This window comes from Pseudomonas sp. NFR09, from assembly GCF_900111535.1.
In the GTDB taxonomy this organism is placed as follows: Bacteria; Pseudomonadota; Gammaproteobacteria; order Pseudomonadales; family Pseudomonadaceae; genus Aquipseudomonas; species Aquipseudomonas extremorientalis.
The window spans coordinates 341653-570700 of sequence record NZ_FOIH01000003.1 but is presented as its reverse complement, the minus strand read 5'-3'; the positions used below and the strand labels follow the sequence as shown (position 1 = coordinate 570700).

General features: G+C 61.5%; 205 protein-coding genes, 1 tRNA gene and 6 pseudogenes (2 of these 212 running past the window's edge). 93 read left to right on the top strand and 119 right to left on the bottom strand.

The features are described from left to right. On the bottom strand, positions 1-369 hold the beginning of the coding sequence (locus BMX59_RS10060; protein ID WP_093121219.1) for a Gfo/Idh/MocA family protein. 747 nt of this gene lie to the left of the window's left edge; the window shows 369 of its 1116 coding nt (coding positions 1-369); it begins with the start codon at positions 367-369; its stop codon lies beyond the left edge, outside the window. A 307-nt stretch (positions 370-676) separates the two neighbouring features. Between BMX59_RS10060 and BMX59_RS10055 the strand changes: the two genes are divergently transcribed. Both BMX59_RS10055 and BMX59_RS10050 read left to right on the top strand, forming a co-directional pair. Beyond that, on the top strand, positions 677-1717 hold the full coding sequence (locus BMX59_RS10055) for a WD40/YVTN/BNR-like repeat-containing protein (protein ID WP_092244232.1): 1041 nt from the start codon (positions 677-679) through the stop codon (positions 1715-1717). A 30-nt stretch (positions 1718-1747) separates the two neighbouring features. Then, on the top strand, positions 1748-4123 hold the full coding sequence (locus tag BMX59_RS10050) for an efflux RND transporter permease subunit (RefSeq protein ID WP_092244229.1): 2376 nt from the start codon (positions 1748-1750) through the stop codon (positions 4121-4123). Positions 4124-4169: 46 nt separating this feature from the next. On the opposite strand, the gene BMX59_RS10045 is transcribed toward BMX59_RS10050, so the two are convergent. After that, complete coding sequence (locus BMX59_RS10045) at positions 4170-8990, bottom strand: dermonecrotic toxin domain-containing protein (protein ID WP_256572945.1); 4821 nt, start codon at positions 8988-8990, stop codon at positions 4170-4172. Positions 8991-9445: 455 nt separating this feature from the next. Beyond that, a complete protein-coding gene (locus tag BMX59_RS10040) occupies positions 9446-14359 on the bottom strand; it encodes a dermonecrotic toxin domain-containing protein (RefSeq protein WP_093121218.1) in 4914 nt (1637 codons plus the stop codon). 141 nt (positions 14360-14500) lie between these two features. On the opposite strand from BMX59_RS10040, the gene BMX59_RS10035 reads away from it, so the two are divergent. The 3 genes from BMX59_RS10035 (at position 14501) to BMX59_RS10025 (ending at position 16286) form a co-directional block, all read left to right on the top strand. Then, a complete protein-coding gene (locus BMX59_RS10035; protein WP_092244220.1) occupies positions 14501-14788 on the top strand; it encodes a DUF5629 family protein in 288 nt (95 codons plus the stop codon). After that, a complete protein-coding gene (locus tag BMX59_RS10030) occupies positions 14775-15950 on the top strand; it encodes a lactonase family protein (RefSeq protein ID WP_093121217.1) in 1176 nt (391 codons plus the stop codon). Before BMX59_RS10035 ends, BMX59_RS10030 begins: the two co-directional genes overlap by 14 nt. 156 nt (positions 15951-16106) lie before the next feature. Then, positions 16107-16286 (top strand): hypothetical protein, encoded by a 180-nt coding sequence (locus tag BMX59_RS10025; RefSeq protein ID WP_058424118.1) that lies wholly within the window; start codon positions 16107-16109, stop codon positions 16284-16286. Positions 16287-16413: 127 nt separating this feature from the next. Here the strand turns inward: BMX59_RS10025 and BMX59_RS10020 are convergent, their stop codons facing one another. Genes BMX59_RS10020 through BMX59_RS10010 form a run of 3 tightly spaced genes read right to left on the bottom strand, consistent with a single transcriptional unit; the run spans position 16414 to position 21880 of the window. After that, the gene (locus BMX59_RS10020; RefSeq protein WP_093121216.1) at positions 16414-17007 is read right to left on the bottom strand and encodes a glutathione S-transferase; all 594 of its coding nucleotides are present in this window, start codon (positions 17005-17007) and stop codon (positions 16414-16416) included. Continuing rightward, positions 17004-20642, bottom strand: coding sequence for an AAA family ATPase (locus BMX59_RS10015; RefSeq protein ID WP_093121215.1), 3639 nt, complete (start codon positions 20640-20642; stop codon positions 17004-17006). The genes BMX59_RS10020 and BMX59_RS10015 overlap by 4 nt, the downstream gene beginning before the upstream one ends. Further along, the gene (locus BMX59_RS10010) at positions 20639-21880 is read right to left on the bottom strand and encodes an exonuclease SbcCD subunit D C-terminal domain-containing protein (protein ID WP_093121214.1); all 1242 of its coding nucleotides are present in this window, start codon (positions 21878-21880) and stop codon (positions 20639-20641) included. Before BMX59_RS10010 ends, BMX59_RS10015 begins: the two co-directional genes overlap by 4 nt. A gap of 428 nt (positions 21881-22308) precedes the next feature. Between BMX59_RS10010 and BMX59_RS30100 the strand changes: the two genes are divergently transcribed. Continuing rightward, positions 22309-22689 carry a hypothetical protein gene (locus BMX59_RS30100; RefSeq protein ID WP_139212863.1) on the top strand — a complete coding sequence of 127 codons (381 nt, stop codon included), beginning with the start codon at positions 22309-22311 and terminating at the stop codon, positions 22687-22689. A gap of 58 nt (positions 22690-22747) precedes the next feature. Here the strand turns inward: BMX59_RS30100 and BMX59_RS10005 are convergent, their stop codons facing one another. The 8 genes from BMX59_RS10005 to BMX59_RS09970 form a co-directional block, all read right to left on the bottom strand. Continuing rightward, the gene (locus BMX59_RS10005; protein WP_093121213.1) at positions 22748-23275 is read right to left on the bottom strand and encodes a hypothetical protein; all 528 of its coding nucleotides are present in this window, start codon (positions 23273-23275) and stop codon (positions 22748-22750) included. Positions 23276-23349: 74 nt separating this feature from the next. Further along, positions 23350-24990: a BatD family protein gene (locus BMX59_RS10000; protein WP_093121212.1), complete on the bottom strand. Its 1641-nt coding sequence runs from the start codon at positions 24988-24990 to the stop codon at positions 23350-23352. Next, positions 24987-26726 carry a tetratricopeptide repeat protein gene (locus tag BMX59_RS09995; RefSeq protein ID WP_093121211.1) on the bottom strand — a complete coding sequence of 580 codons (1740 nt, stop codon included), beginning with the start codon at positions 26724-26726 and terminating at the stop codon, positions 24987-24989. Before BMX59_RS09995 ends, BMX59_RS10000 begins: the two co-directional genes overlap by 4 nt. Then, positions 26723-27811: a vWA domain-containing protein gene (locus BMX59_RS09990; protein WP_093121210.1), complete on the bottom strand. Its 1089-nt coding sequence runs from the start codon at positions 27809-27811 to the stop codon at positions 26723-26725. Before BMX59_RS09990 ends, BMX59_RS09995 begins: the two co-directional genes overlap by 4 nt. Continuing rightward, positions 27804-28298, bottom strand: a complete 495-nt coding sequence (locus BMX59_RS09985) for a DUF4381 domain-containing protein (protein WP_071487950.1) — start codon at positions 28296-28298, stop codon at positions 27804-27806. The genes BMX59_RS09990 and BMX59_RS09985 overlap by 8 nt, the downstream gene beginning before the upstream one ends. Continuing rightward, positions 28295-29227 carry a DUF58 domain-containing protein gene (locus BMX59_RS09980; protein WP_093121209.1) on the bottom strand — a complete coding sequence of 311 codons (933 nt, stop codon included), beginning with the start codon at positions 29225-29227 and terminating at the stop codon, positions 28295-28297. The genes BMX59_RS09985 and BMX59_RS09980 overlap by 4 nt, the downstream gene beginning before the upstream one ends. Before the next feature lie 5 nt (positions 29228-29232). Then, positions 29233-30192 (bottom strand): AAA family ATPase, encoded by a 960-nt coding sequence (locus BMX59_RS09975; RefSeq protein WP_003174327.1) that lies wholly within the window; start codon positions 30190-30192, stop codon positions 29233-29235. A gap of 259 nt (positions 30193-30451) precedes the next feature. After that, entirely contained in the window at positions 30452-30805 is a 354-nt protein-coding gene (locus BMX59_RS09970; protein ID WP_093121208.1) for a hypothetical protein, read from the bottom strand. 492 nt (positions 30806-31297) lie between these two features. On the opposite strand from BMX59_RS09970, the gene BMX59_RS09965 reads away from it, so the two are divergent. Then, positions 31298-36157 (top strand): NAD-glutamate dehydrogenase, encoded by a 4860-nt coding sequence (locus BMX59_RS09965; protein ID WP_093121207.1) that lies wholly within the window; start codon positions 31298-31300, stop codon positions 36155-36157. Between the two features lie 90 nt (positions 36158-36247). Here the strand turns inward: BMX59_RS09965 and BMX59_RS09960 are convergent, their stop codons facing one another. The 4 genes from BMX59_RS09960 to BMX59_RS09945 form a co-directional block, all read right to left on the bottom strand. Next, positions 36248-37273, bottom strand: a complete 1026-nt coding sequence (locus BMX59_RS09960) for an SEL1-like repeat protein (protein WP_139212862.1) — start codon at positions 37271-37273, stop codon at positions 36248-36250. A gap of 97 nt (positions 37274-37370) precedes the next feature. Beyond that, positions 37371-38051, bottom strand: coding sequence for a GntR family transcriptional regulator (locus BMX59_RS09955; protein ID WP_071487945.1), 681 nt, complete (start codon positions 38049-38051; stop codon positions 37371-37373). Between the two features lie 17 nt (positions 38052-38068). Continuing rightward, a complete protein-coding gene (locus tag BMX59_RS09950; RefSeq protein WP_092244184.1) occupies positions 38069-38770 on the bottom strand; it encodes a FadR/GntR family transcriptional regulator in 702 nt (233 codons plus the stop codon). 62 nt (positions 38771-38832) lie between these two features. After that, the gene (locus BMX59_RS09945) at positions 38833-40158 is read right to left on the bottom strand and encodes a C4-dicarboxylate transporter DctA (RefSeq protein WP_175486675.1); all 1326 of its coding nucleotides are present in this window, start codon (positions 40156-40158) and stop codon (positions 38833-38835) included. Positions 40159-40375: 217 nt separating this feature from the next. Here BMX59_RS09945 and BMX59_RS09940 point away from each other — a divergent pair, with 217 nt between their 5' ends. Continuing rightward, complete coding sequence (locus BMX59_RS09940; protein ID WP_093121204.1) at positions 40376-41005, top strand: DNA-3-methyladenine glycosylase I; 630 nt, start codon at positions 40376-40378, stop codon at positions 41003-41005. Positions 41006-41140: 135 nt separating this feature from the next. On the opposite strand, the gene BMX59_RS09935 is transcribed toward BMX59_RS09940, so the two are convergent. From BMX59_RS09935 to BMX59_RS09910, 6 genes are all read right to left on the bottom strand, one after another. Then, the gene (locus BMX59_RS09935) at positions 41141-41542 is read right to left on the bottom strand and encodes a cupin domain-containing protein (RefSeq protein WP_093121203.1); all 402 of its coding nucleotides are present in this window, start codon (positions 41540-41542) and stop codon (positions 41141-41143) included. Between the two features lie 84 nt (positions 41543-41626). Then, positions 41627-43060 (bottom strand): MocR-like pyridoxine biosynthesis transcription factor PdxR, encoded by a 1434-nt coding sequence (locus BMX59_RS09930; RefSeq protein ID WP_093121202.1) that lies wholly within the window; start codon positions 43058-43060, stop codon positions 41627-41629. Positions 43061-43130: 70 nt separating this feature from the next. Next, positions 43131-43898: an SDR family oxidoreductase gene (locus BMX59_RS09925; protein ID WP_071487940.1), complete on the bottom strand. Its 768-nt coding sequence runs from the start codon at positions 43896-43898 to the stop codon at positions 43131-43133. A 9-nt stretch (positions 43899-43907) separates the two neighbouring features. Then, positions 43908-44975, bottom strand: a complete 1068-nt coding sequence (locus BMX59_RS09920; protein ID WP_092244157.1) for a phosphotransferase family protein — start codon at positions 44973-44975, stop codon at positions 43908-43910. Between the two features lie 129 nt (positions 44976-45104). Then, on the bottom strand, positions 45105-46058 hold the full coding sequence (locus tag BMX59_RS09915) for a 2-hydroxyacid dehydrogenase (protein ID WP_092244153.1): 954 nt from the start codon (positions 46056-46058) through the stop codon (positions 45105-45107). 144 nt (positions 46059-46202) lie between these two features. Beyond that, on the bottom strand, positions 46203-46796 hold the full coding sequence (locus BMX59_RS09910; protein ID WP_093121201.1) for a TetR/AcrR family transcriptional regulator: 594 nt from the start codon (positions 46794-46796) through the stop codon (positions 46203-46205). A gap of 284 nt (positions 46797-47080) precedes the next feature. Here BMX59_RS09910 and BMX59_RS09905 point away from each other — a divergent pair, with 284 nt between their 5' ends. Then, on the top strand, positions 47081-48358 hold the full coding sequence (locus BMX59_RS09905; RefSeq protein ID WP_093121200.1) for a serine/threonine transporter: 1278 nt from the start codon (positions 47081-47083) through the stop codon (positions 48356-48358). 177 nt (positions 48359-48535) lie between these two features. On the opposite strand, the gene acnB is transcribed toward BMX59_RS09905, so the two are convergent. Further along, positions 48536-51145, bottom strand: a complete 2610-nt coding sequence (gene acnB / locus BMX59_RS09900) for a bifunctional aconitate hydratase 2/2-methylisocitrate dehydratase (RefSeq protein ID WP_092244144.1) — start codon at positions 51143-51145, stop codon at positions 48536-48538. Between the two features lie 396 nt (positions 51146-51541). Here acnB and BMX59_RS09895 point away from each other — a divergent pair, with 396 nt between their 5' ends. Beyond that, positions 51542-52012 (top strand): DUF1289 domain-containing protein, encoded by a 471-nt coding sequence (locus BMX59_RS09895; protein ID WP_092244140.1) that lies wholly within the window; start codon positions 51542-51544, stop codon positions 52010-52012. 131 nt (positions 52013-52143) lie between these two features. Here BMX59_RS09895 and BMX59_RS09890 read toward each other — a convergent pair whose 3' ends face one another. After that, on the bottom strand, positions 52144-53007 hold the full coding sequence (locus tag BMX59_RS09890) for a universal stress protein (RefSeq protein ID WP_093121199.1): 864 nt from the start codon (positions 53005-53007) through the stop codon (positions 52144-52146). Positions 53008-53161: 154 nt separating this feature from the next. Here BMX59_RS09890 and BMX59_RS09885 point away from each other — a divergent pair, with 154 nt between their 5' ends. Then, the gene (locus BMX59_RS09885; protein ID WP_071487932.1) at positions 53162-53764 is read left to right on the top strand and encodes a MiaE family protein; all 603 of its coding nucleotides are present in this window, start codon (positions 53162-53164) and stop codon (positions 53762-53764) included. Here BMX59_RS09885 and BMX59_RS09880 read toward each other — a convergent pair. Further along, the gene (locus BMX59_RS09880; RefSeq protein ID WP_093121198.1) at positions 53720-54919 is read right to left on the bottom strand and encodes an MFS transporter; all 1200 of its coding nucleotides are present in this window, start codon (positions 54917-54919) and stop codon (positions 53720-53722) included. The genes BMX59_RS09885 and BMX59_RS09880 overlap by 45 nt on opposite strands. Positions 54920-55076: 157 nt before the next feature. Here BMX59_RS09880 and BMX59_RS09875 point away from each other — a divergent pair, with 157 nt between their 5' ends. Then, on the top strand, positions 55077-55784 hold the full coding sequence (locus tag BMX59_RS09875; RefSeq protein WP_071487930.1) for a winged helix-turn-helix domain-containing protein: 708 nt from the start codon (positions 55077-55079) through the stop codon (positions 55782-55784). Then, positions 55785-57062 carry an ATP-binding protein gene (locus BMX59_RS09870; RefSeq protein ID WP_092244127.1) on the top strand — a complete coding sequence of 426 codons (1278 nt, stop codon included), beginning with the start codon at positions 55785-55787 and terminating at the stop codon, positions 57060-57062. Positions 57063-57168: 106 nt separating this feature from the next. On the opposite strand, the gene BMX59_RS09865 is transcribed toward BMX59_RS09870, so the two are convergent. From BMX59_RS09865 to BMX59_RS09850, 4 genes are all read right to left on the bottom strand, one after another. Next, a complete protein-coding gene (locus BMX59_RS09865) occupies positions 57169-57960 on the bottom strand; it encodes a MipA/OmpV family protein (protein ID WP_093121259.1) in 792 nt (263 codons plus the stop codon). 17 nt (positions 57961-57977) lie between these two features. Beyond that, positions 57978-59792, bottom strand: coding sequence for a serine hydrolase domain-containing protein (locus BMX59_RS09860; protein ID WP_093121197.1), 1815 nt, complete (start codon positions 59790-59792; stop codon positions 57978-57980). 94 nt (positions 59793-59886) lie between these two features. Further along, positions 59887-60375, bottom strand: coding sequence for a GFA family protein (locus tag BMX59_RS09855; RefSeq protein ID WP_093121196.1), 489 nt, complete (start codon positions 60373-60375; stop codon positions 59887-59889). A gap of 33 nt (positions 60376-60408) precedes the next feature. Beyond that, the gene (locus BMX59_RS09850; RefSeq protein ID WP_093121195.1) at positions 60409-61299 is read right to left on the bottom strand and encodes a LysR family transcriptional regulator; all 891 of its coding nucleotides are present in this window, start codon (positions 61297-61299) and stop codon (positions 60409-60411) included. A 131-nt stretch (positions 61300-61430) separates the two neighbouring features. Between BMX59_RS09850 and BMX59_RS09845 the strand changes: the two genes are divergently transcribed. From BMX59_RS09845 to dctM, 8 genes are all read left to right on the top strand, one after another. Further along, complete coding sequence (locus tag BMX59_RS09845; protein ID WP_093121194.1) at positions 61431-62249, top strand: HTD2 family dehydratase; 819 nt, start codon at positions 61431-61433, stop codon at positions 62247-62249. Positions 62250-62277: 28 nt separating this feature from the next. Beyond that, positions 62278-63441 carry an acyl-CoA dehydrogenase family protein gene (locus tag BMX59_RS09840; protein ID WP_093121193.1) on the top strand — a complete coding sequence of 388 codons (1164 nt, stop codon included), beginning with the start codon at positions 62278-62280 and terminating at the stop codon, positions 63439-63441. A 10-nt stretch (positions 63442-63451) separates the two neighbouring features. Continuing rightward, positions 63452-64801, top strand: coding sequence for an MmgE/PrpD family protein (locus tag BMX59_RS09835; RefSeq protein WP_093121192.1), 1350 nt, complete (start codon positions 63452-63454; stop codon positions 64799-64801). 9 nt (positions 64802-64810) lie between these two features. Further along, positions 64811-66004 (top strand): CaiB/BaiF CoA transferase family protein, encoded by a 1194-nt coding sequence (locus tag BMX59_RS09830; protein ID WP_093121191.1) that lies wholly within the window; start codon positions 64811-64813, stop codon positions 66002-66004. Positions 66005-66019: 15 nt separating this feature from the next. Then, positions 66020-66865, top strand: a complete 846-nt coding sequence (locus tag BMX59_RS09825; protein ID WP_093121190.1) for an HpcH/HpaI aldolase/citrate lyase family protein — start codon at positions 66020-66022, stop codon at positions 66863-66865. Between the two features lie 72 nt (positions 66866-66937). After that, entirely contained in the window at positions 66938-67921 is a 984-nt protein-coding gene (locus tag BMX59_RS09820) for a TRAP transporter substrate-binding protein (protein ID WP_093121189.1), read from the top strand. A gap of 131 nt (positions 67922-68052) precedes the next feature. Next, positions 68053-68685, top strand: a complete 633-nt coding sequence (locus BMX59_RS09815; RefSeq protein WP_092244098.1) for a TRAP transporter small permease — start codon at positions 68053-68055, stop codon at positions 68683-68685. Beyond that, positions 68685-69965 carry a C4-dicarboxylate TRAP transporter large permease protein DctM gene (dctM, locus tag BMX59_RS09810; RefSeq protein ID WP_093121188.1) on the top strand — a complete coding sequence of 427 codons (1281 nt, stop codon included), beginning with the start codon at positions 68685-68687 and terminating at the stop codon, positions 69963-69965. Before BMX59_RS09815 ends, dctM begins: the two co-directional genes overlap by 1 nt. A 46-nt stretch (positions 69966-70011) precedes the next feature. On the opposite strand, the gene ampC is transcribed toward dctM, so the two are convergent. Next, positions 70012-71154: a class C beta-lactamase gene (ampC, locus tag BMX59_RS09805; protein WP_093121187.1), complete on the bottom strand. Its 1143-nt coding sequence runs from the start codon at positions 71152-71154 to the stop codon at positions 70012-70014. A gap of 131 nt (positions 71155-71285) precedes the next feature. Here ampC and BMX59_RS09800 point away from each other — a divergent pair, with 131 nt between their 5' ends. Together BMX59_RS09800 and BMX59_RS09795 are read left to right on the top strand one after the other, a co-directional pair. Next, entirely contained in the window at positions 71286-72164 is an 879-nt protein-coding gene (locus BMX59_RS09800) for a LysR family transcriptional regulator (RefSeq protein ID WP_093121186.1), read from the top strand. 76 nt (positions 72165-72240) lie between these two features. Further along, the gene (locus BMX59_RS09795) at positions 72241-73425 is read left to right on the top strand and encodes a DUF2252 family protein (protein ID WP_093121185.1); all 1185 of its coding nucleotides are present in this window, start codon (positions 72241-72243) and stop codon (positions 73423-73425) included. Positions 73426-73448: 23 nt separating this feature from the next. Here the strand turns inward: BMX59_RS09795 and yghX are convergent, their stop codons facing one another. Then, complete coding sequence (yghX, locus tag BMX59_RS09790; RefSeq protein ID WP_093121184.1) at positions 73449-74336, bottom strand: YghX family hydrolase; 888 nt, start codon at positions 74334-74336, stop codon at positions 73449-73451. Positions 74337-74380: 44 nt separating this feature from the next. Then, positions 74381-74875 (bottom strand): PaaI family thioesterase, encoded by a 495-nt coding sequence (locus tag BMX59_RS09785; RefSeq protein ID WP_071487912.1) that lies wholly within the window; start codon positions 74873-74875, stop codon positions 74381-74383. A 121-nt stretch (positions 74876-74996) separates the two neighbouring features. Between BMX59_RS09785 and BMX59_RS09780 the strand changes: the two genes are divergently transcribed. Next, positions 74997-75563, top strand: a complete 567-nt coding sequence (locus BMX59_RS09780) for a YceI family protein (RefSeq protein ID WP_071487911.1) — start codon at positions 74997-74999, stop codon at positions 75561-75563. Here the strand turns inward: BMX59_RS09780 and BMX59_RS09775 are convergent. After that, entirely contained in the window at positions 75560-76450 is an 891-nt protein-coding gene (locus BMX59_RS09775; RefSeq protein WP_093121183.1) for a DMT family transporter, read from the bottom strand. The two genes, BMX59_RS09780 and BMX59_RS09775, sit on opposite strands and share 4 nt — an antisense overlap. A 90-nt stretch (positions 76451-76540) precedes the next feature. Here BMX59_RS09775 and BMX59_RS09770 point away from each other — a divergent pair, with 90 nt between their 5' ends. Further along, positions 76541-77866, top strand: a complete 1326-nt coding sequence (locus BMX59_RS09770) for an aminotransferase-like domain-containing protein (protein ID WP_093121182.1) — start codon at positions 76541-76543, stop codon at positions 77864-77866. Positions 77867-77894: 28 nt separating this feature from the next. Here BMX59_RS09770 and BMX59_RS09765 read toward each other — a convergent pair whose 3' ends face one another. Next, positions 77895-78326 carry a nuclear transport factor 2 family protein gene (locus BMX59_RS09765; RefSeq protein WP_058424070.1) on the bottom strand — a complete coding sequence of 144 codons (432 nt, stop codon included), beginning with the start codon at positions 78324-78326 and terminating at the stop codon, positions 77895-77897. A gap of 247 nt (positions 78327-78573) precedes the next feature. On the opposite strand from BMX59_RS09765, the gene BMX59_RS09760 reads away from it, so the two are divergent. Together BMX59_RS09760 and BMX59_RS09755 are read left to right on the top strand one after the other, a co-directional pair. Next, positions 78574-78792 carry a DUF6434 domain-containing protein gene (locus tag BMX59_RS09760; RefSeq protein WP_093121181.1) on the top strand — a complete coding sequence of 73 codons (219 nt, stop codon included), beginning with the start codon at positions 78574-78576 and terminating at the stop codon, positions 78790-78792. Continuing rightward, positions 78789-79259 carry a RidA family protein gene (locus BMX59_RS09755; protein ID WP_071495390.1) on the top strand — a complete coding sequence of 157 codons (471 nt, stop codon included), beginning with the start codon at positions 78789-78791 and terminating at the stop codon, positions 79257-79259. The genes BMX59_RS09760 and BMX59_RS09755 overlap by 4 nt, the downstream gene beginning before the upstream one ends. Before the next feature lie 59 nt (positions 79260-79318). Here BMX59_RS09755 and BMX59_RS09750 read toward each other — a convergent pair whose 3' ends face one another. Continuing rightward, complete coding sequence (locus BMX59_RS09750; RefSeq protein ID WP_175486674.1) at positions 79319-81019, bottom strand: amidase; 1701 nt, start codon at positions 81017-81019, stop codon at positions 79319-79321. A 54-nt stretch (positions 81020-81073) separates the two neighbouring features. Further along, entirely contained in the window at positions 81074-81862 is a 789-nt protein-coding gene (locus BMX59_RS09745; RefSeq protein ID WP_093121179.1) for a helix-turn-helix domain-containing protein, read from the bottom strand. A gap of 83 nt (positions 81863-81945) precedes the next feature. On the opposite strand from BMX59_RS09745, the gene BMX59_RS09740 reads away from it, so the two are divergent. After that, a complete protein-coding gene (locus BMX59_RS09740) occupies positions 81946-82266 on the top strand; it encodes a DUF2834 domain-containing protein (RefSeq protein WP_092244060.1) in 321 nt (106 codons plus the stop codon). Between the two features lie 66 nt (positions 82267-82332). On the opposite strand, the gene BMX59_RS09735 is transcribed toward BMX59_RS09740, so the two are convergent. From BMX59_RS09735 to BMX59_RS09725, 3 genes are read right to left on the bottom strand one after another with little or no spacing between them, the layout of a single operon-like run. Beyond that, the gene (locus tag BMX59_RS09735) at positions 82333-83256 is read right to left on the bottom strand and encodes a sugar ABC transporter substrate-binding protein (protein ID WP_058424063.1); all 924 of its coding nucleotides are present in this window, start codon (positions 83254-83256) and stop codon (positions 82333-82335) included. 41 nt (positions 83257-83297) lie between these two features. Next, positions 83298-84431, bottom strand: a complete 1134-nt coding sequence (locus BMX59_RS09730) for a phytanoyl-CoA dioxygenase family protein (RefSeq protein ID WP_092244054.1) — start codon at positions 84429-84431, stop codon at positions 83298-83300. Further along, positions 84431-85267, bottom strand: coding sequence for an SDR family oxidoreductase (locus BMX59_RS09725; RefSeq protein ID WP_093121178.1), 837 nt, complete (start codon positions 85265-85267; stop codon positions 84431-84433). The genes BMX59_RS09730 and BMX59_RS09725 overlap by 1 nt, the downstream gene beginning before the upstream one ends. A gap of 125 nt (positions 85268-85392) precedes the next feature. On the opposite strand from BMX59_RS09725, the gene BMX59_RS09720 reads away from it, so the two are divergent. Continuing rightward, complete coding sequence (locus tag BMX59_RS09720; RefSeq protein WP_093121177.1) at positions 85393-86418, top strand: LacI family DNA-binding transcriptional regulator; 1026 nt, start codon at positions 85393-85395, stop codon at positions 86416-86418. A gap of 33 nt (positions 86419-86451) precedes the next feature. Next, on the top strand, positions 86452-87456 hold the full coding sequence (gene iolG, locus BMX59_RS09715) for an inositol 2-dehydrogenase (RefSeq protein ID WP_092244045.1): 1005 nt from the start codon (positions 86452-86454) through the stop codon (positions 87454-87456). Here iolG and BMX59_RS09710 read toward each other — a convergent pair. Continuing rightward, entirely contained in the window at positions 87453-88619 is a 1167-nt protein-coding gene (locus BMX59_RS09710; protein WP_093121176.1) for a GGDEF domain-containing protein, read from the bottom strand. The two genes, iolG and BMX59_RS09710, sit on opposite strands and share 4 nt — an antisense overlap. A 109-nt stretch (positions 88620-88728) precedes the next feature. Continuing rightward, complete coding sequence (locus BMX59_RS09705) at positions 88729-89940, bottom strand: MFS transporter (protein ID WP_092244039.1); 1212 nt, start codon at positions 89938-89940, stop codon at positions 88729-88731. Between the two features lie 98 nt (positions 89941-90038). Here BMX59_RS09705 and BMX59_RS09700 point away from each other — a divergent pair, with 98 nt between their 5' ends. After that, positions 90039-90860 carry an AraC family transcriptional regulator gene (locus BMX59_RS09700; RefSeq protein WP_092244036.1) on the top strand — a complete coding sequence of 274 codons (822 nt, stop codon included), beginning with the start codon at positions 90039-90041 and terminating at the stop codon, positions 90858-90860. On the opposite strand, the gene BMX59_RS09695 is transcribed toward BMX59_RS09700, so the two are convergent. The 3 genes from BMX59_RS09695 to proP all read right to left on the bottom strand — a co-directional run bounded on the left by BMX59_RS09695 (position 90817) and on the right by proP (position 95549). Continuing rightward, positions 90817-93411: a bifunctional diguanylate cyclase/phosphodiesterase gene (locus tag BMX59_RS09695; RefSeq protein WP_093121175.1), complete on the bottom strand. Its 2595-nt coding sequence runs from the start codon at positions 93409-93411 to the stop codon at positions 90817-90819. The two genes, BMX59_RS09700 and BMX59_RS09695, sit on opposite strands and share 44 nt — an antisense overlap. A gap of 73 nt (positions 93412-93484) precedes the next feature. Then, positions 93485-93991 (bottom strand): GAF domain-containing protein, encoded by a 507-nt coding sequence (locus BMX59_RS09690; protein WP_058424054.1) that lies wholly within the window; start codon positions 93989-93991, stop codon positions 93485-93487. 55 nt (positions 93992-94046) lie between these two features. Then, positions 94047-95549 carry a glycine betaine/L-proline transporter ProP gene (proP, locus tag BMX59_RS09685; RefSeq protein ID WP_058424053.1) on the bottom strand — a complete coding sequence of 501 codons (1503 nt, stop codon included), beginning with the start codon at positions 95547-95549 and terminating at the stop codon, positions 94047-94049. A gap of 153 nt (positions 95550-95702) precedes the next feature. On the opposite strand from proP, the gene BMX59_RS09680 reads away from it, so the two are divergent. After that, a complete protein-coding gene (locus BMX59_RS09680; protein ID WP_093121174.1) occupies positions 95703-96233 on the top strand; it encodes a GNAT family N-acetyltransferase in 531 nt (176 codons plus the stop codon). A gap of 143 nt (positions 96234-96376) precedes the next feature. Beyond that, positions 96377-97780 (top strand): MFS transporter, encoded by a 1404-nt coding sequence (locus BMX59_RS09675; protein WP_093121173.1) that lies wholly within the window; start codon positions 96377-96379, stop codon positions 97778-97780. 37 nt (positions 97781-97817) lie between these two features. Here BMX59_RS09675 and BMX59_RS09670 read toward each other — a convergent pair whose 3' ends face one another. The 3 genes from BMX59_RS09670 to BMX59_RS09660 form a co-directional block, all read right to left on the bottom strand. After that, entirely contained in the window at positions 97818-98738 is a 921-nt protein-coding gene (locus BMX59_RS09670) for a bifunctional helix-turn-helix transcriptional regulator/GNAT family N-acetyltransferase (RefSeq protein ID WP_092244025.1), read from the bottom strand. A gap of 70 nt (positions 98739-98808) precedes the next feature. Continuing rightward, a complete protein-coding gene (locus BMX59_RS09665; RefSeq protein ID WP_093121172.1) occupies positions 98809-100101 on the bottom strand; it encodes a PQQ-dependent sugar dehydrogenase in 1293 nt (430 codons plus the stop codon). Then, positions 100098-100511 carry a DUF2231 domain-containing protein gene (locus BMX59_RS09660; protein WP_071487887.1) on the bottom strand — a complete coding sequence of 138 codons (414 nt, stop codon included), beginning with the start codon at positions 100509-100511 and terminating at the stop codon, positions 100098-100100. Before BMX59_RS09660 ends, BMX59_RS09665 begins: the two co-directional genes overlap by 4 nt. Positions 100512-100685: 174 nt before the next feature. Between BMX59_RS09660 and BMX59_RS09655 the strand changes: the two genes are divergently transcribed. The 3 genes from BMX59_RS09655 to BMX59_RS09645 are packed head-to-tail and all read left to right on the top strand — an operon-like array spanning position 100686 to position 103015. After that, positions 100686-101714, top strand: coding sequence for an apurinic/apyrimidinic endonuclease family protein (locus BMX59_RS09655; RefSeq protein ID WP_093121171.1), 1029 nt, complete (start codon positions 100686-100688; stop codon positions 101712-101714). 48 nt (positions 101715-101762) lie between these two features. After that, the gene (locus BMX59_RS09650; protein WP_093121170.1) at positions 101763-102242 is read left to right on the top strand and encodes a P-loop nucleotide/nucleoside kinase family protein; all 480 of its coding nucleotides are present in this window, start codon (positions 101763-101765) and stop codon (positions 102240-102242) included. Continuing rightward, on the top strand, positions 102239-103015 hold the full coding sequence (locus BMX59_RS09645; RefSeq protein ID WP_093121169.1) for a nucleotidyltransferase domain-containing protein: 777 nt from the start codon (positions 102239-102241) through the stop codon (positions 103013-103015). Before BMX59_RS09650 ends, BMX59_RS09645 begins: the two co-directional genes overlap by 4 nt. Positions 103016-103049: 34 nt before the next feature. Here the strand turns inward: BMX59_RS09645 and BMX59_RS31055 are convergent, their stop codons facing one another. The 3 genes and pseudogenes from BMX59_RS31055 to BMX59_RS09635 all read right to left on the bottom strand — a co-directional run bounded on the left by BMX59_RS31055 (position 103050) and on the right by BMX59_RS09635 (position 109113). Next, positions 103050-103817, bottom strand: a complete 768-nt coding sequence (locus BMX59_RS31055; protein ID WP_371322060.1) for a methyl-accepting chemotaxis protein — start codon at positions 103815-103817, stop codon at positions 103050-103052. 87 nt (positions 103818-103904) lie between these two features. Then, positions 103905-104906, bottom strand: a pseudogene (locus BMX59_RS31050) (cache domain-containing protein); the annotation flags it as partial. 232 nt (positions 104907-105138) lie between these two features. Then, positions 105139-109113, bottom strand: coding sequence for a bifunctional nitrate reductase/sulfite reductase flavoprotein subunit alpha (locus BMX59_RS09635; RefSeq protein ID WP_093121168.1), 3975 nt, complete (start codon positions 109111-109113; stop codon positions 105139-105141). A 581-nt stretch (positions 109114-109694) separates the two neighbouring features. Here BMX59_RS09635 and nirB point away from each other — a divergent pair. Further along, on the top strand, positions 109695-112235 hold the full coding sequence (gene nirB / locus BMX59_RS09630) for a nitrite reductase large subunit NirB (protein ID WP_093121167.1): 2541 nt from the start codon (positions 109695-109697) through the stop codon (positions 112233-112235). Then, positions 112235-112597: a nitrite reductase small subunit NirD gene (gene nirD / locus BMX59_RS09625; protein WP_093121166.1), complete on the top strand. Its 363-nt coding sequence runs from the start codon at positions 112235-112237 to the stop codon at positions 112595-112597. The genes nirB and nirD overlap by 1 nt, the downstream gene beginning before the upstream one ends. A 244-nt stretch (positions 112598-112841) precedes the next feature. Here nirD and BMX59_RS09620 read toward each other — a convergent pair whose 3' ends face one another. Then, on the bottom strand, positions 112842-113339 hold the full coding sequence (locus BMX59_RS09620) for a MarR family winged helix-turn-helix transcriptional regulator (protein ID WP_256572944.1): 498 nt from the start codon (positions 113337-113339) through the stop codon (positions 112842-112844). 49 nt (positions 113340-113388) lie between these two features. Between BMX59_RS09620 and BMX59_RS09615 the strand changes: the two genes are divergently transcribed. Then, a complete protein-coding gene (locus tag BMX59_RS09615; RefSeq protein ID WP_093121164.1) occupies positions 113389-114891 on the top strand; it encodes an FAD-dependent oxidoreductase in 1503 nt (500 codons plus the stop codon). 143 nt (positions 114892-115034) lie between these two features. Here the strand turns inward: BMX59_RS09615 and BMX59_RS09610 are convergent, their stop codons facing one another. Further along, entirely contained in the window at positions 115035-115595 is a 561-nt protein-coding gene (locus tag BMX59_RS09610; protein ID WP_093121163.1) for a cysteine hydrolase family protein, read from the bottom strand. 136 nt (positions 115596-115731) lie between these two features. Here BMX59_RS09610 and BMX59_RS30720 point away from each other — a divergent pair. After that, positions 115732-115881, top strand: a pseudogene (locus BMX59_RS30720) (GNAT family N-acetyltransferase); the annotation flags it as partial. A gap of 53 nt (positions 115882-115934) precedes the next feature. Here BMX59_RS30720 and BMX59_RS09600 read toward each other — a convergent pair. Further along, complete coding sequence (locus tag BMX59_RS09600) at positions 115935-116567, bottom strand: TetR/AcrR family transcriptional regulator (RefSeq protein ID WP_093121162.1); 633 nt, start codon at positions 116565-116567, stop codon at positions 115935-115937. A gap of 111 nt (positions 116568-116678) precedes the next feature. Here BMX59_RS09600 and BMX59_RS09595 point away from each other — a divergent pair, with 111 nt between their 5' ends. After that, positions 116679-117341: an O-methyltransferase gene (locus tag BMX59_RS09595; protein ID WP_093121161.1), complete on the top strand. Its 663-nt coding sequence runs from the start codon at positions 116679-116681 to the stop codon at positions 117339-117341. Here BMX59_RS09595 and BMX59_RS09590 read toward each other — a convergent pair. Then, positions 117328-117948 (bottom strand): LysE family translocator, encoded by a 621-nt coding sequence (locus BMX59_RS09590; RefSeq protein WP_092243993.1) that lies wholly within the window; start codon positions 117946-117948, stop codon positions 117328-117330. The two genes, BMX59_RS09595 and BMX59_RS09590, sit on opposite strands and share 14 nt — an antisense overlap. Positions 117949-118233: 285 nt before the next feature. Then, on the bottom strand, positions 118234-119739 hold the full coding sequence (locus tag BMX59_RS09585; RefSeq protein WP_371914368.1) for a methyl-accepting chemotaxis protein: 1506 nt from the start codon (positions 119737-119739) through the stop codon (positions 118234-118236). Between the two features lie 222 nt (positions 119740-119961). Here BMX59_RS09585 and BMX59_RS09580 point away from each other — a divergent pair, with 222 nt between their 5' ends. After that, complete coding sequence (locus tag BMX59_RS09580; RefSeq protein WP_092243988.1) at positions 119962-122160, top strand: OsmC domain/YcaO domain-containing protein; 2199 nt, start codon at positions 119962-119964, stop codon at positions 122158-122160. 240 nt (positions 122161-122400) lie between these two features. Here BMX59_RS09580 and BMX59_RS09570 read toward each other — a convergent pair whose 3' ends face one another. The 4 genes from BMX59_RS09570 to BMX59_RS09555 all read right to left on the bottom strand — a co-directional run bounded on the left by BMX59_RS09570 (position 122401) and on the right by BMX59_RS09555 (position 127605). Then, entirely contained in the window at positions 122401-123567 is a 1167-nt protein-coding gene (locus BMX59_RS09570; RefSeq protein ID WP_093121159.1) for a cystathionine gamma-synthase, read from the bottom strand. After that, complete coding sequence (locus BMX59_RS09565; protein ID WP_093121158.1) at positions 123564-124940, bottom strand: pyridoxal-phosphate dependent enzyme; 1377 nt, start codon at positions 124938-124940, stop codon at positions 123564-123566. Before BMX59_RS09565 ends, BMX59_RS09570 begins: the two co-directional genes overlap by 4 nt. 116 nt (positions 124941-125056) lie before the next feature. Beyond that, complete coding sequence (gene dapA, locus BMX59_RS09560) at positions 125057-125920, bottom strand: 4-hydroxy-tetrahydrodipicolinate synthase (protein ID WP_092243979.1); 864 nt, start codon at positions 125918-125920, stop codon at positions 125057-125059. Between the two features lie 293 nt (positions 125921-126213). Continuing rightward, the gene (locus BMX59_RS09555; protein ID WP_093121157.1) at positions 126214-127605 is read right to left on the bottom strand and encodes a hypothetical protein; all 1392 of its coding nucleotides are present in this window, start codon (positions 127603-127605) and stop codon (positions 126214-126216) included. A gap of 208 nt (positions 127606-127813) precedes the next feature. Between BMX59_RS09555 and BMX59_RS09550 the strand changes: the two genes are divergently transcribed. After that, entirely contained in the window at positions 127814-128710 is an 897-nt protein-coding gene (locus BMX59_RS09550) for an SGNH/GDSL hydrolase family protein (protein ID WP_093121156.1), read from the top strand. Here the strand turns inward: BMX59_RS09550 and BMX59_RS09545 are convergent. The 4 genes from BMX59_RS09545 to BMX59_RS09530 all read right to left on the bottom strand — a co-directional run bounded on the left by BMX59_RS09545 (position 128707) and on the right by BMX59_RS09530 (position 130649). Continuing rightward, entirely contained in the window at positions 128707-129189 is a 483-nt protein-coding gene (locus BMX59_RS09545; protein ID WP_093121155.1) for a VOC family protein, read from the bottom strand. The genes BMX59_RS09550 and BMX59_RS09545 overlap by 4 nt on opposite strands. A gap of 34 nt (positions 129190-129223) precedes the next feature. Beyond that, on the bottom strand, positions 129224-129616 hold the full coding sequence (locus tag BMX59_RS09540) for an ester cyclase (protein ID WP_093121154.1): 393 nt from the start codon (positions 129614-129616) through the stop codon (positions 129224-129226). A 3-nt stretch (positions 129617-129619) separates the two neighbouring features. Next, entirely contained in the window at positions 129620-130240 is a 621-nt protein-coding gene (locus BMX59_RS09535; protein WP_093121153.1) for a LysE family translocator, read from the bottom strand. 109 nt (positions 130241-130349) lie between these two features. Next, a complete protein-coding gene (locus BMX59_RS09530) occupies positions 130350-130649 on the bottom strand; it encodes a hypothetical protein (protein WP_071488133.1) in 300 nt (99 codons plus the stop codon). Between the two features lie 345 nt (positions 130650-130994). Here BMX59_RS09530 and BMX59_RS30715 point away from each other — a divergent pair. Then, positions 130995-132100 (top strand): annotated as a pseudogene (locus tag BMX59_RS30715) (DUF4113 domain-containing protein); the annotation flags it as partial. Positions 132101-132169: 69 nt separating this feature from the next. On the opposite strand, the gene BMX59_RS09515 reads toward BMX59_RS30715, so the two are convergent. The 4 genes from BMX59_RS09515 to BMX59_RS09505 all read right to left on the bottom strand — a co-directional run bounded on the left by BMX59_RS09515 (position 132170) and on the right by BMX59_RS09505 (position 133260). Further along, positions 132170-132340, bottom strand: coding sequence for a nucleoside triphosphate pyrophosphohydrolase family protein (locus BMX59_RS09515; protein ID WP_175486670.1), 171 nt, complete (start codon positions 132338-132340; stop codon positions 132170-132172). Beyond that, entirely contained in the window at positions 132337-132600 is a 264-nt protein-coding gene (locus BMX59_RS30095) for a hypothetical protein (protein WP_139212861.1), read from the bottom strand. Before BMX59_RS30095 ends, BMX59_RS09515 begins: the two co-directional genes overlap by 4 nt. A gap of 22 nt (positions 132601-132622) precedes the next feature. Continuing rightward, on the bottom strand, positions 132623-132874 hold the full coding sequence (locus tag BMX59_RS09510; protein WP_093121152.1) for a holin: 252 nt from the start codon (positions 132872-132874) through the stop codon (positions 132623-132625). Between the two features lie 170 nt (positions 132875-133044). Beyond that, complete coding sequence (locus tag BMX59_RS09505) at positions 133045-133260, bottom strand: hypothetical protein (RefSeq protein ID WP_093121151.1); 216 nt, start codon at positions 133258-133260, stop codon at positions 133045-133047. 287 nt (positions 133261-133547) lie between these two features. On the opposite strand from BMX59_RS09505, the gene BMX59_RS09500 reads away from it, so the two are divergent. The 3 genes and pseudogenes from BMX59_RS09500 (at position 133548) to BMX59_RS31040 (ending at position 137053) form a co-directional block, all read left to right on the top strand. Then, on the top strand, positions 133548-133757 hold the full coding sequence (locus BMX59_RS09500; RefSeq protein ID WP_042572331.1) for a hypothetical protein: 210 nt from the start codon (positions 133548-133550) through the stop codon (positions 133755-133757). Positions 133758-135415: 1658 nt separating this feature from the next. Beyond that, positions 135416-136198: pseudogene (locus BMX59_RS31045) on the top strand (MCP four helix bundle domain-containing protein); the annotation flags it as partial. Beyond that, the gene (locus tag BMX59_RS31040) at positions 136190-137053 is read left to right on the top strand and encodes a methyl-accepting chemotaxis protein (protein ID WP_371322058.1); all 864 of its coding nucleotides are present in this window, start codon (positions 136190-136192) and stop codon (positions 137051-137053) included. The pseudogene BMX59_RS31045 and the gene BMX59_RS31040, both read left to right, overlap by 9 nt. 738 nt (positions 137054-137791) lie before the next feature. On the opposite strand, the gene BMX59_RS09485 is transcribed toward BMX59_RS31040, so the two are convergent. The 6 genes and pseudogenes from BMX59_RS09485 to BMX59_RS09460 all read right to left on the bottom strand — a co-directional run bounded on the left by BMX59_RS09485 (position 137792) and on the right by BMX59_RS09460 (position 140857). Continuing rightward, a complete protein-coding gene (locus BMX59_RS09485) occupies positions 137792-138250 on the bottom strand; it encodes a hypothetical protein (RefSeq protein WP_093121148.1) in 459 nt (152 codons plus the stop codon). Then, positions 138243-138545, bottom strand: a complete 303-nt coding sequence (locus BMX59_RS09480) for a DUF7660 family protein (protein WP_093121147.1) — start codon at positions 138543-138545, stop codon at positions 138243-138245. Before BMX59_RS09480 ends, BMX59_RS09485 begins: the two co-directional genes overlap by 8 nt. 157 nt (positions 138546-138702) lie before the next feature. Continuing rightward, positions 138703-139071 (bottom strand): annotated as a pseudogene (locus BMX59_RS09475) (LysE family translocator); the annotation flags it as partial. 74 nt (positions 139072-139145) lie between these two features. Then, positions 139146-139700: an ATP-binding protein gene (locus BMX59_RS09470; RefSeq protein ID WP_071488140.1), complete on the bottom strand. Its 555-nt coding sequence runs from the start codon at positions 139698-139700 to the stop codon at positions 139146-139148. An 84-nt stretch (positions 139701-139784) separates the two neighbouring features. After that, complete coding sequence (locus BMX59_RS09465) at positions 139785-140423, bottom strand: hypothetical protein (protein WP_093121146.1); 639 nt, start codon at positions 140421-140423, stop codon at positions 139785-139787. A gap of 77 nt (positions 140424-140500) precedes the next feature. Then, entirely contained in the window at positions 140501-140857 is a 357-nt protein-coding gene (locus BMX59_RS09460) for a VOC family protein (protein ID WP_093121145.1), read from the bottom strand. Positions 140858-140973: 116 nt separating this feature from the next. Between BMX59_RS09460 and BMX59_RS09455 the strand changes: the two genes are divergently transcribed. Beyond that, positions 140974-141747: an NAD(P)-binding domain-containing protein gene (locus tag BMX59_RS09455; RefSeq protein WP_093121144.1), complete on the top strand. Its 774-nt coding sequence runs from the start codon at positions 140974-140976 to the stop codon at positions 141745-141747. Here the strand turns inward: BMX59_RS09455 and BMX59_RS09450 are convergent. Then, a complete protein-coding gene (locus tag BMX59_RS09450; RefSeq protein ID WP_093121143.1) occupies positions 141742-142635 on the bottom strand; it encodes a LysR family transcriptional regulator in 894 nt (297 codons plus the stop codon). The genes BMX59_RS09455 and BMX59_RS09450 overlap by 6 nt on opposite strands. A 94-nt stretch (positions 142636-142729) precedes the next feature. Between BMX59_RS09450 and BMX59_RS09445 the strand changes: the two genes are divergently transcribed. Further along, positions 142730-143896, top strand: coding sequence for an MFS transporter (locus tag BMX59_RS09445; protein ID WP_093121142.1), 1167 nt, complete (start codon positions 142730-142732; stop codon positions 143894-143896). 123 nt (positions 143897-144019) lie between these two features. Here BMX59_RS09445 and BMX59_RS09440 read toward each other — a convergent pair whose 3' ends face one another. Both BMX59_RS09440 and BMX59_RS09435 read right to left on the bottom strand, forming a co-directional pair. Beyond that, positions 144020-145357, bottom strand: coding sequence for an MFS transporter (locus BMX59_RS09440; RefSeq protein WP_093121141.1), 1338 nt, complete (start codon positions 145355-145357; stop codon positions 144020-144022). A gap of 129 nt (positions 145358-145486) precedes the next feature. Next, positions 145487-146299, bottom strand: coding sequence for an AraC family transcriptional regulator (locus tag BMX59_RS09435; RefSeq protein WP_093121140.1), 813 nt, complete (start codon positions 146297-146299; stop codon positions 145487-145489). A 126-nt stretch (positions 146300-146425) separates the two neighbouring features. Here BMX59_RS09435 and BMX59_RS09430 point away from each other — a divergent pair, with 126 nt between their 5' ends. The 3 genes and pseudogenes from BMX59_RS09430 to BMX59_RS09420 all read left to right on the top strand — a co-directional run. Then, entirely contained in the window at positions 146426-146614 is a 189-nt protein-coding gene (locus tag BMX59_RS09430; protein ID WP_092243940.1) for a DUF1656 domain-containing protein, read from the top strand. A gap of 10 nt (positions 146615-146624) precedes the next feature. Beyond that, positions 146625-147533 carry an efflux RND transporter periplasmic adaptor subunit gene (locus tag BMX59_RS09425; RefSeq protein WP_092243937.1) on the top strand — a complete coding sequence of 303 codons (909 nt, stop codon included), beginning with the start codon at positions 146625-146627 and terminating at the stop codon, positions 147531-147533. Further along, positions 147533-149410 (top strand): annotated as a pseudogene (locus BMX59_RS09420) (FUSC family protein); the annotation flags it as partial. The gene BMX59_RS09425 and the pseudogene BMX59_RS09420, both read left to right, overlap by 1 nt. Positions 149411-149441: 31 nt before the next feature. Here the strand turns inward: BMX59_RS09420 and BMX59_RS30960 are convergent. The 3 genes from BMX59_RS30960 to BMX59_RS09405 form a co-directional block, all read right to left on the bottom strand. Next, positions 149442-150938, bottom strand: coding sequence for a methyl-accepting chemotaxis protein (locus BMX59_RS30960; protein WP_093121139.1), 1497 nt, complete (start codon positions 150936-150938; stop codon positions 149442-149444). Between the two features lie 167 nt (positions 150939-151105). Next, a complete protein-coding gene (locus tag BMX59_RS09410; protein ID WP_093121138.1) occupies positions 151106-153268 on the bottom strand; it encodes a TonB-dependent siderophore receptor in 2163 nt (720 codons plus the stop codon). Between the two features lie 174 nt (positions 153269-153442). Further along, on the bottom strand, positions 153443-153934 hold the full coding sequence (locus BMX59_RS09405) for an Lrp/AsnC family transcriptional regulator (protein WP_092243927.1): 492 nt from the start codon (positions 153932-153934) through the stop codon (positions 153443-153445). Positions 153935-154055: 121 nt separating this feature from the next. Between BMX59_RS09405 and BMX59_RS09400 the strand changes: the two genes are divergently transcribed. Both BMX59_RS09400 and BMX59_RS09395 read left to right on the top strand, forming a co-directional pair. Next, a complete protein-coding gene (locus tag BMX59_RS09400) occupies positions 154056-155090 on the top strand; it encodes a histone deacetylase family protein (protein ID WP_093121137.1) in 1035 nt (344 codons plus the stop codon). A gap of 58 nt (positions 155091-155148) precedes the next feature. Continuing rightward, positions 155149-156546 (top strand): amino acid permease, encoded by a 1398-nt coding sequence (locus BMX59_RS09395; RefSeq protein ID WP_093121136.1) that lies wholly within the window; start codon positions 155149-155151, stop codon positions 156544-156546. Positions 156547-156740: 194 nt separating this feature from the next. Here the strand turns inward: BMX59_RS09395 and BMX59_RS09390 are convergent, their stop codons facing one another. From BMX59_RS09390 to BMX59_RS09290, 21 genes are all read right to left on the bottom strand, one after another. Next, positions 156741-157220, bottom strand: a complete 480-nt coding sequence (locus BMX59_RS09390) for a cytochrome P460 family protein (protein ID WP_071488155.1) — start codon at positions 157218-157220, stop codon at positions 156741-156743. After that, on the bottom strand, positions 157220-158248 hold the full coding sequence (locus BMX59_RS09385) for an alpha/beta fold hydrolase (RefSeq protein ID WP_093121135.1): 1029 nt from the start codon (positions 158246-158248) through the stop codon (positions 157220-157222). Before BMX59_RS09385 ends, BMX59_RS09390 begins: the two co-directional genes overlap by 1 nt. Positions 158249-158379: 131 nt before the next feature. Beyond that, complete coding sequence (locus BMX59_RS09380) at positions 158380-160791, bottom strand: autotransporter family protein (RefSeq protein WP_093121134.1); 2412 nt, start codon at positions 160789-160791, stop codon at positions 158380-158382. A gap of 249 nt (positions 160792-161040) precedes the next feature. After that, complete coding sequence (locus BMX59_RS09375; protein WP_093121133.1) at positions 161041-161802, bottom strand: PIG-L deacetylase family protein; 762 nt, start codon at positions 161800-161802, stop codon at positions 161041-161043. A 178-nt stretch (positions 161803-161980) separates the two neighbouring features. After that, on the bottom strand, positions 161981-162640 hold the full coding sequence (locus tag BMX59_RS09370) for a glycosyltransferase family 2 protein (protein ID WP_093121132.1): 660 nt from the start codon (positions 162638-162640) through the stop codon (positions 161981-161983). Then, positions 162637-163236 (bottom strand): SAM-dependent methyltransferase, encoded by a 600-nt coding sequence (locus BMX59_RS09365; protein WP_071488160.1) that lies wholly within the window; start codon positions 163234-163236, stop codon positions 162637-162639. Before BMX59_RS09365 ends, BMX59_RS09370 begins: the two co-directional genes overlap by 4 nt. Beyond that, a complete protein-coding gene (locus tag BMX59_RS09360; RefSeq protein WP_093121131.1) occupies positions 163233-163991 on the bottom strand; it encodes a PIG-L deacetylase family protein in 759 nt (252 codons plus the stop codon). The genes BMX59_RS09365 and BMX59_RS09360 overlap by 4 nt, the downstream gene beginning before the upstream one ends. Then, complete coding sequence (locus BMX59_RS09355; RefSeq protein WP_093121130.1) at positions 163988-164986, bottom strand: acyl-CoA dehydrogenase family protein; 999 nt, start codon at positions 164984-164986, stop codon at positions 163988-163990. Before BMX59_RS09355 ends, BMX59_RS09360 begins: the two co-directional genes overlap by 4 nt. Before the next feature lies 1 nt (position 164987). Then, positions 164988-167147 (bottom strand): glycogen debranching protein GlgX, encoded by a 2160-nt coding sequence (glgX, locus tag BMX59_RS09350; protein ID WP_071488163.1) that lies wholly within the window; start codon positions 167145-167147, stop codon positions 164988-164990. Between the two features lie 120 nt (positions 167148-167267). Continuing rightward, the gene (locus BMX59_RS09345) at positions 167268-167516 is read right to left on the bottom strand and encodes a DUF2934 domain-containing protein (RefSeq protein WP_093121129.1); all 249 of its coding nucleotides are present in this window, start codon (positions 167514-167516) and stop codon (positions 167268-167270) included. A gap of 25 nt (positions 167517-167541) precedes the next feature. Beyond that, positions 167542-170292, bottom strand: coding sequence for a malto-oligosyltrehalose synthase (locus BMX59_RS09340; protein ID WP_093121128.1), 2751 nt, complete (start codon positions 170290-170292; stop codon positions 167542-167544). Further along, entirely contained in the window at positions 170289-172373 is a 2085-nt protein-coding gene (gene malQ / locus BMX59_RS09335) for a 4-alpha-glucanotransferase (protein ID WP_093121127.1), read from the bottom strand. Before malQ ends, BMX59_RS09340 begins: the two co-directional genes overlap by 4 nt. Beyond that, positions 172370-174115: a malto-oligosyltrehalose trehalohydrolase gene (gene treZ / locus BMX59_RS09330; RefSeq protein WP_093121126.1), complete on the bottom strand. Its 1746-nt coding sequence runs from the start codon at positions 174113-174115 to the stop codon at positions 172370-172372. The genes malQ and treZ overlap by 4 nt, the downstream gene beginning before the upstream one ends. A gap of 20 nt (positions 174116-174135) precedes the next feature. Continuing rightward, entirely contained in the window at positions 174136-175689 is a 1554-nt protein-coding gene (gene glgA, locus BMX59_RS09325; RefSeq protein ID WP_092243891.1) for a glycogen synthase GlgA, read from the bottom strand. A 490-nt stretch (positions 175690-176179) separates the two neighbouring features. Further along, positions 176180-177133, bottom strand: a complete 954-nt coding sequence (locus BMX59_RS09320) for a D-2-hydroxyacid dehydrogenase family protein (protein ID WP_092243888.1) — start codon at positions 177131-177133, stop codon at positions 176180-176182. Positions 177134-177160: 27 nt separating this feature from the next. Further along, on the bottom strand, positions 177161-178162 hold the full coding sequence (locus tag BMX59_RS09315) for an alpha/beta fold hydrolase (protein ID WP_093121125.1): 1002 nt from the start codon (positions 178160-178162) through the stop codon (positions 177161-177163). A gap of 56 nt (positions 178163-178218) precedes the next feature. Continuing rightward, on the bottom strand, positions 178219-178650 hold the full coding sequence (locus tag BMX59_RS09310; protein ID WP_093121124.1) for a YqaA family protein: 432 nt from the start codon (positions 178648-178650) through the stop codon (positions 178219-178221). Further along, positions 178647-179093 carry a DUF411 domain-containing protein gene (locus BMX59_RS09305; RefSeq protein ID WP_093121123.1) on the bottom strand — a complete coding sequence of 149 codons (447 nt, stop codon included), beginning with the start codon at positions 179091-179093 and terminating at the stop codon, positions 178647-178649. Before BMX59_RS09305 ends, BMX59_RS09310 begins: the two co-directional genes overlap by 4 nt. An 87-nt stretch (positions 179094-179180) precedes the next feature. Further along, entirely contained in the window at positions 179181-179639 is a 459-nt protein-coding gene (locus tag BMX59_RS09300) for an SRPBCC family protein (RefSeq protein WP_071488173.1), read from the bottom strand. A 78-nt stretch (positions 179640-179717) separates the two neighbouring features. After that, a complete protein-coding gene (locus BMX59_RS09295; RefSeq protein WP_092243875.1) occupies positions 179718-181712 on the bottom strand; it encodes a methyl-accepting chemotaxis protein in 1995 nt (664 codons plus the stop codon). Between the two features lie 134 nt (positions 181713-181846). After that, entirely contained in the window at positions 181847-182842 is a 996-nt protein-coding gene (locus BMX59_RS09290) for an aldo/keto reductase (protein ID WP_071488175.1), read from the bottom strand. A gap of 119 nt (positions 182843-182961) precedes the next feature. On the opposite strand from BMX59_RS09290, the gene BMX59_RS09285 reads away from it, so the two are divergent. Further along, positions 182962-183873 (top strand): LysR family transcriptional regulator, encoded by a 912-nt coding sequence (locus BMX59_RS09285; RefSeq protein ID WP_093121122.1) that lies wholly within the window; start codon positions 182962-182964, stop codon positions 183871-183873. On the opposite strand, the gene BMX59_RS09280 is transcribed toward BMX59_RS09285, so the two are convergent. Beyond that, a complete protein-coding gene (locus BMX59_RS09280; RefSeq protein ID WP_092243870.1) occupies positions 183870-184775 on the bottom strand; it encodes an AraC family transcriptional regulator in 906 nt (301 codons plus the stop codon). The genes BMX59_RS09285 and BMX59_RS09280 overlap by 4 nt on opposite strands. A 102-nt stretch (positions 184776-184877) precedes the next feature. Between BMX59_RS09280 and BMX59_RS09275 the strand changes: the two genes are divergently transcribed. From BMX59_RS09275 to BMX59_RS09255, 5 genes are read left to right on the top strand one after another with little or no spacing between them, the layout of a single operon-like run. After that, a complete protein-coding gene (locus BMX59_RS09275) occupies positions 184878-185438 on the top strand; it encodes a carboxymuconolactone decarboxylase family protein (RefSeq protein WP_093121121.1) in 561 nt (186 codons plus the stop codon). Positions 185439-185473: 35 nt separating this feature from the next. Next, a complete protein-coding gene (locus BMX59_RS09270; RefSeq protein WP_093121120.1) occupies positions 185474-186535 on the top strand; it encodes an acyl-CoA dehydrogenase family protein in 1062 nt (353 codons plus the stop codon). Continuing rightward, on the top strand, positions 186532-187335 hold the full coding sequence (locus tag BMX59_RS09265) for an ABC transporter ATP-binding protein (RefSeq protein ID WP_093121119.1): 804 nt from the start codon (positions 186532-186534) through the stop codon (positions 187333-187335). Before BMX59_RS09270 ends, BMX59_RS09265 begins: the two co-directional genes overlap by 4 nt. Continuing rightward, the gene (locus BMX59_RS09260) at positions 187322-188521 is read left to right on the top strand and encodes an ABC transporter substrate-binding protein (protein WP_093121118.1); all 1200 of its coding nucleotides are present in this window, start codon (positions 187322-187324) and stop codon (positions 188519-188521) included. The genes BMX59_RS09265 and BMX59_RS09260 overlap by 14 nt, the downstream gene beginning before the upstream one ends. 11 nt (positions 188522-188532) lie before the next feature. Then, positions 188533-189279, top strand: coding sequence for an ABC transporter permease (locus BMX59_RS09255; RefSeq protein ID WP_172963352.1), 747 nt, complete (start codon positions 188533-188535; stop codon positions 189277-189279). A gap of 63 nt (positions 189280-189342) precedes the next feature. Here the strand turns inward: BMX59_RS09255 and BMX59_RS09250 are convergent, their stop codons facing one another. Next, a complete protein-coding gene (locus BMX59_RS09250) occupies positions 189343-192852 on the bottom strand; it encodes a membrane-targeted effector domain-containing toxin (RefSeq protein ID WP_093121116.1) in 3510 nt (1169 codons plus the stop codon). Positions 192853-193188: 336 nt separating this feature from the next. Here BMX59_RS09250 and BMX59_RS09245 point away from each other — a divergent pair, with 336 nt between their 5' ends. After that, positions 193189-193377, top strand: a complete 189-nt coding sequence (locus tag BMX59_RS09245) for a hypothetical protein (protein ID WP_010210250.1) — start codon at positions 193189-193191, stop codon at positions 193375-193377. Positions 193378-193383: 6 nt separating this feature from the next. Here BMX59_RS09245 and BMX59_RS09240 read toward each other — a convergent pair whose 3' ends face one another. Then, positions 193384-193764 carry a fe2+ zn2+ uptake regulation protein gene (locus BMX59_RS09240; protein ID WP_093121115.1) on the bottom strand — a complete coding sequence of 127 codons (381 nt, stop codon included), beginning with the start codon at positions 193762-193764 and terminating at the stop codon, positions 193384-193386. A gap of 237 nt (positions 193765-194001) precedes the next feature. On the opposite strand from BMX59_RS09240, the gene BMX59_RS09235 reads away from it, so the two are divergent. Together BMX59_RS09235 and BMX59_RS09230 are read left to right on the top strand one after the other, a co-directional pair. Beyond that, complete coding sequence (locus BMX59_RS09235; RefSeq protein ID WP_093121114.1) at positions 194002-196287, top strand: bifunctional acylase PvdQ; 2286 nt, start codon at positions 194002-194004, stop codon at positions 196285-196287. Positions 196288-196499: 212 nt separating this feature from the next. Continuing rightward, positions 196500-196573 (top strand) — tRNA-Cys (locus tag BMX59_RS09230). Between the two features lie 118 nt (positions 196574-196691). On the opposite strand, the gene BMX59_RS09225 is transcribed toward BMX59_RS09230, so the two are convergent. From BMX59_RS09225 to BMX59_RS09160, 14 genes are all read right to left on the bottom strand, one after another. Then, a complete protein-coding gene (locus BMX59_RS09225) occupies positions 196692-197294 on the bottom strand; it encodes a hypothetical protein (protein WP_256572943.1) in 603 nt (200 codons plus the stop codon). 59 nt (positions 197295-197353) lie between these two features. Beyond that, entirely contained in the window at positions 197354-198418 is a 1065-nt protein-coding gene (locus tag BMX59_RS09220; protein ID WP_093121112.1) for a tyrosine-type recombinase/integrase, read from the bottom strand. Between the two features lie 3 nt (positions 198419-198421). Then, on the bottom strand, positions 198422-198658 hold the full coding sequence (locus BMX59_RS09215) for a DUF4224 domain-containing protein (protein ID WP_093121111.1): 237 nt from the start codon (positions 198656-198658) through the stop codon (positions 198422-198424). A 2-nt stretch (positions 198659-198660) separates the two neighbouring features. Further along, positions 198661-198846: a hypothetical protein gene (locus BMX59_RS09210; RefSeq protein ID WP_093121110.1), complete on the bottom strand. Its 186-nt coding sequence runs from the start codon at positions 198844-198846 to the stop codon at positions 198661-198663. Beyond that, positions 198843-201020 (bottom strand): DNA cytosine methyltransferase, encoded by a 2178-nt coding sequence (locus tag BMX59_RS09205; RefSeq protein ID WP_093121109.1) that lies wholly within the window; start codon positions 201018-201020, stop codon positions 198843-198845. The genes BMX59_RS09210 and BMX59_RS09205 overlap by 4 nt, the downstream gene beginning before the upstream one ends. Beyond that, the gene (locus BMX59_RS09200; protein ID WP_093121108.1) at positions 201017-201562 is read right to left on the bottom strand and encodes a phosphohydrolase; all 546 of its coding nucleotides are present in this window, start codon (positions 201560-201562) and stop codon (positions 201017-201019) included. The genes BMX59_RS09205 and BMX59_RS09200 overlap by 4 nt, the downstream gene beginning before the upstream one ends. Further along, complete coding sequence (locus BMX59_RS09195; protein WP_093121107.1) at positions 201559-201909, bottom strand: hypothetical protein; 351 nt, start codon at positions 201907-201909, stop codon at positions 201559-201561. The genes BMX59_RS09200 and BMX59_RS09195 overlap by 4 nt, the downstream gene beginning before the upstream one ends. 73 nt (positions 201910-201982) lie before the next feature. Further along, positions 201983-202792: a DUF2303 family protein gene (locus BMX59_RS09190; protein ID WP_093121106.1), complete on the bottom strand. Its 810-nt coding sequence runs from the start codon at positions 202790-202792 to the stop codon at positions 201983-201985. Positions 202793-202836: 44 nt separating this feature from the next. After that, positions 202837-203187 carry a hypothetical protein gene (locus tag BMX59_RS09185; protein WP_093121105.1) on the bottom strand — a complete coding sequence of 117 codons (351 nt, stop codon included), beginning with the start codon at positions 203185-203187 and terminating at the stop codon, positions 202837-202839. A 60-nt stretch (positions 203188-203247) separates the two neighbouring features. Then, on the bottom strand, positions 203248-203490 hold the full coding sequence (locus BMX59_RS09180; protein WP_025856656.1) for a pyocin activator PrtN family protein: 243 nt from the start codon (positions 203488-203490) through the stop codon (positions 203248-203250). Further along, positions 203487-203864: a hypothetical protein gene (locus tag BMX59_RS09175; protein WP_093121104.1), complete on the bottom strand. Its 378-nt coding sequence runs from the start codon at positions 203862-203864 to the stop codon at positions 203487-203489. Before BMX59_RS09175 ends, BMX59_RS09180 begins: the two co-directional genes overlap by 4 nt. Further along, entirely contained in the window at positions 203861-204136 is a 276-nt protein-coding gene (locus BMX59_RS09170) for a hypothetical protein (RefSeq protein ID WP_093121103.1), read from the bottom strand. The genes BMX59_RS09175 and BMX59_RS09170 overlap by 4 nt, the downstream gene beginning before the upstream one ends. 10 nt (positions 204137-204146) lie before the next feature. After that, on the bottom strand, positions 204147-204413 hold the full coding sequence (locus tag BMX59_RS09165) for a hypothetical protein (protein WP_175486669.1): 267 nt from the start codon (positions 204411-204413) through the stop codon (positions 204147-204149). Positions 204414-204686: 273 nt separating this feature from the next. Continuing rightward, positions 204687-205454, bottom strand: a complete 768-nt coding sequence (locus BMX59_RS09160) for a S24 family peptidase (protein WP_093121102.1) — start codon at positions 205452-205454, stop codon at positions 204687-204689. Positions 205455-205550: 96 nt separating this feature from the next. Here BMX59_RS09160 and BMX59_RS09155 point away from each other — a divergent pair, with 96 nt between their 5' ends. The 30 genes from BMX59_RS09155 to BMX59_RS09015 form a co-directional block, all read left to right on the top strand. Then, positions 205551-205799, top strand: a complete 249-nt coding sequence (locus BMX59_RS09155; protein WP_093121101.1) for a transcriptional regulator — start codon at positions 205551-205553, stop codon at positions 205797-205799. A 140-nt stretch (positions 205800-205939) separates the two neighbouring features. Further along, positions 205940-206428, top strand: a complete 489-nt coding sequence (locus BMX59_RS09150; RefSeq protein ID WP_093121100.1) for a phage regulatory CII family protein — start codon at positions 205940-205942, stop codon at positions 206426-206428. Further along, positions 206421-206624: a TraR/DksA C4-type zinc finger protein gene (locus BMX59_RS09145; protein WP_093121099.1), complete on the top strand. Its 204-nt coding sequence runs from the start codon at positions 206421-206423 to the stop codon at positions 206622-206624. Before BMX59_RS09150 ends, BMX59_RS09145 begins: the two co-directional genes overlap by 8 nt. After that, entirely contained in the window at positions 206621-209311 is a 2691-nt protein-coding gene (locus BMX59_RS09140; RefSeq protein ID WP_093121098.1) for a bifunctional DNA primase/polymerase, read from the top strand. Before BMX59_RS09145 ends, BMX59_RS09140 begins: the two co-directional genes overlap by 4 nt. A 328-nt stretch (positions 209312-209639) precedes the next feature. Then, positions 209640-210122, top strand: coding sequence for a hypothetical protein (locus BMX59_RS09135; RefSeq protein WP_093121097.1), 483 nt, complete (start codon positions 209640-209642; stop codon positions 210120-210122). A 285-nt stretch (positions 210123-210407) separates the two neighbouring features. Next, on the top strand, positions 210408-210899 hold the full coding sequence (locus tag BMX59_RS09130; RefSeq protein ID WP_093121096.1) for a hypothetical protein: 492 nt from the start codon (positions 210408-210410) through the stop codon (positions 210897-210899). 105 nt (positions 210900-211004) lie between these two features. Continuing rightward, a complete protein-coding gene (locus BMX59_RS09125; protein ID WP_093121095.1) occupies positions 211005-211370 on the top strand; it encodes a putative holin in 366 nt (121 codons plus the stop codon). Then, entirely contained in the window at positions 211363-211653 is a 291-nt protein-coding gene (locus BMX59_RS09120) for a phage holin family protein (RefSeq protein ID WP_093121094.1), read from the top strand. The genes BMX59_RS09125 and BMX59_RS09120 overlap by 8 nt, the downstream gene beginning before the upstream one ends. Further along, positions 211653-212021 (top strand): HNH endonuclease, encoded by a 369-nt coding sequence (locus BMX59_RS09115; RefSeq protein WP_093121093.1) that lies wholly within the window; start codon positions 211653-211655, stop codon positions 212019-212021. Before BMX59_RS09120 ends, BMX59_RS09115 begins: the two co-directional genes overlap by 1 nt. A 151-nt stretch (positions 212022-212172) precedes the next feature. Then, positions 212173-212706, top strand: a complete 534-nt coding sequence (locus tag BMX59_RS09110) for a phage terminase small subunit P27 family (protein ID WP_093121092.1) — start codon at positions 212173-212175, stop codon at positions 212704-212706. Then, positions 212669-214492 carry a terminase large subunit gene (locus BMX59_RS09105; protein WP_093121091.1) on the top strand — a complete coding sequence of 608 codons (1824 nt, stop codon included), beginning with the start codon at positions 212669-212671 and terminating at the stop codon, positions 214490-214492. The genes BMX59_RS09110 and BMX59_RS09105 overlap by 38 nt, the downstream gene beginning before the upstream one ends. Beyond that, a complete protein-coding gene (locus tag BMX59_RS30445; RefSeq protein WP_175486668.1) occupies positions 214489-214662 on the top strand; it encodes a hypothetical protein in 174 nt (57 codons plus the stop codon). The genes BMX59_RS09105 and BMX59_RS30445 overlap by 4 nt, the downstream gene beginning before the upstream one ends. A gap of 2 nt (positions 214663-214664) precedes the next feature. After that, positions 214665-215936, top strand: coding sequence for a phage portal protein (locus tag BMX59_RS09100; RefSeq protein ID WP_093121090.1), 1272 nt, complete (start codon positions 214665-214667; stop codon positions 215934-215936). Beyond that, complete coding sequence (locus BMX59_RS09095) at positions 215933-216877, top strand: S49 family peptidase (protein WP_093121089.1); 945 nt, start codon at positions 215933-215935, stop codon at positions 216875-216877. Before BMX59_RS09100 ends, BMX59_RS09095 begins: the two co-directional genes overlap by 4 nt. 62 nt (positions 216878-216939) lie before the next feature. After that, positions 216940-218250 (top strand): phage major capsid protein, encoded by a 1311-nt coding sequence (locus BMX59_RS09090; RefSeq protein WP_093121088.1) that lies wholly within the window; start codon positions 216940-216942, stop codon positions 218248-218250. A 50-nt stretch (positions 218251-218300) separates the two neighbouring features. Beyond that, on the top strand, positions 218301-218624 hold the full coding sequence (locus BMX59_RS30085; protein WP_139212859.1) for a hypothetical protein: 324 nt from the start codon (positions 218301-218303) through the stop codon (positions 218622-218624). Positions 218625-218627: 3 nt separating this feature from the next. Beyond that, positions 218628-219179 carry a hypothetical protein gene (locus BMX59_RS09080; RefSeq protein ID WP_093121086.1) on the top strand — a complete coding sequence of 184 codons (552 nt, stop codon included), beginning with the start codon at positions 218628-218630 and terminating at the stop codon, positions 219177-219179. A gap of 2 nt (positions 219180-219181) precedes the next feature. Further along, complete coding sequence (locus BMX59_RS09075; RefSeq protein WP_093121085.1) at positions 219182-219544, top strand: phage head closure protein; 363 nt, start codon at positions 219182-219184, stop codon at positions 219542-219544. Continuing rightward, positions 219537-220058 (top strand): HK97 gp10 family phage protein, encoded by a 522-nt coding sequence (locus BMX59_RS09070; RefSeq protein WP_093121084.1) that lies wholly within the window; start codon positions 219537-219539, stop codon positions 220056-220058. The genes BMX59_RS09075 and BMX59_RS09070 overlap by 8 nt, the downstream gene beginning before the upstream one ends. A 69-nt stretch (positions 220059-220127) precedes the next feature. Beyond that, a complete protein-coding gene (locus tag BMX59_RS09065) occupies positions 220128-220718 on the top strand; it encodes a phage tail terminator protein (RefSeq protein ID WP_093121083.1) in 591 nt (196 codons plus the stop codon). Next, positions 220715-220909 carry a DUF2635 domain-containing protein gene (locus tag BMX59_RS09060; RefSeq protein WP_093121082.1) on the top strand — a complete coding sequence of 65 codons (195 nt, stop codon included), beginning with the start codon at positions 220715-220717 and terminating at the stop codon, positions 220907-220909. Before BMX59_RS09065 ends, BMX59_RS09060 begins: the two co-directional genes overlap by 4 nt. Then, the gene (locus BMX59_RS09055) at positions 220909-222405 is read left to right on the top strand and encodes a phage tail sheath subtilisin-like domain-containing protein (RefSeq protein WP_093121081.1); all 1497 of its coding nucleotides are present in this window, start codon (positions 220909-220911) and stop codon (positions 222403-222405) included. Before BMX59_RS09060 ends, BMX59_RS09055 begins: the two co-directional genes overlap by 1 nt. A gap of 72 nt (positions 222406-222477) precedes the next feature. Then, positions 222478-222825, top strand: a complete 348-nt coding sequence (locus BMX59_RS09050; RefSeq protein ID WP_093121080.1) for a phage tail tube protein — start codon at positions 222478-222480, stop codon at positions 222823-222825. Continuing rightward, entirely contained in the window at positions 222822-223118 is a 297-nt protein-coding gene (locus tag BMX59_RS09045; protein WP_093121079.1) for a phage tail assembly protein, read from the top strand. Before BMX59_RS09050 ends, BMX59_RS09045 begins: the two co-directional genes overlap by 4 nt. A 130-nt stretch (positions 223119-223248) precedes the next feature. Beyond that, complete coding sequence (locus BMX59_RS09040; RefSeq protein ID WP_093121078.1) at positions 223249-225297, top strand: phage tail tape measure protein; 2049 nt, start codon at positions 223249-223251, stop codon at positions 225295-225297. A gap of 3 nt (positions 225298-225300) precedes the next feature. Further along, entirely contained in the window at positions 225301-226551 is a 1251-nt protein-coding gene (locus BMX59_RS09035; protein WP_093121077.1) for a DNA circularization protein, read from the top strand. Positions 226552-226554: 3 nt separating this feature from the next. Next, positions 226555-227667: a phage baseplate assembly protein gene (locus tag BMX59_RS09030; RefSeq protein ID WP_093121076.1), complete on the top strand. Its 1113-nt coding sequence runs from the start codon at positions 226555-226557 to the stop codon at positions 227665-227667. Further along, entirely contained in the window at positions 227667-228176 is a 510-nt protein-coding gene (locus tag BMX59_RS09025) for a phage baseplate assembly protein V (protein ID WP_093121075.1), read from the top strand. The genes BMX59_RS09030 and BMX59_RS09025 overlap by 1 nt, the downstream gene beginning before the upstream one ends. After that, on the top strand, positions 228173-228571 hold the full coding sequence (locus tag BMX59_RS09020; protein ID WP_093121074.1) for a phage GP46 family protein: 399 nt from the start codon (positions 228173-228175) through the stop codon (positions 228569-228571). Before BMX59_RS09025 ends, BMX59_RS09020 begins: the two co-directional genes overlap by 4 nt. Further along, positions 228561-229048: the 5' end (the start) of a baseplate J/gp47 family protein gene (locus tag BMX59_RS09015; protein ID WP_093121073.1), read on the top strand. It continues 559 nt past the right edge of the window; 488 of the gene's 1047 nt are visible here — the first part of the coding sequence; its start codon is at positions 228561-228563; its stop codon lies off the right edge, out of view. Before BMX59_RS09020 ends, BMX59_RS09015 begins: the two co-directional genes overlap by 11 nt.

Genomic DNA, 229048 nt, shown 5'->3' with positions numbered 1-229048 from the left:
CCCGGCGGCACTGGCGGCGCGGCGCATGGCGTCGGCCTGTTCCAGGCTCACGGCCAGGGGTTTTTCGCAGTACACCGCCTTGCCCGCGGCTATCGCGGCCATGGCCATGGGATAGTGCAAATGGTTGGGCGTGGTGATAGCCACCACATCGACGCTCGGATCATTGATCAGCGCCTGCCAATCGCCATGGGCCTGGGCAAACCCCCAGGCGGTGGCACAGCGCCGGGCGCGTTCGCTGTCGGCATCGGCCAGGGCGGCCAGCTTGAGGTGTACCGGCAGTTCGAATACCGCACGGGCGTTATTGAATGCCAATGCATGGGCGCGGCCCATGAAGCCTGTGCCGATCAAGCCGATTCCGAGTTCACGCATCGCCGTGGTCCTTTGGATTATTGTTTTCAGGAAGGCTATTAATGGAATAAAAATTCCTTAAATTCAATAGATGGAATAAAAATTCATTTGTGCGCTGGCAATCACCCCGGCGAATGCAGCTACATTCACCATGGGGCCAAATGCCTTCAGTTAACAAAAGATAACGTAGCGCCGATTGTCAGACGATTCGAAAGCCCGATAGGATGGCCCCTGCTTCCTCCAGGCGCTCTAGATTGCAGGTTCCAAGGCCCCGGAAGGCGAGCGATAACAATAATAAATGGGAGAAGGGTCTATGAGTGAGCCTGTCATGGGTTGGGTTGTCTGCCGCCCACGCGCCGCACGCAGGGTTGCGATGCTGGCCGCAGCGCTCTCGCTGTTTGGACTGGGGGTAGCGTCAGCCGCGTTGTCGACCTCCGTCCAGGCCGCCGGCGATACCACTTTTGCGATTGAATCCCCCAAGGCCGCCAAGGGCCTGATGATCGACGTGGTCCACGCAGGCAAGCGCCTGGTGGCGGTCGGTGATCGCGGGCACATCCTCTATTCGGACGACCAGGGCAGCACCTGGACCCAAGCCAAAGTCCCCACCCGGCAATTGCTCACGGCGGTGTTTTTTGTCGATGACAAGCAAGGCTGGGCGGTCGGCCACGATGCACAGATCCTCGCCAGCACCGACGGCGGCGCGACCTGGAGCCAGCAGTATCAGGACCTCAAGCGCGAAGCGCCTCTACTCGATGTGTGGTTCAACGACGCGAACCACGGCCTGGCCGTGGGCGCCTACGGTGCGCTGATTGAAACCACCGACGGTGGCAAGACCTGGAATGACGTCAGCGACCGCCTCGACAACGAAGACCAGTATCACCTCAACGCCATTGCCCACATCAAGGATGCCGGCCTGTTCATCGTCGGCGAGCAGGGCAGCATGTTCCGCTCCAGTGACGACGGCCAGACCTGGGAAAAACTCGAAGGCCCCTACGAGGGTTCGTTGTTTGGCGTGATCGGCACCGCCCAAGCGCAAACGCTGTTGGCCTACGGCTTGCGCGGCAACCTGTACCGCTCCACGGATTTCGGCAGTACCTGGGAACAGGTCGAATTGAACGCGGCGCGGGGAGCGCTGGAGTTTGGTTTGTCGGGCGCGGCGTTGCTGGATGACGGTGCCATCGTCGTGGTGGGCAACGGCGGCAGTGTGGTGGTCAGCCATGACGATGGGCTGACCTTCAGCGTGTTCAACCGTCCGGACCGGATTTCGCTGTCGTCAGTCACGGCGGCCGGCAACGGCAACTTGATTCTGGCCGGGCAGGGTGGGGTGCGGGTTGCCACGCCGACTGGCGCCGAACTGCTCCTGAAATAAAGAGCCAAAATAAGAAGAAGGCGGGGAACCATGAGCAGTCATCACAACGATAAAGCGACCTTTCTTGAGCGCCTGATCTTCAACAACCGCCCGGCAGTGATCGTGATCTGCCTGCTGGTGAGTATTTTCCTGTTCTGGCAGGCAACGTTGATACGCCCGTCCACCAGTTTTGAAAAGATGATCCCCCTCAAGCACCCCTTCATCGAAAAGATGATGGAACACCGCAACGACCTGGCCAACCTGGGCAATACGGTGCGCATCTCGGTGGAGGCCAGGGACGGTGATATTTTTACCAGGGAGTACATGGAGACTCTGCGGCAGATCAACGACGAGGTGTTCTACATCTCCGGCGTCGATCGTTCGGGGCTCAAGTCGCTGTGGAGCCCCAGCGTACGCTGGACCGAAGTGACCGAAGAGGGGTTTGCCGGCGGTGAAGTGATCCCGCAGAGCTACAACGGCTCGCCGGAAAGTCTCGATCAACTGCGCAACAACGTGCTCAAGTCTGGCCAGGTCGGGCGACTGGTGGCCAACGATTTCAAGTCGAGCATTGTCGACATCCCGCTGTTGGAGTCCTACCCGGACCCGCAGGACCAGGGCAAGTTGCTGGCCCTGGACTACCGCAAGTTCTCCCACGAACTGGAAGACAAGATCCGCGACAAGTTCGAAGCCCAGAACCCCAACGTCAAGATCCACATCGTCGGCTTCGCCAAGAAGGTCGGTGACCTGATCGACGGCCTGGTCATGGTGGTGATGTTCTTCGGCATCGCGTTCGTTATCACCCTGATCCTGCTGCTGTGGTTCACCAACTGCCTGCGCAGCACAGTCGCCGTGTTGAGCACCACGCTGGTGGCGGTGATCTGGCAGCTGGGGTTGATGCACTTCTTCGGTTTCGGCCTTGATCCCTATTCGATGCTGGTGCCGTTCCTGATCTTCGCCATCGGGATCTCTCACGGCGTGCAGAAGATCAACGGCATCGCGCTGCAGTCCAGCGAGGCGGACAATGCGCTGACCGCCGCCCGGCGTACCTTCCGGCAACTGTTCCTGCCGGGGATGATCGCAATCCTGGCCGACGCGGTGGGCTTCATCACGCTGTTGATCATCGACATCGGTGTAATCCGTGAACTGGCGATCGGCGCGTCCATCGGCGTAGCGGTGATCGTGTTTACCAACCTGATCCTGTTGCCGGTAGCGATCTCCTATGTCGGTATCAGCAAGCGCGCCATCGCCAAGAGCAAGAAAGACGCGAATCGCGAACATTCGTTCTGGCGCCTGCTGTCGAATTTTGCCAACCCGAAAGTCGCGCCGATCTCCATCGCCCTGGCGCTTGTCGCCTTTGGCGGCGGCCTCTGGTACAGCCAGAACCTGAAGATCGGCGACCTTGACCAGGGTGCGCCGGAGTTGCGCCCGGACTCGCGCTACAACAAGGACAACAACTTCATCATCAGCAATTACTCCACCAGTTCCGACGTGCTGGTGGTGATGGTCAAGACGAAGGCCGAAGGTTGCTCGCGCTATGAAGCCATGGCGCCCATCGACCAACTGATGTGGAAGATGCAGAACACCGAGGGCGTGCAGTCGGCGATTTCGCTGGTGACCGTGTCCAAGCAGATGATCAAGGGCATGAACGAGGGCAACCTGAAATGGGAAACCCTGTCGCGCAACCCGGATGTGCTGAACAACTCCATCGCCCGTGCCGATGGCCTGTACAACAACAACTGTTCCCTGGCGCCGGTGCTGGTGTTCCTCAACGACCACAAGGCCGAGACCCTCGACCGTGCGGTGCATGCCGTGCAGGACTTTGCCAGGGAAAACAACAAGGACGGCCTGGAATTCATCCTCGCCGCCGGTAACGCCGGGATCGAAGCGGCCACCAACGAAGTGATCAAGGAGTCGGAACTGACCATCCTGATCCTGGTGTACCTGTGCGTGGCGACCATGTGCATGATCACCTTCCGCTCCTGGGCCGCGACGCTGTGCATCGTGCTGCCGCTGGTGCTGACCTCGGTGCTGGGCAACGCGCTGATGGCATTCATGGGCATCGGCGTCAAGGTCGCGACCTTGCCGGTGGTGGCCCTCGGCGTGGGGATTGGCGTGGACTACGGCATCTACATCTACAGCCGCCTGGAGAGCTTCCTGCGTGCCGGTTTGCCGTTGCAAGAAGCCTATTACCAGACCCTCAAGTCCACCGGTAAAGCCGTGCTATTCACCGGCCTGTGTCTGGCGATCGGCGTGTGCACCTGGATTTTCTCGGCCATCAAGTTCCAGGCCGACATGGGTCTGATGCTGACCTTCATGTTGCTGTGGAACATGTTCGGTGCGCTGTGGCTGTTGCCGGCCCTGGCGCGTTTCCTGATCAAACCGGAGAAACTGGCGGGGCAGAAGGGCAACTCGCTGTTTGCGCACTGAGTCGCCGCCTCCGAAAAAGCCGCACAGGGTGCGGCTTTTTTGCGGGTTACAGTTTCAGGAACAGTTTCTCATCCAGTGGCTTGCCAATCTGCGCACGGACAAGATCCACCGCCCCGGCAGAACCCGGCTCGTTGACCAGGTCTTTCTGGGTCAGGTAGCGCTGGGCGGGTATCTTCAGGTGCGCCGCCGTGTACGTGTCACGCGGTGCGCCGGGTTGTGGGTAGTGAAAGTGCGCAAACCACAACGGCTCCACAGTGCCTTTTTTCCTGACCACGTACTCGGTGAAGACGTCGCCGCTTGCGGTGGGTATATCGCGCCGCACCAGGTTGATATCGACGAAGCCGTTGCGCCAGAGGAAGTCGACATTCTCCGGCTTGGGTTTCACTGCGAAATAACCATCCGCCGCATATTGCCGTGCTTTGCGCTGTAGCTCATCCGCCTCGTTTCTCCAACGGGCCACGAGCTCAGCGGTTTCCGGACGCGTTCCCTGGTGGTGCTCGGCTTGCTGGGCCAGTTCTCGCAACTTGTCGGCGCGCTGTTGCAGCATATCGTGCCAATCCAATGGATCAACGGTGTCCCGGGTTTCGGGTTTCTCGAGTTTCTTTTTCTGATGCTTGATCGACGCCTCTTTCTGCGCGGCTTCCACCATCACTGTGGCGGCTTCCTCTTTGTAGGTCGCCAGTGATTTCGGCGGACGAGGAAGCTGGGGGGCGGACGGTTGTCCCTCAACTATCTGAACCCATTTGCCTTCGGTGACATGTTCGCTGTAGCTGGCGAGGGTCTCCCCCGTCTGGGGATCTTTCACGTCAATGATGTTGAACGGCGCAGTCTTGGGTTCACGCAAGGTGCCTGTTAGTGTCTTTTTGTCACGGGTTTTGAACACCTGCTGTTTCTTTGTTTTGGGCGGGCGTTTCTTGCTCGCGGGTCGGGGGGGCGTCAGTTGCAGTTCTTCCCGGACGACATCGGCCAGATCACGTTCGGCAGCGGCGATGAATTCGTTCAGGCGTTGGTGGAATACATTTTGGTACTCGGGACGGCACAGCTCAGGGCTTGTTTCAGATAGGGCAGTGCTGTCGTGCAGGCTCTGTTTGTAGGTGTCGATGATGGTTTGCAATAACGCTTTGCGTTCATCGAGCGTGTAGCCGCTATATTCGTGCAGATCCCTAAACGCCCGACTCACTGCGTCCAGCGACGTTGTGTGAAAGCGATTTGCATAAAACTGAGCGTCTGACCCCTCTGCGATTCTGGCAAACCGGTTGACGCTGAGTATCTTGAGCGTCTTCAAAAGTGTTAACTTTTCTTCGAGCGCTACGATGATCGGAGGCCGCGTTGTTATGCGGTCAAGGTAATGATCGACTTCTGTGGCGGCGAAGGAGGAGTCATTGCGCCACTCTTCTTCCAACGTCGCGAAGGCTTGCTTGGCCTGCCACAGTTTTTCACGGTTCTGGTAAATCGCTTTCGTCCCTTCGATGACTCTTGGGTACGCAGCTGCGGAACCCGATCGAAGCTCTTGAACCAGCTCGTTCATGGGCTCGCCATGAGCGGTGTGCGCCTGGCTCTCTCGGAGCAGTCGTTTGTAGACGATAATCGAGTTATTCAGCGCTTTTGACATGCTCATATAAAGCAACGAACGTCGCATCTTGTTTTCCAGGAGATCATCGATGTCAGCAAATTTTTTGGGCCGGAGGACTTCGATGGCATTTCTGCCATGCTGCAGAAATTCAGCAAGGTAGGGTTCGAGCTGGGTGAGATGTTGGTCGATCTTGCTTTTCAGTGCTTCCGTGGTACGCAGTTGTTCTGCATATTGAGCGTCAAAACGTCCGCTCGAAGGGTCCGTTCGGGTGAGTTTCCATAGCGTTATGAGTTTCTTTCTGGCACCTTCGTAGCCAACCAGGTCTTTGTCGCCAACCAGGTCTTTGTTGAGCTCATTGAGTGTTTTGAGATAGCTATCCGAGGCCATCTTCACTTTGTCAGTTTGCTGATCGAACTCGGCCTCTTTCAGCGCCTCTGCCCTGAGGTTTTCATCCATCTTACGTGCGATGCCGCCTTTGGGCATGCCCCCCCTGAGCTTGGGGCTGAGGTCGAAATCCCAGCGGCCGGCGTCATCGCGCTTCAGGGGCGGCCCTGTGCGCGCCTTGTCCTGCTGATCAATCACGAACATCCCGTCCAGGTCCCGTGCCACGCGGAACCACAGGTTGCCAATGTGCGCATGCAGTTTGTCATCAATACGGTACAGGCCTTTCAAGCTCCCTTCAGTGATCGCCGTGCCCGGTTCGGCAGGGGCGGGTACGCTGAATGTCTGCACGTGTGCCCATTGGGCAGGGCTCAGGTCTCGCGGGCTGGAATAGGCGAAGTCAAACGCCCGTTGGCTGTCGATGAATCCGGGGGCGGACGCGGGGTCACCCTCTTCGACCAATATTTGCGAGGGAGGACTGACGGCATCGGTGCGACGTAGCGCAATTTCGACTTCCGTGCGTTGTGCAAAAGGCACGTCACCCACGGGGCGGACCGGCTTGGTTGTGACGGCGGTGTGGCTCAGCAATGTGCCGACATTGACCAGCAGATCGACCATGTTGGCGGCCGGATCACGGGTATTCGGTTCACTGCCTTCTTTGATGTCGTGCTCGAGGCTGGCCAACTGCATCAGCCAGCCAACCATCGCGCCCGGGCCGCGTAAAACGGGCAGCAGTGTGTTGAACAGCAGCCATCCCAGCTCCTTGCAGGACGCCCAGCGACTCTGGGCGTCGGAGGTGGATTGGTTATCGGCCAGCGTCACCAGGCTGCGAGCGTTGGCGTTGAACAAATATTGCATCAGGTCGCCGTTCTGTACATCGTGGTGCAACTGCTGTGCCGCCGGGTAACCACCGACCGCCAAGGTGGTGGGAGCGGGCTGGCTGGGGGCGTCGAATTCGTTGAACACGCCGTAACGGGCGATGTTGGGTGTCTTGAACCCGCCGTTACCGTAGATCGCACGGGTTTTTTCGTCCGGCAGCCAGGCCAGGATGCGCTGTTGCAGCGTGCCGGGTTCCTGGATCGCGGCCAGCAGCGCATCGCGGCTGGGAAACTCTTGCAGGCTCGGGGACAGTTGCGGGCCGTACAGGATGTGCGGGCCTTTCGCGGGGTCCACGGGCTCGATCAGGAACATGTTGGCGACCACATCCGGCGTGGCCCCCGGCTTGCGCAGGAACGCCAGGGGACGCACGGTGATTTCCTGGCCGTCGACCCGGCGCGCGCCGGCGCCGGGTTGAGCAATGGCTTCGACAAACTGGTAGCCTTTCGCGCTGATCCCCGCTTGCCCCTTCAACTTGAGTTCCAGCGCCTGCATGGCCAGTTGGATCGGCACTTGCTCGCAGAACAGTGCGGCACGTTCCCGGGCCTGGGCAGTGTCACTGAGCAACTGCTGGTTGAGCAGGGCCGGATAGTGCTGGCCGATGTCGACTTTGCTGATCAGGTCCTTGAGTGTCTGCGCCATCTGGGGATCGTTCACCGGCTGTCCGCGCAAGCGAATATCCATGGCTCCCTTGGGCAGCCCCGCGAGATTCTCCAGCGCCATGTCCACCAGGCTCATCCTGACCGGTTCGATATAGCCGCTGCCCATGTTGCCCACGGGGACTTTGAAGGTGATTTCCAGGTCCTTGGCGGTGTAGCCCTTGGGTGCCAGTTCTGCATCGAGTTGTTGTTCGGCGTAGGTGCGCAGGTCCGGGATGTCGGTAAGGAAGTTTCGGCCCTGATGGCGTCGCACGCTGCTGGCCAGGTCCAGGATATGGCGTTGGTAGGCAAAGCGCTCGGCTTCGCCGGCCTTTGCCAGCCAATCGGGCAGGTTGCGCTTGAACTGCTCCAGCCGGTTGGGCGGCAACTGCGAACTCGTGCTGAACCACGCGGCGGTATCGGTGGCTTGGGAAAACAGTTGTTCAAGATCGGTCCCATTGCCCTGGGCGGGGAGCTTGATTGCATTGAGGTTCTGCAATTGACGGTCCAGGAGAATGGCGGCCTGGATATCGAAGATGTTGCCGTCCGGTTCCACGCGCTTCCAGTTCAGGCGGTCGAAGCTGAACTGCGCGCCGAGCTGACGCTCCCAGGCCACGGCAAACTGCTCCAGGGACTCATAGGGCGTGACGACGCCCGCGCTCGTCACTTGCAGAACGACGGTATGGCCGTCGACCTCGTGGGTGATCAACAGGTCCGGGCTCAGCACGTCAGCGCGGGTCTGGCCGTGTTTCAGGATAGAGTCGAGGGTGAATACCTTGGCGGCGTTCGCGCCGTGGACCTGGGTTCGTTCACGGGTATCCGGGTAGCGCGTGACCTGATCCAGGGTTGCGCGCTGCCGCTCATCCAGGCCGGGCTGCTTGAGGCCGGCGATACGCAGGGTGTCGCAGAGGGTGTCGCTGAGCCACCGCCAGCGGCTGACGGAAGCGCCTGCTCCCGTGGCCTGCACGAAGGCGTCCTGGCCCCAATACTGGCTCAGTGCTTGGGCGTAGGCATCCTTCAGGCAGGATTTCAGGCTGCCGATGGCCAGCTCGACGGTCTGCGTATCCAGGGGCGTTGCACGACTGCCTGTGCCGTCGACGATTTTCAGCGTGCTGCCGCTGGTGGAGTCGACCCACTTGCACGGCTCGCCGTAGCGGTCGCTAAAGTCCAGTTCGGCGCCGGATGCCAGATGTTCAAGCACCAGGTCCACCAGTGGCCTGAGCCGGTACTGCAGCGGATCGGACTGTGTCGCCACTGCCACGGAGGTCTTGTCACTGTCGAACTCCAGCGTGGGGTATCGATGCCTCACGGCTTCATTCAGCAGGGAGGCCACCACCGAACGCACCGTTGGCCGTGTTGCGAATTGGTCAGCCACCACCTGGGCGGGCGAGTCATGCACTACTGGCGTGCCTGGGCTGAGCTGAGCAAGGAACCTCGATCCCGGGCCTGGCAGTGGAGGACGGGCACGTCGGGGTTTCGCCGCTGCGGTTGGCCGCTCCAGTAGGGGTGAGTGTGTGACGGGCGCCTGGCTGATGATGGCCGGCAACGTAGTGCTGAACGGGGCGGAACTGAGTCGATAGGCGCTGTGTACTGATGGCATAGAGGCACTTCCTTGGCTTCAGGTTGATAAGCGCCAGAGAAAGTACAAGCTCGATGCAGCGAAGGTTTCGAAAAAGCGTTTTGAACTGTGTCGAGTCGCCGCCGACACGTTTGCCAAGCCTTGTCGTACCGCGCTTGAGCGCGCCTGTTTCAGTGTGTGAACAGACGGCGCCAACGGGTACGTGACCGCCACGTCGACCGTCGTACCCGCTGGCGACCACGCTAATACCCCATCCTCTGGTCAGCCGGCCTTGTTCACGCCTGAACACCCTTGGGCTTGGGCGCTATCTTGAGGAACAGGTTGTCCAGCGGTGGAGTGATGAGCACGTAGACGATTTTCGTCACGGGTTCGCTGCCCGGGTCTTTCACGCGGCTCAGGTAATCCTGCACATGGGCCTTGAGCAAATCCTTCTGGGTGAGTTTGCGTTGCTCCGGCAATTTCAGATGGGCCCGCGTATAGCCATCGGGCGGCGCGTCGGCGGTGGCGTAGTGGAAATGGGCGTACCACAACACCACCGGCGGTTTTTGCGCCTTGTCGTACACCGCGTATTCGGTGAAGAAGTCTCCACTGAGGGTCGGGCGTTGCGGGTCGGCCTGGCTCGTGAGGTTGATATCGATCTGCTGGTGGTCCCAGAGGTAGGCGACGCTTTCCATTGTCGGCCACTGGCGTTTGTAGGCATCGCTGCAGATGCGCTGTGCCCAGCGATTGATGTCCTTGGCTTGCGCCAGGCATTCGTCAATCAGGTTCTGGGCCGTGGGTGCATCGAGATGGTCGCGTTTGATTTCATTGGCGAGTTGGGTAAGTTTTTCGGCTTGCGCGTTGAGCAGCGTGTCCCATTCGCCGGGATTGGCATCCTGGCGAGTGAGGGGGTTGTCCAGTTTCGCCTGGTCCGCCGCGACCAATTGCTCCAGGTCCTGGCGTTGTCCGATCAATCCCTGGGCTTCACTCTTGAGGGTCGCGAGTGAGCGAAGCTGCGGGGCCGGCGTCGAGGTGGTTGCCTCGTCGATGGGGGCCCAACCGTCCGTATGCTGGTTATACGAAGCCAGGGTCTTGCCCAGCAACGTGTCGGTGATGGTGATGTGTTCCTCGCCGTTATGCGCGTCGGCGGGCTTGAACTCTCCGATCAGGTATTCCTTTTTGCGGGTCTTGAACACGCGCTTTGCCGGGGGCTTGGCACGCAGTGTCTTGGACAGTGGCAGTTCGACCTTGAGGTCTTCCTGTTCTCTGACCACCGCCTCCAGTTCGTTTTGCGCCAACGCCCTGGCGAATTCGAGGCCCTTGAGCACACGTTCGGCTTCGGGCCCCAAGGCATCGGGCTTCAGCGTCTTGAGGGCCCTCAGGGCGAACTCGGCCTGCTGGTATTTATCGAGAACTGTCTCGTAGACATTGCGTTGCTCGGCCAACGGGTATTCGGTACTGCTGCGTACCTCGATGTGGGATTTCAGGCCTATGTCCAGCCCGCACACCTGATAACGCGCCTTGTAATACCACTGCAACGCAGACAGTGATGAAGGCATCTTGAAGCGTAGTTGGCTCAGGCTGGCAAGCAGTTCCAGCGCGCTGAGCTTGAGGTTGTCGGAGAAAAACAATTCAACGATTGGAATGCCTGCCAGCAGTTCCTGCCGTACCGCGCGCGCTGCAGCGGACGCTTGTCCCAGATGCTGGAGGGTGGCTTCCATGGTGGCGGAATGCGCGGCCATGTGTTCGAGGTAGTCGATGTAACCGGTGACCATCCGCAGGTTTTCGTCGACGAGGGTCAAGTCTCCCGCGACGATTCGCGGTTGCATCCGTTCGTGCCATGCCGCCAATGGCTCGCCCGCCTCGGTAGCGGTATGAAAATCCAACGCTTCCAATTGCATCTTGTGGAGGAACAACTGTTGGTTCCAGAGCTCTTTCAGGATGGTTGACGCATTGATCAGGGGCAGGTCGGCAATGGCGGCGGCCTCCAGCTGGCGGGTCAAGGTGGCCAACTCAAAGCGCACGGGCAGGGATTCGGACAGTTGAGTTTCGAGGTGCTGCAGCAATACACCAAACTGGTTGCGAAGGCGTTTGTACTCGGAGATTTCAGTCTGTTGGCGTATTTCCAGGTCTGGACGCTGGGTTTGCGAAGCCTTGAGCAGCAGATCCTGAATGATTCGCAGGGTCTTGAGTTGTTTCTCCAGGCCCTTGAGGGCGGATGCCAGTTGCGCTCCTGCCTGATCAATGGGGACCATGAGGTACTGCGCCTCCTGAGCGAGCTGGAGCAAGCGATCCTTCAACCTTTCGTTCTCAAGTTGTTTTTCATGGCGCAGCTCCTGCAACCGCTTGCGTCCGCCCCCCTGCAACTTGAGACCACGGTCCAGCGTCCAATGGCCGTTGCCGTCGGTTTTCAGCTTGATGCCCGGGTGATCCGGTTTGAGCGGGTGAATGATAAAGACTTCACCGAAACCCGGCACGATGTTGACCCTGAACAACAAGCCTCCCACCGAGGCATGCCATTGGTCGTTGATCTTGTACAAACCCCGATAGGGCCCGAGATTGACCGGTTCGGGAGCCGGCGTGGGCCAGGGCACATTGACGGCCCGCAGTCGCTCGAAAAGCGCCGCCGAGGCGCCATCGCCGGCCAGGGAGCGATCAAAGTCCAACAGCGTGCGACCACCCCCCGGTGGCTCGGAAGGCAGGCCGACAGCGCCTCGTTCAACCACCGCCGGCCTGATCAGACGCTGGCCTGGCAGTGGGTGCTTGAAGGGCAAAGGGATCGTGGCCTGTTCATCGCGCTGGGATTCTTCGTGCGACGCGCCGGTCGATCCGTGATGCAACATCGCCATGCCGATATTGAGCAGCAGATCAATCCACGCCAGCTCCCTGGCTGTGGGATCGGCACTCTCCAGTGCCGGCAGGTCCTTCACTACGCCATGCATGGCCTGCATCAGCCAACCGACTGCCGCCATGGGGCCGCGTACAACCAGCAGCAGGGTGTTGAATCCCAGTTGCAGGCCTTCAAGGATAAGCGCCCAGCGGCTTTCACTGTTGGAGGTCGACTCCCTTTCGGCCTGGTCCACCAGTTGCTGTGTTTCACTGCCGAACAGATATTCCATGAGGCTGCCGTTGCGCAGCGCCAGGCCTATTTCATCGTTGCTTTCGTCGTCGGCACCGGCCAGCTCGGCGGGCTTTGGCACGCTGGGCAGGCTGTCGAACTCCGAGCCCATGCCGATGCGCACGTAGTGAGGCTCGTTGAAACCGCCGTTGCTGTAGACCGCCCTGGCCTGGTCCGGCAACCAGGTCAGTACGCTCTCCTGCAGGTCGCCGGGTTGCACGATGGCCGCCAGCAACTGCTGGCGATTGGGGTATTCCAGCAGCGCCTCGGCATAGGCCGGTCGATACAGCAGGTGCGGTCCCGACTGCGTGTCGCGGGGTTCGATGACGAACATATTGCGCACCACATCCGCGGTGGCGCCTGGCTTGCGTACAAAGGCCAGCGGCCGGATGACAATATCCTCGCCATTGACCCGGCGCTCCAGTGGGTTGGGGTTGACCAGCGCTTTCACACACTCGAAACCACGCTGGGTGAGGCCGGCTTCGCCCTTGATCAAACGCTCCAGTGCCTGGGTTTTCAGATGCAGGGGGCGCAGTTGCTCGAACAGGCGTTGACGTTTGCGTGCCGCTTCGGTCTGCCCCATCAGCTCCCGGCGCAGGTAAGCGGGGTAGTTTTTGCCGATGTCGACGCGCTGGACCAGTTGAAGGAGGTAGTCGGGTGTCAGCCAGGCTTCGATCGCGCGGCCTTTGACGTGGCGTATTGTCATGCGGCCTTTGGGGCGGCCCGACAGGTTCTTCAGGGCCAGGTCGACCAGGTTCATGACGACCGGTTCGACGTAACCGCCTTCGAGGATACCGACCGGCACATGAAAGGTCAGTTCCAGATCGCCAGCATCGTAGCCGGTCGCCAGCGCTTCATGGGTGCAGGCGCGCAGTCCGCCCTGGGCAACCGCACGGTCCATGCACAGTTGCTGGTTCACATGCGCGGTGGCATAGCCGCGCAGTGTTTCCAGGCTATCGAAGTCGGCGTCGCCAAGGGTCTGGCGCTTGATGCTGGCGTTTTCCAGCAGGGTGTGTCGGTAGGCCAGGCGGTTGGCGGCGCTGGTGGCTTGCAGATGATCCGGCAGGGCGGCCTGGATGGCCGCCACCGTTGCCGGCGACGTGGCGTTTGATGGCGCCAGCCACTGCGCAGGGTCGGTGGTGACGGCAAACAGGCGTTCCACTGCTTGCCGCGTGGATTGGGCGGGAAGCTGGAGAGTCGCGAGATCGTCCAACTGCTGGTTCAGGATGAGCGCCGCTTGCACTTCGAAAATATTGCCGTCGGGTTCGTACTGCTGCCAGGTGATGCGCTCGGCCATGAAGCGCTGTTGCAACTGCTCGCCCCACGCCTGGCCGAAGGTTTCCAGGTCGGGGTAGGTCTGGATCTCACCGTTCAGGCGAAAAAGCAGTGCTTGCTTACCGCGCACCACCAGGATCTCGGTGCCTTGTACGGTCAGCCGCTTGCCGGCGCGTTGCAAGTGGGTTTCCAAGGTGTAGGCGTGGACCTCGTTGGCGGGGGCGGGGCTGAGCGTGCGCGATGCCCGGTCGGGATAACGGTTCAACGCGCTGAGTATTTCAATGTGCTGGGCAGCGAGGCCGGTCTGGCGTGTGGCGACCTCGAGCAACACACCTTGCAGCACATCGGCCAGCCACTTCCAGCGGACGCTCCCTGCGTCGCTGTCCTGTCCCCAGTACGCAGCCAAGGCTTCTTGAAAACCGATGAACAGCACCCGTGGCAGCTCCCGGATGAGGGCTTCGATAACCCGCAGGTCGAAGTCGCGGCGCTCTCCGTTCTCATGAGAACCGAGCCGGGTGCCAGTGGCATCGCTCAGGTAGCAATCCAGGTTCTGGCGTGCCGTCAGCTCGGGGAAACTGCCGTCGGCGATATGGTCCAGGGCAACGTCCAGCAACGGCAGCAGGGCGCGGCCGCCGCCTTCGCGGGGGACGGCCAGCCGAAGGTCGGCGACGGGCAGCGTCAGGGGCGGGTACTTCTCCACCAGGTGGGTGCCCAGCATTTGCGCGGTGACGGTGCGCAAAGTGGGGCGCCCGAGAAATTGCGCTGCAATCGCTTGTCGTGTGGGGTTTGCCGCTGGGGCGGGGGGCTGTACAGGCATGTGGGTTCCTTGATGTCGGATAAGAGTGCGTCCTTGCAAGGTAATGCCCAGCGTTGTCGCCATGCGGTAGCCCGCTATGGTTTTAGGCCCTGGCGGCAAACTGGCCTATGATTAGCGCTTTGAACCTGATGAAAGACTGTGATGACTGAGAATTTGCCTGCCGTCCTTGAAACCAGCGACATGCTTGAAATCGATGGGCTGCATGCCTTTGATTTTGAACTCGACAACGAAAAACTGCTGATCACCGCCATGGACGGCCGTGCAGAAAAACGCTGGCGTTTCAGCCTGGAACAGGTCAACGCCGCGACGTTCGATGACACCTTGCAAAGCTGGACCCTTACCGGTGATTCGGGCGAGCACCGCCTGATCTGCATGAGCGCCTTCACCGGCAACAATAACGACGAGGATGAAGCGGATGATGATGCGTAAATTCTGGCCGCTGCTGATGGCCGGCAGCGTGGGAGCGATGTCGGTGCAAGCCGCGCCGGCCGATACCTATGAACTGTTGGTGGGCAGCTACACCGCCGGCAGCAGTGAAGGGATCTATCGCCTGCAGTTTGACAGCCGCACAGGCCAGTTCAGCGGTAAACCGGTGCTCGCGGCCAAAGCGGCCAACCCGTCCTGGCTGACAATCTCCAAGGACCAGAAGCACCTGTTCGTGGTCAACGAGAACGGCCCCGGCCAGAAGGACCCGGTCGGGCGCGTCAGCAGCTACAGCATCGATCCGCAGACTCGCCAATTGACCCTGATCAACCAGGTGCAGAGCCTGGGCAACGAGCCGACCCATTCCAGTTTGGCCGCCGATGGGCGCTACCTGTTCGTCGCCAACTATTCGGTCGTGGAGGACCCGGGTGGCAGCCTGGCGGTGCTGCCGGTCGATGCCACGGGCAAGCTGTCGCCTCCGGTGCAACTGAGCGGGCACCCGGCCAGCCGCGTGAACCCTGAGCGCCAGGCGTCCAACCATGTGCACTCGGTGGTGTCGTCGCCGGATGGCAAGTACGTGTTTGTACAGGACCTGGGGGCGGACAAGCTGTTTGCCTACCGCTACGATCCCAAGGCCAACCATGAGCTGCCATTGACCCCGGCCAATCCGGCCTCGGTGCAACTGCCGCCAGGCAGCGGCCCGCGTCACTTGTTGTTCAGCGCCGATGGCAAGCACGCCTGGCTGACCACTGAGATGAGTGCGCAGGTGGCAGTGTTCGACTACAAGGATGGCCAGTTGACCCAGACGCAACTGGTGGACTTCGCCGCCGGCCAACCGGTGTCCGACAAGGCCGGTGCCGCGTTGCACGCCTCCAGTGACGGAAAATTCCTCTACGTGAGCAACCGTGGCACGGCCAACCAGTTGCTGGTGTTCAGCATCGATCCGGCCACCGCGCACCTCAAGGAATTACAACGTCGCTCGGTGGACGGTGACCACCCGCGCGAATTCAGTCTGGACCCCAGCGGTCGGTTCCTGCTGATCGCCAATCAGAAAAGCAACGAAATCGTCGTGGTCGAACGCGACCCCAAAACCGGCCTGCTGGGTAAAACCGTGCAGAAATTGCCGATCGATGCCCCCAGCGACCTCAAGTTCCTGGTGCGTCAATAAGCCACAGGCCCCGCCGTGCGGGGCCTGACCCTTTCTATTAATTCTGTTAATAGCGGCTACTGTTTCAAAGCATTTCTAAGGTTCAGCCCTCGGGCGTAAGTTTGGTTCCAAGGCCTTCCCCGGCCACTCAACCAAACGAACACAAGGGTTACCGACATGAATCTGAACCTCTTCTCCATCATCGCCGCTTCCGCTGTTTCCGCCACCGTTGCCCTGCCTGCCGCAGCCAGCGTGGAAGTCACCGGCAAAAAATCCAGCACCAGCGCCTATACCCAGAAATACTTGCAACAGAGTGCCAACTTCTACGCCGCACTGGATCACAAGACCCAGCACTAAGCGGTAGGTCACTGAGATCAAATGTGGGAGGGGGCTTGCCCCCGATAGCAGTGGGTCAGCTACAGATTAGCTGACTGATCCACCGTCATCGGGGGCAAGCCCCCTCCCACATTTGATTGTGCCGGCCTCAGGGTTTTGTCATCACGGCGATAAATAGCGGTGAAGTAAGGACGCGCTGAAGCCAGGCTTGTAACCGTTGATACGGCGTCCCGGCGAACCACTCCCGATCCACATGGGCAAACTGGCGTACAAACGGCGCCAGGGCCATGTCCGCCAGGCTCGGATGCTCTGCCAGCAAGTAGGCGCGTTCCCCCAGCAGGCCTTCCAGCTTCTGCAAGAACGCCTCGCCCTCGGCCCGATAATGTTCCATCGGGTGTTCCGGGTAGCGGTCGGCGTACTTGTATCGATCCAAGTGATACTTGAAACCCTGGTCGTTCTCGGCAATCAGTGCCAATACCGCCGGGTCACCCTGCAGCAGCCAATCATCCGGATCGTGCTGGGCCAGGGCCCATTGCATGATCTCCAGGCTCTCTTCAATCACGCGTCCGTCAACGCTCAGTACCGGCACCGTACCCTTGGGCGACAATGCCAGCATCTCGGCCGGCTTGGCCTTGAGGCTGACCTCGATGATCTGTACGGGCACGCCTGAATAACGCAAGGCCAGGCGTGCCCGCATCGCATACGGGCAACGCCGGAACGAATACAGCAGCACCTCGCTCACTTCACCTCCAGCGTGCTCAAACCATTACCCTGGCGCTTGACCTGGATTTGTACCGGAATGCGTTCGTGCATTTCCTGCACGTGGGAAATCACCGCCACCTTGCGCCCCTGGGCCTGCAAACCGTCCAGCGCGTCCATCGCCAGTTGCAGCGATTCCGGGTCCAGGCTGCCGAAGCCTTCATCGATAAACAGCGACTCGATCTTCAAGGTGCTGGATGCCATCGACGCCAGGCCCAAGGCCAACGCCAGTGACACCAGGAAGGTTTCGCCGCCGGACAACGAGTGCACCGAGCGCAGTTCGTCGCCCATTTCCGTGTCCATCACCAGTAGCCCCAACATGCTGCCGCCGCGCTTGAGGCGATAGCGGCGCACCAGTTGGCGCAATTGCACGTTGGCGTGGTGCACCAGCAGGTCGAGGTTGTAGGCCTGGGCGATCTTGCGGAAGGTGTCACCGGTGGCTGAGCCGATCAGTGCGTTCAGGCGCGCCCAGCGTTGCCATTCGTCATACGCCTTGGCGATCTGTTCGGCAAACGCCTGGTTGGCGTCCTGGCGGCGCTGGTCTTCGGACTGGCGCGCGCGCAGTTCGGCGCAGTGTTTCTCGGCCTCGGCCAACTGTTGGTTGAGCGTGGCCAGGGCGGTGTCCAGTTCATCGGCTTCGAAGTTGCCATTGTGCTGGGCTTGGTGTTCGGCGAGGCGTTGCTCACGTTCTTGCAGCAGGACCCTGGCCTGTTCGACGGCTTTCTCGCTGTGTTGCAACTGCTGGCGCAAGTGGCTGACCTGGGCGTCGTCGTAGGCCAGCAAACGGTCGAGGCCGGCGTCGTCGAGTTCCGGGTGCAGCGCGCGCCAGTCGTGCAGGCGCATGTCGAGGCTGTGCTGTTCGGCCTGCAATGCCTGCTCGCGTTCCTGCTGGGCCTTGAGGTCGGCGGCCAGTTGGATCAGGGCGTTGTGGATGTCCTGCAGTTGTTGGTTGGCGTCGGTTTCGCTCTGGCGTGACTGTGTCACGGCGTGTTCCAACTGTTGCTGCCACTGCTCGGCGCTGGTGTGTTCACCGAGCAACGCGTTGAGTTTTTCCTGAGCCGCTTGCTGTTGGGTCGCCAGTTCGGTGACTTGCTGGAGCAGGGCGTCGAGTTGCTGTTGGCGATGCTGCTGGTGGGTCTGTTCCTTCTCGATCGCCTGTTGACGCTCTTGTTGCTCGGCCAATTCGTCGCGCTGATGGCCCAGTTGTTCCAGGCGCTGGCTGACCTGCTGGTCCAGCTGCATAAAGGTGGCAGCGGGCTCGGCGCGCAGACCTTCCAAGGTGTCTGCGGGCAGCAGGCTGGCGAAGGCACTCAGTTCCTGCTCAAGGCGTTCGCGGTCGCTGGCCAACTCGCGCTGCTGGTCCACCAGCAATTGACGGGCCTGTTGGCTTGCTTCCTGGGCGGCTTGCAGTTGTTGCTGCAGGCGCCCGGCGTTTTGTTGCAGGTTGAGCAGGGCGCCTTGGCGCTGTTCATCCTGGGTGATGCTTTGGGTCAACTGGCCCAGTTGCTGCTCAAGCCAGGCGCTGCGCTTGGCCGGTTCCTGATTGAACAGCGACGCGGACAGCGGGTGTGCATCCAGGCTCGGTTTCAGCGCTTGCTGTTGCGTCGCCAGGTGTTCCTGCTGTTGCAGGTATTCCTTTTGCTGGGCGATCAAACCGCCCACTTCGCCACGCAACTCGGTGAGTTTTTCCTTAAGGGTGTCCACCGCTTTCTGCGCGCTGGCTTCTTCGTTTTCGTCATGACGACCGAGGCTTTGCAGCAGGGCTTCGGGCTGGTGGTACGGGTGTTCGTGGCTGCCGCACACCGGGCAGGGCTGATCGTCCTGCAACTGCTCGCGCAACTCCTCGACGCTGGCACTGCGGGCCAGGCGCTGGCGTTCCAGCAGTTGTCTGGTCACGTCCAGCGTTTGTTCGGCCACCGCCAGCTCGGCCTTGGTTTGCAAGCCGGTCTGGTTCAACTGCTCGCGTTGCTGTTGGGCCACGGTGAGCTTTTGCGTCAGGCCGGCGGCTTGCTGATCCAGCTGTTGCTGGTGGTCCCACAGGCGCGTCAGGTCTTCGAAGGCACGCTGCTGTTTGCGATTGTCTTGCAGCAGGCTGGCCAGCAATTGGATTTGCTCGGCCACGGCGTGAGGTTCGGCACCGGCCTCCTGGTACAGCAAGTCCAGGGCTTCGCGTTGCTGGGTTAACTGTTCGGCGGCGCGGGTTGCACGTTGCTCCAATTGCGGCAGTTCGGCCTGGCCTTTATTCAGGCGGTTACCGATCAGCATCAGTTGTTGCAGGCGGTCGCGGTAGGCGGTCCACGCATCACTCAAGGGCGCGAGGGCGGCGCTGCGCTCAAGCTCGTTGGCCAGGCGTTGCAGGCGCTCTGCGACTTCGCTCTGTTTTTCCAGCAGGCCGGTGAGCCGGGCCTGGCCTTCGGTGCAGGCGCTTGCGTGTTGCTGTTTGTCCTCGGTGCGCTTGGCCAGCTCTTTGGTCAAGTGGGTGAGGGTGCTGTGTTCGTCGAACGCCTGGCGCAGCAAAGGCGCGGCATCGGCCTGGTTTTTCAGGGCTTGCGCCAAGGCGGTTTGCGCGCTGGCCAGTTGCTGCCGGGCCTGGTCCTGGCGGGCCTGCAATTCGGCTTGTTGCCGCGTATGGGACTGAATCTGCGCCGCCAACGGCGCCAGCTGTGTGCCGAGTTCCGCCTGGCGCACGAACAGATGACGCTGCGGCGCCAACTGTTCCAGGTGGCCCAGGTCCTGGCGTTGCGCGTCCTGGTTATTCCAATCGGCCTGCGCCTGCTGCAGCTGTTCGGTGGCGGCGAGTTGGCGTTCCTGCCATTCGCGCAGTTCCTTGAGCCACGTATGCTGAAGCTCCAGTTGCTTGAGTTGGGCCTGTTGGGTCTTGAGGTGTTGCTGCGCGGCATCGAATTGTTGATCGAGCTCGGCACGGGCTTCAGGGGCCAGGGGCACCACGCCGGTGGCCTGGTCCTGCAACTGTTTGTGCGCATCCCGGGCCTCTTTGGCCTTGTCGAAGGCACGCCGGCCCAGTTGGGTGTACAGGGCTGTGTCGGTGAGCTTTTCCAGCAGTTCGCTGCGCTCGTTGTCGTTGGCCTTGAGGAACGCACTGAACTCGCTCTGCGCCAGCAACACGGCGCGGGTGAACTGTTCGAAGTTCAGGCCCAGGGCCAATTCCAGCTGGGTCTTGTATTCGGTTTTCTGGCTGGCCAGCAGTTGGTCGCTGTCCAGGTCGATCAGGCTCTGGCGGCTGTTCTGCAACTTGCCGCTGGCCTTGTCGCGCGCGCGATTGGCTTCCCAGCGCGCGCGGTAGCGGCGGCCACTGACGCCGACAAAATCCACCTCGGCATAACCGCCACCGGTGCCGCGGCGCAGCAGGGTACGTGGGTCACCGATGGAGATGTCGCTGTCGGCATCCGGCATCTTCGCCTGGCCGGTATCACCCAGGCGTGGCACGGCACCAAACAACGCCAGGCACAAGGCATCGAGCAAGGTGCTTTTACCGGCGCCGGTCGGTCCGGTAATCGCGAACAACCCGGCGCTGGCCAGGGGCTCGGCGGTGAAGTCGATCTCGAACGGGCCGGCCAGGGACGCGAGGTTTTTCAGGCGGATGGCAAGGATCTTCATGGCTGTTCCTCCTCTTGCTGCACTTCCTGGAGCAACACGGCGAAGTCCTTCAAGGTCTGTTCATCCACCTCGCTGCCGTAGCTGTCCTGCCAGGCGCGGCTGAACAATTCCTGGGGCGTGAGCTGGTCGAGTTCGATCAGGCGGTCGTCGCCTTCGTCCTCACGGGGGCCCTTGCCAGCGTACTCGGCAGCGATGCGCACCAGGCGCACAGCCTTGCCTTGCAGCGCGGCTTCGATTTGCTGACGCAGGTCGGGCTGCGGTTCGTCGAGCAGGACGCGCACTTCGAGCCAGGGGTGGCGTTGGGTTTCAGCCAGCAGGTCGATGTCCGGCAACTCGGCCAGGGCCTTGAGGATATCCGCCAGGGGCGCGGCTTCCAGACGTTGCAGGTCGACCGAACGCGGGATCAGGATGGGTTCGACGCTCACCAGGCATTGGCCCTGGAACACCACATCGAGGATCTGGTGCTTGTAGCCGATTTCGGAAAACGACAGTGGGATCGGCGAGCCACTGTAGCGAATACGTTCTTCGCCATTGACCTTTTGCGGCTTGTGCAAATGGCCGAGGGCAACATAGCCGACACTTTTATCGAACAGGCTGGCCGGCAGCGCCTCGGCATTGCCGATGATCAGGCTGCGCTCGGAGTCTTCCGACACCGAACCACCGGCCATGTGCGCATGGCTGATGGCAATCAGCGCCTGGCCTTTTTTGCGCTTGGCATTGGCCGCGGCGATCAGCCATTCATGCACCTGGCCGATACCCCGCAGGTAGTCGTCACCCAGGTGCGCGCCGGTGACTTCCGCCGGGCGCAAAAAGGGCAGCGCCAGGCACCACGCGGCAACCTTGCCTTTGGCGTCGGGCAGAGGGATCAGCAGCCGTTCGGCGTCGAGCTGGCCATCGTCCAGCCACAGCACGCGGCCGAGGGCATGGGTGTGCAGGCGGCGCATCAACGGTGCCGGCAGCTCGATACGTGAGCCGGAGTCGTGGTTGCCGGCGATCATCACGATGGTCAGCTTGGGGGTTTGTTCGTGGGCGCTGATGATGAAGTCATACAGCCGCTCCTGGGCCTTGAGCGGCGGGTTGACCGTGTCGAAGATATCGCCGGCGATGAGCAGGGCGTCCGGCTGATGGGTCTTGAGTTGGCCCAGCAGCCATTCGAGGAAACAGGCGTGTTCGAAGTCGCGTTCCTGGCCGTGGAGGTTTTGACCCAGGTGCCAGTCGGAGGTGTGAAACAGACGCAAGGCGAACTCCGTGGAATAGATGAAAAGGAGGGGAGTTTACCTGTAATGCGACCATGCTGCCCCAGGCGATACAGATTCAATGTGGGAGGCGGCTTGTTCCCGATGGCGGTGGGTCAGTCAGTGCATTTCTATCTGACACATCGCCTTCGCGAGCAAGCCCGCTCCGTGCCAAGGGTTAGAATATTTCTCTGAAAAAAACGCAAAGTAAAATGTTATTAAATGCCGATCCCATAAGTGGGCGGCAGGATTAGGAAACGCCTTACTTATTCCTGCACTAAAAAATGACAGGACTTTCCTTCCAGGATTTAGGAAGTAGCTGGCTTACTTTGATAAAAAATTCATGCAGTCTGGCAAGCGTGGAGTGGTCAAGTAACGCGCATCCTCGTGTGATGCGCTTTTGTGTTTTCTTAATAATGATGGAGACTATTATGAAAAGCCTTATTGCATTGCTGCTTGCTGTATTGACGTTGTTTGCCACGCCAGCCTCTGCGCTATGTCTCTATATCACTGATAGTTACAGTGGAATCATACCACCTGAGGAGGAAATTACTGCTCATGGTCCATTTGCAATAACCTCGGCCAACGGCTGTTACGGGGCGAGCATTGATGCAATGGTTACAGTAGGAGGGGCTGGAAGTACTCCTGGGATTTTTATCGAGCGTGAAGTAGGCGGGACCTGGAAAAAGGAAATTTTCAGTATAGGCAGTAACGCCTCGTACTCAGGCCCGTTTGGTAACTATCGAGTCAGGCTGAAAAACAACGAAGCGGTACCGAAATCCTACTCAGGTACGATCAGGTACGGTCGCTGAGGGGTTAAAGGCAGTGCGTCAGGGCAGTCCCCGACGCACTGTGCTTCACGCTGTGCATTTAAGCACGCTCATTGACTGATAAATTACTATGCGTTGATTTTACGAAGTAGGCCAGCGCATTGATAGCTTGATTGGCCTCGACCATGCTTCGTAAATGGTCCATGGCACCATCGCGCTTGCTGATTCGTGGATCAGTTTTAAAATAAGCTACCGTGTCTTCCAGTTGTTCGTTGAATAACGCTATGCCGTTAAATTTCACATGGGTATTTGTCTGGCGCCCATTGGCATCGGATGCGCCGTCACCAGAAATGAACATTCCAAATGCACGCTCACTGATCATTCCGTCGTCAAAAAGCCGTCTGCCAACTTTCTTCAATTCTGCGGTACTGATTGACGTCATATCATAATCTTTCAAAAACTCCTTAAGCTGACTGATCTTCTCCTGATCGCCAAGCTTCAATGTATCCGCCGCCTCGGAGGCTTCGGTAATGGTGAATGCATTCGTGACTTGCTGCGGATTTTTGATGGTATAAGCATCTGTCTGCTTACTTAATGGCGGATAGGAAACATTCAACGTAATGGCCATTTTAAAAACTCCATTAATCGAAAGCTACATGGCTTTATCGGCCATGCCTGTCCTATCTTGAGTAGTGACCTTGGCTACTTGGGATACAGCGGCGGCAGGCTGGTGGTATCCGCCGCCGGGTCCGGTTCGCGCTCAGCTATCGGAATCGCCTTCACCGCACGCCACAGGTCTTCACCCAACCAGAAATGCCCGCTCTCGCTGTACAGTGCACCATTCAAGCCGTCCAACGCGTCCGACAGCGGCACAAACCGCGCCGCCATATCCGCCAGGGTTTCCGGCTGTTGCCGCGCCCAGGCGTCAAGGGCCTGGCGGGTGGCTTGGGGGTCGTTGGCCTGGGTGGCGCGTTTAAGGTCGTCGAGCAGCGTGCGCGGGCTCGGGCCGGTCTGTGCGGCGCGCTGCACGGCCGGTTGCCGACGTGCACGCCACCACAGGCCAAAACCCATCAGGGTGGTGCAGGCCAGGATCAGCGTACTCAGTTGCCACAGCCACAGGCGTTCATCATCCGGCGCGGTGATCACCGTCGGCGTAGCGGGGGTATCCACGGCCAGGCTCGGGTTGATGGCGACCTGCAAGGTGCGCGCCGGCAGGCTGGTGCGTTCGAGGTGGTCTTCGTGGGTATTCCACCACACCACGTCCACGGCGGGCAGTTCCAGATTGCCGGCGCGAGTGGGCACCAGGGCCTCGCGGTCTTCGCGGCTGCCGATCAGGCCATGGTCGCTGGTCTGGTTGCCGAGCACCGGCTGGTCCGGGTAACGGCGCAGGCCGTTGATTTCGGTGCTGGGCAGCGCCGGCAGTTGTGCGCTGGAAAGACCCTCGGCCTTGACCGTAAGGCTGCGGGTCAGGGAGTCGCCGACCTGCACATGCTCGGGCTCCGGGTTCCAGTGTTCGCTCAAGGTCAGGCTGCGTGCCGGCAACCACGGCGCATCGGCGGGATACAGCGCCGGTTTGGGTTTGACCACCAGCGGCAGCTCTGCGGAACTCACGTGGATCAACTTGCCCGGCTTGGTGCCTTGCAGGGTGTTTTCCTGGGGCGGGCGCGATTCCACCAGGGTCGCGCTGAAGGTCTGCGTCGGGATCGCCAATGTGCCGCTGTGCTGCGGGTAGATCGCGTAGCGGGTCTCGATCACGCCGTGGCGGATGCTGTTGATGACCTTTTCATAGGTGCGCGACTCGCCCAACTGCTCCACACGCGCATCGGCAATCTGCAACGGCGTGAGGCTGCTGTCGTCATACAGCGACACCGAGTGGTAGACGCGCACGGTCAACAGCGCCTGGGCCTGGACATAGACGCTGGTCTGGTCGAGGTTGGCCTCGATAAATACCGGCGCCAGCTCGGCAGCGGTGTTCTGGCTGGCGGTCTCCACCACTTGCAGGCTGATCGGCTGGGTCTTGTGTTCGCCCACTTGCAGGGGCGGGATGACCACCGTGCCGTTTTCCCTGGGCAGCAGGGTGATGATCCAGCGCGTGGTGGCGTGGTTGTCGCCGCCCAGCGTGGTGAGTTGGTTGATCTGCCGCGTGCCGCTGACTTCGAACTGCGCATCCAGCGGCGACAGGTCGGGTTTGCCGAACTGAGTGACGTCGCTGGACTCCACCGTCAGTTCCACCGTTTCCCCGGAGTTGACGCGGCTGCGGTCGACGCTGGCGACCAGGCTCGCCGCCTGGGCGTGGCCGGCCGACAAGGCGAGCAGAAGCAGTAGGGTGGTGCGGCGGCTCATCGAGTCTTGTCCTGATGTTGTTGCTGTTCGTACCAGAATTTGCGGCGCAGCAGTTCGCCGGGGTTGTCCGGGATCTCCTGCAGCCATTGCTCCAGGGCCTGGCGATGTTCACCGTCGAGGCTGGCATCGCTAGGCCGCAGCGGTGGGGTGGTGGTCTGTTCGTCGCCCAGTTCGCTGCCCGGTACTTCATTGCCCGCGGTTTGCGGCGCGTTGCCGGGCTCGGTGTCGCCAGTGCCGGCTTCACCCTGGCCTTGGGATGACTGTTCGCCGCCTGTGGCGTTTTGCCCAGTGGCGCCCGGTTGCGCAGTTTGGCCGGGTTGGGTGGTTTCGTCATCCTCGTTTTTTGCCGCAGGAGACGGCTCCGGCTGGGCGTGTTCCTGCATAAGGGTTTCTACCAGCGCTTTGTTTTTCAGCGCCGGTTGCAGGTCGGGCTGGGCTTCGAGGGCTTGCTCGTAGGCGTCGATAGCGGCTTCCAGTTCCCCGGATTTTGCCAGCGCATTGCCCCGATTGTAGTGGGAGTAGGCGTCATTGCCTTCGGCAAACAGCTTGATGGCCTCGGCATAGTTGCCGGCCTCGTAAAGCGCCACGCCCTTCCACTGCGGGTCCTGGAAGTGTTCGGCGGCTTCGGCGGGGCGTTTTTTCTTCAGCAGATATTGGCCCTGCTGGTCGGGACGCAGCCACAGGTCTTGCAGGCCGAAGGCGTAGCTGGGTTGCGGTGCAATCAACAGCAGCAACGGCAGGCAGAACAGCCAGCCGCGCCGACCGGCGCAGGCGGCCAGCAGCAACAGCGGCAGGAGCAGCCAGTAGCCCTGGTCGGCCCAGGTGTCGAGGTGCAGCAAACGGCCGTCGTTGCGCAGGGTTTGCGGTGGGTCGAGCACGCCGAGCTGGCGCAGGTCCTTGTCGTCCAGCCGCGCAGCGCGGTAGCGGCCACCCATTTCGCTGGCGAAGGCCTTGAGGGTCGGGCTGTCCAGGCGCGGCACCAGGATCGCGCCTTGTTCGTCCTTGAGGAACTCGCCGCTTTCCTGGGTCACCGGCGTGCCCTCGCGGCTGCCGATGCCGAGGATCGACAAACTCGGCGCCTGGCCGCTTTGCAGCAATAGGCGGATGCCCTGGCGCTCCTGTTTGGACAGCGAAGAACCGATCAGCAACAGGCGGCCCTGGCCGAGGCCGCCTTGTTTGAGCAGACCCAGGGCCTTCTCGACGGCCAGGTCGGCGCGGTGGCCGGGTTCGGGCATGATCGAGGGACGCAAGGCCTCCAGCAGGTTGCGGCTGGTGGCCAGGTCGTCCGACAGCGGCACCAGCGTGTGGGCGCTGCCGGCATAGACGACAATGGCGGTTTGCGCATCGGTGCGCGCCTGCAACAGGTCGTACAGCTTGCGCCGCGCCTGCTCCAGGCGGTTGGGCGGGCTGTCGGTGGCGAGCATTTCCGGGGTCAGCTCCAGCAGCACCACCAATGGGTCGGACGGTTTCTGGCTGGACTGCTCGACTCTTTGCCAACTGGGGCCGAGCAACGCCAGCACTGCCAACAGCCAGGCAATGCCCAGCACCACCCAGGGCGATTTGCTCTCGCGGCCGTTGCCACCGCTGAGCAATACCGCGTGGAAGGCCGGCGGCAGGATCATTTGCCAGCGTCCGGCGCGCTTTTGCCGGTGCCACAGATGCCACAGCAGCCAGCCGAGCAACGGCAACAGCAACAACCACCAGGGACGGAACCAGTGCGGCCACAGGTCGATCATCGACGCCTCCGCAAACGCAGGCGTTTGAGGCGCTGGCGCCATTCCGGGTGTTGCTGCAGGAAAATCCCCTTGCTCGACAGCTTATTGAACACGCGTTGCAGGGCGTTGTTCGGCCAACGTTCCTGGATCACCAGCAACATGCTCAGCACCAGCGCGAGGGCCAGCGGCGCGCTGTACAAGGCCAGGGCGGGCCGCGCCTGGGTGGGTTGTTGTTCGACAGGTTCGAGCTTGTCGAGGGTTTGCTTGATCGCTTGCAACTCTTCGCCATCACGTGCTCGGAAGTACTGGCCGTGGGTGGCTTCGGCGATGGCCTTGAGCGCCGGTTCGTCGAGGTCCAGGCTCGGGTTGACGCCAAGGATGCCCAGGGAACCCGTTTGCTCCGGGTCGGCGCCGATGCCGATGGGGTAGATCTTCACGCCTTCTTCGGCCGCCAGGCGCGCAGCGGTCAGCGGGTCGATCTGCCCGGCATTGTTGGCGCCGTCAGTGACCAGGATCAGCACGCGGCTCTGCGCCGGACGCTGGCGCAGGCGTTTCAAGGCCAGGCCGATGGCATCGCCAATCGCAGTGTTCTTGCCGGCAATGCCGATGCGCGCTTCATCCAGCCAGGTGCGCACGGTGCGGCGGTCGAACGTCAGCGGTGCCTGCAGGTAGGCCTGGCTGCCGAACAGGATCAGGCCGACGCGATCACCCTCACGGCCCTCAAGAAAGTCGCCGAGCAGGTGCTTGACCAGGCTCAAGCGACTCACGTCTTCGTCCTGCCAGTTCATATCGGGAAAATCCATGGAGCCGGACACGTCTACCGCCACCAGCAGGTCGCGGCCACTGGCGGCGATGGGCAGTGGCTCACCGAGCCATTCCGGGCGTGCGGCGGCGGTCAACAGCAGCAACCACAGCACCACGAACGGCGCTTGCTGGCGCCAGCCCGGCAGGTTGACGCGGGCGCGGCGGCGGGCCAGGCCTTCGAGGTCGCTGAGGTAGCTGACTTTCAATGCGGGCTCACCGCTGTCGGCGGCGGGCAGCACCAGGCGCATCAACCAGGGCAATGGCAACAGGGCAAAGATCCACGGCCAGGCGAACTCAAACATGTTTGCGAATCCAGGTATCGACCGCTTGGGTCAGGCCGGCGATGGCCTTGTCGTCGAGTCTGCATTCGGGTTTGTAGGCGCCTTCCACCAGCACCATCCAGCGCGTGAGGCCGGCGGCAGGGCAGCGGTTGTCGAGGAACGCCAGCCATTTGCGGCCGTTGAGGGTGTGGCTCTGGCTGTAGGGGTAGTCGTTGCGGCACAGGCGCTTGAGCAGGCCGTTGAGCTGTTGCAGCCAGGCGCCGGCAGGCGCGCCGTCGTAGGGTTTGGGCATCAGCGCCAGTTCCGCCAGGGCGGCAATGCGCAGCGGGTCCAGCGGTTGTTCGGCGCGAGCCACGGGGCGGCGGGCCGGCAGGAAACGGCGCAGGGACCACAGGCCCCAACCGAGCAGCGGAATCACCAGCAGCAACAGCCACCAACCTGGCGCAGGCGGCCAGAAGCCGATGGCGGGCGGGGCGATCAGCGGTTGCAGTTGGTCCAGGCTGCTCATTGTTTTTTAACCGGGCGTTGCGGGTTGAGGTATTCGCGCAGTTGCTCGACCATTTCGCTCTGGGTGCTCAAAGGCATCAACAGCACACGCAGTTTCTGCGCGAGCAGTTCCCAGCGGGCAATGCGCGCTTCGGCCTGGGCCTTGTAGGCCTGGCGCAGGTCGAAGTTGAGTGTGTCCAGTTCCAGCTGGGCGCCGCGTTCGGCGAAGCGCAACAGCCCGGCGGCGGGCAGGGCGTGGTCCAGCGGGTCGGAGATCGGCAGCAGCAACAGGTCGCAGTGGCGTGACAGCAGGCTGAGTTGTTGCTCGGCGCCCTCGGTCAGCGCGCGTTCATCGCAGATCACAATCACCAGGCTGCCGGGGCGCAGCACTTCGCGGCCACGACGCAGGGCCATGCCGAGGGCGTCGGCTTCGGGGCTGCTCTCGGTGTTCAGGCTCTGGTTGACTCGCACCAGGCGGTTGAGCAATTGCAGCAGGCTTTGTTTGCTGCGCCGGGGCTTGATTTCGTAGTGCTCGCTATCGCCGAACACCAGCCCGCCCACGCGGTCGTTGTGGCCCAGCGCGGCCCAGCCGATCAGGCTGGCCGCCTGTGCCGCCAGCACCGACTTGAACATTTGCCCGGAGCCGAAAAACAGCCGGCAGCTTTGCTCCACCATGATGAAGATGGGCCGCTCGCGCTCTTCATGGAACAGCTTGGTGTGCGGCTCCTGGGTGCGCGCCGTCACGCGCCAGTCGATGGTGCGCACATCGTCCCCGGCCTGGTACACGCGCACCTGGTCGAAGTCCACACCGCGTCCGCGCAGTTTGGAGTGGTGCAGGCCGATCAGCGGGCTGCGCTGGCTTGGGGTGGAAAACAGCTGCACTTCGCGCACGCGATGGCGCATCTCGATCAACTCGCTGAGCGTGATGCGGATGCCATCGCCTGCGTTCATGGGTTTCAAGCGACGGCAACGACGTCGAGAATGCGTTGCACCACGCGGTCCTGGTCGATGCCGGCGGCTTCGGCTTCGAACGACAGGATGATGCGATGGCGCAGCACGTCGAACAGCACCGCCTGGATGTCTTCCGGGCTGACGAAGTCGCGACCGGCCAGCCAGGCATGGGCGCGGGCGCAGCGGTCGAGGGCGATGGAGCCGCGAGGGCTGGCGCCGTAGGCGATCCACTCGGCCATCTCCGGATCAAATTTGGCCGGCGTGCGCGTGGCCATGACCAGTTGCACCAGGTATTCCTCCACCGCGTCGGCCATGTACAGGCCGAGGATTTCCTTGCGTGCGGCGAAGATCGCCTGCTGGCTGACGCGACGTTCCGGCTTGGTTTCGCCGTTGAGCGCTTCGCCACGGGCCTGTTGCAGGATGCGTCGCTCCACGGCGGCGTCGGGGAAGCCGATCTTGACGTGCATCAGGAAACGGTCGAGCTGGGCCTCCGGCAGGGGGTAGGTGCCTTCCTGTTCGATGGGGTTTTGCGTGGCCATCACCAGGAACAGCGGCGACAGGTCATAGGTACTGCGCCCGACGCTGACCTGGCGCTCGGCCATGGCTTCCAGCAGGGCCGATTGCACCTTGGCCGGGGCGCGGTTGATTTCGTCCGCCAGCACCAGGTTGTGGAAGATCGGGCCCTGCTGGAACACGAAGCTGCCGGTTTCCGGGCGATAGATCTCGGTGCCGGTGATGTCGGCGGGCAACAGGTCGGGGGTGAACTGGATACGATGGAACTGCGCTTCGATCCCTTCGGCCAACTCTTTGATGGCCTTGGTCTTGGCCAGGCCTGGCGCGCCTTCCACCAGCATATGGCCGTCGGCGAGCAAGGCGATCAACAGGCGATCGATGAGTTTTTCCTGGCCGAGAATCTGCGTAGAAAGAAAGGTTCGCAGCGCAAGCAGCGCTTCACGATGTTCCATCGATGACGGTTCCTGGAGAGATGAGCCTTGGCGTTGTGAAAAATGCCAAGACCTGGGGCGTCTACTTTAAAGCATCGAGGGGGGTGGCGACTAACGGCGTGACGGGTATTTTTGGCAAATCTTGTAGGAAATGTGTGTGGGAACGCGGTCGATGTGGGAGGGGGCTTGCCCCCGATAGCAGTGGGTCAGACGCAGATGCAGGAACTGGTTCGCCGCTATCGGGGGCAAGCCCCCTCCCACATTTGATTGTGGGTGCCGCTTAAATTCGGGTGAAAGTGCCGGTGCCTTTCAGGATGTTTTGCAGGGTTTGCTCGACTTCGGCCATATCCGACGCCGCCGTGGCGTGGGTAATCTCCAGCTGGTCCTTGCCACCCAAGGCATCGGCATCGCCGGCAGCCAATTCGATCAGCAGGGTAGTGTCACTCAGCGTGACCTTCAGCCCATCCAGCGTCGAGGGCTCGTAATCCCAGGTCAACTCCACTTCGTCTTCATCCGGGTAGCGGGTGAGCATGAACATTTCGCCGTTCTTGCCGTGGCAGCAGAGCATGGCCATGTTGTCTTCTTCGTCGTCGCACGGCGTGGCCATCAGGGCGTCGGTTTTCAGTTGCAGCATGGGCAATCCTGTCTGGGGTAGGGCGTAATGCGCGCAATTGTGCCATTGCGGCGAATTTTGTGCTGCTTCCTGTGTCATACCCCGTGCATGACCTGGCGGGCAATATCGGTCATTTCTGATACTCGCCGGCGTGGAAATAGGCGGTTTTTATCCCGGGAATGATGGGTTGCCCAAGTCGCAACCCGGCACCTGCTTGCCGATGACCGAATATGTCGCAGCGTCGCAAGCAGCTGGCTTCCCACACTCGTTAAGCTGCACAACGGATGTGCATGAGCCTGGCGCCTGACCTGCCCGTCGTACCGTCACCCGGCAAGGTGCACATCTTATGGAAGTTGTATGTGACCTCATTGTCTTGTCCAGCTTCACCCACCTGTCACCCTGATTCGTTTATGGTGCTTAACTCGTCACCCAGCGAACAGCGCTGACGGTCTCCCCGCAAGGGGATAACACGCGACGCTTCCATCAATAACAAGCCCAAGCGGAGTACCACAGATGGCGTTTTTCACCGCAGCCAGCAAGGCCGACTTCCAGCATCAACTGCAAGCGGCACTGGCGCAGCACATCAGTGAACAGGCACTGCCACAAGTGGCGCTGTTCGCTGAACAATTCTTCGGCATCATTTCCCTGGACGAACTGACCCAGCGTCGCCTTTCCGACCTGGCCGGTTGCACCCTCTCTGCGTGGCGCCTGCTTGAGCGCTTTGACCATACCCAACCGCAAGTGCGGGTCTACAACCCCGATTACGAACGTCATGGCTGGCAGTCGACCCACACCGCGGTCGAAGTGCTGCACCATGACCTGCCCTTCCTGGTGGACTCGGTCCGCACCGAGCTGAACCGCCGTGGCTACAGCATCCACACCCTGCAGACCACCGTGCTCAGCGTACGCCGTGGCGCCAAGGGCGAGTTGCTGGAAATCCTGCCAAAAGGCACCCAGGGCGAAGGCATCCTGCAAGAATCGCTGATGTACCTGGAAATCGATCGTTGCGCCAACGCCGCCGAACTGAACGTGCTGAGCAAAGAGCTTGAGCAGGTGCTGGGCGAAGTGCGCGTGGCCGTGGCCGATTTCGAACCGATGAAAGCCAAGGTCCAGGACCTGCTGGCCGGTATCGATGCGAGCCAGTTCGCTATCGACGGTGAAGAAAAAGCCGAGATCAAGAACTTCCTGGAATGGCTGGTGGGCAACCACTTCACCTTCCTCGGCTATGAAGAGTTCGTGGTACGTGACGAGGCGGACGGCGGTCATATCGAATATGACGCCGGTTCCTTCCTCGGTCTGACCAAGCTGCTGCGCGCCGGCCTCACCGCCGACGATCTGCGCATCGAAGATTACGCCGTGGCCTACCTGCGTGAGCCAGCCGCGCTGTCCTTCGCCAAGGCCGCGCACCCGAGCCGCGTGCACCGCCCGGCCTACCCGGACTACGTGTCGATCCGTGAGATCGACGCCGACGGCAAGGTCATCAAGGAACACCGCTTCATGGGCTTGTACACCTCCTCGGTGTATGGCGAAAGCGTACGGGCCATTCCATACATCCGCCGCAAGGTCGCGGAAATCGAACGTCGCTCGGGCTTCCAGCCCAAGGCGCACCTGGGCAAGGAGCTGGCCCAGGTCGTTGAAGTGCTGCCCCGTGACGACCTGTTCCAGACCCCGGTCGACGAGTTGTTCAGCACTGTGATGTCGATCGTGCAGATCCAGGAGCGCAACAAGATCCGCGTGTTCCTGCGCAAGGACCCGTACGGTCGTTTCTGCTACTGCCTGGCCTACGTGCCACGCGACATCTATTCCACCGAAGTGCGCCAGAAGATCCAGCAAGTATTGATGGATCGCCTGAAGGCCTCGGACTGCGAGTTCTGGACCTTCTTCTCCGAATCCGTGCTGGCCCGTGTGCAGCTGATTCTGCGGGTTGATCCGAAGAACCGCCTGGATATCGACCCGCTGCAACTGGAAAAGGAAGTGGTGCAGGCCTGCCGCAGCTGGCAGGACGACTACTCCAGCCTGGTGGTGGAAAGCTTTGGCGAAGCCCACGGCACCAATGTGCTGGCGGACTTCCCGAAAGGCTTCCCGGCCGGTTACCGCGAGCGCTTTGCCGCGCACTCGGCGGTGGTCGACATGCAGCACTTGCTCAGCCTCACCGAAGCCAATCCGCTGGTGATGAGCTTCTATCAGCCGCTGGGCCAGGTCTCCGGCCAACGCGAGCTGCATTGCAAGCTGTACCACGCCGACACCCCGCTGGCGCTGTCCGACGTGCTGCCGATCCTGGAAAACCTCGGCCTGCGTGTGCTGGGCGAATTCCCGTACCGTCTGCGTCATGCCAATGGCCGTGAGTTCTGGATCCATGACTTCGCGTTCATCGCCGCCGAAGGCGTGAACCTGGATATCCAGCAACTCAACGACACCCTGCAGGACGCGTTCGTGCACATCGTGCATGGCGACGCCGAGAACGATGCGTTCAACCGCCTGGTGCTCACCGCTGGCCTGCCATGGCGCGACGTCGCGCTGCTGCGCGCCTACGCCCGTTACCTCAAGCAGATCCGCCTGGGCTTCGACCTCGGTTACATCGCCAGCACCCTGAACAACCACACCGACATCGCCCGCGAGTTGACCCGGTTGTTCAAGACCCGCTTCTACCTGGCGCGCAAGCTCACCGCCGACGACCTGGAAGACAAGCAGCAACGCCTGGAGCAAGCGATCCTCACCGCCCTGGACGATGTCCAGGTGCTCAACGAAGACCGCATCCTGCGTCGCTACCTGGACCTGATCAAGGCGACCCTGCGTACCAACTTCTACCAGACCGACGCCAACGGGCAGAACAAGTCGTACTTCAGCTTCAAGTTCAATCCGCACGCGATCCCTGAATTGCCCAAGCCGGTGCCGAAGTTTGAAATCTTCGTGTACTCGCCACGGGTCGAAGGCGTGCACCTGCGCTTCGGCAACGTCGCCCGCGGCGGCCTGCGCTGGTCCGACCGTGAAGAAGACTTCCGCACCGAAGTGCTTGGCCTGGTCAAAGCCCAGCAAGTGAAGAACTCGGTGATCGTGCCGGTGGGGGCGAAGGGCGGCTTCCTGCCGCGTCGCCTGCCTCTGGGCGGCAGCCGTGACGAGATCGCGGCCGAGGGCATCGCCTGCTACCGCATCTTCATTTCCGGCCTGCTGGACATTACCGATAACCTCAAGGACGGCGCCCTGGTGCCGCCGGCCAACGTCGTGCGCCATGACGACGATGACCCGTACCTGGTGGTGGCGGCGGACAAGGGCACTGCGACCTTCTCCGACATCGCCAACGGCATCGCCATCGACTACGGCTTCTGGCTGGGTGACGCGTTCGCCTCCGGTGGTTCCGCCGGTTACGACCACAAGAAAATGGGCATCACCGCCAAGGGCGCATGGGTCGGCGTGCAGCGTCACTTCCGTGAGCGCGGCATCAATGTGCAGGAAGACAGCATCACCGTGGTGGGCGTCGGCGACATGGCCGGTGACGTGTTCGGCAACGGCCTGTTGATGTCCGACAAGCTGCAACTGGTCGCGGCCTTCAACCACCTGCATATCTTCATTGACCCGAACCCGAACCCGGCCACCAGCTTCGTCGAGCGCAAGCGCCTGTTCGAGCTGCCGCGTTCGGCCTGGACCGACTATGACACCAGCATCATGTCCGAAGGCGGCGGTATCTTCTCGCGCAGCGCGAAGAGCATTGCCATCTCGCCACAGATGAAGGAACGCTTCGACATCTCGGCCGACAAGCTGACGCCGACCGAACTGCTGAATGCCTTGCTCAAGGCGCCGGTAGACCTGTTGTGGAACGGCGGTATTGGCACTTACGTCAAGGCCAGCAGCGAAAGCCACGCCGATGTGGGCGACAAGGCCAACGACGCCCTGCGCGTCAACGGCAACGAGCTGCGCTGCAAGGTGGTGGGCGAGGGCGGTAACCTCGGCATGACCCAGCTGGGTCGTGTGGAATTCGGCCTCAATGGCGGCGGTTCCAACACCGACTTCATCGACAACGCCGGTGGCGTGGACTGCTCCGACCACGAAGTGAACATCAAGATCCTGCTCAACGAAGTGGTGCAGGCCGGTGACATGACCGACAAGCAACGCAACCAGTTGCTGGCGAGCATGACCGACGAAGTCGGCAACCTGGTGTTGGGCAACAACTACAAGCAGACCCAGGCCCTGTCCCTGGCGGCGCGCCGTGCCTACGAGCGTGCTGCCGAGTACAAGCGCCTGATGAGCGACCTGGAAGGTCGTGGCAAGCTGGACCGCGCCATCGAGTACCTGCCGACCGAGGAGCAGCTCACCGAGCGCGCCGCGAACGGTAAGGGCCTGACCCGTCCGGAGCTGTCGGTGCTGATCTCGTACAGCAAGATCGACCTCAAGGAAGCGCTGCTCAAGTCGCTGGTACCGGATGACGAGTACCTGACCCGCGACATGGAGACCGCGTTCCCGCCGAGCCTGGTCGCCAAGTTCGGTGAGGCCATGCGTCGCCACCGCCTCAAGCGCGAGATCGTCAGCACCCAGATCGCCAACGACCTGGTCAACCACATGGGCATCACCTTCGTGCAGCGACTCAAAGAGTCGACCGGCATGAGCCCGGCGAACGTGGCCGGCGCGTATGTGATCGTGCGTGACATCTTCCACCTCCCGCACTGGTTCCGCCAAATAGAAGCCCTGGACCACCAGGTCTCCGCCGAGGTGCAACTGGAGCTGATGGATGAGCTGATGCGCCTGGGTCGTCGTGCTACGCGCTGGTTCCTGCGCAGCCGTCGCAACGAGCAGGACGCTGGCCGTGACACCGCGCACTTCGGTCCGCACCTGGCGGCGCTGGGCCTCAAGCTCGACGAACTGCTGGAAGGCCCGACCCGCGAAGGCTGGCAGAAGCGCTACCAGGCCTACACCGAAGCCGGCGTGCCGGAGTTGTTGGCACGCATGGTTGCAGGTACGACCCACCTGTACACCTTGCTGCCGATCATCGAAGCCGCTGACGTGACCGGGCATGACGCCGCCGAAGTGGCCAAGGCCTACTTCGCCGTTGGCAGCGCTTTGGACTTGCCATGGTACCTGCAGCAGATCAGCGATCTGCCGGTGGGCAACAACTGGCAGGCTGCGGCCCGCGAAGCGTTCCGCGACGATGTGGACTGGCAGCAACGCGCGATCACCATCTCCGTCCTGCAAATGGCCGACGCGCCACAAGACATGGAAGCCCGCGTGGCCCTGTGGCTTGAGCAGCACAAGGACATGGCCGAGCGTTGGGTGGCGATGATGGTGGAAATCCGTGCTGCGGTCGGCACGGACTACGCCATGTACGCGGTGGCCAACCGGGAGTTGCTGGACCTGGCGTTGAGTGGTCAGTCGGTGCTTTAAACGGCTGATCCGTCGTTGAAAACAAAAATCCCCGCATGGAATGATGCGGGGATTTTTTATGGGGCCTTCAATGTCGCCGATGTTCCGGGATCAATGCGGTGCGCCCACGATGATGAAGGGGACGATGGATTTGAATACGTGTTCTATACGTTCGTGCAGGCTGACGCGGATTGCTTCGCTGGCCGAATACTGTTGCGGCGTCATTTGATGCCAAATAGCGTCCATGTCATGTTGCAGGTTTTCAGCCGCGAGGGGGTTGGTCAGTTTCGGCAGAACCATGCCCAGCACTGCATAGGCCTTGGCGAAATCCCTTTCAAGTCCGTACGTCCGCGGTGCCACGGTGTGTCGCTGCACGACAAGGGACAGCCCTTGGTTGATTTGCGGCATGCCTGCCAGTGCATACCCATATTCCATCAACGCATCGAGTTGACCCAATAAAGCGAGCTGGACCAGTCGTTGTTGTTTTTCCAGAATGTCTGCGGTGGACGTTTGGGAGAAAACACGCTCAGCCAGCGCCGGCACGCTACCGCCGTCGGCCGCTTTCTGCCGAAGCTCTTCGATCAGTGCGTGACGTTCCACGGCGTTGGGGATCAGTTGCGGAGTATCGTGATAGGCCTCGGCGAGCTCGAATTGCGCTGAAGAATCGTTGAGGGCAACGGCTTTTTTCAACCAATTCACATCCTTGTCGAGTTTAAACAGGAAGCTCATGGCCTGAGTATCTCCGGCCTCCGCCTTGGGGGTGAGTATTTCAGCGGCTTTGCGCAGGGATTGGGTATCGCCCAAACGCATCAGTGCCGGGACGTAGTCTTGAGCCGCCGCCAGCCTCAGCCATTGGCGAGTTTCTTGCGAGGCAATGCGAAAACCACCGTCCCGGCGGGTAACGCAGGTTGCCATTGCGTACTGGGCTTGAGCCTTGCCTTGGGCGGCGGCAATCGTCAGGCATAGCTCGGCTTTGTCATAGCTCTCAAGCGCGAGCAGTTCAAAGCCGATCTTTGTCGCGATCTCATTCAGTTGTCCCAGTGATCCATTGATTGTTTCACCCAGTAGGCTTTTCTGCGCATTCAGCTGTGTGAGCAGCGCGAACAGCGCAGGCATGGTTTGAGTATCTACATACATGATGATGACCTGTGATTAGGCACTTCAGTTGTGCAGACACAGGGTATGGAGCAGGTCGGTATCCGGGCGGTACATACCTAGGGGGTGAGGGGCGTCGTCATTGATTCAGTTGTCTTTCCAGGTGATTCAGGTGCAGGGTCATCAGGTTGACGGCGCGGGTGACGTCCTGCTGTTCAATGGCGTCGGCAATTGCCCCATGCTCCTGCCATGCGCAGTAGGTACAGGCTTGCGCTTCATAGCGAGCGATTGCGAGTGACGTGAGCGGCACCAGGCTGTTGAGGAACTGTGCAAGCGGCTCGTTACCGGCGATCTTTGCCAGCTGCAGGTGAAACTCCCCGGATAACCGAATCGCCGGCCCACGCTGGTCGCGCTCGATGCATTCGCGCTCCCTGGTGATCAAGTCGCGCAACTGGCGTATTTTCGCGGGAGTGGCTTGGGCGCAGGCCAGTTGCACCACGGTGATTTCCGTCAGTCGCCGCGCTTCCAGAATTTCCCGGGTCTGTTGTGCGTCCGGTGCTGCCACCTGGGCGCGCTGGTTGGGGCGCAGGATGATCACTTGCTGATGGGACAGCTTGGCCAGGACCCGGCGGATCACACTGCGACTCACACCAAAGGTCTCGCCCAGGCCTTCTTCGGTAAAACGGCTGGCTGGGGCAATACGCTGTTCGAGGATGGCGTCGAACAAGCGCGGATAGATGTCATCCACTGAAGGCTTTTTACCGGCGACCAGGCGCAGGGTCGGGAGGATAGGGTCGTAGTGCAAGGCGTGGGCGGTCATGGCCTGTCTCCAAAAAATCAGCTGCCCAGATGGTCGTCCGGGATGTTCAAGCGAATACCCATGCGCAGGCCTTCCCGAAGGATGTGCCGCCGCATCTCGGCACTGGCCAGGGCGCTGTTCTTGTTGCGGATGGCGCGTACTACGGCTTCGTTTTCCTGCAGGCGTTCGGCCAGGTGTTCGGGCGAGTTGCGCAGTACCTGGGCGCTTTGCTTGAGGGCATTGCTGGTCTGTTGCACCACGTTCTGGAAGATCGGGTTGGAGGTAAGGGCGAACAGCTCTTCGTGAAAGCCGATGTAGGCGTTCATGCCGGCTTCGGCGTCGCCCGCGTCGAGGGCTTCGCGCATGTCCATCAAGGTCAGGCGCAGTTGGCCGACTTCCTTGCTGCTGATGGACTGCGCTACCAGGCCGACAATGAAGGGTTCGAGGGTGTAGCGCAGTTGCAGGATGTCTTCCAGGCTGGCGTCGGCTACCGCGTCGCTGGATTGCGGTTCGCTGACGCTGGTTTCCAGCACCACTACGCCTTTGCCAGGCATGGAGCGCACAAGGCCGAGGGTCTCCAGCACGATCACCGCTTCACGCAGGCTGGGGCGGCTGATGCCCATCTGTTCGGCCAGTTCGCGTTGGCCGGGGAGCATTTCACCCCGGCGCCACTGACCACGCGCCAAGGCGGCGCGGAGTTTTTCTACGACTGAATTGACGACGGTTGAGGTGCTGATCACGTCGTGCGTCTCCCTGATCTTGCAAATGGATGTGTGGGAGAGGGCAAGCCCCCTCCGACATTTCAGAACTCTTGATGCGCCGGTAATACCGGCTTCTTGGCCTGGAAGGCATAGCCTTGCTGACCGTCCAGCACCTTGTTGGCGCGCTGGATATCGATGTCTTTTTCCCAGCGAGCAATGGCCACGGTCGCCACGCAGTTGCCGATCAGGTTAGTCAATGCACGGCCGATGCCCATGAACCAATCCACCGCCAGCACCAGCACCAGGCCCACCACCGGAATCGCCGGGATCGCGGTGAGGGTCGCCGCCAGGATCACCAGCGCCGACCCCGGAATGCCGTGGGCGCCCTTGGAGGTGATCAACGACACCAGCAGGATCGTCAGCAGGTCGGTCATCGACAGGGGGGTGCCGGTGGCGTTGGCGATAAACACAATGGCCAGGGTCAGGTAGATCGAGAACCCATCGAGGTTGAACGAATACCCCGTTGGAATCACCAGGCCCACGGTGGAACTGCCAATGCCCAGGTGCTCCAGCTTGCGCATGATCTGTGGCAATACGGCGTCAGAGGAAGCGGTGCCCATCACGATCAGCAGTTCTTCACGCAGGTACTTGAGCAGCGGCAACATGCGCAGGCCCGACAGGCGCATCACCATGCCGAGGATCAGTACGACAAAGGCAAGGCACGTCAGGTAGAACAGGCCCACCAGGCTGCCCAGGTGTTGCAGGGAGTCCAGGCCATAGGTGCTGGTGGTGAAGGCGATCGCGCCGAACACACCGATCGGCGCCAGGCGCACGATCATGCCCATGATGCGGAAAATGATGTGGCTCAGTTCGTTGATCAGTCGCGAGATGCCCGACGCCGCTTCGCCCACCAGGTTCAGCGCGCTGCCGAACAGCACCGAGAACAGCAGCACTTGCAGCACGTTGTTGTCGGCAAAGGCACCGATGACCGAGTTGGGAATCAGGTCCATCAGGAACTGACTGGTGCCGCGGATGTGCTGGCCCTTGTCGGCCAGTTCATTCAAACCAGCGGAGGACAATTGTTCCAGATGGATATTGGCGCCTTGGCCGATGCCGGTGCTGAAGGCCATGACCAGGCCGATCACCAGCGCGACGGTGGTGAGGATCTCGAAGTAGATCACTGACTTGAGGCCGATGCGTCCGACTTTCTTCAAGTCGCCGGCGCCGGAAATGCCGCTGACCACCACGCAGAACACGATCAGGCCGATCAGCATTTTGATCAGCTTGATAAAGCCGTCACCCAGGGGTTTGAGTTGCGAGGAGAATTCGGGAAGGGCCAGGCCGCAGGCGATGCCGAGCATCAGGCCAATCACGACTTGCAGGAAAATCGAACGCGAGCACCATCTGAGCATGGGAGGGATCTCTATTCGGTGCCCTGGTGGTTCCAGGGCTTAATTGTTGTGGTCTTACCGGTAAGTCCAGTGCGGGGCCAGTCTACGCCCGGTATTTTTGAAATCACAAGCAATTATTTGGCGGTTGACAGGTCCCGGTCTGACCAGTTGGTCGGTAACGGCGATGCTTGAGCGGTTGGCAGGGCGGAATTTTTTTCGCTTATCATCCGCTGCTCGGCACATGAGGTGATGGATGGACACACCAGGACTGACCACTGACGACACCGGGCAGACCCACTGCACCTGGCGCACGGCGGCGCCGGAATACCCGCGTTACCACGACGCCGAATGGGGCGTGCCGGTGGCGGACGATATCCAGTTGTACGAGAAGATCTGCCTCGAAGGCTTTCAGGCGGGCATGGCCTGGATCACCATCCTGCGCAAGCGCGAGCAGTTCCGGGTGGCCTTCGAAGGCTTTGATTTTCGGCGGGTGGCGCAGTACGGCGAAGCAGATATCGCGCGGTTGATGCAGGACCCGGGCATTGTGCGCAATCGGGCCAAGATCGTGTCCACGATCAACAATGCGCGCCGGGCGTGTGAGCTGGTGGATGAGACCGGTTCGTTGGCGCGCTGGTTGTGGGGGTTCGAACCCGATGAGCATGAACGGCCGGCGGTGGTGGACATGGCTTACTGGACGGGCAATCCCACGTCGCCGGCCTCGGTGCGATTGTCCAAGGCCTTGAAGAAGCGCGGTTGGACGTTCGTGGGGCCGACCACGATGTATGCGTTGATGCAGGCGATGGGCATGGTCAATGATCACCTCGAAGGTTGCGCCTGCCGCGAGCGGGTCCAAGACCTGCGCCGCCAGTTCAAACGCCCCTGAGTCACTGACCGATACAAATCAAAATGTGGGAGGGGGCTTGCCCCGATGGCGGCGTATCAGTAGCAGATTCATTGGCTGACACTCTGCTATCGGGGGCAAGCCCCCTCCCACCTTCCTGATTTGTGGCGTGGTGGGTTACTTGGGCAGAGGGGTAAGCACCTCGGCCTTGTCATCCAGCACCATCACCACCAGCAACCTGGCGGGCATGGTCTGGCTGGCATTGCTCGATTCAAAGTGGCGGGAACCCGCTGGCTCGTAGAACGACTCGCCGACCTTGTAGGTTTTCGCGGGCTCGTCATTCACCCGTGAAGTGATCGCGCCTTCCAGCACATAGGCCACGGCGGTGCCGGTGTGGCTGTGGGGCACGGTGGCCTGCCCGGGGGCGTAATCGACGGTGAGCATGAGGGTTTTCTTGCCCGGGACATTGGCCAGCGCATGCTCCTGCAGGACCTTGATCGACTCCTGGTTGTACACCGGTTCGTGAGCAAAGGCGCTGAGCGAGGCGAGCATCAGGGAGGCGGCAAGCAGTCGTTTCATGATGAGGTTTCCGAGTAGTTCGAGACCTCTTCACCCTACGCCGCGGGGCCTGAGTGACCAATGACCAATCCGGCGGAAAATCCGCTAGCCAATCTGCTGGAGAATATCGCGGACCGTATCCAGCGCCGGGTCGATGTCCAGGGCCTCGATGGCACCGAAGCCGATGATCAGGCCTGGACGTACCGGCGCATCGTGGAAGAACACATCCAGGGGATACAAGCCCACTTCTGCCTGGCGCGCGAGCTCCATCAGCAGCGGCATGTCCACCGGCACCTTGCACAGCGCCGCCATGTGGAACCCGGCCACGGTCGGCACCGCTTCGAACCACGGCGACAGATCCCCCGCCAGGCGCTGCAGGATCCGCTCGCGGCGCCCGGCGTAGATCGTGTGGCAGCGGCGGATGTGCTTGAGCAGGTAGCCCTCGCTGATGAACTTGGCCAACGCCCACTGGGGCAGGGTGGAGCTGTGCTGGTCGGTCAATTGCTTGGCCTTGAGCACCGCGCCGTAGATCGCCGGCGGCAGCACTGCGTAGCCCAGGCGCAACTCGGGCAGCAGGGTTTTCGAGAAGGTGCCCACATAGGTCACCACACCACGGGTGTCCAGGCTTTGCAGCGAGTCGGTGGGCCGCCCCTCATAGCGGAATTCGCTGTCGTAATCGTCCTCGATAATGATCGCGCCCAGCTCGAACGCCCGCGCCAGCAAGGCTTCACGACGCGCCAGGCTCATGGGCATGCCCAGGGGGAACTGGTGGGAGGGCGTCACATAGATCAGCCGTGTGCCGTCGGGAATCAGGTCGACCCGGATGCCCTGTTCATCCACCGGCACGCTGGCGACCTGGGCGCCCACCGCCATGAACATCTGGCGGGCGGGGCTGTAGCCGGGGTCTTCCATCGCCACAACGCTGCCCGGTTCCAGTACCACGCGGGCAATCAGGTCCAGCGCCTGTTGCGCGCCGTTGGTGACCACGATGTCGCGGTCGCGGCAGTTGACGCCACGGGAGAACGCGATGTGCCCGGCGATTGCGCTGCGCAGCGCCGGCAAGCCTTCGGGTTGGCTGTAGAAGCCACTGTTCTGCGCAATGCGCCGCAGCGCGTCCTGGGTGCAGCGGCGCCATTCATCCAGGGGGAACTGGTGGCGGCTGGTCGCACCGCCGATAAATTCGTAGCGCAAGGTGCTGTCGCGGGTGGGATGACGCATGGGCGAGGGCAGTGCCTGCCATTTCGCCAGGTTGGCGGCGCAGGCCAGGTCGGTGGCGGTTTGCACGCGATTCGTCTGTGGCGCCCACGCATTGACGAAGGTGCCACGGCCAATCTTGCCCACCAGCAGGCCTTCATAGGTCAACGTGGCGTAGGTGTCGGACACGGTCTTGCGCGATACGCCCAATTGCTCGGCCAGCAGGCGGCTGGGTGGCAATTGCGCGCCCGCCGCGAGTCGGCCGGTGGCGATGGCTTCACGCAACTGCTGATAAAGCTGGGCAGCCAGGTCCTTGCGCCCGTTGATGACGATGTGGAGTTCCATGTTTCATCCTGGGACAGTTCGATCTGCGCCAAGGTTACGCGCAAATCGATCTGTAGAAACCCAGGTGTACTCAGGACAGGAAACCGCCGTCCACATTCAGCGATACGCCGGTGGTGTAGCTTGACGCGTCACTGGCCAGGAACAGCACCGCACCGGCCATCTCGCTCGGGTCGGCCACACGCTTGAGCGGGATCTGCGCCAGGGCCATTTTCAGGATGGAATCGTTCTTCACCAGCGCCGAGGCGAACTTGGTGTCGGTCAGGCCCGGCAGCAAGGCGTTGCAGCGAATGCCGAACGCCGCGCATTCCTTGGCGAACACCTTGGTCATGTTGATCACGGCTGCCTTGGTCACCGAGTAGATGCCCTGGAACACACCCGGCGAGATCCCGTTGATCGAGGCGACGTTGATGATGCTGCCGCCGCCGTTCTCGCGCATCAGCTTGCCGGCTTCCACGGACATGAAGAAGTAGCCGCGGATGTTCACGTCCACGGTCTTCTGGAACGCACCGAGGTCGGTGTCCAGCACGTTGCAGAATTGCGGGTTGGTCGCGGCATTGTTGACCAGGATATCCAGGCGGCCGAACTGCTCGCGGATACCGGCGAACACCTGGGTGATCTGCTCCATTTCACCGATATGACAGGCGATGGCCGTGGCCTTGCCGCCGTCGGCGATGATCGCATCGGCGACGTGCTGGCAGCCTTCCAGCTTGCGGCTGGAGACGATCACGTGGGCGCCTTGCTGGGCCAGCAACTTGGCGATGGCCTCGCCGATGCCACGGCTGGCGCCGGAAACGAATGCGATCTTGCCATCGAGGTCGAACAGGTGGGTCTTGGACATAGCGGTTCCTTAAAGGGACGATTTGCTGATGACGTTCAGGCTCATCTGCTCGAGCAGCTTGTTCATGTGAATGAACTGCGCAAAGCGTTTGTCCTGGGTCTGGCCATGGAAGAAACGGTAGTAGATCTGCTGCACGATGCCGGCCAGGCGGAACAGGCCGTAGGTGTAGTAGAAGTCGAAATTGTCGATCTGGATGCCGGAGCGTTCGGCGTAATAGTCGACGAACTCACGGCGAGTGAGCATGCCGGGGGCGTTGCTCGGCTGGCGGCGCATCAACTGCACCGGCGCCGGGTCCGCCGCTTCGATCCAGTAGGCGAGGGTGTTGCCCAGGTCCATCAGCGGGTCGCCGAGGGTGGTGAGTTCCCAGTCCAGCACGCCGATGATCTGCATCGGGTTGTGCGGGTCGAGGATCACGTTATCGAAGCGGTAGTCGTTGTGCACGATGCTGGACGTGGGGTGATCGGCCGGCATCTTGTCGTCGAGCCAGGCGCGTACGGCTTCCCAGCTTGGTGCGTCGGGGGTCAGGGCCTTTTCGTAGCGGTCGCTCCAGCCGCGGATCTGGCGCGCCACGTAGCCGTCGGGCTTGCCCAGGTCGGCCAGGCCGCAGGCGTGGTAGTCCACCTGGTGCAGTTCCACGAACTTGTCGATGAAGCTTTTGCACAACGCCTCGGTCCTGGTCGCATCCAGGCCCAGTTCGGGCGGCAGGTCGGAGCGCAGGATGATGCCGTTGACGCGCTCCATCACATAGAACTCGGCACCGATCACCGACTCGTCAGTGCAATGCACATAGGCCTTGGGGCAATAGGGGAAACCGTCCTTGAGCTGGTTGAGAATGCGGTATTCGCGGCCCATGTCATGGGCGGACTTGGCCTTGTGGCCAAAGGGTGGGCGACGCAGCACGAATTCCTGGCCGGGGTATTCCAACAGGTAGGTCAGGTTCGACGCGCCACCGGGAAACTGGCTGATCCTGGGCGTGCCGTCCAGGCCCGGGATATGGGCCTTGAGGTAGGGATCGATCAGGCTGGCATCAAGCTCTTCGCCTGGGCGAATCTGGGTCGATTGGTCGTTCAGCGCCATGCTTATCCCTTCTGCTTATTCTAAAGGCCTCGGACTATTTCCTAATCTAATGCGCACAGCCGCCCAGCGACAAGGTCGGGGCGGCTTAATAGGTTAGCGTGTTGGAGGATGATCAGCGTGCCTGATCGGTCATTTCGTAGGCGGGGGCAGGGCGACCGGAGTGAGCACCGGGCGGCCGGCAAAGTACTCCACCAGGTTGTCGGCCACGCGCTGCACGGTGTCATGGGCCGCTTCCGGCGACAGCCCGGCCACGTGGGAGGTGAGCACGGTATTGCCGAGTTTCTTGAGCGCGTCGGGCACCTTGGGCTCATCGTCGAACACATCCAGCGCGGCGCCACCGATGCGACGCTGCTCCAGGGCGGCGACCAGGTCGGCGGTGACCACCACGCTGCCACGGCCGATATTGACCAGGTAGCCATTCGGCCCCAGGGCATCCAGGGCGTGGCGGTCGATCAGGTGGCGGGTGCTGGCACCGCCCGGCGTGGCCAGGATCAGGAAGTCCGAGGTGCGCGCCAGTTCAACGGCGGTGGCGCAGTAGGTGTAGTCCACATCGTCACGGGGCTGGCGGTTGTGATAGCTCACTTGCATGCCGAACCCCAGGGCGGCGCGCTTGGCGATCTCCATACCTACGGCGCCCAACCCGAGAATGCCCAATTGCTTGCCGCCCAGGGACGGGCGCATCACTTTGGGCCATTCGTTGCGACGCACCGCGGCGTCGGTCTGCGGGATGCCGCGCACCAGCGCCAGCAGCAACGCCATGGCGTGATCGGCCACCGACGGCGCATTCACCCCGGCGCCGTTGGTGACCACGATCCCGCGATTGCTGGCGGCCTGCAGGTCGACGTGTTCGTAGCCGGCGCCGATCACGCAGATGATTTCCAGCAGGGGCAGGGCGGCGATTTCCTCGGCGTACAAGCCCAGCGGACCACGGGTCAGCACCGCCTTGATCTGGCTGCCGTGGGCCTTGATGGCTTCGGCGCGTTCGGCGGGTGTCGGCGCGAGGATCACATGAAAGTCATTGCCCTCGATGATGGGCAGGTATTCGTTGATGGTTTCAACCAGGACCAGAACAGTGGCGGTCATCGGAAGGCTCTTCCTGAAGGGTTTGAGGGGAGGAGTATGCGGTATTTGTGCGGTCAGAAGCGGGTCTCGACTGCGCTTGCCCGCCGCCGGAAGCGGTCGTGGTGGTACGGGTGAGGGACGAGCCGGAAAAAGTTCATGGCCTGGTCATGCCGGGACGGGGGAAGGGCTGTCAACGGGCAGGAGGGCATTTCTTGCAGCCTTCAGGAAATCGTCCGACAGGCTATTGCCCCGTGTCGCACGTGCCAGGGTCACTGCGCCCACCATCATTGCGTAATGGGCCAGCATGGCTTGACGGTCACCGTCCTCGAGTTGGGCGAAGATCTCCAGGGACTTTTCAACGCCTTCTATAAACGTGCGCTGCAAAGCGGTATCGGCCGGTTCATGGCACATGTCCGGGGCGAAAGCCGAGACCGGGCAGCCGTCGCCGGGGTTGTCGCGGTGGGTGGCGGTCAGGTAGGGCCCCAGCACCGCCTGGCGCGCGGCCTGTTGATCGTCGCTGTGCTCGATTTTGGCCTGCCAGCCCAGGTTGGCGTGCTCGAATGCCTGTTGGCAGGCTTCGGTGGCCAGGGCTTCCTTGGAGGCGAAGTGCCCGTAGAATCCGCCGTGGGTCAGGCCGGCAGCAGCCATCACGTCTGACAGGCTGATACCGTGCAGTCCGCGCTCACGAAACAGGTGCGTGGCGGCCTCGACGATGATTTCGCGGTTGAGATCGGCTTGTTTGCGGGAGACGCGAGGCATGGCGGGGCTCTCTGGATAAGCGGCGGGCGTTGTGTAAAAACTACAGTAACAGCCGTGATTCTAAAATAGATTGGTACGGGAATGTATATTCTGCCTTCAGCCACAGGCCCCGAAAACCGCCGTCTACAGCCGCCCCTGCGGGCTTGCACCGCACCACCGTTCCTCAGCTAAGTCTTTGCTTCTTCAGAAGAATCCCGGACAATCCGGCCCCTTCTATGGTCGGGGCGCTGCCTGTCAGGTTTTTCTGACTCGTCCCGGCCGTGTAAATGCGGAGATCCGACCGGATGAATGATCAGGCCAATAGCGTCGACGAACGCTATGCAACGACACCTGCAACCCTCACAAGCTGGAGCCGCCAGGACACCACCTGGATGCTTGGCCTGTTCGGTACCGCCATTGGCGCCGGTACGCTGTTCTTGCCGATCAACGCGGGCCTGGGCGGCTTCTGGCCCCTGGTGATCCTGGCGCTGCTGGCGTTCCCGATGACCTTCTTCGCCCACCGTGGCCTGACCCGCTTCGTGCTGTCCGGCCGTGAAGGTTCCGATATCACCGACGTGGTGGAAGAACACTTCGGCATCAAGGCCGGCGCGCTGATCACCTTGCTGTACTTCTTCGCCATCTTCCCGATCCTGCTGATTTACAGCGTGGCGTTGACCAACACGGTCGGCAGCTTCATGGAACACCAACTGCACATTGCGCCACCGCCCCGGGCGATCCTGTCGTTCGTGCTGATCCTCGGCCTGCTGGCCGTGGTGCGTTGCGGCGAGCAAGTGATCGTCAAGGCCATGAGCCTGATGGTGTATCCGTTCATCGTCGCGTTGCTGTTCCTGGCGGTGTACCTGATTCCGCACTGGAACGGCGGCATCCTCAGCACCGCCAGCGTCATCCCCGCACCGTCCGCACTGCTCAACACGTTGTGGCTGGCGATCCCGGTGATGGTGTTCTCGTTCAACCATTCGCCGATCATCTCGGCCTTTGCGGTGGACCAGAAGCGCCAGTACGGCGCCCACGCCGATGAGCGCAGCTCGCAGATCCTGTCCCGCGCGCACCTGTTGATGGTGGTGATGGTGCTGTTCTTCGTATTCAGCTGCGTGCTGACCCTGTCGCCGGCGCAACTGGCCGAAGCGAAGGCGCAGAACCTGTCGATCCTGTCGTACCTGGCCAACCACTTCAATAACCCGACCATCGAGTTCGCAGCGCCGTTGATTGCGTTCGTGGCGATTGCCAAGTCGTTCCTGGGCCATTACATCGGCGCCAGTGAAGGTCTCAAGGGCCTGGTGCTGAAGACGGGTCGTCGTCCGCAGGCCAAGCGCCTGGACCGCATGACGGCGGCGTTCATGCTGGTGGTGTGCTGGATCGTTGCCACGTTGAACCCGAGCATCCTCGGCATGATCGAGGCGCTGGGCGGTCCGATCATTGCTTCGATTCTGTTCCTGATGCCGATGTATGCCATTCGCAAGGTGCCGGCCATGGCCAAGTACCGGGGGCAGGCGTCCAATGTGTTCGTCACGGCGGTGGGCCTGGTGGCGATTACTGCGGTGGTCTATTCGTTCTTCGCTTAAACCTGACGCGGTAAAAATGTGGGAGGGGGCTTGCCCCCGATCGCGGTGTCTCAGTGCCGGATTTATTGGCTGACCCACTGCTATCGGGGGCAAGCCCCCTCCCACATTTGTACTGCATTCCAGGCATAAAAAACGCCGCGTACCTCACGATACGCGGCGTTTTTTCACATCAACACCTTAGGCTTGAATCACCGGGATGTTGGCGCTTGCTGCGATCTTGCGGAACTCAGCAATCTGGTCGAAGTTCAGGTAGCGGTAGACGTCACTGGCCATGGTGTCCAGTTTCGCTGCGTAGCCCATGTACTCTTCGACGGTCGGCAGGCGACCCAGGGTAGACGCCACTGCCGCCAGCTCGGCCGAAGCCAGGTAGACGTTGGCGCCGTCACCCAGACGGTTCGGGAAGTTACGGGTCGACGTCGACACCACGGTCGAATTCGGCTCAACACGTGCCTGGTTGCCCATGCACAACGAGCAGCCCGGCATTTCCATGCGCGCGCCAGCCTTGCCGTAGATGCCGTAGTAGCCTTCTTCGGTCAGTTGGTGAGCGTCCATCTTGGTCGGCGGCGACAGCCACAGACGGGTTGGCAGCTGACCCTTGACCTGCTCCAGCAGCTTGCCGGCCGCACGGAAGTGACCGATGTTGGTCATGCACGAACCGATGAATACTTCGTCGATCTTCTCGCCGGCAACGCTCGACAGCAGGCGGGCATCGTCCGGGTCGTTCGGTGCGCAGAGGATCGGCTCGTTGATGTCGGCCAGGTCGATCTCGATGATTTCGGCGTATTCCGCGTCGGCATCGGCTTCCATCAGCTCAGGGTTCTTGACCCAGGCTTCCATCGCTTGGGCGCGACGTTCCAGGGTGCGTGCATCGCCGTAGCCTTCACCGATCATCCAGCGCAGCAGGGTGATGTTGGAGTTCAGGTATTCGGTGATCGACTCTTTCGACAGCTTGATGGTGCAACCGGCAGCCGAACGTTCAGCCGAGGCGTCGGACAGCTCGAAAGCCTGTTCCAGCGTCAGGTCGTTCAGGCCTTCGATTTCCAGGATGCGGCCGGAGAAGGCGTTCTTCTTGCCTTTCTTCTCTACAGTCAGCAGACCCGACTGGATCGCGTAGTAAGGAATGGCATGAACCAGGTCACGCAGGGTGATGCCAGGCTTCATCTTGCCTTTGAAGCGCACCAGGATCGATTCCGGCATGTCCAGTGGCATCACGCCAGTGGCTGCGGCGAACGCAACCAGACCGGAACCGGCCGGGAACGAAATGCCCATCGGGAAACGGGTGTGGGAGTCACCACCGGTACCCACGGTGTCCGGCAGCAGCATGCGGTTCAGCCAGCTGTGGATGATGCCGTCGCCTGGACGCAGCGATACACCGCCGCGGGTCATGATGAAGTCAGGCAGGGTGTGGTGGGTGGTCACGTCGATCGGCTTTGGATAGGCCGCGGTGTGGCAGAACGACTGCATTACCAGGTCGGTCGAGAAGCCCAGGCACGCCAGGTCTTTCAGTTCGTCACGGGTCATCGGACCGGTGGTGTCCTGGGAACCCACGGTGGTCATCTTCGGCTCGCAGTAGGTGCCAGGACGAACGCCTTTGCCTTCTGGCAGGCCGCACGCCTTGCCGACCATTTTCTGCGCCAGGGTGAAGCCTTTGCCGGTGTCGACAGGCGCTTCAGGCAGCTTGAACAGGTCGGTTGGGCCCAGGCCCAGCTCGGCACGGGCCTTGTCGGTCAGGCCGCGACCGATGATCAGCGGGATACGGCCACCGGCGCGGACTTCGTCCAACAGCACCGGAGTCTTCATTTCGAAGGTGGTGATGACTTCGTCGGTGCCGTGTTTGCAGACCTTGCCAGCATGCGGGTACAGGTCGATCACGTCGCCCATGTTGATGTTGGAAACGTCGAATTCGATGGGCAGTGCGCCAGCATCTTCCATGGTGTTGTAGAAGATCGGGGCGATCTTGCTGCCGAAGCAGAAGCCGCCAGCGCGCTTGTTCGGCACGTACGGAACGTCGTCGCCGAAGAACCACAGTACGGAGTTGGTCGCGGATTTACGCGAGGAACCGGTACCGACCACGTCACCGACGTAGGCGATCGGGAAGCCCTGGCCGCGCATTTCTTCGATCTGCTTCATCGGGCCGGTCTTGCCTTGCTCGTCCGGCACAATGCCTTCACGGGCCATTTTCAGCATGGCCAGGGCGTGCAGTGGGATGTCGGGACGGGACCAGGCATCCGGCGCAGGGGACAGGTCGTCGGTATTGGTTTCGCCGGTCACCTTGAATACGCGCAGGCTGATCTTGTCGGCCAGGGTAGGGCGGTTGCGGAACCACTCGCCGTCAGCCCAGGACTGGATCACGGCTTTGGCGTGTTCGTTGCCGTTCTTGGCTTTTTCGGCCACGTCGTGGAACGCATCGAACATCAGCAGGGTGTGCTTGAGTTGGGCGGCGGCGACGGGAGCCAGTGTGGCGTCGTCCAGCAGCTCGACCAGGGTCACGATGTTGTAGCCGCCTTGCATGGTGCCAAGCAGTTCAACGGCGCGTTTCTTGTCGATCAGGGGGGAAGTGGCTTCGCCCTTGGCCAGGGCAGACAGGAAACCGGCCTTGACGTAGGCAGCTTCGTCAACGCCTGGTGGAATGCGGTTGGTGATCAGGTCAACGAGGAATTCTTCTTCGCCAGCCGGAGGATTTTTCAGCAGCTCGACCAGGCCTGCGGTTTGTTCGGCGTTAAGCGGCTGGGGAACAATACCCAGGGCTGCGCGCTCTTCGATATGTTTGCGGTAGGCTTCAAGCACAGTTATTACCCTCATCAGTGGTCCCACGGGACGCTCATCCAGAAATGAACGGCACGCATGCGCTCGGGGGCTTTTTGGGCCGCAAAGCCAGCGCTGCCGGCATTCCTCACAGAAGCTGCTTTCAAAGTTTTACGCCTGCAGAACGGAGCTGATGAGGGTTGGCGAGGGCTCTGACCTACCGAGTCAGGGCCCGCGCCAACACCGTTCTGAAGGAACGACTGTGCTCGTGACGCTTTGAAAACAGCTTCCAGCGGATTATTGGCGCCTTACAAGGCCGGATGATTCTACGGCAAAAAATTTCTAAAGGTAAGTTGCCTGACCAAGTTTGCTGGGTGATCACGCTTAGACAAAGGGCTAACATGGCGCATTGTTTTGCTGATCTGCGTGTCGTTACCCATGTCCAACCAAACCATCAAGACCCCCTGCGTCGGCCTGTGCTCCACGGTTTACGGCGATCTGGTGTGCCGTGGCTGCAAGCGCTTCCACCACGAAGTGATCCAGTGGAATGGCTATAACGAGGAAGAAAAACGCGCGGTCTGGCTGCGATTGGAGCAGCTGTTGGTGCAGGTGATGGCCGGCAAACTGGAGGTCTTCGACCCCAAGACCCTGCGCGGCCAGCTGGAACAGCGCAAGATCCGCTTCGTGCCGCACCAGTCCGAGTACTGCTGGGCCTACCAGTTGATCGCCCGGGGCGCGCGGGTGATTTCCAACCTGGAGGCGTATGGGATGGTGCTATTACCGGAATTTCGCGATTGGCCGTTGCCGGACCTGCGCGATGCGATTGACCGTGAGTTCTTTATCCTGTCCGAGGCGCATTACCAGCGCTATATCGCGCCGGGTCTCCTGCGCGATGTGTTTTCCACCTGACAACGGATAACCCCGTGGGAGGGGGCTTGCCCCCGATGGCAGTGTGTCAGCCCGGGATTTATCAACTGACACACCCTCATCGGGGGCAAGCCCCCTCCCACTTTTTATCTTCATTGTTTGAAAGGTCGGCATCAGGCCTTGGTGGCCTGCTCCACCAGACGGTCCATCACTTCGTCAGGTTTCAGCACCAGCACATCACTCTCCAGGGCATCCAGCACCACCTCTGCGGTGTTACCGATCAGCGCCCCGGAAAGACCTGTGCGCCCCACGGTGCCGATGATGGTGACCGCCGCCGGCAATTGGTGGGCAAGGTAGGGGATCAGTACATCGGCAGGGCCTTCTTCAATATGCAGGTGCTTGTCATCCACATCGAACTCAGCCTGGAACGCCCTGCATTGCTCGCGATACCGCGCCTGGATGGTTTCCTTGAGTTGGAACGTCGGGTCCGCCGCCGACAGCATCGGTGACGGATGTGCGCTGATCACATGCAACTGCGCCTTGGCCAGGTTGGCGATATCAAAGCCATGGTCAATGATCGAATTGTGCAGCGAACGGTGTTCGCCATCGGTGTTGCCTACGTCGATCGCCGCCAGGATCTTTCCGCCGGTCCAGGGTGTAGACGTCTTGACCAGCAATACCGCGCTCGGGCAATAGCGCAGCAGCTTCCAGTCCGCCGGCGTCAGCAGGGCTTTTTTCAGTGGACTGTCCGGGAAATGCTGTTTGATCACCAGCCCGCAGCCTTCGGCCTGCTGCACGTCGATAATGGTTTCATGCAGGCTGGTATTCCATGCCTGCTCGGTGCTGACGTGGTAGCCATCTTCCTGCAGGCCCGCCTTGAGCAGCGCCAGCAGCGCCGAGTGCTCATGCTTCTTGTCGCACACCAGCAAGTGCAGGTGTGCGTCGGTGACCCCGGCGATCAGCTTGGCGCGCTTGAGGGCCAGGCTTTCCGAATGTTCGGGTTCGATGACCACCAGAATGCTGCGGATGGCTTGCATGATCGGGATCTCCATAAAAAGGGCGGGGCCTGGAACAACTATAGTTGCTGGCGCGCGCACGTCATGTTGATGCACATCAAGGCCGGTGGCTGGTGGTCTGCGGCGGGGTCGGTATAATCGCCGGCCTTTTGTGATCCTTTTGCCCGTGAGCCCGATGAACCTGCCAGAAATCCACGAATTCCTCGGTTGCCGCACCCCTGATGCCTGGGTCCAGGCCGCGCTGGCCGATCAGGAAACCCTGCTGATCGACCACAAGAACTGCGAATTCAAAGCCGCCAGCACCGCCCTGAGCCTGATCGCCAAGTACTACAGCCATGTCGACCTGATCAACATGATGTCGCGCCTGGCCCGCGAGGAGTTGGTGCATCACGAGCAGGTCATGCGCCTGATGAAAAAGCGCAAGATCGAGCTGCGCCAGCTGCATGCCGGGCGCTACGCCTCGGGCTTGCGCAAAGTGGTGCGCAGCCATGAACCGGTGAAACTGGTGGACACCCTGGTGGTCGGTGCTTTTATCGAAGCGCGCAGTTGCGAGCGTTTCGAAGCCCTGGTGCCGCATTTGGACGAAGAACTCGGCAAGTTCTATTTCGGGCTGCTGAAGAGCGAGGCGCGGCACTTCCAAGGTTACCTGAAGCTGGCGTACCAGTACGGCGACGCCAAGGACATCGCCCAGGTGATCGAGCGGGTCAGGGCGACCGAGCAGGACCTGATCGAGTCACCCGACATCGAGTTCCGCTTTCACAGTGGCGTGCCAGCCTGAGGCCACGGCCACACCGAGCAATGCGGCGATCCCGGCCAGCAGCAGGATCACCGCCTGCGTCCCCAGCGGCGCCGCCAGCAACGCCACCGCCAGGCCCGCCAAGGGTTGCGGCAGGTTGTTGAGCAGGGTGATCACGCCCACGGTCTTGCCGAAGTCCTGCGCGGGGATCACCCGCTGGCGGGTGCTGCGCAGGTAGACGTTGAACATCTTGTCGAAGCCGGTCACCAGCAGGAAACCCACGGCATACAGCCATACGCCGGGGCTTGCGGCCATGATCAACGCCCCCACCCCGATCATCGAATACGACAAGCCACCCAGCACTTTCAACGGCAGGCCGGCCCGGGCCAGATAAAACAGAATGCCGATGGTCACCAGTGCACCCGCTGCCTGCAGCAGGGCATAGGCGTCCTTGTCTGCTGCAAAGTGGCCGGTGACCATCGCCGCCGATGTGGCCAGGGTGACGCCAATGATCAGGTTCACCCCCACGGCCAGGGTGATGATCCGTTTCAAGTCCGGCAGGCTGCGGATATGCCCGAACGCAATCTTCAGCGGTTGCAGCCAGATATCCTGATGCTGTTCGAAGGTTTCCAGGTGCGCCGTGCTGGAGCGTTGCCACGCGCGCATCGCCAGGTCGGCCAGTACAAACAATCCGGCCACTCCCAGCACCACCCAATGCCAGGCCCAGACTTCCAGCATCAGCGCCGCCACCAGCGGCCCCAGCACCAGCCCGCTCTGGTCGGCGATCTGCGAGTAGGAGAGGGTCTTGGCGTAGCTGTAGTGCGCGAAGATGTGCGGCATCAGCACTTCCCGCGCCATGATGCCCTGGGTCGTCAGCACCCCGCACAACGCCGAGAGCAGGACAATCCAGTAGAGGCCATCGAACACCCCATGCAAGACCACCGCGAGCACACACGCCAGCGCCCGGTAAACCTGGCTGATCTGCAGCAGGCGCACTGGCACGAATTTATCGCACAAGGCGCCACACACCGGGAACGCCAGGTAACGCGGTAGCGACTCGACGAAGAACGCCAGCCCGGCCCAGGCTACACTCTGCGTGGTCTGGAATACGATCAGGGGCACAATGAATAGCAGGATCTGGTCCGCCAACCGCGAGAGGAACAGCGAAACAAAGAACGCCAGGTAATCCTTGCGCATACAACTCCCTGTGGCTGGCGTTAAAGAGTGCGGGATATTTGTTAAAAACTCTTAAAAGCATGAAGCTTCGTCGGCAACGGCTGGCCAGTTGCTTAAGTTGGGCAGCTTGCCACTTATAATGCCCGCTCTTCAATCTGCGTCTGCACACTGAGAACTTATGGAAAACCTGGGGCTGGGCAAGGTCTTGCTCGTTGAAGACGACGAAAAACTCGCGGGGCTGATCGCGCACTTCCTGGAGCAGCATGGCTTCGAGGTGCGCGTGGAGCACCGGGGCGATGAGGCCCTTGCAGCGTTTCTGGCGTTCAAGCCGAAGATCGTCGTGCTGGACCTGATGCTGCCTGGCCAGAGTGGCCTGCATGTGTGCCGTGGGATCCGCACGGTGTCTGACACGCCGATTGTGATCCTCACGGCCAAGGAAGATGACCTGGACCACATCCTGGGCCTGGAGTCCGGTGCCGACGATTATGTGATCAAACCGATCAAGCCGCCCGTGCTGCTGGCGCGCCTGCGTGCCCTGCAACGGCGCCAGGCCCCGGAGCCGACGGTGCGCGGTGCCCTGGCGTTCGGGCGGTTGGCCATCGATCGCAGTTGCCGGGGGGTCAGCCTGGGGGATGACAAGATCGATCTGACCACCATGGAATTCGAGCTGTTATGGCTGCTGGCCAGCAACTCAGGCACGATCCTGTCCCGCGATGACATCCTCAACCGCATGCGCGGTATCGCGTTCGACGGCCTCAACCGTAGCGTCGACGTGTACATCAGCAAACTGCGCAGCAAGCTCAACGACAACCCCCGTGAACCGGTGTGCATCAAGACCATCTGGGGCAAGGGCTACCTGTTCAACCCGTTCGCGTGGGAGGCTTAAATGCTGCGGCTGTTTCTGCGCCTGTATGTGATCCTGGCCCTCGGTCTGGCGGGGGCGATCTGGCTGGTCAACTACACCTTCGACGAGCTGCTGCCCGAAGCCAACGAAACCTATAACCGCGAAGCCTTGCGCGGCCCGGCGTATGCCCTGGTGGAACAGCTGCGTCCGCTCGGCGCCGAGCAACGCCAGGCCCGGCTGGCCGAGTTGCAGCCCCATTATGGGCTGCATTTGAGGTTGGTCCAGAAGGACACCCAGGCGCTCACCGAACGCGAGACACAACTGCTGGCCGCTGACTTGCTGGTGGTGCGCGGTGATTTCATGGAGTTCCTCGCCAGCATTGACGGTGGCCCGCAGTTGCTGGAAATCAAACTGCCGGAAGAGCCCAAGTGGCTCTACCTGTGGGCCTATGGTTTTCTCGGGGTGTGCCTGGCGATCGTCCTGTATTTCTGGGTACGCCCACACTGGCGCGACCTGGAGCATATTCGCCTGGCCGCACAACGCTTCGGTGACAACGACCTCGGTTCACGCATCCTGCTGCCGCGCCGTTCCACCGTGCGCGAGCTGGCGGGGCACTTCAATCAGATGGCCGAACGCATCGAAAGCCTGATCGCCAACCAGCGCGAACTGACCAACGCCGTGTCCCACGAGCTGCGCACGCCGATTGCGCGCCTGTCGTTCGAACTCGACCAGCTCAAGCAACAAGTCGACCCGCGTCTGCGCGGCGAACTGATTGCCGACATGTATGCCGACCTGGGCGAGCTGGAAGAAATGGTCTCCGAACTGCTCACCTACGCCAGCCTGGAGCGCGGCGCCACCCAGGTCACCCGCGAGCGCATCGAGGCCCACAGTTGGCTCGACAGTGTGATCGGCAGCGTGGCGCTGGAGGCCGAAGCCGCCGGTATCCAGTTGTCGTTGCGCACCTGCGAAGTGGACTACATCCAGATCGAACCGCGTTTTATGGCGCGGGCGGTGATCAACTTGCTGCGCAATGCCATTCGGTATGCCGAGCGGCGTGTGGAAGTGTCGCTGGTCAAGTTCGGCAGTGGCTATGAAGTGCGGGTGTGTGATGACGGCCCAGGCGTGCCGGAGGAAGGCCGCTCGAAGATCTTCCAGCCCTTCATGCGCCTGGACGACAGCCGCGACCGTCGCACCGGTGGCTTCGGCCTGGGCCTGGCACTGGTGCAGCGGGTGTCGCAGTGGCACGGCGGCCAGGTGCAAGTGCAGGATTCGGAATGGGGCGGCGCGTCGTTCCGGATGACCTGGGCGTACGCCGAATAGCGCTTTTACATTCAATGGAGATCCAAGTGTGGGAGGGGGCTTGCCCCCGATAGCGATATGGACTGATGCACCGCCATCGGGGGCAAGCCCCCTCCCACCTATCCAATCAGAACGTGTATTCCAGCACGCCCATCACCGACGTCTGCAACCGTCGCTCCACAATCGGGCTCTTGCCCGCTTCATCCGCCAGGTACTGCACATCCAGCAAGGTCGAGAACTCGGTGTGCTCGCTGATCGGCAGGCTCCAGGCCAGGTTCAGGCCATTGCTGATATTGCCGGCACCGGCCTTGTAGGCCTTGAAGCGGCTGCGCGCGGCTTGGCCGGTAGTGACGCCGTACCAGGTCTGCATATAGTCACGGTCGCCAAAGTGGCTGTTGATGCTGGCATCGACGGAGCCATAACGCCCCTCGTACAGCGTGGTGCCCAGACTCAATTCCAGATGGGTGAACGCCTTGCCGCTGTCCTTGTGGTCATCTTCCTTGAGGGCGTGTTCCAGGGTCGCGCCGACAATGGCGCCGCCGAGATTGTAGTGGGCACTCACGCCCAGTTGCGGGCGTGACTTGATTTCGCCCATGCCCTTGAGGCGCTTGGAGCCCAAGTGCAGGGATTCGTTCTTGTCCTTGCGCGATGCGCTGGCGCCGATATACGCACTGAAACTCAAGGCGTTGCCTTCGTAGCCCCAGCCCAGGCCCTTGTCGGTATCGAGGAAAATTCCCCAGGGGCTGACAATGGCGCCGCCGAACACCGGGGCAGTCATGCGCTCGTCACTGCCGCTGTAGCGCGGCAGATTGGCCACGCCGGCTTTGAGGCTGTAGGTCCAGTCTTCGGCCAGTGCTGCGTCGGCGCCTGCCAGCAAACACAGCGAGGTGAGGGACAGGCAGAGGTTTTTGGGGCTCATCAGGGTTTTCATGTCGGTCAGAAACTCAAGGGTGGATGGGTACGTTTGAAGGAGTAGCCCGAGGCGCTCAGGCCGTTGACCTGGCGGCTGACGGTGTCGCCCAGGCCATAGCCGTTGCCGGCGAGCACGGCATGGGCGTTGTCCACGGGCAGCAGGATGTAGTCGGTCAGCGGCTCGTCGTGCAGTTGGCCGCGAATCACCAGGAAACCTTCTTCCAGGCGCACGCTGATGCCGCTCAACGGCGCATCGGGCTCGTGGGTGTTGAGCACTTGGTAGGTCCCGACGGTGTCGGCCCAGGCCATGGGCAAGGGTGGCGGGTCGATGCGTTCACCGATGGCGATGCGCTGGCCGTGGCTGCGCGCGGTGAGCATCTGCCGGCCCTGCACGGTGATCACATCCAACTGCACGCGGCCGAGTTCGCCGAGGTCCTTGAGCCAGAACCCCAGGACTTTCTTCTGCGCGCGCAGCCAGCCGTGATCGTCACGCAGCAGCTCGAAGTCGTAGCCGGCCAGTTCACCGCGCAGCCGCCCGGCGTCGTCCCGGATGCGGAATACGCCCCAGGCGGTGGCGTAAAACCCGGACAGGCGCTGGCGGTCGACGGCGGCCGGCACCTGGCGCAACTTGAGCCCGTGGCGGGGCGCCTGGCAGTCTTCGCTGCACACCGGTTCGCCGGTCTGCGCCTGGAGCATCAGGCGCAGGGTGTCGGTGGTCAGCGTGGCAACCAGGTCTTCGGCATTGCTGTCGTTGGCCATGATGATCACCGCCAGTTGCTGGTCTGGCAGCAGGCTCAACTGCGCGGCGAAATCATCGCCGCCACCGCTGTGCTGATAGGTGCGCACCCCAGGCCCGACCGGCTCGTCACCGCACGGTGCGAGAAACCAGGCCAGACCGATCCGGCAATCGAAGTCCAGGGCGTTGCCGGTGTTTTGCTGGGTAAACATGTCATCGATGGAGCGCTGGTTCATTACCCGGTTGCCCTTGTACAGGCCCTCGGCGAACAGCATCTGCACGTAATGGCTGAGGTCCTTGGGGCTGGCCCACAAGCCGCCGGCCGCCAGGTCGCGCACCTGCGCGTCGGTGCTGGCGATACCGTCCTGATAGCCCTGGGCGCGATAGCTCACCTGTGCGGCGGTGCCGATAAAACTCGCCTGGTTCATCTCCAGCGGCTTGAGCAGGCTGTGTTGCATTTGGGCCTCGAACGCTCTGCCGCTGCTGCGCTCGATCGCCGCGCCGACCAGCGCATAACCCAGGTTGGAATACGCCACCTGGGTGCCGGGCGGTGTACTCAGCCAGACGCCGGACAGGCGCATCGGCATCTGCCCCATGGCATAGCTGTTGCGCAGGTCGCGCAGGTGCTCGCTGGGCAGGCCGGATTGATGGCTGAGCAGGCGGCGCAAGGTGATGTCGCGGTCGGCGGCCTGCTGGTCGGTGTGGAAGCGCGAGCGCACGTAGAACTCGCGCAATGTCTGTTGGATCGGTGCATCCAGCGCCAGCCGCTGCTGTTCAACCAGTTGCAGGGCCGCGCTGGCGGTGAGCAGCTTGGAGATCGCACCGGCGCGAAACGCCGTGTTCGGCGTCACCGGCACGCCCAGTGTTTTGTCGGCCAAGCCGAACCCAGCGGCCCAGATCAACTCCTGGCCATTGACCAGGGCAATCGACAAACCGGGCACGTTGGCCTGGGCCATGTCCCGGGGGATGCGGGTTTGCAGGTAGCGGATGATCGCGCTGTAGTCGCCCTTGGGGATCGGCGGCGGGGCAGAGGCTTGCCCATGGCAGCCGATGCTGCCCAGCAGGCAACCGAGCAATGGAATACCGCGCAATGTGCGAAGCATGAAGAGCACCCGGCAGGTGGTTTGGATGCTCGAATGCTAGGGGCGTGGTGCCTGGGGGTCTTTGACAGCTTTGTCGAGAAACTGTCAAAGAGTGTTAACGCACCAGCCCATGCCGCTCATGCCACTGGGCAATGGATTCTTCGGGATATTCATTGAACTGCTGATCGCCCTTGCGCAACGTGACCTCCACCCACGGCGCCTTCGACCCCAGCATCAAGTGCGTATGGTCCGGCGGCACCGGCAATGGTGTGTCGATGGCCGAGGCAAACGGGTGGATCAGCTCCGGCCATTCCGGGCTGAACACCCACAGCGCGCTGCCGCACTGCGAGCAGAAGTGCCGCTCGGCGCTACTCGCATGGGCACGGCTGGCGCCTTCGGGCTTGAGTCTGGCGTGGTAGATCGAAATGGATTTGCGTCCGCGCACCTTCAAACTCGCGGTGTTACCGGCCAGGTTGATCGCGTAACCGCCACCGCCCTGGGTCTTGCGACAGATCGAGCAGTAGCAGCGCTGGTAAGGGTAGGGGTGGGCACTGGTGAGGCTGAACGTGACGGCGCCGCAATGGCAGGATCCTTCGAGCTGCATGGGCTGACTCCTTTGGCAAGGTGACTGATCAGCTTAGGCGTTTTCCGGCATCAGTGTGGCAATCAACGCCCGAATGGTGCCGGGTAACGCCTCCAGCTCCCGCACCAGGATGCTGCGCTCGCGGATTGCCCACGGCTCATCCAGCTTCACCGCCACCAGCCGCATGGTACGGCTGTGGCGTACAGCGGCGGACTCGGGAATGATGCCGATGCCCACGCCGGCTTCGACCATCCGGCAGATCGCCTCGAAACTCGACACCTGGATGCGCAGCGACAAGTGCTTGCCCAGCCGCTCGACGTGTTCACGCAGGAAGCTCAGCAAGGTGCTGCCTTCATGCAGGCCGATGTGCTGGTAGGCGAGGGTCTGTTCCAGGGTGACTGAGGGTTGTTGCGCCAGTGCATGCCCCACCGGCACCATCAGCACCAGTTTATCCGTGCTGAAGTGCAGCACCTGCAACCCCGAGGCTTCCACGGGGCCGGCGATGATGCCCATGTCGCTGGTGCCATCCAGCACACCACGCACGATGTCGCGGGACAGGCGCTCCTGCAGGTCCACCGTTACGCCAGGGCGCTGGGACAGGAAGCCCGCCAGCACCTCCGGCAAGAACTCGGTGACCGCCGTGGTGTTGGCAAAAATGCGGATATGCCCGGCGGAATCCACGCCGTATTGGGTGAATTCGCTTTTCAGGTAATCCACCTGACGCATGATCAACCGCGCATGGTGCAGCAGGCGTTCCCCGGCCGGGGTGATCTCCACGCCACGGCTGTCGCGGTACAGCAGACGCGTGTCGAGTTGGCCTTCGAGGGCCTTGATCCGCGCACTGGCGGCGGCCGGCGAAAGAAACGCACGCTTGGCGCCCTGGGTCAGGCTGGGGGATTCGGCGATGTGGATAAACAGGCGCAGGTCGGCCAGATCGAAGTGCATGCAAGACTCCCGGGACAGGATGGCGGCGTTCAGCATAACCGAACGCTGGTTTATTGAAATGCAAATTCCCGGAACGGGTGCGTCCTTGCATGATCCGGGGCAGACACTCACTGCCCGAGGACCTGCACCCGATGAGCGCCACCGATTGGATCGGCCGAAGCGAAACCGCCCACGACCACCTCAGCCATAACCTGCTCAAGCGTATTGCCGCCACCTTCGGCGAAGCCGTGCCCGAAGACGGCGCGGATATCCCGCCGCTGTGGCAGTGGTGTTTCTTCCAGGACCCACTGCCGGAAACCGCCCTGGGCAGCGACGGCCACCCGGCCCGTGGCGGCTTCCTGCCGCCAGCCGACAATCGCAATCGCATGTGGGCCGGTGGGCGCATCGAGTTCCTGCATGCCCTGCGTGCCGGCGAGGCGGCGACCCGGGTGTCGACCATCACCCAGGTCGAAGAAAAGACCGGCCGCACCGGCGCGCTGCTGTTCGTCACCGTGCGCCACGACTACTCCCAGCAAGGCCGCCTGGCGATCCGCGAGGAACAGGACATCGTCTACCGCGAACCCACGCCGCCCAAATCCGGCAGCGGCGAGGCGCTGGAGCAGGGCGAGTGGTCCGAAACCGTCGACCCCACGCCGACCCTGCTGTTTCGCTACAGCGCGGTGACCTTCAACGGCCACCGCATTCACTACGACTACCCCTATGTCACCGGCACCGAAGGCTACTCGGGACTGGTGGTGCACGGGCCGCTGATCGCCACCCTGGGCCTGCGCGCGTTCTGCCGCGCCCATCCTGAAGCCACCTTGCGCCGGTTTGCCTATCGCGGTGTGCGCCCGTTGATTGCGCCGCAACCTTTTGAAGTAGGCGGGCGCGTCACCGAGACCGGCGTAGCCCAACTGTGGGCCGGCAATACCGATGGCCTGGCGCAGCAAGCCCAGGTGCATTTCGAATAATCCAAGAACAACAGGCGGAGAGCCGCAGATGAACCCGAATGACAACGAAGAACTCAATGCCATCCGCGACGGCGTGCGCGCCTTGTGCGCTGAATTCGATGCCGCTTACTGGCGCCGGATCGATGAAGAGAAGGGCTTCCCCGAAGCCTTCGTCAAGGCGCTGACCGACGCCGGCTGGCTGTCGGCGATGATCCCCGAAGAATACGGCGGTTCCGGCCTGGGCCTGGCCGAAGCTTCGGTAATCCTTGAAGAAGTGAACCGCTGCGGCGGCAACTCCGGCACCGTGCACGGCCAGATGTACAACATGTTCACCCTGTTGCGGCACGGCAGCGAAGCGCAGAAACGCTTCTACCTGCCCAAGCTGGCCAGCGGCGAATTGCGCCTGCAATCGATGGGCGTGACCGAGCCCACCACCGGCACCGACACCACCAAAATCAAGACCACCGCGATCAAGCGCGGTGACAAATACGTGATCAACGGCCAAAAGGTGTGGATCTCGCGGATCCAGCATTCCGACCTGATGATCCTGCTGGCGCGCACCACGCCGTTGGCCGAGGTGAAGAAGAAATCCGAAGGCATGTCGATCTTCCTCGTCGACCTGCGCGAAGCCATCGGCAACGGCCTGACCGTGCAGCCCATCGCCAATATGGTCAACCACGAGACCAACGAGCTGTTCTTCGACAACCTGGAGTTGCCGCTGGACAGCCTGATCGGCGAAGAGGGCAAGGGTTTCAAATACATCCTCGACGGCCTCAACGCCGAACGCACGTTGATCGCCGCCGAATGCATCGGCGACGGCCGCTGGTTTATCGAAAAAGCCTGCGCGTATGCCCGTGACCGCGTGGTGTTTGGCCGGCCCATCGGGCAGAACCAGGGCGTGCAATTCCCGATTGCCGAAGCGCATATCGAGATCGAAGCGGCTGACCTGATGCGCTGGCGTGCCTGCGAAGAATACGACAGCGGCAAGCATGCCGGTGCCAGCGCCAACATGGCCAAGTACCTGGCGGCCAAGGCGTCCTGGGAGGCGGCCAATGCCTGCCTGCAAACCCACGGCGGTTTCGGCTTTGCCTGCGAGTACGACGTGGAGCGCAAATTCCGCGAGACGCGCCTGTACCAGGTGGCGCCGATCTCCACCAACCTGATCCTGTCCTACGTGGCCGAGCACCTGCTCGAACTGCCACGCAGCTTCTGAGGGCCCGACCATGAGCCATACCCAAGCCTTGTGTCGGTTCCTGGCGGACCTGCACTACGCACAGTTGCCCGAAAACGTCCTGGCGCGCACCGAAGATTTGTACCTGGACTGGCTGGCCTCGGCGCTGGCGAGCAAGGGCGCGCATCCGATTCCATTGTTCGAGCGTTATGCGCAGAAGATGGGGCCGAGCAACGGCCCGGCGCAAGTGATCGTCAATGGCGCCGGCAGCAGCGCCTACTTCGCCGCGTTGGTCAACGGTGCTTCGTCGCACCTGGTGGAGCAGGATGACCTGCACAACAGCTCCGTGTTGCACCCGGCCACCGTGGTGTTTCCGGCTGCCCTGGCCGCCGCCCAGGACCTGGGCAAATCCGGCCGCGACTTGCTGCTGGCCTCGGTGGCCGGCTACGAGGCTGGTATCCGTATCGGCGAATTCATGGGGCGCTCCCATTACCGCATCTTCCACACCACGGCCACCGTCGGCACGTTGGCGGCGGCGGTCGCGGTGGGCAAGCTGCTGGATTTCAACCAGGAACAATTCATCAACCTGCTCGGCAGTGCGGGCACCCAGGCCGCCGGCTTGTGGGAGTTCCTGCGCGATGCCGCCGACTCCAAGCAACTGCACACCGCCAAGGCGGCAGCGGATGGGTTGCTCGCCGCATACCTGACGGCGGATGGGCTGACGGGGGCGCGTAATATCCTGGAAGGTGACCAGGGCTTGGCGGCGGGCATGTCCAGCGATGCCGAACCGAGCAAGTTGTCCGCCGGCCTTGGCAGTCGCTGGGCGCTGCTGGAAACCTCGTTCAAGTTCCACGCCTCGTGCCGCCATACCCATCCGGCCGCCGATGCGCTGCTGGACCTGATGCAACGCGAACGTCTCGCCGCCGCCGATATTGCCCGCGTCGAAACCCGCGTGCATCAAGGCGCGATCGATGTGCTGGGGCGCGTGAACGTGCCGACCAGCGTGCACCAGGCCAAGTTCTCCATGGGCACCGTGCTGGGCTTGATTGGCGTGCATGGCAAGGCCGGTCTCACCGAGTTCCATGAGCTGGCATTGACCGATCCAGCCGTCTCGGCTTTTCGCGACAAGGTCAGCATGACCTTCGACCCCGAAGTCGACGGCGCCTACCCGCAACGCTGGCTCGGCCGCGTCACCGTCACCACGCAGGATGGCCGCACGCTGCATGGCGCTATCGACGAGCCCAAGGGCGATCCGGGCAACACCCTGAGCCGCGCGGAGCTGGCGGATAAATTCCAGCGGCTGAGCCTGTTCAGCGGCGCCCGCACCCCGGCCCAGGCCAACGCCCTGATCGAGAAGGTCTGGAATTTGCGCAACGCCACGTCCATGGCCCACTGGCTCTGAGGAACTGTCATGACTAACCCGAGACCGCTGGACGGCATCACCGTTGTCAGCCTGGAACATGCGATTGCAGCGCCATTCTGCACACGCCAGTTGGCAGACCTGGGCGCCCGCGTGATCAAGATCGAACGCCCCGGCGCCGGCGACTTTGCCCGTGGCTACGACGAGCGCGTGCGCGGCCTGGCCTCGCATTTCGTGTGGACCAACCGTTCCAAGGAAAGCCTGACCCTGGACCTCAAGCAGGACGAGGCAGGCGCTATCCTCGACACCCTGCTCGCCGACGCCGATGTGCTGGTGCAGAACCTGGCGCCCGGCGCGGCGGCGCGCATGGGCCTGTCGTTCGAGGCGCTGCACGAGCGTTTCCCACGGTTGATCGTCTGCGATATTTCCGGCTACGGCGAAGGCGGGCCGTACGAGAAAAAGAAGGCCTACGACCTGCTGATCCAGAGCGAAGGCGGTTTTCTCTCGGTGACCGGTGGCCCTGGCGACGACCAGATGGCCAAGGCTGGTTGTTCCATCGCCGACATCTCGGCAGGCATGTACGCCTACAGCGGCATCCTCTCGGCGCTGCTGCTGCGCGGCAAGACGGGCAAGGGCAGTCGCATCGACGTGAGCATGCTGGAAAGCCTGGTGGAGTGGATGGGCTACCCGATGTATTACGCCTTCGACGGCGCACCGCAGCCACCGCGTGCCGGCGCTGCGCACTCAACGATCTACCCCTATGGGCCGTTCCCCACTGGCGATGGTGGCACCGTCATGCTGGGGTTGCAGAACGAGCGCGAATGGGCGGCATTTTGCGACAAGGTGCTGCTCACGCCTGAACTGGCGGCGGACGAGCGTTTCAGCGCCAACTTCAAGCGCTCGGCTAACCGTGAAGTGTTGCGCCAGATCATCGTCGACCGCTTTGCGCAATTGGATGCCGAAGCGGTGATCCAGCGCCTGGAGGAGGCGCAGATCGCCAGCGCCCGGGTCAACGATATGCAAGGCGTGTGGGACCACCCGCAACTCAAGGCGCGCGACAGCTGGCGTGAGGTCGACAGCCCGGCCGGTCCGCTGCCGTCGCTGTTGCCGCCGGCCCGCAATGCCGCGTTCACCCCACGCATGGACGGCGTTCCGGCATTGGGTCAACACAGCCAGGACATTCTCGATCAGCTCGGTTACTCCGGCGATGCCATCGACAGCCTGCGCGCGCGCGGCGTTATCTGAATAAGGAATTGTGTCATGCCAAAGCCATTGGTGCGTTCGGCGTTGTTTGTACCCGGTAGCCGACCGGAACGATTTTCCAAAGCCCTGGCCAGTGGGGCCGATGCGGTGATCGTGGATTTCGAGGACGCGGTGGAAGAGCCGCTCAAGCGCCAGGCGCGGGATAACCTCGGGGCGTTTTTGACGGCGAACCCCGCTGCCCAGGTGTGGGTGCGCATCAATGCGCCGGAACATACCGAGCATTTTGAGGATGTGGCGTTCTGCAAGGCCCATGCGAATGTGGCGGGGGTGTTGCTGCCCAAGGTTGAAAGTGCCGCGCAGGTGGCGGTGGTTGCCGCCACCGGCAAAGTGATCTGGCCGATTATCGAAAGCGCCCGTGGCTTGTTGGCTGTGGCCGAGATCGCCCATGCGCCGCAGGTGCAGCGCCTGTCGTTTGGTGGGCTGGACCTGGCGCTGGACCTGAACCTGAGCAGCAACTCCCCGGCTGCGCAGTTCGCCCTGGACCAGGCGCGCCTGGCGCTGATCGTACACTCCCGCGCCGCCGGGTTGGTCGCGCCGTTGGACGGCGTCCACCCGGCCATCGATGACCCGGAGGGCCTGCGCCGTTCGATCCGGCATGCCTATGAAATGGGCTTTGCCGGGGCGTTGTGTATCCATCCCAAGCAGGTGGCCGTGATCCATGAAGCGCTCGCACCGAGCGCCGCAGACCTGGCCTGGGCGCAGCGGGTGGTGGACGCCGGCGCCCATGGGGCAGGGGCCTACCAGATCGATGGGCAGATGGTGGATGCGCCGGTGTTGCTGCGTGCACAAAGGTTGTTGGCGGCCCAGGCGCAGCGTTCGGCCACTCCGAACGCAGGTATCTAAAATTCGAAATTCACTACACGCGTCACATCAGGCACCTTGCCTTACAACACAACAATAAGAAGGTAATTTTCCATGCTCAAGCTCTCCCGGGCGCTGCTGTGCGCCGCCACCTTGTTTGCCGCAGGCCTGGCCCAGGCGGCGGACCCGATCGTGATCAAGTTCGCCCACGTGGTGGCCGAAAACACCCCCAAGGGCCAGGGCGCGCTGTTGTTCAAGAAGCTCGCCGAAGAACGCCTGCCCGGCAAGGTGAAGGTCGAGGTGTACCCGAACTCGTCGCTGTTCGGCGATGGCAAGGAGATGGAAGCGCTGCTGCTGGGCGACGTGCAGATGCTGGCGCCGTCCCTGGCCAAGTTCGAGCAATACACCAGGCAGGTGCAGATCTATGACCTGCCGTTCCTGTTCAATGACCTGGCTGCTGTCGACCGTTTCCAGGCCGCCCAGGGCAAGGAACTGCTGACCTCGATGCAGGACAAGAACATCCTCGGCCTGGCCTATTGGCACAACGGCCTCAAGCAATTGTCCGCCAACAAAGCGCTGCATGAACCCAAGGACGCCCGTGGCCTGAAGTTCCGCGTACAGGCCTCCAGCGTGCTGGAAGAGCAGTTCAAGGCGATCCGCGCCAACCCGCGCAAGATGAGCTTCGCCGAGGTGTACCAAGGCCTGCAGACCGGCACGGTCAACGGCACCGAGAACACCTGGTCGAACTATGAAAGCCAGAAGGTCAACGAGGTGCAGAAGTTCTTCACCGAGTCCAATCATGGCCTGATCGACTACATGGTGATCACCAACGCCAAGTTCTGGAACGGCCTGCCACCGGACATCCGCAGCACCCTGGAGCAGATCATGGTCGAGGTCACCGTCGAGGTGAACAAGCAGGCCGAGGCGCTGAACCAGTCGGCCAGGCAGAAGATCATCGACGCCAAGACCAGCGAAATCATCGAACTGACCCCGGAGCAACGCCAGCTTTGGCGCGAAGCCATGCGCCCGGTGTGGCAGAAGTTCGAAGGTGAGATCGGGGCTGATCTGATCAAGGCTGCGGACGCCTCCAATCGGTAACCCGCAATGTGGGAGGGGGCTTGCCCCCGATTGCGGTGTGTCAGCTTGCCCATCTGTCTCTGACCCACCGCTATCGGGGGTAAGCCCCCTCCCACATATCGATATCTCATTTGCTTTCGCGAGGTTTTGCCATGCAAACGCTAAGGCGCGTCTGGGAGCACCTGGAGGAAGGTTTCATTGCCTTCCTGCTGGCCGCCATGACCCTGGTGACATTCGTCTACGTCATGCTCAACAACATCTACACGCTGTTCTTTGCCCTGTCGGACAAGTGGGCCTTCAGCAGCACCTTCTTCGGTGCCCTGGGCGACCACACCATGACCTGGGCCCAGGACATGACCTGGAGCGTGGCGCTGACCAAGGCCATGTTTGGCTGGCTGATTTTCTTCGGTATTTCCTACGGCGTGCGCACCGCCGGCCATCTGGGCGTGGACGCCTTGGTCAAGCTGACCAAGCGCCCGGTGCAACGCGTGCTCGGGATGTTCGCCTGCCTGTGCTGCCTGGCCTATGCCGGGCTGTTCATGATCGCCAGCTACAAGTGGGTCAGCGCGGTGATGACCGCCCATATCGGCGCCGAAGACCTCGACCAGTACGGCATCGACGTCGGTGACATCGTGATCATCGTGCCCATCGGTTTTGCCATGGTGTTTATCCGCTACCTGGAAATTTTCTACCGCATCCTTACCCACCGTCAGGTCGGGCTGGGTTTGGCCGACGAGGCCGGTGAGGCCAGCAAATTGGCCGGCAGCCATGAGGAGCGTCACTGATGGCCGTGCTCTGTCTGTTTCTGTTGTTGTTCGTGTTCATGTTCCTCGGCGTGCCCATCGCGATTTCCCTGGGCCTGTCCGGTGCGGTGTCGATCCTGATGTTCAGCCAGGACTCGGTGAGTTCCCTGGCGATCAAGCTGTTCGAGACCTCCGACGCCTACACCTTCCTGGCGATCCCGTTCTTCCTGTTGTCCGGGGCGTTCATGACCACCGGCGGGGTGGCGCAGCGGCTGATCGACTTTGCCAACGCCTGTGTTGGGCATATTCGTGGCGGCCTGGCGATTGCGGCGGTGTTGGCGTGCATGCTGTTTGCGGCGCTGTCCGGTTCGTCACCGGCGACGGTGGCGGCGGTGGGGTCGATTGCCGTGGCGGGCATGGTGCGTTCCGGTTACCCGAAGGAGTTCGGTGCGGGGATCATCTGTAACGCCGGCACCCTGGGCATCCTGATCCCGCCGTCGATTGTGATGGTGGTGTATTCGGCGGCGACTGAAACCTCGGTCGGCAAGCTGTTCATGGCAGGGGTAATTCCAGGGTTGCTGCTGGGCCTGATGCTGATGATCGCCATCTACATCGTCGCACGCATCAAGAAGCTGCCGGCCCAGCCCCGGGCGACGTTCCGCGAATGGCTGACCTGCGCGCGCCGCGCCTTCTGGGGCCTGTTGCTGCTGGTGATCATCCTCGGCGGCATCTACAGCGGCATGTTCACCCCGACCGAAGCGGCCGCGGTGGCGGCGGTGTACTCGGCGTTCGTGGCGTTGTTCGTCTACAAGGACATGAAGCTGCGCGACTGTCCCAAGGTGCTGCTGGAGTCCGGGCGCCTGGCAATCATGCTGATGTTCATCATTGCCAACGCCATGCTGTTTGCCCATGTGCTGACCACCGAACAGATCCCCCAGGAAATCACCGCGTGGGTGATCTCCGAAGGGCTGACGCCGATTGGCTTCCTGATCATGGTCAACGTAGTGCTGCTGGTAGCGGGCAGCTTCATGGAGCCGTCGGCCATTGTGCTGATCCTGGCGCCGATCTTCTTCCCGATTGCCATGAAGCTGGGCATCGACCCGATCCACCTGGGGATCGTGATGGTGGTGAACATGGAGATCGGCCTGGTGCACCCGCCGGTGGGGCTGAACCTGTTCGTGACCTCGGCGGTGACCGGGTTGACCCTGGGGCAGACCATCCGCGCGGCGATGCCGTGGCTGATGATTCTGTTGGTGTTCCTGATCATGGTCACGTACTTGCCGTTCATTTCGCTGGCGCTGCCGCATTGGCTCGGTATGTAACCCAACGTGCAGGAGCCGGCTTGCCGGTTCCTGCGGGGCGTGTGCATCAGTGGTCCAGCGCACTCAGGATCGCATGGGCCACTTTCACCCGTTCGGCATTCGGGTAGTTCTTGTTGGCCAGAATCACCACCCCCATGTCCTTGCTCGGCACATAGGCCACATAGGCACCGAACCCACGGGTCGAGCCGGTCTTGTTGTACAGCACGTTGGCCGGCTGCGCCTGGGCCGGGGCCAACCATTTCACCGTGTGCGGCTCCATGGCCATCGGTGTGGAGTTGCCCTCCATCAGCGCTTGCAGCGTGATCGGGTAGGGGTAGTACTCCCAGCCCAGGCCCTGGGTCATGCCGTTCACCGTGTAGTAACCGGTGTGGGTGGTGGCGATGGCCTGTTGCAGCGGTTTCTCCAGGGTTTGCGGGTGCATGTTCAGCATCACGTACTGCGCCAGGTCCTGGGTGCTGGTCTTGATGCCATAGGCTTCGCTGTCCAGCGCGCCGGGGCCGACGCGCACGGGTTTCTGGTCCTTGTCGTAGCCTTGGGCGTAGGTAGGGATTTTGTCTGCCGGCACGCTGACATGGGTGTTCGTCAGGCCCAGCTTGGGCAGCAGGGTTTTCTCCATGGCGACGTTGAACGGCTGGCCCAGGCTTTGCGCACTGAGGTAGCCGAACAGGCCAATGCTGGGGTTGGAATACAGACGCTGTGCGCCTGGGGCGTAAGTGGGTTTCCAGTGCTGGAAATAATTGAGCATGGTGTCGGCACTGTCGGCGGCATCTGGAAACTGCAGCGGCAGGCCGCCAGGGGTGTAGGTGGCCAATTGCAGCAGGCTGATGCGGTCGAAGGCACTGCCCTTGAGTGCGGCCAGATGCTGGCTGGCCATGTCCGACAGCTTCAGCTTGCCGCTTGCCGCAGCGTAGCCGCCGAGGGTGGCAGTGAAGGTCTTGCTCACCGAGCCGATCTCGAACAGCGTGTCTTCGGTCACGCGTTGTTGCATGTCTTTGTTGGCGACGCCGTAGTTAAAGTATTGCACCTTGCCCTTGTTCACCACCGCCACCGACAGGCCGGCGATGCCTTGCTGCTGCATCAGGGGTTCGACGCTGCTGTCTACGACCTGGCGCAGGTCGGTGGCGGCCATGCAGGTGCCGGAGCTGATAAATAAGGCTGAAATCAGGAAATTTCTGACGTTGGAATTCATGGTTATTCGCTTCCATGTAAATGATGCACTGACGATCGGGGCCTGCGCAGGCGTGGCAAATCTAGTCAGGTTCGGTTCCTTCGACAAACGATGATATCTTGCAGCTGCCATTAGAAAATCTAGGGTAGGACATGCTGCGTTCCCATTTGCCCCTCAACGCCCTGCGCGCGTTCGAGGCGTCGGCCCGCCATTTGAGCTTTACCCGGGCGGCCATCGAGTTGTGTGTGACCCAGGCTGCGGTCAGCCATCAGGTGAAAAGCCTGGAGGCGCAACTGAATGTCACCTTGTTCAAACGCCTGCCACGAGGGCTGATGCTGACGCGCGAAGGTGAAACCCTGCTGCCGGTGTTGCGCGAGTCCTTCGACCGTATTGCTCACACCCTCGGTCAATTTGAAGGCGGGCATTACCGCGAGGTCCTCACCGTCGGTGCGGTCGGCACGTTCGCGGTCGGTTGGTTGCTGCCACGCCTGGCGGATTTTCAGCAGCGCTACCCGTTTATCGACCTGCGTCTGTCGACCCACAACAACCGTGTCGACGTGGCCGCCGAAGGCCTGGATTACGCCGTCCGTTTCGGTGCCGGCGCCTGGCACGGTACGGATGCCTGCGAACTGTTGGAGGCCCCGCTTACCGTACTCTGCATACCGCAACTGGCCGAACAGTTGCACGCACCGTCCGACCTCTTGAAACACACCTTGCTGCGGTCCTACCGCGCCGATGAGTGGAACCTGTGGTTCCAGGCTGCCGGCTTGCCCGCCGACACCCTGCTGCCGCGCAGTATCGTGTTCGATTCCTCGCTGGCGATGATGGAAGCGGCCTTGCAAGGCCTGGGCGTGGCCTTGGCGCCAGCGATGATGTTTGCGCGGCAACTGGAGAGCGATGTGATTCGCCAGCCGTTCGATGTCGGCATCACCACCGGCAGTTACTGGTTGACGCGCTTGCAGTCGCGGGCCGAGACGGCGGCGATGCTGGCGTTCAAAGGCTGGTTGCGGGACATGGCTGCGGAAGATTGAAACGCTTTTTTTGAAACATAATGAAACATTTGTCGAGGGCCAGCGCTCTACCGCAACACCTGCACTGAGTTTTTCCATGAAGATACCGCGCCCCTCCGCCCGCCTGCCGCACCTGACCCAACTACGCAACCTGAAAATGGCCCGCTCTGCCCACGCCTACGTGCGCGGCAGCACCGTGCAATTCTACGAATGGCTGCACAGCCAGAGCGGGCGCCGCTTGCCCCATGGCCCGGCGATCTGGATCTGCGGCGACTGCCACGCCGGCAACCTGGGGCCTACCGGCGATATCAAGGGGCGCATCGATATGCATATCCGCGACCTTGACCAGACGGTGATCGGCAACCCGGCCCACGACCTGGTGCGCCTGGCGCTGTCCCTGGCCACCGCCGCACGCGGCTCGGACCTGCCCGGCGTCACCACCGCGCGCATGCTCGAAGAAATGATGGTGGGCTACGAACAGGCGTTCAAAGACAAGCCTGACGAAGCGCCGCCGCGTCCGTCCCAGGTCAAGGCGGGCATGCGCAGCGCCGTGGCGCGCACCTGGAAGAACCTGGCGCGTGAACGCATCGAGAACGCTCGCCCGAGTATTCCGCTGGGCAAGCATTTCTGGTCGCTGTCGCGGGCCGAAAAGCACGCGCTGCAAACGCTCTGTGCCTCCGCGGACATCCATCAATTGGTGACGTCACTCAAAGGCCGCCCCAAGGATGCCAGGGTCGAGCTGCTGGATTCGGCCTATTGGGTCAAGGGCTGCAGCTCCCTGGGCCTGCAGCGTTATGCCGCCTTGCTCGGCGTGGGCGACAAGGACGACCAGGAATATTGCCTGATCGATATCAAGCAGGCCGTCGGCGCGGCGGCGCCCCGTGTGGCACGGGCGAAGATGCCCAGGGACAATGGCCGCCGGGTGGTGGAGGGTGCCCGTCAACTGTCACCGGGTTTGGGGGAGCGCATGGTGGCGACGCGGATGCTGGACAACGGTTTCTTCATCCGCGAACTGCTGCCCCAGGACATGAAGCTGGAATTGGACGAATTGAGCGAGATCGACGCCATGCACGCCGCCGGTTACCTGGCGCGGGTGGTGGGTGTCGCCCATGCCCGGCAGATGGACCGCGACACCCGCAAGGACTGGATGGCGGTGTTGCAGGAGAACCGTTCCAGACAGCTGGATGCGCCGTCGTGGCTGTGGACCAGCGTGGTGCAACTGGTGGGGAGCCATGAGCAGGGTTATCTCGACCATTGTCGGCGCTATGCACTGGAACATTGAGCCCATCCCTGTGCGCCCCGCGCTCAAACCAGATATTTGCGGAACCAGCCCAGTGTGCGCTCCCACGCCAGGTTCGCCGCCGCTTCGTCATAACGCGGCGTCGAATCATTGTGGAAACCGTGGTTGGCCCCCTTGTAGATGTACGCCTCATAGGTGGTGCCGGCTGCTTTCAAGGCCTTTTCATACGCCGGCCAGCCTTCATTGATCCGCGTATCCAGCTCACCGTAATGCAGCATGATCGGCGCCTTGATGCGCGGTACGTCCTTGGCTTCCGGCTGGCGTCCATAGAACGATACGGCCGCGCCCAGTTCCGGGTAGGCCACGGCCGCCGCATTGGTCACGCCACCGCCATAACAGAAACCGGTAATGCCGACCTTGCCGGTGCTGCTGTCGTGGTGCATGAGCCATTCGATGGCGGCGAAGAAGTCGTTCATCAGCTTGGTTGGGTCGACTTTCTGTTGCAGTTCCACGCCTTTTTCGTCGTTACCGGGGTAGCCGCCCACCGAGGTCAGGCCATCCGGTGCCAGCGCGATAAAACCGGCCTTGGCCAGGCGCCGGGCGACGTCTTCGATGTAAGGGTTGAGGCCACGGTTTTCATGGACCACCACCACCGCCGGCAATTTGCCCGCCGCCTTGGCCGGGCGCACCAGGTAGCCGCGCACGTTGCCGTTGCCTGTGGGCGACGGGTAGGTGATGTAGTCGGCGACGATGTCCGGGTCGGTGAATTTCACCTGTTCGGCCAGGGCGTAGTTGGGGCTCAGGGCTGTGAGCAGGGCCGAGGCGGTGAGGCCGCCAAAGGTGAACAGGGCGGCGCGGTCGAGAAATTCGCGACGGTTGAGCTTGCCGTGGGCGTAGCCGTCGTAGAGTTCCAGCAGTTCGGGCGCAAAGTCTTTCGCGGTGAGACGAGTCATCGGTGCAGTCCTCGATTAGCGGTGGCCATCAATGTAGACCAGGATCAGCTGTCACGGCCATGGGCGGCGGCGGCCAGTTGGCCGGTGTCGACGCGCACGAAGATCGAGTCGCCTACCGCGGTCAGCACGTCACCGGCGTACACCTCGCAGATCACGCGGGTTTTGCGCCCCACGTCGCCCTCGACACGGGCGCGCAGCGTGAGGGTGACGCCCATGGGGGTCGGCTTGATGAATTTGATGCCCAGGTTGCCGGTCACGCAATCGATGCGCGGCAGGCTGCCGGGTTCGCGGTGTTCGGCGCGGTAGTGGTAGGCCATGGCGGTCCAGTTGGAATGGCAGTCCACCAGCATCGCGATCAGGCCACCGTAGACCAGGTCGGGCCAGCCGCTGTACCTGGCCTCGGGCAGGTGTTCGGCGACCAGGTGGACACCGTCCGCGTCCCAGCGGCTCTTGATATGCAGGCCATGGGGGTTGCTGCCGCCGCAGCCGTAGCAGATGCCTTCCGGCGCGGTGGTGTCCTGGAGCGAAGGGGCGTGCATGCAGCGTCCTTATTGTTGTGGGGCGACTACTCTGTTTAGCAGGACAAACGCCCGATGGGAATAAATCCCTGGTATGAAGTGTCAGCTCGATACTGTGTCCTTACCTGTTGCGGAGTGCTGTATGAAACCTCGAAAGTCCCCGGTCGCCGTCCTCGCCTTGATCCTTGCCTATGGCGCCGGCGCCCAGGCGGTGGAGTACAAGGACGTCAACCGCACCGCCAGCCAGATCAGCTTCACCTACAAGCAATTGGGGCAGCGGGTATACGGCACCTTCAGCGACTTCGAGGGCACCTTGACCTTCGATACGCAACAGCCGGAAGCCGGGCATGCCTTGCTCAGGATACAGCTCGCCAGCATCGACGCCGGCAGCCCGGACGCCAACGATGAGCTGCAACGCGCCTCCTGGTTCGATACCGCGACCTACCCGGTGGGCGTGTATGAATCCACCGGGGTCAAGGCGCTGGGGGGTAACCGCTACACGGTCAGCGGTAACCTGACAATCAAGGGCACCACGCGGCCGGTGGACGTCGACGTGGTGCTCAAGGAGCAGGGCGGCATTGGTGTGTTCGACGGCGAGTTCATCCTCAGGCGTGGCGACTTCAAGATCGGCGAGGGCGAGTGGGCCGGCAACAGCGTGGTGTCCAATGACATCAACATCAAGTTCAAGATGGTCGCGCCGCAGCGTTAACGGGCGAACTTCTTCGCGCCAGCCACACAGCCGATCACCGCGACGGTGACCAGCACCATGCCCAGGCTGACCTGCTCATGCAACAGGCCCGCCGCCAGCGCCAGGCCGAAAAACGGTTGAAGCAATTGCAACTGGCCGACGGCGGCGATCCCGCCCTGGGCCAAGCCGCGATACCAGAACACAAAGCCGATCAGCATGCTGAACAACGCCACATAGCCCAGGCCGAGCCAGGCGGGCAGCGTGATGTCGCTGAAGCTCGTGGGCGCCAGTATCAGGCTCAGTGGCCCCACCACCGGTATCGAGACCACCAACGCCCAGCAGATCACCTGCCAGCCGCCGAGGCTGCGTGACAGCTTGGCGCCTTCGGCATAGCCCAGGCCGCAGACCAGCACCGCCAGCAGCATCAGCAGGTCGCCGGCCGGCGCGGCGCTCAAGCCCTGGGCGAAGGCATAGCCCATCACCAGCACACTGCCCAGGATCGAAAACAGCCAGAACACCGGGCGCGGACGCTCGCCGCCGCGTAGCACGCCAAACACTGCGGTGGCCAATGGCAGCAAGCCGATGAACACGATGGAGTGGGCCGAGGTTACGTATTGCAACGCCAGGGCGGTGAGCAGCGGGAAGCCGATCACCACGCCCAGGGCGACAATCGCCAGGGGCATCCACTGCTGGCGGGCGGGGCGTTTTTCCTTGAACAGCCACAGCAGCAACACGCCCAGCAGGGCGGCGATGGCCGCGCGGATCATGGTGAGGAATACCGGGTCGAACTCCATCACGGCCAGGCGCGTGGCGGGCAAGGAGCCACTGAAGATCACCACGCCGATAAAGCCGTTGATCCAGCCTTGGGCGCTGGTATTCAAGGTGTCGAGAGAGGAGGTGCGTTCCATGATCAGGCGTCCGGACAAGGAGGGGTTGCGTTGCGGTCATCCTAGGGGTGAGGATTGAGACAATCAAAAAATTGTCATGGATACAGCCCAATGCCCCGTGCCCGCTACAAGTCGTTGGTCGATACCTTTGCCCAAGCCATCCGCAGCGGAACCATGTCTCCCGGCACACGCCTGCCAACCCACCGGCAACTGGCCGCCGAGCATGGCCTCGCGCTGGTCACCGCCAGCCGGGTGTATGCGGAGCTTGAGGGGATGGGACTGGTCAGCGGTGAAGCCGGGCGTGGCACCTTCGTGCGCGAAATCTCGCTGCCGCCGGGGCAGGGCAGCGGGCAGATGACGGTGGCGCCGGGCATGCTCGACCTGAACTTCAATTACCCCTCGTTGCCGGGCCAGGCGGATATGTTGCGCACGGCGTTGCGCCAGTTGGCGCTCTGCGGCGACCTCGAAGCCCTGTTGCGTTACCAGCCCCATGCGGGCCGCTTGCATGAGCGCGCAGCGTTTGCGCGGCATTTGCTCAGTCGAGGGTTGAGGGTGGACGCCGAGCAGGTGCTGCTGGTCAGCGGCGCCCAGCACGGCCTGGCGGTGACGATGATGGCCTTGCTCAAGCCTGGCGATGTGATCGCCGTGGATGCCTTGACCTATTCGGGGTTCAAGGTACTGGCCGAGACCCTGCACCTGGAAATCGTCGCGATCCCGGTCACCCCGCTGGGGCCGGACCTGGATGCGCTGCACAAGCTGTGTCGCAAGCGCCCGGTGCGCGCGGTGTACAGCATGCCAACCCTGCACAATCCATTGGGCTGGGTGATGGACATGGCCCGGCGCGAACAACTGGTGTCGATCGCCCGTCAGCACAATCTGATGATCATCGAAGACGCGGCCTACGCGTTCCTGGCCGAAGACGCGCCGCCGCCGCTGGCGACATTGGCACCGGAGCGCACGGTGTATGTGGGCGGGCTGTCGAAAAGTGTCGCGACCGGGTTACGTGTCGGGTTCGTCGCAGCGCCAATGGAATGGGTAAAACCACTGGAGCGCACCCTCATGGCCACCACCTGGAACGTGCCGGGCGTGATGAGCGCCATTGCGGTGGCCTGGCTCGAAGATGGCACGGTGGCGCAACTGGAAGCACAGAAGCGCCAGGATGCCCAGGCGCGGCAGACCTTGGCGGCGCAGGTGCTGAAGGGGCTGGCCTACGTGAGCCATCCGTCCTCGTATTTCCTGTGGTTGCCCCTCGGGGAAGAGGTGCGGGCCGATCAGGTGGCCATGAACTTGCAGCGCGAGGGCATTTCCGTGTCCACCGCCGAGCCGTTTGCCGTTTCGGCCCATGTGCCCCACGCACTGCGCCTGGCCTTGGGCTCGGTTGCGCTGCCAGCGCTGCGCGAAGCGCTGTTGACGGTGCGCAAGGGGGTGGCGTGGTGAGCCGGTTTCAGCGGCTCACCGCTGGGCATCAGTACTTGTAGGCCTGACGTCCGATCAGCAGCCATTTGCCTTTTTGCTTCTGCCAGACCTGGAAGTTGTCGATATCAGTGGGCACTTCAACGCCACTGTTCACCGCCAGGGCATGGAAGTGGTTGCGCACCAGTGCGGTGTCGCCTTGCAGGGTGATGGTCTGGTTTTGCATTTCCAGGGTCTTGAACGCGCTGGTGTGGGTTTCCAGGTCAGCAATGAATTGGTCTTTGTTCTGCACCTTGCCGCTGGAGTGGCCGTAGGTGAGCTTGTCGGAGGTCAGCGCGTGAAGCTGCTTGAGGTCCAGGTGCAGCATGGCCTGGGTCAGTTGGTCGACCGCTTGGGCCACGTCCTTTTCGGCTGGGGCAGGCGCTGCGGCGACATAGCCGCTGAACAGGCACAGAAAACCGATCAACACTTTGACGTTTTGCATGGATGTTTCCTTATTGTTGTTGGGGGCTGGCACGACGGGCTAAGTCGTCGTACAAACATGCAGTATTTCAGATGGGGAAGGAAAGTGAAATTTTGAAATAGCCTGAAAAGCTTCGGCTTTATGGCGTTATAAATAGATCTTCTGCTTATGTGATGTCCTAAGACATCAAGCAATGCACGCCTTGCTTCCTGCATGGGTAGCACATCGCTATGCTAGCGCCGAAACCCTACGGCGCCCGGGAGACAACATGGATTTTGACTGGCACAGCGACCCCATCACCCGCACTACTTCCGTCACCCCGCACTACAAGAACACTCAGAACGTTCGCCGCTTCATGCTTGAGCACTGCGGCCCGGGGTTCAAGTTCGACCGGCCGTTTATGGCCTGGATTCGCAACGATAGGCCCAAGACCCTGGGCGACATGGTGGATGAGTGGCAACGTCGCAACGAGGAAGCACGCCCATGACCCGCGACGAAAAATACCAGGCCGCCCAATTGCGTATCGGCTATCAGTTGAATGAGTTCAAGATCGGCGGCAACTACACGCCGCTGGTCCGCGATGGCAACCACCTGTATATCAGCGGCCAGATCCCGCGTGTCGGCGATGCCATCGTGCTGCCGGGCAAGGTTGGTGACAGCCTGACCCTGGCCCAGGCGCAAGTCGCCGCTGGCATCAGCGCGTTGCGCTGCCTGGGGTTACTCCAGCAAGCCCTGGGTTCGCTGGACCAGATCAAGGCCATCCCGCGCATCACCGTGTACGTGCGCAGTGCCGAGGATTTTGATCAGCAGAGTGAAGTGGCCAACGGCGCGTCGGACCTGTTGCACGAGATTCTCGGCAGCGCCGGGGTGCATACGAGGACGTCGATCGGCGTGATGCAGCTGCCGAAATCGGCGGCGGTGGAGATCGACATGATTGCGCTGGCGCACGGCTGAGCGAGCGATGATTACCCTAGGCACGGCAATCCTGTTGATTGCCGTGCCCCTGCCTTGAGTTAGAGTGCCGGCGTACGCGGCGGCACCAGGCGCTTGCTGCCGGTCGACTCATACGCCGACGCAAACCGCAGCAACGCCGAGTCATCATAGGCGCGCCCGGCAAACGTCAGCCCCACCGGCATGCCGATATCGGCCATCACGCCCATGGGCACGGTGACGGTCGGCACGCCCAGGTGGCGGATGGCAAGGTTGCCGTTGGCCACCCACACGCCGTTGCTCCAGGCGATGTCGGCAGAGGCTTCGTTCACATCGGCGTCAGCCGGGCCTACGTCGGCCACGGTGGGGAACAGCACGGCGTCGAGGCCAAGCTCGTCCATCCAGTCTTCCAGGTCGATCCGGCGCGTCTGTTCCAGGCCGCGCAGGCCATCGGGGACGGTGCTGATCCGGTCCCACGGGGTGATGCCACGCTGGGCCATGCGCACGTACTCGTCCATGCCGGCGGCCAGGTCGTCTTCGCGGTTGGGCAGGGTGCCTGGGTCGTGGGGGAAGATCTTCGGCCCGTCCACATCCGCCAGGCGGTTGAGCGCTGGGTCGTCGTTGGCGCGCAGGAAGTCATCGAAGGCCCACGCCGAGAGCTCCCACAGTTCATCGTGCAGGAATTCCTTGGACACCAGCCCACGGGTAAACACGGTGGGCGCGCCGGGGCGGTCGCCTTCGCAGTTGGACACCAGCGGGAAATCCACGTCGATCACTTCAGCGCCGGCCGCCACCAAGGCTTGGCGGGCGTCGTTCCACAGGTCGATAACGCTGGCGCGGGTGTTGATCTTCTGCCCGGTGGGGCCGCCGATGCCGGGTTTCTCGCTGGTGCCGGCGTCGGGGTCGGCATTGATGTACATGCGCGGTACGCCAAAGCGCTTGCCTGCGAGGGAGGCCGCGCTCACGGCCAGGTCAGCGTAAGACGCCGGGCGCACCGAGGCGACGCTCGGGATCGGCACCCAGGGCTGCAGGCGCCACAGGTCGCCACGGGTGTCCGGGTCTTCGGCCACCACCACATCGAGCACTTCCAGCAGGTCGGCCATGGTGCGTGCGTAGGGCACCACCACGTCCATGGTGGGTGTGAGCGGCCAGTTGCCGCGCACCGAAATCACCCCCCTGGACGGCGTGTAGGCGCACAGGCCGTTGTTGGACGCCGGACCGCGCCCGCTGGACCAGGTTTCTTCGGCCAGGCCAAAGGCCGAGAAACTGGCTGCCGTCGCCGTGCCGGCACCGTTGGACGAGCCCGAAGCAAACGGTGCCGTCAGGTAGTTGGCGTTGTACGGGCTTTCCGCCCGACCATAGACGCCACGCTGCATGCCGCCATTGGCCATCGGCGGCATATTGGTCTTGCCCAGGCAGATAGCGCCGCCGGCGCGCAGGCGCTCGATGGTGAACGCATCGCGTTGGGCCACCAGGTCGGCAAACGCCGGGCTGCCGGAGGCCGCCGTCAGGCCCTTGACCAGGTAGCTGTCCTTGGCGGTGTAGGGAATGCCATCCAAAGGCCCCAGGGTTTCGCCTTTGGCCCGGCGCGCATCGGACGCCTCGGCTTCTTCGAGCGCCCGTGGGTTGCGCACCACCACGGCGTTCAAGGCCGTGGCGGTCTGCGGACCGTCATAGGCATCGATCCGCGCCTGGTAGGCTTCTACCAGTTCAACGGCCGTGGTCTGGCCGGATTCAAGCGCCGCGCGCAATTGGGCAATGGAGACTTCGGTAACTTGCATCAGGTTTTTTTCGCCGCCTTCAGGTGGGGGTATGGCGGCAGTCTACGTACAGATATTTCACAAAACCAGCGCGGCATAACTCGCATAAGCCGCGCGCATCACCTGCCAGGTGGCATCGTCGGCGGGAATCAGATGTTCGATGCGCAGGGAGGAAAGGGTGATGTCCTGGGGCATGCCGAAGGTGGTGAAGGTGGAGAGAAAACTCAGTTCGCCCCGGCTTGAGCGGATGCGCGTCAGCACCAGCGGCGGCATGTCGGCGGGCAGCTCGGTGCTGGCCGGCGTCGGTAAACGCGCCAGCAGGGCGGCCAGTTCAGGATTGCCCAGCGCCTCACGGGTGGCGCGTTGCCAGGCGAGAGTGCGGACCTCGTTGGCGTTGATCAGGTGATCGCCCAGGCCGCCCGACTGCAACAGCGTGGTCAGCAGGTTCAAGCCCTCGGCTGAATCGGACGGGATGCCAGCCAGATCAAACAACACGGCGGTGCTGGCATTCGCTGCCAGCACTTGCCACTGGTTGTCCAGCAGGATGGCCGGCGCGGGGTTGTTGGCGTGCAGCACATGGCTGACCGCTTCGCGGATCGCGGCCATCGCCGGTGAGGCCAGTGGCGTGGCGCTGTAGCGCGGAGCGTAGCCAGCGGCGAGGAACACGCGGTTGCGCTGGTCCAGCGGCGCTTCCAGTGCCGTCAGCAGGTTGTGCAAGGTACCCGGGCTCGGCTTGGCGCGTCCGGTTTCGAGGCAACTGAGGTGGCGCTGGGAAACACCGGTGATCAAGGCCAGGTCGAGCTGGCTGAGCTTGGCTTGCCGGCGCAAGTGGCGCAGGTGTTCGCCGGCGGTGGCAGGGGTGTCCATGGCGGGATCATGACCTCCGAGGTCATTGCGAGGGGCCGAACCTTATCACTAACGTGGGCCTTCATCACCCCAAGGAAGAGCCCATGAAAAGATCCTGTGTTGCGCTGGCCGGTTTGCTGCTGTTTTCGTCGTACACCCTGTTCACGCTGCTGACGGCCGAGCAGTCGCTGCTGGCGTTCGGGCGCGAATTGATGTCGCGACCGGACACCGCACAAGTGGTGATCGACCTGTATTTGATGGCGCTGCTGGCGTGTGTGTGGATGTATCGGGATGCGCGGCGGCGGGGGCGGTCGGTGGCTTCGCTGGTGCCGTATTTTGTGCTGACGGCGGTGTTTGTGTCGGTGGGGCCGTTGCTTTATCTGGTGGTGAATGGGCTTGAACCGTTCAGCGAGAAGACCGTTTGACGCAAACTTCCTCTGTTGAGAGGGCTTGTTGTGGCAAGCCCGCTCGCCACAACAGATTCGTTCGGCTCAAGGGTTGAGGAAGGCCTGGTAGTTGTCCTTGGTGATCTGCTGATAAGGAATGGTCAGCTCAGCCGTGTACGGCTCCTTCTTAACCATTTTCACCGCCAGGTCAATCGAGCCCACGGCCTGGCCCTTGTTGTCCTGATACACCGTCACCAGCAACTGGCCTTTCTTCACCGCATCCAGCCCGGCAGCCCCGCCGTCGCTGCCCGCCACCAGGATGTCCTTGCCCGGCTGCATGCCCGCCTGGCTGATCGCCATGGCCGCGCCGATCGCCATCTCATCCGCGTTCGCCGCCACCGCGTCGATTTTGCGCCCGGATACGATCCAGTTGTTCATCAGGTCAATCGCTTTGCTGCGCTGCCATTCCGCGCTCTGTTCCTCGACGATCTTGATGTCGGGATACTCCTTGAGCACGGTCTTCACCCCCAGTGTCCGATTATGCGTGGCGTTGTTGGACAGAAGCCCGAGCATGATCGCCAGGTTGCCCTTGCCACCCATTTTCTCGGCCAGGTAGCGCATCTGGATTTCACCGGCCTTGACCTCGTCCGAGCCCACATACCCCACGCCCGGTGGCAACTGCTGGGCATCCGGGCGGCGGTTGACGTACACCAGCGGCGTCTTGGCTTGCTGGGCGTTGGCAGTCATTTTTTGCGTGGCGGCAGTGTCCACCGGGTTGACGATAATCGCGTCCATGCCCTGGGCGGTGAAGTTCTGCACCTGGTTGAGCTGGCGCACCACGTCGCCCTGGGCGTCTTCGAATTGCAGGGTCACGCCGGGCAGTTGCTTGGCGTGGGCGGCCATGTAGTCACGCATCTGCGCGAGGAAGACGTCGTCGACCTGGGCGATGCTCACGCCGATACGGATGTCGGCCAGCGCCCAGGGGCTTATCGCCAGGGTCAGGAGTGCCGCAAGGAGTTGCTTCTTCATGATGGTGCTCCGTTGTTTTTGTTGTTGTTGAAACAGAGGGTTCACGCCTGGCGCTTGGTCCGCAGTTGCTCCACGGCAGCGGCAAACGCCGGGAATGGCCAGCGTTCGTCGAGGGCTTGCTGCATCAGTTGCTGCCCGGTTTGCGGGGCCAGGCCCTTCAAGGGCGGGTCGGTGTCGAGGTTGGTGGGGAAGGAATAGCCGTCGGCGGTGCAGGCGATCACCGCCGCCACGGCCTGGGCATCCAGTGCGGTGTTGTCCAGCAAGGCCGGGTACACCGCCAGCATCATGCGGTCGCGGTCGAGGGCTTCCATGGGCTTGCCGAACGCCGAGGAAATCTGCAACAGGTTGGCCATGCGTTGGCGGTCGGCTGTGCGGTTGGTGCCGGCGGCATGGAACAGCGCCGGGTTGAAGAACAGCAGGTCGCCCTTGTTCAGCGGCAGTTGCACGGCGTGCTGCTGGAAATAGTCGATAAACTCCGGACGCCGCCACGCCAGGTAACCCAGGGCGTATTGCTGGGAAAACGGCAGCAACTGGGTCGGGCCGGTTTCCAGCGGCATGTCCGAGTGCGCCACCGCGCCTTGCAACGTCAGGTACTGGGACAGCAGGTGCAGGGGCAGGGGAAAGCGCTCCACTACATCATTGGTCTGAAAGCCCAGGTGGTAATCGCGGTGCGGTTGCTGGGCCTGGCCACCGGGATGCACCACGTTGACCTGCGCCGTGACCTGATAGCTCGGCCCCAGCCACGCCTCGGCAATCAACCCCAACAGCGGGTTGGCGTAGTACTCCACAAACGACGCCGGCGACTGCAGCGCGGCTTTCTGCAATGAATTCCAGATGCGCCCGTTGCTGCCGGCCTTGGCGAAGTGATCGGCCGCCACGCCCTGCGCCGCCTCATGGGCGAAGATCGCCTCGAACACCTGGCTGTGGCGGTCGACCACTTCCAGGTCTTCATAGGCCCGGCGCACCACCATCACCCCGGGCCCCTCGCGGAACAGGCGGTGCAGTTCATTCATCACCGCCAGGCGGTCGCTGTTGCGCAGGGTGTGGGCCTGATAGATCGGCACATTGCTCTGCACTTGAGCGCAGAGAGGGTAATCCTCTCGGCTCACGCGTTGCGCACAGATGTCATTGAAATCCGCCAGGCGCACGGCCTGTTCCGTCACGAACGCCGACATCACACACCTCCCAGCGCCTGATTCGGTTGCGGGCTGCCGCCGTCGGTACAGCCGACCACGCCTTGTTCCAGGTCGATCACCGAGCCGGTCATCATTCCCGACTCGCTGGACAGCAGGAAGGCCACGCTGCGCGCCACTTCTTCAGGCTTGAGCAGGCGCCCGAACGGCTGTGCGCGCTCGGCCTTTTCCAGCCAGCCATCCTGGGCACCGTGGTACTGGCGCTGGATGTCATCTTCGTGGGGCGTGTCCATCCAGCCGATGTTCAGGCCATTGACCCGGATGCGATTGCGCAGGGCACTGAACGCCACATTTTTGGTGAGGATCGCCAGCGCGCCCTTGGACGCGGCATAGGCACTCAGGAACGATTGCCCGCCGTGCCCGGTGACGCTCTGGATATTCACCACCGCGCCTTCCACGCCGTTGCTGATCATCAGCTTCAGCGCCTCCTGCATCAGGAAAAACGGCGCCCGCACATTCACCGCCATCAGCCGATCAAACAGCTCGGGCGAGGTGTCCAGGATGGTGCCGCGATCCGACATCCCGGCGCAGTTGACCAGCCCATGCAAGGTGCCGAAGTGGGCACGCGCCGCATCGATGATCGCGCGGCAATCCTCGACCTTCTCCAGGTCCGCCTCGACAAAAAACGCCGGGCAATCCAGCTGGGCCAACTGCCGCACCTGCTCTTCACCCTGGGCGCGTCGTCGCCCGCAGATGATCAGCCCGGCGGCGCCACGTTGCGCCAGGGTACGGGCGACCGCCGCGCCCAGGCCCTGGGTGCTGCCGGTGACGACAAAGTATTGGCCGCTGAACGACGTGGCGAGATCGGTGTTAGGCATGCAGTTCTCCAGGAGTTTTTGTTGTTGTGCATCGCCCGGCTCGACGCCGGACAAAACTGAGACTAGCATTGCAAAACCTCAGTAATACCCAAAAAACACCTCAAAAACACCTCATGCGAGGCTCCATGCTCGAACGCGCCAAACACTTCTCCATCAAGCAACTGGCGATGCAGGCCGGCGTCAGCAAAGCTACGGTCGACCGCGTCCTGCATCAGCGTGGCAGCGTGCATGCCCAGACCCGGCGGCGTATCGAGCAGGCGCTGGAGGAGTTGGAGTCCCAGGAAAAAAACGGCCTGGCGGTAGGGCGCACGTTCCACGTCGACGTGATCATGCACACGCCCAAGCGCTTCAGTAGCGCGGTGCAGACGGCGATTACCGCACAACTGGGCAGCCTGGCGCCGTTCCGCATTGCCCCGCGCTTTCACCTGTTCGAAGAGATCGAACCCCAGGCCATGCACGACCAACTGCTGCGCTGCCTGGATACCGGCAGCCAGGGCGTGGTGCTCAAGGCCGCCGATGAGCCGGCGGTGAACCTGGCGATCAAACAACTGATCGCGGCCGGGATTCCGGTGGTGACCCTGGTTACGGATTTGCCGCAAAGCGAGCGCATCGGCTATGTCGGCATGGACAACCGCACCGCCGGCCAGACCGCTGCCTACCTGATGTCGCGCTGGCTGCCGACGCAGCCCCAGGACGTGGCGGTGGTGATTGGCAGCGAACTGTTCCGTGGCGAAGAAGAGCGCGAGATGGGCTTTCGTGCCTGGCTGCGTGGGCGTGCCGCGCACCTGCGAGTGCTGGACGTGAGCGGCGGCTTTGGGGTGTACGACCGCACCTTCGAGCGGGTGACCCAGGCGCTGCAACAGCATCCCGAGCTCAAGGCGGTGTACAGCGTCGGCGGCGGCAACCGCGCGATTGTCGACGCGTTCGCGGCCCTGGATCGGCCACTGGAGGTGTTTATCGGTCACGACCTTGACGAAGAAAACCGCCAGTTGCTGCGCGAAGAAAAGGTCGCGGCGATCATCGATCACAACCTGCAGATCGATGCCCGTCACGTGTTCCTGCACATCCTGCACTACCACCGGCTATGGAAGGCCGGGCCGATTGCACCGTCCCAGGTGCAGATCGTCACGCCGTTCAACCTGCCGGACTGAATCTCCCTCAATAACAACATCAGGAGTTCGACCATGCTGAGAATCGCCGTCCTGGGTGCCGGGCGCATCGCCAGGATCCACGCCGCCAATGTCGCCGCCCATCCCAATGCCACGCTGGTGCTGGTGGCCGACCCCTGGCGCGAAGGGGTCGATGCCTTGAGTACCCAACTGGGGTGTGAGGCGGCCTACGATTGCGCCGCGGTGCTTACCCGTAATGACATCGACGCCGTGGTGATCGGTACGCCCACCGACACCCATATCGACCTGCTGCTGGCGGCGGTTGCCGCAGGCAAGGCGGTGCTCTGCGAAAAGCCCATCGACCTCGATATCGTCAAGGCTCGTAGCGCCGCCCAAGCCGTGGAGCGCCAGGGTGGCCGGGTGATGCTCGGCTTCAACCGGCGCTTCGACCCCGACATGCTGCGCCTGCGCGCGGCCCTCGATGCCGGTCAGATCGGCGCGGTGCGCCAAGTCATCATCACCAGCCGCGACCCCGGCCTGGCCCCGCGTGACTACCTGGCCCACTCCGGTGGCATCCTGCGCGACATGACCATCCATGACTTCGACACCGCCCGCCACCTGCTCGGCGAAGAACCGGTGGAAGTCAGCGCCATCGCCAGCCGCCTGGTCGACCCCGCTCTGGCCGAGATCGACGACTACGACAGCGTGATGGTGCTGCTGCGCACCGCCTCCGGCAAGCAATGCCACATCAACTGCTGCCGCCAGGCGGTGTACGGCTACGACCAGCGCGTCGAAGTCTCCGGCGCCACCGGCGTGCTGCTCACCGACAACCACCGCCCCAGCACCCTGCGCCACTGGAGTGCCGAACACACCGAGGCGCTGGAGCCGTTGCAGCACTTTTTCCTGGAGCGCTATGCGGATGCGTATCGCAATGAGCTGGCGCAGTTCATCGACGCATTGAACAACGGCACAGCATTACCCACCAGCGTGCGGGATGGGTTGTATGCGTTGCATTTGGCGGAGTGTGCGTTGGAGTCGGTGCGGACTGGGCGTGGGGTGGCGGTCAGTTACGACCTTTAGCCAAAGGGGCTGGCGCCCGTGCGGTCGACGAGGCGAATGCTATCGCGCCCACCGCGCTTGGACTCATACAGCGTGGTATCCCCTTGCTCGATCAGCGCCGTCAAACTCGGCGGCGGCTGGTCGAACAGGTTCGCGCCAATGCTCAGCGTCACCGGCGCCGGCGTGGTGAAGTGCTGTGCGGCCAGTTGCTGGAACTGGTCGCGCAGGCTGCTGCCCAGTTCGACAATCTGTTCGGTGGACGCCGGGTTCAGCAGGATCACGAATTCATCCCCGCCCAGGCGGGCGGCCAGTGCGCCTTGGGGCACCACGCTGCGGATCATCTCGCTGAGGGCGACCAGCAGGCGGTCGCCGGCGCTGTGGCCGTGGAGGTCGTTGACCGATTTGAAGTTATCGATGTCGATCAGCAGCAGGGCACCCGGTTGGGCGGGTGAAACCTGGGCGAGCAAGCGTGGTGCGCGCAGGTCAAGGGCACGGCGGTTGTAGAGGGCGGTGAGCGGGTCGCGGGCGGCGAGGCGGGCGATCTGCTGTTCGCGGCGATAGCGTTCGGAGCCGGTCATCGACAGTGCGATGAGCATGATCGCCATGGCGCCTTCCACCAGGGAGATCTGGATGATCTCGCCCTTGAAGGCCGCGAGGTCGATCAAGGTGCCAGGGATCAACACCGACAGGGCCTTGGCCACATAGAACGCGCCATGGATCAGCAGCACATAGCGCAACTGCACCGCGCCGATGCTCAGGGACTTGCCGTGGGGGCGCAGCAAGAAGCTGGCGCGCAGGGTCGGCAGCGCCACCAACAGGGACTGCACCGCCAGCATGGCTTTGGACCAGGATGGATCGGCCGGCAACATCAGCATGCCCAGCCAGACCAGCAGCATCAGTAGCCACACGGGCGACAGCCGTGTTTGGGTGAACCGCGCCACACCCAGTAAAAACAGGAAGTGCGCGGTCACCAGCAGGCCGTTGGCGAACCAGATGCCGATCATCAGCAAGCCATTGAGCCGCAGCAGGGCGAGGGTGGAGCCGACGGTGATCGTCGCGAAACCTGCGCTCCAGCACAGCAGCGAAGGTTCGCGCACACTGCGCCATTCAACGGCCAGGTACAGGGCGGCAGCGGCTGCCAGGGCAACGGTGAGTGCCAAAATGGTGGGAGGGTCGAGCGTCATGTCTTGCCGGGTCTGCCTGGTGTGCGTTTAGAACCGGGATTGTAAGCGCACACGCAGGTTTTTCAGAGCATTCCGTGTGATGGCACACGGCCAGGCGATGTTCGGCAGGTCAGGCGCCCTTGGTCGAGGGCAGCAAGATGGTCAGGATGCCCACCAGCGGCAGGAACGAGCACAGTTTGTAGACATACTCGATGCCGTGGGTGTCCGCCAGCAAGCCGAGCAGCGCCGCGCCAATCCCGCTGAAGCCGAACATCAGGCCGAAGAAGATCCCGGCGATCATGCCCACATTGCCGGGCACCAGTTCCTGGGCATACACCACGATGGCCGAGAAGGCCGACGCGATGATGAATCCGATCACCACGCTGAGTACCGCCGTCCAGAACAGGTCGACGTAGGGCAGGGCCAGGGTGAACGGTGCCGCGCCGAGGATCGAGAACCAGATGACTTTCTTGCGGCCGATCTTGTCGCCGATCGGCCCGCCGGCGAAGGTGCCGACGGCCACGGCGCCGAGGAACAGGAACAAATACATCTGCGAGCTTGCGACCGACAGCTGGAATTTCTCGATCAGGTAGAAGGTGAAGTAGCTGGTCAGGCTGGTCATGTACCAGTACTTGGAGAACACCAGTACGGCCAGCACCACCAGGGCAAAGGTCACGCGGCCTTTGGACAGGCCATGGGTGGCTTTGCCGCCTTGCTTGAGCTTGAACAGGTTGAGGTGGTGGCGGTACCAGCGGCTCAAGCCATACAGCACCAGGATGGCGAACACCGCAAACAGCCCGAACCAGGCGATATGGCCCTGGCCGTAGGGGATGATGATCGCCGCCGCGAGCAGAGGGCCCAAGGCGCTGCCGGTGTTGCCGCCGACCTGGAAGGTCGACTGCGCCAGGCCGTAGCGCCCGCCGGAGGCCAGGCGCGCGACGCGGGAGGTTTCCGGGTGAAAGGTCGACGAGCCCACGCCCACCAGGCCCGCCGCCAGCAGGATCGCCGGGAAGCTGCCGACAAACGCCAGCATCAGGATGCCGACCAGGGTGCACACCATGCCCGCCGGCAGCAGCCAGGGTTTGGGGTGGCGGTCGGTGTGATAGCCGATCCAGGGTTGCAGCAGGGAGGCGGTCAACTGGAAGGTCAGAGTGATCAGCCCGACCTGGGTAAATGTCAGGCCGTAGTTGGCCTTGAGCATCGGGTAGATCGATGGCAGCACAGCCTGGATCAAGTCATTGATCAAGTGGGCCAGGGCGCAGGCACCGAGGATGCGCATGACCAACGGGCTGGCCTGGGGTGCAGTGGTTGCAGCGGCGGGTGACGCGGTAAGGGTCGACATGCAGGCATTCCATACAAGGCAGCTAATCAGAGGCGGCCACTTCTTAAGGTGGCCATCCATTACAAAATGATTCGGCGTTCATGCTAGATTTGTCAGTAATGCCTGTCTCGCGCAATTGGGGCGGCAACTGTCGCAAAAAGGGCGAAATGATCAAACCTCTGAACGAATTTCTCCAGGAAATCAACGAAGGCGCCTGGGCTGTCATCAGTTCCGCCACCGATTACCCGGAAAACTGGGTGATCCCCGACCACAGCCACGAGAAGCATCAACTGCTCTACGCCATCGAAGGCGTGATGGTGGTGTACTCGGCGCTGAACCAGTGGACCGTGCCGCCCAACCGTGGCATCTGGATGCCCGCCGGGCACGTGCATTCCCTGCGTTGCGTGGGCACCCTGAAAATGCGCAGCGTGTTTGTGCGCCCGGATCGCTTCCCGAACATGCCCGGCGAGCCGAAAACCGTGAGTATCTCGCCGTTGCTGAGCGAGCTGATCAAGGCGTCCGTGAGCCTGAAGCCGCCGTACGCCGAAGACTCGCGGGATGCGCGGATCATGCACCTGATCCTCGACGAACTGGCGATCCTGCCGGCGTTACCGCTGTCCTTGCCGCAGCCCGCCGACCCGCGCCTGCAACGCATCTGCCTGGCGCTGCAGGAAGAGCCGGGCGATGCCTCCACCGTGGCGGACTGGAGCGAGCGCCTGCACCTGGACCAGAAAACCATCCAGCGCCTGTTTCGCAAGGAAACCGGCATGACCTTCGGCCAATGGCGCCAGCAGGCGCGTTTGCTGCTGGCGCTGGAGCGCATTGCGGTGGGCGAGAAGGTGATCGATATCGCCATGGAGCTGGGTTATGACAGCCCGAGTGCGTTCACCAGCATGTTCAGGAAACAGTTTGGCAAGACACCGAGCCATTTTTTCCGCTAGCGCCGAGCAGCCCGTTGAACGTGTCGATATCCAGCGGCCGACTGAGGTAGTAGCCCTGGCCTTCGTCACAGGACACCGCCCGGAGCATCTCCAGGTGCCCGGAGGTCTCGATACCCTCGGCGGTCACCGTCAATGCCAGGGCACGCCCCAGGCCGACGATGGCCTGGATGATCGCCTTGTCATCCTCACTGTCTTCCAGGCGGCTGAGGAAGCTGCGGTCGATCTTCAACCCGTCGAAGGGGAAGGCCCGCAGGTAGCTCAACGAGGAGTACCCGGTGCCGAAGTCATCCATGGCAATACGTATGCCCAGGCGTTTGAGGGTGTGCATTACCGCCAGTGCGCCCGCGGCGTCTTCGAGCATCACGCTTTCGGTGATTTCCAGTTCAACCCGCGCCGGATCGATCCCCGACGTCTTGAGGGCGTTGCGAATGCGCTCCACCAGGTCGCCACGCTTGAACTCCGTGGACGACAGGTTCACCGACACAAACAGTGCTTCGGGCCACTGGGCGGCGCAGGCGCAGGCGGTTTGCAGTACCCAGTCGCTCAGCGACAGGATCAGCCCTGACTCTTCGGCAATCGGTATGAAGGTGTCGGGTGGAATCAGCCCGCGCTGTGGGTGCTGCCAGCGCACCAGCGCCTCGGCGCCGACCATCCGCCCATCGGCAATGCGATAGCGTGGTTGGAAGTGCAGGCGCAGTTCGTTGTGCTTGATTGCAAAACGCAGGTCGCTTTCCAGGCGGCGACGCTCGATGATCCGTGCATTCATCTCCCCTGAGTAAAACCGCCAGGTGTTGCGGCCAGCAGCCTTGGCTTCGTATAGCGCGATATCGGCATAACGCAGCAGTTCGGTGGCTTCGCTGGCATCGTCGGGGGCCAGCACGATGCCGATACTCGCGCTGACGAACACTTCCTGCTCACCGATCCTGACCGCCTGTTCAACGGACTCGATCAAGCGCAGGCACAAGGACTCGACATCGTCCTGGGTCCCCGCATTCGTGAGGATCATCACAAACTCATCGCCACCCACCCGGGCTACCAGGTCGCCGTGGCGCACGCAATCGGCCAGGCGGGTCGACACTTCGTTGAGCACGTGGTCGCCCGCGGCGTGCCCGAGCAGGTCGTTGACCGGTTTGAAGCGGTCCAGGTCCAGGCTGAGCATGACCAAAGGCTGCCCCGACGCCGGCAGTGCCTTGAGCTTGTCGTCGAGGAACGCTTGCAGGCGCGTTCGGTTGGCCAGCCCGGTGAGTGCGTCGTGCTGAGACAGGAATTCAATGCGGCGCCGTGCTTCGACTTCCTCGGTCACGTCGGTGGCGGTTCCGCGGAAACCGCCACAGGGCATTTGCCTTGCCGCGAGCCGTGTGGTGCGTTCCTGGCCGTGGGCGTCGACGTAGCGGCATTGCACGCTGAGGTCCGCGGTACGGCTGGGGGTGTTCAGCCATTGCGAAAGCGCGCCGGCTTCCGTGTCCAGGAGCTCGTTGATGGCGGCGCCGATCCAGGTATGACGGGCCAGGCCGGTTACGTTCTCGAAGCGCTCCGACAAGTACGTGAAACGCCAGCCGGCGTCGATTTCCCAGACCCAATCGGAGCTGGCTTCCACCACATCGCGAAAGCGCGCTTCACTGGTAGTCAGGGCATTCTGGCTGTCTAGCAGCGACGCATGGCTGGCATCCAGGGCCAGGGCAGCGGCACTGGCGCGGCGCAGGATCACCCAGGTCATCAGGCATACCAGCAATGCGGCCAGGCCCAGCAGCGGCAAGCCAACACCCATCAACCGCACGCCTGGGCGCGCCGGCTGCCAATGCAGGCTGCCGGCTGCACCGTTTTCGCCCAGGGGGACCAGCAAGGTATTGCCGACCTCATCGGCGCTGGCGATATGCAGTTGATTCACCCCGAAATCATTGCCGATCAGGGCCAGGTGGGCGCTGTCGAGAATGTCGACAAACACCAGTACCGACGCGGGGCGCCCATCCACCTTCACCGTGGGGTCGGTGCCGGGCGTGATGGCGGCTGCGGCCACGAGTGCCGGGCTGCCGCGCACGTTGATGAAGGCGGTGACCGGCGTTTCCTGTTCGGCTCCGGCACGAGCCTGCTCGAGGACCTGCGTGATGGGCTGGGCGAGCCAGTCGCTGAGGTCAATGGGTTGCAGCTCGCCTTCGATTACGGCGTACACCGTGCTGTTGGCGTCGTTGACCACAAACAGCCCCTGGAAGCCGAAATCCTGGAACAGTGTGGCGCCGACGTTGCCGCGACCGTAGGCCCAATCGGTATCCACCTTGAGGTGCAAGTGCTTGTAGGCATCGCTCCAGAAGGCGTAGTCCTTGACGGTCACCCGCAGGGATTTTTCCAGGGACTGCACGGCTTTACGCGTGTAAAACGCGTTTTCCTCTTGCTCGGCGTGGTCCAGGTCATGGGCCAGGTAGATCAGCGAGTAGGCTGCTGCTGCAAATACCAGGACCAACAAGGCCGTGAAATTGAACAGTGAGGTCCGTGTCAGCGACAGGCTGGTGCGGTTGGAGAGCGTTCGGGTGATCGGGACGAGAGTGTTCGGCATTGTTTCCCGCAGGGCAGCGCTGCAAGTCAGGGGTATCCCTGGTTATCGGCGGCGCTGCTGGAAAACTGAACGCTCAGGTATCGCTGGTCGTCAGGTTGGCGAAAAAAATGCAGCCGATCAGCCGAGCAAACAGGCTGAGGGTTTCCGGCAGGTTGGGATCTTCGAACAGCATTGCCCGCGAATCCAGTGCACACAGCGCGCCGAACAGACGGCCGTCGGGCAGGAAGATCGGTGCACCGGCATAGCTCTCGATGGCGTATTGCTTGACCACCGGACGTGCGGCGAAGCGGCCGCTCTGGCTGATCTGCGGGATGAACAGGGTCTGTGGGTTGATACAGAACTCGCTGCACAACGTTGTTTCCAGCTCAAGCACGTCATCGACATGAATGCCCATGTCGACGGTGTCATGCACGGAGCAGACCACCCATTCCAGGTCGGTGAATTTGGCGATGCCGGCGAAGCGCATGCCGGTCAGGCGGGTAACCAGTTGCAGGATGCTGGTGGTGGCTTCTATTTCGGCAATGGCGGCGCGTTCATCTGCGCTGAGCAACGACTGTGGTGCGGTGACGCTTGGAACCATGGTTGAACTCTCCAGAAACATGGCGGCGGGTGGGGCCGCCATGCAGGGTCAGGCTTCAGTTGATACGCGGATGTTGCTGCACCAGGGTTTGGCGCTTGGCTTCCAATTCGGCAATCTGCGCGTCGATATCTTCGATCTTTTGCTCGATGTTGTCGTGATGTTCCTGCAACAACTCCTTGGCTTCTTCCATGTCCGACGCCGCCGGCGCTGCGCCACGCAGCGGCTTGTTGGCGGTTTCCTTCATGGTCAGGCCGGTGACCAGGCCGACCACGGCAAACACCATCAGGTAGTAGGCGGGCATGTACAGGTTGTCGGTGCTTTCCACCAGCCAGGCCACGGCGGTCGGCGTGACGCCTGCGATCAATACCGAGACATTGAACGCACTGGCCAATGCACTGTAGCGCAAGTGAGTGGGGAACATCGCGGGGAGTGTGGAGGCCATTACGCCGATGAAGAAGTTGAGGATCACCGCGAGGATCAGCAGGCCGGCGAAAATCAGGCCGATCTTGCCGCTGGTGATCAGCATAAACGCCGGAATGGACAGGAACAGCAGACCGATACTGCCAGCGATGATGAACGGCTTGCGGCCGATCTTGTCGCTGACAAAACCGATGAACGGCTGCACGAACAGCATGCCGACCATGATCGCGATGATGATCAGCACGCCGCTGTTTTCTTTGTAGTGCAGGTTATGGGACAGGTAGCTCGGCATGTAGGTGAGCAGCATGTAGTACGTCACGTTGGTGGCCGCGACGATGCCGATGCAGGTCAGCAGGCTGCGCCAGTGCTTGGTCGCGACCTCCTTGAACGAGACTTTGGGGCCGTGGGTCAAGCCTTCGCGGTCGCCCTGTTCCATTTTGTCCATGTGCTGCTGGAACGCCGGGGTTTCCTCCAGGGCGTGACGCAGGTACAGGCCGATGATGCCCAGGGGCAGGGCAAGGAAGAACGGCAGGCGCCAGCCCCACGACTCGAAGTCGGCTTCGCCCAGGATGCTGGAAATCAACACCACCACACCGGCACCCAGCACGAAGCCGGCGATGGAACCGAAGTCCAGCCAACTGCCGAGGAAGCCGCGCTTGCGGTCCGGCGCATACTCCGCGACGAAGATCGACGCACCGGTGTATTCGCCACCCACCGAAAAACCCTGGGCCATTTTGCACAGCAACAGCAGGATCGGCGCCCAGATGCCAATCGAGGCGTAGGAGGGGATCAGGCCGATGGCGAAGGTGCTCAGGGACATGATCACGATGGTCGCGGCCAGGACCTTTTGCCGCCCGTATTTATCACCCAGTGCACCGAAGAACAGGCCACCCAGGGGACGGATCAGGAACGGCACGGAGAAGGTGCCCAGTGCTGCGATCATTTGTACGCTGGGCGAGGCATCGGGGAAGAACACCTTGCCGAGCACATAGGCGACAAACCCGTAGACGCCAAAGTCGAACCATTCCATGGCGTTACCCAGGGCGGCGGCGGTGATCGCCTTGCGCACCTTGGTGTCGTCGACGATGGTGATGTCTTTCAATCCGATGGGCTTGACGCTTTTCTTACGTAATTTCATGCGGGGCACTCTAAAGCAGAACAGGGGAGGCGCCATCACTGCGATGGCACCGCTCTGTCACTTCAGATACAAGCGGACATGAAATAATTCACCACTCTTTGCGTTTTTTTGCAGATGGATTGAACTTTGTCCCTCCACACAGGAGTTATGCGAATGCCAGCCGCCCATTCCCGCCTTGTCTACCGCCAGCCGCAGCCGGGCGACCTGCAGCGATTGTTCGCGATCTTCGGCGACCCGCAGACCAACCTGTTCAACCCATCGGGCCCCATGGCCAGCCTGGAGGCGGCGCAGCGTCTGCTGGATCACTGGCTTGAACAGTGGGCGACCCAAGGGTACGGCTGGTGGGCGATTGCACGGCGCGAGGCGCCGGACCACATCATCGGCTTCGGCGGTATCGCGCCCCTCAACTACCTGACCGAGCGGCGCATCAACCTGGGTTACCGTTTTGCGGTGCAGGCCTGGGGGCAGGGCTATGCCACCGAGTTGGCGCACGACGCGTTGGCGCTGGCATTCGACAGCCTGGGGTTGCCCGAGGTGTTCGGGCTGGTGCGACCGGATCATGGGGCCTCGATCCGGGTGCTGGAAAAGATCGGTATGCAGCCTTTTGGTGTGCTCGACGATGTACCGGGCAAAGCGCCCAGCCTGGTCATGCGTATTTGTCATCCTACAACTGTATTTGCCTGACCTTTTACAGACCCACGTAGAACCTCGATAAACGGCAATCTTTCAGATTGACAGCCGGTAGGCGGCCCGATATAAAAGTCGCAGTTGTACGACGACATATGACGTTACATATGTCCTACCTAACAAAAATAAAAAGTGATGCCATGAACTTGAACGAGCCCATCCACGCTCACCGCGTTGGCCAAGCGGTAGGCAACTATCGCTGGACCATCTGCGCGATGCTGTTCTTCGCGACTACCGTCAACTACCTCGACCGCCAGGTGCTCAGCCTGTTGGCACCGCAGTTGTCCACGCAATTTGGCTGGAGCAACACCGACTACGCGAACATCGCGGCGGTGTTCCAGTTTGTCTACGCGATCTCCATGCTGTTCGCCGGGCGCTTCGTCGACAAGATCGGCACCAAGGCGGCCTATGTGGTGGCGATTGGCATCTGGTCCACGGGCGCGATCATGCATGCCTTCTCGGTGCCGATGGGCGAGGGCATCGCGGTCATCAGCGGCGCGATCGGCCTGGCGGTGATCCCGGTGTCGATTGCCGGCTTCATGTTGTCCCGTGCGGTACTGGCGATTGGCGAGGCGGGCAACTTCCCGATTGCGATCAAGGCCACCGCCGAATATTTCCCCAAGAAAGAACGCTCGCTGGCCACCGGGATCTTCAACTCCGGCGCCAACGTGGGCGCGATCCTGGCGCCGATCTGCGTGCCATTGATTGCCGGTCTGTGGGGCTGGGAAGCGGCATTTATCGTGATCGGCGGGCTCGGCTTCGTGTGGGTCGCGGTGTGGATCGCGCTCTACCGCAAGCCGGAGGAGCAAAAACGCCTGTCGGCCGCAGAACTGGCCTATATCCGCAGTGACCAGACCGTGCAGCCGTTCACCCCGTCACCGGCCGGCGCCGTGGAGAAAAAAGTCTCGTGGTTCAAGTTGCTCACCTATCGCCAGACCTGGGCCTTTGCCTTCGGCAAGTTCATGACCGATGGCGTGTGGTGGTTCTTCCTGTTCTGGCTGCCCACCTACCTGTCGGCGCAGTACGGCATGAAAGGCGCCGATATCGTCATGCCGCTGGCGGTGCTGTACAGCATGACCATGGTCGGCAGCATTGGTGGCGGCTGGTTCCCCAGCTACTTCATGGCGCGCGGCGATGCACCGTACGACGGGCGCATGAAAGCCATGCTGGTGATCGCATTGTTCCCGCTGGTGGTGTTGCTGGCCCAGCCGTTGGGCTATATCAGCTTCTGGGTGCCGGTACTGCTGATCGGTGTGGGCGCCTCGGCGCACCAGGCGTGGTCGTGCAACATCTTCACCACCGTCTCGGACATGTTCCCGCAGAAAACCGTGGCCTCGGTGGTCGGTATCGGCGGCATGGCCGGCGGCCTGGGCGGCGTGGTCATGACCAAGATCGGCGGCTGGGTGTTCGACTACTACAAGTCCATCAACGACATCCATACCGGCTACATGATCATGTTCGCGATCTGTGCGCTGGCCTACCTGGTGGCCTGGAGCGTGATGAAGACGTTGGTGCCGCGCCACAAGGAAATCACTGACCTGTAAGGCTCCACGTCCCGCGCCGCCATGGCGCGGGGCTGTTTCACAGCGGGCGAGCCCAGGTCTGGCTGACCAGGGCTTTGCCGAAGCTGACCATCGGCTCTTCCTCGACCAGCTCGAACCCGGCTTTCTGATACAGCTTGCGCGCGTCGGTCAGAATATCCACGGTCCACAGCAGCATGCGTGTGTAGCCCACCTGGCGGGCAAAGCGTACGCACTCATCCACCAGGCGCTGGCCGATACCCATGCCCCGTGCGCTGGCATCCACGTAGAGCATGCGCAGCTTGGCCGTGGTCTGGTCATGACGGATCACGAACACCGAGCCCACCACCTCGCCGTCCTTTTCCGCGATCCAGCAGCGCTCGCACGTGGGGTCATATTCGCGCAGATACTTGGCGACGATCTCCGCCACCAGCGCTTCGAATTCCCAATTCCAGCCGTATTCACGGGCATAGATCGCGGTTTGCTGCTGCACCACGCGGCCCATGTCGCCGGGTTGCGGGTCACGCAACAGATAGCTGGGCGCGGTGCCTTGCAGCAGGGCCTGGATGCGCTTCATCGCTTCGGTGAGTTGTTGCTGTTGCGGTTCGGGAAGGCTGTCGAGCAGGGCGATGACTTCGCGCTGGGTTTGCTGCTCCAGCGGCGCCAGCACGGCGCGGCCGTGGTCGGTGAGGTGCAATTGCACGGCGCGGGCGTCGGTGGCACAGCGGACTTTCTGGATCAGGCCGCGCTTTTCAAAGCCACTGGTCAGCCGGCTCAGGTAACCCGCGTCGAGGCCGAGCATCTGGCACAGGTCGGCGCTGGTGAGATCACCCCGGGAAGACAATTCGTACATCACGCGGATTTCAGTCAGGGAGTAGTCGCTTTGCAGCAAGTGTTCCTGCAATACGCCGATCTGGTGGGTGTAGAAGCGGTTGAAGCCGCGCACGATGCCGGCGCGTTCGACAAGCAAGGGGGTGGACATGCTGAAATGCTCGAATGGTTGCCTGAGGCAACAATATTGTTGCTTCAGGCAACCATGTCAAACATTTTGTTTAGCGGTTCCGCGTCACGCGCCAAACGGTATTGGCCAGGTCATCGGCAATGATCAGCGCACCTTTCGGGTCCACCGTCACACCCACCGGGCGCCCACGGGTCTTGCCGTCGTCGCCGCGAAAGCCGGTGGCGAAGTCGATGGGCTCACCGGACGGCTTGCCATTGCTGAACGGCACGAAGATCACCTTGTAGCCCACCGGGTTGTCGCGGTTCCAACTGCCGTGCTCGCCGACGAACACACCGTCGGCAAACTGCTCGCCCATCTGCGGGATGGAAAAGTCCACGCCAAGGGCGGCCACGTGGGAGCCCAGGCTGTAATCCGGCTTGATCGCGGCGGCCACCTTGGCCGGGTTCTGCGGTTGGGCGCGTGGGTCGACGTTCTGACCCCAGTAGCTGTACGGCCAGCCGTAGAACGCGCCTTCACGCACCGAGGTCAGGTAGTCCGGCACCAGGTCCGGGCCCAGTTCGTCGCGCTCGTTGACCACCGTCCACAGGTGCCCAGTGTCCGGCTGGATGGTCAGTGCCGTGGGGTTGCGCAAGCCAGTGGCGTAGGGCTTGTGCGCCCCGGTGGCGGCATCGATCTGCCAGACCATCGCGCGGTCGATCTCCACTTCCATGCCGCGTTCGGTGACGTTGCTGTTGGAGCCGATGCCCACATAAAGCTGGCTGCCATCGGCGCTCACGGCCAGGGACTTGGTCCAGTGATGGTTGATCTGCGCCGGCAGGTCGGTGACGGTGCTCGGCGGGCCGCTGGCTTTGGTCTGGCCGTCGGCGTAGTCGAAGCTCACCAGTGCGTCCTGGTTGGCCACGTAGAGTTTGCCGTTGGCAAACGCCAGGCCGTAGGGCGCATTGAGGTTGTCGGCGAATACGGTCTTGAGTTCGTAGGTGCCGTCACCATCGGCGTCGCGCAGCAGGGTCAGGCGGTTGCCGCTCTTGACCTTGGTGTTGCCCTCGGCCTTGATCAGGCTGGCGATCACATCCTTTGGCTTGAGCTTGGCCGCGCTGCCGCCACGGCCTTCTGCAACCAGGATATCGCCGTTGGGCAGCACCAGGGTCTGGCGCGGGATGGCCAGGTCGGTGGCAATCGCGGTGATGCTGTAGCCGTCCGGCACCTTGGGTTTCTGTTCGCCCCAGGGCGCAGGTTCGGCGATTTTCATGCTCGGCAACAGGCTGCTTTGCTGTTCCGGCAGCTTGGGATCGGGGCCACGGGCCTGGGTCTTGTCGCCTTCGCCACCGCAGGCACTCAGCAACAGCGCGGCGCTCAATAGGGTCAGGGTGCTGGACGTTTTCATTTGACACCTCCCGAACGCAGGCCGGTCCAGGTGGCCGCCAACGTCAGCAGCAAGACAATGGCCGACAAGATCAGGCCGCCGGGCATCGAGGCGTAGGCGTCCTTGGCATGCTGGAAGGCATTGACCAGGCCCAGTACCCAAGTGGCCAACAGCAACAGCACATAGCGAGTGGGTTGACCGGCCTTGTGCTCGGCGCGCAGCAGGTTGACCAGCGCGAACAGAAACGCGAAACCGGCGAACACCAACGCGCCGGCAATCAGCCAGGAGGCGAAGTTGGCCCATTGGATCTGGTAGGTCTGGGTGTAGGCAATGTCGCTGAGCAAGGCACCGAGAAACAACGGCACGGTGCCGGCGAGCAAGGTCGCATGCAGCGGCCCTGGGGCATATCGGTAAACGGGGAGGGTAGTCATACGGGGGCGGCTCCTTGTTGTACAACGCCCCTGGACGGGGCAGCGCATAAGAAGTGAACGCAGCGCCGGTGAGAAAGTTCAGCGTGAAACGTTTCGAAATAGTGGGAACCCGCCTGGGTCTACCCCGGACTAACCCCGTATCATTCGCTCCTTTTTCCTACGCCAGGCGCCTCCATGACTCACCCACGCATTGGCTTCGCGTGCCAATACAAACATCCCGAACGGCTACTGTCGGCCAGCGCCCAAAAGCTGATCGAAGGTCCGTTCAACCCGCGCACCACCACGTTGCGTTGGATGGACAGCGTTACACCGCAGGTGGCCCGGGACAAACTGGTGGAAGTGGTCACGCACAACCTGGCCGCTCAATTGCGCCTGCTGGCGTATGTCGCTGAATTGCCTTCGACCCTGCGCATGCTGCGCTTGAGCAGCGACCTGTTGCCGTTCTACAGCCATCCCAAAGTGGCCAGCGCCTACAAGGACCCGGCTATCGAGCGTCAATTGGTTGAGGGTTTTGCCGCCATCGGTGAGTTGGCCCGCGCCTCGGATATCCGCCTGTCATTCCACCCGGGCCAATACTGTGTACTCGGCTCGGAAAACCCCGGCGTGGTGGAAAACAGCCTTGCCGAATTCGAATACCACGCCGACATGATCCGCATGATGGGTTATGGCCGGCGCTTCCAGGACCTCAAGTGCAACGTGCATATCGCCGGCCGCCTCGGCGTGGAAGGCACCCGCGCCGTGTGGTCGCGCCTGTCGGAGGTGGCGCGCAACTGCATCACGTTCGAGAACGACGAAAAGACCTATGGCCTGGACCATTGCCTGCAAGTCGCCGACCTGGCACCGGTGGTCCTGGACATCCACCACTGCTGGATCAACGAAAACGACTACATCGACCCCCACTCGGAGCGGGTCGCCCGGGTGATTGAAAGCTGGCGCGGCGTGCGACCGACCATGCATTACTCCCAGCCCCCGGAGAGCCTGCAAGAGCTGGGCTTTGATGCCGAACACAAGCTGGAAATGGACGCGCTGTTGCAGGTGGTGTCCAAGCGCGACCTCTACGCCCACAGCGCACAGATGTGGAACCGTTGGACCAACGATTATGCGCTGCAGTTTCTCGACCGCTTCGACATCATGCTCGAAGCCAAGGACAAGAATGTCGCGGCCCTGGCGTTCCACGAGCATTGGAAACGGGGCGTTGTGTGATCAATCCATGGCGGTCATGCTGGCGGGACTGACATAAGGAACCGCCCCATGCCAACCCTGCATTTGCTCTGCGGCAAGATCGCCTCCGGCAAGTCCACACTCGCCAAGACCCTCGCCACTGAGCACGCTGCCATTGTGCTCAGCGAAGACCACTGGCTCGCCACGCTTTACCCCGGTGAAATCCACGCCATTGCGGATTACATCAAATGCGCCCAACGTATTCGCGGCGTACTGGGCCCCTTGGTGGTCAATGTGCTGCAGTCGGGCCTCGACGTGGTGCTGGATTTCCCTGCCAATACAGTGGCCAGTCGCGAATGGCTGCTGGGGTTGGCACACGCCGCCAAGGCCCGGCACTGCCTGCACTACCTGGAGCTGGATGACGCCACCTGTCGGGCCAGGCTGCATGCGCGCAACGCCCAGGGTGAGCATGACTTTGCCGCCACTGATGCTGAGTTTGATCTGATTACCCGCCATTTCAGTGTACCGAGCGAGGCTGAGGGCCTGGTGATCGAGAGGCATCATCCATGAGCCCGGCGCAATCCACGGGGGTGGACGCCGAGGGCTTTATCCTTACGGTTCCCCACGTCCCCGTGCAGCGTGAATTTCAGCCACTGCTCGAGGCTGTCTGCAACGTGCTCTCGCAGCCTGACTTGGGAGTGGACGGCATTTATCTTTATGGCAGCGTCGCGCGTGGCGATGCGCTGCCGGGCGTTTCCGATCTTGATCTGACGGTGGTGCTATGTGAGCCGCCGACCTCTGCAGTTTTGGAGCGGTTGGAGCGGGTGCGATGCGACCTGGCCGTGCGGTACCCGCAAGTCACCAAGGTGGATTTCGATATCGGCAGCCGCGCACAGGTCCTGGCCATCGAAAACAGCAACAGCTGGGGATTCTGGCTCAAGCACCACTGCCGGTGCGTGTGGGGCAATGATCTGTCGGCGCAGTTCGAGCGGTTTCGGCCATCACTGGATATTGCCCTGGCCGTGAACGGTGACTTTGAAGCGGTGCTCACCGCTTACCTTGGCCGCATCGCACATGCCGCCAACGAGCAGGAGCGACTCCGCCTGCAGCGCGAAGCGTCACGCAAGCTGCTCAGAGCCACCCAGATACTCTGCGGTGAGCAGGCATCGTGGCCGCATACGCTGGAAATGCATGTTGCGCTGTTCGTGAAGGAGTACCCATCCAAGATGACTCAGGTGGCCTTCTTTTTGTTCGAGGCCCGGAACCCGAGTGCCGACCGTGAAACATTCACGGCTCGACTTCAGGCGTTCCAGGCCTGGATGGTTGCGCAATCGCGCATTTGAGCGTTTGCCATATGGCGCCAGAGCACTGACTTCCTCAGGACTTGAAGCGCCCCACCAATCCATTCAATTCATCCGACAGAGTGGACAAGCGCCCCGAGTCGTCCTGCGCCGAGTTGGCCAGGCTCTCCACCAGGCGTGCCTCGTCGTAGATCTGCTGGATGTGCCGGTTGATCTCTTCGGCCACGCTGTGTTGTTCCTCGGCGGCGGCGGAAATCTGCAGGTTCTGGTCGCGGATCTCGTTCACCGACGTCTGGATACCTTCGAAGCTGTCCCGCGCACTTTCGATGGATGACACACTGGCCCGCGACAAGTCCAGGCAACTGCCCATCTTCTGGGTGACTTCCTGGGTCTTGTTTTCCAGGGTGCCGAGCAGTTGCTCGATCTCGCCGGTGGAGTCGGACGTGCGCTTGGCCAGGGCACGCACTTCATCGGCCACCACCGCGAAGCCACGGCCCTGGTCACCGGCCCGGGCGGCCTCGATGGCGGCGTTGAGGGCCAGCAGGTTGGTCTGTTCGGCAATCGCGCGGATGGTGCCGAGGATCTGGTTGATGCTGCGGCTGCCAGCTTCCAGTTCGACCATGGCCTGGGACGACTCGGTGAGACGGCGCCCCAGGCGATTGACGTTGTCGGTGGTGACTTCGATCTGCTGCTTGCCCTCGGCCACGCGCCGGTGGCCGTTTTCGGCGGACTCCGCGGCGCCGCTGCAGGAACGGGCGACTTCGTTGGCGGTGGCGACCATTTCATTGAATGCGGTCGACACCAATTCAACGGCCTCGCGCTGGCGTCCGGCCGCCTCGTTCATATTGTGCGCCACCTCGCTGTTGACCTTGGAAGCGTTCTGCAAATTGGCCGACGCCGCGCCGATGTGCTGGATCAGTTGGCGGATCGCCGCGAGGAACTTGTTGAACCAGCCGGCCAGCTCGGCGGTTTCATCCTTGCCCTGTACCTGCAGTTCGTGGCGCAAGTCGCCTTCGCCCTGGGCGATGGACTGCAAGCCGGTGCTGACCTGGCCGATGGGCTTGACGATGACCTTGGAGAACGCCGCCGCGATCAGCCCGAAGATCAGCACCAGCACGCCGACGATGATGGCCGTGAGGTAGGTCATGCGCGTGGCTTCGGCCATGACTTCACGGTGTTCGATCAGGCCGATGTAGCGCCAGCCAAGGCTGGGGGAGGTCCACACGTTGGCCATGTAGCGCACGCCATCGATCACCACCTCGGTGGATCCCTGAGGCGTGTCGGCCAGCTGCGCGTAGGGCGCGCCCAGGTCCTTGAGCGGCTTGAAGCTGTGGGCGGCGTCACGCGGGTCCACCAGCACCACGCCGTCTTCGATCAGCATCACGTAGCCGCTTTCGCCCAGCTTGATGCTCTTGACCAGCTCGGTGAGGTTTTTCAGGGAGACGCTGACCACGAACACGCCCTTGGCCTTGCCGTTTTCCAGCATCGCCCGGGCGGTGCCCACCAATGCTACATCGTCCTTGTCGTAGTAATACGCGGGGGTGCGCACGGTTTTGCCGGGGCTGGCCATGGCCGCCTTGTACCAGGGGCGGGTGCGCGGGTCGTATTTGGCCAGTTGGGGGTCATCCGGCCATTTGGCGTAGGTGCCGTCTTCCAGGCCGATGGACAGGATCGCTGCCGCCGGGTGGGTGGCGCCAAAGCGTGCGAAGCGCTCGATCACGGCTTGCGCCTCGGCCGGCAGCGGTTGGCTGGCGGCATCGGCGGCCTGGTAGTTCTTCAGCGTGCTGACGGAAGTGTATACAGGATCAGTGGCCATCTGATCGACGTTTTGCAACGTGCCATCGAAGAACTGGCGAATGTTGCCGTCGATCTGGCGAATCTCCCGGGTGCTGCCATCGATGAACTGATCTACCGCCTGGGTCCGCGTGTTCATGACCGAAATCACGGCCACCAGGCTGACCGGAATAAATGCAACAGAGACAAATGCCAGGACCAGCTTATTTTTTATTTTCATCGAGACGACCATCAGCGTGAAGGGCGGCCAAATCGCTGCGTTCCTCGATCAGGAGTCAGGCGATTTGCTATCACTGCTGTTTCGGCCTGGCACCGATAAATCTTTAGGGTTTTTTGTACACAATACAAAGTGCATATTGTTCTGTATCCAATCAGTACACATCACGCAGATAACGCTTCTGTTCGCTCATCTGCCGCCAGTACTCCACGGCGCCCTCCACGCCAAGCCCGCCGTGGGTTTGCGCGACCTGGCGCAAGGCCTGGTCGACGTCCTTGGCCATGTGGCTGGCATCGCCGCAGACGTACAGCCTGGCGCCGTCCTGTAGCCAGCGCCACAGCTCGGCGCCCTGATCGCGGATGCGGTCCTGCACATACACCTTTTGCGCCTGGTCGCGAGAGAACGCCAGGCTCAGGTGGGTGAGCAGGCCATCGCGCTGCATACCTTGCAACTCGTCCTGGTAGTAGAAGTCGCTGGCGGCGTGCTGCTCGCCGAAGAACAGCCAGTTGCGTCCCTGATGACCCAGCGCCCGGCGCTCCTGCAAGAACCCACGGAACGGCGCGATGCCGGTGCCGGGGCCGATCATGATCATCGGCACCTCTGCGTCGCTGGGCGTGCGGAAGTGTTTCGACGGTTGCACGAACAGCGGCACTTCCCCGTCACCGACGCGGTCGGCGAGGAAGGTCGACGACACGCCTTTGCGCTTGCCATAACGCACAGCGGCCACGGTGAGGTGCACCTCGTGCGGGTACGCCTTGGCGCTGGAGGCGATCGAATATAAGCGCGGTTGCAGGCGCTTGAGAGTGCCCAGCAGCTCATCCGCCGAACAGTCGATGGGGTATTCCTGCAACACATCCGCCAGTTGCCGACCCCACAGCCAGTCATTGAGTTCGGCCTTGTGCTCGGGGTTGAGCAAGTGCTTGAGACCCGGGTTGGCGCTGCGCTCGGCGATGAAGGCCAGGGTGTCGCTGCTGGGCCGGGCGATTTCGAAGTGCTGGGTGAGGGCCTGTTGCAACGGCACATCGCCGAAGGTGTCGATGTTCACGCAAGTACTGGCATTCAGGCGGGTGAGGTCGAGCAGTTCGCTGACCAGTTCGGGGCAGTTGCGTGGCCGTATACCCAGCGCATCCCCGGCTTCATAGGTCAGCCCGGAGTCGGCCAGGTCCAGGGCGAACTGGCGGGTTTCCTTGTGCGCGCTGTGTGGGTTGAGGTGGCGGTTGAGCAGCAGGCGCGAGCCGTACAGCTTGGTTTTACCGGCGGGAGTCGCCGGTGCCATCGGCTTTGCCGGGTTGAGTGCCTGCTGGAACCGCGCCAGCCAGGCATCGGCGGCGGCTTCGAATTCAGTGTCGCAGTCCACCCGTTCCAGCAGGCGCGTTGCCCCCAGTTCCAGCAGGCGCCGGTCCAGTTGCTTGCCGTGGTTGCAGAACTGCTCGTAGTTGGCGTCGCCCAAGGCCAATACCGCAAAGCGCAACGACTCCAGGCGGGTCTCGGCGGTGCGCAGGCTGTGCCAGAAACCTTCGCCGTTGTCGGGCGGGTCGCCGTCGCCAAAGGTGCTGCTGATCAGCGCCAGGGTATGGGTGCTTGCCAGTTTACTCGCGGGGAAATCCGCCATCGCGCTCAGTTCCACGCTGATGCCTGTTTCGCGCAGGCGCTTGGCAAAGCGTTCGGCCAGGGCTTCGGCATTGCCGGTCTGCGAGGCCCACAGCAGGGTGACGGCCGGGGAGGGTGCGGCGAGGGGTTCTGTAGGACTGAACAAGCCGGCGAGCAAGCCGTTCAGCCATAAGCGTGACGCCTCGGTCAGCGGCGCAGTCGCCGGCAGGGTCGGTACGCCGAAACCCTGGCGCGCGGCGCTGGTGTGCAAGCCGCTGAGGAAGCCGGCGAGGTAGGTGCGTTCGCTGTCGTTCAGGGTCGGTGGCGATAGGTGGCGGATGCCGGTGATGTCGGCGAAGGCGTCGAGGCGCGACATGGCGGTGTCCTCTGCTACGGGGGAAGGGAGGTCGAGGAACTGGTGGTCGATCAGCTCGACACGGCTGAGGGCGACGGCGCAGCACTTGAACTCCGGCTGCAGGGAAATCGGGTCCACCGCATCATGGGTCACTGCGTTGATCGCCAGGTGTTCGCCGAACACATCGTTCCAGTGAAACGGCGCAAAGCAGTTGCCCGGCTGCACGCGGTCGGTGACCACGGCGGGCAGCACGGCGTGACCGCGCCGGGAGCGTATTTCGACCCGGTCCTTGTCCTTGATGCCCAGGCGGGCGGCGTCTTCGGGGTGCAGTTCGACGAAGGGGCCGGGGTTGAGTCTGTTCAGGGTGGCGATCTTGCCGGTCTTGGTCAGGGTGTGCCACTGGTGCTGCACACGACCGGTGTTGAGCACGAAGGGAAACCCGTCGTCGGGCATCTCGGCGGGCGGCATATGCGCGCGAGCGAAGAACCGCGCCTTGCCGTTTTCGGTGGCGAAGGTGAGGGTGCCGCCATGACGGTAGCGGATCGGGTTGCGGTGCGCTGCCTCAACCGGTGTGCAGGGCCATTGCACAGGGTTTTCACGCAGGCGCGGGTAGCTGGCGCCACGGATGTCGTAGCCGGTCTTGGGGTTCCAGGCCTGTTTGATTTCTTCAAAGACCTCGGCGGCGGATGCGTAGGTGAAGGCCTCGGCAAAGCCCATCTCACAGGCGACCCGGGCGATGATCTGCCAGTCGGGCAGGGTCTCGCCGGGCGCGTCCACGGCCTTTTGCATCAGGGTCAGGTTGCGCTCGGAGTTGATCATCACGCCCTCGGCCTCGGCCCACAGTGCGCCGGGCAGCAGGATGTCGGCGTAGCGGTTGGTCTCGGTGTCGAGGAAGGCGTCCTGGCTGATCACCAGCTCGGCGGTGTGCAGGCCGTTGATCACGGTTTGCCGGTTGGGCACGCTGGCCACCGGGTTGGTGCAGATGATCCAGCAGGCCTTGATCCGGCCGGCGGCCATCTGCTCGAACATCGCCACGGTGCCACTGCCGGCCTGGCGCGGCAGGCTGTCGTGGGGGATTTGCCACAGGTTTTCGATGAAGGCGCGGTCCGCGTCCACCAACACTGAGCGCTGCCCCGGCAGGCCCGGGCCCATGTAGCCCATCTCGCGGCCGCCCATGGCATTGGGTTGGCCGGTGAGGGAAAACGGCCCGCTGCCTGTGCGGCAAATGGCGCCGGTGGCCAGGTGCAGGTTGCACAGCGCGTTGGTGTTCCAGGTGCCGTGGGTGCTCTGGTTGAGGCCCATGGTCCAGCAGCTCATCCACTCGGTGGCCTGGCCGATCCAGTCGGCGGCTTGGCGGATATCCGCTTCGGCGAGGCCGGTGATGGCGGCGACGTGCTCGGGGCAATAGTCCTCCAGAAATGGCGGCATCGCCTCCCAGCCTTCGGTGAAGTTCGCGATGAAGGCAGGATCGGTATGGCCGTTTTTCAGCAGCAGGTGCAACAGGCCATTGAGCAGGGCCAGGTCGGTGCCGGGGTTGATCGGCAGGAACAGGTCGGCCTTGTCTGCCGTGGCGCTGCGCCGGGGGTCGACCACGATCAGCTTCGCCCCGGCCTTGACCCGGTCCATCATGCGCAGGAACAGGATGGGGTGACAGTCGGCCATGTTCGCGCCGATCACGAAGAACAGGTCGGCGCGGTCGAAGTCTTCATAGGAGCCCGGTGGGCCGTCGGAACCGAGGGACAGTTTGTAGCCACTGCCGGCGCTGGCCATGCACAGGCGCGAGTTGGACTCGATGTTGGCGGTGCGCACAAAGCCCTTGGCCAATTTGTTGATCAGGTACTGGGACTCTAGCGACATCTGGCCTGATACGTAGAAGGCCAGCGCGTCCGGGCCGTGTGTGTCGAGGGTCTGGCGCAGGCGCCGGGCGGTTTCGCTGATGGCCTTGTCCATGCCGAGGCGTACGGGGTCATGGTCGCGGGCCTGGCGCACATAGGCGTTCTCCATGCGGCCGGACTCGGCGATGGCCTGGCCGCAGGTAGTGCCCTTGGTGCACAGGCGCCCGAAGTTGGTGGGGTGGGCCTTGTCGCCGATCACCTTGACCACTTTATTGTGCTCGACCTGCAGGATGATGCCGCAGCCCACGCCACAATAGGGACACACACTGCGTATGTTTTTGTTGGCCATCTGAAACCCGTATAAACAAAAAAGGCGCCTTGTAACCCTCCGTTCAGAACGGGAGTTACACGGCGCCTTTGTCGTGAGAGGGCAGTCTGCGTTGACTGCCTGGTTGGAGTGTTCCTAGCAAGTCACGCGCCAGGTTTTTTTGTGGCGAGGGGGCTTGCCCCGCGTTGGGCTGCGAAGCAGCCCTGATCCAGACGCCGCGAGCTTCCAGAAAGATCGCGGCGTTTTCCTTTAGGGCCGCTACGCGGCCCAACGCGGGGCAAGCCCGCTCGCCACAGAAGGGGTTTGTGCACTTTTATGACGCGAGGTGCACCAGTTGGAGGCGATTACGCGCAGTTTCATCGCCGTTGTTTGGCGTGTGATGCCTTGAGTGCGGGCTTTGTCTTCGCTTGGCACAGACCCTGCAAGCTCCCGATCAACCCACCTCGGTCAACGACGATCGACAACCAGGGCAATAGCGGTGAATCCGGCGCAGTCGCCTGGTCCGAACCCGCACAAGAACAGGCAAAGACGCCTGGAACCGCAAGGTTTCAGGCGTTTTTTTTTGCTTTTAAAACCGTGATGAGCGTTGTCAGGTGCTTACTATGAACCCTCTCAAAACCTTGATCGTCGTCGGCAATGGCATGGTCGGCCACCACTGTGTGGCGCAACTGATCGAACGCGGCGCGCTGGCTCACTACCGTTTGCACGTGTTCAGCGAGGAGCCGATGCGCGCCTATGACCGGGTGCATCTGTCCGAGTATTTCACCGGGCGCGATGCCGAGTCGCTGGCGCTGTCCGACGCTGCGCTGTACCAGACGCCGGGGGTGACCTTGCACCTGGGCGTGCCGGTGCTGGAGATCGACCGCGCCCGCTGTGAAGTGATCACCGCCGACGGCTGTGTCGCCTACGACAAGCTGGTACTGGCCACCGGTTCCTATCCGTTCGTGCCGCCGATCGAAGGCGCCGAGGGCGACTCACGCCTGGTGTATCGCACCCTTGAAGACCTGGATGCGATCCGCAAGGCCGCCGCCAATGCCCGACGCGGCGTGGTGGTGGGCGGTGGCCTGCTAGGCCTGGAAGCCGCCAATGCGCTGAAAAGCCTGGGCCTTGAAGCCCATGTGGTGGAGTTCGCGCCGCGCCTGATGCCGGTGCAACTGGATGACTTCGGCGGCCTGGCGCTCAAGGCGCAGATCGAGCGGCTGGGCGTGGGCGTGCATTTGTCCCGTGCGACCCAGTCGATCAGCGCCGGCGAGCAGTACCGCTACCGCATGAACTTTGCCAATGACGAATTCCTCGAAACCGACCTGATCGTGTTCTCCGCCGGCATCCGCGCCCAGGACGCACTGGCCCGCAAGGCCGGCCTGGACATCGGCCCGCGTGGCGGTGTGGTGATCAACGATGAATGCCTGAGCTGCGACCCGAATATCTACGCGATTGGCGAGTGCGCTTCCTGGAACGGCAGCCTGTTCGGCCTGGTCGCGCCGGGCTACCAGATGGCGCGGGGCGTCGCCGCGCTGCTCTGCGCGCAAACCGCCGAGCCGTTTGTGGGCGCCGACATGTCGACCAAGCTCAAGCTGCTCGGCGTGGACGTGGGTTCCATCGGCGACGCCCATGCCCACACGCCCGGGGCGCGCAGCTACCAATTCATCGACGAGGCCAGTGCCAGCTATCGGCGCCTGGTGGTGGATGCTTCGGGCAAGCAGGTGATCGGTGCCGTATTGGTCGGCGATAACAGCTACTACGACACCTTGCTGCAGTACATGCAGAACGGCATCGCGTTGCCGTCCGAACCGGCCAGCCTGATCCTGCCGTCTTCCAGCGGCGCACCCACCCTCGGTCCCGGCGCGCTGCCGGAATCGGCTACCGTGTGCTCTTGCCATAACGTGACCAAAGGCGCGATCTGCTCTGCCATCGACGACGGGTGCAGCGACCTCGGCCTGCTCAAGTCGCAGACCAAGGCCTGCACCGGTTGCGGCGGCTGCGCCGGGTTGCTCAAGCAGGTGTTCGAGCATGAGCTGATCGCCCGTGGCGTGAGTGTCGACAAGAGCCTGTGCGAACACTTTGCCCATACCCGCCAGGAGCTGTACGCGCTGGTGCGCGTGGAAGGCATCGTCACCTTCGACGAACTGCTGGCCAAACATGGCCGTGGTCACACTGGTTGCGACGTGTGCAAGCCGGCGGTGGGCTCGATCCTGGCGTCGTGCTGGAACCAGCCGATCATGGACCCGTCCCTGGTGCCGTTGCAGGACACCAACGATACGTTCATGGCCAACATGCAGAAGAACGGCACCTATTCGGTGGTGCCGCGTATTCCGGGTGGCGAGATCACTGCGGACAAACTCATTGTGATCGGTGAAGTGGCGAAGAAATATGACCTCTACACCAAGATCACCGGCGGCCAGCGCATCGACCTGTTTGGCGCACAGCTGCACGAGTTGCCGGATATCTGGGGCGAATTGATCGCGGCCGGTTTCGAGACCGGCCATGCGTACGGCAAGTCCACGCGTACGGTGAAGTCCTGCGTGGGCAGCACCTGGTGCCGCTACGGCGTGCAAGACAGCGTGAAAATGGCGCTGCTGATCGAAGACCGCTACAAGGGCCTGCGTTCGCCGCACAAGCTCAAGTTCGCGGTGTCCGGTTGCACCCGCGAGTGCGCCGAAGCCCAGAGCAAGGACGTGGGCGTGATCGCCACCGAGAAAGGCTGGAACCTCTACATCGCCGGCAACGGCGGCATGCGCCCGCGCCATGCGGAGCTGTTCGCCACCGACCTGGATGACGCCACGCTGATTCGCTACATCGATCGCTTCCTGATGTTCTACATCCGCACCGCCGACAAGCTGCAGCGCACCTCGGTGTGGCGCGAGAGCCTGGAAGGCGGCCTGGATTTTCTCAAGGACGTGATCCTGCACGACAGCCTGGGCCTGGGCGCCGAACTCGAAGCGCAGATGCAACAGGTGGTCGACCGCTACGAATGCGAGTGGGCCAACGCCCTCAAGGACCCGGAAAAACTCAAGCGCTTCCGCACCTTCGTCAACGACAAACGCCCCGACCCGGACATCCACTTCGTCCAGGAACGCGGCCAGCGCCGGCCAATCATGGCCGCCGAACTCAACCTGATTGCCGTCACCGAGGAGATTGCCTGATGAGCCAAGCCACTACCCAACGCAACCTGGCCACCTGGACGCAGGTGTGCCGCGAGCAAGACCTGGTGAGCAACTCCGGCGTGGTGGTGTGGCTGGACGGCGCGCAAGTCGCACTGTTCTACCTGCCGGGCGCGCAGGCGCAGACGCTGTATGCCATCGACAATCACGACCCGCAGTCGGGGGCGAATGTGATCGGTCGCGGTTTGATCGGCAGCATCAAGGGTGAACTGGTGGTGGCAGCGCCGATTTACAAACAGCATTACCGCCTGGCAGACGGGCAGTGCCTGGAGGCGCCGGAGCAGCGCTTGCGGGTATGGCCGGTGCGGTTGAACGGTGGGGTGGTGGAGTTGGCGTTGGATTGATGCCGTGCGCGGGCTTGCTGAGGTGAAAGAGCTTGCTGAGGTGAATGGCCTTGCTGAGGTGAATGGGCTTGTTGTGGCGAGCGGGCTTGCCCCGCGTTGGGCTGCGCAGCAGCCCCAATCCCAACACCTCGGTCTACCTGAAACAGTGATGTGGCCCTGAGAGAGGGGGCCGCTTCGCGCCCCAACGCGGGGCAAGCCCGCTCGCCACAACAAGCCTCATCAGCCCCGGGAAAAGAGTAGTGCCTCAGGAAATCCCCTTCGTCGCACGCACGGAATCCTCCTTGATGTCCTCGGCAAACTTGCGCATCAGTCGCACCAGGTTGTCGAAATCGCCTTCCTCCCAGGTGGAGAAGATCGACATACCGATCCTTTCCCGCGCGTCATCGACGCGGTCGGTCATGGCCTTGCCTTTCTCGGTGATCACCGACTCGCGCACTCGGCGGTCGAGTGCGCTTGCCTGTCGCGTAACCAACCTCTGGCTTTCCAGCTTCGCCACCTGCCGGCTCACCGTGGTGTAGTCACGGCCCACGCGGTCGGCGAGTTCGACCACGCCAATCGGCCCCAGGCGCTCGACCAGCACCAGCAACGGAAACAGGGCGCGGTCCAGGGAAATCCCGGCTTCGCGCACCATCGCCTCGTCGCGTTGCGGGCGGTTCATCACCCCTACGATCTCGACCAATGAGCCATGCAGGTCACGCAGCTGGGCGGATATATGTGCCTTTTGCACACTTTTAATTGACACGGTGTTGGCCTCTCTTAATATGTGCGTATTGCACATATAGGTGATCCATATGAAAGCGCAATTGGCTGTCGATGTACTGATTTGCGGTGCCGGTGCCGCCGGCCTGACCCTGGCGATCGACCTGGCGAGAAGGGGCATCAGCTTCCGCCTGATCGAAAAAAACCACCAGCCATTCCAGGGCTCACGTGGCAAGGGTATCCAGCCCAGGTCCCAGGAAGTCTTCGAGGACCTGGGGATTCTCGACCGTTTGATGGCGGTGGGTGGAGTCTATCCGACTGACCGGCGCTACCGCGACGATGGCAGCTACAGCGATGCCGAATTCACTGCATCCAAGGCGCCGACACCGGCCGAGCCCTACCGGCATCCCTTGATGGTGCCGCAGTTTCTGACGGAACAGGTGATGCGCGAGCGCCTGCTTGAACTGGGCCACTGGCCTGAGTTCGGTTGTGAACTGGTCGGCTTCGAACAGGATGCCGATGGCGTCACCGCCAGGCTGGCCGGCCAGGGCGGAGAAGAAAGCCTGCGTGCCCGCTGGCTGGTGGGGGCCGATGGTGGTCGCAGCTTTGTCCGGCATGCGCTGGCTATCGGCTTCCCCGGCAAGACCCTGGGCGTGCGCGCCCTGGTGGCGGATGGGGTGCTTACCGGCCTGACGCGTGAGGCCTGGCATCGCTTTGGCGAAGGGGATATGCAACGCCAGATTGCGATCTGCCCGCTGGCCGGCACCGACCTGTTCCAGCTTCAGGGGCCGATCCCGGCCGATGGCGACATCGACTTCAGCGCCGAAGGGCTCACCGCACTGATCGCCCAACGCACTGGTCGCGCCGATGTCCAGGTGCACAGCGTGAGCTGGTCATCGGCCTACACCATGAATGCACGCCTGGCCGATCACTACCGCCTGCGCCGGGTGCTGCTGGTGGGTGACGCCGCGCATATCCACCCGCCCACCGGTGGCCAGGGCCTCAACACCAGTGTGCAGGACGCCTACAACCTCGGCTGGAAGCTGGCAGCGGTGGTGCAGGGCGCCCCTGAGGCTTTACTCGATACCTATGAAGAAGAGCGCCGGCCGGTGGCTGCCTCCGTGCTCGGTTTGTCCACCAGACTGCTGGGAGAAATGCAGCATGGCGAACTGCGCCGGGGCAGGGAAGTGCATCAACTGGACATCGGCTACCCCGAGTCCTCACTGGCGTTGAAGAGCCCCGTGCGTAAAGGCGTTGCAGCGGGCGACCGGGCGCCGGACGCGCCGGTCCGAGGTGCCGCCGGGCAGGCGCTGCGGCTGTTCCATCTGTTCCAGGGCACGCACTGGACACTGCTGGGGTATGGCGTCACGCGTGATTCAGTGCCCGCTTGGCCGGGCGTGCAGGTCCATATCGTTGGGCCTGAGGGAGATGTGATTGACGAGCAAGGTGAGTTTCAACGTGCCTACCAACTGGCGATTGGCGAGTGGGTGCTGGTGCGGCCTGATGGGTATATCGGCGCGATTGTAACGTCCGGGCAACGAGAGGAACTGGAGGCCTATCTGTTGGTTTACGCCGGGATAAGCCCGGCGGCCTGATAACTCTGGATCAGTTCGTCATATAAACTGATATCGAGGCGCGTGCGGGCCGTTTTATGACTGGACGCATGCGCTGCCACATGCCGAAAGCGAGCATGGAGACCTGCGCAAGGCGATTCGCTTGCCGGTCTGATGCGTCATGCTCACAACCTATCCAGGATTTCAGTGGTCTCTACAACCTTGGCATAGTCCATCGCCAGATTGCTCAGCGACAGCGCATGCACATCCTCGGCCGGCCACAGGCGCCCGGACAAATCGGTCTGGTCGAAGGTGTAGCAGGCGTCGGCAACCACCGTCACCTCAAAACCCAGGTTGCCGCCCGAACGTGCCGTGGACTCGACCGAGTTGTTGGTGATCACGCCGACGATCACCAGTTGCCGGACCCCACGCACATGCAGCCAGCGCTCCAGCCCCGTGGCCGTGAAAGCATCCGGGACGTTCTTTTCCACCACGTGCTCATGCGCCAGCGGTTGCAGGGTCGGCTGGAACTCGCAACCCGGTTGGCCCGGCCAGAACACCGAGTCGGGCGAGCGGGATATGTGGCGGATGTGCACCACCGTGCGGTTGGACTGCCGCCACGCCTGCAGCAGGCGCTGTATCTGCGCTTCGGCGCCGGGGTTGTTGCGTCGCCCAAGCTTCGGCTGGTTCATGCCTTGCTGCATGTCGATGATCAGCAGTGCGGCATTGCTGGTTAACGGTGGCATAGCGCTTACCTTTGCTCGTGAGGCTCGCAACATATCAGCCAACCTGGGCGCCCAGACAGCGATTTGTTCGAAGCCGGATAGCCCCGTCGCCACCCGGCGAATATAAACGGTCATGAGGTGTGGGTTTACTTGACGGATGCCGGCCGAGTATTTGAGCGGGTTGCAAGCCACCCTGGCGCAGCGTGAATCCTTTTGGATGCGCTCGATTGAATCGGACGAGCCCAAGGTTTGGGTCGCGGAAGTGGACGGACAGGTGGTCGGTTGGATATCGGTCGGTGCCAGCCGTGGCCTTACCAAGCCGTTTCGCCAAAGCGAACTTGCAACAAGCTTTGCCGCGCTTCACGGAGGGTTGAGCGCCTTTACATAGGCGCGAAACATATCAGCCATCCCCTCTGCATACACAGCGATTTCTTGCGCCGTGCGTGGGCTGCAAGAAAAATCCTTACCCACCGAACTGAGCGTTGTGAGAATCAAGTCGCAGGCCAGCGCGCGCGTCTGCTCGGAGACCTGAGGCAGTAACTCCAGCATGAACGCTTCGAAAGTCTCCCGGCCCGCCGCCCGGACTTCCAGCGCTTCCGGTGCATCGCGATAGAGCGGCGCCGCATCGCTCAATGCCCCGCGCATCTGCGCTTCCTCGCATTCCGACTGGATAAAGGCATGCACCAACGTGCGCAGGCGATCCAGCGGCGCTTCATCGTGTTTCTCCAGGATGTTGCGCAGCATCCGGGTGGTCTGTTGCCACTCATCACTTTGCAAACGGAACAGAATCGCCGCTTTGTTGGGGAAGTATTGGTACACCGACCCTACGCTCACGCCGGCCTTTTCAGCGACCCGAGCGGTGGTGAAACGGGTGGCGCCTTCCTTGGCCAAAACCTGAACAGCCGCTTCGAGAATCGCCGCCACCAGCTCGGTGGAACGCGCCTGTTGTGGCTGTTTGCGCGTGGAAATACACGGGGGCTGGCGGCGGGTCATACAGGGCTCCGTAAGCAGGGCGAATGCGAATAGCGAAGGATGGGAATCACTCGCATACTTTTAATGCGACGAATGAGTCGCATCTTAGCCCCAACCCTACGGAAATCCATTATGTCGAGCCTGACCACTGCGCCTTTGGCGCCCCTGATCGAACGTCTTTATACCCAGGCCAGCGCCGCTACCAGCCCCTTGGTGAACTCGCTATCCAAGGAGGAACGCGATCGGCTGATGCGCAGCAAGACCGAATACGTGGCGCTGTATTCGCTGCTCAAGGACCTGTGGCTGCCGGTCTCGCGGGACACCGGCAAGCTGCTCTACCTGTTGGCGCGCAGCAGCAAGGCGCGGGCGATTGTGGAGTTTGGCACGTCGTTCGGCCTGTCCACCTTGCACCTGGCCGCTGCGCTGCGTGACAACGGCGGCGGTGTGCTGATCGGCAGCGAATTCGAAGCCTCGAAGATTGCCCTGGCGCGTGAGCACTTCATCGAAGGCGGGGTGAGTGACTTGATCCATATCCGCGAAGGCGACGCACTGGTCACCCTGGCCAGCGGCCTGCCGGACAGCGTGGACTTGCTGCTGCTGGACGGCGCCAAGACGCTGTATGGCGACGTGCTGGGCCTGGTGGAAAAGCACCTGCGCCCCGGCGCGCTGGTGGTGGCGGACAACACCGATTACTGCCCTGAATACCTGGCCCACGTACGCGCACCGGAGAACGGCTACGTGTCTGTACCGTTTGCCGATGACATCGAACTGTCCATACGGCTCAGCGCCTGCTGAATGCCAACCGCGCTGCAAACACTATGAAGATCATTCCAGTGGTGCGGTCCATCCACTGGATGACCTTTTCCCGGCGCAGGAAACCGGACAGCGGCTGCGTGGCACCCATCAACACCAGTGACCACGCCAGGCCGAGCAGCACATGGATGCCCACCAGGCCGAACGTCCACAGGATCAACGGCTGGCCCTGGGGGATGAACTGCGGCAGGAACGACACGTAGAAAATCCCCACCTTGGGGTTGAGCACATTGCCCAGCATGCCCTTGATAAACCAGTTGCCGGCCGGCTTGCCCTGCACCTCGGCGCTGGCCAGTGAGCGGCGCGGACGCATCAGCATGTTCAACCCCAGCCAGGCCAGGTACGCGGCGCCGCAGTACTTGAGCAGGTTGAAGGCGACTTCCGACACAGCGATCAGTGCGCCCAGACCGAAGGCAACCGCTGCGCCCCACAGCAGGCAGCCGGCGTTAATGCCCAGCGTAGCTTGCAGTGCCTGGCGCTTGCCTTCCACCGCCGCGGTCCTGAGCACCAGGGCTGTATCGAGGCCGGGTGTGAGCGTCAGCAGGGTGGCGGCGAAGGTGAAGGCGAGGAGGTTATCCGTGATGGACATGGGCGGGCTTCGTGATTGGGCGGAGGTGAACCCAAGCATACTATGTTGTAGTGAAGGAAATTGTTGTGGCGAGCGGGCTTGTTGTGGCGAGCGGGCTTGCCCCGCGTTGGGCTGCGTAGCAGCCCCAAAACCAGACACTGAGGAATACCTGACACATCGCAGCTCTCATTGATGGGGCTGCTATGCAGCCCAACGCGGGGCAAGCCCGCTCGCCACAGGTCACCGGTTAGCTACAGGACACCGGCTAGCCACAACAAACCGGCTAGCCAGGTGTTCAGCAAAGGCTCAGCGATTGAACCGCTCCACCAACGCATACTGGGTGGACGCAGTGTTCGTCAGTTCCTTGCTCAGGTCCGTGGATTGACGGGCCTGGGTCGACGTCTGGTCGGCCAGTTCGGCGATGGTGGTGATGTTGCGGCTGATCTCTTCGGCTACCGCGCTCTGTTCCTCGGTGGCGGCAGCGATCTGGGTAGTCATGTCGGTGATATGCGACACCGCCTCGCTGATGCCCACCAGGGCCTGGTCGGCTTCGAGTACCCAGGCCACGCCTTCCTGGGCCTGGCGTTGACCGTTCTCCATGCTTTGCACGGCGTTGTTGGACGACGCCTGCAATTGGGTAATCAGCCCGTGGATCTGGGTGGTGGACTGGGACGTGCGCTGTGCCAGTTGGCGCACTTCATCGGCGACCACAGCAAAGCCACGGCCTTGCTCACCGGCCCGCGCTGCTTCGATGGCGGCGTTGAGGGCCAGCAGATTGGTCTGGTCGGCAATGGCCTTGATCACGTCCACCACGCTGCCGATTTCGTCGCTGTCCCGCGCCAGTTGCGCTACGGTCGTGCCGGTTTCGCTGACCACGCTGGACAAACGTTCGATGGCCTCACGGGTGTCCCGTGCCACTTCACGGCCGCGCCCGGTCAGCACATTGGCTTGCTGGGTGGCATCCGCCGTGCGCTGGACGTGGCTGGCGACTTCCTGGGTAGTGGCGGCCATCTGGTTGACGGCGGCCGAGACCTGTTCGGTTTCGACGCGCTGGCGGTCCAGGCCCTTGGAGCTGGCGGTGGCCAACTGATCGGATTGCCCGGCCAGGGCGCTCAATTGTTCGGCACTGTCCTGCAGGCGCGTGAGGCAGGTTTTCAGGCGCGCGGCCTGGCTTTGGAACGCAGTTTCCAGGCGCGCCTGTGGTCCGCTGGCGTCGCTGTACATCTGGGCGATCAAGGCGTCCGAAGTCGAGGGTTCTACGCCCTGCAGCAGGCGCAGTGTGCTGCCTTGGCGCCAGCGTGAGCAGAGCACGCCCACCGGCACCGCGACGGCGACGGCCACGGCAATTGCGAGCGGCGCGTCGAGGAACAGACCGGCGAGGCTGCCGGCCACTGCGGTGGCCACGTAAGGCACGCAACCGAGTGCGGCCGGCAGCCAGGCGTCCTGGCGCGGGACGGCCGGTTTGCCTTGGCTGATCCGTTGATACAGGGCCTGGGCCCGGCGGATTTCATCGGCCGTGGGCTTGACCCGCACCGACTCGAAACCGACGACCTGGCTGCCATCGAAGATCGGCGTGACGTAGGCGTTGACCCAATAGTGATCGCCGTTTTTCGAGCGGTTCTTGACGATGCCCATCCACGGCAGGCCTTGCTTGAGCGCACCCCACATGTGCGCAAACACGGCGGGTGGCACATCCGGATGGCGCACGATGTTCTGCGGCGCGCCGATCAGGTCGGCGCGTTCAAAGCCGCTGATGTCGACAAAGGCGTCGTTGCAGTAAGTGATGACCCCTCGGACATCCGTGGCGGAGATGAGTTTTTGCGAAGGCGCGAGGGAAATCTCACGCTGTGTTACGGGCTGGTTATTGCGCATTCCGACTACTCCCTGGTTGCCCTCAGTCCATCGGCGCCAAACGCAAAAAGGTTAATCCACATTGGCCAATTCGCCAGCCATTGGTTAAAAGCCTGAAACTTCGCGGTGAAACACCTCATAATGGCGGCCATTTTTGTTTAGCCGTTATTCTGGTGTGCCCCCATGGAAATCAAGGTCAACTTTCTCGACAACCTCCGGCTTGAAGCCAAGTTCGATGACTTCACGGTGATTGCCGACCAGCCCATTCGCTACAAAGGCGATGGCTCGGCACCGGGGCCGTTCGATTACTTCCTGGCGTCGTCAGCGCTGTGCGCGGCGTACTTCGTGAAGTTGTACTGCCAGACGCGCAATATCCCCACCGACAATATTCGCCTGTCGCAGAACAACATCGTCGACCCGGAAAACCGCTACAACCAGATCTTCAAGATCCAGGTCGAGTTGCCGGCGGACATCTCCGAGAAGGACCGCCAGGGCATTTTGCGTTCCATCGACCGCTGCACCGTCAAGAAAGTGGTACAGGCCGGGCCTGAGTTTGTCATCGAAGAAGTCGAGAACCTCGACGCCGATGCCCAGGCGTTGCTGATGCCGAATTCGACTTCCGAGGGCGGCACCTACATCGCCGGCAAAGACCTGCCGCTGGAACAGACCATCGCCAACATGTCCGGCATCCTCGCAGGCCTTGGCATGAAGATCGAGATCGCGTCGTGGCGCAATATCGTGCCTAACGTCTGGTCGTTGCACATCCGCGATGCGCATTCGCCGATGTGCTTCACCAACGGCAAGGGTGCGACGAAGGAGGGCGCCCTGGCGTCGGCCTTGGGCGAGTTCATCGAGCGGCTCAACTGCAATTTCTTCTACAACGATCAGTTCTGGGGCGAGGAACTGGCCAACGCACCGTTCGTGCATTACCCGGATGAGCGCTGGTTCCAGCCTGGCCCCAACGACGAGCTGCCGAGCGAGATCCTCGATGCCTACTGCCTGAAAATCTACAACCGCGACGGCGAACTGCGCGGTTCGCACCTGTTCGATACCAACTCCGGCAATGAACAACGCGGCATCGTTTCGCTGCCGTTCGTGCGCCAGTCGGATGGCGAAGTGGTGTACTTCCCGTCCAACCTGATCGAGAACCTCTACCTCAGCAACGGCATGAGCGCCGGCAACACCCTGGCCGAAGCCCAGGTGCAGTGCCTGTCGGAGATCTTCGAGCGTGCCGTGAAGCGTGAAATCATCGAAGGCGAGTTCGCCTTGCCGGACGTACCGGCGCAGGTGCTGGCCAAGTACCCCGGCATCCTCGCCGGCATCCAGGGTCTCGAAGCCCAGGGCTTCCCGGTGTTGGTCAAGGACGCCTCCCTGGGCGGCGAATTCCCGGTGATGTGCGTGACCCTGATGAACCCGCGCACCGGCGGCGTGTTTGCGTCCTTCGGCGCCCACCCAAGCCTGGAAGTGGCCCTGGAGCGCAGCCTTACCGAACTGCTGCAAGGCCGCAGCTTCGAAGGCCTGAACGACTTGCCGGCGCCGACCTTCGAAGGCCAGGCGGTGACCGAACCCAACAACTTTGTCGAGCACTTCATCGACTCCAGCGGCGTGGTGTCGTGGCGCTTCTTCAGTGCCCAGTCGGATTACGAATTCGTCGAGTGGGACTTCACCGGCGAAGGCGCAGACTCGAATGCCCAGGAAGCCGCGACCCTGTTCGGCATTCTCGAAGGCATGGGCAAAGAGTCCTACATGGCCGTGTACGAACACCTCGGCGCCACCGCCTGCCGCATCCTGGTGCCGGACTACTCGGAAATCTACCCGGTGGATGACCTGATCTGGGACAACACCAACAAGGCGCTGTTTTTCCGCGAGGACATCCTCAACCTGCACCGCCTCGACGAGGAAGAATTGCAGGCGTTGGTCGAGCGCCTGATCGAAAGCGAGCTGGACGACTACACGGATATCACCACCCTGATCGGCATCGAATTCGACGACAACACCGCCTGGGGCCAACTGACCATCCTGGAACTGAAACTGCTGATCTTCCTGGCCTTGCAACAATATGAAGAGGCCAAGGAGTGCGTGGAGATGTTCCTGCAATATAACGACAACACCGTCGAGCGCGGCCTGTTCTACCAGGCGATGAATGCGGTGCTGGAGATGGAACTGGACGACGACCTGGAACTGGCCGACTACGAAGCCAACTTCCGCCGCATGTTTGGCGATGAGCGGATGGATGCGGTGATTGGCTCGGTGAAGGGCGATGTGCGCTTTTATGGCCTGACGCCGACCAGCATGAAGCTGGAAGGGTTGGACCGGCATCTGCGCTTGATCGACAGCTACAAGAAGCTGCATGCGGCGCGGGCCAACATCACCTCCGCCTGACGCCTATCTGGCTTTCTGTGCTGAGCAGGTGTGCTGTGGTGAGCAGGCTTGTTGTGGCGAGCGGGCCTGTTGTGGTGAGCGGGCTTGCCCCGCGTTGGGCTGCGAAGCAGCCCTAAAACCAGACGCCGCATTCTGCCTGAAAGAATGCGGCGTTTTTATTGGGGCGGCTTCGCCACCCAACGCGGGGCAAGCCCGCTCGCCACAACTAGCCCGCCCATCACATAGACCGAGCCAACCTATTCAGATATGTGCCAGTGCTTGAGCCAAATCGGCACGCAGATCCTCCACATCCTCAACCCCCACCGACAACCGCACCAACCCATCGCCAATCCCCAGCTGCGCCCGCGTCGCCGCCGGGATGCTGGCGTGGGTCATGATCGCCGGGTGTTCGATCAGGCTTTCCACACCACCCAGGCTTTCGGCCAGGGCGAAGATCCTGACGTTTTCCAGGAAGCGCCTGGCGCCGGCCAGGTCGCTGTTCAGGTCGATTGAAATCATCCCGCCAAACCCCCGCATCTGTTTGCGCGCCAGTTCATGCTGCGGGTGGGACGCGAGGCCCGGGTAGTAAACCCGCGCCACTTGCGGCTGTTGGTCCAGCCAGGTGGCCAGGTCGAGGGCGTTGCTGCAATGGCGCTCCATGCGCAGGGCCAGGGTTTTCACGCCACGCAGGGTGAGGAAGGCGTCGAAGGGCCCGGCGATGGCGCCGACCGAGTTCTGCAAAAAGCCCAGGCGTTCGGCCAGTTCGGGGTTGTCGCCGACGATGGCAATGCCGCCGATCACATCGGAATGGCCGTTGAGGTATTTGGTGGTGGAGTGCACCACCACATCAAAGCCCAGCTCCAGCGGGCGCTGGATCCACGGGCTGGCGAAGGTGTTGTCGGCCACGCAGATGATCCCGCGAGCGCGGCAGATGCGTGCGATGGCGCTGAGGTCGGTGAGGCTCAGCAGCGGGTTGCTCGGGGTTTCGACCCAGACCATGCGCGTGTCGTCCTGCAGACTCGCTTCAAAGGCCGACAGGTCACTCAGGTCGACAAAGCTGAAGCGGTGCCCGGCGCTGCGTTGGCGCACCTTGTCGAACAGGCGGAAGGTGCCGCCGTACAAATCATTGCCGGACACGACATGGGCGCCGGCGTCCAACAACTCCAACACCGTCGAAATCGCCGCCAGCCCGGAGGCAAAGGCAAACGCCTGGCTGCCGCCTTCCAGGTCGGCCACGCAGCGTTCCAGGGCAAACCGCGTAGGGTTGTGGGAGCGACCATAGTCAAAGCCCTTGTGCACGCCGGGGCTGTCTTGCAGGTAGGTGGAGTTGGCATAGATCGGCGGCATCAGCGCGCCGGTGGTTGGGTCGGGAGATTGCCCGGCATGGATCACGCGGGTGGCAAACGCACTTTTATCGGACTGACTCATGCAAGGGATCTCCGTAGATGGTTGAGCAGGTCGACGCGGGTGATCAGGCCATGGAAGCCCGACGCGTCGGCAATGATGGCGACCAGGCCGCGATCCAGCTCCGCTTGCAACTGCGCGAGGCTGGCGCTGGGGGCCAGGGTTTGCAGGGACGTGGTCATGGCGCTGGCGACGTTCAGGGTGAAGTGGCTGGCGTCCTGGTGCAGGCCGAGCAGGATATCGGATTCGTCGATCACACCGACCAGTTGCTGGCCGTCCACCAGTACCGGTAGTTGCGAGACATCCGCCAGGCGCATGCGCTGGAACGCGGTGAGCAGGGTGTCGTCGGGGCTCACGCTTATCACGCGGCCGTCCTCGAAGCGCCGCGCAATCAGGTCGCGCAGGTCACCGTAGTGTTTGTAGTGCAACAGGCCGGCGTCGGTCATCCATTGGTCGTTGTAGACCTTCGACAGGTATCGCGTGCCGGTGTCGCGGACAAAGGTGACCACACGCTTGGGCGTGGTCTGTTCGCGGCAATAACGCAGGGCGGCGGCGAGCAGGGTGCCGGTGGAGGAACCGCCGAGAATGCCCTCGGCCTTGAGCAACTGCCGGGCGTGATCGAAGCTTTCCTCATCGCTGATGGAATAGGCGTGTCGCACGCTGGACAGGTCGGCAATCGACGGGATGAAGTCTTCGCCGATGCCTTCTACCGCCCAGGAGCCTGGCTTTTCCAGCTTGCCGCTGCGGCTGTACTCGGCCATCACCGAACCCACCGGGTCGGCAAGCACCATGTGCAGTGCCGGTTGCACGCGCTTGAAGAAGCGCGTCAGGCCGGTGAGGGTGCCGGCCGAGCCGACGCCCACCACGATCGCATCCACATCGTGCTGGGTTTGTGCCCAGATCTCCGGCGCGGTGCTGGTTTCGTGGGCCAGGGGGTTGGCGGGGTTGTTGAACTGGTCGGCGAAGAACGAATCCGGAATATCCCTGGCCAGGCGTGCGGCCACGTCCTGGTAATACTCGGGATGGCCCTTGCCCACATCGGAGCGGGTGATATGCACCTCCGCGCCCATGGCCTTGAGGTGCAGTACTTTTTCCGTGGACATCTTGTCGGGCACCACCAGTACCACCCGATAGCCCTTGGCCCGGCCGACCAGCGCCAGGCCCAGGCCGGTGTTGCCGGCGGTGGCTTCGATGATGGTGCCACCGGGGCGCAGGCGGCCATCGCGTTCGGCGGCGTCGATCATGGCCAGGCCGATGCGGTCCTTGATGGAGCCACCGGGGTTCTGGGATTCGAGTTTGAGAAACAGCGTGCAAGGGCCGGTATCGAACCGGCTGACCCGAACCAGCGGCGTGTTGCCGATCAGTTCGAGCACGGCGGGGCGGGGCAGCGTGGGCATGTCGTCACCTGAATACGGATGGGTTGGACAGCAAAAGGCAAAGCCTGGGTTCGACGATAGGCCGGGATCGGTCCGGTCGCAACCGGACGGTCCGCTCGTTGTCTGTTTTTGGCGCATTAGCCGAGCAGGTTCTGCACCTGCTGCAAACGGGCGACAACTGCCACGCTGGCTGCCTGCATCGGTGCGCGCAACTCGCTGCCGATCAAGCCTTGCAGGGCCAGGGCGGCTTTCACCGGTGCCGGGTTGGGCTCCATGAACAGCGTGTTGATCAGCGGCACCAACTGCATGAACGTTGCCCGCGCGTCGGCCAACTGGTTGTCGCGTACCTGCTGGCAAAGCGTCACGAACTGTTCCGTGTTGACGTGCGCCGAGGCTGCAATCGCGCCCGTCGCGCCCAGGCACAGCGCGTTGAAGATCTGCAGGTCTTCGCCACACAACACATCCACCTCACCGCTGGCCAGCAGCGCGAGGGTATTGTCCAGGTTGCCGCCACAGTCCTTGATCGCCACGATGCGTTCGTGGGCGACGATGTTGAGCAAGGTGGCCTGCTCGAACGTGGCGCCGGTGCGGTAGGGAATGTCGTACAGAATGATCGGCACGCTGGAGGCATCGGCCACGGTGCGGAAGAACGCTTCCAGGCCAGCCTGGGACGGGCGGATGTAACTCGGCGCCGGCACCAAAAGCCCAGCCACCGGGCGTTGCAGGATTTCACGCTGAAAGTGCAGCAGCTCAATCTGGTTATAGCCCGCCAGGCCCATCACCACGCGGTGCGCCGGCACCCATTGCAACACCGCATCGAGCACCGCCAATTGTTCCTGCCGACTCAGCGACGCCGCTTCGCCGGTAGTGGTGCACACCATGATCCCGGCCACGTGTTTTTCCAGCAGGTGGTTGACCAGGCGGTGCAGGCCAATGAAATCAATGGCGCCGTCATGGAACGGCGTGACCACGGGAACCCAGATACCTTGAAACGATGACATGCACTTTCTCCTGATGATTGACCGCTTGAGTCACCGTCAGAAGGGCAGGGGCAATTGTGCAAGGGAGAGTAGACCGTCGCGCTCAATGTCCTGTCAGCTCATCTGACGGGACAGCGCGCCCCGGTCACATGAGCGACTGTTTCTTCGATTTGAGGGCGTGCGCAACGCAACCTTGCGCCTTGGCAATCAAGCCAATGACGGAACGGTTAACGGAAGGCATTGCGGACATAAGCTGACACACCCTGAACAAGGCCTCCATCTTCATGGAATATTGCAGAGTGTGTCAACGGGGCTTATTCGAATTTATCGATACGCGAGTCAGAGTAGAAAAACTCGTTCTTGTCGGTACTCGATTCAAAGAAGTAGGCGTAGTCGGTCAGGAAGTACAGGTGGTTGACGCGCTTGTACTTGTCGTCGTCGGTTCGGCAGGACAATGCCTTGGCGCTGCCCGCCAGTTTCGCGTTGAGTTCGCTGGCCGGCAGTTCACGCTCGACCTGGCAACGGTTGGTCTGCGTGTTGGTGCTGCTGCCGATCAGGCTGTTGAGGCTGGAGCGTACGGTGGTGTAGGTGACGGTCTCGCCCACGGGCAGGGCCTTCCAGTTACCGGTGAAGCTCAGTTGGGTCAGGGTCGAGCTTTCCGCCATGCCCGAACCGCCGTAGGTGGCTTTGGACACCAGGTGGAACAGGTTGCGCCAGCTCACGGCCTGACTCTCATAGCCGTCGCCACGGGTGGCCAGGGCCAACTGGCCGCTTGGTGCGTCCTGGCTGATGAACTGCGTGCTTTGGTTATCGCTGGTCTTGCCACGGTAGTTGCTGGTGCCCGCGAACTGGACGTATTTGAACGAGCGGGTGGGCTTGTCCAGGTTCAACTGGGTGATGGCCGCCAGCACCGCCGGTTGCACCGAGGTCAGGGCAATGGTGGCCGGCGCTTTCATGCGCGGTTTGAACGCGGGCAGTGCGGCGATCTTTTCCGGGCTGACGCAGATTTTGTTGAACAGCAATTCGTAGTCGGCATTGCTGCCAGCGATGTTCTGCGGCGTAGGGAAACTGTCGACCCGGCCGTCGCTGACGCGGTTGTCGGCATCCATGTCGTAGCCGGCCAACTGCTTGTAGGTGCCGCCTTTGCACGACACCGCAAAGTGCTCGCGTTTTTGCGCGTACGGGGCGTTGTAGGGCAGGTCGTTGAGCACCGTCGGGTTGTCGAAGGCGGCCCAGAAGCGCGTTTCGCCGTTGGCGTTCTTGATACTGTTGGCGTCGATCAGCACCTGGTTGTCGCGCTCGTTGGTCTGTACCAGGCGCCAGTCGGGCTTCGGTGTTTCCGCGCAGGCACGGACGAAGGTCTGGTTGGCGGCCAGGGTTGCACGCAACTGCGGCGACAAGCTGCGGGGCGAACTGTAGCGGCCGGCACTGGCGGGGTAGACCCGTTGCGAACCGTCCAGGTACAGCAGGTGCAGTTGCGGCGAGGAACAGGCGGCCTCGACTTGCAACGTGCGGCGCAGGGCGCCCGGATCGCCAGGCATCAACAGCTCGAAGCTGAGCACGTCGCCTTCGCGCACGATGCTGTTTTCCACCAGGGGCTGGGCGAGGGCGCCGGCGAGCATGGTTTCGACCTGGGTTTTCTGGGTGGCACAACCGGCCAGGGTGGCGATGCCACCGATCAGCAAAAGCGGAGTGATAAAACGCACGAGAGCCTCGTTGAGTCCATTCGGGGATGTCAGGGTGACGGCGGGTGACGCGGAAACTTTAACGGGATGTTGCAGGCGCCAAGCCTAACCAGCCGGGTGGTTGCTGTACAGCCGTGATGTGGCCGCCGCTGGATATGTGCGCGTCGCAATCGTTCCTGTGTGGTTGCCGCCAACCGGTAGTCTGTGCAGACATTCCGGGAGAAACGCAATGATCCGACGTGCGTGTTTGGCCGCTCTGCTGACTCTGTCCGCCTCGACCGCCTTTGGCGCCTCGACCTACGATCACCTGTATGCCTTCGGTGACAGCTATTCCGACAACGGCGCGGGCGAAGCGCTCACCACACAGCTCGCCGCACAGCACATCAAGGACGCCCAGGCGTTGCCTGGGCCGCTGTACTGGAAGGGGCGCTGGAGCAACGGCCCGACCGCCGTCGAGGGCCTGGCCCAGGCTCTGCACACACCGCTGACCGACTACGCGGTGGGCGGCGCCAAAAGTGGCCACGGCAATTACTACGCCTGGATGATGCCTTCCCAGGATACCGGCGTATTGGGGCAGGTCGCCGAGCACTTGCAGGCTGCCAAGTCCCACAAGGCCGACCCCAAGGCGCTGTACTTCATCTTCACCTCGGCCAATGACTTTTTCGAGTGGGCCGACTTCTCCCACTCGCAAACCCTTGAGGCACTGAGCGAATCGAGCCTGGCGAATATCCGCAAAGCCACTGAGCAACTGGTGGCAGCGGGTGCCCGGCATGTGATGGTGGTGGGCACCACAGACCTCAGCCATGTGCCTGCGGTGGTGCAGGGCAACCAGGTCGACAATGCGAAAAAATACCAGCAGTTGCTCGCGCAGAAACTCCCGGCCGTGCTGGCGCAGATCGGTACGGCGAAGGTCAGCTACTTCGACCACCTGGCTTTCAGCGACGCACTGCGCGCCAACCCGACAGCCCATGGTTTCACCGACCTCGATACGCCGTGCCAGGCCACTTATCCGGAGGCTGAACCGGTGTGTGCCAACCCCGACGCGCATTATTACTGGGACGAATGGCACCCCACCCGCAAGGTCCATGCCCTGGCGGCCAACGCCATGCTGGATGCCCTGCCTTAGCCCGCCGCTATCGCCGCCTCAATCGTCGCGATGTCGATCTTTCTCATGGTCATCATCGCGTCAAAGGCGCGCTTTGCCGTCGCCGGGTCGGAGTGGGTCACCGCATCGGTCAGCACGCGTGGGGTGATCTGCCACGACAGCCCCCACTTGTCCTTGCACCAGCCGCAGGCGCTTTCCTGGCCGCCGTTGCCGACGATGGCGTTCCAGTAACGGTCGGTTTCGGCCTGGTCATCGGTGGCCACCTGGAACGAAAAGGCCTCGGTATGCGGGAAGATCGGCCCGCCGTTGAGGCCGATGCAGGGGATGCCCAAGACGGTGAAGTCCACGGTCAATACATCGCCCTGTTTGCCGGACGGATAATCGCCGGGCGCCAGGTGCACGGCATTCACCCGGCTGTCCGGAAAGGTCAGGGCATAGAAGGTCGCGGCCTCAAGGGCGGTGCCGTTGTACCAGAGGCAGAGCGTGTTTTTGTGGGTCATGATCGGTCTCCACGTGAGAAAGGCGCTGTGGAGTTTAGCCGCCCAGTTGCTGCGCGATGGCCGCTTTGTCGATCACCGACCAGACGTGGGCGAATGTGCCGTCGACCACCTCATAGAACACATTTTCGTCGAACATCACCTGGCGTCCATTGATCGGCAACCCGAAGAACTCGCCCCTGGGCGTGACCTTGAAGTTCAGGCGACTGGCCACGGTCGGCGGGTCGGCCACCAGCAGCTGGATGCGGAACACCAGGTCCGGTATCTCGCGAAAATCCCGCTCCAGCATGGCGCGGTAGCCGGCGAGGCCGACGACTTCGCCGTTGTAGGTCACGTCCGGATGCACGAAGTCACCCAAGTGCTCCCAATCCTGACGGTTCAGGCAGTCGATATAGCCTTGGTAAAAGGCAGCGAGTTCGTCGCGAGTCATGGTTCAGGCCCTGCGCGCCATCAACAACACCGACGCCGCCGCCGACAACAACCCGGCGCAGCAGCGATTGAAGATCCGCTTGCCCCGAGGCTCGGCAAACCAGCGCCGCATATGCAGGCCCATATAGGCGTACGCACTGATGGCGATCCACTCCAGTCCCAGGAACAGCGCGCCCAGCAGCGCGAACTGCGGCGTGATCGGCTCGCCGGGCACCACGAATTGCGGCAGGAAGGCGGTGAAGATCAGGATCGCCTTCGGATTGCCCGCCGCCACTAAAAATTCCTGCCGTGCCAATGCCCACAAACCGACCTTGGCCGTACCCGCCTGCGCCTCGGCCTCGGGATTCGCGCGCCACAACTGCAACGCCAGGTAAAAAAGATACGCCGCTCCCAGAATCTTGATCCCGTAGAACAACAGCTCCGACGTCTGCAGCACCACCGCCAAGCCTGCAGAGGCGAGGGCGATCATGCCGGCGAAGGCCAGCAGGCGACCGATACCGGCAAGGCATGAGGTGCGATAGCCATAGCGAGTGGCATTGCTCACGGACAGCAGGTTGTTCGGGCCCGGCGCCATGTTCAGGGCGAAGCAGGCGGGGAGGAAAAGGGCGAGGGTGGCGAGGTCCATGGCAGCTCCGGATTCGCGGCGGACGGGGAGGTGTGAGGATAAGGGGGAGTGGGGTGGTTGGACAATGTGCGCGTGGGGGCTGCTATGGCACCCACGCGTGTGAGCCGACTTAGCTTTGGCTTGCAGGTACTTCGTCAGTGGTACAAACCTCAGCCCGTAAGCGTTGCCCAATGATATCCATCAGGTCGCAGCCATCTCGCAAGGGGATAGCCAGCAACTGCGCGAAGTCAGAAAGCACGACGGAATCAGCTTCCAACTCGCTGCGAAAGGCAATGTTTTCCAACACCTGAGTGACGGTGCGAATGCGGTAATCTGCCATCGCTTGCAGTACATCGAGCGGCGCTTCTGAGTCAATGAACAGAGAGGCTGGGACCAGATCGATTCCAGTGAGAGGGATGTAACGTTCCATTTTGAAAACTCCGATAAGTGCAGTCATTAACCGTCACTTAATCGTCGCCAAACGATAGGGTGACAGCTGTACGCAGGTTGGCGAACCGGTATCGGAAAACCCGGCAGACCCGAAGGTCTCCCGCGCACAGCCGCCATTAAGACAGCTTTGCAGGCGTGCAACAGCCTCTACAAAAAAGCGCAGTGCTTCTGCATCCGATAGTCAGGTCGCCAAACCTGATCGCCATGTGGGCGACGGGGCGGACTATAAGCGGCATTGGCTTTTGGGGGCAACTGGAAGGTTGTAAGAGTATGGTGGCGCACAAAGCCGCACATAGGGTCATATTGTCCAGGACTGCTTAGTCTAGAGCCGTATTTCCAGATCAAGCACAAGCTCAAGCAGCACGGGATTGTCCCGTTCTCCTCCAACTATGCGCTGTACGGCGACATGAGCGAACGCGTGATGAGCCTGATCGAGGCGATGGTGCCGGCGGTTGAGGTGTACAGCATCGACGAGGCGTTCGCCGACCTGACTGGTATTGGTGAGTTGGATGCCTTAGGCCGGCAGATTCGTGCCCAGGTGCTTCGCTGCACGGGTATCCCTGTCGGCGTTGGTATCGCTCACACAAAGACTCTGGCGAAGCTGGCAAACCACACCGCGAAGCGACTGCAGTCCCAAACCGGTGGGGTGGTCAACATCACCGATCCGGTTAAGCGTGACTGGGTGCTACGCAATACTGACGTGGCGGAGGTGTGGGGTGTCGGTCGAAAGATGAAACTCCATCTTGATGCCATGGGTATCAAGTCGGCTATGGACCTGGCTAAGGCCGACCCGTGGACGCTCCGTAAGAAGTTCAGCATTGTGATCGAAAAGGCGGCCAGGGAGCTGGGCGGCACGCCTTGCATGGAGCTGGATGAGCCAAATCCGCCGAAGCAGGAGATCTGCTGCAGCCGCATGTTCGGCAAGCGGCTGACCGAGCTGCCGCCCATCAAGGAGGCGCTGGCCACCTACATGATGCGTGCCTCTGAGAAGCTCCGCGCTCAGAAATCGCTGTGTAAGAAGGTACGCGTGTGCATCCGCACGGGCATGTTCAATCCGGAGGAGGCGAAGTATGCCAATGGGGTGGTGGTGGATATGCCATATCCCACTGATGACGTGCGGCTGCTTACTCAAGCGGCGCTGGGTGCGCTTGATCGGATATTTCGACCAGGTTTAAGTACAGCAAGGTTGAGGTGATGTTGCTGAACCTCTGCCAGCCTGGAGAGTACACCGATGATTTGTTTGCTCTATCACAGCCGGCGGAGGCGACTCGGGTGATGACGGTCATGGACCAGGTCAATTAGCGATGGGGTAGGGGAACGTTGCGCTCGGCTTGTGTGCCGGCAGATTCTGATTGGGGCATGCGCCGCGATTTGATGAGCCAAAGTTATACGACGAAGCTCGATCAGCTTTGGTCCGTCGCCTGTAGGTAGCGACAGCTTTCGGCCAGAAGCGGACAGTCTAACTGGGACTAGGCTGGTGTCCCTGAGGCTCGAAAGCATCTATGAAACTCGGGGCGATTCAATCTCCATCAGCTCCGATGCTTCAACTGTCAAAGCCATCGACAGGTTTTTAGGCGTGTGAAACTTTTCCCAGTCTCTTGCCTTGGAGAAAGCATCCACTTTCTGCTTTAGCAGATGAAGCTTGTCTGTTTGATTGGCCAGTCCGCTCATGTCAATTCCGCTGAAAATCCATATTGCGAGAATCTAACATCATTCGGCCGCATCGTGATGACCCTGGTGCAGTTCCTCATGAGGGTTCGGGTGGGCTGTTGTTGAATATGACGCCAGCGCATGATTTTTCGATCGGTGGCCAGATCATATTCAGCGGCACTTAGCTTGTGCTGCGGAAAATCCTGTATTCCATCCCCCGCAGCAGGATCCACCCGCAATACGTCACGGTGCATTGCATAGCGTAACTGATCAGCCATCATGGCTTGCACTGCGGTTGAGCGTTCATAACTTGCACTGATCGCGCAGAGCCTGGAGCCGGGCCTGGCTCTCGGCGTGTTCACGGCGGTCGCGGCGGATCTGAAAGTAAGTGCTGATCACTTGTTCCAACACAGCAACCACGACACCGGTAATGCCGATCCAGTTGACCTGGGAGAGCCAACCAATGAGGCCAGCACCGGCGCCGGCGATCATGCCCTTATTGGCGATAGAAGCGCCCACCACTTCTACAACACCTTCCGGAGCGGGGTTTGCCATAGATGAACTCCTGTCCGGGGCTTTCATGCTGGCCTCCAGAAATGCAAAAGCCCGCACTTGGCGGGCTCACATGAATAGGTGCCAGGGCGAATCCTGGCGGTTTGTGCTGGTGTGTCGTCGTCTCGACGATACGGCACGTGGTTGCAACGCCTCCCGGCGTGGCGGTGAAACTATCCCTGCTCGGGGCTCTTAGGCTGAGTAACGGCCGGGGCCGAGGTGACAGTCACCTGGCCCTGGTAAAGCGTCTTCAACTCAGTGACATAAACAGCTTGCTGCGGCGCCTGCTCGATCATCAATTGAGCGCGGGCGTTCGCCTCGTCCTCGGTGTCGAACTGCGTTTGCAGTGGCGACTTCGGGAAAGGTTGTGGGATCACGATGTAGGGCATGGTGAGTACCTGTGTTGGTAATTGCGCAGCGTGCGCAAAGAAGTGCGTCTCTCGCGAAATTTGCGTAATTTCAACCCAAAAAAATCACTCTACGCGCCGCACAGACCGGGCCGCTGCGCAGGTGCGTAATAGCGGTGCATATTCTGGCCAGTTGAGAGGCAAAAGGAGGTGCAGGTGGTCAAGATTTAAGATGGGAATCCAAATGCATCTTGATAATTTTTGCCTCAATGAGCTCCACCGAACGATCCTTTGGTATCTTAGTAGGCCGAATACTTGAGGAATGTCAGATGGCAATTTGGCAGGTGATGTACACCCGCGACGGTGAGACGCAGGAATTGATTTTTGAAGGTGGTCACGAGGAACCCGAACTGGAGACGATCTACGAGACGTTGGTAGATAATTGCCAGATCCCTAACAATGGCTACAAAGGGCTGGGTGACATCTTAAAAAGGCACAATATCGAGGTCACCTCTGTGCGGGAACACTTCTACGAATAAATACAAAGCAAAAGCCCGACGAAATAGCCGGGCTTTCAGCAAGGTGTCGCGCTGAAACAGCTGAACACCGTGTCATGAAATCAGGTGTTTATCCGCGTGGAAAGGCTTTTCACGCAATCTGGCGAAAAACCGCAAAAGCGTAATCTACCCACGCAACGCGGCATCTCGAGTGCTTGGGACAGGTCGGTATGCACCGTTTGCTGGTGGATCCCGACCCGCTTTGCATCTCGCTTACTTATTGGCCCCAGAAGCATCCTACTCGACCAGCAGATCTAACACGTAGACCTTCGACGGTGAGTCTGCTGGTGGATTCTTCAGATCATCTATATCACCTAGTCGCTGCTGGCCATTCAGGAGGTCTCATGGTTTAGTGACGCATAAGATGCTAAAACCGACCGTCCTGCGCGCTTGCGCTTTGGAGTTTAATTTGGATCTGCCTCTTCCGTTCAACTTGATCGTAAAGGCCGCTTCCTGGGTTTGGCAGCGTGTAACCAGGGTGCTGCTACACAAGACTTATGTTGGATCACATCGAAGATGGAATTCTCGCCATCGACTCGGATCGCGGTGGGAGCCATTAGGAGACTACCTCGAGTATTCCTTGAGGCTGGCGCAGCCTACAGATCACAAGCCACATGTCTCTAAGCTCGCCTTAAGATCGACCGGCCAGAGGCTGTCAAATGTGGATTTTTATTTCGAAGCCCGTGGCGCTGGCATTCGCTATCAGGACAAAATATCTGTCTGTGACGTTGACCGAACCCCGATGATCTGGAATTTGATAAATGTTCCGGTTCTGGATTTTGTTGGAGGCGCCCGAGAGGAAATAGCATTCTCAGTCGAAGAGGTTGAATTGCGGCAGTGTGTTGTAAGGCTTTCGAGCGGAGAGGCTCTGCCACCTTGTAATACTATGCGTTCATACCTGTCCCAAAATTGGCTCCTGAATGATAAGTGGATGTATTGGTGGGGGCATTGGTGGAACTGTAACTCGATAAAGTTTGCTAAGGGAGAAATCGCCATTTATTGGCGTTTGTGCTTTGGGCTTCCCCGAAATCGAGTGTATTCGCCTTACGCAACAGGCCGACGCCGCAAACCAGTCATACAAACACTCCTTCGAGGGATTGGGCAGTTCATGGCACTCTCCCCGCTTGTGACAGCTCAGTTCTGGTTGGCTATCTGGTCAGGGCTGTTTGTAATTGACTCCGATGACAGGCTCAGTTTTAGATGGAGAGCAGGCAAGAAGGATGAAGTCGACACTGCTTGACTGTCCCCTCGGACTCTTTTGATAGGAGGCCGCTTTGTGCCGTCTGCTTGTTACTGCTGACCTCAGGATAGGCATCAATCGGCCAAAAGCAGACGTTCATGAGCGACGACTTCCGACCCTTTACGGCCGTTGAAGTAGGCAATCGCCTGGCTTACATTCGCTTAAAACCCGGGTTAAATTATTTAAACCCTATCATTTATGCATGCGCTATCGACTCGATAGAAATTCTATTGTGTTGTCTCGTTCAGCTGTTGATTACTATCAAAAAAACCAGCCTCCGCCTTAAAAAAGGTCATTTATCAGGACAATAAAATAAAAATTATAGTTATGGGTTTTTCTTCCGACACAGTACTCGCACCAAGCCTGATTGGATAACCAATTAATAATTTTCGAGAGTCTTATGGACACATTACGTAGAACCAAGCTTTCCTCGCGACTGATTTCTGCTTTTTTAGTGTGCGCAATGATCACCTTAGGAGTGGGATTCTTAGGCTATTCAGGTATCACTAAGCAAAAAGAAGCAATAGAAGGCATTGTAAGCAATAATTTAATTTCTGTTTATAATACAGCTAATGCCCGCGCAAGTGTTTTTTCGTACTCCAGATCTTTACACGCTGCTCTACTCTACAAGTACGCAAAAGAAGATCTTAAATTTGACACTGCTGTTCAATCCATGTCTGAAAACGAGAAAGAGGCTGACCGACTTTTCAAGGAGTACCGACAAACTCCTCTCGCTGATGACGAGCGTGCGGCAGGTGATCAGTTCGAAAAAAACTGGCCAGCCTATTTGCAGGATGCACGCACAGTGATCGAATTAGCTAAGGCAGGTAATATTGATGGCGCTACCAAGATTTTCCAGGAGAAAGTCTCGCCGGCATTCAAGGGAGTAAGTGATAATCTTCAAGTTATTGTTGCTTCCAACTATCGCCAAAGCGGTGAGGTAGCAGATGCAGCAAAGGCCGAGACAAAGAGTGCTTACTGGATATTGGGTATAGGTGTAATAATTGCCTTCCTAGCAGCCATCGCTTTGGGACTGATTATCACGCGTTCAATCACTCTTCCTCTATCCATCGCGTTGCGAAGCGCTGAGGAAGTGGCTGATGGTGACCTTTCTAAACACATTGTAATCAGTGGACGAGATGAAGTCGGTGTACTGCTGAGCGCACTCGATAAAATGCAGAATAACCTACGAACTACGGTAAGCGAAATTGGCAGCGCTGCTGACCAATTGGCCTCTGCATCTGAAGAGCTAAACGCGGTTACTGAAGAAAGCTCACGCGGCCTGACGCGGCAGAATGATGAGATTCAGCAAGCTGCGACGGCGGTGAACGAAATGACTGCAGCCGTGGATGAAGTCGCCAGAAATGCGGCGGGTGCCTCTGAAGCCTCAGAGCAAGCCAGCCGCAATGCTGTAGAAGGTCGTGATCAGGTACGCAGAGCTGTTAATTCAGTTGGATTGATGGCGGATGAGATTTCAAATTCAACTGCCAAAGTTGAGGTGCTTGCCACCCGCATCAACGAGATCACTAAAGTTCTTGATGTGATCAGAGCCATTGCCGAGCAGACTAACCTCTTGGCCTTGAACGCAGCCATTGAAGCGGCCAGGGCGGGCGAGCAAGGGCGTGGGTTCGCTGTTGTAGCGGATGAGGTGCGCGCTCTTGCCCATAGGACCCAAGCATCGACGGCGGACATTGAATCGATGATGCAACAGGTGCGCTCTGGAGCTGATGAAGCCGTCTTCGCGATGAATAAAAGTAAAGAGCTGGCAGCCGATACGCGGGCGCAGTCCGTGGAGGCTGGCCAGGCTCTTGAACGAATCACCGAGGGTGTTTCAACCATCAGTGAAAGGAACCTCGTGATCGCAAGTGCCGCTGAAGAACAGGCTCAGGTTGCACGTGAGGTTGATCGTAACCTGATAAACATTCAGGACCTTTCAACACAAACAGCGGCCGGAGCACATCAAACCAATGCTTCAAGCTACGAATTGTCGCGCTTGGCCACATCCTTTGGCGTGTTGATTAGTCGATTTAAAGTTTGAGTAATGAACGGTCCTTTCTGTTCCGCTCATACTCGTCTCGGATAAGCCCCACTAACCGGCAAATTGCTGCCTGTCGTAAAGGGCCGGTAGCGGTTGCTTGCATACGTCCGCTTATGGCCGATAGCTACCGTACGCAACTGAACGCTTCCGCCCCAAAAAAGCGGTCCCTAATCGCCGAATAAAGGCTAAGAAACCTGATCACCTATCACTATGATGGATGCTCCGAAGATTACTTGGGATAGCCGGGTAACCTCAGTCAATGCCCGTAATGGGGCAGGCAAATCGAATAGTTTCAGTGGATTCTGGGGACGGTATTGCAGCTCATACCCCCTCAACGCCTGGCGTGAATCGCGATGAACGTCCGACCAGTCGTACGCAAAGAACCCACGTTTAGCAAATTCAACGAAAGCGTTTGCACCAGCCCCAACAGTGGCCCGATCTACATCGGACACTTTCGGCAAGGAAAGGACAAATTCTTCGGAGTTTTCGACGGAGGGTATCGCGGAATCAGGAACTGGTCCGGGGCCACCTGTAGTGAAGAGCGCAACCTGTCCGAGGGCGTCGGTAGCGACCCATCCAACGTCAAAGTCCTGAAGAACGAAGGGAGCCATCATTTGCACCTACTTTTGAAGAGGGGACGAGTTGATTTCCCAACTCTGCTTACCAGCCCAGAGAGCGTAAAAGTGCGTAGACAAACTCTCAAAGCGGGAAGAAATTCGAAGGATTTATTTTTCCAGCTTAAAGATCTGCTTCTGACCGATATCCGCTACCACCCTGAAACTCACGCACTATCTGCACAACCAGCGGCTTCACATATTTCTCAATGGTATCAATCTCCGGCGGATCATCATGGCGCACCCACTCCCCCTGATCAAAGGCCTGATAAAGCGAGAAAGCAGGCTGCGGCATGTCATTGGTCATGCCCACATCAACGATGGCAGCGATGAGCCCGTTCATGACGCCATCGCAGAACTCGTAAGTCAAAGCCCCTGCCAAGTAGCCTTCAGCAACCGCTATGGATAGCTCGTTCAGCAGATTGCTGGGGGCCACGCCGAATTCCTCGCAGGTGGCAGCAAGATCATTCAACGTTAAACCGTAGGCTTCGGCTTCAACCAAAAGCTTATTGCGTAGGTTCTTTGGCAACCTCCCGTCCACGGTTCCCTTCCACGTTGCGGATGTCGTACCCGTGTCACTCATAATACTTCCCAGCCAGCAAAATGGCCGCACAGCGATGCCAAACATTGGGTATCGACCTATCCTCTTGGGCAAGTCGGGAACTGGCGTCTGCCCACGAAGCTGCCGCATCAAAAAACGCGTCAACGGACACATTTTCCCAGCCAAGAGCACTTGGCCCATAGACCGATGAAGGCGATGTCTTTTCAATTAAACGCCCGCTGGCGAAATCTACACCGAGGGCTTCGATAAATCGTATGAACGACGGTTCATCTCTGACGTGCGCCAACAACTCATGAAGATCTACAGGGCTATGCATAGGTTTCCTGGAAGCACTTAATCATTGATCACATGCTGCTGCACTGCATCGTGAACGGTCAACTCGGCTATCCAGGCTTTCAGGCCGGGGATGTGATGCGCAGTGACCGCTTCTGGCCGAAAGCAGTCTGTCATACAAGTTTATATTGAGCATCGCCTGGCTTGCCCGCCGCCACTAAAAATTCCTGCCGTGCCAATGCCCACAATCCGACCTTGGCCGTACCCGCCTGCGCCTCAGCCTCGGGATTCGCGCGCCACAACTGCAACGCCAGGTAAAACAGATACGCTGCCCCCAGAATCTTGATCCCGTAGAACAACAGCTCCGATGTCTGCACCACCACCGCCAAGCCTGCAGAGGCGAGGGCTATCATGCCGGCAAAGGCCAGCAAACGGCCAATGCCCGCCAGGCACGAAGTGCGGTAGCCGTAGCGGGTGGAGTTGCTCACTGACAGCAGGTTGTTCGGGCCCGGCGCCATGTTCAGGGCGAAGCAGGCGGGGAGGAAAAGGGCGAGGGTGGCGAGGTCCATGGCGGCTCCGGGTTCGCGGGTGCGGGGAGGTGTGAGGATAAGGGGAGTGGAAGTCGTTGGACAGCCTCAGCCGTTCATGTTTTGAGCTGTTTCGGCATTTGCGACACAGCCTGAGCGACTTCAGCGGCCATCTGTTCAGCACTGCGCATCCCGTTAATCTGTAAGACCGGTACCGTCTGCTGTGACAGCCATGATTCGTGCCACGCCCGGTTGCGCCCTGAGAAATTCGGGTCGTCGTATTGCGAAGCCCATTCCCGGAAGGCCGCGTGTATCGCATGCATATCACCACCGGGTGTGATCCGATCGCCAAAGCGGGCCTTTTCGCGGGCCGCCAACCGTTCGAGGCGAACGGGCGTGGGTGTGACCACAAACACAATCAAGTCAGCATCGGCGATCAACGCATCGCCCCAGATCATGCACGAACCGGTCAGCACCCAGTTGTCGTCACCGAGTGCTTGTTGCATCAGGGCAACGCGGTCGCCGGGAGGTCGCTTTGTTGTGAATGGAGGGTTTGTGGGCATCCAGTAGTAATCGTCGACATCGACCTGCCCGATACCGAGCCGAGTGGAGATGTTTCGGCCCAGCGTCGTCACGCCCGCACACGAAGCGCCTGTGATGTAAATCCGCATCTTTTCTTCCATGAATACAAACCTCGCTCCAGGTCAGGAAGCTGCCCTACAAATAGGACGACTATTTCGTCCCACTGTGGCCTATCAGGGCAAAGGTGCTGGATTGACGGTGTACCAACCCGATGGCGTCTTGGCACACACCTGCGGCCTCAGCGGTGTTTCAACAGTGGCATTGCCCTGAACCGAGAGTTGGCGAACGGCAATCACGCAACCTCCCTTGAACGTGCTGATTTTGACCATCTGAAGTTCCATTTCATAGTCTTTACCGGGCTCGGGAATGAGTGTGACAGGCGCGGGAAAACAGGACATTTGCGAACCGCCCATGGCGAACCCTGCAATAAAGGGTTTACCCGCTGGAATGACGTGCTCGTCAAACACTTTGGGTGACTGGTTGATGGCTTTGCTTGCCTTGCTGGCAGGCATGCCAATCACGCTGTTCTGGCTGTCGGTGGTCCTGAACGGGTAGAGCCCCGCCGAGTCGATATGGGCTTTTTGCCACCCAGCTTCTTCGGGTGTTTGGGTCAGCAGGGACTTGTTGTAAAACATCTCGCACGTCTGGCCGCTGAGGAAACCTGCGTTGGTGGTGTCACCTGTAATAAAGCGGACTCGGGCCGAGTTGGCCGGGTCATATTGGCTGATTTGGGCTTCGTTGCGAACGTCGGTTTTAGTAGTGGCGCAGCCGAGTAGCGTCAAGCTGAGGGCCAGGGGAAAGAGAGAACGCATGGGTAACCTTCATATCCTGTGAGGGTGGGTCTTGAGGGAGAGCGATTGATGCCTTCGCCTAAGCGTCGGGTCGAGGCCTACTGATCAGCCTTCCAAACCGCCAGTTCATAGCCATCCGGATCGGTGAAGTGGAACCTGCGTCCACCAGGGAACGAAAATGTCTCGCGGGTGATGACAGCCCCCAGGCTTTTGAGTCGCTGCTGCGTGGCCTCGAGGTCATCGGCGTACAAAATGACCAGAGGCCCACCCGGCCGAACCGACTCCCCCGAGGTGAACCCGCCAGTCAGACGCCCATCGCTGAACTCGGTATAGGTGGGGCCGTAATCGACAAACGTCCAGCCGAACGCGCCGCCGTAGAAGGTTTTGCTGCGGGCAATATCGCTGACGTTGAATTCGATGTTGTCGATTTGCCGGTCTTTCCCTTGAGTGCTCATGCTTGCCTTCCTGGCCGATGTTAAGAGCGGCGAGTTTAGCGTGAACGCCTGCCTGCATGAAGACAGCAATCGTGCCTATGATGCACTCGACTACAGAATTAATCGGAGCGGACAGTGTGCTGAAGATTGGAATCCTGGGCGTCGGTGAGCTGACGGAAAAGGTGGTGATCGGCCTGCGGCGCAGCGAGTTTGGCGGGCGGGTGCTGCTGTCCCCGCGTAACCACCAACGTGCGCAGCAACTCGCTGAACAGTGGGACTGTGAGGTGATGGCTGACAATCAACAGGTTGTCGATGGGGCGGACTTGTTGGTCCTGGGCGTGCGCCCGGAGGTGGTCGATCAGCTTTCGAATGAAGTGCAGCTCAGACCTGAGCAAACGCTGGTGTCGCTGGTGGCGGGATTGAAGCTGGCCGAGCTTCAACGCCGGTTCCCGCAAGCGCGTGTGGTGCGCGCCATGCTGTCCTATGCCGCGCAGATCAACCAGACGACCGTGGTGGTCACGCCCGGTGGCGAACCCCATGCAACGCTGCTGGGCGCGCTCGGTTCATTGGTTGTATTGGACGAGGAAGAGGCGTTCGAACTGGCCACTGTCGCGGCCTGCATGAACGGCTGGTTCTATTTTTTCCTGAGTGATCTTCAGCAGTGGTTTACCGACAAAGGCCTGTCCAAGGACCAGGCCGCCCAACTGGTGATGGGCAACCTGCAAGACTGTCTGGCCAGCGCCCGCCACCAGCCATCCGCGAGCCTGGAAGCGTTGGGGCGCGCGATTGCGACACCGGGCACCTTTACGGCGGCCGGGTTGGCGGTGTTGAGAAACAAAGGCGCGACGCAGGCATGGCGCGAGGCGGCTGACGAGGTGCTTGAGCGGCTGCACAAGCCTGCACGTTTATAGCCGGTGATGCTCCAGCAAAAAGTCCACAAACACGCGGATCCGCGCCGGCATGCTCGCACCGCCGACAAACACCACGTGGATCGGCTCCCGGTCGCCGGGGTTCCAGGATTCCAGCAGGCGCACCAGGTCACCGCGTTGCAGGTCTTGTGCAACCGTGAACTCGCCGATGCGTGCGATACCGGCGCCTAATCGCGCCAGTTGAGCGAGGGCTTCGCCACTGCTGCATTCGATATTGCCGTTTATCTTCAGGGAAAACTCCCTGCCGTCGCGGGCGAAGGGCCAGTCGGATTGCGCACGGCGGAAGTTGAAGCGCAGGCAGTTGTGGCGCAGCAAGTCGTTGGGTTCCAGAGGCGTGCCGTGTTGCGCGAGGTACTCCGGCGATGCCACCAGGACCTGGCCGGTGTCGCCGATGCGCCGGGCTGTCAGCGGGCTGTCTGGCTGGTCGCCAAAGCGGATCGCCACGTCAGCCTGGCCGCCGAGGATGTCGACCACTTCGTCGCCCAAGGTCAGGTCCACCACAATGTTTGGGTAGCGGGCGCTGAACGCCGCCACCAACGGCACGATGGTCATGCGGCCGTGGCCCAGGGCCGCACTGACCCGCAGCCGGCCTTTGGGCGCGCCCTGGTCGGCGATGGCTTCTTCGACTTCCGCCATGTCGGCCAGGATGCGCCGGGCGCCGCGAAGGTACGCCTCGCCTTCGGCTGTGAAGGCGAGGGCGCGGGTCGTGCGAATCAATAGGCGGGTGCCCAGGCGTTGTTCTGTGCGTGCGATGACGCGGCTGACGGCCGAGGGCGTCAATCGTAATGCCCGCGCTGCTGCCGACAGGCTGCCTTCCTGCGCCACCATTGCGAATACCGCCATCTCACCCGATCTGCCGTTGAAATCCATTTTTGCCTCGTACGCAAAGGTGATTGCCAATTAAACGGTCTAGTGCCGTCAAAGCGTTGATCGTAGCATTTGCGGCATAAATGAGGAGTCTTCCATGCGTATCAATCCACCCCTTGTAGCCCTTGCTGTCGGTGCCTTTGGCATTGGCGTCACTGAGTTCGCGCCTATGGGCATGTTGCCCACCATCGCCAATGACCTGGGCGTTTCGATTCCCACTGCGGGGCTGTTGGTCAGCGCCTACGCCCTGGGGGTATTGTTCGGTGCGCCACTGATGATCTTGACCACTGGCAAGATTCCCCGTCGTCACTTGCTGGTCGGGCTTATGGCCATTTTCACCCTGGGTAACGTAATGTCGGCGCTTGCAACCGGCTACTACGACCTGTTGATTGCCCGCGTCATCACTTCGCTCAACCACGGCGCGTTTTTTGGTGTCGGTTCCATCGTCGCGGCCAGTGTGGTCGCGCCGGACAAGCGCGCCGGAGCCGTCGCCGCGATGTTTATGGGCCTGACCCTGGCGACCATTGGTGGGGTGCCACTGGCGACCTGGTTGGGTGAACTGCTTGGCTGGCGTACGGCGTTCTGGGGCATTGGCGGACTGGGCCTGGTGACCATGGTCGCGCTGTGGTTCGCGCTGCCTGACCTGCCGCTGCCGAAAAGCGACGGTGTGCTGGCCGAAATCAAGGTGCTGGGGCGTGGTTCGGTACTGGCGGCTCTGGCCCTGACCGTGGTGGGTTCCGGTGCTATGTTCACCGTGTTTACCTACATCGCGCCGATCCTGAGCAACGAGACCCATGCGTCTACCCCCTTTATCACGGCCATGCTGGTGCTGTTCGGCGTCGGGTTGACCCTGGGCAATGTATGGGGTGGCAAGGCGGCAGATCGCTCGATCGACCGGACCCTGATCGTCTCGCTGAGCGCACTGATTCTGGTCCTGCTGGCCTTCGCATTCCTGATGCGTTGGCCGATACCGGCAGCGGTGAGCATCCTCATCTGGGGTATCGCCAGCTTCGCCGTCGTGCCGCCGTTGCAGATGCGTGTGATGGAAGCGGCCAAAGATGCGCCGAACCTGGCCTCGGCCGTGAACATCGGCGCCTTCAACTTCGGCAACGCGATTGGTGCAGCGGTGGGGGGAGCAGTGATCAACGCAGGGCTGGGCTACCCGGCGATTTCCCTGGCCGGCGCGGCGATGGCGGGCATGGGGTTGCTGATGGTCGTGACGTTCGCCTGGGGGGCTAGAGCGCGCATGGCTGCGGCGGTTTAGCAGATGCGCACCAAAGGGTTCGCTGCGGCACCTGCAGAAAACGCTGTTGAAGGTCTGGATGCGGCAGCAGGCAGGTGTCGAACTGATCCTACCTGCGTCCAGCGGCGTTCACCCTCCTGCCGTTTACCGTGAAAGCAAAGGTGCGGTGCTTGTTTGCTCACCACCCACGTCGTGCAAGGACATCCGCGACGTCTCCGGCAACGCCAACCCACCGGCCAGTGCCAGCAACGCCACGGCAATCAGGTAAAACGCCGGTGACAGGTTGCTGCCCGTGGTGCTGATCAACCATGTCGCCACCAGCGGCGCGGTGCCGCCGAAGATCGTGTACGCCATGTTGTAGGTGATCGCCGAAGCGGTATAGCGCGTACGGGTCGGGAAGGTCTCCGAGAGCAAGGCCGCCGTGACCACGCCGCACAGCACCGCCCCAACCGCCAACAACATCACGCCGACAATCGACGCCGCAAACGAACCGGAGCTGGCCATCAGGAACGACGGATACACCACCACGATCAACAATACACAGGCAGTCATCACCGTGACACGCCGCCCGACCCGGTCCGAATACAGCCCCGCCAGCGGGCAGATCGCCGCCGCGAAAATCAACGCGATCAGCGACACCAGTAGCGCCATCGCCCGGTTCAACCCGCCCGCTACTTGCAGGTACGTCGCGAAGTAGGTGGTGAACATATAAAACGACAACGCCGTCAGTGACACAAAAGCGCCCAGGCAGCAGATCGCCGCACCATGGTTGCGCAAGGTTTCCTTGAGCGGGGAGTGGGCGACGGCGTGCTCTTCCTTCACGGCCTGGAAGGCAGGCGTCTCGTCCAGCTTCCAGCGCAGGTAAAGGCCCACCAGGCCGAGTGGCGCGGCAATCACGAACGGCAGGCGCCAGCCCCAACTGCCCATGGCTTCGGCGGACAATGACGCCTCAAGGGCATAGGCCACCACGGCGGCGGCGGCGAAAGCGGAAAACGTCGACACCGGCACGAAACTGCCATACCAGGCGCGTTTGTCACTCGGCGCGTGCTCCATCAGATAAGCACAGGCACCGGCGTATTCACCGCCGGCGGAGAAGCCCTGGGCACAGCGGATCAGCGACAACAGAATGGGCGCCGTGACGCCGATGGCGGCGTAGGTGGGCAGCAGGCCGATCAACGTGGTGGCAGCGGCCATCAACAGGATGGTCATGGCCAGGGTGCGCTTGCGGCCGATGCGGTCGCCGAGCATGCCGAAAAAAATACCGCCCAGGGGCCGGAACGCGAAGGCCACGGCAAACACGGCGAAGGTCTTGAGCAGCGCCGCGCTGGCGTCGCCGCTGGGGAAGAATTGCTGGGCGATGGTGGTGGCGAGGAAGCCATAGACGGCGAAGTCAAACCACTCGACGAAATTACCGATGCCGGCGGCGATGATGACCTTGCGCAGGGTTTGCGGGCTGACCTGTTCGGTGGAGGGGCTCGTCATGGGGGAAGGCCTCGGGATAGCTGGGGGGATGACCGATTATCGGTGCAGGTGCTTGGGCGGCGGGGCCCAAAAGAGTCGTCCGCGTAGTCAGTAGCGACGGGATGGGAAGCACGCAGGAATTGGGCCAGGTCAGGCAATGGCGCCAGGCGTCGTCGGTCGGGTATTGCGGATGTAACGTGCGGGTGACGACCCCAGCGTCTTGCGAAACATGCTGATAAACGAGCTGACGGACTCGTACCCCAGCGTCTCGGCGGTACGCTGCACCGACTCGCCCTCGGCCAGGTTCTGCAAGGCTACGATGATTTGCCATTGCTTGCGCCATTGGCCAAAGGTCAGCCCGGTTTCGCGCTTGACCAGGCGCGCCAGGGAACGCTCACTCATCGCCACCTGCTGCGCCCATTGCGCCATGGTGCAGCGGTTATCCGGAGCCTCGGCCAGACGACGGGCGATGACGCGCAGCTGCGCCGAAGCGGGCAGGGGCAGGTACAGTCGCTCCGAAGGGGCCTGCTCCAGTTGTTCAAGCAGCACGCGGGCCAGGCGTGCGCTCGCGCTCGGATCCGGATAGTCCTGGTCGAGGGTGCTCAGGTGCAGGATCAGTTCGAGAATCAGTGGCGACAGCACCAGCGTGCAGCAGGTTTGCGGCAACGCAGCCGCATTGGGCTCTATGAACAGAAAACCGACTTTGCCGTTGGCGGTGATGCGGTTGCTGTGAGCGATACCCGCCGGAATCCACACGCCGAATCCTGTAGGCACCATCCATACACCATCCTCCACCGTACACACGATGCCGCCGTGATAGGCCACCACCAGCTGGCCTTTGCGATGGGTGTGCACCGCGTATTCTGCGTCGTTGCGCTGTGCGCCCAGCATTACCGCCACGGCGGGTTGACCCAGGTCGTCGAGTTCGAATTGCTCCACCGTGTACAGGGTTGTCTCGTTCATCAAATCCCCCGTCGACTGTCCGAAATTGATTATAGGCTGGCAGCATACTCAATATCGGCCGTTTCAGGTACGCCCTACCATGCTCACCAAGGGCCTCACCCTGAAGGCCGTTACGAGACTTGAACCATGCTGAGCGAAATCACGATTGCCAACCTCTACCTGCCGCCGTTCCTGCTGTATGTGGGAGCGGCGGCATTGGTCTACGGTGTGCTGGAGCGGGTCGTGCGCACTTGGCTGGACCGGACCTGGCACCCCAGTCTGGCGCGGTTTTTTGTCTCGCTCATTGTCCTCTCGACCCTCGTGCTGAAGCTGTGAGGGCGGCGCCATGACGCTCAATAAACTGTTCAAGATGGCCGTGACGCTGGGGTTGGGGCTGGTTGCCCTGTTGTTCTGCATGCAGTTGTGGCGCGCCTATGTGCTGGCGCCCTGGACGCGGGATGGGCGGGTCAGCGCCCAGGTCATCCACATTGCGCCCGAGGTGTCCGGGCAGGTGGAACGCTTGCTGGTGGGCGACAACCAATGGGTTGCCAAAGGTGCATTGCTGTATGAGATCGATCAGCGTGCCTACCAGATCGCCCAGCAACAGCGCATGGCGGAGCTGGCCGAGGCTCGCAGTATTTTCGAGCAGCGCACTGCGCAGTTCAGGCGCCGCAGCCAACTCGGCGATGCGATTGCACGGGAAGAAACCGACAACGCCGCCCAGCAATTGGCTGTGGCCAAAGCCCGGCTGGACGCGGCGCGCAGCCAGTTGGCCCAGGCCCAGCTCGACCTGGGGCGCACTGCCGTGCGTTCGCCGGTCGAAGGGTATGTGACGCAACTTCGGCTTCAACCGGGTGACTACGCCGTGGCGGGCAGCACCAATATTTATGTGGTCGACAGCCAGAGTTTCTGGGTGACCGCCTATTTTGAAGAAACCAAGCTGCCTGGCGTGCTGTTGGGCGCGCCGGCGTCGATCAAACTGATGGGGTTTGCGCCGCTGCTTCAAGGGCATGTCGCCAGTATTGGCCGGGGCATCGCCGACACTAACGAGCTGCGTGGTGACAGCGGCTTGCCCCAGGTGGCACCGACGTTCAGTTGGATACGCCTGGCCCAGCGCGTGCCTGTGCGGATCGAGTTGGACAGCGTGCCACAGGGAGTGGAGTTGGCGGCGGGCATGACGGCGAGCATTGAAGTCGGCCAGGCAAATGCCGACGCGCGTTGGCGGCTCACGCGCTGGCTGCAGGCGTTCATGTGATGGCCGTGCATGTATGGCGCTGGTTGGCCGCGCTGCCGCGGCCATGGACCCGGGAGACCTTGGGCTATGTGGGCCGCAGTGTGGTAGCGGCCGTGCTGGCACTGTGGCTGGGTTTGCAATTGCACCTGGACTCGCCGTTCTCGGCAGCGTCGACGGTGTTGCTACTGATTCATCCGATCCAGGGCGCGGTGGTGGGCAAAGGTGTGATGCGCGTCGTGGGTACCCTGCTGGGGTTGGCCGTTGCCGTGATCCTGATGGGGATGTTCGCCCAACAGATGCTGCTGTTCATTCTGGGGGTCGGCGTGTGGTTGGGGCTGTGTGTCGCAGCCATGACCCTGCTGCGGCACTATCACGCCACGGCGGCCGTGGTTGCGGGCTATACCGTATGCCTTGCCCTTGGCCCTGCCATCGTTGCGCCTGAGCAAGGCTTCGATCACATCGTCACACGGGGAACGGCGGTGGTCCTTGGGGTCTTGAGCCTGAGCCTGGTGGCCTCGCTGCTGGGGCGCAAAACGGTCGAGGCACAACTGAAGCAGGCGCTTCGGGACGTTTCCATGCGCACGCTACGGTTACTGGCCCTTCGATTCAAGGGCGACGCAGGCGACCCCGCGCAACTCGTCCTCGATATCAATAAGGTGGATGAGCTGCTCGGGATCGGGCGAGGTGAGTCGTACCTGATTCGTTCCAGGCTCAAGACGCTCCAGGGTGGGCTGGCGCATTTGCAGGCCGCCGTGCTGGTCACTCCAAGCCTGCCCCCGTTGCCCGCGTGCGTTGGAGCGGGCCAGGCCCTTGAACAACTGGCGCAGATCCCCTTCGATTTCGTCACGGCTGCCGCGCGGGTCAGCGTCCTGCAAGGCGTTCTTGAGAATGAAAGTGAATCCCCGGATGGGTTGACCGAGGCATTGGCGGACCTGTCCGGCGCCTTATCGAGTTTTGCCAGCCTTGAAAGCGCCACCCCGCCGCCTGTACGGACGGTAGCTTTCCATCGTCATTATGGCGATGCGCTGCGCAATGGGGTCCGCGCCTTGGCCGCCACCCTGGTGACCGGCGCGGTGTGGTACCTGACGGGCTGGGACCAGGGCCCGACCTTGCTGGCGGTGTTGGGGCCGTGTTGCACCTTGCTGGCGACCCACCCGGCGCCTACCCGAGGGCTTGACGGCTTCCTCAGGGGTACGCTCTACGGCATTGTAGCGGCGGCTGCCTGCAAGTTTCTGCTGCTGCCTCAGATCAATGGTTTTGCGCTGCTCAGCGTTGTATTGAGCGTGTTCTGGGTATGGGGTATCCAGGCTACGACCCAGCCGCGCCATGCCCTGCAAGGCATTGCCTACCTGATTGCGTTCAACACGCTGGTCGGCACCGGCGGCACGGCCCATTACGATTTCATCGACTTCGCTAATCAGGCGCTCGCCTGGTTGGTGGCGATGGCTATCTGTATGTTGGCGTTCCAGATCCTGCCGAGGAAACCCGGCAGCCATGTGCGTGCCCTACAGCACGCGCTTCATCGGGACATCTTGCGACTACTGCGTGCCGGGGGACGTATGAACCTGTCGAAGTGGCACGCCAGGCAGCTTCATCGGCTGGTCTCATTGCGGGCATTGTCGGGCACGGATGACTCGCCAGTCGATGCACTGGGCTATCTGTCACTCGAACTGGGGCGCAGCCTGGAGCGGCTGCATAACGCCGCCAGGCTGCTGGTCCCAGGAACCCCGATTGCACAATGCGCAGATCGCGGTGCTTATCGCCTGGCCCGGTATGCCGGTCACCCTGCAATCAACGCACTTCAGGCGCGGCGGACGGCGAACGCGTTGAGGCGGCTCGGTGAGCCCGGTCTGGCTGAGCGGTACCAGGTGGTTGCCCGCCTGTTGGCGCACTATGCAAACCTTGCGGGCGTTGCCGACAAACCAGACATCATTGATGAAACCTTCTCCCCAACGCATCCAGGCGCACCGCGATCGGCGGCAACCGCTCGCTGCTGCGTGCCAGGGTTTCCACATCGTCCGCGGTGCTTTGCGCAATGCTCTGCACCGACTGCAGACGCCCGACAATCTCCAGGTTCGCGGTGGTCTGCTCGCGGGTTGTGGTCACGATACGGCCATTGAGGTCATCGATGTGGGCGATGTCGTCGCCCACTGCGCGCAGCATGTCAACGGCCACCTGGCTGTCCTCCACACAGCGCTCTACGCCCTCTCGGCTATCATGCATGGCTTGCACCGCCTGCCGGCTGCCGTGTTGCAGGCCTTCGATGATGGTTTTGATCTCCTGGGTGGATACCGCCGTGCGTTGCGCCAGGTTGCGCACTTCGTCGGCAACCACGGCGAAGCCACGGCCTTGCTCGCCGGCGCGGGCGGCTTCGATGGCGGCGTTGAGGGCCAGCAGGTTGGTCTGGTTGGCAATGCTGCTGATCACTTCAAGCACGGTGCCGACCTGTTCGGTTTGCAGGGCCAGGCCCTGCACCGTGTCGTGGGTGCCGCTGAGGCGGGTGGCCAGTTGGGTGATTTCCTGCTGGGCGCGGCCGACGCTTTCCTGGCCGCGCAGGATCTGTTGGCTGGCCTTGCCGGCATGATCCACCGCTTGCTCGACGTGCACGGCAATGTGGCCCATGGCGTCTTCCATGCGCTGCATCGAGCCGCTCATCTCGGTGATTTGCGCCAGTTGGTGCCGTGCGCCTTTTTCCAGGGTGCCGCTGGCGCTGGCCAATTCCTGGCCGAGTTGGCCAAGGCCGTGGGAGTCACGGGCGACGCCGTCGATCAGGCCGGTCAACTGATGCAGAAAATGGTCGAAACGCTTGGCGAGGGAGACGTGGGTCTTGCCCTGGTCGCCTTGGGCGGTTTCAACGGTGAGCTGGGAAGTGACCGCCAGCATCTTCTCGAGCATTTCCTGGCTCTCGACCGCTTCGGCCTGGCTGTGCACGGCCAGGTAGAGCAGGGCGACGGTCTCCATCACCACGTAGAACGCATGCACGAACACCATGGTCCAGCCGCCGTGGTGTTCCATCACGAACACTGGAAAGCCTTGATGTTGCAGCGCATGGAAAACCACGTGGTGCACGGCGATGGTGGCCGCCGCCACCAGGATCGGCAGCCAGTCACGGTAAAACGTCAGCACCGCGAGCAACGCGAAGATGCCGAAGTGCGCTTCGATCAAGCCCTGGGCCTGGTTGATATGCAATGCCGCCATGACCATCAAGCCCGCGCCGAGCGCGCAGCGCATGACACGGGTACCACCGATGGCGCGGTAAAGCGCGGTCAGCACCACGCTGGTACTACCGCCGACTATCACGGCCTGCACCAAGGTGTCGTGCCAGAACGCCAGGCCCAGGGAAAACAGGAACATCAGCCAGACCAGCGCCAGCATGATGCGGTCGGCTTTGCGGTAGTGCTCGGAAAAACGCGTGCGGGTGGGCATTCACACTTACTCCATGTGGTCTGGCCGGAACAAAGCGAAGGGCAGGGTGGAGCGAATCGGGTGTTTTTGATTGTTATTGGATTCAGTGATGCCAAACGTGTATCGGCATCGGGAGGTGGGACTTTAGGGGCGGCTACCCGGGCGGATAGCCGTGGTTCGGACGGCGGTCAGAAGCTGTACTTTGCCGTCAGCATCATATTGCGTGGGTTGCCGTAGGAGTCACCGCCATAGCTCACGGAGTTGGAGATGGACTGGTAGTAACGACGGTCGAAGATGTTGTTGGCGTTGAGTTGCAGGTCAAGGTGCTGGTTGACCTGGTAGCCGGCCATCAGGTCGGTGACTGCATAGGCGCCCTGCTGCAGGCGGTAGGTGCTGCCATCCGCGACTTTGAAGTCGTTGTACATGCGGCTCTGCCAGGAGACGTTGCCGCCCACGCGGAGTTTTTCCAACGGGCCCTGGAAGCGGTAGTTGGTGGTCAGCTTGAACAGGTGCTCCGGGGTGTCGGTGTCGAACTGCTTGTTGACCTTCTGCGGGTTGGCGGCGTCCTTGATAGTGTGCGTGCGCGCGTAGGTGTAGCCACCGCCGACCTGCCAGTTCTCGGTCAGGGCGCCTTGCAGTTCGAAGTCGATGCCCTGGCTGCGAATCTCGCCGGAGGCCACAGAGCAGGAGGCCTGCGGGCAGTTTGCGACTGTCACGCCGACGGCACGGTTTTCCTGGTCGACGCGGAACAGCGCCACGCTCGCGTTGAGCGCACCCCCCAGGTATTCACCCTTGATACCCACCTCGTAGTTCTTGCCGACGATGGGCTTGAGCGGGCTGCCGGAGGTGTCTTTTTCGCTCTGGGGCGTGAAGATGTCGCTGTAGCTGACATACACCGAGTGGTGGTCGTCCAGGTCGTAGATCAGGCCGGCGTAGCGGGTGAGGTTGCGGGTGACCTTGTAGTCACCGGTGTTGCTGCCATGGGCGTCGTAGTCGTACCAGTCCAGGCGCCCGCCGAGGATCAGCTTCAACGGGTCGGTCAAGTTCAGGCGGGTGGTGACGTAGACACCATCCTGGGTGGTCACGTCACGGTCATTGGTGGTATGGACGAAGTCCGGTTTGCCCGCTGTGAGCGGCCAGTTGGTGTTGTAGGGGCTGTAGTTGTGGGTGGTCATGTCGTAGATGCGCCGGCTGGCGCCTACCACCAGTTCATGGGTACGCCCGAACGCCTGGAAGGGGCCGCTGGCGAAGACGTCGGCACCTGCCTGGTTTTCATCGTAGGCCGCCTGGTAGACCGTGCGCGCCAGTGTGTTGGCGACCCAGCGCGACTGGTAGGAACCGGAGAACAACGCGTTCTGTTCGGCATAGTTGGCGTTGACTTGCAGTTTCCAGTCGTTGGCCAGTTGCTGGCGCAGTTCGGCGAATACGGTGTTGATCTCCTGGTCCTTGTTTTCCCAGTCAGTGCCGGGGTTGTAGGAGCGCGGCAGGTTAAGGTGATGGCCATCCAGGCCGACCATCGACGAGCCCCAGAAGTAATTGGTCTTGTCCTTCTGGTTGGAGAAACCCAGGGTCAGGGTGGTGTCTTCGCTCAGGTCGGCTTCGGTGACGGCATAGAACAGGCCGTGATACTCCTCGGCGTTGTCGATGAAGCTGTTGGCGTCGCGGTACGAGGTAACCACGCGACCGCGCCAGGTGCCGCTGTCGTTGAGCGGGCTGGAGGCGTCGAGTTCGCCGCGATAGTCGTCCCAACTGCCGGCGGCGCCGGTCAGCGTGACTTTCTGCTCGTCCAGTGGGCGCTTGCGGACCAGGTTGATGGCGGCGGAAGGGTTGCCCGCGCCGGTGACCAGGCCGGTGGCGCCGCGCACGATTTCGACGCGATCGAACATCGCCAGGTTCGGTTGTGCGCCGACAGTGACGCCGTTGTAGCCGCTGGGGATGCCGTCATACATCAGGTTGTCGATGTCGAAGCCGCGTGACGTGTAGGACTGCCGGCCAGGGCCACTGGAAAAATTCAGGAACAACCCCGGGGTGGCCTTGACCACATCGTTGATGCTGGTCATCGCCTGGTCATCCATCCGCTGGCGGGTAATGACGGTGACGGCCTGTGGGGTTTCGCGCATGGTCAACGGCAGCTTGGTTGCCGTTTTCATCGCGCCGGTGGTGTAGGACTGGGTGCCTTCAGTGGTTTCGCCCAGTTGCTCTTCGCCGGAGATTTGCGTGGCGCCCAACTCAAGGGTGGCGGCCGGTGCCTGGGTATCGGCGGCAAAGACCGCGGAAGAACTGGCCAGACAGACCGCCAATGCCATCAGGCTGGGTGAAAAAACGTTACCGCCGTGTTGTTGCACTGACATGGAACTGACTCTCCCCGAACGCCGTCCCTGGCGAATAATAAATCTGTTGATAATTATTCGCATTAGTCTGGCAGATTGTTCCTGTAGGAAAAAGCCTTCAGGGAGAATTAGTTAACGAATTTTTCACATCGCAGTGACGGCGATTTGCCATATCGCGCCCCTGGAAAGCGCCGGTTATTCGCGCTGTGGAATGGCCACCCGACTCGTCGCCTTGACCTCCCTCAGCGCCAGGCTCGATTGAATCGACGCAATCCCTAACTGGCGCCGCAACACGCTCTCGACGAACTCGCTGTAGCTGTCCAGGTCTTCGGCCAGCACCTGCAACAGGTAATCGGCATCCCCGGTGATCTTGTGGCACGACAACACCTGCGGCAGTTCCTTCACCACGGTCTCGAACGCGTCCGGCGCATGGTCGGTATGGATCGCAAAACGCACATGCACGAACGCCAGGATGTCCAGCCCGAGCATCTTGCGGTCGAGGTTGGCCTGGTAGCCCTTGATCACGCCTTCTTCTTCCAGGCGTTTGCGTCGGCGCCAGCAGGGCGTGAGGCTCAGGGACAGGCGCTCACTCAACTGCGCGTTGGAAATACTGGCGTCTTGCTGCAGCAGGGCGAGGATGGCGAGATCGGTGTCGTCAAGAACGACCTGTCTGGTTTTATTTTTCATAATCATGCGCCGTTGAGGTAAATATTCTCGATAAACCTAACAGTGCCGTAAGTAAAAGCAAAGAAAGCCCACTGCCGCCAGAACAAAATAGACCCTGTCTTTTACTGGCGGATGCCCTCACATGTTGACTGTTTTCAGCGAAGCCCACCGTTTGCACCATGGCACCGAACTCAAGGACGGCGTGCTCAAGCCCTCGTTCGAACAACCCAGTCGCGCCGACACCGTGCGTGACCGGGTCCGTCAGGTTGGCCTGGGCGATATCATTACGCCGCGCCGTTTTGACCGGGCCTGCTACGTCGCCGCCCACAGCGAACGCTACGTGGCGTTCCTCGAAACCGCCTGGGCCGAATGGACTGCCATCGGCCGCAGCCATGACGCCTTGCCCCTGGTGTGGCCGGTACGCGACCTGGCCAACCAGCAGGTGCCGGCGTTCATCGACGGCAAGCTCGGTTTTTACGCGATGGACGCCGGTTCGCCGATTACCCGCACCACCTGGCAGGCGGTGAAGACCAGCGCCGACATCGCACTGACCGGCCTGGCGTTGCTCGACGAAGGCCATCGCAGCGCCTTTGCCCTGTGCCGCCCACCGGGCCATCACGCAGCCCGTGAATACATGGGTGGTTACTGCTACCTCAACAACGCCGCAATTGCCGCGCAGCACGCCATCACCCAGGGCGCTCGGCGCGTGGCGGTGCTGGATGTGGATTTCCACCATGGCAATGGCACCCAGAATATTTTCTACGACCGCCCGGACGTGATGTTCATATCCCTGCATGGCGATCCGGCGGTGTCCTACCCGTACTTTTCCGGTGCCGGCAGCGAGCGCGGCGTCGGCGCTGGGGAGGGCTTCAACCTGAACTACCCATTGCCGAAAAACACCACCTGGACCCATTACCGCACCGCCCTGATCGACGCCTGCCAGCAACTGCGCCGCTTCGCCCCTGAAGTGTTGGTGATTTCCCTGGGCGTCGACACCTTCAAGGACGACCCTATCAGCCACTTTCTGCTCGACAGCGAAGACTTCCTCGGCATGGGGGAGATCATCGCCAGCGTCGGCGTGCCCACGCTGTTCGTGATGGAAGGCGGCTACATGGTCGATGAGATCGGCATCAATGCGGTCAACGTGCTGCACGGTTTCGAACACCACAGCCAATAACAACGCCCCCTCGACTTTTCTTCTGCCAAAACTCAAAAACATAACAAGAGGTTTTGTGATGAAAGCAACCACGCCCGGGCTGTGTGAACAGCCTGCGTTGCAACGCACCCTGAGCAACCGCCATATCCAGTTGATGGCCATGGGCGGCGCGATCGGCACCGGCCTGTTCATGGGCTCCGGCAAGATCATCGCGCTGTCCGGCACCTCGATCATCCTGATCTACATGATCATCGGGCTGTTCGTGTACTTCGTGATGCGCGCCATGGGCGAGCTGCTGCTGTCCAACCTCGACTTCAAGAGTTTCGCCGACTTTGCCGGTGCTTACCTGGGGCCGCGCGCGGCGTTCTTTCTCGGGTGGTCGTACTGGTTGAGCTGGAGCGTGGCGGTGGTGGGGGACGCGGTTGTGGTCGGCGGTTTCTTCCAGTACTGGTTCCCCGATGTACCGGCCTGGATGCCGGCGGTGGGCATGTTGCTGACCCTGTTCGCACTGAATGTGCTGACGGTCAGGCTGTTCGGCGAAGTGGAGTTCTGGTTCGCGATCATCAAGATCGTCGCCGTGGTGACCTTGATCGGGGTGAGTGGAGTGCTGATCGCCAGTTCGTTCGTCTCGCCCACCGGTGTCACCGCTTCGTTGAGCCACCTGCTGGATAAACAGGCGGCATTTCCCAACGGCCTGTTCGGCTTTTTTGCCGGCTTCCAGATGGCGATCTTTTCCTTTGCCGGCACCGAGTTGATCGGCACCGCCGCCGCCGAAACCCGTGCGCCGGAAAAGACCTTGCCCAAGGCGATCAACTCGATCCCGCTGCGCATCATCCTGTTCTACGTGCTGGCCCTGGCATGCATCATTGCGGTGACCTCCTGGCAGCAGGTGTCGCCGAGCAAGAGCCCGTTTGTCGAGTTGTTCCTCGTCGCAGGGTTTCCCGCCGCAGCGGGCATCGTGAACTTTGTGGTGCTGACCTCGGCAGCGTCGTCGGCCAACAGCGGGGTGTTTTCCGCCAGCCGCATGTTGTTCGGCCTGGCCGACCTGGGTGATGCGCCGGGTATCTTCCGGCGCTTGTCCAACAGCAGCGTGCCGTTTATCAGCCTGGCGTTTACCAGTTTGCTGATGTTGCTGGGGCTGGTGTTGCTGTTTGTGGTGCCGGAGGTGATGACCGCCTTCACCATCGTGTCGACGGTGTCGGCGATCCTGGTGATTTTTACCTGGTCGACCATCCTCGCGTCCTACATCGCCTACCGCAAAAAACGCCCGGACCTGCACGCCCAATCCACCTACAAGATGCCAGGCGGTGTGCCGATGGCCTGGTTTGCCCTGGCGTTTCTCGCGTTTGTACTGGGCCTGCTGGCGTTGCGGCCGGATACACGCCTGGCGCTGTGCGTGATGCCGGCCTGGTTCATCTGGCTGGGAATCGCCTATCAGTTTTCGCGCTTTCAGGGTCTGCGCTTTCAAGGTCGTTGAAAAAACCGGCCATATCTGGCTGATTTGTGGCGAGCGGGCTTGCCCCGCGTTGGGTTGCGAAGCGACCCTGTAAGGAGGAATGCGGTGAGTCAGGCACTCCTCGGCGGCTGGCTTTGGGGCCGCTTCGCAGCCCAGCGCGGGGCAAGCCCGCTCGCCACAGGGTACTTATCGCCAGACCTTTAACGGGCTGGCTTTCAGGGGGCCAGCCTGGTGAAGACATAATCCCGGTCTTTCACCAACGCCTGGTGGCAGGCAAAACACGTCTGGTGCTGCGCTTCATCGGCGGGTTTGCCATTGATGAAGCGTCCAAAGCCCCAGCCACCGGTGGATGCGTATTTTTTCGAGTCCTTGACCATGAACTGCACCGTGGTCGCCGCGCCAGGGATGGACGCGGTCTTGAAGTCCGGTGACGGCTCGTGTTTCCACGCCAACTTGGCCAGGACGGTGCCATCCGGGAAAGGCAACTTGCCCTCCCGGTAAGCCTTGAGCGCAGCGCTGTTGCCCAGCACCACGCGCAGTTCGTTCAACGGGTCGGCTTCCTGGGCCGGCGCCACCAGTTCCCATTGGCGGTAGCCGTCGGGGATGGTCACGCCGTAGATCGGCGAGGCTGCGCTGTCGGCGAAGGCGCCGGTCGAACTCGCGAGGGCCAATGCGGCCATGCACAGGCGCTTCATCACAGGTGATCCGCATCGATGACCGCCTTGGCAAATGCCTCGGGCGCTTCCTGCGGCAGGTTGTGGCCAATGCCACCCTTGATCAGGCGGAACTCGTACTTGCCGGTAAAGCGCTTGGCGTAGTCCTCGGGCTGCGGGTGCGGGGCGCCGTTGGCGTCGCCTTCGAGGGTGATGGTCGGCACGCCAATGGACGGCGCCTGGGCGAGTTGCTGCTCCAGCGGGTCGTACTTCGTCTCGCCCTGGACCAGGCCCAGGCGCCAGCGGTAGTTGAACACAGTGATCGCTACGTGATCCGGGTTTTCCAGGCCTTTGGCGCTGCGGTCGAACGTGGCGTCATCGAACTTCCACTGCGGCGACGCCAGTTGCCAGATCAGCCTGGCGAAGTCGTGGGTGTTTTTCTGGTAGCCGGCGGCACCGCGCTCGGTGGCGAAGTAGAACTGGTACCACCATTGCAACTCGGCTTTGGGGGGCAGTGGGTTCTTGCCGGCGGCCTGGTTGCCGATCAGGTAACCGCTGACCGACACCAGCGCCTTGACCCGCTCCGGCCACAGTGCCGAGACGATGTCCGCCGAGCGCGCGCCCCAGTCGTAGCCGCCGAGTACCGCTTGCTTGATCTTCAGGGCGTCCATGAAGTCGATCACATCACTGGCCAGCGCCGCCGGTTGGCCGTTGCGCAGGGTGTCATTCGAGAGGAAACGTGTGTCGCCATAACCCCGTGCGTAAGGGATCAACACGCGATAGCCCTTGGCCGCCAGTAACGGCGCGACCTGGGCATAGCTGTCGATGTCGTAGGGCCAGCCATGCAGCAGGATCACCGCCGGGCCGGTGGCGGAGCCGACTTCGGCATAGGCCACATCGAGCAGGCCGGCCTTGACGTGCTTGAGGGCACCGAAGGCGGTTTGCGCGCTGGCGACAACTTTGGTCGGTGCCTCGGGCATTTCGGCGTGGGCCATGCCCAGGATGCCGAATTGCGCCAGGGCAATGGCCAGGAAAAGTGGTGTGGAGCGGCGGTTCAACTGAGCGTGCATGGCGAGCCTCCTGCGGCTGGATGTGTGCCGGTGCTCAGTTGAACGCCCGGCTGTATCTGGCCTGTTTCAGGAAACCCGCCGAGTTAAAGGCTGTGTATCGCAGCGGGCTGCGTACACACTGCGATACAAACCTAGAACGCCACCCTGACACCCACAGTGCCTTCGTGGCCGTTGTAAGTGTTGCTGTCCAGATTGCGGTTGGAGCCGATTTCGCCATACAGAGCCACATCGCGAGTAACCTGCAAGATGGCACCCAGGCTGACTTCCAGGGTGGTGGATTTCTGTTCGGTATCGATCCGGGTGGTGCGGTTGTAAATCACACTGTTGTCCCCGGCGCTGGCGTGCCAGACGTTCGCGCGCGCATAGGGCTGCCACGGCATGCCACGGACGTTGTAATCACCGCGTAGCCTTACACCCAGGCGGGAGGTGACGCTGGTATCGGCGTCGTACTTGACGTCGGAGATACCGTCGTTCTGGCTGTCGAGCTTTGTCTTGCCGACGATCACTTGAGCCTGTGGTTCCACTGTCCAGCGCGGGGTGACCTGGAACGGCCAGCCGACTTCGGCGGACGCGCTCATGTTGCGCCCTCGGGTTTTCATCTTCACGCCACGGTCCGATTCGTTGTTGCCATTGAAACGACTGCCCATCAGCACCAGGTCCAGATACGCCCGATTGGCACCGATCAGCGCCCAATACCCCCCCACGCTGTCAGCGTGCAAGGTGGTCTTGCCGGCGTCCAGATCTTGCCAGCCACCGTTGAAGCCCTTGACGTTGCCTTTGAGCGTACTGTGGCCCACAAACAGCCCAATACGATGGGTACGCCCGCTGTCGTCGGTAGCGGTGTAGACATCGCTGCCTACCTGGAAGCCCTTGACCGTGCTGTCCAGCGTCGGGCTCACCGTGCCAGCAAACCCTTGACGGCTGCTGCTGCCGTAGACTCGGCTCCAGCCGGCCAAGCCGTTGCCGCTCTGTTGTTGGCTCTGGTCCCCCATGCGTTCGTGATAGGTCCCCAGCATGGCGAGCACGATCTGCTTGGCAGCTGGAAACAGTGCGGCGTAGATCGGCACTTCCTTGCGGTAGATAGGCTCTGGCTCGGTCCCTGGGTTAGGGGGCAAGGGACGCTCGCCCGGGCTCGGTAAAGGTACGATGATCTCAGGGCCTGATGGCTGCACCGGGACAGTGGAGCGCAGGTAATAATTCTCTGCCGTGCCTGCGGTTACACCGCCCTTGAACAGGCGGTAGTCGAACGCACCCGCGGAGACCGGGCTGGCGAGGGTGAAGGCGTTGGCACTGCCGGAGGCACCATTAAGGGCCTGCACCACCTGGATACCATCCTGCAGCGTCGCCGCACCCGCACCCCCCAGGTTGGTCACGCTGATCGCTGTGCTACCCCCAATGACACCTGTGTCAATCACCAGCCTGTCGCTGGGCGAACCGTCGCCCCCCAAAGCACTTTGCAGTGCAAGGCGCCCACCATTGCCGGTGTAATTGCCCCTGATGGTCAATGAGTCGCTGGTGCTGGAACTGCCCGTGGTCATGTCGATCACGCCGCTGTTTTTTACGGTAACCAACCGGCCGGCGGTAAAGGCTTCGATCACGCCCGTACCGGCCTGCAGTGTGCTCGTGCCATCCAGTCCCAGTGTGCCGGTACCGGAACCGCTATCACCCAGCTTGAGCGTCGTACCGCTCAGGGTCAGCTCGGAGCCGTTGTCCAGCTGGATGGCTTCCCAGTTGGGCAGCAGGCCAGGGTCCCCGGCCTTGGTGTTGTCCAGGGTAAGTTTGTCGTTGCCCAAACCGCCGTCCACTAGTTGCGCTGCCGCCAATTGAGCGCTTGTCAGATTCTGCAGCAGTGCCGTGTCGTCCCCCGCACCCATCAGCACAAACGAATGCAGGTTGCCGCCGGTCCAGATGAAGTCGTCATTGCCGAAACTGAGGAGGATCTGCCCGTTCACCTCACCGCCCGAGACGGTCACGTGGTCGTCACCGCCGCTGACACTGATGTTGCCGCCCACAAATGCGGTGCCCGAGATCAGGATGGTGTCGTTGCCGAAGCCGGTGACCAGGTTGCCGATGATGCGGCCACCCGACATATCAAAGATGTTGTTGTCGAGTTTCATGTCGACGCGACCGATGGTGCCGGCGGCCATTTTGGCATCGTCGCCGTCTTCGAAGGCGCCTGTGATGGTGCCACCGCTCATCCTGAAGATATCCCGGCCGTTGCCTTGAAACACATTCGCTACAGTGCCGGCGCTCTGGGCATAGGTGTCGATACCGTCCGCCGTGCTGACGGTACCGACCCGACCGCCGCTGATATCCACCTTATCCTCCCCGTCGCCATACGTCACGTCGCCAGTCACCTGGCCCGTCCCTGAGACATTGAGCGTGTTGTTACCCCCGGTGTCGGTAAAGCCCGGCGCCGTGCCGCTGTCACAATTGGAGACGTCATCGCCGGCCGTGTTGTTGATGGTGCAGGCGCCATAAGAGGCCAGCGGCCACACCGTTATGACGATCAGGTACAACCAAGAGAGTGTCCGTGCGCGCATGATCCGTCCTCACTCGAGGGGATAGTTGCCCCGGCGCCTGCAAAGGCAGGCGCGGGCCAGACCATGACAACGTGATGCGCGATACGGAGCAGGGACAGCGGGTTACCTGATTCTGAAAACACCGGCCAATGCAAAGGGTTGGCATGGCTTTCTCGACTGCACCTGACGTGGTGCAGCGCTTTTTCCACCCTAGCCAGCGATTCGCCAGGCCGCCACTGTCAGAATTAACAGGTATGAACGAGTTGGGTGTCAGGACAGCACGATTTCATAAGGTTCACGCATTCGTTCCAGCAGCACCTGGGCCAGTATGGGCGGCAAGCCGATCTGCGGGTCACCGGCCAACTGGCTGGCATAGGCATGGGCGGCGTGGAGTTTGCGCGCCACGGTCCAGGTGTCCAGGCGTACTTTGCGCGCGCGTTGCCAGGGAATGAGCGCGCCTTCGCGAGCAGGCCAGTGCCACGCCCAGATCGGCAGTTCGTGCAACTGCGCGCCCACCAGGCTGCACGCCTTGGCACTGGCACGACCGACCGCGTCATGGTCGTCATTGCCGTCGTTGCGCCAGGTGCTGAACACCACGTCGCCGGGCTGCAGGTAACGCGCAATGAATTGGCTCAGTTGCGGCTCGCGGGCGGCGAGGGCGTTGTCGCAGAAACCACCGCGAATCCATTTCAGGCTGTGCAGCGGCATGCCCAGGCGGCGCAGGGCTTCAGCGCTTTCCTGGGGGCGGACCACGCTCAAGCGGCTCGCCGGCCACACGTTGGACCCAGGATGGCTGGCGCTGCCGTCGGTGATGGAGATCAGTTGCAGCGGGTGTTCCAGCGTGCTGAGCAATTGCAGCAAGCCGCCGCAGGCCAGCACTTCATCGCCGGGATGAGGCGCGATGATCACCACGCGTGCGCCAGGCGGCACTAATGAGGAGGGCGTAACGGGGGGGATCAGCGCCAGTTGCGGGGCGCTGTTCCAGACTTGCGCGGGGCCGCGGCGGCCATCGCTTAAGGAAGCAAGCTTCATGGGGTGTCACATCCTTGTCGGTTGATGCGGGGTCGTGCCCCGTTGACGGGACGACTCTCTTGTTTCCACCACAGGCTCCGCCGCAGTGGCTGCGTGGCATCCCAACCCTGGAATGCCAGCAAGGCGTTCTCAGCATAGACAAGGATTGCTCGGTTTCACATTCGGTAACTGCGTTTTTTCAGGTGGCGTGCATCAGGCTCTTCAAGTAATCGCCGAATCCCCCTTGTGCACGGGCGTCCAGGCGCGCACTGGTAATCACCTGCGGGCCGTGGCTCCAGGCGATGGAGGCGCCGCATAGTTCCAGGTTGCGCACCAATTGCACATCCTCATGGCACGCCAACGGCTCGAAACCACCGGCGCGCACGTACGCACCGGCGCTCACTCCCAGGTTGGCCCCGTGTATATGCCGATGACCGTCGCGGGCCTCGTAGCCCTGGTGGTAGCGAATCTGCGCGACGGGGTCGAAACCCTCGCTCCACGCATCGACCGTGACGGTGCCGCACACGGCGTCCACCTCCAGCGCCAATTGGGCCACCAACCAGTCGGGGGCTACCCGGCTGTCGGCATCGGTGCAGGAGATCCAGCGTGCGCCCTGATTGAGCAAATGCCGCGCACCCACGCCACGCACATGCCCCACGTTGCGCGCCTGGGCTTCCAGGCACTGCACCGGGTAGGCCTGGGCAATGGCGGCGCTGGCATCGCTGCAGCTGTCGAGCACCACCAGGATAGTCACGGTTTCGCCGAGCAACCCAGGATGGCGGGCGGCGATCAACGCGGCTTCCAGGCAGTCGCCGAGCAGCGCTTCTTCGTTATGTACCGGGATCAGAATGCCGATCATCGCAGGCCCTCAAGGGTGGCGACCGAGGTGCCGTCGCGGCTCCAGAGGTCGAGCAGGAAATCAGGTTCGTGGTGGCTGGCGACGCGAGGCATGTCCAGGCGTTCCTGGAGCAGGGCGTGTACCTGTTCCGCGGTTTGCGGGCAACCGTCGATAGGCGCGCGCCAGTGACAGGCCAGCAGCTGGCCGTCGGCGGTCAGCGCGGTGCGGACGCGATCGATCAGTTGGCGCAGGTCATCGGCGTCGAGGTAGTAGCACCACTCGCTCAATACGATCAGCTCGAACTGGCCCGCCGGCCACTGTTCGGGCAAGCGGCACTGCTGCACCTGGGCCTGGGGGAACCCCAGCAAGCGAGTGCGCGCCAGGGCCACGGCGGCCGCGGCGGTGTCGCAGCACAGCAGGCGATCGCAGCGCGGTGCCAGTTCGAAACTCAGCTCACCATTGGCGCAGCCGGGTTCGAACACCGAGGCGTAGCGGGGCCGCGTGAGTATCGCCAGGGTCAGCGCACGTTTGCGCCGCTCATACCAGCGCTGGCGAAAGGCCCAGGGATCATCGCTGTCGGCGAACAGTTGGTCGAAGTAAGGCGTGGCCACACTCATACAAATACCACTTCAAAGGGTTGCAGCAGACGCTCCACCACATAGGGCGCCAGCACCGGCGCGAGGCCGATCTGCGGGTCGCCTTCCAGTTGGCTGGCGAAGGCGTGGATGGCATGCCGTTTGCGGGCAACGGCTTCACAGGTCAGCGGAATCTTGCGTGCACGGTGCCAGGGCACCCCGCTGTCTTCGGGCGTTGCCCAGTGCCAGGTCCACACCGGCAGCTCATACAGGGTAGCGCCGACCGCCGTGCAGGCCTGGGCGCTGGCACGCCCGACGGCCTCATGGTCGCAATGGCCGTCTTCGCGCCAGGTGGTAAACACTACGTCGGTGGGTTTGAGGTAGCGCTGGATAAACCCTACGAGTTCCTGTTCCCGCGCCGCCACCTGGCTGTCGGTAAAACCGGCGCGCAGCCATTTCAGGCTGTGCAGCGGCAACCCCAGGCGGTGCAGGGCCTGTGCCGATTCCTGCGGGCGCACTACGCTCAGACGTTCCACCGGCCAACGCTGTGAACCGGGGTGGCTGGCGCTGCCATCGGTGACTGAGATCAGCTGGATCGGCCGACCCAGTGCCGCCAGGCCCTGCATCAGGCCGCCGCAGCCGAGGATTTCATCATCCGGATGTGGTGCGATGATCACCGCACGGTGGCCGGCGGGTACCAACTGCTCGACGCTGATCGACGGCAAATCGGCCATTTTCGGCGAGGCCTGCCAGTGATGCAGCGGCGTGCCCTGGCCAACGATCGGATTGGGTCTCATAACTGCCACCTCCCTGTGGGTTCACCGGCCACCAGCTCTCCGAGCCCGGCCAAGTCGCGTTCGGCATGACTCTGGCGTACATACACCGGCAGGTCCGCCATCAACTGGGCAAAGTGCGGGTCCTTGCAGTAAGGACCGGCGCCGACGGCGCGCCCGACATGGCGTATGACCTGCTCGACCGTGTTTTCGATACAGGCCCGCGTCTGCTGGGCCAATTGCCGGGCGTCAGCCTTGGGCTCAAGGTCGATCTGTGCCGCGCTGGCACGCAGCACACAGGCGGCGCTGTTCAGTGCGCTGTCGACGGCGCCCAGATGAGCCAGGGCGTGGGGTTCCGGGCGTTTACTGCACTGCGCGCGCAAGACCTCGGCCAGGCGTTGCGCGGCGCCGTACCAGCAGGCGGCGATACCGATACCGCCTTGCCAGAAGCCTGGGCGGGCGAGGTAATCCCCCGGTCCGCCCACCGCCAATCCCCAGGCCCCGTCGAACACGACTTCCACACTGCCGGTGGCCGCCATACCCACCGCGTTCCACCCCTCATCCGTGACCACAATGCCGGGTTGATCCATGTGCACGGCCACCAACTGCTGGCGATCGTCTTCGTCCCAGGCGGTCAACAACCCATGGCTTACCACCGCCGCGCCGGAGCACCAGGCCTTGCGGCCTTGCACCCGCAGGCGATGGCCCTCCTGGCGCACGCGCACCTTCGCCGTTGGCGGCTCGGCGGCCCACATGCCCCACGTGCTGCCCAGGGGCGGCAGTGGGGAGTTGAGCTCGGCAATGATTGCCAGGGCATCGGTGTGGCCTTCGAACAGCTTGCACAGGCGCAGGTCATGACCCGCCACCTGCGCCAGGCGACTGAACCGCGCCAGGGTCTGACCGCCGCCGGGCAGCGGCAGTTGGTCCAGGCCTTCTTCCTGAAGGGCCTTCAGGGCGTCGCCCAGGGCTTGCGTGTCCGCATAGCCCCGGAAGCCTTGAAGGAATCCATGCAGAGCCATCTCACACCTCGTCTTCGCGCTGCAACTCGAACAACAACAGCGAGCGCCCGGTCACGGCGTACTCGTGATCGAACTCAAAGCGTTCCTGACCGCGTACGGCGGGCTCGTTGGTGTCGAGCATGCACGTCCAGAACTCACCTTCGGGCACCGGCGGCAAGCGGAAGTTGACCATGTCGTGATGGGCATTGACCACCAGCAGCAAGGTAGCGTCGGCGCCGGGACGGCGAATCCCGGTTTCCTGGGCGCGACCATCCATCAACATGCCCAGGCAGCGACCGTTGCTGTCCTGCCACTGCTCGGTGGTCATCTCGTTGCCATCCGGCGCCAGCCAGGTGACGTCCTTCACGCCGATGTCTTCGTTGTAGTCGCCCACCAGGAAGCGACCACGACGCAGGATCGGGTAGGCCAGGCGCAGCTTGATCAGGCGCTTCACAAACTTGAGCAGCGCCTTGCCATCTTCGTCCAGGTCCCAGTTGATCCAACCGATCTCACTGTCCTGGCAGTAAGCGTTGTTGTTGCCGTGCTGGGTGCGCGCAAACTCATCGCCAGCCACCAGCATCGGCGTGCCTTGGGACAGGAGCAATGTGGCGAAGAAGTTGCGCATCTGGCGCAGCCTCAGGGCGTTGATTTGCGGGTCGTCGGTCGGGCCTTCGACGCCGTGGTTCCAGGACAGGTTGTTGTTGCTGCCATCCTGGTTGTTTTCATCGTTGGCTTCGTTGTGCTTGTCGTTGTACGACACCAGGTCGTGCAGCGTGAAACCATCATGCGCGGTGATGAAGTTCACCGAGCTGTAGGGACGGCGCCCACGGTGGTTGAACATTTCGCCGGAGGCGGTCATGCGGGCCGCGAAGTCGGCCAGCTGGCCGTCATCGCCTTTCCAGAATGCACGCACGGTGTCGCGGAAACGGTCGTTCCATTCCACCCAGCCCGGCGGGAAATTGCCCACTTGATAGCCACCGGGGCCGCAGTCCCAGGGCTCGGCGATCATTTTCAACTGGCGCAGCACCGGGTCCTGGCGGCAAGCCACGAGGAAGCTGTGACGCTCGTCGAAACCCTCGCGGTAGCGGCCAAGAATGGTCGCCAGGTCGAAGCGGAAGCCGTCGACGTGCATCTCGGTCGCCCAATAACGCAACGAGTCGGTGACCATCTGCAATACGCACGGGTGGCTCAGATCCAGGGTGTTACCCGTGCCGGAGTCGTTGATGTAGAAGCGCTTGTCGTCCGGCATCAGGCGGTAGTACGAAGCGTTGTCGATGCCGCGCATGGACAGCGTCGGGCCGCGCTCGTTGCCTTCGGCGGTGTGGTTGTAGACCACGTCGAGGATCACTTCGAGCTTCTGTTCATGCAGGTGCGCGACCATCTCCTTGAACTCGGCAATCTTGCCGCTGGCCAGGTAGCGCGGGTCGGGGGCAAAAAACGCGATGCTGTTGTACCCCCAGTAGTTGGTCATGCCTTTTTGCAGCAGGTGCTGGTCATTGACGAAGGCATGCACCGGCAGCAGCTCCACCGACGACACGCCCAGTTGGCGGATGTGCTTTAGCACGTCGTCTTCCATCAGCCCGGCGCAGGTACCGCGTACTTCATCGGCTACGGAAGGGTGACGCATGCTGATACCGCGAAGATGGGTCTCGTAGATGATCGTACGGTCCCACGGCACGCGTACCGGTTGGTCGTTGCCCCAGGTGTGCGCCGGGTCGATCACCTTGCATTTGGGCACGAAGGGTGCGCTGTCGCGCTCGTCGAAGCTGAGGTCGTCGTCCGGGTGGCCGATGGTGTAGCCGAACAGCGCCTCCGACCACTTGAGCTCGCCCACCAACTGCTTGGCGTAGGGGTCGATCAGCAATTTGTTGTGGTTGAAACGGTGGCCGTTGGCCGGGTCGTAAGCACCGTACACGCGGTAGCCGTAGATCAGCCCGGGGTGGGCGTCGGGCAGATAGCCGTGGAAGGTCTCGTCGGTGTACTCGGGGAGTTCGATACGTTCCAGCTCGACCTCGCCGGAATCATCGAACAGGCACAGTTCGACCTTGGTTGCGTTGGCCGAGAACAGGGCGAAGTTGACGCCCAGGCCATCCCAGGTCGCGCCCAGCGGGAAGGGCAAACCTTCACGGATCCGCGACGGTTCATTGCCCGGCGTCGGTGGGGTTTTATCGGGTTTGCTCATTGAAAACTTGCTCCTGCAAAGATGTTTTTCAGGCCGAACGCGGCCGTGCCGATGAAATTTCAGCTGAAAATCTGGAAGGTGGAATCACCTCTTGCCGACCGTGCCGGCAAGAGGGGGGTATCAAGGCTTGGGTTTCTTCGGCGCGGGAGGTTTTTTAGCCGCCGGTGGCGCCGGCTTGCTGGGCGCAGGCTTGGCTTTGGTGGCTGGCTTGGGCTTGGCGGCCGCCTTGGGTTTGCTCGGCGTCAGCGCTTCGGCTTCGGCCAGTTTGCGCGCCATCTCCCAATGCCGCGCGTCTTGCCCATGGGGCTTGCCTTCGGACTCCCAGATCTGGTGCGCCAACTCTTTTATGCGTTTTTCGTCAGTACTCATCGCAATGCTCCTCAACAGAAAATTTTCAGCTTTCTTGATCATCAGGATTGATAAGGACATTGACCGGGAAATCCCCCAGGGCAGTGCTGATCAACAGCTCCTTGTCTGGTGTGACTGCGCCTGTATGAAAAAGTCCCTTCCAGTTTTTGTTTGTCGCGGCGAACGGTAATTTCACACGTGTGTCGCCCCAAACCTGCGCATTGATCTTGGGATGCACACCGTTTTCAAGCAGGTCATGCGGCCATCTTGGCACCACCACCAGCAGGTAGTTGCCCTGGTGCTCGCGCGCGAACGCGACCACCCGTTCGGCGTGTTTGCCAAGCACTTGCAGCGGTGTGTAGGTTCCTTTGCGGAACAGCTCGGGACAGGCCTTGCGCAAGCCCAGCACCTGGGCAATCAATGCCTGTTTGATACGCCCGTCGCGCCAGTTGAACAACAGTTCGCCGATGTCCGGTGGGGTATCCAGCGCCTGTTGCCGGGCGTTGAAATCCACCGGCCTGCGGTTGTCCGGGTCCACCAGGCTGAAGTCCCAGAACTCGGCGCCCTGGTACAGGTCCGGTACACCCGGCACCGTCATGCGAAGCAAGGATTGCGCCAGGCCATTGAGCGCACCGGCCGGCGCGATGGCCTGGGCCGCCGCGCCGATGGCAGTGCGCAACACCTGGCCTTCATCGCTGAGCAACAGCCGCGCCAGGAAGGCTTCGACGCCTTGTTCATAGGCTTCGTTGGGCGCGCTCCAGCTGCTTTGCAATTTGGCTTCGCGCAGGGCTTTCTGTTGCCATTGCCACAGGCGCTGCCGATAGCCCTCGAAGTCATCGGTCTGGTCCAGGGGCCAACTGCCCAGCAGTACCTGGTAGAGGATCAATTCATCGCCCGCTGAAGGCGTGCTTGCATCCGTCTTAAGTGGCGCGGCGAGGGCGCGCCACTGCTCGACCTGCTCGGCGTACCACGCCGCGCACTCGCTCAGCACGGCCAGGCGCGCGCGGGTATCTTCGCCGCGCTTGTGGTCATGGGTGGCGGTGGCCAGCAGGTTGTCAGGGAAGCTCTGCAGGCGTTGCTGGTTGACCCCATGGAAGTCGGCCAAGGGGGCGCTGAATTGTTCGGTGCTGAAGCCCACGTCGTTGCGCGACAGCAATACCGCCGAGCGATAGAACGCGGTGTCTTCCACGGCCTTGGCGGCGGCGGGCGACGTCAGTTGCTGGAAGCGCACGCAGGCATGCTTGAGGATCTTGCGTTCACGGCCCACCGGGCGATTGCGCCACGGCTGGCCGCCCAGCCAGTTGGCCAGGTGGTCGAGCACCGGCCAGTCACCTTCGCCCAGGGTGGTGCGGGCGCCATCCATGGCCTGTTGGAACAGCCTGTCGTCGGCGGCGCTGCGGCCACGGGCGCTGATATAGGTGCGGTACACCGGGAAGTGCACGATCAGTTCCTGCAAGGCCCGGCGGATGGCGCCGAGGGTCAGGTCGCGGGTCATCACATCGTCGCGGGCCACTTGCAGCAGGGCCTGGGCCACGCTTTCAAAGTCGCCGCCGAGGGAGCCGTTGAGGATCTGCTGGCGGGCCAATTGCGCTTCTTCGATAAACGCAGCAGGCCGCTCGCTGTGACGGGTCCACAACGCGGCCAATGGCGCGAAGCCGTCCGGGTGATGTTGCAGCAGCGACAACTGGTTCATGAACTCGTAGCCGGTGGTGCCGTCCACCTGCCAGTCGTCGCGCAGGGTTTCGCCTTCGCCGAGGATCTTCTCCACGAAGATCGGCAAGTGCCGTTCGGGTGACAGCGAGTCCACCCGACGGCGCAGCTTGCGGCAGTAACCGCGCGGGTCGGCCAGGCCGTCGATGTGGTCGATGCGCAGGCCATCCACCAGGCCTTCGCTGATCAGTTCGAAGATCTTGCCATGGGTGGCCTCGAACACAGCGCTGCGCTCGACGCGCAGGCCACCGAGTTCGTTGACGTCGAAGAAGCGCCGCCAGTTGATATCGTCCGCCGCGGTGCGCCAACTGGCCAGGCGATAGGCCTGTTGTTCCAGCAACTGATGCAGGCGCTTGAAACCCTCGGGCTGGCGGCCGTCGAAAGCCTTCAAGCGCTGTTCGATCGCCGGCAGCACGTCGGTGGCGCGCTCGGCCAGCGCTTGCTTGAGCGACGCGGCCGCGTGGTAAGCGTCGTCCTGGTGGGCGAGGGCGCTGAAGCGCTCGGCCAGGGGGTGGAGCCGTTCATCGGTGCCCAGGATCGCCGCGTAATCCTTGGGGCAGATGGGGAAACGGTGTTCGTAATGCTCGACATGGAACGCGCCGTGGTCGGCATCGAAGTGCAGGGTCAGGGTGCCGGCCTGCAGGGCTTCGCCGTAGTCGCTGCCGAGGAACGGCATCAGCAATTGGCCTTTGAGCAAGGGGTCGGGCGAATGCCACTGGATGTCGAAGAACTCGCTGTAGGGGCTCAGGCGGCCCCACTCCAACAGGTCCAGCCACCAGGGGTTGTCGGCCCCGCCGACGGCCATATGGTTGGAGACGATATCGAGGATCAACCCCATGTCGTGTTCACGCAGCGCAGCGACCAGGCGCCGCAGGGCCGGCTCGCCGCCGAGTTCCGGGTTGACCGTGGTGGGGTCGACCACGTCGTAGCCGTGCATGGAACCGGCGCGTGCACTCAGCAGCGGCGAGGCATACAGGTGGCTGATGCCCAAACGGGCGAAATACGGCACCAGTGGCACCGCGTCATCGAGGGTGAAACCTTTATGGAATTGCAGGCGCTGGGTGGCGCGCAGGGGCAGGGCTTTCATCGGTCACGCTCATAGGCTTGGTTGCGCGCGACGGCCAACAGTTCGAGGCGGCGGGCGGCGCCGGCATTGTCGAGCAGGCTGGACGCCTCGCCCGGCAGGCGGCGGCGCCAGTTGGGGTGGGTATCGGTAGTGCCGGGCAGGTTGGCTTGTTCCTCAACGCCGAGGGCGTCCTCCAGCGGCAGCAACACCAGTGGTGCGCGGGTGTGGCCGAGGTAGCGCACGCTGGCGTCGATCATGTGGTCGGTTTCATTGCGGATCTCTTCGACGAAGTTCTGCGGATCCTGGCTCAAGGCCTGGCGCAGTGCCTGGCGTTCGCGCAGGCGGTGCTCGCTCCATTGCTCCACGGTCGGCGCATCGATCAGACCCAGCTGGATGTTCCACTCGATATCGCGGCTGTGCCACCAACCGTTGAGGGTCGGCAGGTCGTGGGTGCTGGTGGTGGCCAGGGCGTTGTCCGGCCAGTCGAGGATCGGCTTGAACTGGCCTTCGTGGTTCTGTTCGAACAGCAACACGCGCATGCCCAGGATCGAGCGGGCGATGAGCTTTTCGCGCAGGCCGTCCGGCACGGTGCCCAGGTCTTCACCGAGCACGATGGCCCGGTGGCGGTGGGATTCCAGGGCCAGCAGGCGCAGCAGGTCGTCCACCGGGTAATACAGGTAGGCGCCGTCACGCGGCGAGGCGTCCACGGGCATCACCCACAGGCGTTGCAGGCCCATCACGTGGTCGATGCGCAAGCCGCCGGCGTGGGCGAAGTTGGCGCGCAGCATTTCGATAAAGGCGCGAAAGCCGTGGCGCTTGAGGCCTTCGGGGGAGAACGCGGAAATGCCCCAGCCCTGGCCGGCGCGGTTGAGAATGTCGGGTGGCGCGCCCACGGTCAGGTCGGCGAGCAATTCATCCTGGCGGCTCCAGGCCTGGCTGCCACCCCCGTCGGCGCCCACTGCCAGGTCGGCAATCAGGCCGACGCCCATGCCGCTGCCGCGTGCGGCTTGTTGTGCGCGCTCCAGGCAACGGGCGATCAGCCATTGGCAGAACGCGAAGTAGCCGATCTCTTCACGGTGGTCTTCGGCGAACAGGGCCAATGCCGGGCTCTGTGGGGTGCGCCAGTCTTCTGGCCAATGGCGCCAGTCGAGGTCTTCACCGGCGGCGGCGCGGGCGGTTTGCACGGCTTCGAAGCGGCAGTGGTTTTCCAGGGCCTCACCGCCGGCCTGGCGGAAACTCTGGAAGTCGGCGTGTTGCGGGTGGTGGCCGTGGCGGAAGTCTTCGTACAACGCACGCAGCAGGCGCTGTTTGGCGTTCGCGGCGGTGGGCCAGTCGATCAGGCTGTGTTGCTCCAGGTCGTGCAGTTCATCCGCCAGGCCGCTGGCTTCGATGGCGTTGCGCACTTCGCGCTCGCCCAGGATGCAACCCGGCGAGGCATACAGGCTGTTGAGGAACAAGCGGCTGGAGGGAGAGTACGGGCTGTAGCGCGCGGTGTCGGCGCTGAACATCGCGTGCATCGGGCTGATCGCCAGAGCATCGGCGCCACGCTCGGCCGCTGAGCGGGCCAGGTGTTCCAGGGCCAGGGTGTCGCCGAAGCCGCCATCGCCCAGGCGGCGCAAGCTATACAGTTGCGCGCTGAGGCCCCAGGCGCGGGCAGGTCGGCTGTCGACCGCTTCGGCCACGCTGTAGCAATGGGTGGGCGCGACGGCCAGGGTGAAGGTCTGGTCGGCAATGTGCACCTGGTGGTAGCCGAGGGCGATGACGCCGGGCAGGACAGCGTCGCCATCCAGGCGCAGCTCCAGGGTTTCACCGTCTTCCAGGCAGATCCGGCAGAGGGTGTCCGGTTCGAAGTAGCGGGCCAGGTCCAGGCCTGCGCCGCTGTCGATGGTCAGCAGGGGCGGCAGGTGTTTGTCTTGTTGCACCTGTTCCAGTGCCCGCAGGCTGGCGTTGACTTCGGCATCGGTATCGGCGGGGTGGCCCAGGCCTTTGAGGACGGCGCGCAGGGCGTCGGGTTTGACACGTTGCGGGCGGCCGTTTGCGTCGATCCAATCGACGGCCAGGCCCGCTCGGCTGGCGAGGATTTCCAGGTTCGCTTCGCTCAAGGGTGCTCTCCAACAGGGGATAGGGTGACGCGTGCGCTATACGGCGGCAGGTGCGCGCCGGCGTTGGCAGGCGTTTCAAACAGCACAGGCGCCGTCGCTGGCTGATCCAGCGGGTTGGCGCTCAGGTTGAGGTCGATCTGCAACAGGCTGCCATTGCCCAGGCGCCAACGAGCGCTGACGGCGCCTTCGGCCAGCACCTCGGCGCCCAGGGCCACGCTGCCGGGCAAGTGCGGCACGATGTGGCCGTGGCGCAGGCTCAGCAGTTGGCGGTAGAGCTCGGTGTGTTCGTTCTCGTGAAAGCTTGGCGTGGTCTGCAAAAAGGTCGTCAGGGCATTCGGGTCGGGGATGCGTTCGCGTCGCTCCGGGTCCTGGAACGCGGCGAAATCCTTGAACTCATTGCGACGGCCTTCGCGCACGGCTTCTGCCAGTTCGCCATGGTGATCGGTGAAAAACAGGAACGGCTCGCGGGCGTTCGATTCGTCGCCCATGAACATCAACGGGATCATCGGGGAGAGCAACAGCAGGGCGGTCGCCGCCTTCAATGCCTGCGGCGAGCAGAGTTGATGCAGCCGCTCGCCCAGGGCACGGTTGCCAATCTGATCGTGGTTCTGCAGGAAGGCCACGAACGCGCTCGGCGGCAGATGCCCGCTGGGTTCGCCACGCTCATGGCCATGCCGGGTGGTGTGGCCCTGGTAGATAAACCCTTCGCCCAGGCAGCGCGCCAGTTTGGCCGTGGGCTCTTCGGCGAAGTCGCTGTAATACGCGTCGGTTTCGCCGGTCAGCAGCACATGCAGGACGTTATGGAAGTCATCGTTCCATTGCGCGTCGAAATCCTGCTGCAGGAGACTGGCCTGGTTGAGTTCGTTTTCCAGCATCAGCCAGACGTGCCGGCCGGAATCCACCTGCTCGCGCACCCGGTGCGCCAGTTCCTTGAGGAAGTCCGGGTTGTCGATGGCGTGGACGGCGTCCAGGCGCAGGCCGTCGAAGCGGTATTCGAGCAACCACATCAAGGCGTTATCCAGGAAAAAGTCGCGCACCTCGCGCCGGTTGAAATCGATCCCGGCGCCCCAGGGCGTGTGCACGTCTTCCTGGAAGAAGCCCTTGGCATACTGACCCAGGTAGTTGCCGTCCGGCCCGAAGTGGTTGTAGACCACGTCGAGGATCACCGCCAGGCCGTGCTCGTGGGCGCTGTCGATCAGGTGCTTGAGCTGTTCGGGCGTGCCGTAGGAGGCTTGGGGCGCGTAGGGCAGGACCCCGTCATAGCCCCAATTGCGATCACCGGGGAATTGCGCCAACGGCATCAATTCAATCGCGGTAACACCCAGCTCGGCCAGGCGTGGCAGATGTTGTTCGATGCCGGCATAACCCCCCATGGCGCCGACATGCAGTTCATAGATGACGGCCTCGTGCCAGGGGCGGCCTTGCCAAGTGCTGTGGCGCCAGTGATAGGCAAGGGAATCGACCACCACGCTCCAACCGTGCACATCCGCAGCCTGGGCCCGGGAGGCCGGGTCGGGTACATCCATTTGCCCATCGATATTGAAGCGGTAGCGCGTGCCCGCCGGGCACGCTATTTCGGTTTCAAACCAGCCATCTGCCTGGGGCAGCATGGCAACAGACTTGCCGTGTTCCAATTCAACGCTGACATAAAACGCGTCTGGCGCCCACAAGGCGAAACGCGTGTGTTGCGCGTCCAGCATGATTGCGCCGTGGGGCCAGGTTTCCAGAGTCCTTAACGGCATCTATAGAGACCTCCCGATGATTATTTAGCGGATTTCCCCAGTGCTTTAGCCACCAGTCGCTCGTACAGCTCGGCGTAGGGTTCCACCGCCTGGCTCCAGTTGAACGGTTGGGTCATCGCTCGGCTGCGCATGGCATTGAGCAGGCCAGGGAAGGCAAACACTTTGAACGCGCGGTTCAAGGCTTCTTTGTAGCTGTCGACCGTGGATTCATTGAACAGAAAGCCGGTCACACCGTTTTCGATGGTGTCGGCCAGGCCGCCGGTGTTGCGGGCGACGGGCAGCGAGCCGAAGCGCTGGGCGTACATCTGGCTCAGGCCGCAGGGCTCGTAGCGCGAAGGCATCAGCAGAAAATCGCTGCCGGCGAACATGCGGCGGGCATCGGTCTCGTTGAAGCCGATGCGCACACCGATCTGGCCGGGAAAGCGCAGCGCCAGTTCGCGCATGGCGTTTTCTTCTTCCGGTTCGCCGCGACCGATGATCGCAATTTGCCCACCTTGCTCGACGATGAAACTGGCCACCGCTTCGGTGAGGTCCAGGCCTTTCTGGAATACCAGGCGCGAGACCACGGCGAACAGCGGGCCGGTCGAGTCATGCAGGCCGAACAGGTTGCGCACCTGTGCGGCATTCACGGCTTTGCCTTCCCAGTCGCCGATGTTGAAGTTGTGCGTCAAGTGCGGGTCGGTGGAGGTTTCCCAGCTGTCTTCAATGCCGTTGGGAATACCGCTGAGCAAACCTTGCTGGGTCTTGCTGGCCAAAAAGCCATCGAGGCCGCAGCCGAACTCGGGCGTCGTGATTTCCCGGGCATAGGTGGCGCTCACCGTGGTGATATGACTGGAATACGCCATGCCGGCCTTGAGGAACGACATCTTGCCGTAGAACTCCATGCCCTCCTGCTGCAAAGCGTGAGGTGGAATGCCCAGCTCTGGCGTCGACGCCAGGCTGATCACGCCTTGATAGGCCAGATTATGGATGGTGAACAATGTCGGCGTGCGTGACCCACGCCAGTGCATGTACGCCGGGGCCAGGCCGGCGGGCCAGTCGTGGGCGTGCACCAGGTCCGGGCACCAGTGGATCTGTGCCAGGTTGGCGGCCATGTCGGCGGCGGCCAGGCCCAGGCGGGCGAAACGAATATGGTTGTCCGGCCAGTCGCGGCCGTTGTTGGCGCCGTAGGGCGTGCCTTCGCGCTCGTAGAGCTCGGGGCAGATCAGTACATAGATGACCAGGCCATCCTTGAGGTCCATGCGCCCGATCTTGCACGGCGGCAGCGCCGCGTGGCCGCCCAGCTCACCGATGATATGGATCGGGTTGTCGCTTTCCATCACCTGCGGATAACCGGGGATCAGCACCCGCACATCGTGCAGGTGGGCCATGGCGCGGGGCAGGGCGGCGGAGACGTCGCCCAGGCCACCGGTTTTCACCAGGTCGGCGAACTCGGAGGTCACAAACAGGACTTTCTTACGGTTGGGGTTGTGGCTCGGAACCGGCCGCACTGTGGTGAGGTCAGCCAACGCGGCGACCCCGCCAACGCTCTGACTAACACGCTCTCCCTGAATACTTGCAGCGGCACTGATCATAATTCTCTCCACGTGTTGGTCGGCTAATGGCCGGCTGCCATTAACTCCGTCGACCGCATCCTGCGGCCACGCGCACAAGCGCTGTACAGATCTGGCAAGGCTTATGCCAGTTGCACGGTTGGCAGATATAGATTGGATGGACGGGCATCGGGCTGGAACCGTGTGTGCTCGTCGTACCTTAAAACTTGACCAATGGCCGAGTTGAAAAGTTTAGATTTTTTGCGGGGTTTTTGTTTTGGAACGGACCCATCGGTCATGAGTCTAGGACAGATCCCAGAGCCTGTAGGCTTTCTGGGAATATTTTGTAGGACAAAAAAATTGTAACCATATGCCAGGTGCTCTGTGGCGAGCAGGCTTGCCCTGCGTTGAGCTATGGAGCATTGGGGAGCGCTTCGCGCTCCAACGCGGGGCAAGCCCGCTCGCCACAACAAGCCCGCTCGCCACAGCAAGGCGGTTCGCTATAAGAGTGCGAACGCACAGAAACGGTGCGTCAGCCCAGCACGCGAATGGGCGTGCCGTTCGTCCAGGCTTGAATGTCTTCGATCATCTGTGAATAGAACTGCCGGTAATTCTGCTCGCTCACGTAGCCCACGTGCGGGGTGGCCAGCACATTTGGCAACGTGCGCAACGGGTGATCCGCCGGCAATGGCTCCTCGGCATACACATCCAGTGCCGCCCCGGCCAGGCGGCCGCTTTCCAGGGCCTGCACCAGTGCCTGCTCATCCACAATCGGCCCGCGTGCAGTGTTGACCAGGCGCGCGCCGGGTTTCATCCAGCCCAGCGCCTGGGCATCCACCAGCCCACGGCTACGGTCGCTGAGTACCAGATGAACGGTAAGGATGTCCGACTGTTCAAACAGCGCTTGCTTGCTGACCCAGGTCACGCCGGACTCGGCGGCACGTTCCGGCGTGAGGTTTTCACTCCAGGCAATCACGCGCATGCCGAACACCTGGGCAAACTGCGCGACCTTCTGGCCAATGCTGCCCAGGCCGAGAATCCCCAAGGTCTTGCCGTGCAGGTCGCCGCCGAGGCCCACCTGCCAATGGCCGGCACGCAGCGAATTTGCTTCGGCCACCAGGTTGCGGGTGGAAGCCATGATCAATGCCCAGGTCAGTTCCGGCGCGGCGTGTTTATAGCTGTCGGTGCCGCAGACCTGAATGCCCAGGGCCTTGGCGGCGGGAATGTCGATGGCGGCGTTGCGCATGCCGCCGGTCACCAGCAATTTGAGCCGGGGCAGGCCTTGCAGCAGCGCCTTGTCGAAGGTGGAGCGTTCGCGCATCACGCAAATCACCTCGAACCCCTGCAAACGCTCGATCATCGTGGCGGTATCCGCCGGGTAGTCGTGCAGGAAATGCACCTGGCCCACCGCCTCAAGGACTGACCAATCCACCACGCCTCTGGCCACGTCCTGCCAATCATCAATGACTGCGATCTGTACCGACATTCAACGAGTGCCTCGAAAAAGGTTGGATTAAAGGGCGTTCAGCCCCTGCAACAGTGCTGCGTGAAACCGGGCCGGCTCTTCCATTTGCGGCGCATGCCCCAGGCCTGGGAATTCCACCAGGGTGGCATGGGGGATCAGCTTGGCTGCCTGCTTGCCAAGCACGGCGTAGTTGCCGAGCTTGGCTTTGACGGCTGGCGGCGCGACGTCTTTGCCGATGGCGGTGTTGTCGGACGTGCCAATCAGCAGCAGCGTCGGCATCTTCAGGTCCTTGAACTCGTAGTACACCGGCTGGGTGAAGATCATGTCGTAAATCAGCGCCGAGTTCCATGCGACCCGCGTATGCCCGGGGCCGTTGCTGAGGCCGGCGTACATGTCTACCCAGCGCTCGTACTCCGGCTTCCAGCGCCCGACGTAATAAGTGTTGAGTTGGTACTTGCGGATGCCCTCGGCACTGACATTCAGCTCACGGGCATACCATTGGTCGACGCTGAGCGAGGGCACCCCCAGCGCTTTCCAGTCTTCCAGGCCGATCGGATTGACCAGCGCCAACTGTTCGGTTTGCCCGGGGTACATCAGCGCGTAGCGCGTGGCAAGCATGCCGCCGGTGGAATGGCCGACAAGGGTAGCCTTCTGAATACCGAGCTTTTCCAGCAGTTGGTGGGTATTGAGAGCCAGTTGCTGGAAGCTGTATTGATAGTGATCGGGTTTGCTGGAGCTGCAGAAGCCTATCTGGTCCGGCGCGATCACGCGGTAGCCGGCGTCGCTCAGGGCCTTGATCGAACTTTCCCACGTCGCGCCGCAGAAGTTCTTGCCGTGCATCAGCACCACGCTGCGACCGTTGGGCTTGCCATTGGCCGGCACGTCCATGTAGCCCATTTGCAGCGACTCGCCTTGGGATTGAAACTCGAAATGCTTGAGCGGATAGGGGTAGTCGAAGCCTTGCAGTTCAGGACCGTAGGTGGCGGCAAACACCGGCGCGGCGGTGGCCGTGATCAGGCCGGCGATGCAAAAAGCGCGGAACAGAGGCATGGGAAGGGCTCCTGGAAAGGTGGTTCGGATGCTGTTGCCCAAGGATTAAGCAGCGATTAAACCCATTGCAAAGTCACGGCGGCCAGCACGCCATAACGCAGGCCTTTGGCCAGGGTCACCAGCAACAGAAATCGCCACAATGGCTCGCGCATCACTCCGGCTACCAGCGTCAGCGGGTCGCCAAGGATCGGCACCCAACTGAGCAACAGTGTCCAATGGCCCCAGCGCTGGTAATGCTGGCGGGCTTTATCCAGTTGCTGGTCGCTGACCGGAAACCAGCGCCGCCCCTTGAAGTGCTCCACCCAGCGCCCCAGCCACCAGTTCACCACCGAACCGAGCACATTGCCCAGGGTGGCGATGCCCAGCAACAGCCATAGGCTGTAATGCCCGCTGAGCAGCAGGCCGACCAGCACGGCTTCCGATTGCAGGGGCAGCAAGGTCGCGGCGCCAAACGCCGCGAAGAATAACCCCAGGTAGCCCGCGATCATTGCGCCGGGTATTCAGCCACGACGACATCTTTACCCTCACGGGTCAGGCCGATGACCTGATAGGCCTGGCTGCGGCCTTCCACTTCCATGCCGGGCGAGCCCATGGGCATGCCCGGCGCGGCGATTCCCAGCAGGTCGTCGCGCTTGCGCAGGGCCAGCACCTGTTCGGCGGGGACGTGGCCCTCGACGAATTTGCCGTCGATCACGGCGGTGTGGCACGAGCCCAGGCGCGGCGCTACGCCCAGGCGTTGCTTGACGGCACTCATGTCGGCTTCGATGTGGTCATTGACCTTGAAGCCGTTGCTTTCCAGGTGGCTGATCCATTTTTTGCAGCAGCCGCAGTTGGCGTCGCGGTGCACGTCGATGGGGATCAGGTCGGCGGCCTGGGCCAGGGTGGCGGTGAACAGGGTCGACAGCAGGGCCAGGCGCAATGGGATTTTCATAGGATCTCGCGTGCAGGTGGGATGGCGGCGATCATGACGACGTCATCGCAGGCAAGCCAGTGTCCACAGGGCGAGAATGTTTCAAGATTATACGAGCGGTGGATTTTCCAGCCTGTGCTTGAGCTGGTCCAGGGCAAGCGCCGACAGTTCGATCATGCGTTTATGCAAGGTGGCAAGTTGCAGTTCGGTTTCATAGGTCAGTACCCGCTTGAACAGCGTGCCGCCCTGGTGGGGCATGAGGAAGTAGTGAATCGAACCATCCACGGCCAGGGACGTGAACACGGTCTTGAACTCGCCGGGGCGCCGGGCGATCTGCACGCGGTAGCTCATGGGCACGCGTACACCCAGCAGGTCGATCATTTCGGTGAAGCGGGCGCCGGCGGGGAGTGAGCCGGTAGTGCCGGTATCGGCACCGAGGGACGTGGGGTGCCATTCGTGCCAGCGATCCGGCTGGGTCACATAGTCATAAACGGCATCGATGGGAGCCTGGATAAAGCGTTCCTGACTGATCCGTTCCAAGCGGACCGACTGCTCGGCTGCGCGCATGGCACACCTCCTGTGCGTCTTCGAACTGTCAGAATAGTCCCACTCCCGCACATTGCACGGGAGTGTTTCAGCCGTTTATCAGCACACCTTGAAACGACTCATCAGGGTAATCACCCGCCCATTCGCCTCGAGCAGGCTCTGGGTATTGTTTTCGGTGGCGTGGCCGCTCTGTACCAGCTCTTCGACCATTTGTCGGATCTGCACCATGCTGCGGTTGATCTCCTCGGTCACCGCGCTTTGCTGTTCGGCGGCCGTGGCGATCTGGGTGCTGAGGTTGTTGATATGGCTGACGGAGCCGGCCATTTCATCCAGCCCGGTATTCACCCGCGCCGTGGCGTCCGCCGCCGACTGGCAACTGGCCTGGGTGTTTTCCATCGCTGCCACCGAGGAACTCACGCCCGCGGTCAGGCGCGTGAGCATGTCGTTGATCTGCGAGGTACTGGCCTGGGTGCGTGCGGCGAGCGCGCGCACTTCATCGGCAACCACCGCAAACCCACGGCCTTGCTCGCCAGCCCGCGCCGCTTCGATGGCGGCGTTGAGGGCAAGCAGGTTGGTCTGCCCGGCAATCGCGCCGATCACGCCGAGGGTTTCGGTGATGCGTGCAGCGTCCTGGCGCATGTTCTCTACGCTGTGGGTAGCGCTGGAGACTTCGCCGATCAACGCGCTGACACTGTTGGACGCCTCACCGACCACCACGCGGGAACGATCGGCATGCTCGTTGGCGCGCTGGGTGAACGCGGCGGTTTCGGCGGCGTTTTGCGCCACGGTGTCGGCGGTGGAGCTCATTTCGGTAATGGCGGTCACCGTCTGGTCGGTCTCCGACGCATGCCGCACCAGGATCTGGTTGGTGTGCGCCGAGGTCTGTTGCAACTGCGCCAGGCTCGACGACATGGCGCCGGTGGCCTGGGTCACTTCGCCGATCATGTTTTGCAGGTAGACGATAAAGCGGTTAACCGAATGGCCGATGGCGCCCAGTTCGTCTTCGGCACGGATGGTGATGCGTCGCGTGAGGTCGGCGTCGCCGGCGGAGAGTGCGTCGATATTGGTTTTCAGCGACTTCATGCGCTGCACCAGTTGGCGGATCGCATATACCGCGAGCAGCACCAGCAACAACACCATGGGGATCTGCAACAGCGCCAGGCTGCCGAGCACGTCATTGCGCTGGGCGGTGATCAGCGAGGTGGGCAGGGCGGTGGCTAGGAACCACGGGGTGCCTTCGATAGGGCGCATGTAGAAGGTGCTGGCCACGCCCTGGTTGTCGAACTCATTGCGTTGCAGGGCCTGGTCGCGATGGGCCAGGGCTTTGCTGACCTGGGCGGCAAACGCGGAGGTGCCGGTGAGTTCGCTGATGTTTTTCAACACCACCGGGCCGCTGATGCGCGAGCTGTTGCTGATGATCTTGCCGTCGCCTTCAACGATCAGCATTTGCCCGCCGATGTCGCTCTCTTTGCTGGCCACCAGATCATTGAAGAAGCCCAGGGTCACGTCGATGGTGGCGACGCCATAAGGCACGCCGTCGCGCTGGATTGCCATGGCGCAGTTGGTGCGCGGCTCCTGGCTGGCGTCGTCCTTGTAGGCGGCGGCCCAGGCACATTGACCGCGTGGCGAAGCGAGGCCGCCCTTGTACCAACTCTGGTCGTAATAGTTGGGCGCCGGGTCGCTGTTCCAGAAGGTGTTCACGGTCAGCTTGCCCGATGCATCGCGGTGCCAGAACGTGCTGTGCTTGTTGCGCCCCGGGGTGCGCTGGTTGGGCAGCGGCCAGATGCCGCCGCCGAAGACTTTCAACTCGCCATACTGGTCGACCAGGCCCGGCAGGACTTTGTCGATGGCATCGCTGTCGAGCAATGGAATGGTCTGGGTGATGCTGCGTTGCTGGGACTGGACCTTGTTGAGTTCGCCCTGGATCTGCTCGGCGACCTCGGCGACACGGTTGAGCACCACCTGCTCTTCGGTGTGCTGTAGCTTGGGTGCGACCAACTGGCCGATACCCACCACGGTCAACACAAATAACACCAGGACGAACAGCACCAGGAACAGGGTATAGCGGGCTTGGATGGAGCGCAGTGGGGGCATGGGGTCGTCCTTACGAAGCGTTTATTGTCGACGCGGCTTTGTTAGAGCTTCGTAGGGCTATCGGCTTGGCAGGACAGAGCTTTAGGTACGATGGTGCAAGAAAATACCGCGCCGGTGACCGACGCGGTATTTATTCAGATATCCAGCATAGCCATGACGGCCTCGGGGTAGCGCAAGCCGGCGGGCGCCTCGGCAGGGAAGATGGCCTCCAGCGCCGCCAGTTCGCCCGGGCTGAGGCTGACCGACAGCGCGGCGACATTCTCCTCCAGGTATTTGCGCTGCTTGGTGCCGGGAATCGGGATGATGAAATCACCCTGCGCCAGCACCCACGCCAACGCCAGTTGCCCGGCGCTGATACCCTTGTCGGCGGCCAGTGCCTGCACGTTTTTCACCAGTTCTAGGTTCTTGCCGAAGTTCTCGCCCTGGAAGCGTGGGCTGAAGCGGCGGTAGTCATCGGCGCCGAAGTCGTCCGGGCTTTGCAGCGCGCCGGTCAGAAAGCCACGGCCCAGCGGGCTGTAGGGCACAAAGGCGATGCCCAGGCGCTGGCAGGCAGCGAGGCAGCCGTTGTGTTCCTGGTCGCGGCTCCACAGCGAGTATTCGCTTTGCAGGGCGCTGATCGGGTGCACCTTGTGGGCGCGCTCCAGGGTGGCGGCGGAGGCTTCGCTCAGCCCCAGGTAACGCACCTTGCCCTGTTGCACCAGCTCGGCCATGGCGCCGACGGTCTCTTCGATGGCGACCTCCGGGTCGATACGGTGTTGGTAATACAGGTCGAGGGTTTCTACGCCAAGTCGTTGCAGCGTGCCGTCGATGGCCTTGCGGATGTATTCAGGGCGGCCGTTCACACCCCGCACGGCGGGGTTGGCCGGGTCACGCACGATGCCGAACTTGCTGGCCAGGAACACCTGGTCGCGCTTGCCGACGATGGCCTTGCCGATCAGTGCTTCGTTGGTGTGCGGACCATAGATATCGGCGGTGTCGAGGAGGTTGATGCCCAACTCCAACGCGCGGTGCAGGGTTGCCGTGGCTTCGCGGGTGTCGCTGCCGGGGGTGTAGAAATCGCTCATGCCCATGCAGCCGAGGCCGATGGCTGAGACGAGTGGGCCGTGGGTGCCGAGTGTGCGGGTATGCATGGGGTGTGCTCCTTGGGTGGGAAGGCCTGCATTGTCACGCTCGACAAAACCGGGATAAACCGGCTAAAAGCACTAACACTATTCGTAATATCTGAATAATCAGCGCAAGGAGCCGCCCCTTGGACCGTTTCAACGCGATGCGCGTGTTCACCCGGATCGTCGAATTGCGCGGCTTTGCCAAGGCCGCCGACAGCCTGCAATTGCCCCGCGCCTCGGTGACGGTGTTGATCAAGCAATTGGAGGCGCACCTGGGCGTGCAACTGTTGCAGCGCACCACGCGGCAAGTCAGCCCGACGCTGGATGGCGCGGCGTACTACCAACGCTGTGTACAGTTGCTGTCGGACCTTGAGGAAACCGAGGCGGTGTTTTCCACCCGGCGCCAGAATCCACGCGGCACCCTGTGCGTAGACATGCCGTCAGGAATAGGGCGCTTGATCGTGATCCCTGCATTGCCGGCATTCACCGCCCGCTACCCCCAGATCGAACTGGAGATTAGCCTGAACGACCGTCCGGTGGACTTGATCCGTGAAGGCGTGGATTGCGTGCTGCGTGGTGGTTTGGCCCTGGATGAGTCGCTGGTGGCACGGCCTCTGGCGATGATGGATCAATTGACGTTGGCGAGCCCGGGGTATCTGGCGCGCAGAGGGATGCCTGCGTCGTTGCAGGACCTGGCCAACCATCAGATGGTCGAGTATGTCTCCAGCGTCACGGGCAAACGCTTTGGCCTGGAGTTTGAGGTCGACGGCCAATTGCGCACGGTCAACCTGTCAAAAGGCTTGGCGGTGAACAGTTCCGATGGCTACTTCGCGGCCTGTGAAGCCGGGTTCGGCTTGATCCAGGCACCCGGTTACCATGCGATGCGCCAATTGGCCGAGGGCACCCTGGTGCAGGTATTGCCCAGCCTGGCGGTGCCGAAAATGGCCCTGTCGGCGCTGTATCCGCCGCACCGTCAACTGTCCCAGCGTGTGCGGGTGTTCGTGGACTGGCTGGTCGAACTCTGCGCCCGGCCCGACACCGGTTTGCAGCGCTAGGCCTGGGCCTTGCGATACGCCCCAGGCTGTTGCCCGGTGACCTTGTGAAACGCCCGGGTGAACGCTGCCACCGACTGATACCCCACGGCCAGCGAGACGTCCGCTACCGTCTGGTCCTGCTTGAACAGTTGGCAGGCATGGCGCATGCGCATCATCAGCAGCACTTGCCCTGGCGACTGCCCGCACAGTTCATTGAAACGCTTGAAAAACGCCGAGCGCGACAACCCGGTGCACGCGGCCATGCTTTCCAGGGTCCAGGCCTCGGCGGGCTGGGCGATCAACTGCTCCAGCAGGTTGGCGAACGCCGGTTGCCGGGCCAGCGCCGCCAGGCCGCCGAGTTCACGGTTGTCCAGCACTTGTTGGCGCAGGACATACAGGAACAACAGGTGGCACAGCCGCTCAAGCAAGGCAGAGGAGGGCGCAGGCACGCGCTCGCACTCTTGCAGGATCAGGTCGAACAGGTTGCGCGCGGCGGTCAACGAAGGGTCGCCTGCGCGCAGGATGATCCAGGCGGGCAGGGTGTCGACGATCATCGCCGACAGGCCGGACTGGAAGTGAAAGAACCCGCAGACCAGGCCGACGCCATCGCTGGCGGCGCTGTCCAGGGGCTCCATCGGTACACGGGGGCATTCCTGGGCGCCGGCGGCGGTGGGCTCACCGGACAGCCGATATTCCAGGTCGCGCAACAGGAACACCGCGTCGCCGTTATCCAGCCGATGCGGCGTGGCGTCGCCCTCGATATGCAGCCAGCACTGACCCTGCACAATCAGGTGGAAACTGGCGCTCGCCAGGCCGTGGGTGCTCGCATGCCAGTCGCCGCAGTAGCGGCCCACATGGAACAGGCTGGTGTCGAGTTCGAGGCTGTCTAATAACCAATCGACAAGTGCACTGGACGAATTCATCTAATGGAAAGACTCAAGAGCAAGTAATCGCTACTTTAGCCTATTGAGACGATTTCTTATAACCAACAGACTGGATACACGAACCCATCAGGAGACCACTCCATGTCCCGTGTACCCCTGCTTACCCCTGAAACCGCGCCGGACGCGGCCAAGCCCTTGCTGGAAAACGCGCTGAAAGGCTCGGGTTTCATCCCCAACCTGCTGGCGGTACTGGCCAACGCTCCGGCGGCGCTGGAGACCTATATCACCGTGTCCGGGCTGAACGCCAAGGCCGAACTCAGCCTGGCCGATCGCGAAGTGGTGCAGTTGATTGCAGCCACCACCCACGGCTGCGATTTCTGTGTGGCCGGGCATACTGCCGTGGCACGCAACAAAGCCAAATTGCCGGAAGAAGTCATCGACGCCCTGCGTCAACGCGGTGAGCTGCCCAATGCCCGCTATGAAACCCTGGCTGCGTTTACCCGCGAAGTGATCGCCAGCCGTGGCGATGTCAGCGATGCCGGTTTTGATGCGTTCCTGGCCGCCGGTTATACCCAGGGCCAGGCGCTGGAAGTTATTTTGGGCGTGAGCCTGGCAACCCTGTGCAACTTCGCTAACGTGTTTGCGCGCACCCCGTTGAACCCGGAGCTGGCGCAATACCGCTGGGAAAAACCCGCAAGCTGAAGATGACCCACCCGCTGTGAAAAGGAGAAACATGAATGCTTGACCCAATCTTGAGCCGTTGGCTCGATGTTCAAGCCCAGGCCCTGGACGTGGGCAGTTGCGATCCACAGGAAGTGCTGCCACGGCTGGCAGAGGCCAATGTATTGCGTATCGGCGTGCCGGCTCAGCTTGGTGGCCTGGGTGGGGATGTGGCCGGTGCGGTGGAGGCTATCGCCAATGTTGCCAGCCATTCCCTGGCGGCGGCGTTTGTGTGCTGGGGCCAGCGTTCGTTTATCGAATATTTGCTGCAAAGCCCGAATGCGCAATTGCGTGAGCGACTCTTGCCGGACCTGCTCAGCGGCAAGTTGGCGGGGGCCACGGGGCTGTCCAACGCGATGAAGTTCTTGTCGGGTATTGAAGCCCTGCAGATCAGCGCCGAGCCTACCGACGACGGCTGGACCCTCAACGGCCGGCTGCATTGGGTCACCAACCTGCGCAAAAGCGGTTTTGTCGCTGCGGCTGCTATCGAGCATGCCGGGGGTGGTGCGCCGTTTATCCTGGCGATTCCGGATGCGGTGGCCGGCTTGCAGCGCTCCCGCGACCTGGAACTGCTGGGGTTGCAGTCCAGCAACACGGCGGCCCTGGGGCTCGAAGGCGTGGCGCTGAGTCGCGACTGGTTGCTGCATGAGGATGCACGCAAGTTTTTACCTGCGGTGCGCCCGGCGTTCCTTGGGTTGCAGTGTGGCATGTCCATCGGCCTGGCCCGGCGCTCCCTGGCGGAAGTGGCCAACCACCTGGGCGCGACCCGTACGGTGTTGCGCGAAGAGCTGGAGACGCTGCGCGGGACTTTGGATCACCTGGTCAGCGACCTGAAGAACGGCCTGTTGGCCGGGCGCTTTGCGGCCGAGCCGGCAGCGTTGTTCAAGCTGCGCATCGCCCTGGCCGAAACGGCCGCCCATGCTGTGCAACTGGAGTTGCAGGCCAGCGGCGGCAAGGCCTACCTCACCGCCCACGGCAGCGGCTTTGCGCGGCGCTGGCGTGAGTCGGCGTTCGTGCCGATCGTGACCCCGAGCCTGGTGCAATTGCGCACCGAGTTACAGCGCCAGGCCAATCTATGACGAACGCGGTATTGAACGCCCAGGGGATTTGCCTGGGGTACGCCGGCGGTCCAGTGTTGCAGGGCTTTGACCTGCAACTGCAGCCCGGCGAAGTGGTGTCGATCCTCGGTCCCAGCGGGGTAGGCAAGTCCAGCCTGCTGCGGGTGCTTGCCGGTTTGCAGGCGCCGCAGGGCGGCAGTGTGCGGGTGCTCGGTGAACCTGTGGATGGCCCTCACCCGCGTGTTGCGGTGGCGTTTCAGGACCCCAGCCTGCTGCCCTGGCTGAGCCTGGAAAAGAACGTCGCCTTCGGCCTGGACTTCGCCCGCCAGCCACACTTGAGCGTTGAGGAAAGCCGCCAGCGTGTCGACCACGCCATCGCCGCCGTTGGCCTGGAGCATGCGCGCCAGCACTTCCCGGCGCAGCTTTCCGGCGGCATGGCCCAGCGTACGGCGCTGGCCCGTTGCCTGGCGCGCCAGCCCCAGGTGCTGTTGCTGGATGAGCCGTTCGGTGCCCTCGACGAGGTGACCCGCGCCGACATGCAGCACCTGCTGCTCAAGGTCAACCGCGAGCAGGGCTCGGCGGCCGTGTTGATCACCCATGACATTGATGAAGCGCTGCTGCTGTCGGACCGCATCCTGCTACTGGGCAACCGCCCGGCGCGGACGTTGGGCGAGTGGCTGATCGACCTGCCGCAACCGCGCGAAGAACAGGTGGAAGCCATCGGCGCGCTGCGCATCGATATCCTCAAAACCCTACGGCAGGCGAGCCGCCCTCAACCCAACCCCCTTGACCTGCTGGAGCCTGCCCATGTGCCTGGATGACCTGACCCACTCGCGTCGCGACTTTCTCAAACTCTCCGCCATGCTCAGTGCCGCCGGCGCCTTGCCGCTGCTGAGCAGTCTGCAGGCCCGCGCTGCCAGCGAGCCGGACGCACCCGTGCGCATTGGCTACTTGCCGATCACTGACGCCACGCCGTTGCTGGTGGCGCATAACAATGGCCTGTTCGAAGCCGAAGGCATCAAGGCCGAGCGCCCGGTGCTGCTGCGCAGTTGGGCGCAGGTGATCGAGGCGTTCATTTCGGGCCAGGTCAACGTGATTCACCTGCTGTCGCCAATGACCGTGTGGGCACGCTATGGCAGCAAGGTGCCGGCCAAAGTGGTGGCGTGGAACCATGTGGGTGGCTCGGGCCTGACCGTGGCGCCGGGCATCACCGATGTGAAGCAATTGGGCGGCAAGTCGGTGGCGATCCCGTTCTGGTATTCGATCCATAACGTAGTAGTGCAGCAACTGTTCCGCGACAACGGCCTCACGCCGGTGGCGCGGGCGGCGGGCAGTGCGATTGCGGCCAATGAGGTCAACCTCATCGTGCTGCCACCGTCGGACATGCCACCGGCGCTGGCCAGCCAGCGTATCGATGGCTATATCGTCGCCGAGCCGTTCAACGCCCTGGCGGAAAACCTCAAGGTCGGTCGCGTGCAGCGCTTCACCGGTGACGTGTGGCGCAACCACGCATGCTGCGTGGTGTTCATGCACGAGCACGACCTGACCAGCCGCCCGGAGTGGTCGCAGAAGGTGGTGAATGCCATCGTCAAGGCGCAGGTGTGGACCCGCGACAACCGCGAAGCGGCGGTGAAGCTGCTGTCCAAGGACGGCTCTAACCGCTATACCCCGCATGCCGAGCCGGTGTTGAGCAAAGTGCTGGCGCCCGCCGCGGCCGACCGTGTGGCCTACCTGGCCGACGGCGCGATCCAGCATGGGAGTTGGGATGAGCACCGCATCGATTTCCAGCCCTACCCATTCCCCAGCTACACCGAGGAACTGGTGCGCCGCCTGAAGGACACGCTGATCGAGGGCGACAAGAAATTCCTCGCCGACCTGGACCCGGCGTTTGTCGCCAAGGACCTGGTAGACGACCGTTTCGTGCGCAACGCCATTGAGTCCGTGGGCGGCATGAAGACCTTTGGTTTGCCTGAGGGGTTTGAGCGGCATGAGGAGATTGGCGTTTGAACAAACGGGAAATCCCGGGCTGGTTGCTCGGGTTGAGTGGCTTGGCGGGGTTGCTGTTGCTCTGGTGGCTGGGGGTGAAAGTGTTTGGCGCGGCGGACGGCTTGTCGGCACGCTTTTCCCTGGCCGCCACGGCCGCCAGCCTGTGGGAATTGCTCGGGCGCGGGGAGTTGTACCTGCACATCGCCGTGAGCCTCAAGCGTATTTTCGTTGGGTTGCTCCTGGCCTTGCTGGTCGGCGTGCCGCTGGGATTGCTGGTGGGCAGTTCGCGCAACCTGGAGGCGGCGACCACGCCGGCGTTCCAGTTCCTGCGCATGATCTCGCCGCTGTCGTGGATGCCCATCGTGGTGATGCTGATGGGGGTAGGCGACCAGCCGATCTATTTCCTGCTGGCCTTTGCTGCCGTATGGCCGATCATGCTCAACACCGCCGCCGGGGTGCGTCAGCTCGACCCACGCTGGTTGCAGTTGAGCGCCAGTTTGAGCGCGACCCGCTGGGAGACCTTGCGCCGGGTGATCATTCCCGGCGTGGTGGGGCATGTGCTGACGGGCGTGCGCCTGGCCATCGGCATTCTGTGGATCGTGCTGGTGCCGTGCGAGATGTTGGGAGTCAGTGCGGGGCTTGGGTATTACATCCTCGATACCCGTGATCGGCTGGCTTATTCGGAGCTGATGGCGATGGTGGTGTTGATCGGCTTGTTGGGCTTTGCGCTGGATGCCTTGGCGCGGTGGCTGCACCAGCGGTGGGTGCGTGCTGGCTGATAGGGCAAACAACGGCCCGGATACATCCCCGGGCCGTTGTTTGCGGGAGAGCAGCAAGTAAGGTCAGCGTTCTACAAAAATATGCAGATCACCCGGAATGCCGCCTCCCCAGCCTACCGGTTTTGTAGGGTCTTGAGGCCGGCCAATTAACTGCTTGCCGACCTGCCCTTTGACGTTATCTGCGTTAGCCACGTAGATGCCGATGCTGTGTGTCAACTCAGCCAGGCCTGGTACATTTTCGCAAGTGTTCATATGGGCGCACCCAACCAGTGCGACCCATTTTTCAGTTCCTGAAGTCGCCTGGATGGTTTCCGAGGCGTAGTAGTTGCACTCCCTGAGGCGGCGTTGCGAGCTTTCGCCCGTTGTTGTACGCTTTTTATGGGGCTGGTCTTTGTGTCGCGTGAGGAAGCAGTGATCAATGGGCATGACTTCTATGCCATTGGCCTCAAGCTTTCCGAGTAGTTCCTCGAGCGTCGGATTAGTTCGACGCCCTTGTTCACCCAGTACACCTATACCGTCATCCCGCAGGCCTGTCGGCGTATCGATAAGCCCTTCGAAATACACTTTCTTGACGCCTTGGTTCTTTAACGTTTCCACGTTAGCGAAAAGCACCTTGAAACTCGCCATCTGTGAGTGCTTTTCCCCCAACACTATGCCGTTAGAGGTTTTGAACGCCTCTTCAAACAGTGTTGGCACGCTGACGGATTTGGGCACCGATGGGATAAGAGGACGCTCCAGCTTTTTTATAGGGGGCAGGGCGTCATAAAATGCGTTCATTTCTTGTTTGAACTTGTTCATGGTTGCTTCTATGGTATCCGGTTCGAAATGGTCAAGCTCCAACTTGCCTTGCAAGCTTTCTACGTAGTCGCCCTCGGGTAATGGCTTTTTGATGTGTAACGGACGAGCGTCGGTATTCAAGGGGTTGAATCGATGACTTTTGTTGGGTTTTCTGTGTGTTGTGGGAGAGTTAGGATTCAAGGTGTCCTGCACGCTGAAATCCTTCAGTGGCGGGCCGTAAGGCTTCATCGTGACCGGGTCATAGGCGTACCGTTGCCCATTATGAATAATGCTGCTGGTCTCCAGGGTTTGCTCCCCGACCTTTAAGGTCCCCCATGTGACATCACCGTAAGGCGGCGGAGTCAAGCCTGCCGCAATCTTGGCTTTAGTAATGCCTTTGCTTGCGAGGCGGGTGCCCCCGAGCAACAAATCACCTACACCATTCAACGGGTTGAACTCACTGATAACGGTGGTTCCGACGATTCTCGAGCATTGCAGCGCCTTCTTCGTCATGGTGATGGCTTTGGTACCAACCTTGGCGACTTTCGCTGCGGCCGCTGCACCGGCAGTGACAAAACTGAAGACGTCCAGGAACAGGTCTGTGGCGCCGTCGATGTATTGACCCTCCTTGAAATTGCAAATCGCCGATCTGAGAGGGATCAAATCCAGGAAAAAGTTGGTCAAGGCCCATTCGGCATCCATCTGCTTATCGAAGCTGGTGACGCCCTTGGCTTGCTTGATGACGTCCCGATTATCAATGTGAAGGTGTTTCACAAAGGTATCTGCAATGGCCTGGGTTCGAGCGCTTGTGAAGGTGGAGGGGGTAGGCTGCGCTGATCCGGCTTGTGTGTTCTGGCTGAAGTCGGCATTGGCAACGGGTGTGAATTTCTCGATCGGATAGACCCGATTGGCATCGCGCTCACGCTCGCAGGTCAGGACACTGTTACTGACCTGCGTGATGGAATGCTTGCTCAGGTCCACCTCATACGTGGTGGTGCCATTCGCGCCAGTGGCCTTGACGTAGAGCTTTTCATTTTTATGGTGGAGGGTTCTGTCGGTGAAACCGAGGCCCAGGCGATAGGTATTGAGCTGATAGAACTCAAGCTGCCCGTACTCGAGGTTCTGCCTGTCAGCCAGTGGAAGCTGGGCGATCATATGTTTGATCGCTACGCCGATGCCTTTTTTCTTGTCGCTGATGGCCTGTGCAAGTTGGCTGTTGAATTCGGCATTGACTCCCAAATTGAGCGACTTGCCTTCCAGTGCGGCATTGATGCGCGGGTCTTGGCTCACCCATTCGTAGTTGTCCAATCCACTCATTGCAATGTCCAGGAGCGACATCATGCCCGCAGGCGCGCGATTCGGGTCGTAGACCGGTTGAATTGAAGGTTGCTTGGTGTCATGGACCTTCAGCAACTTTTCTTCAAACGGAACGCTTTCGCCAAACCGCTCCTTGAGGCGAGCGAGGGCGATATCCCTGCGGCTGGGCATTTCGGATTGGATCAGGCTGGAGGCGTCAATCTGCTCAATGGCCTGTTGGTTGAACGCGTTTCTGACCACCTCGATGTCGGCTGCGTTGTAACGTCCGGCCTGCTCCGGAGAAAGAACGCCATTGACCAGCCCCCATACTCGCAGGGCAGCGATCAGCGCACGTTGAGTGGCCTGCGGATTGTAAAGGGCGGCAGTTTCAGCTTCAGCCATGACTTGGTTAAAGGTCATGTTTTGCACTTTTCCTGGCGTCTTGGCCTCTATCGATGCTGCCGCGGTCCGCAGCCTGACCCAGGCGGCGCTGGCGTACACCACAGCGTCGGGAACGTCTTTGATCAAGAGTTCGGGGTGCTTCATTAAAAGCAACAGGTGTGCACCTGTTTTGGACATCTCGGCGGAGGTTCTACCTGATTTGCTCAGGTGCGTACTCAAGCCGTCTACAATCATCGATAAAGGCTTGCCCCAATGGGTTTTGTTGGACAAATCAAAACCGGCCACTTTATTAGGGTTAGGCTCGGTCAAGCACTCCGGGTCCATTTGCAGAATTATTGCTGTCTTGAGGCATTCGTACGCGCTTTCGCGGGTGGCAACCCAATTCATTTGCTTGCACAGGGTTTCAGCCATCAATAACCCCTCGGCAGTACCCATCAGCATTTCCCCCACTTGGATGGGATCACTCAGGACTCCCTCGGGAAGGGGGGCCTTGTAACGCAAAAACTCCAGCAACCCCCCCTTCACTCCCATGACCAAGGGCTTGTCACCGAGATGATGTTCGTAGTTCATGGCGAACTTACGCAGGCGCCCTTGATCAACTGTGCTCAAGGGAATAGGCCAGCTCAACGCACCACCAAAATTGCCAAGGGGGTGTTCCAGAGCTCTGTCGATCAGGGCTCTGGCCAGGGCGATCAAGGAATAGTGGCTGTCCGGTACGGGGAGGCCGTTGGAGGTGATGTAGTTCTCCAGTGTGGTGGTTCTGCCGGCTTCCTCAGAGGAAGATGAGCCCGGCGCGACTTCCATCGACGTGGACTTGAGTGCCGTGAGGACAGCCAGCGGGGTGGCCGCTTCACCCAGTTGCGCCGCCAGCTCATTGAGTTTGCGTGCCAGGGTCCTGAAGTTCTTCTGATCTGCGAGCTGTTGCTTGAAGTCACCGCTGTCTGGGCAATTGTCTGTTTGTGGCTGGGGAGTGGGGCCTGCTGCCGAATCGAGGTGTGCGCTGGCGGTGTCTCGGAGGGTGGATAGAGATGGACCGTTAGGGTGGGGCGGTTGATACGTGTATGACTGCTGAGGCGAGCGAGTATGTAGTTGGGTCATTGTTGGGTACCTATTCAGACGTACTGAGAACAAGCGCCTGTCAACGGGAGGTTCCCTTTTCCCATGGCGCACCGCTGTGTGCTGAAAACGTCCGTTCGCGTTCCGGCTGCGGGTACCAGGTTTTGTAAGATCGGATGTAGGCGGGGAGTAGGCGGGCTGGTCAAGTGCAGTCAGTTCCGTACCGACGACAGCGTCAGCATTGCACTGTCAGGGAATATTTTCTGCTTACTCGGGCTGGGTTTATCGCAGCGTGCGCCAGACGAGCCAAAGCGTTTCATCACCTGTAACATGAGCGCCTATTGATCCCGTTCCACTCCCAGATACAGGACCCCCCTGATGACCCAAAAACAGCGTTTGAAATATTCGATTCTGATTGCCCTGGCCGTACTGGCGACGATGTTTGGCCTGTCCTATTTGCAAAACACCGGGGTCATCAGCGAGAAGACATTCCAGACCATCGCCATTGCCGTCGCAGTGGTCGTGGTGGTGATCAACGGCATCATGCGCCGCAAGGTCAAGCTTTAACGGCGATCAGGCGCGGCCTTCGAGTACCTTGGCAGCCTCTTCATGGAGGCTGTAGCTTTTGTCCGCATTGAGGGTGATCACACCTTCGCTGCACAGGCGCTTGAGTACCTCGCGCACGCTGAGAAACGACAACGGAATGCCCAGCTCCAGCAAGTGGCTGTGCACGCCGCGTACGCCAAGGGTGCGCTGGTTGTCGGCGGCGGTGAGCAGGGCGTCGATGACCTTCAGCCGGATCAGGCTGGTACGCAGGCCAAAACACTTGAGCAGATGGCGGATACGCTGGTTGCCTTGCTGTTCGGGCGTTTTGCCGAACGCTTGCGGGCCGCTGCCGAAACTGGCGTCGGCCGCGTGTGAATGTCCATCCGTGGGCACTTGCGGGTTGTACATGCAAAAACTCCTTATCAGAGCCTGATCAGGAAAAAATGAGCGCTCTTGGTTAATAAGACGAACGAGCGAGCGAAATCATGAAGTGTCGGATGTAGAAATTTCGTCGGTATCGGTTTTGTCACATCCCCATCGCCTTAAATAAACGACCCCGTGCATTAAATTATTCCCGGTGATTTGCGTTCTTACGGTGGGGTTATTGCCCCTTGTGAGACGGTTAAATCTGACGGTGGAGTCTGCGTGATTATTTCCAATGGGTTGTCCAGGGTCTGCATGGCCGGAGTGTTGCTGGGGTTGGGCCTGGCCGCCTCTGCGCGGGAGCAGGTGACGCCAGCGGCGGCGGACATCCGCCGCACCAGTTACGGCGTACCGCATATCCGCGCCAACGATGAACGTGGCCTGGGCTTCGGCATTGGCTACGCCTACGCCCAGGACAACCTGTGCCTGCTGGCCAATGAAGTGGTCACCGTAAATGGCCAGCGCGCCCGCTTCTTCGGCCCCGAGCAGGCGACCCTGGAAGAGCGCAACAACCTGGCCAGCGACCTGTTCTTTGGCTGGCTCAATACGCCGGATGCGGTGGCGGCATTCTGGAAGGCGCAGAGCCCGCAGATCCAGCAGCGTATTGAAGGTTATGTGGCCGGCTACAACCGTTATCTGAAAGAGCAGGGCGCGCCTGCGCAGTGCCAGGCGGCGTGGGTGCGGCCACTGGTGGCTGAAGATCTGGTCAAGCTGACCCGCAGGCTGTTGGTCGAAGGCGGTGTCGGCCAATTCGCCGAAGCCCTGGTGGGTGCGGCGCCGCCTCAAGCAACCGCCGGTGTGTCGAGCAGTGCCAAGGCCTTTGATCAGGTCGTGGCCAATCAACAGCGTTTCGCCTTCGATCGTGGCAGTAACGCCGTGGCAGTGGGGCGTGACCGCTCGTTCAACGGGCGCGGCATGTTGCTGGCCAACCCGCACTTCCCATGGGTGGGCGGCATGCGGTTTTACGAGATGCACCTGACCATCCCCGACCAGTTGGATGTGATGGGCGCTGCGCTGCCGGGCCTGCCGGTGATCAATATCGGCTTCAACCAGCATGTGGCGTGGACCCACACCGTGGACACGTCCAAGCACTTCACCCTGTACCGCCTGACCCTGGACCCCAAGGACTCCACGCGCTACATGCTCGATGGCAAATCGGTCGCCCTGGATAAAACCACGGTAACCGTGCAGGTCAAACAGGCCGATGGCAGCCTCAAGGACCAATCGCACACCGTCTATAGCTCACAGTTCGGCCCGGTGGTGCAGTGGCCGGGCAAGCTCGATTGGGACAGCCACTACGCCTTCAGCCTGCGCGATGCCAACCTGGGCAACGACCGTGTATTGCAACAGTGGTACGCGATGAACCGTGCCGGCAGCCTCAATGAGCTGAAAACCTCGGTGCACACTCTGCAAGGCATCCCGTGGGTCAACACCCTGGCCGCCGATGACCAGGGCCAGAGCCTGTACATGAACCTGTCGGTGGTGCCCAACGTCAGCGCGGCCAAACTGGCGCAATGCAGCGACTCACGCGCCGGCCTGCAGATGATCATGCTCGACGGCGCCCATAGGGCCTGTGCCTGGGACGTTGACCCGCGTGCAGCACAGGCTGGGATCTTCCCGGCCGACCAACTGCCGCAATTGCAACGCACCGATTACGTGCAGCACTCCAATGACTCGGCGTGGCTGGCCAACCCCAAGGCGCCGTTGACCGGTTTCTCCCCGCTGATCAGCCAGGACCATCTCGGCCTCGGCCCACGTGCGCGCTTTGCCCTGCAACGCCTGCAATCCCTGGTTAAACCGATCAGCGTCAGCGACCTGCACAACATGGTGATGGACAATGAGGTGTACCTGGCCGGCCAAGTCATGCCCGATCTGCTCGCGTTCTGCGCCAAACACCTCGGCAGCGACGCCACTGCCTTGCACCCCCTGTGCTCCAGCCTGAAAACCTGGGACCAGCGTGCCAACCTCGACAGCGGCCTCGGCCTGGTGCACTTCATCAACCTGGTGCAGCACCTGCAGCAAATCCCCGACGCCTGGCGCGTGGCCTTCGACCCGGCCCAACCCCTCACCACCCCACGCGGCCTGGCCATCGACCGCGCCGATGTCGCCAAAGCCCTGCGCGAAGCCATGCTGGCCTCCACCGCCGACGTCGCCAAACGCGGTTTGACCGCCAGCAGCACCTGGGGCGAGGTCCAATTCGCAGGGCAAACCCCGATCCACGGCGGCCCGCAGGAACTCGGCATCTACAACGCCATGCAAACCGTGCCCCGCGCCGACGGCAAGCGCGAAGTGGTCAGCGGCACCAGCTACCTGCAAATCGTCACCTTCGACGACCAGGGGCCCCATGCCCAAGGCATCCTCGCGTTCTCCGAGTCCAGCAACCCGGCTTCCCCACACGCCAAGGACCAGACCCGAGCCTTCTCCCAAAAACAACTGCGCCCGCTGCCCTTCACCGAAGCCCAAATCAAGGCCGACCCGCAGTACCAACAACTGCGCATCAAGGAGTAGGGCAGGCCCGCAACCCCTTGATGCCAATACGAAATATTTTTGAAATCAAGGGGTTGCACGCCTAGGCAAATACGTACATAATGGCGCCCATCGAACGCAATGAAGCATTAAAAACTTCAATGTATTCAATGAGTTAGAGTAGAGGCAGGGTTATACAGCCCACTCAAGTTTTTATGCGGTGAGTGTCAGCAGTCGGGACATTGATCGTTTGAGGCCGAGTAGCAAAATGGTTATGCAGCGGATTGCAAATCCGCCTACGCCGGTTCGATTCCGACCTCGGCCTCCACTCTTAAAGCCCCGTAGATCAATGGTCTACGGGGTTTTTTATTGCCCGCGATTTGGGATCGTTTCCGCAACTTTTACGATCGTTTCCGCAATCTGCCAGGCAGCATCGGCGTTTTGGACTATTTCGGAGCAGCTACCGCTGCTGATTTTTGAGCCTCAATCTGCAGCCGAACTTTGTTCAGAGCCGCCTCCTGAACGAGCGTGTTTAATGCAGTTCCCCAGAACGCAATGCACGAGATCAGGAAGTCAATTTGAGGGCTATCAGTACCAAATGTTATTTTTTCACCGGGACGTTTTACGGGAAGTGAGATGTAGCGCTTCTCCAAAGGCGCGAACTCTGCGTCTATAGCGGACATTAAGTTCACAAGTCTAGCGAGCTGCTTTACATCTCCTTTATCTATCCCTGGGCTGTGGCCATGGGCGAGTTTGTTTCTCATGTTGTTAATCTGATGAATCACCGCGGCTATTTGCAGGGGCATTCCGAAGGCCGTAGCCATGCCCAACTTTTGGCCGAAGTCCCGTGGGGGTTTAGCGTATTTACCTACTTCGCCTTGGCATTTCTCTTCTAGGTAAAATAATAAAAGGCTTTCAAGCATCAGGTGAAATCTAAGAACGCACCCCATTTCGTCTTCTGTTTCTGCCGCAGCAATAATATTCTTCACATCTGTAACTTTCTCAACGGCCAAGTCGATTTTATAAACCTCCCCTGAATTGGTGGTCATGTTCATTTCCATATCTGATTATCCTTTTTGTTGGGTGGAGTTCCGAATATAGCACGTGACTATTTAGTCGGTTTTACAATCTCACCTACTCGCCGATAGACCTTCTTGGTCATCTCCTCGGTTGAGTGTCCAAGCAAGCGGCTGGCGTGCGTGAGTTCGATCTCGCTGGCGGCTTTCGGGCGAATGTCTTTGAATTGGAACTGACGGATCAGCACTGCCAGGGATGAATCGCCATCGGCTCCGGCCTTAATAGCGGCTTTCTCGCGGGCTTCGTCCCACCGGTTGCGCAACATCTGCTGACTCATGCGAAGGCCGGAGGTGTTTGTGATGAGCGTTGATGTCTTTATGCCGGCCAAGGCGCGGCGTTCCTGCAGGTCATTGATAAAGGCACTAAGCGCGGACTGAACGCCTTCATCTTCCAGGCGTAGTCGAAGCTTCTTCGCGGTTTTGCCCTGCTTGACCATTAGGAAGCCTGCGTTCAAGTCTGTGGTGGCAACCGCGAGCACGTCAGCCGGGCGCTGGCCCGTCAGGTAGGCCAAGTCCATGGCGTCCTTGAGTTCCTGTACGGCTGCGTCGTACACCGCATTCCACACGATATCGCCGGCGTAATAATCTCGCGGTGTCTCCTTGTTGCGTCGAACGCCGAAGCAAGGGTTTGCATTGCTGGTTAACCCCCACTCGCGGGCGATTGTGAACATATGCGACAGCAGTGCGATTTCGCGGTTGGCCCTGACCTTGGCGGTCCTGGCGTCCCGGTACTGTGCAACTACCTGGGGAGTGATCGAATCAATAGGGGCTTTCTCAAACGCTTTCCTGAGTTGCTTGAGTTCTTTCATGTTGTCGGACTGGGTGCGCAGCCCCTTGGTGGGGATGATCTCCTTCACGTACCTATCGAACAAAAAGCCCAGCAAGTGGCTGGGCTTCGGTGGTGCTCGTCGCTCCAGCCTGGCCCATTCCACTTTTGCCTGGTCGAGGTCGCCGCCCAGGGGAATCTCTTTACGTTTGCCGTTGGCGTCCCTGCCATTGTAGTAATACCCCGTCCATATCTTGCCGCTCTTGAGTGTGGCATTACGGCGGATCATGCGCGGTGGCAGGTCCAGATTGGCTGCATTTTTCCTTCGCATTGGTCAGCTCACATTCGCCAGGTCGAGCGTCCAGGTTTCAGCCGCTGGGTTCACGGCAGAAGGGGTAACTCCCGCCAGCTTCATTCGGGCATACACTCGGCCGACAATTGGGCGTCGGGCGCCGGTCAAGAAATGCTCCCAGTGGTTTTCGGTCAACCACTGGATTTGCTTGGAAGGGATCTGATAGCCGGTGATGGTGGCCAGCTCTTCGTCGGCCAGGATTTCGCTTTGGAATTCCATCATCACTTCTCCACCGTTCTGTTGGGTAGAGCCAGCTCTTTATCCAGACGATCGATCAGCGACTTATATGCAGGTGTCCAAACTTCCTTGGGGGCTACGTTTATAAGCCACTCGCGGGCTTCGTTCAGCAGCTTCACAATTCTCTCAACTTCGTCGCGTGGCACGGTAATTACTTGGCTATCGCTCATGCTGCCTCCCGCTGTTGCAGGTTGATTTGCCATGGGTCGTTCGCCATGGCGATGGCGCACATCGGCGGCGGACTCACGCTGTTGCCGCACATTTGGACCTGTTGGGTGATGGTGAAGGGCTTGCCGTCGGCGCCGTGGCTGATGATGTAGCCAGTGGGGAAGCCCTGGGCCTTGTACAGCTCTGGCGGCTTGAGCATGCGCAGGCAGATGTCGACGATCACGTAGGGCGTTCCCTTGACCATCACGGTTACCAGGGCCAGGCGGTCCTTGGTGGTGATGGTCGGTGCTGGCGAATCACAGGCGCTGGTGTTCTCGGTGCCGTAGTAGCTGATAAGGAAGGCCGCAACCCGCAGGGCTCCCGCTTCATGCTCTGGCGAGAGGGTGAGCGACACCAGTGAACTCTTGCCGCCGCCACCGGCGGTGATGGTCGGCGCCGGATCATCCAGGCCCTGACCCACGCTGCCGCCGAATGCCCGCTCCATAAATGCGCTAACCAGGCCGTGGTGCTGGCCGCCGGTGCTGATGGTGTGCAGCGGGTCATTTGCATCCCGTGCATCACAGTTGCCGCGCATGTGCACCAGGTGGGCAGTCGTCAGTATATGGTGTTGACCGGTTGTCACGGTAGGCACGGGGCAATCAAGGTCCGTTGGTGCGTGGCCGGTGGTGTTCGTCACCAGAGTGGCCGTCACCAACTGTTGCTGGCTGCCGGTGTTGGTCACCGTTGTCATCGGGTCGCGGATGTCCTTGGCGTGTACCGTGTTGAAACCTCCGTTGGCCTGGATCATTACTGCGGTGCTGACGGACTGTCCGCCGCCGCTTGCAGTGACGGTGCCCACCGGACCGCAGATGTCGTTCACCCCGTGGGAGCGGCGCTTGGTTGCGCCGGAGCCCTCGCCGTGCCCGGCCTGGACGATGCAGGCTGATGCAACCGCGCGATGACTGCGGGTCATGAGTGTCCCCATTGGGTGGTCGGCAGATACTGGATGACCGGCGTACACCGGCCCGCCGGCGCCAACCATCACCGGACTGATCAGCGTCAGCTCGCCGCGATTCGCGCAGGTCACCGTCGGCAGCGGTTCGAGCGGGTCGTTGATCCGGTCGCTGCCCTGGTGCGTTGCCGGAGCAATCACCGGACTGACCACCGAGAACGCGCCGCCCTTTGGGTAAGACGTGATCGTGCGCAGCGGCTCGCCGGCGGACTGCACCGACTCAACCGACCAGTTCGCGATCGGCACAATGAAAGGCGTCGGGTTGTCGATGACGAATTTCTTCATTCCCTTCGCAACACGGCGCAGGGTGGCGTCGGCCAGGTCCTTCTTGCGGCCGAAAATGCTTTTGCCCAGGTCGGTAAAGTCGATGCAGTCAGCGGCTGTTTTCCATTTCTGCTGGCCTTTGGCGGGGTTCTTGGCGTGGGTTGGCTCCGGCCATACGATCGGCCGGCCATCGCAACGGGCGATCATGAACAGGCGCTCCCGGCTGGTAGGTGCGCCGAAGTCGCAAGCTCTGATTACCTTCCACTCCACCACGTAACCCATGCCTTCCAGCAGCGCCACAAACCGACGCCAGGTGCGGCCGCGCTGCTTCGGATCAGGTACCAGGAACTGGTTCGATACCGGCACTTGCTCGCCAGGGGCGGCGATCCGGTTGGTGGTCTTTCCTTTCTTGGTCGGGTGCGGCACCTGGTCGAGAGTCACAACGCGGCCGGTGGCCATGTCGCGCTTGGCGATCAGGCGGCCCCATTGCAGGATCTGTTTCACGTTCTCCAGGCTGATCACCCGGGGCCGCTTCTTTCCTCCCCACTTAAGGCCGACCCACGACAGGTTGCGGATCTCGCGCTTGCGCGGCTGGCTGCCGGCTGCCTGGGAGTGGTGTGTGCAGTCCGGCGACATGTGGAACCAGCCCACAGCCTTGCCGCCACACTCGGTGTCTGGGTCACCTTCAAACACATCGGTCGTATAGTGCACGGCGCCTGGGTGGTTGATGGTGTGCATGCTGATAGCGTTCGGGTTGTGGTTTTTCGCGACGTTTACGGGACGGCCCAGGCCCATCTCCAGGCCGGTACCGGCGCCGCCTCCTCCGCAGAAGAAGTCCACGACGATTTCATCGTCCTGAGCGTTGAAGCCCAGGCCGTACTGGGTCTTGAAGTCGAATGGCTGCTTTTTGAAAGAGGTCATACCGCGTACCTCTGGCGGTGATTGCTCTGCATCAGGGCCATCAACTGCGAGAAGAATGCCGCAGAGGCGTATTCCGCCGGCAGTGGAATGATTACGTCATCCATTGGTTGTACGCCCTGCAGGCAGTCCCATGCGCCCGGGTGTTCTGGCATGAGGTCGCGGCGCTCGGTGGCCAGGGCAACCAGATCGGCCTGCTTCACGCAGGCAGACAAATCGGGTTGGATGTCGAAGCGCTCGCACACGGCTAGCCAGATCTGATGTTCCACGTACTGGTATTCAGGCATCACCGCTTTGAGCGGGCGTGTCATGTCACCGATATAGGCTTCGGTCGCGTCGTGCAGTAGGGCCACCAGCTGGTGCTCGGTGGGTACCAGGCTGGCAACAATCAGACTGTGTTGCGCCACGCTGTAATGAGCGCGTGTGTGCCCGTTGAATCGGCACAAGCGCGACAGGGCGTGCGCAATATCCACCGGTTTGATCATGGCTGCGGTCGGGCGTAGCAGGTCGAACTGCTGGCCGCTTTGGGTGAGGATCCAGGTCATGCTGCATCCTCCGCATTGAGGGGTGCTGGGTAGGCCGCTAACCACATCTTCGCGGCGAAGGCGGTCAGCTGTCGGCGCTGCTTGTTCACCCTGGCGACCATGATTTCTGTCCCTGGGAACGCTTGCCAGGTTTCCACGGCTAGTCCCAGTGACGTGGTGATCTTCGTCATCAGTTCGTGGTCGTCGATGGTGCAGGCAGGCGAAGCGGCATGCTGCTCGCGGGCCAGGTTGACGCCACGATCAAAGCCGCGCGAAAAGGCTTTCTTGCTAGCTTTGATCAGGAAGAAAGCGGTCGCAATCCAGCCTAGGAGCAGGCCGGCGACGATGATGTAAGTTTCGATTTGCATGTGCTGTATGCCTCGTTAGAGCCCGCCGCCGGACAGTTTTGGTGAGAGGACGGCGACGGGGTGTTGCAGGTGGTTAACCCAGGTTGAAAGTGCCGATCGTCAGGGTCGCGGAACCGCCGACTTCTTTTTGAACGACTTGCTTGAACTCTTGCGCCAGGTCTTCGCGCAGCTGAGCTTCGCCAATCCAGCGCAGGCGGAGCGCGGGTTTATCGCCGCCAGTCAGTACGGCTACGCGCAAGCGAATGGTTCGTGCCATCAGCCCTTCGTAAGGGGCTACGGTGAACAGGAACTCAGCCGGCAGACCTTCTGACGACTTGGCCTCGATCTGATCCATCGCGGAGCGGGAAGCGCTCATGTCGCCAACTACGTGTTCGCTCTTGCGTGCTTGCTCGATGCTGATGGAGCGAATCGCTCCGGCAGCTTTGCGCAGGTCGATCTCTTTGTCGTCAGCGTCCAGGGCTTTCAGGTTTCGCGCCCAGTCCTCAATCCAATCGCTGAGATCCTTCTGGGCGTGCTGGCGTTGCGCGGCGTATTCAAGTGCAAGGAACGCGGCAGTCTTCTTCAGGCCGAGGGTTGCGGTGTAGTCACCATGGCCCGGCTCCGCTGCGGTGCCGAGGTTGAAGTACACGGTGCAGGCCATCGAGTCGCCATCGACAAAACCAGCGACCGCGGGGCCTTGGGCTGCGATCACATAGTCTGCAAAGTCTTTCAATGAGTGGGTGGCCAGCGAGCCCCGGAACCGGCTGCGCAGCTCCTGGAACTTTTCAATGCTGTGGATCTTGACGTCGCCCGGCAGCGCCAGAACTGGCGTAAAGGTGCCCAGCGATTTAGCGTGGGCGAGCAGGGCGGTGTCTTGAATGAGTTGAATTGCACGAGCTTCCATTGGATCTATTCCTGTTTTGGTGAGAGGTATGGAGTAGTGAAGCGTTACGACTTGGCGTGAATCGGTGCGTCATCGCGAGAAAACATCTGATCGGCGTGCGGCGTCTCTGGGAAAAGCGTGAGGCAGCCCCCCGAGCCCACATGCATTGGCGTGTCGAGGGTGGTGTCTTCGCTGCGGCTGCCGCGCTTGGTCGGCACCTTGTAGGCGAGCTTGTGATTGACGGTCACCTGGTGGCTGTCCGCGATCTGCTTCATGGTGAAAGTGAGCGTGACGGTGCCGACCTTCTTGTTGTCGACGACACCCGCCGCGACTTCTGAGAGGGCGTGCCCGATTTGACTGGCGAATACGCCGGCGTTGAGTTCGGCGATAAACTCGGAGGTGTTGGTAGGTTTCATGTGCTGTGCCTCATTGATGAGTTGATGTTTGCCCCTGGTCGGCAGGGGCTACCGTTTGAATCAGGCCGCTTGCTTCGTCGCTTGGGCGTCGAGGTAGTCGGCCAGGTCGTGCAGATAAACGACTGGCTTGGCACGGGCCGAACAGTGCAGCCGCTTGACCACCAGCGCGATACGACCTGCCTTGATTTCGCTCAATAGGTAGCGGTCGGTGCGTATGTGCGTGAAGTACTGTTCACGCACGGCGGTCAAGGATGGGCACGGCGTGGCGAACTGGCGCCGGAGTTGTTCCAGGGTGGTGGTCACGCGGATTCCTCCCCACGCCCCTCCTTTTGGGGCACCAGCTTGAGGCGGATCAATTCGGCTAGGCCCTCTTTGCTTTTGCCTTTGGCTGCTGCTAGGACGTTGCCCCGGGCGTCTGCGACTACAGCGCCGTATGGGTATTCCGGGCACTTCACTGGCGTCACGTAGGCGATCTGGCCTTCTGCGATCACTTCGTCAACGCAGCGGAACACTTCGGCTAACTCGACCGACACGCAGGGCAATGACTCCAGCAGTGCGACAGCTTCGGCCGAGGCGCCAATCAGCGTGGCGCGGCTGATCACGCCGGGGTGGTTGAGGAACATTGGCACCAGTTTCAGGGCGCCTACAGCGGAGTTGATGGCGTTCGGCGTCTTCATGCTGCTGCGTCCTTGTTGGTGATGGTGATGTCCAGCTTCTTGGCGATCCACTCAACACCCGCTTCCTTCACCATTACGACGGCGTAGTGCACTGGCTTGCCGATCGTTGGGTTCCAGCGCACGCGAGCGTCCGAGAAAAGGTAGCCGCGCTCGCGGTGCGCGGCGGCCAGGTCGCCGGATGAGTTGATCACGCCAAGTTCCCGCAACCTGGTGCGGAAGGCGCGGGGCTTGAGTCCGAGCAAAGCGGCTGTTTGATCCAGGGTGCGGTTCATGGCGCTGTCCTCAGGCCGCTGCCGACGCGTTGGCGGCTTGCTGGATGAAGTCGCGCAGGTGCAGATGGTTGGCTGGATCCTTGCGCTTCAACTTGAGCTGCTGGGTTTTGCCCGCAACATCCACGGTGACGATCGCATGCTCTGTGGTCAGCTCAACCTCAAAGGCTGCGTGGATCGTTTGCTCGGGCCGGGTCAGCCCACACACAGCGCTGCCACCGACCTGCAGCACGTGGTGCAGCAACTCTTGGCGGGCAAAAGGGATTAGGTAGCTGTTCATGCTGCGTCACCGCCCCATGGGTCTTGCTCAGCGCTGGTTGCGGCTGCGGGGGCGGGTGAAATAGTGGCGCGACCCAGATTCACAACGACCAGTAATCCAGTGCGTTGCTGAATTGCTTCGACTGCCTTTCGGCTTGTGCATGCTGCAGGATGTAAATACACCGGGCAGCGGGGGAGGCTTTGCTGTGAGGGTTGCATGGCGTGCACTCGTTTGGTGAGAGGTACACGCCGAAATTAGCAACAGCTAATTATTTATGCAATAGCAAATGCTAAATTAATCTCGATTCAGTATTTTCGAGGGCTTGAGGATACCGGCGACGTAGTGAACGCTTTCGATTTCACTCTCATTTAAAAATACAGGGCCGGATCCGTCGATGACATTGTCGAGCCTGATCTGGCCGTTCCTGCTGTAAATGAACTCCTTGATCATCGATCGTTTGTCTTTAGTGGTCACGACGACTTCGTCGCCCGGCAAATAAGCGTGTGCAGGCTCAATGAGGAGGTATTCCCCATTTTTTAACCTGGGGTGCATTCCGCTACCGACGATCTGCAAGCTGTAAGCGTTTTCGTCGGAACTGTGAACGTCGATGAATCCAATCCACAGTCCCGCCGGGTACTCGCCAGCCTCAAAACTGCCGTCGCAATCCATCTCCACTTGGCCCACCACAGGCACTGGGATGCCTTGTTTTAGGCGTTCCTCATAGTCTTTTCTATCTTGTTCCGCACGTTGAGCAGTGTCCGTGATCTTTGAGTTGAAAAAAGCAGGGTGGGGTAGGTTGGAGCGCTTTAGGCCAAGCTGATTCCAGCTCATAAAGATCTCGTCTCGCTGTTCTGACGAGTAGTCACCGCTGACCAGTACACCCGCAGGAATACCAAGCTTTGATTCCAGATTAATGGCGGCGCGATCGCCTAGCGTTCTGTGACCATTGAGTAACTGGGAGAGATAGGAGGCGTCGACGTCGTGCACATTAGAGAAATCCTTTAAGGAGTTTTCTCCGATGAGAGCTTTGAGGATGGTGAGGCGTTTTTCGTATATGTCCATGCAGTAATCGTCGCCAAGATTTAGCAAACAGTAAATTACGTTCCGCTATTGCGATAGCATTTAGCGAATGCTAATGTCACGCCATAGGAGACAAGCATGCGACTACTTGAATACATGAAAGCGCTCGACACTGGTGCGCTGGACAATATGGCCGGGGCTTGTAGCACAACTGTCGGCCAACTTCGTCAGGTTGCTTATGGCAACCGACGGGCGAGCGCCGCGCTCGCAATTGCTATCGATAGATGCACTGATGGATCAGTTCCTTGCGAGGAGCTGCGCCCGGATATCGATTGGAAGTATTTGCGCGGTCGTTCTGCTACGGAAACTCAAACAGCCGTAGCCTAAAAAGGGTGCCGGGCTGGGGCCTCTCACCAAAGATCCCCCAACCCAGCTACGACGATACACAGCACATGCACATCGGTCGTGGTCGTAGGATAGGGCGTGCCCGTTTCTATGGCTAGACCGTAAACGGGGTATTTACGGTTATGAGTCGAACAGATCAATCACCGGCCGCTGGGCCGGTTCTTTCTCTGCGCAAAGCGATCTACCGCGCGGCCCATGATTACCGGGGCGGCGTGACTGCTTTGGCGCTCGACATGGTGCTCGATTACGACAGCTTGCAGAAGAAGGTCAAGCACGACGAAGAGCGGCGCTGGCTGGATCCTGATGAGCTGGAAGAGGTGATCAGGCTGACCGCCGATCCCTGTCTTCTTGACGCCTTGGTGAGGCCGGCGGGTGCCGTTTGGTACAAGCCAATTCCTGTACCAGCAACTGCCGACGCGTTGAAGGCCGTCGGCAAGATGCTTGAAGAGTCGGGCCAGTTCGTGGCCTGCATGCACGACGGTGCCGCCGACAATGTTTGGGAGCCGCACGAAGTCCTCCTGCTGGAACAGCGTGGCATGGATGTTATCCGTGAGGTGCTAGGCATCATGGCAGGTGCGCGCAAGGCGATGGAGGGCGCTGACAATGTCTGATGATATCGATATCGCCAACGATGCAGCCGAGTACTTTCGAGAGCTCGCATTAGCGCGCCGGCCGCGCCCGACGTGCTCTGTCAGCGCGCAATTCTGTGAAGATTGCGATGACCCTATCCCGTTACTTCGACAGCAGGCGGTTCAGGGGTGTGCGACCTGTGCCAGTTGTCAGGGGTTGCGGGAGCGGCGGCGATGAGTGAGCAATCCACCAGCACAGCGATATCGTCCTGGGCTCGCCGCTACATTGAAACCTTTAACCTTGCCCTGGTCCCGATTGACCCGGGCGAAAAGGCGCCGAAGGGCATGGGCTGGAACAAACCTGGCGGTTACATCACCGACCCGGTTGCCGCCGAAGCATTCTGGCAACGCAATCCAAATCACAACCTGGGCGTAGTGCTCGGGCCCAGTCGTGTCTGCTCGTTGGACGTGGACAATGTGCAGTGGACGCGGTTTGTATTGTTCGACCAGATGGGTCTCGATCTGGATGCCATGGCTGTGGTCTATCCGACCATCGTGGGCAATCCTTTGCGGTTCCGTGTGCTGTTCAAAATGCCCGATGACATGGAGCTGACGCGCCACTCGCTTTCCTGGCCCAACGAGAAAGACCCTGACGGGTCGATTCACAAAGGATTGATGACGCGGGCCAAGGCCGCGAAAGAGCAGGGCGATTCTGTCGGTGAAGAGGCGGCCAAGGCCGAGGCCGACCAATACAAACGCTTCACGGTGTTTGAGCTGCGCGCCGGCTTGGTGCAGGACGTATTCCCGCCATCGATCCATCCGGGTACTGGCAAGCCGTACACTTGGCGCACGCCGCCGAATGCTGCTGATGGTCTGCCGGTGCTTACCAGCGAGCTGCTGAACATTTGGTTGAATTGGGATGTGTTCAAGCGCAACGCCGAGGCCGCGTGCCCTTGGGCGCCGAAACCGAAGAAGCTCGCCGCGAAACCCATCAAGCGCGCCCCACCCGCTGACGGTAAACCCTCGGTGATTGATGAGTTCAACCGGTGCCACGATGTGGAAGAGCTGTTGCGTGCCCACGATTACATCAAGCGCGGTAACAAGTGGCTGTATCCGCACAGCAGCACCGGCTTGCCTGGTGTGACTGTCACCGACCGCAAGGTCTATTCGCACCACGGCGCGGATCCGCTGGCCAACGGTCACCAGAATGACGCGTTTGAGGTGTTTTGCCTGCTGGATCACGATGGCGACCAGTCGAAGGCGGTCAAGGACGCAGCTCGGATGTTGGGTATGCAGCACGCGTCGCGCCCAGCCCCACAAGATCTTCCCCCGGCCCCATCGGCGGATGCCAGCGAGCAGGACTCCAGCGCGGCGCCCGGAGAGGCCGCTCCCGCTGCTGACGGGGGGGCGGGGGAGGTGCTGACCTACGAGCAGGTGCTGCGACGTTATGTGCTGGTCGAGGGGACCACGCAAGTGTGGGATCTCGACAAGGCGCGGGTGATGAAGAAAACCGCGTTTGAGGCTCGCGTCGGCAAGCCATTGGCGAAACAGTGGGTAGATGACACCAGCAAAAAGCTTATCTCGGATGATAAGGTCAAGGGGATCGAGCAAGCGCGCAAGATGGCTGGTAAGAAGGGTGGTGCACTGAACCTGGAGCCGATTGAACGGTACGTGTACATCGACGGCACCAAGGACGTTTGGGACCGGGAAAAGAAGCGGCGGGTTGCCGAAGGCGCGGTCAAGATGGCCCTCGGTGATATGTACGGTATGTGGTTGAACAGCCCGGAGCGGCGCGTGGTCGACGTGGAGAACATCGTGTTCGACCCGACGATGACCAAGGATCCCAACATTTACATCAATACGTTCGACGGGCTGCCCATGCAGCCGGCGCGCGATGATGCCGGGTGCGAGAACCTGCGGTGGTTGATTTCATTCCTGTGCAACCACGACCAGTCGTCACGCGATTGGCTGGTGAAGTGGTTGGCGTACCCGTTGCAGCACCTGGGCGCGAAGATGGATACGGCGGTGCTGGCTCACTCGACCATGGAGGGCTCGGGCAAAAGCCTTTTGTTCGCTGATGCGTTCGGTTTGCTATATGGGCAGTACGCGGCCACGGTCGGGCAGACTCAGCTCGAAAGCAACTTCAACGCCTGGCAAAGCCGCAAGTTGTGGGCGGTATTTGAAGAGGTCGTGAGCCGTGATCAGCGCTACAACCAGGTGGGCAAGATCAAACACCTCGTGACCGGCAAGACGGTGCGCATGGAATCGAAGTTCATCAACGGTTGGGAGGAAGCCAACCACATGAACGCCGCGTTCCTCAGCAACGAGATTATGCCCTGGCCGATCGCGCCCAGTGACCGGCGAATGTTGGTGCTTTGGCCGATGGAGACACTTCCGGTCGAGCGCCAGAAGGCAGTTGGGCGAGAGCTGGAGAATGGAGGCGTCGCGGCGTTGTACGCGTGGTTGTTGTCCGTTGACCTGGGTGACTTCGACCAGCGCACCAGGCCGCCCAGCACTGATGCGCGTGAGCGTTTGGTGGCACTGAGTAGGGCCAGCTGGCAGACTTTCCTGTTCCTCTGGCAATACGGCGAGCTTGGGCGTGATATGTGGGGTGCCTGTTTGTCCACCGACCTCTATGCGATGTTCCTGGAGTGGTGCCACCGCAACAAAGAGCACGTGATGAGCCAGACGAAGTTCTCGTTGTTCATCAGCTCGGAGGTGGACAAGACCCGGGCAATTCCCTGGACCGACGGCAGCAACCGCAAGTTTGGGGCGTTCTTCTTTCCACGCGATGAGCAGGCTTCCCAGCCCCCATCACTCAGGTCAGCCGATCTGGGCAAAGCGGTGGTTGCTTGGCGGGCTGCGGCGCGCCTGGCGGGTTGGAACGTCGACAACTGGGACCACATCAAGGCGGCTGCAGCATGAATCCGACTAAAAGTGTGTTGGGTGTGTTGGGTGTGTGTTGGGTTGGTTTTCGATACCCAACACAATTTCAGGCCTTCTATCTCGCGGCTTTCCGGGCTGTGTGTTGGGTGTGTTGGGTTTGGCGTCGCGTGCGCGCATGGGCGACGTTATTTCAATCCATGGACGCCGGATTTTTTCCTTATGCGAGGACTGTTAAACCCAACACACCCAACACACCCGACACATTTGATTTAAGGCTATTGAATTTAAAGGGTTTTAGCTGTGTTGGGTTTGTGTTGGGTATGGCGTTTTTTGTGTTGGGTTGGTTTTTGAGCGGGGGAGCGGGGCGATGATCGAAGAAATGGAAACTCTGTTGAAGCATTGGGGCGAGCAAACACGGCGGTGTGGCTCTGCCGGTGGTTTGGGCAGCCCGATGGCCACGATCATGGAATGGGGTGGATGCGCGCCCCGTGGTACGCCTGGACCGCGTAGCCTTCTCGATGGCGGCGCGGGTATTGATGCTGTTGCGCAAGAAGTCGCGGCGGCTCTGGCTGAGGTCGCTCGCCAGGATGAGCGCGGGCAGATGTTGGAGCGTCTGGCGGTGCTGCGTTATACCGATGACTCGGCGCCAACGTGGTTGATGCAGTTGCACCTGGTCGGCTCACAGTCCCGCGCAAAGCAAACCTACTACGACTGGGTGCATAGCCTTCATCTTCGACTGCTGCAGGTGCTGGCGGATCGGTCTGGGGCGCGTAAGTGGCTTACCGCTGGTCAGGGCGCTTTACCTCAAAGTCTCCTCAAAGCTGCGTCAAAGTTGCGTCGAGCCAGTTAACCGAATTTGCCCCCTTTTCGGTTCCGTACTCAGGGGGTAAAAAGTCCCCACGATATGGAATTTGCGCCTCGGCGCTGACCTCGCACGTGCTGTGCAGCTTTACCCGGTTTCCCTAGACCGGTCACTTAACCCCGCTTCGGCGGGGTTTTTATTAATGGCTTGGTGTGCTTCCGCCGCGTCATGCTGCTGGCAAGAAAGATCCTGCCTTGACAACCCCTTGAAAACCCCCGATTACTTGTGCGCCGATCATACAAAGGCTCAACACAACGGATTGAGGAGTTGGGAATGACTGACGATTTGAATAGCGAGCTTGATAAGATTTTCACTGCGCGTGCTGAGCGCCTGGATGCCGCCGCGCAAGCGCAGCAGGAGGCAGAAGTTAGGGCGGATACGACTCTTCAGGAGTTTCTGGCATTGAAGGAAGCGTTAATCCGACCGACCTTAGAGAGCTTGGCTAACAAATTGAGTGATAGGGGTCAGGAAAGTAGGATCGTCGAAATTCAAGATGGGGAGCACGTTGGCGGAAAAGTCAGTGATGCGAGTATCGGTATACGGTTCTGGACTGATCGTGGTGCGGCAATCGCACGTGGAAACGAGTACCCACACTTGACGTTAGTGCTAGAAAAGTCGAGACGTAAAGTTAACTTTTTCCGAAGCACGATGAGTCCTGGAAAAAGTGGCATGGCCGGGAGCGATGGTTCAGTTGATCTCGGTTTGTTAACCGAGGATCTGATCAATCAAAAAGCTTTGGAGATCATCGCTGCGATTTATCGCTGACTAAGGGCTTTAAATTTCCGGCGCGATCTTAAATTGTTCCTTCAACCCCGCTTCGGCGGGGTTTTCTTTTTCTGCCCGACGGGTTTCTGCAATGGAGTTATCAGCATGGGCGAGCCAGCGAGCACGGCTGCAATTGTTGTCGTGGCCGGCGGAGCCGGTGCTGCTGTAACAGGGCTGTTCACCGGGATTGATGCACTGGCTGTGATCGGTGCTCTTGCCGGTTCACTTGTTTTCTTTACCACCACCGAAGAGTTGCCGGTGTGGAAGAGGTTGGTATTCCTGCTGGTGTCCTTCGTCATGGGATATCTGTTCGCCCCGGCGCTCAGCGAGTTGGAGCTATGGGGTATTCGACCGTTCAAGCACTCCGGCCCAGCTGCGTTCGGCGCGTCGGTGCTGGTCGTGACGGTTGCACTCGCCATCATCAAGCGACGCGGTATCGATGCCGAACCGCATGGGAGGCAGGATGGATAGTCATGTGCTTCAGCAAGTACTGACCCAGGCCACGTTCTGGTTATGCGTGGCGTTGTTCGTCCGGTTGTTCACCTTCCGGCGCCGTGGTGCCCGGTTCCGCCGTGACATGAGCTGCCTTGCCTGGTTGGTGATGGTCGCGTCCGGCGCAGTCATCGTCTACATCGGCAAGGGTCAGTTGATCATGCCGCGTAACTCGTGGCCGTTGGTGCTGCTGCTAACGGTGTTCGTTGGGTCGGTATGCCAGAGTTCGGGCAACCTGGCCCGAGTGTGGAGAGTGGGCTGATGAGCAAGGTGTCTGATGACCGGCGCGGCAGCAGCACCGAACGTGGTTACGGGTACAAGTGGCAGAAGTCCCGCGACGGGCACCTGCGTGAGAATCCCTATTGCACGATGTGCTCGACTGACCAACGCCCCGTCGCGGCCAGCGTTGTCGACCACAAGGTCGCGCCGAAGCTCAAGGACGCCAAGGACAGCGGTGATCCAGCGCGCCTCAAGGCTGCCTGGAAGCTGTTCTGGAGTCCAGCGAACTGGACGAGCCTCTGTAAGTTCTGCCACGACTCGACCAAGCAACGGATGGAGCGGACCGGTACGGTCCCTGGCTGCGGCACTGACGGCCGTCCGGTGGACCCTGGGCATCACTGGAATCGGTGACCACGGGTCAAAAACGCACCAAAAAAGCGCACCCCGAGGGGAGGGGGGTGAAAAACTTTCGTTTGGACTTTCTTCTAGACCGCTCGCCCCCCGTCGTGTGCAACGTCGGGATAAATGAGGGAGGGGGGGTATCAACAAGATAGGGGTATTTATGGCCGGAAACGGAAACTCGGGTCGCCCTGGAACGCCGGCGGCGCTGAAATTACTGCAAGGAAATCGTGGCCGCGAAAATGTTAGCGACCTTCTGGCGCAGGTCGCGGCGCCGCCGGTACCGGTTGGCGCGCCGCCGATGCCGGACGTGCTTTCAGCTGATGCGATCGCCGAATGGGAGCAGCTGGTACCGGCGCTGATTTCGCTGGGCATCGTTTCTAAATTGGACTCGATGGCGCTGGCGACCTATTGCCAGGCGACCGCCGATTGGCGCCGGTACCAGCGGCTGATCACGAAGCGCAATGACGCTTCTGATGATGACCTGGGCGGCGACATCCAGACCTTCAAAACCGGCGCGCAGCAAATGCACGTCCTTCGCCAGCTCGCGAACGACGCCGAAAAGCGTGCCAACGCTGCCGGTGCCCAGTTCGGCCTGTCGCCTATGTCCCGGCGCAATCTGAAAACGTCGCCGGCGCCGCAAGGTGAGCTATTCCCCAATGAGCAACGAGACGCCGCAGACAAGTACTTCAACTGATGATCGCGTCAGCGCGTTCGCGCTGGCGGTGTTGGCCGGCGATATCGTCGCCGGTCCCGATGTCCGCAACGCCTGCAAACGGCACCTGCAAGACCTCAAACACGGGCCAGCGCGTGGCTTGATCTGGGATCTGGGCAAGGCCAACCGAGCCATAGGTTTTTTCGAAGAGGTGCTTTGCCTCAACGGCGGCGATTACGAAGGCATGCCGTTCCTGCTGGCCCCGTGGCAAGCCTTTGTCATCGGCAGCCTGTTCGGCTGGATGACGGTGGACGGGTTCCGCCGCTTCCGCTTGGGCTACATCGAAACCGGTAAAGGCTCGGGAAAAAGCCCGTTGGTGGCTGGTATTGGCCTGTACGGATTGGTGTCGGATGGCGAGCAACGCGCGGAGATCTATGCCGCTGCGACCAAGCGTGACCAGGCAATGATCCTGTTTCGTGACGCCGTGTCGATGGTCGACATGTCCACCAAACTCCGATCGCGCCTGGTGCAGTCGGGCCGTGACGAAAAGGTGTGGAACCTGTTCTACCCCAACACCAATTCCTTCTTCCGGCCGATCAGTGCCGACGAAGGCAAGTCAGGCCCACGGCCTCACATCGGCCTGCTTGATGAGGTGCACGAACACAAAACCGCCGCCACCGTGAACATGATGCGCGCCGGTACCAAGAACCGCCGCAAGGCCATGGTGGTGATGATCACCAACAGCGGCTCCGACAAGAAGACGGTGTGCGGTCAGTATCACGACCTGGGCGTGCGTATCTGCGCTGGCATAGAAGATGACGACAGCTTCTTTGCCTTCATCTGTTCGCTCGACGAGGGCGACGATCCTTTCAAGGACGAAAGCTGCTGGGCGAAGGTCAACCCCTCGCTCGATCACATCGCAGAAGGGCAGGCCGACGGCATCCCGGGCCGCAAGTACTTGCGAGAGCAAGTGAAGGCTGCTCGGGGGCTGCCCGCTCAAGAGTCAGTCGTGCGGCGCTTGAACTTCTGCGAGTGGACCCAGGCCGATGCCCCTTGGATTTCGTGGGCAGTTTGGAAGCAGGCGGAAGAGCGTGTGCCGATGCGGATGTTGCGCAACCGGCGCTGTGTCGGAGGCCTGGACCTGGCAAGTACCACCGACCTGACGGCGTTCGTTCTGCTTTTCTGGCCGGCGCCGCACGATCCGCACTGGCGGGTGCTGCCGTACTTCTGGATCCCGGACGACGACCTACAAGGCCGAGAGGATCGCGACAAGGTGCCCTACGCAATGTGGGTCAAGGCGGGGCACCTGGAAACAACACCAGGGCGAGCCATCAGCAAGCTCCATGTGCTGCGGCGTCTGGTCACGATCACCGCTTACTTCGGCGTGGAGCGCATCGCCTACGACCGTTGGCGGATCGAAGACCTCCTGCAACTGATGTCGGAATACGACATCACGCTGCCCGAGATGGTGGGCTTCGGCCAAGGCTTCAAGGACATGGGCCCCGCCGTTGACGAGTTTGAGCGGCGTCTGCTTGGCCTCGCTCCTGAGACTGAGGGCGACGACGTGATTGACCTTGATCCCAGCGAGTGGGAGTTGGTCGAAAGCGAAACAGTCGAAACCCTACGACATGACGGTAACCCCGTAATGACCTGGAACGCCGGCAACGCGGTAATCGTTTCTGACCCAGCCAACAACCGCAAAGCCGACAAGGCCAAGGCGACGGGCCGAATCGACGGCATTGTCGCCGCCATCATGGCCACCGGTATCAGCGGTAAAGCCGCCGGCGCCGGTGGCACATCCATCTACGACGAAGGGGTCGGTATATGAAATTGGTCATTCTGTCCTGGCTGTCCGGCCTGCTGGGCTTCTGTCTGCTGGTTGGCGGTGTGGCGATGGTCCACGTGCCCGCCGCGTGTGTCGTGGCGGGTGTCGGGCTTATTGCCTGGTCCTGGCTGGCGGATCGAGCAGCGGCTGCAATGAAACCCAAAGGAGGCTGAGCATGTTCTTTTCAAGCGTGCTCGGCGAAGGGCGCGGCAACCTCACGGAAACGGGGAGCGGCGTCTGGCGCGGCCTGATTGGCAGTGGCCGCAACAGCTCTGGCGTAAAGGTCACGCCGGAATCGGCGCTGGGTCTGCCAATCCTGCAAAACTGCGTCACGCTACTGGCCGAAACCATGGGGCAGTTGCCCTGTGAGATGTACAAGCGCATGGACAAAGGCCAGCGGGAGCCAGCGATCAACCATCCGGCGTACGACGTGCTTCGGTACCAGCCGAACGGCTTCCAGACTCCGTACGAGTTCATGGAGTGCATGCAGGGTGCCGCCGGTCTGCGCGGCAACGGTTACAGCTTCATCGACCGTCGTGAAGACGGCAACGTCGTGGCGCTTTGGCCGCTGTGCAATGACAAGGTGCAGGTGCTCAAGGGCGGCGACATGCTGCCGTACTACCGGATCGCGGGCGGAGAAGCGCTGCCGATGCGCATGGTTCACCACGTGCGGTGGTTCAGCACGAATCACTACGTCGGGTTGTCACCGATTGAGGTGCATGCCGATTCGCTGGGCCTGGCCCAGGCGGTCCGGCAGTACACCGGCAAGAGCTTCGCCAACGGCGTGACGGTCTCCGGCGTAATCGAGCGGCCACGTGAATCTCCCGCGATCAAGGATCAGGGCAGCATCGACAAAATCGTGGACCAGTGGGGCCAGAAGTTCGGCGGCATGGACAACGCCAAGAAGGTGGCCTTGTTGCAAGAGGGAATGACCTTCAAGCCCGTGTCCATGAACAACGTCGATGCCGAGGTGCTGGGGATTCTCAAAACCACCGGTACCGACATCGCCCGGATCTACAAGATCCCGTTGCCCATGGTCAACGACCTGGAGAAGTCCAACTACAACACCCTTGAGCAACTGATGATTCAGTTCGTGGTGTTTGCGTTGTTGCCGTGGGTCAAGCGTCACGAACAGTCGATGATGCGCGATTTTCTGTTGCCCGCCGACCGGCGCAACTACTTCATCGAGTTCAACCTCTCCGGGTTGCTGCGTGGCGACCAGAAGAGCCGGTACGAAGCCTATGCCATTGGACGGCAGTGGGGCTGGCTCAGCGCCAATGACATCCGGCGTCTGGAGAACATGCCGCCGGTGACCGGCGGTGACATCTACATGCAGCCGCTGAATATGGTTGACGCGGGCAAGGGCGGTGCTGACTTGACTAACCCTGCCGTGCGCGCCCAGCTCGAAATGCAGCACGCTCAAATTGAGAGGATTCTGGCGCAATGAAAAACTACCTGAGAGCCTCCAGCCTGCTGTTCAATCAGCCGCTGTTGGTGATGCCTGATATGTTGGACCTGGGGGTTCGCTGGGCCAACCAGGTGATGAGCTTGAACATCGTCAACATTGGTGGGCAGGGCACCCCCGGCCTGTGGTCGGATGATGGAATGGACCGCATAGCACAGCGCGAAGAAGAGCGCCGTACTGCCATCGCCCGCAGCGGTATCGAGGTGATTCCGGTCAGCGGGGTGTTGGTCAGTCGCGGCAGCCACATCGGCATGTGCGAAACGATGACCAGCTATGAACAGCTGCGTGGGCAAATTCGCAATGCGGTTGCTGACCCAATGGTCGAGCGGATCGTGCTCGACATCGACAGCCCAGGCGGTTCTGCGGTGGGGGCTTTCGAACTGGCGGCCGATATCCGCGCTATGGCCCAGCAGAAACCGATTACCGGCATCGTCAACTTCATGGCCTACAGCGGTGGCTATCTGCTTGGCTCGGCCTGTACTGAGCTGGTTGTGAGTCAGACCAGTGGTGTCGGGTCCATCGGCGTCATTGCCAGCCACATGGACCGCTCCAAGATGGAGGAGGGCATGGGCGTCAAGGTGACCACTGTGTTTGCGGGCGCCCACAAAAACGATCTCAGCCCTCATGAACCTTTGAGCGACCAGTCGCTCAAGTACCTCAACGACGTGGTGCAGGAGAGCTATCAGCTCTTCGTTAACGCCGTTGCCGAATACCGGGGGCTGTCCGTACAACAGGTCATGGCAACCGAGGCTGGGCTCTATCGCGGCCAGGCCGGCATTACTGCTGGGTTGGCAGACCGAATGCAGAGCCCGCAGCAGGCCGTTGATGATCTTTCCCATTCTGTCGCTGTGAGTCGGGCGAACCGGCCGGGCGGCCGCATCGCGGTACGCGCCGCTGCACTGAATCTTCAAACACTGAGCTGACCGCGTTCGCGGCACTCATCGAAGCCCGCCTAGTGCGGGTTTTTTAATGCCCAGGAGGCACCATGTCCCTTGTACTTCAAATGCGTAGCGAACGCGCCAAACTGGTTGAGCAGGTCCAGGCACTGGCCCAGATCGAGTCGGGCGGCGGGAATCTGAACGTCGAGCAGCTGGCGCAGTTTGCGCAGCTGGAAACCCAGATCAACGAAATGACCGCGAAAATTACTCGCGCTGAAAGCGCCGAGCGTATCGCGGCAGCTGCTGCGGTGCCCGTCGAGGAGAGCGCGCAGGGCAACAAAGGCTCCCCGACGCACATCAGCACTCATAGCGAACCAACCAAGCCGGGTGTTGCCATGGCGCAAATGGTGCGTCTGATGGTCCAGGCCGGCGGCAATCAGCACGTCGCTGCTGAAATGGCCAAGACGGGCGGTTACGGCGTCGATGTGCATATGGCGCTATCCACTGTGACTCCGGGCTCCGGTGGTGTACTGGTGCCCGAGAATTTCAGCACCAGTGTTATCGAATCGCTGCGACCTAAGTCCGTGGTGCGCAAGATGGGCGCCATCAGCCTGCCGCTGAACAATGGCAATCTGACCATGCCCCGCGTGCTGGGCAACACTCAGGTGACCTACCTGGGCACCGAGGAAGACATTGCAATCACCGATATGCAGTTCGGTGACCTCAAGCTGTCCGCCAAGAAGGCGGCTGCGATCGTGCCGATCTCCAATGACCTGTTGGCGTATGCGGGCGTTAACCCGCGCATCGACTCCCAGGTCAGCAGCGATCTGGCGGTCAGCATGGGGCTGTCGGAAGATCTTCACTTCATCCGTGGTGCTGGCACCGGCTCGCTGCCGAAGGGTCTGCGCTACTGGGCCCTGCCTGGCAACGTGATGGGTGCGCCTGCTGGTGCAACGCTTGCCATTGTCGACCTCTACCTGGGCGGCATGATGCTGCGCCTGGAAGGGGCCAATGTTGACCTCGCCGGCTGTGGCTGGATCATGGCGCCACGCACCATCCGTTGGCTGCAATCGCTGCGCGACGGTAATGGCAACAAGGCCTACCCAGAAATCGACAGCGGTATGTTGAAGGGCTATCCAGTGGCACTGACCACTCAAGTGCCGGTCAACCTGGGCGCCGGCGGTAACGAGTCCGAGATCTACTTTGTGAACTTTGCCGACTGCTACATCGGTGAAGACACCACGCTGGCGATTGCGATCAGCACTGAGGCGTCCTACAAGGATGGCGCTGGTAACACCGTGAGCGCGTTCCAGCGTGATCAGACCCTGATCCGCGTGATCAGCAAGCACGACTTCGGCCCGCGTCACGTCGAGTCGATTTCTGTGGGTACCGGCATCACTTGGGGCGCTGGTATGTAATCCCCTGGTCCTGCCAGCTGGTGGGACCAACTTCTCATGCAGGTAGCATCATGACCGATACGAAGATTGTGACCTTCAAAAAGGAATGGCGTGGTTATGCCATTGGGGAAATCGCTGGCTTCGATAGCGATGCTGCCGCTTCGCTGATCAAGTCAGGGCGAGCAACGGCCTATGTGGCTCCTGGCGTTGTTGAAAAGGCGTCTGCTGGTGCCGGTGCGAAGAAACCGAGCGGTAAGAAAGGTGGGAAACCCGCTGAGTCTGTAGATCCGGTGGATCCAGTAGATCCCATCGATCCGGTAGAACCGGTGGATCCAGTAGAGCCCACTGATCCGGTGGACCCCGTGGATCCGGAAGAACCTGACGAGAAACCATAAGTCATGGCCCGTCGAATTGAGTACTTCGGTGAGCCGGTCCTGACGCTCGACCAGGTGGCATTTCAGTGCCGTGTTGAGCCGGAGGACATGGCCCCGGAGCTGATCGAGCAAATCATCATCCCTGGCGTCACCACTCAATGCGAGTCGAAAACGGGCGCGGCAATTCGCGGTGCTGTTTACGAAGAAGAGTGGCCCGCAGACAGGCAGAGCGGGCATGCCCTTGATGTTGGCCAGGCAAGCGAAATCGTTTCGGTGTTCTCCCAGCAGGTCGACGGTGGCTGGGTCGAGCAAGTTGGCCCCTTCGAACTGCGCCAGGATCAGCGGGAAAGTTTCATGCACTTCCCAGGAACTCGGCCGGCTGGTCGGCTCCGTATCCGGTACAAGGCGGGGCTGGATATAAGACTCCACCCCGGCGTACGCAACTGGCTATTGATGGCGGCGGCGACGATCTACAGACACCCGGAAATGTTCCTGGTGGGACAGACACTCTCTGAGTTGCCGTCAGCGTTTCTTGATCACCTGGTGGCTGAGATCACCGTACCGCCGAGGTTCTGACCATGGCAATGCGCGAACCGAGTGCCGGCGAATTGGACCGGCGTATCACCCTGCGATTGCGGTCAGACACACCGGCGCCTGACCTGGGGCTCGATTCGCTGTTCACCGATCAGAAACAGCGGTGGGCGAAGATAGAGCCGGTCGGCACCGCTGTCTACGCCAATGGCGTTCAGACAGAGGTGAAGATCACCCACCGTGTCATCCTGTATTACTTGAAAGGCATGTGTGATGCGCATGAGGTTGTTCACGGTGGCTCGATCTATCGGGTAAAGCGTGTGGCTGATATGAATGGCACTCGGCGCTATACGCTGCTGGAAGTCGAGGAATTGGGCGCGGCTCAGCCTGGTGGGGGGATATATGGCTAACTCAGTTGGTGTTGATGGATACATTCACATCGAAGGCTTCGAAAAGTTCGAACGCGAAGCCTTCGACAAGAAGAAGATCCGCGCAGCAATGCGCAAAGCCGGCAAGTTGGTGAGGCAGCGAGCACAGCTCAACGTGGCGTTGTCCCGTGGCCAGGAAAGCTACCCGGTGAATCGAACCGGGGCCTTGCTGGATTCGATCAACTTCAAGGTGTCCCGCTCGGGGTTCCTGGTGAAGATTGCGCCCTACAAAACGGGGGCTATGGAGGAATACTATCCGGCCTACCTACACTACGGCGTGCGGTTGGGTGGCCGTATCAAGAAGCTGGCGCCGGGTGCCGGTAGCGGCAAGAGCAACCGACGCCGCAAGGGCGCTCGCGCTGGTCTGGTCGCTGAACGCAAGAGCAATGGCTGGCGCATCGAGCCTCGGGCAAACTACATGAGTGACGCCCTGCAGGACTCTTCCTCAGCTGTGCGGGCGATTTTGTCGCAAGCCTTCGCAGACGCACTCGGCTGATCATCCTCAGATATTGACTCTATAAACAACCTCGCCACGGCGGGGTTTTTTATTACCTGGAATTCGCCCATGAAGATCTCCCCAATCGTAGCTCACCTGCGCCAGTACTGCCCAAGTTTTTCGGGCCGCGTAGCGGGTGGCATTGATTTTGAGGCGGTTGCCGCCAGCGCAAAGCTGAGCCATCCCTCAGCTTACGTGATCGCGGTATCCGACAAGGCCGCTGAAAACGATGTTCAGAATGGTCTGCGTCAGGCAATCACCGATTTTTTCGACGTGGTGTTGGTGGTGGATACCCGTGATGAGCGCGGCCAGGAAGCGGCGGACCTCACCCATCTATTCCGGGCGGAGATCTGGCGAGCCTTGATTGCCTGGAAGCCCGCGCCGGAATACACGCCGATCGAATACGAGGGCGGAGAGTTGCTTTCCATCAACCGTAGTCGAGTGGTCTACCGCTTCACTTTCTCGGCCCGCTTCCAGATCGGGCGGAACGCGTCCAATGATCCTGCGGAGACCTGGCACGAACTGGAACTGGATGGGTTGCCCGGATTTACCGGCGTCAACTTCGACATGGACTGCATTGATCCTGCTGACCCCAACCTGCAACGACCTGGCCCGGATGGGCGCATCGAAGTGAAATTCTCAGGAGACGTAACACCATGACCAAGCGCATCACTGTGGTGCCGGCCGCTGGCCGTGCCGTGCCTGACCCGGAGGCTGGCGACCTGTTGCCTGGCGCGGGTCGTGAGGTTCCCGATAACGCGTATTGGCGCCGCCGCTTGGCAGACGGCGACATCACCGTTCAAACCCCCACCAAGGCCGCCAAGGCGGTGAACCCTGAGGAGCCTAAATAATGGCTATTGGATTCAGCAATATACCGGCCGACCTTCGGGTACCACTGTTTTACGCAGAAATGGACAACTCGGCGGCCAACACTGCGTCGTCGGCAATGCGCCGGCTGATCGTCGCTCAGGTCAACAGTGATGCTGTCGGTGACAATATCGGCGGTCTGGTGTTGGTACCAAGTCTGGGCCTGGCGAAGAGCATCGGCGGGTCCGGCTCGATGCTCGCCGCAATGTACGAAGCCTGGCGCAAAGTGGACCCGGTCGGTGAGGTGTGGTGCCTGCCCTTGCAAAATGACGAAGGTGTTGTGGCCACTGCTACCGTTACGGTCACCGGTGCTGCAACGGAATCCGGACTGCTGAATTTGTACATCGGCGGTGTGCGTGTACAGGCGACAGTCACCGCCGCAGCAACACCAACCATCGCCGCCTCGGCGCTGGCGGTGAAGATCAATGCCACGGAAGATCTACCGGTCACCGCTGTTGCAGCGGCAGGCGTCGTTACCCTTACCTGCAAGTGGAAGGGTGAGAGCGGCAACGATATCAACCTGCAACTCAACCGCCTGGGCAGAACCAATGGCGAAGTCACTCCGGCGGGCCTCACGGTTGTTCTGACCAAAATGACCCAGGGGGCCGGTGTGCCTGACCAGGTTGACGCGCTGGCCGCTTTGGGCGATGAGCCTTTCGAGTTTCTGTGCGTTCCGTGGACCGACACCAACACCTTGGACGCCTGGAAGGGGGCGATGGATGACAGTGTTGGCCGCTGGAGTTGGGCCAAGCAACTGTTCGGCCACGTGTACGCCGCCAAGCGCGGCACCCTCGGCACTCTGGTTGCGGCTGGGCAGGCGCGCAATGATCAGCATGTGACGATCCAGGCAATGGAGGCCGGTGTGCCCCAGCCGTTTTGGGTGCAGGCTGCGACGTTGGCAGCGCGTACGGCGGTGTTCATCTCTGCTGATGCCAGCCGCCCGACGCAAAGCGGTAGCCTACCGGGCCTGTATCCTGCCCCGGCCAGTGAGCGTTTCACGCTCACGGAACGACAGTCGTTGCTCAGCTACGGTATTGCCACGGCATATTACGAAGGTGGTTATGTGCGCATCCAGCGCTCGATCACCACGTACCAGAAAAACGCTTACGGCCAGGCAGATAACTCCTACCTGGACAGCGAGACCATGCACCAGTCGGCGTTCATCATCCGCCGGATGCAGAGCGTCATTACCAGCAAGTACGGCCGCCACAAGCTGGCAAACGATGGTACCCGTTTCGGTGCGGGTCAGCCCATCGTCACACCGAGCACGATTCGCGGAGAACTGATCGCGCAGTACATGCAGTTGGAGTTGGAAGGTCACGTGGAGAACACCGAATTGTTCGCTGAGCATTTGATCGTTGAACGGGACAGTAACGACCCCAGCCGGGTCAACGTGTTGTTCCCGCCTGATTACATCAACGGGTTGCGGGTGTTTGCGCTGCTCAACCAGTTCCGCCTGCAATACAACGACGCCGCGTAATCTCACTCGCCGCACTTTCTGAACAACCCCGGCCCGCCCTGCGCGGGCTTTTGCATTCTGGAGACTATGACCATGGGTCAATTAGTGGCGGGTACCACCTACGTAAAAGTGGATGGCGTCCAACTGACTATCACCGGCGGCGCTGAAGCCCCTTTGATGGATGTGAAGCGGGAAACGATTTTTCCGGGCTTCTACAAGGAAGAGGAATTGCCTCCCTATACAAAGATGACGGCGATCCTTGAACCGGGCTTTCCGATCAAAACGCTGGTGAATGGCCGTGATATGACGGTTACGACCGAATTCAAAAACGGGCGTGTGTACGTCCTGGCCGGTGCTTACCTGGTCGATGAGCCTTCGTTCAAGGCTGACGACGGCACTGTTGAGTTGCAATTCGACGGCATCAAAGGGAGCTGGCAATGAGCGAACCAATGAAGTTGAGCGCGCCTATTGAGGCGCATGGCGAGCAGTTGACCTCGTTGACCCTGCGGCGTCCTACGGTTCAGGAAGTCCGCAAGATCCGGGCGTTGCCATATGTGATCGGCAAAGACGAAGCGGTGACCCTTGAAATGGAAGTGTCCGCCAAGTACATCGCCGTGTGCGCAGGTATCCCACCATCCTCGGTTGACCAGTTGGATCTGACCGACCTCAACACGCTGAGCTGGGAGATTGCTGGTTTTTTCATGACCGCGGCATCGGCGAAGTCTCCGACCTGATTGCCGTTGCCTACGACCTGGCCTGGCTCTGGAAAGTTGATCCCGAGGTAATGATGTCCAGGCCGTTGGATGTGCTCTGTGAGTCTTACGAGCAACTGCAACGTATTAACAACGCACAGCAGGGTTAGCTATGGATAAGTTTCAGCTCAAGGCGTTGATCACCGGCGTCGACAAGCTGTCGCCGAAGTTAGCCGGTATTCAAAAAAACGTAGGAACGTTCAGGAAAAATCTCGAAAAAACGGGCTTGGGGAAAATCGGCATCAAGGATTTGATCACTGGCGGCGCGCTGGCTGCGCCGTTTGCGGTCGGTACTCGATCGGCAATTGCGTTCGAATCCGAGATGGCAAACGTCAACAAGGTCGTGAACTTCGATACCCCCCAGCAGTTCAAGCAGATGGGCGACGACATTACGCGCATGTCAGAGGTGCTGCCGATGGCCGCCGGCAATATCGCCAAGATTGTCGCGGCGGGTGGCCAGGCTGGTTTTGCGAGCGATGAGCTGCTGGGCTTTGCCGAGTCAGCGGTCAAGATGGGTGTTGCCTTCGACCAGACCGCCGAACAGAGCGGGGAGATGATGGCGACTTGGCGCACATCTTTCAAAATGACTCAGGTCGGCGTGACGGATCTCGCTGATCGGATCAACTATTTGGGTAACACAGGCCCGGCGAACACCAAAAAGATCTCCGATATCGTCACTCGTATCGGGCCATTGGGTGAAGTGGCGGGGCTCGCCTCCGGGCAGATTGCAGCATTAGGCGCGACGATGGCTGGCGTTGGGGTTGAGCAGGAAGTGGCCGCCACGGGCATTAAGAACTTCATGCTTGCGATGACGAAGGGATCGTCGGCCACCAAGGCTCAGTCGCAAGCATTCAAGGCGATTCGGTTGGACTCTAAGCAGGTGGCGAAGTCGATGCAGACTGATGCCCAGGGCACCATCCTGAATATTTTGGAGCGAATCGGAAAGGTCGATGCGGCCTCTAGGGTTGGGCTGCTTACACAACTGTTCGGTTCGGAATCGGTCACCTCCATCGTATCGTTGGTTTCTAACCTCGACTTGTTAAAAGGCAACCTTACAAAGGTGGGTGACGCCTCGCTTTACGCCGGATCGATGGAAAAGGAGTACGCGTCCCGAGCGGCAACAACCGAGAACAATCTGACGCTCTTGCGCAATGCTACCACCAACGTTTCCAAGTCCATCGGCAACGCGATGTTGCCTGCAGTCAACGCGGTAGTGGATGCAGTGCGGCCTATGGTGATTCAGTTTGCGAAATTGGTTGAGGCCAATCCAGATGTAGTGCGGGGTGTTGCAGCTGCTGGACTTGCGTTTACCGCGCTGCGTTTGGGGATTGTTTCGACGATCGTGGCAACCAAGCTTCTTTCGTTCGCACTCAAAGCGAACCCCATTGGCCTTGTTGCCACAGGCATCGCGCTCGCCGCCGGGCTGATTGTAGCGAACTGGTCGGCCATCGCCCCGTACTTCCAAGCTATCTGGGCCAAGATCAAAGGCCCAACCATGGCGGCCTGGGAGATGTTCAAGGCGTTTGTTTCGTGGACGCCTATCGGGTTAATCATTGCGAATTGGGGACCATTAACGGAGTTCTTTAAGGCGCTCTGGGGTGTGCTCGTTGCGCTCTCCACCCCCGTAATGGACTTCCTCAAAACGATGTTCGACTGGTCGCCCCTGGGGTTTATTGTTAAGAACTGGGAGCCCATCAGCGCCTGGTTCAAAAGCCTGTGGGAGAAACTGCGGCCGATAATTGAGCCCATGATGAAGTTCTTCGGTGGAGGTGAAGGTGGTGACGGACTCATTGAGTCTGCCACAAGCAAGGCCAATGCCTTCGCCGAACAGCAGCGTCAGCGCAATGCTGGGGCTGGCGGTGGGACCGGTGCGTTTCTCCAGGCCAACGCAGTGCAGACCGCTCAAAACCGCCAGATGGCGAATAACGTGCAGATGGGTATCAACACCGAGCAGCTTTTGAAAGCACCGGGTCAAATGCCGGCCCCAGGTAGTTTGCTGCAGCAAACGGCTGCGGCAAGCGGCCAGAACCTCAACGGCAAAATCGACATCAACCTCAACGGCGCGCCGCCCGGTACCACCGTGGAACAGTCGCAAACCAACCAGCGCGGCCTAACCATAAAACCCAATATCGGCCAGCGAACAGTCGGCACGCAGAGGTAGCCAATGGAGCAAACGTGGCGTGATCAACTGCTGCCCGCATCGTACCGGGGCATCAGCTTTCTGATCGAGCAGGCGGCCGTGCCGGTGGGGCAGAAGGGCCAGTTGCATGAGTTCCCACAACGGGATGAGCCCTACTTCGAACCTCTGGGCAAACAGGCGCAAGTCCATCGGATGAGCGCCTGGGTGATCGGGGATGATTGCTTCGAGCGGCGCGACAAGCTGCAAGAGGCTTTGCAGACGGAGGGCTCCGGCGAGCTGGTGCACCCGTGGCTCGGCCGAATGCTGGTAAAGGCCGGGGAATGTGAGCTGACTCATGATCGTCGGGAGGGCGGCGTTGCTAGGTTTGAACTGACGTTCTACCCCGACACGCCGCGCAAGTTTCCCACGGCCACGGCGAACACTCGGCAACAGGTGGTCAAGTCTTCGGAAGGGCTATTGGACTCAGCCCTGGCCCGGTACAAGGCGGCAATGGAAAAGATCGACAAAGCGCGGCTCAGTGTCATCGGGTTGCGCAACAGCTTGTCGGGCGTCTATGGCGCGATCCAGCGCCAGTTCGCACCACTGGTGGGGTTGTTCACCAACCTCAGTGGTTTCGTGCAGTCCCTGATCAACTCGCCCGGCGCGCTAGGGGCCTTGTTCTCCAGCTATTTCAGCGACTTCACTGGGCTGGATTTTTCCAGTCCCGGTTCCAGCTATCGCGCAACGGTGGCCACCGCATCGCAACACACGTCGGCTGTGACCGATATCAACACGGTCACCCAGGCCAATGGAGTGGACACCAGTGCCATGGCCCAGGCCACTGCCGATCTGGTGCAGGACGCCCTGTTGGTGCAGGTCGGTTTAATCATCAGCGAGATGCCCGTGTCTATTCGCCCGGCAGTGATGGACTCGGTGCCTGCGATCGATCAGCAAGCTGTGTCGCCGGTGGATCGGCCAGAGGTGCCGGTTGCTGATGATGTGATCGAGTTGCGCGACACGCTCAATGAGGCCATTTGGCAGGCATCGCTCAAGGCTGATCCAGATCATTACCGAGCGTTGACCACCATGCGGCAGGTGCTGGTAAAGCATCTGACGGCCGTGGCCGCGTCCGGTGTGCGTTTGGTCGACATGACGCCGGCTGAAACGTTGCCGGCCCTGGTACTCGCCTACAGGCGCTTCGGCGACTCCACGCGGGCAGGGGAGATCGTGCAGCGCAACCGCATCAGTCACCCAGGCTTTGTACCGCCGGTGCCGCTCAAGATCGCTCAGGAGTAACCCATGCTCGATGCATCGAATGCCGTCAGCCTGACCGTTGACGGCCTGGACTATGGCGGCTGGAAATACGTCGAGATCTCCGCAGGGTTGGAACGTCAGGCCCGCGACTTCAATCTGGGTATAACCTGGAAGTGGTCAGGCCAGCCGATCGTGATACCGATTCGCCAGGGCTCCAAATGCCAGGTGCGCATTGGTGGCGACCTGGTGCTGACTGGCTGGGTGTTCGCTTCGCCGATCAGCTACGACGACAAAAGCATCACCCTGACGATCTCCGGTCGATCGTTGACCGCCGATCTTGTGGACTGCGCGGCGATCAACAAGCCAGGTCAATGGAGCGGGCTGGGCGTACTTGCCATCGTGAAGGCGCTGGCTGCGCCGTATGGCATCAAAGTTCGGAGCGAGATTGCAGACACCGGCACGCTGTCGGATCACACGATCGAGCCGGGCGAGACGGTATTTGAGTCCATTGATCGTCTGCTGACCCTGTTCCGGGTGTTCTCCACCGATGACGCCACGGGCATGGCCGTGCTGGCGAAGCCTGGCAGTGAAGGCTGGGCCAGCGACAAGCTGGAGGTAGGCCGAAATATTCTGACTGGCGACGCTGGGTTGGATTTCTCCGGGGTTTTTTCTGAGTACCGGGTGCTTGGCCAGCGTAGCGGAACCGACACCGAGTTCGGCGAAAAAGCGGCAGAGGTGTCAGCCGTTGTCACGGATGACCGCATCACACGCAAGCGGGTGATGATCATCAAGGAGTCGGGCCAGTTGAGCGACAAGCTAGCAATGGACCGGGCTCGGTGGGAAAGCGTTACCCGCATCGGCAAAGCCTTGAGCACCACTTATAAAGTCCAGGGATGGCGGCAGTCGAACGGCGCGCTGTGGAAGCACAACATGTTGGTGCGCGTGGTGGATCCCATCATTGGGATGGACCGTGACATGCTGATTTCCGAGATCACTTATTCGCTCACGGACAGCGGCACCATCACCACGATGGTGGTAGGGCCACCGGACAGTTTCGAGCCCGAACCCAACGACCGCCACAAAGACCGCAAGCTCAAGAAGGGCGGCAAAGCCGACAACTTCGAATACCTACTCCCCGCTGACTGGAAGCCATCCTAATGAGCCTGATGAACTTGCTTGTGCGCGGTACGGTTGTGCTGGGAAACGCCGCGAAAAAGATGCAGGCCCTGCAAATGAGGCTGCTCGCCGGCGAGGTCAAGGACGGCCTGGAACATTTCGAACCCTACGGGCTGACCAGTCACCCGCTACCTGGTGCCGAGGGAATTGCCGCGTTCCTGGGCGGCGATCGTTCCCATGGGGTGGTGCTCGTGGTGTCTGATCGTCGCTATCGCATCCAGGCGATGGAGCCGGGGGAGGTGGCTATCTACACCGATGAGGGCGACAAGATTCACCTCAAGCGCGGTCGGATCATCGATATCGAAACCCAGACCTTGAACATCAAGGCGGGTGTGGCGGTGAACATCGATACGCCGATGATCACCCAGACCGGAAAAATCGTTTCTGATGGCGACCAGATCGCCGGCGGCGTCAGCCAAATCGAGCACCCGCACAGTGGGGTGATGCCCGGCACAGGCCAGAGCGGCCCGCCCGTAGGAGGTGCTGGATGATCATAACGCCCAACCGGGAGGCTTCACTGGTGCGCGCTGTGGTGATCAGCCTGTTCACCTGGCGCCGCGCCGCTACGGATGATCCGCTCGACGATGATGAACGCTACGGCTGGTGGGGTGATAGCTACCCAAGCATTGCCGATGATCGCATCGGCTCGCGGCTGTGGCTGCTGCGCCGCGTCAAGCTGACCGCCGCTACGCAACGAGATGCCGAGTTCTACGCCCGAGAGGCGTTGCAGTGGTTGATCGAGGATGACGGCGTGGACGACATCGAAATCATCAGCGAGCAGGCCGGTGCCAACCGGCTGAACCTGCGGGTGATCCTCACCATCAGTACTGGCACGCGCCTGGAAATCAACTCAAACCAACTGTGGCAGGTGATCTATGCCGTTTGAAACGCCAACTTTACCGGTGCTGGTCAGCCGTATCCAGAGTGACCTGGCCAGCGACGCGCTGCGGCGCTCAGATGCGCAAGTGCTGTCACGTGCATTGAGTGGTACGGCTTACGGACTGTACGGCTATCTGGACTGGATTGCCGAACAGAACCTGCCCGATACGGCTGACGAAGAGACGCTGGAGCGTATTGCCAACTTACGATTGAGCCAACCGCGCAAGGCCGCGCAGCCGGCGGCCGGTACTGCCAGCTTCACGGCTGCCGGTGGCCGGGTGGTGGATGTCGATACGGTGATGCAGTCGAATGACGGCCGCGCTTATCGTGTGACCGAAAGCGTGACCACGGTAGCGGGTATCAACACCGCCAAGCTGGAAGCTGTGGATGCGGGCACGCTGGGCAACATCGAAGCGGGCATGGTGCTGACGTTGATTCAGCCAGTCGAGGGGCTTGTCAGCACCTTCACGGTGCTGGCCCCAGG

Coding starts and splice junctions, on each gene's coding strand:
- BMX59_RS09595 (WP_093121161.1), top strand. CDS start 116,679: ATGTCGAGCCTGACCACTGCGCCTTTGGCGCCCCTGATCGAACGTCTT.
- BMX59_RS09740 (WP_092244060.1), top strand. CDS start 81,946: ATGAAAAGATCCTGTGTTGCGCTGGCCGGTTTGCTGCTGTTTTCGTCG.
- BMX59_RS09735 (WP_058424063.1), bottom strand. CDS start 83,256: ATGAAGAAGCAACTCCTTGCGGCACTCCTGACCCTGGCGATAAGCCCC.
- dapA (WP_092243979.1), bottom strand. CDS start 125,920: ATGTCATCGTTTCAAGGTATCTGGGTTCCCGTGGTCACGCCGTTCCAT.
- dctM (WP_093121188.1), top strand. CDS start 68,685: ATGGCCGTGCTCTGTCTGTTTCTGTTGTTGTTCGTGTTCATGTTCCTC.
- glgX (WP_071488163.1), bottom strand. CDS start 167,147: ATGAGCAAACCCGATAAAACCCCACCGACGCCGGGCAATGAACCGTCG.
- BMX59_RS09660 (WP_071487887.1), bottom strand. CDS start 100,511: ATGACTACCCTCCCCGTTTACCGATATGCCCCAGGGCCGCTGCATGCG.
- BMX59_RS09450 (WP_093121143.1), bottom strand. CDS start 142,635: ATGGATTTCAACGGCAGATCGGGTGAGATGGCGGTATTCGCAATGGTG.
- BMX59_RS09245 (WP_010210250.1), top strand. CDS start 193,189: ATGACCCAAAAACAGCGTTTGAAATATTCGATTCTGATTGCCCTGGCC.
- BMX59_RS09210 (WP_093121110.1), bottom strand. CDS start 198,846: ATGAGCGATAGCCAAGTAATTACCGTGCCACGCGACGAAGTTGAGAGA.
- BMX59_RS09610 (WP_093121163.1), bottom strand. CDS start 115,595: ATGCCACCGTTAACCAGCAATGCCGCACTGCTGATCATCGACATGCAG.
- BMX59_RS09895 (WP_092244140.1), top strand. CDS start 51,542: ATGTCCAACCAAACCATCAAGACCCCCTGCGTCGGCCTGTGCTCCACG.
- BMX59_RS09890 (WP_093121199.1), bottom strand. CDS start 53,007: ATGCAAGCCATCCGCAGCATTCTGGTGGTCATCGAACCCGAACATTCG.
- BMX59_RS09110 (WP_093121092.1), top strand. CDS start 212,173: ATGGCCGGAAACGGAAACTCGGGTCGCCCTGGAACGCCGGCGGCGCTG.
- BMX59_RS09690 (WP_058424054.1), bottom strand. CDS start 93,991: ATGGTTCCAAGCGTCACCGCACCACAGTCGTTGCTCAGCGCAGATGAA.
- BMX59_RS10015 (WP_093121215.1), bottom strand. CDS start 20,642: ATGAAGATCCTTGCCATCCGCCTGAAAAACCTCGCGTCCCTGGCCGGC.
- BMX59_RS09305 (WP_093121123.1), bottom strand. CDS start 179,093: ATGAAAATCCCATTGCGCCTGGCCCTGCTGTCGACCCTGTTCACCGCC.
- BMX59_RS09135 (WP_093121097.1), top strand. CDS start 209,640: ATGATCGAAGAAATGGAAACTCTGTTGAAGCATTGGGGCGAGCAAACA.
- BMX59_RS09955 (WP_071487945.1), bottom strand. CDS start 38,051: ATGACCGCCCACGCCTTGCACTACGACCCTATCCTCCCGACCCTGCGC.
- BMX59_RS09345 (WP_093121129.1), bottom strand. CDS start 167,516: ATGAGTACTGACGAAAAACGCATAAAAGAGTTGGCGCACCAGATCTGG.
- BMX59_RS09515 (WP_175486670.1), bottom strand. CDS start 132,340: ATGAGCGGACTGGCCAATCAAACAGACAAGCTTCATCTGCTAAAGCAG.
- BMX59_RS09485 (WP_093121148.1), bottom strand. CDS start 138,250: ATGAGTGACACGGGTACGACATCCGCAACGTGGAAGGGAACCGTGGAC.
- BMX59_RS09845 (WP_093121194.1), top strand. CDS start 61,431: ATGAGCGCCACCGATTGGATCGGCCGAAGCGAAACCGCCCACGACCAC.
- BMX59_RS10050 (WP_092244229.1), top strand. CDS start 1,748: ATGAGCAGTCATCACAACGATAAAGCGACCTTTCTTGAGCGCCTGATC.
- BMX59_RS09035 (WP_093121077.1), top strand. CDS start 225,301: ATGGAGCAAACGTGGCGTGATCAACTGCTGCCCGCATCGTACCGGGGC.
- BMX59_RS09130 (WP_093121096.1), top strand. CDS start 210,408: ATGACTGACGATTTGAATAGCGAGCTTGATAAGATTTTCACTGCGCGT.
- BMX59_RS09795 (WP_093121185.1), top strand. CDS start 72,241: ATGAAGATACCGCGCCCCTCCGCCCGCCTGCCGCACCTGACCCAACTA.
- BMX59_RS09580 (WP_092243988.1), top strand. CDS start 119,962: ATGGAAATCAAGGTCAACTTTCTCGACAACCTCCGGCTTGAAGCCAAG.
- BMX59_RS09935 (WP_093121203.1), bottom strand. CDS start 41,542: ATGAAACGACTGCTTGCCGCCTCCCTGATGCTCGCCTCGCTCAGCGCC.
- BMX59_RS09165 (WP_175486669.1), bottom strand. CDS start 204,413: ATGAACAGCTACCTAATCCCTTTTGCCCGCCAAGAGTTGCTGCACCAC.
- BMX59_RS09940 (WP_093121204.1), top strand. CDS start 40,376: ATGGACACACCAGGACTGACCACTGACGACACCGGGCAGACCCACTGC.
- BMX59_RS09100 (WP_093121090.1), top strand. CDS start 214,665: ATGTTCTTTTCAAGCGTGCTCGGCGAAGGGCGCGGCAACCTCACGGAA.
- BMX59_RS09760 (WP_093121181.1), top strand. CDS start 78,574: ATGGATTTTGACTGGCACAGCGACCCCATCACCCGCACTACTTCCGTC.
- BMX59_RS10040 (WP_093121218.1), bottom strand. CDS start 14,359: ATGCCTGTACAGCCCCCCGCCCCAGCGGCAAACCCCACACGACAAGCG.
- BMX59_RS09065 (WP_093121083.1), top strand. CDS start 220,128: ATGAAGATCTCCCCAATCGTAGCTCACCTGCGCCAGTACTGCCCAAGT.
- BMX59_RS09975 (WP_003174327.1), bottom strand. CDS start 30,192: ATGGAACATCGTGAAGCGCTGCTTGCGCTGCGAACCTTTCTTTCTACG.
- BMX59_RS09785 (WP_071487912.1), bottom strand. CDS start 74,875: ATGCACGCCCCTTCGCTCCAGGACACCACCGCGCCGGAAGGCATCTGC.
- BMX59_RS09600 (WP_093121162.1), bottom strand. CDS start 116,567: ATGACCCGCCGCCAGCCCCCGTGTATTTCCACGCGCAAACAGCCACAA.
- BMX59_RS10025 (WP_058424118.1), top strand. CDS start 16,107: ATGAATCTGAACCTCTTCTCCATCATCGCCGCTTCCGCTGTTTCCGCC.
- BMX59_RS09290 (WP_071488175.1), bottom strand. CDS start 182,842: ATGCATACCCGCACACTCGGCACCCACGGCCCACTCGTCTCAGCCATC.
- BMX59_RS09540 (WP_093121154.1), bottom strand. CDS start 129,616: ATGACTCGCGACGAACTCGCTGCCTTTTACCAAGGCTATATCGACTGC.
- BMX59_RS09905 (WP_093121200.1), top strand. CDS start 47,081: ATGAATGATCAGGCCAATAGCGTCGACGAACGCTATGCAACGACACCT.
- BMX59_RS09480 (WP_093121147.1), bottom strand. CDS start 138,545: ATGCATAGCCCTGTAGATCTTCATGAGTTGTTGGCGCACGTCAGAGAT.
- BMX59_RS09830 (WP_093121191.1), top strand. CDS start 64,811: ATGACTAACCCGAGACCGCTGGACGGCATCACCGTTGTCAGCCTGGAA.
- BMX59_RS09885 (WP_071487932.1), top strand. CDS start 53,162: ATGAACCTGCCAGAAATCCACGAATTCCTCGGTTGCCGCACCCCTGAT.
- BMX59_RS09930 (WP_093121202.1), bottom strand. CDS start 43,060: ATGGAACTCCACATCGTCATCAACGGGCGCAAGGACCTGGCTGCCCAG.
- BMX59_RS09670 (WP_092244025.1), bottom strand. CDS start 98,738: ATGTCCACCCCCTTGCTTGTCGAACGCGCCGGCATCGTGCGCGGCTTC.
- BMX59_RS09530 (WP_071488133.1), bottom strand. CDS start 130,649: ATGGAACGTTACATCCCTCTCACTGGAATCGATCTGGTCCCAGCCTCT.
- BMX59_RS09655 (WP_093121171.1), top strand. CDS start 100,686: ATGACTCACCCACGCATTGGCTTCGCGTGCCAATACAAACATCCCGAA.
- BMX59_RS09185 (WP_093121105.1), bottom strand. CDS start 203,187: ATGAAACCTACCAACACCTCCGAGTTTATCGCCGAACTCAACGCCGGC.
- BMX59_RS10005 (WP_093121213.1), bottom strand. CDS start 23,275: ATGGCCATTACGTTGAATGTTTCCTATCCGCCATTAAGTAAGCAGACA.
- yghX (WP_093121184.1), bottom strand. CDS start 74,336: ATGACTCGTCTCACCGCGAAAGACTTTGCGCCCGAACTGCTGGAACTC.
- BMX59_RS09030 (WP_093121076.1), top strand. CDS start 226,555: ATGCTCGATGCATCGAATGCCGTCAGCCTGACCGTTGACGGCCTGGAC.
- BMX59_RS30960 (WP_093121139.1), bottom strand. CDS start 150,938: ATGCCCACCCGCACGCGTTTTTCCGAGCACTACCGCAAAGCCGACCGC.
- BMX59_RS09375 (WP_093121133.1), bottom strand. CDS start 161,802: ATGAAGCTTGCTTCCTTAAGCGATGGCCGCCGCGGCCCCGCGCAAGTC.
- BMX59_RS09040 (WP_093121078.1), top strand. CDS start 223,249: ATGGATAAGTTTCAGCTCAAGGCGTTGATCACCGGCGTCGACAAGCTG.
- BMX59_RS09430 (WP_092243940.1), top strand. CDS start 146,426: ATGCTGAGCGAAATCACGATTGCCAACCTCTACCTGCCGCCGTTCCTG.
- BMX59_RS09175 (WP_093121104.1), bottom strand. CDS start 203,864: ATGAAGACGCCGAACGCCATCAACTCCGCTGTAGGCGCCCTGAAACTG.
- BMX59_RS09970 (WP_093121208.1), bottom strand. CDS start 30,805: ATGCTGCAACTGAAAACCGACGCCCTGATGGCCACGCCGTGCGACGAC.
- BMX59_RS30445 (WP_175486668.1), top strand. CDS start 214,489: ATGAAATTGGTCATTCTGTCCTGGCTGTCCGGCCTGCTGGGCTTCTGT.
- BMX59_RS09250 (WP_093121116.1), bottom strand. CDS start 192,852: ATGACCCAACTACATACTCGCTCGCCTCAGCAGTCATACACGTATCAA.
- BMX59_RS09665 (WP_093121172.1), bottom strand. CDS start 100,101: ATGAAAACGTCCAGCACCCTGACCCTATTGAGCGCCGCGCTGTTGCTG.
- BMX59_RS09390 (WP_071488155.1), bottom strand. CDS start 157,220: ATGAAGCGCCTGTGCATGGCCGCATTGGCCCTCGCGAGTTCGACCGGC.
- BMX59_RS09145 (WP_093121099.1), top strand. CDS start 206,421: ATGTCTGATGATATCGATATCGCCAACGATGCAGCCGAGTACTTTCGA.
- BMX59_RS09410 (WP_093121138.1), bottom strand. CDS start 153,268: ATGTCAGTGCAACAACACGGCGGTAACGTTTTTTCACCCAGCCTGATG.
- BMX59_RS09355 (WP_093121130.1), bottom strand. CDS start 164,986: ATGGCTCTGCATGGATTCCTTCAAGGCTTCCGGGGCTATGCGGACACG.
- BMX59_RS09215 (WP_093121111.1), bottom strand. CDS start 198,658: ATGGAATTCCAAAGCGAAATCCTGGCCGACGAAGAGCTGGCCACCATC.
- BMX59_RS09745 (WP_093121179.1), bottom strand. CDS start 81,862: ATGGACACCCCTGCCACCGCCGGCGAACACCTGCGCCACTTGCGCCGG.
- BMX59_RS09160 (WP_093121102.1), bottom strand. CDS start 205,454: ATGGACATATACGAAAAACGCCTCACCATCCTCAAAGCTCTCATCGGA.
- BMX59_RS09590 (WP_092243993.1), bottom strand. CDS start 117,948: ATGTCCATCACGGATAACCTCCTCGCCTTCACCTTCGCCGCCACCCTG.
- BMX59_RS09675 (WP_093121173.1), top strand. CDS start 96,377: ATGAACTTGAACGAGCCCATCCACGCTCACCGCGTTGGCCAAGCGGTA.
- BMX59_RS09825 (WP_093121190.1), top strand. CDS start 66,020: ATGCCAAAGCCATTGGTGCGTTCGGCGTTGTTTGTACCCGGTAGCCGA.
- glgA (WP_092243891.1), bottom strand. CDS start 175,689: ATGATCAGTGCCGCTGCAAGTATTCAGGGAGAGCGTGTTAGTCAGAGC.
- BMX59_RS09500 (WP_042572331.1), top strand. CDS start 133,548: ATGGCAATTTGGCAGGTGATGTACACCCGCGACGGTGAGACGCAGGAA.
- BMX59_RS09220 (WP_093121112.1), bottom strand. CDS start 198,418: ATGCGAAGGAAAAATGCAGCCAATCTGGACCTGCCACCGCGCATGATC.
- BMX59_RS09050 (WP_093121080.1), top strand. CDS start 222,478: ATGGGTCAATTAGTGGCGGGTACCACCTACGTAAAAGTGGATGGCGTC.
- BMX59_RS09200 (WP_093121108.1), bottom strand. CDS start 201,562: ATGACCTGGATCCTCACCCAAAGCGGCCAGCAGTTCGACCTGCTACGC.
- BMX59_RS10000 (WP_093121212.1), bottom strand. CDS start 24,990: ATGAGCCGCCGCACCACCCTACTGCTTCTGCTCGCCTTGTCGGCCGGC.
- BMX59_RS09300 (WP_071488173.1), bottom strand. CDS start 179,639: ATGCGCGCAGCCGAGCAGTCGGTCCGCTTGGAACGGATCAGTCAGGAA.
- BMX59_RS09095 (WP_093121089.1), top strand. CDS start 215,933: ATGAAAAACTACCTGAGAGCCTCCAGCCTGCTGTTCAATCAGCCGCTG.
- BMX59_RS09545 (WP_093121155.1), bottom strand. CDS start 129,189: ATGACCCACAAAAACACGCTCTGCCTCTGGTACAACGGCACCGCCCTT.
- BMX59_RS09570 (WP_093121159.1), bottom strand. CDS start 123,567: ATGAGTCAGTCCGATAAAAGTGCGTTTGCCACCCGCGTGATCCATGCC.
- BMX59_RS09980 (WP_093121209.1), bottom strand. CDS start 29,227: ATGAACGCAGGCGATGGCATCCGCATCACGCTCAGCGAGTTGATCGAG.
- BMX59_RS30100 (WP_139212863.1), top strand. CDS start 22,309: ATGAAAAGCCTTATTGCATTGCTGCTTGCTGTATTGACGTTGTTTGCC.
- BMX59_RS31055 (WP_371322060.1), bottom strand. CDS start 103,817: ATGAACGAGGCGGCCGGACGCCAGCGCGAGGCCGTTGAATTGGTGTCG.
- BMX59_RS09985 (WP_071487950.1), bottom strand. CDS start 28,298: ATGAGCAGCCTGGACCAACTGCAACCGCTGATCGCCCCGCCCGCCATC.
- BMX59_RS09170 (WP_093121103.1), bottom strand. CDS start 204,136: ATGAACCGCACCCTGGATCAAACAGCCGCTTTGCTCGGACTCAAGCCC.
- ampC (WP_093121187.1), bottom strand. CDS start 71,154: ATGAATTCCAACGTCAGAAATTTCCTGATTTCAGCCTTATTTATCAGC.
- BMX59_RS09960 (WP_139212862.1), bottom strand. CDS start 37,273: ATGTATGTAGATACTCAAACCATGCCTGCGCTGTTCGCGCTGCTCACA.
- BMX59_RS09270 (WP_093121120.1), top strand. CDS start 185,474: ATGCTTGACCCAATCTTGAGCCGTTGGCTCGATGTTCAAGCCCAGGCC.
- BMX59_RS09860 (WP_093121197.1), bottom strand. CDS start 59,792: ATGCTTCGCACATTGCGCGGTATTCCATTGCTCGGTTGCCTGCTGGGC.
- BMX59_RS10030 (WP_093121217.1), top strand. CDS start 14,775: ATGATGATGCGTAAATTCTGGCCGCTGCTGATGGCCGGCAGCGTGGGA.
- BMX59_RS09425 (WP_092243937.1), top strand. CDS start 146,625: ATGACGCTCAATAAACTGTTCAAGATGGCCGTGACGCTGGGGTTGGGG.
- BMX59_RS09340 (WP_093121128.1), bottom strand. CDS start 170,292: ATGAAAGCCCTGCCCCTGCGCGCCACCCAGCGCCTGCAATTCCATAAA.
- iolG (WP_092244045.1), top strand. CDS start 86,452: ATGCTGAGAATCGCCGTCCTGGGTGCCGGGCGCATCGCCAGGATCCAC.
- BMX59_RS09800 (WP_093121186.1), top strand. CDS start 71,286: ATGCTGCGTTCCCATTTGCCCCTCAACGCCCTGCGCGCGTTCGAGGCG.
- BMX59_RS09865 (WP_093121259.1), bottom strand. CDS start 57,960: ATGAGCCCCAAAAACCTCTGCCTGTCCCTCACCTCGCTGTGTTTGCTG.
- BMX59_RS30095 (WP_139212861.1), bottom strand. CDS start 132,600: ATGATGGCTGATCAGTTACGCTATGCAATGCACCGTGACGTATTGCGG.
- BMX59_RS09295 (WP_092243875.1), bottom strand. CDS start 181,712: ATGCCCCCACTGCGCTCCATCCAAGCCCGCTATACCCTGTTCCTGGTG.
- BMX59_RS09725 (WP_093121178.1), bottom strand. CDS start 85,267: ATGCCTAACACCGATCTCGCCACGTCGTTCAGCGGCCAATACTTTGTC.
- BMX59_RS09190 (WP_093121106.1), bottom strand. CDS start 202,792: ATGGAAGCTCGTGCAATTCAACTCATTCAAGACACCGCCCTGCTCGCC.
- BMX59_RS09370 (WP_093121132.1), bottom strand. CDS start 162,640: ATGATCGGCATTCTGATCCCGGTACATAACGAAGAAGCGCTGCTCGGC.
- BMX59_RS09855 (WP_093121196.1), bottom strand. CDS start 60,375: ATGCAGCTCGAAGGATCCTGCCATTGCGGCGCCGTCACGTTCAGCCTC.
- BMX59_RS09635 (WP_093121168.1), bottom strand. CDS start 109,113: ATGGCCAACAAAAACATACGCAGTGTGTGTCCCTATTGTGGCGTGGGC.
- BMX59_RS09315 (WP_093121125.1), bottom strand. CDS start 178,162: ATGCCTCTGTTCCGCGCTTTTTGCATCGCCGGCCTGATCACGGCCACC.
- BMX59_RS09880 (WP_093121198.1), bottom strand. CDS start 54,919: ATGCGCAAGGATTACCTGGCGTTCTTTGTTTCGCTGTTCCTCTCGCGG.
- BMX59_RS09915 (WP_092244153.1), bottom strand. CDS start 46,058: ATGACCGCCACTGTTCTGGTCCTGGTTGAAACCATCAACGAATACCTG.
- BMX59_RS09770 (WP_093121182.1), top strand. CDS start 76,541: ATGCCCCGTGCCCGCTACAAGTCGTTGGTCGATACCTTTGCCCAAGCC.
- BMX59_RS09535 (WP_093121153.1), bottom strand. CDS start 130,240: ATGGACCTCGCCACCCTCGCCCTTTTCCTCCCCGCCTGCTTCGCCCTG.
- BMX59_RS09840 (WP_093121193.1), top strand. CDS start 62,278: ATGAACCCGAATGACAACGAAGAACTCAATGCCATCCGCGACGGCGTG.
- BMX59_RS09025 (WP_093121075.1), top strand. CDS start 227,667: ATGAGCCTGATGAACTTGCTTGTGCGCGGTACGGTTGTGCTGGGAAAC.
- BMX59_RS09820 (WP_093121189.1), top strand. CDS start 66,938: ATGCTCAAGCTCTCCCGGGCGCTGCTGTGCGCCGCCACCTTGTTTGCC.
- BMX59_RS09710 (WP_093121176.1), bottom strand. CDS start 88,619: ATGACGCTCGACCCTCCCACCATTTTGGCACTCACCGTTGCCCTGGCA.
- BMX59_RS09445 (WP_093121142.1), top strand. CDS start 142,730: ATGCGTATCAATCCACCCCTTGTAGCCCTTGCTGTCGGTGCCTTTGGC.
- BMX59_RS09435 (WP_093121140.1), bottom strand. CDS start 146,299: ATGAACGAGACAACCCTGTACACGGTGGAGCAATTCGAACTCGACGAC.
- BMX59_RS09965 (WP_093121207.1), top strand. CDS start 31,298: ATGGCGTTTTTCACCGCAGCCAGCAAGGCCGACTTCCAGCATCAACTG.
- BMX59_RS10055 (WP_092244232.1), top strand. CDS start 677: ATGGGTTGGGTTGTCTGCCGCCCACGCGCCGCACGCAGGGTTGCGATG.
- BMX59_RS09850 (WP_093121195.1), bottom strand. CDS start 61,299: ATGCACTTCGATCTGGCCGACCTGCGCCTGTTTATCCACATCGCCGAA.
- BMX59_RS09090 (WP_093121088.1), top strand. CDS start 216,940: ATGTCCCTTGTACTTCAAATGCGTAGCGAACGCGCCAAACTGGTTGAG.
- BMX59_RS09730 (WP_092244054.1), bottom strand. CDS start 84,431: ATGTCGGCGTTCGTGACGGAACAGGCCGTGCGCCTGGCGGATTTCAAT.
- BMX59_RS09765 (WP_058424070.1), bottom strand. CDS start 78,326: ATGCAAAACGTCAAAGTGTTGATCGGTTTTCTGTGCCTGTTCAGCGGC.
- BMX59_RS09365 (WP_071488160.1), bottom strand. CDS start 163,236: ATGAGTGTGGCCACGCCTTACTTCGACCAACTGTTCGCCGACAGCGAT.
- BMX59_RS09260 (WP_093121118.1), top strand. CDS start 187,322: ATGTGCCTGGATGACCTGACCCACTCGCGTCGCGACTTTCTCAAACTC.
- BMX59_RS09505 (WP_093121151.1), bottom strand. CDS start 133,260: ATGCCCTACATCGTGATCCCACAACCTTTCCCGAAGTCGCCACTGCAA.
- BMX59_RS09720 (WP_093121177.1), top strand. CDS start 85,393: ATGCTCGAACGCGCCAAACACTTCTCCATCAAGCAACTGGCGATGCAG.
- BMX59_RS10035 (WP_092244220.1), top strand. CDS start 14,501: ATGACTGAGAATTTGCCTGCCGTCCTTGAAACCAGCGACATGCTTGAA.
- BMX59_RS09310 (WP_093121124.1), bottom strand. CDS start 178,650: ATGATCGCGGGCTACCTGGGGTTATTCTTCGCGGCGTTTGGCGCCGCG.
- BMX59_RS09225 (WP_256572943.1), bottom strand. CDS start 197,294: ATGACCACCAATTCAGGGGAGGTTTATAAAATCGACTTGGCCGTTGAG.
- BMX59_RS09920 (WP_092244157.1), bottom strand. CDS start 44,975: ATGGCGCTGAACGACCAATCGACCCAGATTCGCCCAGGCGAAGAGCTT.
- BMX59_RS31040 (WP_371322058.1), top strand. CDS start 136,190: ATGCAGAATAACCTACGAACTACGGTAAGCGAAATTGGCAGCGCTGCT.
- BMX59_RS09205 (WP_093121109.1), bottom strand. CDS start 201,020: ATGACCTCTTTCAAAAAGCAGCCATTCGACTTCAAGACCCAGTACGGC.
- BMX59_RS09045 (WP_093121079.1), top strand. CDS start 222,822: ATGAGCGAACCAATGAAGTTGAGCGCGCCTATTGAGGCGCATGGCGAG.
- BMX59_RS09020 (WP_093121074.1), top strand. CDS start 228,173: ATGATCATAACGCCCAACCGGGAGGCTTCACTGGTGCGCGCTGTGGTG.
- BMX59_RS09075 (WP_093121085.1), top strand. CDS start 219,182: ATGGCAATGCGCGAACCGAGTGCCGGCGAATTGGACCGGCGTATCACC.
- BMX59_RS09265 (WP_093121119.1), top strand. CDS start 186,532: ATGACGAACGCGGTATTGAACGCCCAGGGGATTTGCCTGGGGTACGCC.
- BMX59_RS09680 (WP_093121174.1), top strand. CDS start 95,703: ATGCCAGCCGCCCATTCCCGCCTTGTCTACCGCCAGCCGCAGCCGGGC.
- BMX59_RS09875 (WP_071487930.1), top strand. CDS start 55,077: ATGGAAAACCTGGGGCTGGGCAAGGTCTTGCTCGTTGAAGACGACGAA.
- BMX59_RS09835 (WP_093121192.1), top strand. CDS start 63,452: ATGAGCCATACCCAAGCCTTGTGTCGGTTCCTGGCGGACCTGCACTAC.
- BMX59_RS09510 (WP_093121152.1), bottom strand. CDS start 132,874: ATGGCAAACCCCGCTCCGGAAGGTGTTGTAGAAGTGGTGGGCGCTTCT.
- BMX59_RS09615 (WP_093121164.1), top strand. CDS start 113,389: ATGAAAGCGCAATTGGCTGTCGATGTACTGATTTGCGGTGCCGGTGCC.
- BMX59_RS09115 (WP_093121093.1), top strand. CDS start 211,653: ATGAGCAAGGTGTCTGATGACCGGCGCGGCAGCAGCACCGAACGTGGT.
- BMX59_RS09380 (WP_093121134.1), bottom strand. CDS start 160,791: ATGCGCGCACGGACACTCTCTTGGTTGTACCTGATCGTCATAACGGTG.
- proP (WP_058424053.1), bottom strand. CDS start 95,549: ATGAAATTACGTAAGAAAAGCGTCAAGCCCATCGGATTGAAAGACATC.
- BMX59_RS09240 (WP_093121115.1), bottom strand. CDS start 193,764: ATGTACAACCCGCAAGTGCCCACGGATGGACATTCACACGCGGCCGAC.
- BMX59_RS09440 (WP_093121141.1), bottom strand. CDS start 145,357: ATGACGAGCCCCTCCACCGAACAGGTCAGCCCGCAAACCCTGCGCAAG.
- BMX59_RS09140 (WP_093121098.1), top strand. CDS start 206,621: ATGAGTGAGCAATCCACCAGCACAGCGATATCGTCCTGGGCTCGCCGC.
- BMX59_RS09565 (WP_093121158.1), bottom strand. CDS start 124,940: ATGCCCACGCTGCCCCGCCCCGCCGTGCTCGAACTGATCGGCAACACG.
- BMX59_RS09155 (WP_093121101.1), top strand. CDS start 205,551: ATGCGACTACTTGAATACATGAAAGCGCTCGACACTGGTGCGCTGGAC.
- BMX59_RS30085 (WP_139212859.1), top strand. CDS start 218,301: ATGACCGATACGAAGATTGTGACCTTCAAAAAGGAATGGCGTGGTTAT.
- BMX59_RS09695 (WP_093121175.1), bottom strand. CDS start 93,411: ATGCCGAACACTCTCGTCCCGATCACCCGAACGCTCTCCAACCGCACC.
- BMX59_RS09280 (WP_092243870.1), bottom strand. CDS start 184,775: ATGAATTCGTCCAGTGCACTTGTCGATTGGTTATTAGACAGCCTCGAA.
- BMX59_RS09650 (WP_093121170.1), top strand. CDS start 101,763: ATGCCAACCCTGCATTTGCTCTGCGGCAAGATCGCCTCCGGCAAGTCC.
- treZ (WP_093121126.1), bottom strand. CDS start 174,115: ATGCCGTTAAGGACTCTGGAAACCTGGCCCCACGGCGCAATCATGCTG.
- BMX59_RS09120 (WP_093121094.1), top strand. CDS start 211,363: ATGGATAGTCATGTGCTTCAGCAAGTACTGACCCAGGCCACGTTCTGG.
- BMX59_RS09780 (WP_071487911.1), top strand. CDS start 74,997: ATGAAACCTCGAAAGTCCCCGGTCGCCGTCCTCGCCTTGATCCTTGCC.
- BMX59_RS09700 (WP_092244036.1), top strand. CDS start 90,039: ATGCCTGTCTCGCGCAATTGGGGCGGCAACTGTCGCAAAAAGGGCGAA.
- BMX59_RS09070 (WP_093121084.1), top strand. CDS start 219,537: ATGGCTAACTCAGTTGGTGTTGATGGATACATTCACATCGAAGGCTTC.
- BMX59_RS09465 (WP_093121146.1), bottom strand. CDS start 140,423: ATGCGTTCTCTCTTTCCCCTGGCCCTCAGCTTGACGCTACTCGGCTGC.
- BMX59_RS09775 (WP_093121183.1), bottom strand. CDS start 76,450: ATGGAACGCACCTCCTCTCTCGACACCTTGAATACCAGCGCCCAAGGC.
- BMX59_RS09995 (WP_093121211.1), bottom strand. CDS start 26,726: ATGATCGACCTGTGGCCGCACTGGTTCCGTCCCTGGTGGTTGTTGCTG.
- BMX59_RS09645 (WP_093121169.1), top strand. CDS start 102,239: ATGAGCCCGGCGCAATCCACGGGGGTGGACGCCGAGGGCTTTATCCTT.
- BMX59_RS09055 (WP_093121081.1), top strand. CDS start 220,909: ATGGCTATTGGATTCAGCAATATACCGGCCGACCTTCGGGTACCACTG.
- BMX59_RS09105 (WP_093121091.1), top strand. CDS start 212,669: ATGAGCAACGAGACGCCGCAGACAAGTACTTCAACTGATGATCGCGTC.
- BMX59_RS09550 (WP_093121156.1), top strand. CDS start 127,814: ATGATCCGACGTGCGTGTTTGGCCGCTCTGCTGACTCTGTCCGCCTCG.
- BMX59_RS09275 (WP_093121121.1), top strand. CDS start 184,878: ATGTCCCGTGTACCCCTGCTTACCCCTGAAACCGCGCCGGACGCGGCC.
- BMX59_RS09150 (WP_093121100.1), top strand. CDS start 205,940: ATGAGTCGAACAGATCAATCACCGGCCGCTGGGCCGGTTCTTTCTCTG.
- BMX59_RS09990 (WP_093121210.1), bottom strand. CDS start 27,811: ATGTTTGAGTTCGCCTGGCCGTGGATCTTTGCCCTGTTGCCATTGCCC.
- BMX59_RS09385 (WP_093121135.1), bottom strand. CDS start 158,248: ATGCACGCTCAGTTGAACCGCCGCTCCACACCACTTTTCCTGGCCATT.
- BMX59_RS09360 (WP_093121131.1), bottom strand. CDS start 163,991: ATGAGACCCAATCCGATCGTTGGCCAGGGCACGCCGCTGCATCACTGG.
- BMX59_RS09460 (WP_093121145.1), bottom strand. CDS start 140,857: ATGAGCACTCAAGGGAAAGACCGGCAAATCGACAACATCGAATTCAAC.
- BMX59_RS09400 (WP_093121137.1), top strand. CDS start 154,056: ATGTTGACTGTTTTCAGCGAAGCCCACCGTTTGCACCATGGCACCGAA.
- BMX59_RS09405 (WP_092243927.1), bottom strand. CDS start 153,934: ATGAAAAATAAAACCAGACAGGTCGTTCTTGACGACACCGATCTCGCC.
- BMX59_RS09815 (WP_092244098.1), top strand. CDS start 68,053: ATGCAAACGCTAAGGCGCGTCTGGGAGCACCTGGAGGAAGGTTTCATT.
- BMX59_RS09080 (WP_093121086.1), top strand. CDS start 218,628: ATGGCCCGTCGAATTGAGTACTTCGGTGAGCCGGTCCTGACGCTCGAC.
- BMX59_RS09925 (WP_071487940.1), bottom strand. CDS start 43,898: ATGTCCAAGACCCACCTGTTCGACCTCGATGGCAAGATCGCATTCGTT.
- BMX59_RS09910 (WP_093121201.1), bottom strand. CDS start 46,796: ATGCCTCGCGTCTCCCGCAAACAAGCCGATCTCAACCGCGAAATCATC.
- BMX59_RS09470 (WP_071488140.1), bottom strand. CDS start 139,700: ATGCGGATTTACATCACAGGCGCTTCGTGTGCGGGCGTGACGACGCTG.
- BMX59_RS09705 (WP_092244039.1), bottom strand. CDS start 89,940: ATGTCGACCCTTACCGCGTCACCCGCCGCTGCAACCACTGCACCCCAG.
- BMX59_RS09755 (WP_071495390.1), top strand. CDS start 78,789: ATGACCCGCGACGAAAAATACCAGGCCGCCCAATTGCGTATCGGCTAT.
- BMX59_RS09870 (WP_092244127.1), top strand. CDS start 55,785: ATGCTGCGGCTGTTTCTGCGCCTGTATGTGATCCTGGCCCTCGGTCTG.
- BMX59_RS09060 (WP_093121082.1), top strand. CDS start 220,715: ATGACCAAGCGCATCACTGTGGTGCCGGCCGCTGGCCGTGCCGTGCCT.
- nirD (WP_093121166.1), top strand. CDS start 112,235: ATGAGCCAAGCCACTACCCAACGCAACCTGGCCACCTGGACGCAGGTG.
- BMX59_RS09195 (WP_093121107.1), bottom strand. CDS start 201,909: ATGCAAATCGAAACTTACATCATCGTCGCCGGCCTGCTCCTAGGCTGG.
- BMX59_RS09320 (WP_092243888.1), bottom strand. CDS start 177,133: ATGTCGGTACAGATCGCAGTCATTGATGATTGGCAGGACGTGGCCAGA.
- nirB (WP_093121167.1), top strand. CDS start 109,695: ATGAACCCTCTCAAAACCTTGATCGTCGTCGGCAATGGCATGGTCGGC.
- BMX59_RS09125 (WP_093121095.1), top strand. CDS start 211,005: ATGGGCGAGCCAGCGAGCACGGCTGCAATTGTTGTCGTGGCCGGCGGA.
- BMX59_RS09395 (WP_093121136.1), top strand. CDS start 155,149: ATGAAAGCAACCACGCCCGGGCTGTGTGAACAGCCTGCGTTGCAACGC.